We start from the raw sequence: 229970 nt of genomic DNA on the forward strand, positions 1-229970 counted from the left end.
TTATCAGGCTCTGGCCACCAAGAACGCCGAGAAGCTGACCGCTTCCATGCAGGCTTTGGCCAGCGTCAAGAACCCGGCTGAATTCATCGAATTGCAGCAGAAGCTGGTCAAGGAAGGCGTCGAAGCCGCCGTCGCCGACAGCCGCAACATCGCCGAGCTGACCCAGTCGGTGTTCACCCAGGCTTTCGAGCCGGTGAAGGTCCAGGTCGAAGCTCTGCAAAAGTCCGTGACCAAGTAATCCTACTTCTGGTCTCGACGACGAAAAGACCGCGCCTTGGGTTTCCAAGGCGCGGTTTTCGTTTGAAGACGACGGATATCGGCGATTTGCCTTATGCCCGGGCGAAGATGCCGTTGCGCGATTGATGGCTGATCGGTCCCATTTGGATCAGCTTCAGCCCGGCGCGGCCAAGGATCGCGACGATGGTGGCGTTGCGGGGGGTGTCCTCGGCATCCATCTCCACCAGCAAGGACTGGAAGGACGGAGCCGCCAGGGTGGCCAGCGCCCCTTCCAGGATATCGGGCTCGATGCCATCGACATCCAGCTTGATATGGGTGGGGGCGGGGGCGCCGGAACTGCGGATGAAATCATCGACGGTGACGCACAGCACCGATTGGCGGAACGGCGCTTCGGCCCCGACCGAATGCATCACGCTGCCGGGATTGGTCGAGGCCATGGCCAGATAGTCGATGCCGTTCTTGCCGGCCACTGCCAGCGGCAGCGCCGAAATGTGGTCATCAAGGCGGTTGATGCGGACATTCTCGGACAAGGCGGCAAAGGAAGCCGGCGCCGGTTCGAATGCCCAGACCGTGGCGCCGCGCCGCGCCGCGTAGAGCGCATAGGCGCCGACATTGGCGCCGATATCCCACAGGACCGAATCGGCTGAAAGCTGGTCCAGCCACGTGATGGTGTCGGGTTCGCGCGTCAGCAGGCTGGACGGATAGTCCAGCGCCTGCGGATGGGTGCTGAGAAAATGGACCGGCCCGGCATTGGTCTGAACGCTATGGCGGCGCTGTAACAGGTTGGAAACCCGCAGCAAAGTGTTGGCTTGGCGCATGGGACGCTGCCAGCACGTCAGGGCGCTCGCCAGTCCAGCGATAGCTTTGGCGAAAGTCTTGCTCATTGATCCCCTCGGGGCTTGGCGGAAAAACGCTCCCCGCATTACGCGCCGGGGATGTCTTTTGCTTTGATCGTGTCCGGAGCAGTTCATAGCGAATGGGCGGGGATGGCACAATCAGAACTTCGGCCTCGGCCGGTTCACGCTTCCCGTCCCTTGGTTTTAGCCCTTGGGCCGCTTCCTGGTTCTGCCGATCATTGTGGCCTCATGAGACGGGGGGCGGGCGAAGCAAGCTGTGCACGCAATTTGTGCAAAATATGACGGTTTCGGCCATGTTTAAACCGCTTGCATGGGCGTCATGCAGGCAGTACGGTCTTGGCTAACATTTGGTGGGGTAAAGGAAACCGTAAGGTGACCTTAATTAAGCAGGTGATCGCCAAGTTCTTGTCGGTGGTATTTACCGGCATGTCTTTGGTCGAGATCGTAGACATTCTAATTCCAACTCGGCAATCGGCTTTCGTGCAACGGCGACGTGCGCTGCTGATCTTGTCCCGCGTTCGTCTGGTGGCGTTTACCTTCGCCATTTTGACGCCGCTGTGGATTCCGGTCGATCTGTACATCTTCGACACGGCGCTGGGCATGTATCTGGCGGCGCTTCGGGTGCTGGCGTCCATTGCCTTTGTGCTGTTGGGCCTGTCCTATCGCGGCGCCGATTCCATCAGCGTTGCCCGCTGGGGCTTGGTCTGGCTGCTGTCGATTCCGACGGTGTTCTTCCTGATCAGCCATCCGCTGTTGGCGCAATTCGCCATCACCGATCCGGCCCAGCAGGTGATCGCCGCCGGCTATGCTTTCTTGCCTTTCGTCATGGTTGCCGGGTTGTCGGTGTTCCCCATTACCGCCCTGGAAGGGGCGTTATTGTCGGCGCCGTTGCTGCTGGCTTATCTGCTGACCGGCATTTTGGGGTATCAATTGCTGCCCTTCGCCTCGCATTTGGGGGCGCAATGGCTGCTGCTGCTGCTGGCGGTGGTTTCGACCTTGGCCGGCATGAGCCAATTGCATTTCATGAGCCAATTGGTCGATCAATCATCCCATGATGGCCTGACGCGGGCTTATAATCGTCGGGTGGGCGAGGAAATCGTCGCCCAGCAATTCCTGTCGGCATTGCGTTCGTCCGGGCCGCTGTCGCTGGCCTTTGTCGATCTGGATAATTTCAAATCCATCAACGACCGCTATGGCCACGAAGAAGGTGACAACACCCTGCGCAACGCATCGGCGGCCCTGCGCAAGGTGTTGCGGCGCGGTGACGTTTTGGTGCGCTGGGGCGGCGAGGAATTTTTGGCGCTGATGCCCAACACCGATGAAGAGGGGGCCGGCATCGCCTTGGCCCGCCTGCGCGAGGCCGGGTTGGGGCTGCGCCCCGACGGCAAGCCGGTGACCGCCTCCATTGGCGTTGCCGAACGTCTGGCCGATCAGGCCGTGCAATGGTCGGAACTGGTGGAAAAGGCCGATCAGCGCATGTACATGGCCAAGCAAAGCGGCAAGGACAAGGTTATCGGCATCGACAACAAAGTGTTGGCGGAAAGCCGTCTGAGCGCCTGAGATTCAAGCCGCCGCCTGATTGAGAGCGCCGACCACCTGGGCGATGTCGGCGGCCAGGGCGTGGCGGCTGGGGCTTCCCGGCCGGACCACCAGCGAAAACCAGACCGGCGACAACAGCGGCAGGCTCAAGGCCTTGGCGTCGAGCACGGCGAGGTCCGCCGTCAGGGCGGTTTGACCCAGCGGCGCCAGCGCCATGCCGCAGGCCACCGCCGCTTGAATGCTGGCGAGACTGGGGCTGACATAGGCGATGCGCCAATTGCGTTCCAGTCGGTCGAGCCGTTCGATAACCTGGCGACGGAACAGGCAGCCGTGGGGGAAAAGCGCCAAGGGCAGCGGTTCCAGTCGCGGCAAGGCTTCCGCGGCTGAACCGACCCAGGACACATTTTCCGGCCACACCCCATCCGCGCCGGCCATGGGGCGATCGCCCTTGAACAAGGCGACATCCAGTTCGCCCTGGTCGAAATCGTCGCGCAACTTGACCGACAAATCGGCGCGGATATCCAGCCGAACCTGCGGATTGGCCCGTGAAAAGGCGGCCAGCACCTTGGGCAGGTGACGGCCGGCAAAGTCTTCGGAGATTCCCAAGCGAATGATTTCACCGGTTTCGCGCCGCACCAACATGGCGCGGGCTTCATCATCCAACGCCAGCATGCGGCGGGCATAGCCCAGCAACACTTCTCCCGCCTCGGTCACCTGGATGCGGCGGCCCCGCCGGCAGAGGAGCGGCTGGCCGATCTGATCTTCCAGCCGCTTGATCTGTTGGCTGATGGTTGATTGGGTCCGGTGCAACCGTTCACCGGCGCGGGTGAAGCCACCGCTATCGACAATGCCGATGAAAGTGCGCAGTAATTCCAGGTCAAGGCTGTGAGTCTGCATGAAACTATCATTCACAAAACGGATTGATATCATTCTATCATCTAATTTCTAAATGTCATCGCCGGCGGTTAAGCTGCTTGTAAGCACATACCGAAAGGGGAACCGTCATGCTTGCCGCCCTGCGCCCGACCAATCCATTGCCCTGGCTGATCACGCTGTTTTGCCTGATCTGGTCGTCGGTGTTTGCTGTTGCCCGTTTGGGTTTGGCCCATTGTCCGCCGCTGACATTGTTGTCCATCCGCTTTGCCCTGGCGGCGGTGGTGACCTTGGGATTGGCTTTGGCCTTGGGCGAAAGATTGCCGCGGGGACGGGCGCTGCTGGCCTTGGCGCTGATCGGTATCGCCAATCACGCCATCTATCTGGGCCTGTCCTATCTGGGGATGCGCCATGTTCCGGCCGGGCTGACCGCCATCATCGTCAGCGCCAACCCGGTGCTGACGGCCTTTCTGGCGGCCATGGCGCTGAGCGAGCGATTGAACGGGCGCAAGCTGGCCGGGCTGGCCTTGGGGGTGGTCGGCGTTGTCTTCATCTTGCGCCACCGCATCGTTGCCGGCACTGATTCCGCCGTGGACATGCTGTGGCCGTTGGGGGCGCTGGTGGCGTTATCGGCTGGCGCCATCTTGTTCAAGCGCATTGGCCTGAACAGTGGCGGCGGCTTTGGCGGCCTGACCGTGCAACTGAGCGCCGCCGCCTTGTTCCTGGCCTTTCCCGCCTGGGCGCTGGAAGGCGGTCTGGGCGCGGTGCAGGCCGTGCCCGAATTTTGGTTCTCGCTGGCTTATCAGGTGATCTTGGCTTCGGTCATCGCCTATGCCATCTGGTTCCACCTGTTGCGGGTCAGCACCGCCACTGCCGCCAGCGCCTGGCATTTCCTGATCCCACCCTTGGGGGTGCTGTTCGGCTGGCTGATCATGGACGAGACGGTGATGTGGGCCGATTTCGCCGGCATCGTCCCGGTGGCGGCGGGAATTTGGCTGGTGACCCGCGCGCCGGAGCGGCGATAAGACGGGAAGGCGGTCATCGATATGGGTTTGTCAGGCGGGGGATTATGGGTGTATAGCTGACCTATATAACGGTGCTGTCCGGAGCGTTTTATCCGATGTTCACCCTGACGTCGCTTGAACAAGAAGCCCTGTATTTATCCCTGTTGGTCTCGGGCTGGGCGGTGGTTGGTTCGCTGCCGGTGGGCATCGCCTGTGCCTGGTTGCTGGCGCGGCGGGAATTTCCCGGCAAGGCGCTGGTTGATGGTCTTATCCACTTGCCGTTGGTGCTGCCGCCGGTGGTGGTCGGCTATTTCCTGCTGGTGTTGCTGGGCCGGCGCGGCGTGGTCGGTGGCGCTTTGTACGATTGGTTCGGCATCACCATCGCTTTTACCTGGAAGGGGGCGGCCATCGCTTCGGCGGTGATCGCCTTTCCGCTGATGGTCCGGGCCATCCGGCTGTCGCTGGAAGGGGTTGACCGTGGTCTGGAACAGGCGGCCCGCACTTTGGGGTGCGGTCCGGTGGCCACCTTCTTTTCGGTCACCCTGCCGCTGGTCATGCCTGGCATCCTGACCGGGGTAATCCTGGCCTTTGCCCGTTCGCTGTCGGAATTCGGCGCCACCATCACCTTCGTCTCCAACATTCCCGGCGAAACCCGCACCCTGCCCATCGCTCTTTACGCCCTGACCCAGGTTCCCGGTGGCGACGAGGCGGCGTTGCGGCTGTGCATCATTTCGGTGGTGGTGGCCTTTGCCGCCCTGCTGGCGGCGGAAATATTGTCGCGCCGGGTCCAGGCCCGGTTGAAGGGGTAGGGCCATGCTCGAGCTTGCCGTCACGCGTCGCCAGGGGACTTTTCAGGTTCAGGTGGAATTGAATACGGGGACCGGGGTAACCGCCCTGTTCGGACCATCGGGATCGGGCAAGACCTCGGTCATCAACATGGTTGCCGGGTTGTCGCGTCCCGATTGCGGCCGCATCGTCGTCGATGACAAGGTGTTGTTCGATTCGACCATCGGCATCGACGTCGCCCCAGAACATCGCCGGTTGGGCTATGTCTTCCAAGACGGCCGGCTGTTTCCGCATCTGTCGGTACGTTCGAACCTGAATTTCGGCCTGAACCGGCTGTCGGCAAGTGAACGGCGGGTGGATTTCGACGCCGTCATTGAGGTGTTGGGGATCGGCCATTTGCTTGACCGCCGTCCGGCCTTGCTGTCGGGGGGGGAAAAGCAACGGGTCGCCATCGGCCGCGCCTTGCTGGCCAGCCCGCGCATTTTGTTGATGGACGAGCCGTTGGCGGCGTTGGATTCCAATCGTAAGGCCGAGGTTCTGCCTTTTATCGGCGCCCTGTCCAAGCGCTTCGCCATTCCGATCTTGTACGTCAGTCATTCCATGGACGAGGTCCTGAGTCTGGCCGACACCCTGGTGCTGATGGATCAGGGGCGGGCGGCGGCGGCGGGGCCGACCGAAGAGGTGTTGTCGCGGCTTGAATTGCGGGCATTGACCGGACGCTGGGAGGCCGGCTCGGTTATCCGCGCCGTGGTCCAGGGCCACGACACGGAAACCGGGATGACCCGGCTCAGCTTTGCCGGCGGGACATTGGCCATGGCCCGCAACCATCTGCCGCCAGGGGCGTCGGTTCGCCTGCGCATTCATGCCAGCGACATCGCCATCGCCCTGGATCGTCCCGGCCGAGTGTCGGTGCGCAACATCTTGCCGGCTCGCGTGCGCTCGGTGTCGGCGGCCGAGGGACATATGGTCGACGTGGTTCTCGATTGCGGCGGCACCGACCTGTGGGCGCAGATTTCCGGCTGTGCCCAGGCCGACCTGGCCTTGCAGCCGGGGATGGAGGTGCACGCCATGATCAAGGCCCTGACCATCGCACGCGGCGATGTGGCGGAGAAAGGAGACGCTGCATGAAAGTTGCTGTCGCCACCCAGGATTTAACCCATGTGGATGCGCACCTGGGCTGGGCGCGGCATCTGCTTTTGTTCGATGTCTCGGCCGAGGGCTATCGCTATCTGGGAACCCGCGCGTTCCGCCATGGCTTAGCCGAGGATGGCGACCACGACAAACTGTCGGCGCGCCTGCGGGCCTTGCGGGGGTGTTCGTTGGTTTTCATCGCCGATGTCGGGCCGGAAGGCGAGGCCGGATTGGCCCGCGCCCGCGTCGTGCCCATGCGCGCCTATGCCGGCCAACCCATCGTCAACGCCTTGGATGCCTTGCGTGATGGCCTGCGCCGCAATCCGCGCGGCTGGCTGCGACGGGAACAGCAACGCGACCGTCGCGGCGCATGATGACGTTATCCGCCGACCGGGTTCAGTAAAGCCGGCGGCGGAAGGCCCAGGCCGAACCGGTCAGGGTAATGGCGGCGATCACCAGCATGGGCCAAATACTGTCCCAGGCCTGGGCCGGGCTGATGCCCTTAAGGAACAGGCCCCAGGCCAAATCAAGGAAATGGCGGACCGGATTGGCCAGGGTCAAGGTTTGCATCCAGTCGGGCATATTTTCCACCGGGGTGGCGAAGCCGGACAAAATGATGGTCGGCACCATGTAAAAGAACGCCCCCAAGATGGCCTGCTGCTGGGTTGACGACAGGGCCGAGATGAACAGGCCGACGCCGATCACCGACAGCAAGAAGGCCACCACCGCGGCATAGACCAGCAGGGCCGAGGCGGTCATCGGCACCTTAAACCACACTTGTGCGGCAACGATGATGATGGTGCTTTCGGCCACGCCGATCAAAAGCGCCGGAGTGGTCTTGCCGATCAGGATTTCCCACGGGCGCAGCGGCGTCACCAGCAATTGCTCGAAGGTGCCCAGCTCGCGCTCGCGCGCCACGGACAGCGCGGTGACCACCAGGGCGACCACCTGGGTCAGCACGCCGACCAATCCGGGCACCACCACCCACAGGCTTTCCAGATTGGGGTTGAACCACGACCGTTCCACCAGCACCGGCACCTGGGTTGTCGGGGCCAGATCATGATTATGGCTGGTGATGATGTTTTGCAGATAACCGGAAACGATTTGGGCGCTGTTCGAGCGGCGGCCGTCCAAAATGATCTGGATGCTGGCGCCGCCGCCGTTTTCCACCCGGCGGGAAAAATCCTGGGGGATGCGTAAGGCGACCATCACCCGGCGCGAATCGATGGCGGCGGCCATGTCGTTTTCGCTGTTCACCGCCACGATGTCGGAAAAGGCCGGCGCCCCGGCGATGGCCGCCACCAATTCGTGTGAGGCCAATCCGCCATCTTGGTTCAGCACCGCCAGCGAGGCGATTTTGACGTCATAAGTACACGCATAGGAAAAGATCGCCAATTGCAGCAATGGCGGCACGATCAGGACGAAGCGGCTTTTGCCGTCGCGCCACACCGCCAGCAATTCCTTGATGATCAAGGCCCGGATGCGTCCGAACATGAGGGTTACTCCAGGCTTTTGCGGGTGCGCTTCCAGGTCAGGGCCAGGAAGAAGGCGGCGATGGCCGTCAGGGCCAGACAATTGGGCCAGACGACGCTCCAGACATCGCCGGCCAGGAACAGGGTTTGCAAAATGGTGACGAAATAGCGTGCCGCCACCACCCGTGACAGCAGGTCCACCCATAGCGGCATGCTGGACGGCTCGAAGACGAACCCCGACAACATGAAAGCAGGCATGAAGGCGGCGACGATGGCCACTTGGCCGGCGACGAATTGATTGCGGGCGATGGTGGAGATCAGCAATCCCATGGACAGGGCGGCGACCATGTACAGGGACGAGCTCAGGGCCAGCACCCACACCGATCCCCGCAACGGCACATCATAGACGACCAGACCGACCAGCACCGACAAGGCCATGCCGCCCATGCCGAGAACGAAATAAGGGGCCAGCTTGCCGACCAGCAATTCAAGGCGGCCCACCGGGGTGGCGATCAGCGCCTCCATGGTGCCGCGTTCCCATTCACGCGCCACCACCAAGGCGGTCAGGATGGTGCCGGTCAGGGTCATGATGATGGCGATCAGGCCGGGGATGAGGAAATGTCGCGATTCCAGCGCCGGATTGAACCAGACGCGGGTTTCGGCACTGATCGGCAGGGTCAGGGATTGACCGGCGGCGCGGGCTTCGTGCCCCAGCCATTTCGTCCATACCCCTTCCACATAGCCCTTGGTCAGCCGTGCCGTATTGGCGTCGGTGCCGTCCAGCAGCACCTGGATGGCGGCCTGTTGGCCGCGTCCGACCAAGGCGTCGAAATCGTTGCCAAGCAGCACGACGCCGCGATAGCGCCCGGCGACCATGCCGGCCTCGGCCAGTTGGCGTTGGCGTAATTCGGTGACGGTGAAGAACGTCGAATTGCGAAAGGCCGCAACCAGCGAGGTCGCCTTGGGGGTGGGCTGTTCCAGCACCACCGCCAGCCGGATGTCCTTGGCGTCCAGCGATACGCCATAGCCGATCAGCAACAACAACACCAACGGCAAGACAAAGGCGATGTACAGGCTGGACAGATCGCGGCGGATTTGCAGCACTTCCTTGACCATCAAGGCGAGCAGGCGGCGCCGGTTCATGATGTTTGCGCCTTTTCGACCAGGGCGACAAAGGCGTCTTCCAGCGTCGGATCGGGGATGGCGTCGCTGCGGGCTTGGGCCTTGATTTCGTCAGGCGTGCCCAGCGCGATCAGCTTGCCGGCGAAGATGATGCCCAGGCGGTCGCAATATTCGGCTTCGTCAAGGAAATGGGTGGTGACCAAGACAGAGACGCCCTCGGCCGCCATGGCGTTGATGTGGGTCCAAAATTCGCGTCGCACCAACGGATCGACGCCCGAGGTCGGCTCGTCCAGGAACAAGGTGTCGGGGCCGTGCATGATGGCGCAGGCCAGGGCCAGACGTTGCTTGAAACCCAGCGGCAAGGCACCGGCATTGGTGCCGCCATACGGGTCGAGGGCGAAGACGTCGCGCATGGTGGCGATGGTCTGGCGCTGGGTCTTGCCGGCCAGCCCATAGATGCCGGAAAAGAAATTCAGGTTCTGCTGGACCGACAGATCGGGGTAAAGCGAGAATTTTTGCGACATATAGCCCAGATTCTGCCGGCCTTGGGCGGCGGCATGGGCAAGATCGCGACCGCCGACCTCGGCGATGCCGGAACTGACCGGCAGCAGGCCGCACAGCATGCGGAAGGTGGTGGATTTGCCGGCGCCGTTGGGCCCCAAAAGGCCGAAGATCTCACCGGCCTTGACGGCGAAGCTGACCTGATCGACGGCGACGAAATCGTCGAAGCGGCGCACCAGATCGGTGGCGCGCACGGCGATGCCGTCGGTGGGGACGGCGGGGCGATGGCGCGGCGGCAGGGTGGGGATGGCGGCCTTGCGTTCCAGCAAGGTGATGAAGGCATCCTCGAACCGGGGCGGGACGGCGGAAACCTCGTGCCCTTCGACCTTTGGCGGCGGCGCGCCTTCCTCCATCACCAGCCGGACGCTGGCGCCTTGGATCAGGCTGTCACGGACATCGGGGCGGGCGCTGGTTTCCAGTTGCACCTTGCGGCGGTCGGCGCCGCCCTTGATGACGAAGCAGCGTCCCTCGACCCGCTTGGTCAGCTCGGCCGGTGGGCCGACATGCAGCAGCCGGCCTTGATCCAGCAGCAAGACCTCGTGGCAGCGTTCGGCTTCGTCCAGATAGGCGGTGCTCCACACCACGCCGACGCCTTGCTCGGCCAGTTCATGCACCATGCGCCATAATTGCCGGCGCGACACCGGATCGACGCCGACGCTGGGTTCGTCCAGCAACAACAGGCTGGGGGTGGCGACCAAGGCGCAGGCCAGCCCCAATTTCTGTTTCATGCCGCCTGACAATTTGCCGGCCAGCCGAGTCTGAAAACCATCCAGGCCGGAAAAATCCAGCAAGCGGGCGAAGATGGCCGGCTGCTCCGCCGGCGCCAACGAGCGTAATTCGGCGTAAAGGCGCAGGTTCTCCGAAACCGTCAGGTCCTCGTACAGGCCAAAGCGTTGCGGCATATAGCCGATATCGCCATTGACGCTGATGCTGCCATCGTCGGGATTGAGCAATCCCGCCATCAACCGCATCAGCGTGGTCTTGCCCGCGCCGTCAGCCCCGACCAATCCGGTGACGCGGCCGGCCGATAGGGCGGCGCTGATATTGTCGACGGCAATGGTGGGGCCGAAGCGCTTGCCCACCCCGGACAGGGTGATGGCGGTCGTCATTATTTCGGCGCCGACGACAGCAATCGCACCGTCACCGGCATGCCTTGGCGCAGGCCGTCATCGGCGTCATCGACGACGATGCGCAGGCGATAGACCAGCGAGGTCCGCAATGCGCGGGTTTCCACCGCTTTCGGGGTGAATTCGGCTACCGGCGAGACAAAGCCGACCTGACCGTGATAGGTCTTGCCGCCGTCGGTGACGATCTCGGCGGCGGTGCCCGGCACGGCCCGGCCGAGATCGGGCTCAGCCACCCAACTGCGCACCTGCATGGGATTCATCAGGGCCAGGGTGGCGATGGTGGCGCCGGGCAGGGTCATGGCGCCGGGCTCACGCACGCGGGTCATGACGATGCCGTCGGCCGGGCTGGTCAGCACCGCGTCGGCCAGACGGCGGCGCATCAGGTCCATGGTGGCTTTTTCGCCATCCAACTGGGCGCGGCCGATGGTGATATCTTCTTCGCGGAAGCCTTGGCGTTGCAGATCCAGGGCTTGACGGGCGCGGGCCGCCTGGGCCTCGGCCTGGCGCAAGAGGTTGCGGGCGTCGTCGAGCGCCTGGCGCGAGACGGTGGCGCCCAGTTCCACCCCGGCCCGGCGATCATAGGTGACGCGGGCGTTGTTCAGCGCCGCTTCGGCTTTTTCCAGCTCGGCCTTGGCCTGGGCGATTTCCTGCGGCCGGTTGCCGGCTTCCAGCTTGGCCAATTGCGCTTCTTGCGCCGCCACGCGGGCTTCGGTCACCCGGACCGCGTCCTTCAGATAGCCGTCATCAAGTTCGGCCACCACTTGGCCGGCGGCGACCGTGTCGCCTTCTTCCACCAACAGCTTGGCCAATCGGCCTTCGACCCGAAACGACAGGTCCACCTGCCGCACATCGACGTTGCCGGACAAGATCAGCCCGGTATCGGCGGGGCCGGGGCGGGAGACGATCCACCCGCCAACGGCCGCCGCCGCCAATAGGGCGGCAATGGCCAGGGCGATCAAAGGCTTTCGAGACATGACGCGCTCCGTGATGGTCGAGTGACCAGTCGGGACAGTGTACGGCGAAAGCGAAAACACACACCGTCTATTTGCTCATGGGTTTGTTGCGGTAAATACGCGGGGCGGAGGTGGGCGGAAAATAGTCGGCTACAGCATGCTGGTGCACTGACTCACAAAGCCGCTGCTCGTGTGAGAAAGGGGCTTGCCTAACCCCGCAGAAATCCAGTATGTTCCGTCCTCCCGCGCTTCGCGGGCATACAGCCTGCACCCGTAGCTCAGCTGGATAGAGCGCTGCCCTCCGAAGGCAGAGGCCACAAGTTCGAATCTTGTCGGGTGCGCCAAATTTTTCCAAAGCAAATTCAATGTGTTAGCGGCTGTCCCGCTGTAGGCCATAAACTGACCTGATGATTTTGCGCGACAATTGCGCGACACTCAGGGCGAAAAAGTGTCGCGTGAGGCGCTCAATGGCTACGATCTCGGAACGGTATAATCGCGAAGGCCAGTTGATCGGTTGGCAGGTGAAAATTCGCAAGCGCGGATATCCTGCCATGGTCAAAACCTTCGAACGGAAGAACGACGCTCAGGCCTGGGCGACCATCAAGGAATCGGAGATGGTTCGGGCGGTCTTCGTTGATCGTTCCAAGGCTGAACGCACCACTTTTCGCGATGCTGTTGAGGCATACATCACCAACACCGCCCCCACTCACAAAGGGGGACGAGATGAAATCCTGCGACTTCAAAAATTCCTGCGGGACGAGGTCAGACTTGCAGCGCACGCACTTGCAACGCTGACAACCAGGTTGTTCGAGGAATATCGGGATCGGCGGTTAAACGAGGTCGCCGCCAGCACGGTTAAGCGCGAACTTGGTCTTTTGCATGCGGTCATTGAAACCGTCCGTAAAAGCCATGGGATGATTGAAAATCCCGTTTCCGACGTTCGCCGCCCCAGTGTCCGCGATGCACGAGATATGCCGTCAGCCTGCGCATCCGCAAGCGCATCGAAGAGGTCTTCGGCTGGGCCAAGACCACCGGCGGCCTGCGCAAGACGCGCCACAAAGGCACCGATCGTGTGGACTGGATATTCACCCTGACCGTCGCTGCATACAATCTCGTCAGGCTGCCAAAACTGATGACGGTGGCCTGATGACGCCCGGACTCCGCCTCGAACCGGCGGAACCCGCGAAAATCGGCCGCTCTCGCGGACCGTAACCCTCGCCGACGCCGCTGAAAGCTTCGGACCGACGGGGAAAGGGGGCGCGAACACGCCTTTTTCCGCACCCTGTTAAACCGGTTCCCAGGTGCTTAGTTCTCCAGCATTCACTTTTGACCGAAAGAGGTCGAACAGTCCGAGGCCGTCGAGTTTCGCGATTTCCTCGAAGCCGAGTAGGAAATCATATCCGTCGAAATTTATGCCCTGCATGACCTCGCCGTAGACCTCTGCGAAAGGCTCTTCGAAAGCCTTTCGCAGTTGGTTCGAAGTGTCCGTCCAGCCGTTGATGCCGTTGTGGTATCCCTGCTGCCGGTTCTGAACGCATCGGGTTAGGTCGGCGGAAAACCAAATCTTGCAGGCGACTGGCCGGAGCGCATAGATGCGGCATTCACCCCCCACGCCAAGGTGCGGGCATTGGACAAGATCCTTTGTCCGCCGAGCCTCTGAGGCGGCCCATCGTGCGCGGTCAGGGAGCCCTGCGTCCGCCCTCTTGATCTCTTCGTAATGCTCAATGATGGTGATGGCGTCGAGCATGCTCATCGAGAAGCTCCCCGAGGTGACGCCACGCGCTTCCGATGGGATCAGGCAGCAGGCGTGGCAGCCACGCACGCAGGCGATTTCGACCTTCTGGGAGACGGCCTCGTAGGCCAGGTCTGAGATGGCGTTGCCGATGTCCTGATGAATGCGGGCGACCTGGACCAAGGCGCGGTAAGAACCATCTGCCCGCGATATCCCAGCCAATCGGCGCCGGGCTTCCCCCATCAGTGACTGGACGGCGTCATTGGCCAGCAGGTCATAGGGCGCTTCCGTTCCCATGTCGTCCTTCTCATTTGAGCCATGGCCATTCTTCTGCTTGTCGACAGAGGGGAGATAGGCGGGCAAGGGCTCTCTTCAGGAATGGCACAAAATCTGGTTTCTTAAGCGGCTCAGCCCGCCGCACGGATAGGTGCGGCGGGCTGATGCTTCGTTTCAGGTCACGCTATGGCTCGTTTTGGCGGAACTATCCTGCCAGTCATACATAACAATTTGGTTCGGCGTCACGAGCAACCGGTGGTGCCGCCGCAGGTGTCGCACTTGAGGCAGGTGCCGTTGCGCACCAAGGTGAAATTGCCGCATTCGGGGCAGGCGTCGCCTTCATAGCCCTTCATGCGCGCCTTCTTGATTTCCTCGGCGCGGGCGTCGAATTGCTGGATGGCGGTTTCCGGGTCCACCGACAACGCCACCTGGGTGGTGGTCATGGTCGATCCGGCGATGTCCGCTGACAGCGAGGCGGCGTTGCCGCCGGCCACCACCAGGAATTTGGAACGGACATAGCCCTTGGAGGTGACGCGTTCCACCACTGCCGCGGCCTTTTCCAACTGACCTTCGATATTGCCGCGTCCCACCGTGTCGGGGGCCAGATCGGCCGGTTCCACATGGGCCAGATCGTTGCGCGACAGATAGGAAATGGCCAGTTCGCGGAAGATGTAATCCAGGATCGAGGTGGCCATCTTGATGGTGTCGTTGCCCTGCACCGGACCTTGCGGTTCAAAGCGGGTGAAGGTGAAGGCCTCGACGAATTCTTCCAGCGGCACGCCGTATTGCAGGCCGATGGAAATGGCGATGGCGAAGTTGTTCATCATGGCGCGGAAAGCGGCGCCTTCCTTATGCATGTCGATGAAGATCTCGCCGACCTTGCCGTCTTCGTATTCGCCGGTGCGCAGATAGACCTTGTGGCCGCCGACCATGGCCTTTTGCGTATAGCCCTTGCGACGGTCGGGCAGCTTGGCGCGGCGTGCGGCGACGATGCGTTCGACGATGCGTTCGGCGACGATTTCGGCTCGGGCCGCCATGGGGGCGGCGGCGATTTCTTCTTCCAAGGCGCCGGCATCGTCCAGCAATGCCGCCTGCAACGGCTGGCTTAGTTTCGAGCCATCGCGATACAGCGCATTGGCCTTCAGACCCAGGCGCCACGACAGCATATAGGCGTTCTTGCAATCATCAACGCTGGCCGAATTGGGCATGTTGATGGTCTTGGAAATCGCCCCCGAGATGAACGGCTGCGCCGCCGCCATCATATGGATGTGGCTTTCCGCCGACAGGAAACGCTTGCCGACCTTGCCGCACGGACTGGCGCAATCGAACACCGGCAGGTGCGCGTCCTTGAGGAAGGGCGCGCCTTCCAAGGTCATGGCGCCGGTGCAATAGGTGTTGGCGGCGTCGATTTCGGCCTTGGCGAAGCCCAGATGGGCCAGCAGGTCGAAGGACAGGTCATCCAGCTTGGAGCGGCTGATCTTCAGCACCTCGGTGCAGAATTCCTCGCCCAGGGTGTATTTGTTGAAGACGAACTTGATGTCGAAGGCGGCTTCCAGCGATTGCTCGATCTTTTCCAGCACCTCGTCGGTGAAGCCCTTGGCCCGCAGCTTGTCGTGATCAATGCCCGGCGCGTCGCGAAGGGTGGCGTGACCGACCGCATAGCGGATGATCTCGGCGACGTCGCTTTCCGAATAGCCCAGATTGCGCAGGGCTTCGGGAACCATGCGGTTGATGATCTTGAAATAACCGCCGCCGGCCAGCTTCTTGAACTTGACCAAGGCGAAATCGGGTTCGATGCCGGTGGTGTCGCAATCCATCACCAGACCGATGGTGCCGGTCGGCGCGATGACCGTGGATTGGGCGTTGCGATAGCCGTTCTTTTCCCCCAGGGTCAAGGCATTGTCCCAGGCCAGCCGGGCCGAGGCGACCAGGGCGGCGTCGGGGCAATTATCGGCATCCAGCGGCACCGGGCTGATGTCGAGGCCTTCATAGCCCGAGGTCAGGCCATAGGCGGCACGGCGATGGTTGCGCATGACCCGCAGCATGTGGGCGGAATTGGCGGCGTAACCGGGGAAGGCCCCCTGTTCACCGGCCATTTCGGCCGAGGTGACATAGGATTCGCCGGTCATCAACGCGGTGATGGCGCCGGTCAACGCCCGGCCCTGCTGGCTGTCATAAGGCAGGCCCGAGGCCATCAGCAAACCGCCGATATTGGCGAACCCCAGACCCAAGGTGCGGAATTCATAGGAGAGCTGGGCGATCTTTTCCGACGGGAACTGCGCCATCAGCACCGAGATTTCCAACACCATGGTCCACAGCCGGCAGGCGTGGCGGAAGCCGTCAACGTCAAAGGTGCCGTCCTGGCGGCGGAAACACAGCAGGTTCAAGGACGCCAGATTGCAGGCGGTATCGTCCAGGAACATGTATTCCGAACACGGATTGGAGGCGTTGATCCGGCCCGATTCCGGGCAGGTGTGCCAGTCGTTGATGGTGGTGTCGAATTGGATGCCCGGATCGGCGCAAGCCCAGGCGGCTTCACCGATGCGGTCCCACAAATCGCGGGCCTTGAGGTCTTTCTTCACCTTGTCGGAATTGCGATGCTTGAGCACCCATTCCCGGTCGTCGATGACGGCGTTGAGGAAGTCGTCGGTGACGCGCACGGTGTTGTTGGAATTCTGCCCCGACACGGTCAGATAGGCTTCGGAATCCCAGTCGGTGTTGAACACCGGGAACTCGATGTCGAAATAACCCTGGCGGGCGAACTGGATCATGCGCTGGACATAGTTTTCCGGGATCATCACGCCGCGGGCGCCGATGATCGCTTTTTTCAAGCGCTTGTTCAGCTTGGGATCGAAACGGGCTTGGGATTCGGCGTCGCCGTCCCATTCGCGCATGGAGGCCATGACTTCGCCCAGGTGCTTTTGCGCCAGCTTCGAACCGGCGACCAGGGCGGCGACCTTTTGCTCTTCGACCACTTTCCAGTTGATGAAGGCTTCGATATCGGGGTGATCGACATCGACCACCACCATCTTGGCGGCGCGCCGCGTGGTGCCGCCCGACTTGATGGCGCCGGCGGCGCGGTCACCGATCTTCAAGAAACTCATCAGCCCCGACGATTTGCCGCCGCCGGACAGGCGCTCGCCTTCGCCGCGCAGCTTGGAAAAATTGGTGCCGGTGCCCGAGCCATATTTGAACAAGCGGGCTTCGCGCACCCACAAATCCATGATCCCGCCTTCGTTGACCAGATCGTCTTCGATGGACTGGATGAAGCAGGCATGCGGCTGCGGATGCTCATAGGACGATTTGGACCGGGTCATCTTGCCGGTCTTGTAATCGACGTAATAGTGACCCTGGCTGGGGCCATCAATGCCATAAGCCCAATGCAGGCCGGTGTTGAACCATTGCGGCGAGTTGGGCGCGCCCATCTGGCTGGCCAACATGAAGGCCATTTCGTCGCGGAAGGTCAGCGCGTCGTCTTCGGACGAAAAATAGCCGCCCTTCCAGCCCCAATAGGTCCAGGTGCCGGCCAGGCGGTCAAAGACCTGGGCGGCGCTGGTTTCGCCGCTGACCCGCTGTTCGGCCGGCAGCGCCTTGAGCGCCTCGGCATCGGGTTCGTGACGTTGCAGCCACTCGGGCACGCCCTTTTCGGCGACACGCTTCAACCGGGCGGGGATACCAGCCTTGCGGAAATATTTCTGCGCCAGAACGTCGCAGGCGACCTGCGACCATTTGGTCGGCACGTCGATATCCTTGGCTTGGAACACCACCGAACCGTCGGGATTGCGAATCTCGCTGGTCGCCTTGCGGAAGTCGATGCCCGCGTAACGGGACGAGCCGGACTTGGTGAAGTGACGCTGAACGCGCATGGGTTCCCCTCTGTTTGTCTGTTTGGCTAAGGACCAACCGCCGGCGGCGACAGCGAAACAAAGGGATTCCTTAGGGAATCACCTCTCTTTGCGTAGCTCACAACATGTTGTGGCTCGCCCCGAACCGAGACGCAGATTATGCGCAGTGCGGTGTTGACGCAACCACATTTTGTCTGTCGGGCGTGATTTTCACACATCATATAGATACAATAATTCTCGCATTTTATCGGATTTGGATCCGTCCTTGCGAAGCGCTGGACGCAAGCCGCGCCATTTGCCATAGTCCGCCCCTGCAAGATCACTCCCATAAGAACAACGAGGGCGTCATGGCCGGTTTTGGAACTCTGCTGTTCACCTGGCTCAAAGGCAAACTGGTCGGCACCGATACGGCCGGCAACCGCTATTATATCGAGCGTGGTACCCCCAAGGGCCGCCGGGCCAAGCGCTGGGTCCTGTTTAATGGCGTTACCGAGGCTTCGGCGGTGCCGCCGGAATGGCATGCTTGGCTGCATCACACCGTTGATGCGCCGTTGACCGATTCGGTCCGCCGCGAATGGCAAAAGCCGCATCAGGCCAATGGCTCGGGCACGACCAATGCCTATCTGCCCCCTGGTCACGACCTGCGCGGCGGCCAGCGCGAGCGGGCCACCGGCGATTACGAGGCGTGGCAGCCCTAAGTCTGCCGCAAGAGGGAATGTGATGGTCACCAAGGGCGGTTCGCGCGACACCATAATCGGCGCCATCGTCATCGCCGTGGCGGCGGTTATGCTGGCGCTGATCTATGTCAAGGAAGACTTGGCCGGACAAGCCGCGGGCGGCTATGTGGTCAAGGCCCGCTTCAATCGGCTGGACGGCATCAGCATCGGCAGCCCGGTGCGGCTGTCCGGCGTCAAGATCGGCGCGGTGCAGGCGGAAACCCTGGACCCGGAATTCCGCGCCATCACCCATCTGCATATCAATGATCAGGTGCCGTTGCCCGCCGATTCCACCGCCGTGATCCGCACGGATGGGTTGCTGGGATCTAAATATATCGATTTGGGGCCGGGTGGTGACGATACGATGATGAAGGACGGCGACAGCATCCTTTACACTCAGGATTCCATGGTCATCGAGGATCTCTTGGAAATGATCATCGAACAGGGCAAAAGCAAGCGCGGCTATGGCAGCAAGGCGCTGCCCTCGGTCAGCAACAACTAGCCCGGCCAGGAGAGCATCATGGGACGCAATCTCATCGAAACGATCATGGGGGGAGTGGTTCTGGCGGTGGCCGGATTCTTCCTGGCTTTCGCTTGGCGTCACGCCGATCTTGGGCAAGTGAAGGGCTATGTGCTGAGCGCCCAGTTCGCCGGTATCGGTGGCCTGGACACCGGTGCCGACGTCCGCATCAACGGCATCAAGGTCGGCACGGTGGCCAGCCAGTCGCTGGACCCGATCAGCTATAATGCCGTGGTCAAGATGACCATCTCGCCAGAGATTCGCCTGCCCACCGACACGGTTGCCACCATCAGCGCCGATGGTCTGCTGGGCGGAAAATTCATCAAGTTGATGCCCGGCCGCGCCAATGAGCGGCTGGCCGAAGGCAGCGAGTTGGCCAAGACCAAGGATTACCGTTCGATCGAGGAAATGGTCGGCGAGTTGATCTTCCTGGCGACGACGCCCCCGGCTGCGCCGTCGGCTGCGCCCGTTGCCCCCGTTGCCCCCGTTGCCCCCGTGGATCATCCGGCGCAATGATCCGCCGACTGATCATGCTGGCCGGGACAGGATTGTTCCTGCTGGCCATGCCGGCCGGGGCGCAACAGCCGCCGATGCCGGAATTGTCGCTGGACATGGCGGTTCTGGGCGGTTTGGACAAGATCACCGCCCGGGTGGTGACCATCGAGGCCCCGGTGGGGGAGCCGGTGCGTTTCGGCACCTTGGAAGTGGTGGCGCGCGCCTGCAAAAAGCGGCGGCCCGAAGAAAGCCCGGAAAGCGCCGCCTTTCTTGATATCTGGGACATCAAGCAGGGCCAGCCGGCGCAAGGGGTGTTTCGCGGCTGGATGTTCGCTTCCAGTCCGGCGCTGTCGGCGATGGAGCATCCGGTCTACGACATCTGGGTGCTGGACTGCCGCAAGGGACGCTGATCCCAATCGATCCCGCCGTCATGCCCGCACGGGGCGGGCATGACCTAATCGCGAAAAAGGAACGAAGCCCCCTGGACTCCCGCTTGCGCCGGAGGGGGGGCTTTTCGCCGCCGATCAGAAAATCGGAATACCGCCGGCTTGCGCCAGGGCAGGAATAACCGGGCAGGAAATGCCGCGTCGGTCATTTTTGCCGGCCTGCGTGGTGGTTTGCTGGGCGACCGACTGACCGGGTGCGCCTTGCTGTTGTTGCTGCTGTTCCTCTTCCTTCAGCGCCTGCTGAAGCTGTTCTTCCACCGCTTCTTGGATTTTTTGTTCCAGAATCTGCTGCACCACCGGTTCCATCTTGGACAAGGCCTCGTCGTCCAGGCCCATTTGAGCCATGATCTTCTTGCGCAGTTCTTCCTTCAGTTTTTCAATGCGGGTGTCGCGCACCCAATTGGTAAAGCCCTTTTCCTTGATCGCATCCATTTCGCTTTCATGGGCCTTTTGCCGCGCATCGGCTTTTTGCGATGCTTTCAAGGCGGCATTGAAATCACCGCCTGCGGTCCCTTGCGTGCCCGCCATGGTCAAGCCGGCGCCTGCCGACAATGTGGTGTTGTCGTCGATACCCGAGATCATCATAGCCCCCAAAGCTGCTCAGATAAGCGGGGCGGTTGCAATCTCTGGGCCAACGCTTAGGGCATAGCTCCAATCAACCGGATTGGTCAGAAAGGTCGCTGGCTGTTGCAGTGCCGCCGCCAATAATTCCTTGTAGTGATAACGGGGGATTTCCACCACGCCGAAGCGGGACAGGTGGTCGGTGATGAATTGGGTGTCCAAAAGCACGGTGCCCCCCAGTTTCAGCCGCGCCACCAGATCGACCAACGCCACCTTTGACGCGTCGGTGCGGCGGCTGAACATGCTTTCGCCGAAAAAGGCCCCGCCCAGGGCCAAGCCATACAGGCCGCCGACCAGGGTGTCGCCATCCCAACTTTCCACCGAATGGGCCAAGCCCATGGCGTGCAGGTGGCAAAACAGGTCGGCGATCTGGTTGTTGATCCAGGTTTCCTCGCGCCCTTGCTTGGCTTCGGCGCAGCCTTCCAGCACCGTGCGAAAGGCGGTGTCCACCCGGATTTGATAGCGGCCTTGCTTTAGCGTTTTTTTCAGCGAGCGCGGAATGTGAAAGCGATCCAGGGGCAGGATTCCCCGCTCGTCCGGGTCGATCCAATAAAGCTTTGGATCGTCGCGGGTCTGGGCCATGGGAAACAGGCCCATGGCATAGGCACGCAGCAAGATATCGGGGGTCAGGGCGCGCATTGTCTTCCCATGTGGTTTTCCTTTGAAATGTATGGCGTCTGGTGAGATTTTCCAATGGAACTGCAACAAGCGGGAAAATGCGCATGGGCGATTTTGTCCGCACGGTCGATGCCAAGGGCGTGACCAGTCAATTCAATTTCATCGCCGGCTTCGAAGCGGCGTTTTGGGTGCGGGCCAGGCGCAACCATCTGCTGGCTGAATGGTTCAGCGATCTGACCGATGAAAGCCAGCAAACCTATGTGAAATTGCTGTTGGACGCCGATTTCGCCCGGATGGAAACGCGCGAGACGGAAAACTGGGTGTTGACCAAGATCCGCAACGATCTCATGGGCTATGGGATTTTCCTGTCGATGGATCAGATGCGGGATGTGGCGGAACGCTGCCGACTGCGGGCGTGGCAGGAACGACAAGGGAAGGGCTAGGAATGCGGATCGGAAGGCTGTTCGGCTTTTTGCTGCTGTTGCCGATTTCGGCTCAGGCGGACAATTGGGCCGATGAAAAAGATTATAGCGATCTGGCCGCATCCAAACGGATTTGCGCCCAGTTCCGTGCGGTCGCATTGCCTGATCCGCATCGACAGGACCAGCGCCCACAGGGCGGCATGTCCGGGTGCAGTTCCGAAGCCTTGTATTACATGGGCCGGCCCGGTGACGCCCCTGCGGCCTTTGCCTGCGCCCAACGTGAGGCGGCGGACGAAATGTTCGGTGGCGACATGATGCTGATGACCCTCTACGCCAATGGCAAGGGGACGCCGCGCGATCTGGACAAGGCCATCGCCTTGGCCTGCACCTTGGGCGGTGCCCCCATGGAAATTCATTCTCGGGTGCAAAATCTTTTTGCCCGGCGGGGGAACCCCTCGTCCGAGGCGGAATTTGAGTGGTGCGACGACATCACCAGTGGTTACGCCATGGGCGCTTGCGCCAGCCACGATCAGCGGATGGCCACGGCGAGGCGAGAGCTGAAATTCAAGGCTCTCAAAGCCCGCTGGCCGCAAGCCGAGGCTGCGAATAAGCTGGAGGCGCTGATCAAAAGCGCGGAAGCGTTCGCCGGTTCCCGCGCCGCTGAGGTCGATCAATCGGGAACCGCCAGGGCAGCCATGGTGGTCGCCGCCGAAGAAGAGGTGATGGAGCTTTTGCTCGAGGATTTGAACCATGTGGCGACGAATGCCCCGGCTTTGACCCAAGCCCTGAGCGACAGCGCCGCCGATAGCGACCTCAATCAGGTCTACAAAAAGGTGATGGCTGGCGATTTCGAAGAATTCGCCGGTACGCCCACTCGGGATGGCATCAAATCGGTTCAGCGCCAATGGCTGAAATACCGCGATGCCTGGATCGGCTTTTTCAAACTGGCGCGGCCCGAGGGCGCGCCTCAGGCCATGCTGAACCTGCAAACCCGTCACCGCGTTGCCCAATTACAGGAATTGCTGCCCTGATTCAGCCGTCGCGGAGATAGCGGCTGGGGGGGCGGCCCAATGCCCGTTTGAACATGGTGGTGAAGGCGGCGACGCTGTCATAGCCCAAATCCAGGGCGACGGTGGTTACCGCCTCGCCGGCGGCCAGCCGGGGCAGGGCGGCGAACAGGCAGGCTTGTTGGCGCCACGCCGCCAGCCCCAGCCCGGTTTCACGACGAAAGACGCGGGTGAAGGTGCGGCGGCTCATGGCCAGGCGTTCGGCCCAATGGTCGATGGTGGCGTGGGGGGATGGATTGCTCAGGAAGCTTTGGCACAATGCCGCCAGCCGGGGCTCGGCCGGCAACGGCAAACCTAACGGCCGTTCCGGCAAGAGCGGCAGTTCCTCGGCCACCAAGGCCATGATCAAGGCGGCACGGCTGCCGGGGGGGACGCGGCGGGGGAGCTTTACCGCCTCGACGATCAATCCGTGCATCAGTTCGGTGACCGCCACCACCCGGCAAATGGCGGGAAGAGTGACGGCGTCGGGACTGACATAAATCGAGCGCATGCTGACCCGGCCATGGGGGCGGACCGAATGTTCCATTCCCGCCGGCACCCACAGGGCATGGTCGGGCGGCACCATCCAGCGTCCGGTTTCAGTGATGACGGTGATGATCCCGGTCACGGCATAGAGCAATTGCGACCGGCTGTGCCGATGCGGCGGCACGACGATGGCGTCGGCGTAATCGCTGGCCAGCGGCACGATGGCCCCGTCCACCTGTTCGATCCAGGCGATGCGCCGCAAATGCTGTTCGCTTGAAGGCGGGCCGTCATAGCCCATCGGAACGGTCTGACCGCTTTCACACATGGTTTGGCCCAGTTGAAGAAGAAACAGGCCGGATCACGAAAGCAGGTCTAGCTGCAAATGGCTATCATAAAAATATCCAGGCCAATCCGGGTCGCAACGAGGAGCCCCCCGTGTCCGAATCATCCGCCGCCGCTGTTCCCTCCGCTGCCGGAGGCGCCACCAACACCGCCTTTATGGTGATCATGGCCATCAGCTTTTGTCATCTGCTCAACGACATGATGCAGTCGCTGCTGGCCGCGCTTTATCCGATGCTGAAAAGCAATTACGGTCTGGATTTCGGCCAGATCGGGCTGCTGACCTTCACCTTCCAGGTCACCGCTTCCTTGTTGCAGCCGCTGGTCGGCATCTATACCGACAAACGGCCGCAACCGTATTCGTTGGCGATAGCCATGGGGTTTACCTTGGTCGGCTTGCTGCTGTTGGCGGTGGCAGAGCAGTATTGGCTGCTGCTGCTGGCCGCCGGCTTGGTCGGCATCGGTTCGTCGGTGTTTCACCCCGAATCGTCGCGGGTGGCGCGCATGGCCTCGGGCGGGCGGCATGGATTGGCGCAATCGCTGTTCCAGGTCGGCGGTAATTTCGGTTCCGCCCTGGGGCCGCTCTTGGCCGCCTTTATCGTCCTGCCGCGGGGGCAGGGCAGCGTCGCTTGGTTTTCGCTGGCGGCGATGGTGGCGATGATCGTGCTGTGGCGGGTGGGCGGCTGGTATGCCCGCCATCGCGCCGCTTCGGTCAAACGGGCGACCATCCAAGTCCATCTTGAATTGCCGCGGTCGCGCGTGGCCTTGGCCTTGCTGGTGTTGGGCATCTTGGTGTTTTCCAAATATGTCTACATGGTCAGCCTGTCGAGCTATTACACCTTTTATCTGATGCACAAATTCGGCGTGTCGGTGCAGGATTCGCAATTGCTGCTGTTCGTGTTCCTGGGGGCGGTGGCGGTGGGCACCATCGCCGGCGGCCCCATTGGCGACCGTTTCGGCCGCAAGGGGGTGATCTGGGGGTCGATCCTGGGGGTTCTGCCCTTCACCTTGGCGTTGCCTTATGCCAATTTGTGGTGGACGGCGGCGTTGAGCGTGGTCATCGGGCTGGTGTTGGCCTCGGCCTTTTCCGCCATCATCGTCTTCGCCCAGGAACTGGTGCCCGGACGGGTGGGGATGATCGCCGGCCTGTTCTTCGGCTTTGCCTTTGGCATCGCCGGCATCGGCGCCGCCGTATTGGGACAGGTGGCCGACGTCAAGGGTATCGACTACGTCTATCAGCTTTGTTCGTTCTTGCCGATGTTCGGCCTGCTGGCGGTATTCCTGCCACGGATCGAAGGGGAGCGGGCCAAACGGGGCTAAGACCAAATCCTGGGGAGTGAAACTCATGGGGATTTGGTTAGGCCCAAGCCAAGCATCCCGGAAGGATGCACCCGGCACCTGAGGGCACCGATGATCGGTGCAGGATATGGTGCCAGGATCGCTTTCAGCGGAAACACCGTCCAGGGCAAGCCTTGGACGGTGTTTGTGCTTTAGAACCTTCAGGCGATTTATTTTAGAGGAAATACAAAATTTGGCGTTGAAGCGCTACGATCGGTTGTGACACCCTGGGGGCTGAAACAATCTATGGGGGCTAAAATGCCGTATAAACATTTTTTACGGGTTATTTGTGCCGCATCCCTGCTGAGTGGGGCTGCCCAGGCGGCGCAGGCTGAATCCTCGATTTGGGGTGCCGATTTGCCGGTGCCGGCCATCCCCGGATACGCTTTCCCCGAACCGGAAGCCACTTTGATGGGCTGGGTCAATGGTGGCAGCGCCGCCGACAACGCCAACATCTATCTGCATGGATGGGGGTTGTGGGACGCGCTGACCACCCCCAGCACCTTGACCGTTTACGGCATTCAAAACGCGCCGGTTTATCTGACGTGGGTGACCAAGCAGGAATTGGTGGCCATGTCCAAGACCAGCGGCAAGACGCTGTTCCAGGCCACCGCGCCCCAGCGCAAGCTGCGGCTGTCGGATGTGACGCAATTGTCGAAATTCGGCGTGCACAGCATGCAGCCGAAAGCCATGCCGGAATTGAAGGCGGCCAACGGCATCACCCCCGATACCAGCGTGCTGGAAACGGTGACCTATGACCCGGTCTCGGGCCAGACCATCAATGATCGCGGCTATTTCAAGCTGGCGACGATCCAGCAGGTCTATACCAGCAAGCAGCCGGAAATCGCCGCCTTCCCGGAGCCGTCGGTGGTGGTCAAGCCGGTCTACAAGGTGATCTCGGCCAAGACGCTTTATCAGAACCGCTATTACGTCATGCCGGCTTGGCCGGGCACGCCGGCGGTGACCCCGACGATTGAAAAGAACGGCTTTCCCGAATCGTCGTGGAATGGCGGCTGCGTTTACGTCGATACGCAAAACACCGGAACATCGACGGCCAACGCCGTCGATCCCAGTTGCTCGGGGCCCAGTGCCGCCACCACCTATGGCTTGGGCGACTTCGTCCATTATACGCTGACCGCCCAGAACGCCGCTTTCTTCGACGTGGCCAACACGCAAAAGGTTGTGGCCGGCGACACCTTGTTGCTGATGGCCATGCATGTCAGCACCCGTGAAATGACCGAATGGACGTGGCAGACCTTCTTCTGGACGCCCGATCCGGCCAATCCGCCGTTGCCCAGCTCGACCGCCATCGCCGCCGCCATTCCGGCGCAACTGACCGGAGCGCCGGCCCATTACGCCGGATCCTTCGCCTATGCCATGGTCAGCCCCAACCAGCCGATCAATGGCGGCAAAAGCGTCGGCCAGCCGGTGGTCGGCTATAATCCTTATCTGGAATCCGATTTCGGCGCCAATGTGTTCGGCCTGACCCGCCCCATCGTCGATGGCAGCCAGTCTTGGACCGGAACGGTGGGGGTGCAGACCAATTGCATGACCTGCCATGCCTTGGCGGCGGTGGCCTTCAGCAAGACGGCGCAGACCGCCTATGCCACCGATTTCTATATCGCCCGCGATGATCCGTTCTTCGCCGGCACGGTGCAGACCGAGTTCTTGTGGTCCATCGCCGACGTGGTCAGCAGCCAGCAGACCCAGGCGCTGCAAAAGACGTTCAAGCACAAGACCAGCAAGTAAAGCAAAGGGGGAGGTCGGCCATGGCCAACCTCCCCCCGATTGCTGCGTCGTCAGGCCTTACGAATGCCGGTCGACAAATTTTTCCAACCAGTGAATATCGTAATCGCCGTTGACGAAATCCTGATCCTGCACCAAGCGGTTATGCAGGGGCAGGGTGGTCTTGATGCCGTCGATGACGTATTCGCCCAAGGCCCGGCGCAGGCGCATCAGCGCCTCGTTGCGGGAATTTCCCGACACGATCAGCTTGGCGATCATGCTGTCGTAATGGGGCGGGATGCGGTAATTGGCGTAAAGGCCGGAATCGACCCGCACGCCCAAGCCGCCGGGGGCATGATAGCCGGTGATGCGGCCGGGCGAGGGGATGAAGGTCTGCGAATCCTCGGCATTGATGCGGCACTCGAAGGCATGACCTTGGAAGCGGATATCTTCCTGGGTATAGCCCAAGGGGGCGCCGGCAGCGATGCGTAATTGTTCGCGCACCAGATCGATGCCGGTAATGGCTTCGGTGATCGGATGCTCGACCTGCAAGCGGGTGTTCATTTCGATGAAATAGAATTCGCCGTTCTCGAACAGGAATTCCAAGGTGCCGGCGTTGCGATAGCCCAGCGTATGCACGGCCTTGCGGGCGATTTCGCCGATACGGGCGCGCTGTTCATCGTTCAGTGCCGGCGATGGCGCTTCTTCCAGCACCTTCTGGTGGCGGCGCTGCAAGCTGCAATCGCGTTCCCCCAAATGCACCACCGCGCCGTAATTGTCGGCCAGGATCTGCATTTCGATATGACGCGGCTTGGCCAGGTATTTTTCCATGTAGACGGCGGCATTGCCGAACGCGGCCTTGGCCTCGTTGCGGGCCATCTTATAGGCCTCGCTGAGTTCCTCGGCCGAGCGGGCGACCTTCATGCCCTTGCCGCCGCCGCCGGCGGTGGCCTTGATCAGCACCGGGTAACCGATCTGTTCGGCGCATGCCAGCGCGTCCTCGACCGTTTCCAAGGCGCCGGCCGAACCGGGGACGCAGGGAAGACCCGCCGCCGCCGCCGCCTGCTTGGCGGTGATCTTGTCGCCCATCATGCGGATGTGGTCGGCGGTCGGGCCGATGAAGACGAAGCCGTGTTCCTCGACCATCTGGGCGAAATCGGCGTTTTCCGACAAGAAGCCATAGCCGGGGTGAATGGCGTCGGCGCCGGTGATGGTCGCCGCCGACAGGATCGCCGCCTTGTTCAGGTACGAATCCTTGGCCGAGGGCGGACCGATGCAGACGGCTTCGTCGGCCAGGCGGACATGCATGGCGTCGTTGTCGGCGGTGGAATGGACCGCAACCGTGCGAATGCCCATTTCCCGGCAGGCGCGATGGATGCGGAGTGCGATTTCGCCGCGATTGGCGATCAGGACCTTTTCGAACATCAAGGCATTTACTCGACGATGACCAGGGGTTCGCCGAATTCCACCGGCTGGCCGTCGGTGACCAGAATACGGGTCACCTTGCCGCCGCGCGGAGCACGGATGGGATTAAAGGTCTTCATCGCCTCGATCAGCATCACCGTCTGCCCTTCGGCGACGGTCGAGCCGATTTCGATGAACTTGGCGGCGCCCGGTTCCGGCGACAGATAGGCGACGCCAACCATGGGCGAGGTCACCGCGCCGGGGTGGCCGGCGGCGTCATCGGGAATCGTTGCCGGCTGCGCCGTCGGGGCGGCGGTCATTGCCGGCACGGCGGGCAGCGCGTGGTGCATGGCCACGGGCATACCCTGGCGGGCAACGCGGATGCGGACTGAACCGGTATCGTATTCGATCTCGGTCAGATTGGTCTGGTCAAGCAGTTCGGCCAGCGAACGGACCAGTTCGGAATCGAAGGATTTGGTGGCCATTGGGCTGTTCAACTTCCCCTGATCAGGCGGGCGAGCGCGTCAAGCGCCAGAATGTATCCGTGGCTGCCAAAGCCGCAGATCATTCCCTTCGCCGCCTTGGAAACGAAGGAGTGGTGGCGGAATTCTTCCCGCTGGTGGATGTGCGACAAATGCACCTCGACCGCAGGGACCTGAACCGCCAAAAGCGCGTCCAAGATCGCCACCGAGGTGTGGGTATAAGCGCCGGCGTTGATGACAATGCCGGCGCAGCGCTGGCGGGCGCCTTGAATCCAATCCACAAGGTCGCCTTCGTGGTTGGATTGCTGAAACTCGATCTCCAGGCCCAAGGACGCGGCATGCGTCCGTGCCGACGCTTCCACGTCGGCCAGGGTTTCATGGCCGTACAGTTCCGGCTGGCGTGTTCCCAGCAGGTTCAAGTTCGGGCCGTTGACGATCAGGATAATCGGGTTCGCCATTCGGTCCTTATATCACGCGCAATCGGCGGCGCAACCCGAACCTGTCAGCCGCGAAATATTGTTAACGCAAGGCAGCTTTGCGTCCGGGCGGCGGTTGCGGTGGTTGTGACCTTTGTATGGTAAAGCTGACGATTGAAACGCACAGACGGTTGCTTCAATCGCGACAAACAGCGATTATCGAAATCTGGGGCACAGGGGGTCTACGGTCGGGAAGCCATAGTCCATGCGGAAGGTAATTGTCGTTTTTCTTTTGGTGGTCGGCTGGACTTGTCCGCTTGCCGCCCAGAATTTGCGGATTGGCGGGACCGGTGCCGGACTTGAGATCAGTCGGGTCCTGGCCGAGGAATTTGCACGTCTGCATGCCGGGACCACTTTGTGGGTTCCGGAAAGCCTGGGAACCACGGGGGGCATCAAGGCGCTGGCCGCCGGCCGTCTGGATGTGGCGGTGACCATGCGCAAGCTGAATCCGGGCGAAGTCGAGGATGGCGTGAGCATTGCATTTTGTCGGACGCCATGGACCTTTTTCGCCCATGGCAGTCGCCGTGATATCCGTTTGTCGCAGGCTGATTTGCCCGGATTGTTTCAAGCGACGTTGCCGCCCTTCGCCCAAGGCGAGGTTCGGCCGCTGTTGCGCCCCGCCAACGAAACCAGCGTTCTTTATTTGCAGGAGCGTTTCCCCGAATTGCCGCCGCTGATCGAGGCGGCGCGGCAGATGCGCGGCGCGGTGCTGGCCGCCACGGACCAAGACGCCATGGACGCGGTGGAAAACGGCGCCTCGTTAGTCGGATTCGGCCCTTTGGCGGCGATTGTCGCCGAGCGTCGCAAACTGCGAATCGTGCCGTTCGAGGGCCATGACGCCGGGCGGATGGCTGCCGATTATCCCTTTTGGACCACCCTTTATCTGGCGTTCGGCCCGAACAGCACTGCGCAGGGCCGGGCCTTCGTCGACTTCGTCCGCTCACCCGCGGCTGTGTCCCTTTTGCACGCCAATGGCTGCCGGGCGGCCGACGGTGCTCCGTCGTGATTCCTGATTCCAAAGACGAATTCCACCGCTCGGTTGCCAATGTCCGGCGTTTGTTTTCGCTGGTGCTGTGGTGCATTGCCCTGTTTTGGCTGTTGATCATTCCTGGGATGCAGATCGTGATGGGGTTCCGGTCATTAGAGGCTGAAACCTCGGTCCGAACCAGCATGGCCGCCGACCGGCTTTCGACCCATGTGGCCAGCCGGATCGGAACCTGGGAATTCGAAGGCGAGCGCATGCGCTCGTTGGCGCGCGAGGCGCTGCGCGGTGGCGCTCATCACCCGACCAGGGTGGTGCTGACCTCTTTGGGCGGCAACGAGATCATCAATGAGATCGAACCGGGGGAGCCGTTTCCCTGGCTGTCCATGGATGTTCACGACGACGTGACCGATGGCCGCCGCCGGGTCGGAGATTTGCGGGTGACCTATTCGCTTTATGGTCTGGTCCGCCCGGTCGAGGTGGCCTTCCTTGGCGGCGTGGTGTCCATGCTGCTGTTGCTGACCTTTGGCCGCAGGCTGGTGAGCCGGGGGCTTGATCGGGCCTTGGCCGAAGTGGATGCCCGGGGCGCTCAATTGGCCGCCCGCGTCCATGATCTGGAGGAAACCCGGCAAGAACTGGCGGTGCAGTTGAAGGCCCGCGATCTCGATCAACGGCAATTGGCCCGACATGCCGCCAGTCTGGAAATGGCTGGCAGCGATTTCGCCCATGTGGCGCAGGTGACCACCCATCATTTGCAAGAGCCGTTGCGGACCGTGCTTTCTTACGCTCAATTGCTGTTGCGCTGGCATACCGGGACCGGGGCCGAGGATGAAAAGGCGCAGGAATACGTGGATTTCATCCGTGGCGGGATCAACCGGATGAAAGAGCAATTGCGCGCCTTGTCGTCGTATGTGGCCCTGCGCGAAGCGGATTTTTCCACCACCATGTTGGATCTCGGCGTGTTGATGGAGGATTTGGCGGCGTCGGAGGCGCGGCTGCTGAACGAAGCCGGGGCGGTGCTGGAATGGAGCGACAACCTGCCCATGGTGGTCAGTAACCCAATTCGGCTGCGTTCGGTGTTGGCGACGCTGGTCGAAAGCTCGCTGCGCTGGCGTTTGCCGTCCACCTTGCACCGTATTGTCGTCACGGCCACCTGTACCGATTCCCATTGGGTGGTGCGGGTTTCCGACAATGGTTGGGCGTTGGAAAACCGTGATCCCAACCGCTTGTTTCATTTGCTGGTCCATGACGAACCGGGAACCATGGCCGTTGGTCTGGCTCCGGCGCGGCTGACCGTATTCTTGCTGGGGGGGACGTTGTGGGCCGAGGAAGCCCCCGGCGGTGGAGCCAGTTTCTGCTTTACCTTGCCCGAGCCTGAATAAAAAGGATGGGTTTACCCTTTCTTGCGGCTGCGCCACACTGTGGGTGTGGACCAATCGGGAAAGGGGATGTGCATATGCGCAAGATCATTCTGATCGCCGTGGCATTGGTGGTTGTCGCCATCGGCGCCGGCGTCGCGTTTCTGGCTTCCAACCTGGACAGCATCGTCAAGAAGGTCATCGAAACGGTGGGAACCGAGACCGCCGGCGTCAAGGTTTCGGTGGGCGATGTCAAAATCTCGCTATCCGAGGGCAAGGCGACCATCGCCGGCCTGACCGTCGCCAATCCGGCCGGGTTCGCGTCGGCCCACGCCTTCAAGCTGGGGGCGATTTCGGTGGCCTTGGATACCGGCTCGCTTACCGCCAATCCCATCGTCATCAAGGATATTTCTGTCGCCGCGCCGGAAGTGACCTATGAACTGGGCGCCAATGGGGGCAGCAACATCGACGCCATCCAGAAGAATGTCGCGGCCAAGACGGCGGGCGGGGGCGATAAGTCGGCCCCGGCGGCGAAGGGCGAGGAAAAGAAGCTGGTCATCGACCGTTTGGCCATCAGCAAGGGGAGCGTCACCCTGGCCACCGCCATTCCCGGCGTCAAGGGCAGCGCCACGCTTGCTGATATCGTGCTGACCGGAATTGGCCGTAAGTCTGGCGGCGCCAGCGCGTCCGAGGTGGCCAAGCAGGTTCTCGACGCCCTGACCAAGAGTGCCCTTAACGCCACCAAATCCATGGGCATCGGCAATGTCGGCGAAACCCTCAAGGGGGCGGTTCCCGGTGATGTCGGCGGGTCGGTCAAGGGGCTTTTCGGCAAATAACCCCGGTGGTTGGGCGGTTGCAACGCCGCCCAACCCCGCCCATACTGCGGCCCTCTTGTTTCCATGATGGGACTGGTCGCATGAAAGTCATGATCAACGGCGAAGAGCGCCCCCTGGCTGGGCCGCAAAGCGTCGAGGCGGTATTGGTGGGTCTGGGGATCGATCCGCGCAAGGTGGCGGTGGAACGCAATCTGGAGATCGTGCCCAAATCCACCTATGCCCAGATCATGGTCGGTGATGGCGACCGGCTGGAAATCGTACATTTCATCGGTGGAGGATCGGCGCAAGTGGTCGATAACGATACGTTCGAGGTGGCTGGGCGCACGTTCCGCTCGCGCCTGCTGGTGGGCACCGGCAAATACAAGGATTTCGAGGAAACCGCCGCCGCCATCGCCGAATCAGGGGCGGAAATCGTCACCGTCGCCGTGCGGCGCGTCAATCTGTCCGATCCCAGCCAGCCCATGCTGGTGGATTACGTCAGTCCGAAAACCTATACCTATCTGCCCAACACCGCCGGCTGTTTCACCGCCGATGATGCCGTTCGCACGCTGCGCCTGGCGCGGGAAGCCGGCGGCTGGGATCTGGTCAAGCTGGAAGTGCTGGGCGACCAGAAGACGCTGTATCCCAATATGCCGGAAACCCTGAAGGCGGCCGAGGCGCTGATCAAGGACGGCTTTAAGGTGATGGTCTATTGTTCCGACGATCCCATCCAGGCCAAGATGCTGGAAGACATGGGCTGCGTCGCCATCATGCCGCTGGGCTCGCTGATCGGTTCGGGCCTGGGCATCATCAATCCCATCAACATCCGCTTGATCAAGGAAAACGCCAGCGTCCCGGTGCTGGTCGATGCCGGCGTCGGCACCGCGTCCGATGCCGCTTTCGCCATGGAATTGGGCTGTGACGGTGTCTTGATGAATACCGCCATCGCCGCCGCCAAGAACCCCATCGGCATGGCGCGGGCCATGAAGCTGGCGGTCGAGGCTGGGCGTCTGGCTTATTTGTCCGGGCGCATGCCCAAGAAGATGTACGCCGACCCGTCTTCGCCCTTGGCCGGTTTGATCTGACATGGCGGCGGGGGCACTGCCAATAGTGTCCCCGCTGGATCCCAAACCACAATTTCCCTCTTGGTCCGTATGCGGCCAGTTTGCGTTAACGTATTGAAATTATTGGTGTTGATTTGAGATATTAAAAATAATTTCAACGTAGGGATATTTTTCACTTTTCGTGGCCGAAAAACGCTGTATATACCGGTTTCAGGTGAGACGTACAGCGCACGTGCCTCGGACCAATAACGGGTCGAAGCAACGACGTCCAAGGCGTCTTCTGGGTGCAAGCGGGTTAAAACCCCGGTGCTTGGAGGATCAAGCTATGAACGTGGTGGCTCGGCAAACGCTGTCGGTGTTCTCCTATTCCAACTTCGCTAACGGATTGCGGCCGTTGCAGGCGTTTGACCTGCTGTGGTGCGACGTTCGAAGTACTTCCCGGCGGAACTAACGGCTTCCCGAATAGCCGTTGATTTTGGCCTGACGCCCCTGCCTTGGCCGGTGGGGATGCCGGGGCCGCTTTTCTGACATTTGGGCTCAACGCCCCCATATCATCTGGGAGTACTCGCGATGACCGCGAAGATCGCTCGTTTTCTGGAGGAAGTCCGACCGGCCACCCCGTGTGTGGTGGTTGACCTGGACGTGGTCCGAGACAATTACCTGGGGCTGCGCCACTGGTTGCCCTTGGCTCAGGTGTATTACGCGGTGAAGGCCAACCCGGCGCCGGAAATCATCCGCATGCTGGTTGGCCTGGGCTCGTCTTTCGACGTCGCCTCGCGCGGTGAAATCGATCTGTGCCTGGAAAGCGGCGCCCGGGCCGACAACATTTCGTTCGGCAACACCATCAAGAAGCAGTCGGACATCGCCTATGCCTATGACAAGGGTGTGCGCCTGTACGCTTTCGATTCCGAAGCCGAGCTGGAAAAGCTGGCCGAATCGGCCCCTGGTTCGCGCGTGTTCTGCCGCATCCTGATGACCTGTGACGGGGCCGAATGGCCGCTGTCGCGCAAGTTCGGCTGCGAAGTCGAAATGGCCAAGGATCTGATGGTCAAGGCGCGCGAATTGGGCATGGACCCCTATGGCGTGTCCTTCCACGTCGGCAGCCAGCAGACCGACCTCAATCAGTGGGACATCGCGGTGGGCAAGGCCGCCATGCTGTTCACCGCGCTGAACGAAGCCGGCATCGAACTGAAGATGATGAATTTGGGCGGCGGTTTCCCGGCCAAGTACCGTTCGGATATCCCGGCGGTCGAGCGTTATGCCGATGCCGTCATGCATGCCATGACCAACCATTTCGGCAATGCCCTGCCGGCGATGATCATCGAGCCGGGCCGGTCGCTGGTCGGCGATGCCGGCATTTTGGAAGCCGAAGTGGTGCTGATCTCGAAGAAGTCCTATGACGAGGACGTTCGTTGGGTCTATCTGGATATCGGCAAGTTCGGCGGCCTGGCCGAGACCATGGACGAAGCCATCAAGTATCGCATCCAGACCCCGCGTGACGGCGAAGAAACCTCGCCCGTCGTGCTGGCCGGTCCGACCTGCGATTCGGCGGACATCTTGTACGAAAAGGCCGGTTATGAAATGCCGGTGACGCTGAAGGTGGGCGATAAGGTTCGCATCTTGTCGACCGGCGCCTATACCACCTCCTATTCGGCGGTGAACTTCAACGGCTTTGCGCCGCTGAAGGCTTACTTCATCTGATCTTTGTGATCAGTTAAAACAATCCGGGCGCGGCCGAAAGGCTGCGCCCTGTTTGTTTTCCGGTCTGGCCGTCTTTATTCGTGCGGGTGATCGTGGCGGAACTCGTCCAGGCCGTGTTCCCACGCCGGTTCGGTTTCCAGATGATGGTCGTGGGCCAGCTTTACTTCGGCTTCCAGCGCGGCTTCGACCGTGGTGCAGCCATCGGGCTGATCAAGAACGGTTTCCGCCCATTCGGCGGCGATGACGGGCGGCACATGCTTGAAGCAGGCGACGGCGTCCAATTGCTCGGGGGTTAGGCCGCTAAAGGCGACGCAATCAGTCAGGGACAACATGGCCGATCTCCGTATTAGTGGAATGGCATATCGTATCGTCCTATTCAACGGTAACGATCCTAACACGAAAATGTGCGGAATTTCGACATGTCCCTAAAGATTGTAATAAAATTCGCAGTGCATCATAAATGTTGCGTCGCAGTAAGTGGCGAGTGACCAAGGCCTCTTGCTTTGCCGCTTCGGCCGGGCCACACTTGCCCCATGTTCGCTAAATTCCTTTTGACCGTGGCGATGATCGCGCTGATTTGGTTCGGCTTTCGCTTCGCCCAACGGCTGACCCAGCAAAAGCAACGCCCGGTGACGCGGGAACGGGGCGATAAGCCGCGCTTTACCCCCGATGAGGACGGTGAGTCGGTGCGCGACCTGATCAAGTGCCCGCGCTGCGACACTTGGCGCGGCCAAAGCTTGGGCTCGTGCGGGCGGGGCGATTGCCCTTATTAGGGAGAGAGAACATGCGGATCATTGCCTCCCTGGCCTTGGTCGTCTTGGTCGCCGGTTGCGCCTTGCCGCCAGCGGATCAGCCGGCTCATCCCAGCCGCATGGGGCGGTTTTTGGGGCTGGTGTCGCGTTGCGGCTGTTCGGATATCGGCGGCGACCGCATGCTGGCCGAATACGGCAAGGTGACGGCGAGGCATTATTCCGAGGCCCAGACCAAATCCATGCGCGGTTACGTCGATTTGGCTTTGTCGGAAAACTTCGATAATCAGTTGGATATCTGCGCCGAAATCTGTTCCCAGGGCTGCATGGTCAATGCCGTGGCTATTCCCCTGGGCGGCCGCCCCGTTGCCGGGGCGGCGGCCTGTCTGGTGTCGGAACGCGATCTGCATTTGACCACTGGCCAGATGGGCGGCGACTGGGATTAACTATTTCCCCACCAGTAAACCCAGATGAACAAGAACAGCCAGACCACATCGACGAAGTGCCAATACCAGGCGGCGGCTTCGAAGCCGACATGTTGACCGGGGGGGAAGTGGCCCAGGCCGGCGCGCACGGCGCAAACCGCCAGGAAGCAGATGCCGACGAAGACGTGAACGCCGTGGAAGCCGGTGGCCATATAAAACACCGACGGATAGACGCCTTCGGTGAATTTAAAGGTGGCCTCGCCGTATTCGATCATTTGCAGGCTCAGGAAAATCGCCCCCAGTCCCACCGATGCCAGCAGGCCAAGAACGATCTGGCGGGTCTTGCCCGCGCGCACGCCGTGATGGGCCCAATTCACGGTGACGCCGGAACTGAGCAGGATCAGGGTGTTGATGAAGGGCAAGGACCAGGTATGCAAGGGCTCGATGCCGGCGGGGGGCCATTGCGTGATCGACGGATTGGTGCCTGACGCCCCATTGAAGAAGGCCCAGAAGAAAGCGGCGAAGAACATCACTTCCGAAGCGATGAACAGCACCATGCCCAGGCGCAGACCGTGGCGCACCGTCGGCGTGTGGGCGTGATCGCGCCGGGCTTCGCGCACCACGTCGCGCCACCACATGAAGGCGGTGGCGAAGACGATGGCGAAGCCAACCAGCATCAAGGTGTTCTGCGTCCGGTCGTGGAACCAGTGCACCGCCCCCAGCGCCAGAACGAAGGCGCCGAGAGAGGCGACCAGCGGCCACGGACTGGGATTAAGCAGGTGGAAGGGGTGATCCGCTTGGTGGTGGGCGTTGCTCATGACCGTCCCTGCCTTTGGCTGATGTCGAAGAAGGTATAGGACAAGGTGATAGTGGTGACTTCCGAGGTGGTGTCGTCGTCGGCCAGGGCCGGATCGACGAAAAAGCTGACCGGCATGTCGACGGTCTGTCCCGGTTCCAACCGCTGCTCGGTAAAGCAGAAGCATTGTATCTTGTTGAAATAAACCCCTGCCTTGGCCGGAGTAACATTGAAGGTGGCGGTGCCGACAACCGCCTTGTCCGACAGGTTGGTGGCGGAAAAGATCGCCAGCGTCGGCTCGCCCAGATGGGTGGTGATCTGGCGTTGTTCCGGCTGAAACCGCCACTTCATGTCCTTGGCCAGCGAGGCGTCAAAGCGCACGGTGATGGTGCGGCCGGTGGCCGTGCCGGCATGGTCGGCGATTTGGGTGGTGCCGCCATAACCGGTTGCCCGGCAAAACAGGTTGTAAAGCGGCACGCTGGCCGCCACCAGCCCGGCCATCAGCGCCACCGCCCCCAGCGAGGCGATCAGCGTGATGGTCTGGCCGCGGTTTTTCATGGTCTTACTCCGCCGCTTGGCCGATATGGGGGATCTTGTCGAAGGAATGCAGCGGCGGCGGCGAACTGACCGTCCATTCCAGCGTGGTGGCGCCGCTGCCCCAGGGATTGGCCTGGACCTTGGCGCCGGCGGCAAAAGTGCGCCAGACCACCACCACGAACAACAGCGCCGCGGCAAAGGCGATATAAGCGCCGATGGAGCTGACGAAATTCCAGCCGGCGAAGGCATCGGGGTAATCGGGAATGCGTCGCGGCATGCCGGCGAGGCCAAGGAAATGCTGGGGGAAGAAGGTCAGGTTGACGCCGACGAAGGTCAGCCAGAAATGCAATTTTCCCAAGCCTTCCGGGTATTGATGCCCGCTCATCTTGCCGATCCAATAGTAAAAACCGGCGAAGATGGCGAAGACGGCGCCCAAGGACAGCACATAGTGGAAATGGGCGACGACGTAATAGGTGTCGTGCAGGGCGATATCGACGCCGGAATTGGCCAGCACCACCCCGGTGACGCCGCCCATGGTGAACAAGAAGACGAAGCCGGTGGCCCACAGCATGGGGGTCTTGAACTCGATCGAGCCGCCCCACATGGTGGCGATCCAACTGAACACCTTGATGCCGGTGGGGACGGCGATAACCATGGTGGCGGCGGTGAAATAGGCCCGCGTGTTGACGTTCAATCCCACCGTGAACATGTGATGGGCCCAAACGACAAAGCCGACCGCACCGATGGCGACCATGGCATAGGCCATGCCCAGATAGCCGAAGACCGGCTTTTTCGAGAAGGTGGCGATGATGTGGCTGACGATGCCGAAGGCCGGCAGGATCATGATATAGACTTCGGGGTGGCCGAAAAACCAGAACAGATGCTGGTACAAGATCGGATCGCCGCCATTGGCCGGGTTGAAGAAACCGGTGCCGAAATTGCGGTCGGTCAGCACCATGGTCAGGGCGCCGGCCAGCACCGGCACCGCCAGCAGCAACAGCACCGCGGTGACCAGCATGGCCCAGACGAACAGCGGCATGCGGTGAAACGTCATTCCCGGCGCCCGCATGTTCAAGATGGTGGTGATGAAGTTGATGGCCCCCAGGATCGACGACACCCCCGCCAGATGCAGGGCGAGGATGGCGAAATCGACCGAAGCGTCGGGGTGGCCGGTGACCGACAACGGCGGATACAATGTCCAGCCGGTGCCGGCCCCAGCCCCCGATACCGCCGACAACAGCAACAAAGCGAATGCCGGCGGCAATAGCCAAAACGAGATGTTGTTCATGCGGGGGAAAGCCATGTCCGGCGCCCCGATCATCAAGGGGACGAACCAATTGCCGAAGCCGCCGATCAGTGCCGGCATGACGACGAAAAACACCATGATGACGCCATGGGCGGTGAGAATGGTGTTGTAGAGCTGGTAATCGCCGTCAAGAAACTGGATGCCGGGGCTTTGCAGCTCCATGCGGATAAAGATGCTCATGGCCCCGCCGATCAGGCCGGTGAGGATGGAAAAGCCCAGATACAGGGTGCCGATGTCTTTGTGGTTGGTGGAAAACAGCCATCGCTGTATGCCGCTGGGGGCGGCGAGGTGTTGGTCGCTCATGACTTGCCCCCCTTGGGCTTTTGCTGGGATTGGGCGAAACGGGCGCGGGTTTCGTCGGCCCAGGCATGGAATTGTTGTTTTTCCACCGCTCGGATCATGATCGGCATAAAGCCGTGATTGACCCCGCACAGTTCCGAGCACTGGCCGTAATAGGTGCCGGGGCGGTCGATGCGGATCCAGGTTTCGTTCAGCCGGCCGGGGACGGTGTCGGTTTTCACCCCCAGCGACGGCACCGCCCAGGAATGAATGACGTCGTCGGCGGTCAAAAGCACGCGGATGGGCACGCCGACCGGCAAGACCACTTCCCTGTCGGTGGTCAACAGGCGCAACTGGCCCGGCTGCAATTCGTCGTCGCTGACGATCATGGCGTCGAATTGCAGGTTCTGATCGGGGTAGTCATAGGACCAGTACCATTGATGGCCGGTGACTTTCAGCGTCATCTCGGCTTCTTGGGTGCGGTCCATGAAATAGAGCAGCCGGAACGAGGGCAGGGCGATGACCAGCAAGATCAGGGCCGGAATGGCGGTCCAGGCGATCTCGATAAAGGTGTTGTGCGACCATTGCGCCGGAACCGGGTTGCGCCGGGCATTGTAGCGCCACATGCACCACGCCAGCAGCGCGGTGACCAGCACCATGATGGCGATGATGACCACGTTCAAAATGGTGGATAATTCGCCGATGTGCTCCATCGTCGGCGAAGCGGCGGGCTGGAAATTGGTTGCCCACGGGATGGGCTGATCGGCGAGGGCAAGGGCTGGCAAGCCCATCCCGGCCGTGACTGCCACGGATGCCAAACGTCTCATGCGGGCGCCTCCCTGCGACTTCGCCTGAATACCGTTCGCGCTCTCTTTTTGCTGTTTGTGCGAATTAATATTAACAGTGGGGGTGCGGAGAGGCCGCACCAAGCCCTGCCGATGACTTTTTTTTCAAAATTAAAATGGTGCGCTGCGAAGTCGGGGGGCTTGCAAAGCCTTGCGGGGGTTATAATATGAGGGGTGACTAAAGAATGCCCCTATGGAAATTAGGAATAAAAGCATGATGAATCGTCTGTTCGGCTCCATGTTCGGCGGCGGTCAGGCCGGCAATGTCCACATGGTGTCGCCGGCCACGGTGCGGGAATGGCTTGATGCCGGGCAGGTTGTCCTTATTGATGTGCGCGAGACCAACGAACACGCGGCCGAACGCATCAAGGGCGCCATCAATCTGCCGCTCTCCACCTTCGAGGTGTCGCAATTGCCGGCCATTCCCGAAGGCGCCAAGCTGGTTTTCCATTGCCGCTCGGGCCAGCGTTGCGGCATGACCGCGGCCAAGGCGGTGGCGGCGGGCTATACCGGCGAGATCAATCGCATGGATGGCGGCATCATGGGCTGGCGGGCGATGGGCTTGCCCGTCGAATAAGGCCAGGCAACACCGACCGGAATAGTTTCCTTATCCCTGAATTTGCAAGGAATTCTGCCGCATTGCAGCAGGTTGACGCTATTGTCAACCCCGACGCGGACTGGTAGTTTTCCCTAATATAACCGTAAAAATGAAAATCAGGGAGGAGGTTACGTCATGAGGGGATTCCTCACTACGCCCGGACTATGTCTTGCGTTCGCTTTGGCGGCGGCGCCGATGGCCGCGTCGGCGGCGGATGCCGTCACGGTGATGGCCGATAGCTGCGCCGGTTGCCACGGTACCGATGGCCACAGTATCGGCGGCATGCCGGCGTTTTCCGGCAAGAAAGCGGACGAGCTGAAAAAAGTGCTGCACGACTTTAAGTCGGGCGCCCGCGAAGCGACGGTCATGGACCGTATCGCCAAGGCATATAGCGTCGAACAATTGGACGCCATCGCCGATTATTTCGCCAGCCGCAAGAAATAAGGGGAACCGCCATGACCAATATCTCTCGCAGGACCTTCAACGGTCTGCTGGGCGCGGCCGGTGCGTTGACCTTGGCCGGTGGCCTGTCGGCCTGTTCCAGCGGCCCCCGCGTCGTCGTCGTCGGCGGCGGCTTTGGCGGCGCCACTGCTGCCAAATACCTCAAGCGCTATGATCCCACCCTCGACGTCACTCTGATCGAAGCGGCGCCGACTCATTTCACCTGCCCGTTCTCGAACACTGTCGTCGTCGGGATGAACGACATGTCCTACATCGAGCGCAAGTTCGATAAATTGACCAGCATGTACGGGGTCAAGGTGTTCACCGATACGGTGATTGCCATCGATCCGGCCACCAAGGTGGTTAAGACCGCAGGTGGCAAGACCTTTGAATATGACCGGCTGATCGTGTCGCCGGGCATCGATTTCAAATGGAATGCCATCGAAGGTTACGACGCGGCGGCGGCCGAGATCATGCCGCATGCCTGGAAGGCCGGCCCGCAGACCATGCTGTTGAAAAAGCAGTTGGAAGCCATGCCCAATGGCGGTCTGGTGGTCATCGCCCCGCCGGGAAATCCGTTCCGTTGCCCGCCCGGCCCCTACGAGCGCGCCAGCCTGATCGCCAGCTATTTGAAGCGGAACAAGCCCAAATCAAAGCTGCTGATTCTCGACGCCAAGGATGCCTTCGCCAAGGACAAGTTGTTCAAGGAAGGCTGGGAAAAGATGTACGACGACATCATTGAATGGGTGCCGGCGGCCAAGAATGGCAAGGTCAGCAAGGTCAACGCCAAGGATGGCACGGTCGAAACCGATTTCGAGAAGTTCAAGCCGGCGGTGGCCAACATCATTCCGCCGCAAAGCGCCGGCCAGATCGCCATCAGCGCCGGCTTGGCCGATAAATCGGGCTTTTGCCCGGTCGATCCCAACACCTTCGAATCGACCTTGGCCAAGAATGTCCATGTCATCGGGGATGCCGCCATCGCCGGCGATATGCCGAAATCGGGGTATTCCGCCTCGTCCCAGGCCAAGGTCTGCGCCGCCGCCATCATCGCCTTGCTGAAGGGGGAAAAGCCGTTGCCGCTGTCGGCCATCAACACCTGCTATTCGCTGGTGGCGCCCGATTACGGTATCTCGGTGGCGGCCGTTTTCCAAGTCAAGGACGGCAAGATCGCTTCGGTTCCCGGTTCGGGCGGCGTCAGTCCGCTGGGGGCGAATTATCAGTTCCGCAAAAAGGAAGCGGATTTCGCCGCTGGATGGTACCAAAGCATCTGTCAGGATAGCTGGGCTTAATCGTCACAGTATTTCACCATGGTCACTCCGGCGAAAGTGGGGGTGACCATGGTTTGTTCAGAATTTACCCATGTTTTGTTGAAGTATCATGCACACCTCTCCTTTCATTTAGGATGATGGTGATTGGGGGTGCTTGGGCAAATTCATTATTTCTTGTGTATGCGATTGTTCTTATTTATCTGTTGCGACATATATTGTTATTTATCTATATTAGAGTTTGCACAAAAGCGAGGCGGGGATACCCGCCCGACAGGCTCGGCAACACGTCTAAGAGGGGGCTTCGTCCACATGCTCACGCGTCTTTATTCCCTGGCCGTTTTGGCCGTTGTCCTGCTGACCGGGCTGGCCGGTACCGCGGCGTCGGCGGCGGAAATCGAATCGACCCTGGCCCGTGGTGGCCGCTTGTACGACAATTGGTACAAGGAACTGAAATCCACCCGGCCGGAAGACACGCATCCCGCTTACACCGGTAAATCGGTGAAGAATTCCTGGCGGTGCACGGCTTGCCATGGCTGGGATTACACCGGCGACAAGGCGGTCGGCGTCAAGGGCGTCACCGGCGCCAAGGGCAAGGCGGAAGCGGCCATCGTCGCCATCTTGCGCGACAAGACCCACAATTACGGCCCGGACAAGCTGAACGACAAGGATGCCAACGATCTGGCCATGTTTGTGTCCAAGGGTCAGATCGACATGGCCAAATATGTGGATCTGACGGCCAATCAATCCAAGGGCAATCCGGCCAAGGGCGAGGTTTATTTCAATACCCTATGCGCGGTCTGTCATGGTCTTGACGGCAAAAAGGTCAGCACCGGCATGCCGCTGGGGCAGGCCTCGGATTATCCGGCGGCCATGCTGCACAAGGCGTTGAATGGCCAACCGGCCGAAGCCATGCCCATGCTGCGGTCGTTCGATCATGGTATTTCGGCCGACATCGTCGCCTATACCAAGACCTTGCCGAAGTAAGCGGTAATGAGCGGGCAAGACCCCAACGCCTCTGATGGCGCCGCGCACCCGCGGCGTCATAAGCGGCCCGCCGCCAAGGCCTTTTGGCGTAAGGCGGTGCTGGTGTGGATCGGTGTAGCGCTGGGCATCTTCGGCATGGCCGGATTCGTCACCGCCATTGAATGGACGAATCGCACCGAATTTTGCGTTTCGTGTCATTCGATGAAGCAGAATTACGCCGAGTACAAGGACAGCGTCCATTACATCAACCGCACGGGCGCCCATGCGCAATGCGCCGATTGCCATGTCCCCAAGACTTTGGGGCCAAAGCTGCTGCGCAAGGTGATGGCGGTCAATGACATCATCTCGGAGATCAAGGGCACCATCGATACCCCGGAAAAACTGGAAGCGAAACGGCCGGAGCTGGCCGAACGGGTGTGGAAATACATGGCCGACAGCAATTCGCGCGAATGCCGCAACTGTCATTCGTTCGATTCCATGAACTTGACCAAGCAAGGAACGGCCGGTCGTCTCAAGCACCCGGAAGCGGCGATGGAAGGCAAGACCTGCATCAATTGCCACAAGGGTGTGGCCCATAAGATACCGTCATCCAAGGATGATCTGTGACGCAAACGATGGGGGAGGGGTGGCGCCAAGGCCATCCCTCTTTGATTGTTAATATATGCATGTTCACTTTCAAAAAAGTGTTCTTTCCCCTATTGTGACCAAGGTAAAGGCATGGGGGCGGGCTATGCGGGTTATTCAAGGGAAATTCGCCAAGCCGCTTGGGGGCAGCCGAGAAATTTCTCTTGATCATACGCAATTGGTGCTTCCCAGCGGGGGTGGCCGCCCGCTTCCGGATGTGTTGCAACGGAAATTGTCGCAAGCCTTTGGCGCCGATCTATCCGACGTACGGATCCATGAAGGACGGCAAGCCTCGGCGCTGGGGGCGATCGCCTTCACTGCGGGGGCCGATATTTTCTTTGCTCCAGGTCACTATCAGCCGGATCGCCCGGTGGGGCAACGGTTGCTGGGCCATGAAATCGCCCATGTGTTGCAGCAGCGGGCGGGGCGGGTTCGAACATCGTTGCCGGGCCGGTTGACGGTTATTCAAGATGCGGCGCTCGAAGCCGAGGCCGAGCGCATGGGGATGCGCGCGGCAAGCGTTTCCGCCATTCCCTCTCCTCCTTCTGTTGGCGCGGTCCAGCGCAGCCAGGCTCCAGATTGCGCCGTTCCGCGCCCAGGGGCGCCAGCCCCGGCATATCCATCACCCGGGCATCCCGTGGGCAAGGCGGTGCAGCGTGTCGCCGCGCCGGCACGGCCAGGGCCACCCGCCGCCGCGTGGGCGTCGCCTGTTGGGGTGGCTGGAATCGTGCAGCGCATGAATACAGAAATCGTTAATGCGCACTATACTTCGCCTGTTGGATCGCAGGATTACAAAGATTCAAAATTATTTTTCAATACATTCAAGGCATCAACAGAATCTGCCTATAGTTTTGTTCTAAGTTCCCCGACCTTGAGCTCTTATAAGGATTTAGATGGTCACACCAAGCTTTGGAATAAAACGTGGAATGACTATATGAATGGCAAGAATACAAAGATGATGTCTGCCAATTTTGGCTATGCCGTTGAAAGTCTGGCCACCAATCCCTCGTCCCCATTTTATCCGACGGTACTGCCCCAGAACTCGCTGGTGTTCGAACAAATGGACCTGGGGTCGACCCGGCCGGATCTGGTTCTCACCGATAAAGGCGGCGGTTTCAAGGCGTTCGGCGACCTGACGGCGAAGAATAGCGCTGACCATATCTTCAAAAAGGATAATTGGAGCGCTAAGGTCCCCAACTTTGCCGAGATCACCTATAAGTCGCTTGATGCCCCCGATTACGTGACCATGCAGGGTAATCATGGCAATATGGTGGGCCTGACGCCTAAGCAATTGAAGGCCAGAACCAGCAAGGCCAGGAAACGTTATGTGAACGCGAAAAAGAAATGGACCCAATTGGGGCGTACTTTGGGGTTTCTCCATCATCGCAGGGACGTGAAGTTCGCGGGTATCGATCCGAGCCTTGATCCGGAAGGCGTGCGTGGGTACATCAAGACTTTGTTGGAAGAAAAACTGTCCATTGTCGCCAAACGGCAAGTCACCGTATCCGAGAAGATCGTCCCCAGTGTCCTGGTGGCCATGGGGGTATCGGCGACGTCGTGGCGTTATAACACCGGCTATTCCCAGAATTTGCGGGTGGGCGAAAAATTCCTGATGACGATTTTTTGATTTTTGTTGCAGCCTATCGGTATTCCATCGACCGACTGAACATGAAAAAGCCGCCCCCATTGACGAGGGCGGCTTTTATGGTCAGACGGATCGATCCGGCGATCAGACGGCGTCGGCGATCTCGGCTTCGGCCTTGCCCTTCATGGACTTGGCCTTGGCTTTGGCTTTCACCGCCAGTTCCTTGCCCTTTTCGAACTGTTCCTGATAGAACGCGCTCCAGGACTTGGCGCACAGGTCGGAGATGTCGCCGCCATTTTCATAATGCTTCATGAACACCTGACCGATGGCATAGGTCGAACCGCCGGCGATCACCGGCAACGACACCATGCCCATCATCCAGCCCACACCGGGGATCAGCTTGGTCAAGCTGACGGCAACGACCATGCCGGCGCCATATCCGACGACGCCACCGGCCAGCGACGCGATGATGCTGCGGCCCAGGCTTTCGGAAAACGGCTTGCCGTACAGTTCCGACAGCTTTTGGATCATGCGCAACTGAATGCCGACCACGGCGGCGATGTCGAACAGCGGCACCGGCACGATGGCGGCGGCAACCGAGCCGATGACGTAATTCTTGATCATGTTTTCGGCCACCAGACCACGTCCGACAGCCTCGGCATTGGCCACCGGGGCGCTCACGGCCAGGGTTTCGGGAGCGGGCACGGGGGCCTCGGGAGCAGCGGACTGAGCGGCCATGGGGTTTCTCCGGTTATGCCTTGCCGTCCTGTGACGTGCAGGGAACTGGGCAGGACATGGGAAATGGATTGCGACAGCAGGCAGAATACTTCCGTACGCCAGCTACCCTACCGTTTCAACCGACTAAAGAAAAGCCTGGAATGACACCACAAGGATATTTCCCTCCGCAGATGATCGCCTCGACATTGCCAAGCCGCGGCGACACAGGTAGCGTGCCTCGTCTCTTTCCGCCCCGATGCACGGGTTCGTTCAGAGGGCGCGCCGAGCATCTGAGCGCCCCCGTGTACAATTGATTTTGTGGGCCGATTCGCCGGGCAGACAGTTCATGCCAATGAACCTTCTGTCTGGATCGGACCACCAGGAATGTGTCCATGGCCCGCCTTACCACCGCGCTTCCCGTCATTTTCTGCTTTGCCGGCCAAGGGTCGCAATACTACCAGATGGCGGCTGAACTGATGCGCGACAACACGGTGTTTCGCCATTGGATGGGCGTCGGCGACGCCATCGTCGCCCGCCGCCATGGCTTTTCCGTCTTGGCCGAAATCTATGGCGACGACCGCCGGCCGGGGCAAGTGTTCGAACGGCTGCACGCAAGCCACCCGGCCATTTTCATGGTGCAATATGCCCTGGCCAAGGTGTTCCAGCACCAAAACGTGCGCCCCGACATGCTGCTGGGGGTCAGCCTGGGCGAATTCACCGCCCAGGCGGTGGCGGGAATGATGAGCTTTGAAACGGCGTTGACCGCCATCGCCGACCAGCCGGCCCTGTTCGCCCGCACCTGCCCGCCTGGAACAATGATCGCAGTGTTGGCGTCGCCGGAATTGCACGCCCGCTCGGCCGTGCTGACCGCCACCAGCGAGATTGCCGGGGTCAATTCCGCCGGCCATTTCATCCTTTCGGCCTTGGCCGATGATCTCCCCCGCATTGAAGCGGAACTGAAAGCGGCGGAGGTGGCCTTTCAGCGTCTGCCGGTGCCCTTCGCCTTTCATTCGCGCTTCATTGATGCCGCCGCGGCCCAATGCCGCGCCGCCGCGGCCGGTCAGCGCCGCGAAACGCCATTCTGGCCCTTGTGGTCATGCTGCGCCGGCGCCACCGTCGGCCCCGATACGGTTGATTTAAGTTGGCGCATTGTCCGCGACAGTATGAACGTGCGCCCGGTCATCGCCACCTTGGAAGCCCAAGGCGGCGCGGTTTACGTCGATCTCAGCCCATCGGGAACACTGGCGGCGCTGTTCCGCCAAAGCCTCGGCCCGAACTCGCCGTCGAAATTGCTGTCGGTGCTGTCGCCCTTTGGCGGCGACGGCAAGCGGCTGGCGGCGACGCTGGCGGCCCTGGCCGCATGAATGGCATCGCCGTTCTGATCGCGGTCTTCCTGGCCGGCCTCTTTTGCCTGCGCTGGGCCATCCATCGCGGCTTTCGCATTGTGGGCGAAATGCCGACCGCGACCCCCGCCGATTTCGCCTTGCCTTATCGTCAGCTCCAGGTGGTCACCGCCAACGGCAAGATACTGTTCGCCTGGATGATCGCGGCGGATTCAGCCGGGCCGGCGCCGGCCATCGTGCTGATGCATGGATGGGGGGCCAATGCCGCCACCTTGCTGCCGCTGGCGGCGCCCTTACACCGCGCCGGCCTGTCGGTGTTGCTGCTTGATGCGCGCAATCATGGTCAAAGCGACGCGGACAGCTTTTCCTCGATGCCACGCTTCGCCGAGGATATCGAGGCCGGTCTGGATTGGTTGAAACACCAGCCCGACATTGATGCCGGCCGCTTGGGTCTGATCGGGCATTCGGTTGGCGGCGCGGCGGCCTTGCTGGTGGGATCGCGTCGCAACGACGTGGCGGCCATCGTCAGCCTGTCGGCGTTCGATCACCCCGAGCGGGTCATGCGCCAAACCCTGGCGCGCGCCCACATCCCCTATCGTCCCTTCGGCTGGTTGATCTGCCGTTATGTGGAACGGGTGATCGGCCATCGCTTCGACCATATCGCCCCGGTCAACACCATCGGCAAAATCCACTGCCCGGTGCTGATCGGCCATGGCGCCGACGATACCCTGGTGCCGTGCGCGGCGGCACGGGCCATTCATGCCCGCGCCAATCCGCCCACCGAACTGCACATCCTGGCCGACAGCACCCATGAAGGGCCGGCAGATTTGCAAGGTTTGGGCGAGGAACTGGCTAGGTTCATCGCCCCTATCTTGCGCCGATGATCCGGCTTGGGATCAGGCTTGGCGGATACGGGCAACGAAGCCGTCGACCCGGGTCATCAGGATTTTTGATTGCTGACCCAAGTCCTCGGCCGCACTCAGCACGGCACCGGCAGCGGTGCCGGTCTGTGTTACCGCCGTGCTGACCCCGTCAATATTGACAGTGACCGCCCGCGTCCCTGTCGAGGCCTGTTCGACACTGCGGGCGATTTCCCCGGTGGCCGCGTCCTGCTGTCCAACCGACAGGGCAATGGTTGACGAAATCTCGTTGATCTGGCCGATGGTTCGGCCGATGGCGGCGATGGCATCAACCGATTCCCGCGTCGCTATCTGGATGGCCTGAATCTGGGCCGTGATTTCCTCGGTCGCCTTACCGGTCTGGTTGGCCAGATTCTTGACCTCGGCCGCGACCACGGCAAATCCTTTGCCCGCCTCGCCGGCCCGCGCCGCCTCGATGGTGGCGTTGAGCGCCAGCAAATTGGTCTGGCTGGCGATGGCGCTGATCAGCTTGACCACCTCACCGACTTTTTCCGCCGCATCCGACAACCGGGCGATCTTGTCGTTGGTGTGGCCGGCATCGGCCACCGCCTTGCCGGCGATGTCCGACGACTGACTGACTTGCCGGCTGATTTCGGCGATGGAGACGGTCAGTTGCTCGGCGGCGGCGGCAACGTTTTGCACGTTGTCGGCAGCGCCAATGGCGGCCTGACCGACAATTCCGGCCTGGGTCGAGGTCTGTACGGCGGTGTCGGCCATCCCCTTGGCCGTCACCTGCAAATCGGCGGAAGCCGATGATACCGCCTGGACGATGGCCTTGACGCTGGATTCAAATTCCTCGGCCAAGGTGTTCATCGCCGCCTTCTTGGCGATTTCAGCTTGATGTTCCGCCAGTTTTTGTTCTTGCCGCAACTGCTCGACCTCGACCATGCTGTCTTTGAACAGACGGACGGCGCCGATGATTTCGCCCACTTCGTCGCGACTGCTGAGCATCGGCACCTCGACGCTGAGATCGCCCTTGGCCAGCTTCAGCATATTTTGGGTCAAGGCCCGCAACGGCCGCACCGACCCCACGTTCCACCAGCCGATGACCGCGCCGATCAGCACGGCGACCACCGTCAAGGCGATCATGGTTTTCTGGAAGCCTGTGGCGACGGCGCGGGCACTGGCGGCAACCGCTTGGTTCTTGGTTTCCTGCAAGTCGATGAACTGATTGATGCGGGCCAGCCATTGGGTAAAGGCCGGGCGAGCATCACGCATCAGCACCACCACGGCCTGTTCGCGATCGCCAGCTTTGCGGCTGGCGATGACGCCGTCGATCAACGGCAGGGTTTTGGCCTCGATTTCCTTGATGGCGGCCAGAATGGCTCGTTCTTCGGCCGAAATATCGGCACCTTCGGCAAACATGCGGTCGAGGTCACGCGCCGATTGGGCATAAAAGCCGGCCAGACGGCCGATATCGGCGAGAACCGCCGCCAAATCCGCCTCGGTCTCAACCAGGGTGACATCGCGCAAGGAAATGGCGCGGTCATGGACGGAACCGCGGAAATTGATGGCATAGCGCTGCTTGACCGCATTGATGTCGTTGATCTGGCCGAGATCGCTTTCAATGCGGTTGACGCGATCAATGCCGATGACGGTCAGAACGATCATCAGCGACAGCACCAGACCGAAGCTGAAGAGGAAACGGCTTCCGATTTTCAAATTCTTCAGCATGTTCATGATCGATATTCCACCAACACATTGAATTGCGGTCAAAATCAAACGAACAGCGTAGGTCCCATTCGTCTGATTTCACCACATTGGAAATGTCGCTCCCGGCCACCGGCACCCTAGCGGAACGATCAGGCGGCGGCCTGATCGGCCACCGGCGTGCGGATCAGGTGGTCAAAGGCCGACAGCCCCGCCTTGGCCCCTTCGCCCATGGCGATGATGATCTGCTTATAGGGCACCGTGGTGACATCGCCGGCGGCGAACACGCCGGGCAGAGATGTTTGGCCGCGGGCATCCACTTCGATCTCGCCGCGCGGGCTGAGCGCAATGCTGCCCTTCAGCCATTCGGTATTCGGCACCAAGCCGATCTGGACAAAGATGCCTTCCAGGTCGATGCGGTGCATTTCCTCGCTATTGCGGTCCTTGTAGGACAGGCCCACCACCTTGACGCCGTCGCCATGCACCTCGGTGCTGAGTGCCGAGGTGATGACGGTGACGTTGGCCAGACTGCGCAGCTTGGCCTGCAACACCGCGTCGGCGCGTAATTGACTGTCGAATTCGATCAAGGTCACGCTGGCGACGATACCGGCCAGATCAATGGCCGCCTCGACACCGGAATTGCCGCCGCCGATCACCGCCACGCGCTTGCCCTTGAACAGCGGACCATCACAATGCGGGCAATAGGCGACGCCCTTGTTGCGATATTCGGACTCGCCCGGCACGTTCATGGAGCGCCAGCGGGCGCCCGTCGCCAGGATCACCGTGCGGGCCTTGACCGAGGCGCCGCTGGCCAGCCGCACTTCGATCAAGCCGCCGGGATTGGCGGCCGGGATCAGCTTGTCGGCCCGTTGCAGGTTCATGATGTCGACGTCGTATTCGCGGACATGATTTTCCAACGCCGCCCCCAGCTTGGGGCCTTCGGTGTGGTTGACCGAGATGAAATTCTCGATGGCCATGGTGTCGAGCACCTGACCGCCGAAGCGTTCGGCGATCACGCCGGTGCTGATTCCCTTGCGGGCGGCATAAATGGCCGCGGCGGCGCCGGCCGGACCACCGCCGACCACCAGAACCTCGAAGGCATCCTTGGCTTTGATCTTTTCGGCTTCGCGGGTCGCGGCGCCGGTGTCAAGCTTGGCCAAGATCTCTTCCAGGCCCATGCGGCCCTGACCAAAGACTTCACCGTTAAGATAGATCGCCGGAACCGCCATCACCTGACGGGTCTCGACCTCGGCCTGGAACAAAGCGCCGTCGATGGCCACGTGCTTGATGCGGGGATTGACGACGCTCATCAGGTTAAGCGCCTGGACCACGTCGGGGCAATTTTGGCACGACAGCGAGAAATAAGTCTCGAAGCTGTAATCGCCGTCCAGCGCCTTGATCTGTTCGATCACCTCGGCCTCGGCCTTGGGGGCGCGGCCGCTGACCTGAAGCAGCGCCAGCACCAGCGAGGTGAATTCATGGCCCAGGGGAATGCCGGCGAAACGCACGGACACGTCAGACCCGGGGCGGGTGATGGCGAAAGACGGCTTGCGGGCGTCGTCATCGGTGCGCACCACGGTGATCTTGGCGGAAAGCTGGGCGATTTCGGCCAGCAATTCCTGCATTTCCAGCGATTTGGCGCCATCATCGAGGGAAGCAACCAACTGGATCGGTTGCTCGACCATCTCGAGATAGGCCTTCAACTGCGTCTTCAAAGTCTCTTCTAACATGTCAAAGGCTTTCCTGATGGGGGGAGGGGGGCGCCGGCCCGTCCCATTCCGGCCCCGGAAAACCGGGGCCGGAACGGTCCGCGCTGGGAAGAATTCGCCGGAGGCTTAGATCTTGCCGACCAGATCCAGCGACGGAGCCAGGGTCTTCTCGCCTTCTTTCCACTTGGCCGGGCACACTTCACCCGGATGCGACGCGACGTACTGAGCCGCCTTGACCTTGCGCAGCAATTCCTTGGCATCGCGGCCAACGCCACCGGCGTTGATCTCGACGATCTGGATCTTGCCCTCGGGGTCGATGACGAAGGTGCCGCGATCGGCCAGGCCGACGTCTTCGATCATGACGCCGAAATTGCGGCTGATGGTGCCGGTCGGGTCGCCGACCATGGTGTACTGAATCTTCTTCACCGCGTCCGAGGTGTCGTGCCAAGCCTTGTGGGCGAAATGGGTGTCGGTGGACACCGAATAGATTTCGACGCCCAGGCCCTGGAATTCAGCGTAATTGTCGGCCAGATCCTCCAGCTCGGTCGGGCAGACGAAGGTGAAGTCGGCCGGATAGAAGAACACCACCGACCACTTGCCCTTGAGGTCGGCGTCGGTCACGTCGAAGAACTTGCCGTTCTTGAAGGCAGAGGCCTTGAAGGGCTTGATTTCGGTATTGATCAAAGACATCGCTATCTCCACAGCGTTGGGGTTCGGAACAGGGGGGATCCTAGGGATAAAACTCATATCGAGGAAACGAGTTTTATTTATGACAAAAATCGATTTTTCCGATTTATGTGCAGACACACCCTGACCCCGACAACATAGTCCCGCCTCCGCCATGATCGAAGTTGAATAATTCCAAACAACTTTAAATTATCCGCCGCTCCAGGCGGTTAAGCCTTTAAATGCGCCATCTCAATATCGCCATTGGCCGATTCCATTGCCCGCCTCTATAATTATAATCCGGCAGAGCGCCGCATAAGGAATGGAGAGACTTGATGTCGAAGGGAATTCTGGTTGGTGCGGCCGAGGACCAGCTGTGGCTGGACCTGTCCGTGGGCAATCGCCATGGATTGATCGCCGGCGCCACCGGGACCGGCAAGACCATGTCGCTTCGCCTGCTGGCCGAGGGTTTCGCCAATGCCGGCGTCCCGGTCTTCATGGCCGATGTGAAAGGCGATCTTGGCGGTTTGGCCAAGCCGGGGGAAGCCTCCGCCCGTCTTACCGAGCGCGCCGACAAGGTCAAGACCGAGTGGAAAGCCCAGGATGTCCCGGTGGTTTTCTGGGATGTCTTCGGCCGCCAAGGCCACCCGATTCGGGCGACCATTTCCGATATCGGCCCCATCTTGTTGGGGCGGATATTGGGATTGTCCGACGTCCAGGAAGCGGTCTTGCACGTGGTGTTCCGCTATGCCGATGACGAAGGGCTTTTGCTGCTTGACCTCAAGGACCTGCGGGCGCTGATCAATCATGTGGCGGAAAACGCCGCCGATTTGAATGCGCGCTATGGCGCCGTCGCCTCCTCTTCGGTCGGCGCGATCCAGCGTGCCTTGCTGGCCTTGGAAAACCAGGGAGCCGACAAATTCTTCGGCGAGCCCGCGCTCGACATCGCCGACCTGATGATGATCGCCCCCGATGGCCGGGGCGCGGTCAATGTCCTGGCCGCCAGCGAATTGATGAAAAGCCCGCAACTTTACGCCACCTTCTTGTTGTGGCTGCTGTCCGAGTTGTTCGAAAACCTGCCCGAGGTCGGCGACCTCGACAAGCCGAAGCTGGTGTTCTTTTTTGACGAAGCGCACCTTTTGTTCAATGACGCGCCCAAGGCATTGGTGACCCAGGTCGAGCAAGTGGTGCGCCTGATCCGCTCGAAGGGCGTCGGCATCTATTTCGTCACCCAATCGCCGCTGGATGTTCCGGAAACCGTCTTGGGCCAGTTGGGCCATCGCATCCAACACGCCTTGCGCGCCTTTACCCCCCGCGACCAGAAAGCGGTCCGGGCGGCGGCCGAGACATTTCGCCCCAATCCCCGCCTTGATACAGCCCAGGCCATTCAGGAACTGGGCAAAGGCGAGGCGCTGGTGTCGTTGCTGGATGGCGACGGCGTACCGTCCATTGTGCAGCGCGTCTTGATCGCGCCGCCGGCGACGTCGCTGGCGGTGCTGTCGGACGAAGACCGCGGCGAAATCATCGGCAACAGCCCGCTTAAGGGCGTCTATGACCAAGCCGTCGATCGCGAATCGGCTTATGAAAAGCTTAAGGCGCGGACTGACCCCGCGCCGAGCGCCGACACCGGCAAACAAAGCGCGGCGGGGGGCTGGACCCGCAACAGCGGCAAAAAAGCCGCCCCCCGGCAGCGGGAAACCACCACCGAAGCCGCGGTCAAATCGGTTGCCCGCAGTTTGGCCAGCAGCATCGGCTCGTCATTGGGCCGGCAAATCGTGCGCGGCGTATTGGGGGCAATTCTCAAGCGTTAAGGGGCGGTGACATTCAAACTCCTTTTGGCGCAGGAGATTTGGATGCGTGCTGTTTTAGCTCAGCAGGACTTCTAAAAACAATGCGCCATAGCGGTCGAGCTTGGCCTCGCCGATGCCGTGAATGCCGCGCATTTCCGCCAAGGATGCCGGCTGTTCGGCGGCCAGTTCGATCAAGGTGCGGTCGGGGAACACCGCATAGGCGGGGATGCCCTGGTCGGTGGCCAATTCGCGCCGTAATTTCTTCAAGGCCGCCAGCAAATCATGGTCGATATCGTTGCGCAGCACCGGCGGCAGCGCCTTTTCCCGCTTGGCGCTTTTGCCCTTGGCCTTCAGGGTTTCGGTGCGGACGTCGATGCGGGCGCGGCCGCGCAAGACTTCGCCGCCGGCTTCGGTCAGCCGCCAGCCGCCATGCTCGGACAGGTCTTGGGAAATCAGCCCGCCGGCATAGAATTGACGGAACAGCGCCCGCCACTGATCGCGGCTATGTTCCTTGCCGACGCCGAAAGTGGGTAATTGGTCGTGGCCGAAACGCAGGACCGCGTCGTTGTCTTGGCCGATCAGGACATTGACCAGATGCTCGGTGCCAAAGCGCTGGCCGGTGCGCCAGATCGCCGACAAGGCTTTTTGTGCATCGACGGTGCCGTCGCGTAACAGCACCCCGGTGATGCACAAATCGCAATGGCCGCAGGGCTGGGTGGTTTCGCCGAAATAAGACAGCAAGGTCTGGCGACGGCAGCGCGGCGCCTCGCACAGGGCCAGCAGCGCGTTCAGCTTTTGCCGCTCCACCCGCTTTTGCTCGTCGGATGCCTGGCTGTCCTCGATCTGCTGACGGCGCAAGCGGACATCGCCCAGGCCGTACAGGGTCAGCGTCTCCGCCGCCAATCCATCGCGGCCGGCGCGGCCGATTTCCTGGTAATAGGCCTCGATGGATTTGGGCAGGTCGGCGTGGGCGACGAAGCGGACATCGGGCTTGTCGATGCCCATGCCGAAGGCGACGGTGGCGACCATGATGATGCCATCCTCGCGCAGGAAGGTGTCTTGGTTGTTTTCCCGTACTTTCTTGTCCAGGCCGGCGTGATAGACCAAGGCCCGGTGGCCGGCATCGTTCAGTCCCTGGGCCAAATCCTCGCAGCCGGCGCGGGAACTGCAATAGATGATGCCGCTATCGCCCTTGCGGTCCTTCAAGAAGCCCAGCAATTGCCGGCGCGGGCTGTCCTTGGCCTGCATGGCCAGCATCAGGTTGGGGCGATCGAAGCCGCCGATGAAGATGCGCGGCGTCGTGTCGAACAGCCGTTCGGCAATGTCGGCACGGGTGGCGGCGTCGGCGGTGGCGGTAAAGGCGATGGTTTGGACTTGGCCAAGCCCGCGCCGGAATTCCCCCAGGGCCAGATATTCCGGGCGGAAATCGTGGCCCCATTGACTGACGCAATGGGCTTCGTCGATGGCCAGCCGGTTGGCGCCCGAACGGCGAAGGAAGTCAACGGTGTCCGGCCGCGCCAGCCGTTCGGGGGCCAGATACAGCAATTTCAGCTCGCGTCGACGGATCAGGTCGAACACCCGGCGGCTTTCGTCGGAATCGTTGGCGGAATTCATCGCCGCCGCCGCCACGCCGTAATTGGTCAATTGCGCCACCTGATCGCGCATCAACGCGATCAGCGGCGACACCACCACGGTCAGGCCGTCGCCGATGATCGCCGGCAATTGATAGCACAACGATTTGCCGGCGCCGGTGGGCATGATCGCCAGCACATCCTCGCCGGCCAGGATGGGGGCGATGATTTCTTCCTGGCCCGGACGAAACGAATCGAAGCCGAACACGGACGACAGACAGGCACGGGCAGAGGCGAGGGAAGGGGACATGACCTGAGGGGGCAACGGCACGGGCCGGCATTGTAGCCATAGCCTGCCGCCGACGCCACGAAATCCCCGCCGTGGCATTTTGTGGCGTCGCCCCAGCCGGATTGTCCGCATTGGGTGTGGGGGGGGATCGGCCCCTGGGCCTCTCAAGCCATTGCCGGGACGATTCCGCTCGGCGGTTCTTTTGACCCGGTCAAACCATGTCCGCCGGCTGGCGTAAATCCCGCTGTTGGGGAATTGTGACAATGGGCGCCGCGGGCTCGGTGCGGCTTTGCATCGCGGCGTGTCAATATAATAATTGTTTACTTTCAATGTGTTGGTGTGGCCTGGCGTAAATGTTTTGTGACAGCGTTTGTCATAAAACCTTCATCCGGCCATCGCGGTTCTGTAACACAGAATGGCTAAAGTGGCGTCCGACGAGATCAACCGATTTCGCGCCCTATTCGTTCGTACGATTTGGAGGACCCACCTATGAGGAAGACCCTGGCCGTTGCGGCCGTCGCCCTTGCGACCGTTTCCTTCGCTGGCGCTGCCCAGGCCCGCGACCAGATCCGCATTGTCGGTTCGTCGACTGTTTACCCGTTCACCACCGCGGTGGCTGAACAATTCGGCAAGGCCGGCAAGTTCAAGACCCCGGTCGTCGAATCCACCGGTACCGGTGGCGGCTTCAAGCTGTTCTGCGCCGGCGTCGGCCCGGACCATCCGGATCTGACCAACGCTTCGCGCGCCATCAAGAAGTCGGAGATGGAAGCTTGCGCCAAGAATGGCGTGGCTGATGTTGTCGAAATGAAGGTTGGCTATGACGGTATCGTGCTGGCTTCTTCGAAGAAGGCCAAGCATATCGACGTCACCCGCAAGCAGTTGTTCCTGGCCCTGGCCAAGGAAGTGCCGGTCAACGGCAAGCTGGTCGAAAATCCCTATACCACCTGGAATCAGATCGATCCCAGCCTGCCGGCCAGCAAGATCGAAGTGCTGGGCCCGCCGCCCACTTCCGGTACCCGCGACGCCTTCTTGGAACTGGTGATGGAACACGGCGCCGAATCGTTCCCGGAAATCAAGGAACTGAAGAAGAGCGACGAAAAGGCCTTCAAGAAGGTGTTCTCGTCCATCCGTGAAGACGGCGCCTATGTGGAAGCCGGCGAGAACGACAATCTGATCGTGCAGAAGCTGGACGCCAACGCCAACGCTTTCGGCATTTTCGGCTATTCCTTCCTCGACCAGAACGGCGACAAGCTGCAGGGTGCCATGGTCGACGGCGTTGCCCCGACCTTCGAAGCCATCGCTGCCAGCAAGTACCCGGTGTCGCGTCCGCTGTTCGTTTATGCCAAGAAGGCCCATGTGGGTCAGATCCCCGGCATCAAGGAATACCTGGCCGAATACACCTCGGAAAAGGCTTGGGGCAAGTCCGGCTATCTGGCCGACAAGGGCCTGATCCCGATGCCCGATACCGAGCGTAAGGAACAGGCCTCCAAGGTCAATGCCCTGGAAGCTCTGAAGATGTAATGTGTCTGGCGGCTGCCCGGTGACGGGTGGCCGCCATTTCCTTGGTTTGTTACTTTTCCCGCTTGCTCCCGCACCGCATTTTCGGTGCTGAACCGCCAACCCGACGGATCCCATGCAGCTTCTCACCTTGATGGTCGTCTTGCTGTTGCTGACGATGTTCGGCTATCGCCTTGGCCGCAGCCGCGCCTTGGCCTCGGCCAGTGGCAATCCGCGCCTGTTGCACTCGTTGCCCTCTTATCACGGCTATTACGTCGCCCTGTGGTGCGGTCTGCCGGCGGTGTTCATCCTCGCCGCCTGGCTGGCGCTGGAACCCAGCATCCTGCACGGCATGATCATGGCGTCGTTGCCGGCCGATTTGCAGGGCTTGTCGGAAGAACGCCTGGCGCTGGTCTATAACGAGGTTCGCAACGTCGCTCGTTACGGCCATGTGCCCAGCCTGCCGGCCGTGGGCGATGCCGCCCAGCATTACAACAACATCCGCACCACCATGTTCTTCTCGGTGGCGGCGGCGTCGCTGGCCTTGGCGGTGGCGGCCCTGGCTTACGCCCATCGCCGCATCCATGCCGATCTGCGCGCTCGCAACCGGGTCGAGGCGGCGGTCAAGGTGTTCTTGGTGGCGGCGTCCACCATGGCCATTTTCACCACCATCGGCATCGTCATGTCGTTGCTGTTCGAAAGCTTGCGCTTCTTCCAGTCGGTGTCGCTGTTCGACTTCCTGTTCGGCGTCCAGTGGAGCCCGCAGATGGCGATCCGCTCGGATCAGGTGGGCAGCTCGGGGGCGTTTGGCGCTGTACCGTTGTTTGCCGGCACCCTGCTGATTTCGGGTATCGCCATGCTGGTGGCGGTGCCGCTGGGATTGCTGTCGGCGATCTATATGTCGGAATACGCGGCGCCGAAGTTCCGGGCCGTGGTCAAGCCGTTGCTGGAAGTTCTGGCCGGTATCCCCACCGTGGTCTATGGCTTCTTCGCCGCGCTGACCGTGGCTCCGTTCATCCGCGATGTCGGTCATCAGGTCGGCCTGACGGTGGCGTCTGAAAGCGCCCTGGCCGCCGGTCTGGTCATGGGCATCATGATCATTCCGTTCGTGTCGTCCCTGTCCGACGACGTCATTAACGCGGTGCCGCAAAGCTTGCGTGAGGGGGCCTATGGCTTGGGCGCCACCAAGTCGGAAACCATCCGCCAAGTGGTCATTCCGGCGGCGCTGCCCGGTATCGTCGGCGGTGTGCTGCTGGCTGCCAGCCGGGCCATCGGTGAAACCATGATCGTGGTGATGGCCGCCGGTCTTGCCGCCAATCTGACGGCTAATCCACTGGAAGCGGTGACCACCGTCACCACCCAGATCGTCACCTTGCTGGTCGGCGATCAGGAATTCGACAGCCCCAAGACGCTTGCCGCCTTCGCCCTGGGTTTGGTGCTCTTTACCGTCACCTTGGCCCTGAATGTCGTCGCGCTGCACATCGTCAATAAATACCGTGAAAAATATGACTGAGGCCGTCCCCATGGTTGAAAGAACCGCTGTTATCAGTCCCACCCAGGCAGCTGCCGGCCGACTGAAGCAACGTTACGCCGCCGAACGCCGCTTCAAGGCCTTGGGCATCTCGGCCATCGCCTTGGCCCTGGGCTTCCTGGCCATGTTGCTGGTGACCATCTTGGGCAACGGCTTGACCGCCTTTGTGCAAACCAACGTTCGCCTTGATGTGACCTTGGATGCCGAGACGCTGGGGGTGGATGCCGTCAACCCCAGCGCTGACGCCCTGGGCGCGGCCAATTACGGCCAGGTCATCAAGAACGCCATGTACAAGGCGTTTCCCGCGGTGGAAGGCCGGGCCGAACGGCGTCAGCTGGCCGCCCTGGTGTCATCGGGGGCCGATGTGTCCTTGCGCAAGGTGCTGGTGGCCAATCCTGGCTTGCTGGGGACCACGCAAAGCATTTGGCTGACCGCCGATGACGATGTGGACATGGCCATGAAAGGGCATGTGTCGCGCCAGGCCGGGGCCGAAGGCAACCGTCTGACCGACAATCAGTTGGCCTGGCTGGACCAACTGGAACAACGCGGCGACGTCGCCAAGAAGTTCAATACCGCCTTGTTCACCACCGGTGATTCGCGTGAACCGGAACAGGCCGGTCTATGGGGCGCGGTGGTCGGTTCGTTCTTCTCGCTGTCGATCACGCTTTTGGTGTGCTTCCCGCTGGGGGTGGCGACCTCGGTCTATCTCGAGGAATTCGCCCCCAAGAACCGTTGGACCGATCTGATCGAAGTCAACATCAACAATCTGGCGGCGGTGCCGTCGGTGGTGTTCGGTCTGCTGGGACTGGCCATTTTCCTTAACTTCTTCGGCTTTCCGCGCTCGGCCCCGCTGGTTGGTGGTCTGGTGCTGGCGCTGATTTCGCTTCCCACCATCATCATCGCCGGCCGCGCCGCCATGAAGGCGGTGCCGCCGTCGATCCGCGAAGCGGCGTTGGGCCTGGGCGCTTCCAAGTTGCAGATGGTCACCGATCATGTGCTGCCCTTGTCCATGCCCGGCATCCTGACCGGCACCATCCTTGGCATGGCCCATGCGTTGGGCGAGACGGCGCCGTTGCTGATGATCGGCATGGTCGCTTTCATCGTCGATATTCCGGCCAGCCCGCTGGACCCGTCGGCGGTGCTGCCGGTGCAGGTCTATTTGTGGGCGGACAGCCCGGAACGCGCCTTCGTCGAGCGGACTTCGGCCGCCATCATGGTGCTGCTGTTCTTCCTGGCGATGATGAACGTCGCCGCCATCTTGCTTCGCAAGAAGTTCGAACGTCGCTGGTAGGATGTGATCCATGAATGCCAACACCGCTTCCCCTTCCCAGGCCGACCGTCGTCTGGCCAAGGTTTCCGCTCGCGACGTCAACGTCTTTTATGGTCAAAAGCACGCTTTGAAGCATGTGGATCTGGATATTCGCGCCAATGACGTCACCGCTTTGATCGGTCCGTCGGGGTGTGGCAAATCCACCTTTCTGCGCTGCATCAACCGCATGAACGATCTGATCGAGAACGCCCAGGTCACCGGGTCGCTGAATTTGGATGGCGACGACATCTATGACCGCAATATCGACGTGGTGCAGTTGCGCGCCCGCATCGGCATGGTGTTTCAAAAGCCCAATCCGTTCCCCAAGTCGATCTATGACAATGTCGCTTATGGCCCGCGTATCCATGGCATGGCCCGCGACCAGGCCGAGTTGGACGAGATCGTCATGGGCAGCCTGGAAAAGGCTGGTCTGCTGGCCGAGGTCAAGGACCGTCTGGAAGAGACCGGCACCGGCCTGTCGGGTGGTCAGCAGCAGCGCCTGTGCATCGCTCGGGCCATCGCCGTCGCCCCCGAGGTGATCTTGATGGACGAACCGTGTTCGGCCCTCGATCCCATCGCCACCGCCAAGGTCGAGGAACTGATCGACGAATTGCGTGAGAACTTCACCATCGTCATCGTCACCCATTCCATGCAGCAGGCGGCCCGCGTGTCGCAGCGCACGGCGTTCTTCCATCTGGGCGAGCTGGTGGAAGTGGGCGACACCGAGCAGATTTTCACCAATCCCCAGCACCCGCTGACCCAAGGCTACATCACAGGCCGCTTCGGCTGAGGACGATCCCATGAGCGACCATACCGTCAAGTCCTACGACGAAGAACTGGCCCATCTGACCAACATCATCGCCCGCATGGGCGGGATGGCCGAGGCCCAGTTCGCCGCCGCCCTGCAAGCGCTTTCCAAGCGTGACAGCGATCTTGCCGCCCGTGTGGTGGCCGGCGATACCCGCGTCGATGAGCTGGAGCACGAGGTGCAGCAATTCACCGTCCGCCTGTTGGCCCTGCGCCAGCCGGTGGCTTCGGACTTGCGCCATATCGTCGCCGCCCTCAAGATCAGTTCCGAGTTGGAACGGGTGGCCGATTATGCCGCCAATGTGGCCAAGCGCTCGCTGGTGCTCAACCAGTTGCCGCCGGTCAAGCCGGTGAGCGCCGTGCTGCACCTGGCCCATATCGTTCAGGAAATCCTCAAGGATATTCTGGACGCCTATATCGAGCGCGACGTGGAAAAGGCGGTGCGGGTGTGGAACCGGGACGAAGAGGTGGACGACATGTACACCGGCTTGTTCCGCGAGCTGATCACCTACATGATGGAAGACCCGCGCACCATCACCGCGTGCACCCATCTGATGTTCATGGCCAAGAATATCGAACGCATTGGCGATCATGCGACCAACATCGCCGAAACCCTGCATTTCCTGGTAGTCGGCACGCCCCTCAAAGGCGAACGGCCCAAGGGCAATACCATGGATACCGAGTGAGCCACCGACATGGATATGAAGCCGCTTATTCTGATCGTCGAGGACGAGGCCGCCCTGGCCACCATGCTGCGTTACAACCTGGAAAAAGAAGGCTTTCGCGTCTGCGAGGCCGGCGACGGCGAAGAGGCGTTGACCCTGGTGGCCGAACGCAAGCCCGATCTGGTGGTGCTGGATTGGATGTTGCCCAGCCTGTCGGGCATCGAGGTCTGCCGCCAGTTGCGTCGCAAGCCGACGACCCGCGAATTGCCGATCATCATGCTGACCGCGCGTGGCGAGGAGGGCGACAAGATTCGCGGCCTCAATACCGGCGCTGACGATTACATGACCAAGCCGTTCAGCCTGCCCGAACTGATGGCCCGCATCCGCGCCATGCTGCGCCGGGTACAGCCGGTGCCGCAAAAGGGCATGCTGCAATATGGCGATATCGCCATGGATCTGGCCGCCCATCGGGTCACCCGCGGCGACCGGCCGGTGCATCTGGGGCCGACCGAGTTCCGTCTGCTGCAATTCTTCATGCAGCATCCCGGCAACGTGTTCTCGCGCGAGGAATTGTTGAACGCGGTGTGGGGGCCGGACATCTATGTCGAGCCGCGCACCGTCGATGTCCATATCCGCCGCCTGCGCAAGGCGCTGAATGGCGACAACGAAAGCGACATCATCCGCACCGTGCGCGCCGCCGGCTATGCCCTGGATTCGGAACAGGCGGCCTGATTGATGACCGGAACCCTGGTCTGTGTCGTCGGCCCTTCGGGGGCGGGCAAGGACAGCGTCATGGCTGCCGCCCGCGCTCTGTTGGGCGATGATGACCGGGTGGTGTTTCCGCGCCGTATCCTCACCCGTCCGGCCGATGCCGGCGGCGAGGATCACGTGGCGGTCACCCCGGAAAAGTTCGTTTGCTTGCGCGATGGCGGCGCCCTGGCATTGCATTGGGAAGCCCACGGCATCGCCTATGGCATCGCGGCGACGATAGCCGACGACTTGGCCGCCGGCCGGGCCGTGGTCGCCAATATCTCGCGCACGGCCATCCCCGCCGCTCGTGCCGCCTATGACGCCATCGTGGTGGAAATCACCGCCGATGCGCAGGTGCTGGCCCGCCGCTTGGCTGGCCGTGGCCGCGAAACCGCCGCGGACATCGCCGGCCGTCTGGCCCGCGCCTCGGCCCTGGCCATCGAAGCCGACGAAACCATTATCAATGACGGCGCATTAGAGGAAGCGGCGCAAGCCTTCGCCGCGATTTTGAAACGCGCCTGCCGCTGAGACCGTGGTCGCTCTTCGCCGGTGATACCGCCGCGACATGGAAAAAGGCCGCCCGGTGCCGGGCGGCCTTGCAACGCTGTTTCCTGAAAGAATCAGGCGGCTTTGCTGGCGATCACCTTGGCGAAAACCGTCAGGGCGGCGTCGTAGACTTCGGTCAGGGCCGCGTTGCCGTCTTGGCTGGCGGCGGCGCGCAAGGTCTGGATTTCCGCCTCGGTTTCCTTGGCGGCGGCAAACACGTCCTCGCCTTTCAATTCCTTCCCGCCCAGATTGAAATAATCGTTGGTCTTGACCCGGGCTTCAGCCTGGCGCTCAGCGCTGCTGATCCCCTTGCCGGCGACGATAAGGCGTTCGAGAAAGGCTTGGGATTTGCTCATGTCATTCTCCATGGCGCGCCAAGCCGCTTAGTGCGACCGACGCGCACGTCCGGCACAACATCATTGTGTGTCGTCAATGACAGGCTACACGCTAAATACTGCCCGGACTATGCACATATAACGTGCCAAAAAATATATCCATGTGGATTTTTAATTACATGAATGTAATCAGTGGTTTGACTATATTTTTCGCTAAGTGGATTTATTTATTTATTCAATCAGGTTGTTTTTGCTGAAAATATCTTGCTGAACACCAGCGGCAGCAACAGCCGCGCCACCGCCACCCATTCGGGCGCTCAGGGCTCGCTGACCGCTCCGCCGTGCAGCGAAGGCGCAAATCGAAGCGTTGCACCAAGGCCTGGGAAACCGGGCCTTGGTTTCGACCACCTTTGGCAGGCTGCGCACTAACTCGGGGTGATCCCGTCTTCCTGCTGTCGCGTCTCAAGGCCGCGCAGATGTGTTAATGCCGGCGCATTACCGGACGGTCGTCAGAGGCCAGCAGCACGACCAAGCCGACCACCGGGCTGAACAGGAACGAAATCAGGAAATTACCGAAAAAGCCGAAACGCTTGTTGCGGCCCAACAGCGCGATCAGCCAGGAAAAGGCAATCCAGAAGAACATGAAGCCGGGGTGGAAGAAGAAGGTCATCTCACGGTTTCCTTTCACTGGCGGCGGGGCCGCTGGGCGTCTGGGCTGCGTCGTCTTGTTGTTGACGGTTCAGCGGCTTTTTGTAGGCGGCGACGGCTTTGAATTCGATGCCGTCATGGCGCAGAACATAGGCCACGGTATCGGTAATCAAGCCATTGGCGTCAAAGACCATCTTGCCGGTGGCGCCGATGAACGGCGCTTCATAGCGCAAGATGCGCAAGGTGTCGGCGATGGCGGCGGCATCGCGCTTGCCGGTTCGGTTGGTGGCGATGGCCAGGACCTTGACCGCATCAAAGCCAATGGCCGCCAACTGGCCGGGGGGGTGGTCGGCGATTCGGCTGAAATCGTCGCGCAGGCGCAGCCCCTCGGGCGTCAACTGGCCGTCATCGAACAACGACACCGTCACCACGTTGCGCATGGCGTCGGCGCCGGCCTGACCCTCGACTTCGTTGCTGTACAGGTATTCCGGCCCCAAGATCGGCATGGTGAGCCCCAACTGGCGGGCGCGAGCGATGAAATTGGCCGAATCGCTCATGGATGACGAGGTCAGGAAAAAGGCATCGATGTCGCTGGCCTTGAACAGGGTGTTGTCGAGGAGGAACAGCAACAGATCGTCAATGGATTTACTTCCGGCCAGCCGGTCGCGGTGCAAGATGGCGCCGCCTTGCTGGGCCAGGGCCGAACGAAACCGATCGGTGGTTTCCTGGCCATAGCTGGAATTGTCCGACAGCACCACCATGCGCTTCCAACCTTGCGAATGGGCGTATTCGGCCAGCACCGCCGCATTGTCGGCATTGCTGGGCTGCAAGGCGAATGTCAGGTCCAGGCGGTGGTTGCTGAGCGAGGTGGCGGTGGCATGGGTGGCCAGAAATAACTTGCCGTGACGATCATAGACGGCGCTGGCCGGCACCGCCGTCACCGACGAGCCATGACCGATGACCGCCAGAACCTCGGGCATTTCGCCGATCTTGGTGGCTTGGCGCAAGGTTTGGGCCACCAGCTTGTCCAGTTGCACCTGATCGGTATAGGCCGGTTCCATGAACAGACGTTCGCTCACCGGATATCCCAAGATGCCGCCATCGGCGTTGACCTGGGCGATGGCGATGCGAACGCCAGCCAGGAAATCCTCGGCATCCTGATCGGGGGAATAGACCACCGCCAGTTCGATGCTGTCATCCATCGGGGTATTTTGCCGCCAAGACAACGTCGCGGCGATGGCCGCGGCGGCCACGACCAGCACGGCCAGCGCCGCGATGATTCGCCACGGATAACGCGGCGCGGGCGGCGGCGTTTCGCGGGCGGGCGGCTTCGTGGCCGGCGGTGCCGGATCTGGGGGGGCGGCGATGGCCATGACGCTCAGCGATCGCCGCCCAAGATGATCGGCAGACCGTCCTTGCCGGCGCCGATGACCACGGTCTTGGCATTGGCCGAGGTGGCCAGATCACGGGTCGCCTGCACGCCCTGCCAGCGCAACAGGTCCGGGGTCAGGCTTTTGCCGATGATCTGCTGATAGGTCTGGATGCCTTGGGCCTCGATGCGCTTGCGGTCAGCCTCTTTTTGTTCGATGGACAGGCGGTACTGGAACGCTTTGTCTTCTTCGTGCAGGGCCAGCTTGCGTTCAATGGCGTCGCGCACGGTGGCCGGCAGATCGACGGATTTGACCAACACGTCATCAATCAAGATGTAACGGTTTTCCATCTTCGACAGGCTGCTGACCACCACCGATTCCAGAAAACCGCGATGGCTGGTATAGACCTCTTCCGGGCCGTATTGGCCAACGGCGCGGCGTAGCGCCGCCTCGGTCTCGGGGAAGACGACTTTTTCCACGTAATTGGGGCCGACGGCCACATGCAGCAACGGCAGCATGCGGATGTCGGGCTGATAGCGGATGGCCACCTTCAATTTGACCGGCAGGCCGCCATTGGTCAGCAACGAATATTCCTGTTCGCGCGTTTGCAGGCGAACGTCATAGACGTGCATGGTGTTCCACGGCCAGATCAGGTGGACGCCTTCGCTGTAGATGTTGCCCTGGTCGGTACCGGAAAAGAAGCTGTACAGCACGCCGGCTTCACCGGATTCGATGGAAATGACCATGCGTTTCCACAGCAGGATGCCGGCCATGGTCAGGGCCAGCGACAGCAAGACGGCCATGGTTCCGTGCAGCAGGCGCTGCTGGCGGGATTCCCGTTCCAGTTCCAGCTCTGCGTAGTCGTCGTCCAAATCAGCCATGAGGCTGTCTTACCCCCAAGTCGTTCCTGCGCGTATTATGCGTGAACGGCGCGCATCGCACCAGCCTCGTTCGCCGTTGTCGGTCAAACAAAATCCTTGCGTCACTGAGGCTTGCGGGCAGATGCCAGGGCCTCTTCCAGGACGGAAACACAAACGTCCAGGTTGGGGGGGCGCAGCAGCGAGACGTGATCGCCGGGCACGGGGCGCAGGGTCAGGCCGGCCGGGGCCAGTTCGGCCCAGCCGTCCTGGTCGTCCACCGCGCCGGCTTCGGCCCGCAGCAACAGCACCGGCACGTCGCAGGGGGCGGGCTGATAGGCCATCAGGGCGGCGTTGTTGGCCTGGAAGCGCTGGTACATCTGGCGCAAAGGGGCGGCGTCGCCCATGGGAAAATGTTCGGCCAAAAGCGTGGCGATATCGCTGTCGGGGCCTGCGCTGACGGTGATGCCGAAGACGTCGCGGGCGAACAGGGCTTGCGGTGAAAGCCCAGGACCGCTGAGGGCGTCCAGGCGGCGCAATTGCTTTGGGGTATAGCTGTCGATCAAGCACAGCAAAGCGATGTCTTCGCCGGCTTGGCGCAATTGCCGGGCCATCTCGAAGGCCAAAACCCCGCCCATGGACCAGCCGGCCAGATGATAAGGGCCGTGCGGCTGCGCCAGACGCAGGGAGTGGATATGGTGGCGGGCCAGTTGCACCAGTTCGGAACCGTCGGCGCCGGGATCGGCCAGGGCGACGACGTCGATGTCCGGGCGCAGGCGGCGGGCCAACGCGCCATAGCATTCGATGCCACCGGCCACCGGATGAATGAGAAACAGCCGCAGCGCCGCCGACAGCGCCGGGCGCAAGGCGACCGGCGGGGAATCGGTCTGTGCGGCGGGCAAGACGCCGCGCCGGCGTGCGCGCAGCACCGTGGCCTGTTCGGCAATGGTGCGGGTATGGATGAAATCGGCGGCGTCGGCCGGGCATTGGAAGGTGGCGGCGATTTCCGACAACAGCCGTAGCCACGACAAGGAATGGCCGCCGCAAGCGGCGAAATCGTCATGAACACCCAAGCTGGTGGTTTCGCGCCCCAACACCTTGGCCCAGAGCCGCAATAACCCGGCTTCGACACCATCGCGGGCGCTGTCGCTAATGTCGGTGCCGTTGGCGCCGCCGGGGCGCTGGCTGGCCGGATCGGGCAGGGCGGCGCGGTCCAGCTTGCCGCTGGTGGTCAGGGGCAGCGCCGCCAGGGTGACATAGGCGCTGGGGAGCATGTGCGGCGGCAATCGGGCGGCCATGTGGGCGCGCAAGGCGGCTTGGTCCAGGGTGTCGGCCGTCACCACATAGGCAACCAGCACTTGGCCGCCGATGGCGTCCTGGCGCGGCACCACCGCCGCTTCGCGCAGGCCAAAGGCGGTGAGCGCCGTTTCGATCTCGCCCAGTTCGATGCGGAAGCCGCGAATCTTGACCTGATGGTCAACCCGGCCGTGAAAGGCGACGATGCCGTCGCTGCCGGGGATGAAGGCGGCCAGATCGCCGGTCCGGTACAGTCGGACGCCATCCTCGGCCCGGATGAACTTTTCGCTGTTGAGTTCGGGGCGGTGATGATAGCCCAGGGCCAGACGGCTGCCGCCGACCAGCAATTCGCCGATCACCCCCTCGGGCAGTGGATTGCCGTTGCCATCGACGATCCGGATTTCGGTGCCGGGCAGGGGGCGGCCGATGGGGATGCTTGTCCCTGGCGGGGCGTCATCGACGTCGTGCAACAAGCAGGTGATGGTCGCCTCGGTCGGGCCATAAGCGTTCAACAATCGCGATGCTGCCAGCGGGCTGGCGTGCCACAGCCGGACGGTGTCGGGTGGCAGGGCTTCGCCGCCGACGATAACCAGGCGCAAATCCGGGACTAAAGGCAAATCCGGCGGCGCGGCGCCGTCGTGTTGCCAGGCCAACAGAACCTCGCGCAGGTAAGCCGGCGGCAGGTCGGCGACGGTGACCGCTTGCTCGACCAGGATGCGGCGGAATTTATCGGCGGTCCACACCGGGCCGTTGCGCAGCAATAGCCGCGCCCCCACCGCCAAGGCTGGTAAAATCTGTTCCAGCGCCGTGTCGACCACATGGGGGGCGAATTGCAAAACGACATCGGCGGCAGTGAGGCCATAGGCATCGATGACGGTGCGGCAATGATCGGCGATGGCCTGATGCGACACCACCACCCCCTTGGGCGTGCCCGTCGAACCCGAGGTATAGATCATATAGGCGGCATCGCCGCCGGCCGGCAGTTGCTTGGGCATGCCGGCCTTTTGCTTGCCGATGGCCTTGGCGTCGGCTTCAAGGTCGATCAGGGGCGGGGCATGGGGCGGCAGCCGTTGCGCCAGGGCGGCTTGGGTGATGATGATCCGGGCGCCGCAATCGTCCAGCATGGCGGCCAGCCGATGGGGGGGGGCGTCGGCGTCCAGCGGCACCCAGATGCCGCCGGCGACCAGCGTCGCCAGCACGGCGACGATACTGTCGGCGCCGCGCCCCAAAAGCACGGCGACGGCATCGCCGGGGCCGATGCCGCGCTTGCGCAGATAGCGGGCCAGCCGATGGGCGCGGCGGCTGAGCTGGCGATAGCTCAAGGCCTGACCATCGGCGGTGACGGCGATGGCGTCGGGGGTGGCCTTGGCTTGGGCGGCGATCCAATGCGGCAACAGGCCGTCCCTCGGCGGCAGGGCTTCGGGTTTTGCCCACCGTCCCAGCAGCCGCTTGCGTTCCGCCGCCGACAGCAGTTCAAGGGCGGCGACGGGGCTGTCGGGCTTGGCGCACACGGCCTTGCACAGGCGGGCAAAGCGTTCCAGCAGGCGTTCGATCGTGGCGGCGTCGAAGCGGGCGCCATCATAGCCGGCGACCAGCACCAGGCCATCGCCATCCTCATAGAGCTCCAGACCGAAGGGGCCATCCCCCGGTTGACGGATTTCAGCGATAAAGCCGGCCTGGCCGGCGCTCATGGGGAAATTCTGATAGGCATAGCTGACGTGATAGGGCGGCTCGCCGTGCAGACTGCCGCCGAGGTCGCGGGCGATGGCGCTAAAAGGATAATCGCCGTGGTCCAGCCCGTCCATCAACCGCCGATGGGCGTCGCGCAACACGTCGGCGGCGCTGGCTTGGCCGCTCACCCGGCAGCGCAGGGCCAGCATGTTGACGAAATAGCCGATGGACGTGGCGAAATGACGGGTCGGACGCCGCAAGACCGGCACCCCGATCACCATGTCCGATCCGCCGCCATGGCGGTACAGCAAGATGGTCAGGATGCCCAAGAACAGCGCCGCCGGGGTGATGCCCAGGCTGGTGGCCAGCCGCCGCGCCGCCTTGACGGTGGTGGCGGGCAGGCGGTGTTCCAGGCTTTGGCCATCAATGACGGCGCCCGCCGCCGCCGGACGGTCGGCGGGCAATTCGATCACCGGCAACGGAGCTTGCAGCGTCTGAAGCCAATAGGCCCGCTGTTCGTCGCCGCGAGCAGAGTTCATCAGCGCCCGTTCCCAGGCGGCGAAATCGGCGAAATCCCCCCCGTCGGCCACCGGCGCGGCGCGGCCGGCGGCCACGGCGTCATAGGCCGCCCACAGCGCCGTGGCCAAAACAGCGGCGGAAGCGCCGTCGAAAACCATGTGATGGATGGTCAGCAACAAGATTTCATGGCTGTCGGCCAAGGCGCCGCCATGCAGCACTTGGCACCGGCTGGGGGCGGTTTGGCTTAGGCTGAAGGGGTGGGTCGTCAGCCGGCGGGCAAAATCCAGCGGCTCCATGCCCTTGGGCAATTCGATGCGGTGCAACGGCGTCGGCTCGCCGGCATGCAGCCACAGATCGTCCTCGGTCTCGATGACCCGCGCGGTCAAGATCGGGTATTGGGCCTGAACATGCCGCCATGCCTGATCCAGGGCTTGGATGTCGATACGGTCGAGGCGGAAAGCCAGCGGCACGTTATAGGTTCCGGCCTGGGGGTAAAGCGATTGCAGGACCCACAGACCTTTTTGCCCTTCGGTCAGCGGCATGCGCCATGGCCCGGCGGCGGCGGCGGCGGCGGTCAGCGGCGGCGGCATCGCCGCCGCCCTGTCGCCCAGATGCGCGGCCAAGGCGGCGGGGGTGGGAAAGTCTTCAAGCATGCGGTTGCTGAGGGCGGTGCCGGTGGCTTCCTCGATGGCGAAGCCCAGACGCAAGGCGATCATGGAATCGACGCCAAGGGCGCGGAATGAAAGAGTGGTGTCGATCTTGTCCGCCGCGACCCCCAATTCCTGGGCCAGCACGGCGACGATGATATCCCGGCTGGGCGCGGGCGGCGGCGCTGGCGTTGGCGGCGGGGGGGCTGCGTCGTCGATCCAATGGCGGTCGCGGGCGAAGGGATAGCCGGGCAGGATCAGCGGCGGGCCGAACGGTCCCGGCTCGTCCGTGGCCAAATCCTCCCAGGTTTCGCCCAGTCGGATGCGGCCCAGCTTGTCGTGCAGCTCGGCGCGGCTGGCGGCGACGATTTGAACGGCGCATTCCAGCTTCTCGCGTCCCTGGCACAGGGTCTGGGACAGTCGGGCCAGGGACAGATCGGCGGTGCGATGGACGTAAGCGCTGAGGTCCGCCACGATTGCCGCCAGCTGTTCGGGCGTGCGGGCGGAAAGCGGAAAACGACGCGGCCGCGCCGTCTCGGCCGGTGCCGGGAGTGCCGGGCCTTCCTCAAGGATCAGATGGACGTTGGAGCCGCCGGCGCCGAAGGACGAGATGGCGGCGCGGCGCGGCATCTCGGCGCCATCGACCTGCCGACGCGGCCAGGCGACGTTGTTCCATTGCGGCACGAACGGGGTGGCGGTGAAATCCATGGCCGGATTGGCCTTGGCCGGCCGCAACGAGGCGACCAGCCGGCGATGCTGCATTTGCAGCAAGACCTTGGTCAGTTGGGCCAGACCCGAGGCGGCCTCGGCATGGCCCATATTGGTTTTGACCGACCCGATGGGGCAGGGCTCGGCCCCGCCGCCAAAGGCCCGGCTAAGGGCGCGCAGTTCCATGGCGTCGCCCAGGCCGGCGCCGCTGGCGGCGACCTCGATATAGCCGATCGAGCGGGGGTCAAGGCCCGAGCGGCGCAAGGTGTCGCTGATCAACTGGGTTTGAGCCTCGGCGCTGGGAACGCCGAAGCCAGCGGAATGGCCGCCGTGATTGGCGCCGCTGGCTTTGATCACCGCCAGCACCGCGTCACCGTCGCGCAAGGCATCGGCCAACGGCTTCAACAGCACCGCCCCCACCCCTTCGGCCGGCAAATAGCCATCGCCATCGGCGAAGGCGCGGCTGTCGGCGTGGCTGCCGATCAAGCCGGCGCGGCTAAGGCCCTGGTATTTGATTGCCCGTGGCGACAGGCTGACGCCGCCGGCGATGGCCAGCCGGCATTCGCCGGATTTCAGGCTTTGACAGGCCTGATGCACCGCCTGTAACCCGGACGAGCACATGCAGTCGATGGCAAGGCTGGGGCCTTGCAGGTCAAAGAAAAAGGATACCTTGTTGGCGATGACGCCATAGGAATTCAGCGCCAGCAATGCCTTGGCGTCGCCATCGCCGTCGATGGCGCCGTAATGCTGGAACATGGCGCCGACGAAGACGCCGACCTTGCGGTCGTAATCGCGCCGCAGCCGTTCCCGCGGCAGGCCGGCCCGTTCCAGCAAATGCCAGGTGTTTTGCAGGAACAACCGTTCTTGCGGATCGGCCAGCGCCGCCGCTCGGGGGGAATAGCCGAAGAATGCGGCGTCGAATTCGTCGATGCCGTCGATGAAGCCGCCCCATTTGCAATGACTGGCGCCGGGCTTGCCCTTTTGCGGCGCGTATAAAGCATCCATGTCCCAGCGGCCGGGCGGTGTCTCGGTGACGCAATCGCGGCCCTCGGCCAGGACCTGCCAGAATTCCTCGACCGTCCCGGCGCCGGGATAGCGGCCGGCGACGGCGATGATGGCGATATCGTCAGCGGTGGCGGCGCTGGTGGTGGCGGCGCTGGTCTGGGGTTGGGGGGGCGGGGGCGGCCGATGATCACGGTCCAGGGCCGCGCTCAGTTGGCCGATGGACGGATGTTCGAACAGCAGCGTTGCCGGCAAGGGGCCGAAATGGCGTTCCAAGACCGCCATGATTTCCAGGGCAGACACCGAATCGACGCCAAAGCGATCCAGCGGCGCCGCGGCGGTCAGCTTATCGGTGGGAACGCGCAGCACTTCGGCGAAACAGGCGGTGACTTTCTCGATTGTCCGTTCCGGCGCGGCGGCGGTGGAAAGTGTGGCCGGCGCGGGCATCAGCATGCGGCGCAGGCGGTCGTGGTCGCCGTCCAGCACCAGGATTTGTTGTTCCGCCGTCTGGGCCAAAGCGGCGTCAAGGGTTGCCATGGCGGCGGCTGTCGCCAGCGGTCGCGCACCGACCATGCGGTCCATGGCGGCGATGATTTCGGCCTCCAGACGCATGCCGCCGTCTTGCCAATAGGGCCAGTCGAGGGCGATGGTGCGGCCCTGCCGCTGCCCTTGCGCCACCAAGCGATTGCGGTGGGCGGCGAAGGCGTCGAGATAGGCGTTGGCGGCGGCATAATCGGCTTGGCCGGCATTGCCCAGCGCCCCGGAAACCGAGGCGAACAAGGCGAAGAAATCCAGCTGGATCTTGCCGCTGGCCTGATCCAGGGCAATGGTGCCGGCGACCTTGGGGGCCAATACGGCGGCCAGATCGTCGGTGGATTTGCGCACCAGCAGGCTGTCGCGGGTCAGTCCGGCGGCGTGGATGATCCCGTGCAGGTGGCCATGGCCATAGACGATGTCATCGACCAAGGCGGTGAGGGCGGCGGTGTCGGTGACGTCGGCTTGGCGGTAATGGATGTCGGCGTCCAGACCGTCAAGGCTGTGCCGCGCTTGCGCCGATAGCGGCGAACGGCCGATCAGCCACAGCACCGGCCGGCGGCAGGAGCGGGCGATCGTCGCGCACACATGCAGGCCGACACCGCCGGCGCCGCCGCTGATCATATAGACGCCGCCGTCGCGCCACGGCCCTGGCGCGGGCGCCACCGTCAGTTCCTGCCATTGACGCACCAGCCGGTGGCCGTGCTGGTGGCGGATATCGGCATCGGCGGTGGTCTGATCGGCGTTCAGTCGGGCGACGATGTCAGCGGCTTGATAATCCAGGCTGATTAATTGGCAGCGCAGGCCGGGGCGTTCCTGGACGGCGCTGCGCAGCATGCCGCCCAGCCCTTCCTGCAAAGTGCCGTGCGGCAGCACCACTTGGACCAGGGCGCTGTCGGGGCGCTGCTTGAACAGGCTTTGCAACATTTCCAGCAAATGCTTCGCCTGTTCGGCGTAATTGTCGCCCTTGAGCACCTGCACCTCGGCCGGAGCCAGGGCGGCGGTCAGGCTTGGCGGCAGATCGGCTGGCGGCTGGCACAGCACCACCAACCGGTGTCCGGTTTGGATACTGCCCTCGGCGGCGCGCTGGCGCCAGCGCGGCGCGAACAACAGCGGCAGGGACTGGGGGGGCGGCAGCGGCAAGGCTTGGCGGGGGGCGCTGCCCGGCAGCCAATAGCGTTCGCGAGCAAACGGATAGGGCGGCAGGGCTATGCGGCGGGCAGCAGGGGGGGATGGCCAGAGCACCCGCGCCCCGGCGATCCAGGCGGCGGCCAGGGTGTCGGCATCGGTGGCGGCCGGGGGCTCGGCCCGACCGGCGCGGCCCCGATAAAAACCGGTGGTGGCGCCGGCGAGGAAGCGGTCGAGTCCGGCGATCACGTCGTCGGGCGTGGTGGCGACAATGGCCAGCCGTTCCTCGAATGCCTCGCGGCCCTGTTGCAAGGTGAAGGCCAGGGCGGCCATGTCGACGGCGGTCAGGGGCAGCACGGCGGCGCGCAGGCGTTCGGCCATCTCTCGCAGCCGTTCCGGGTCGCGGGCCGACAGCGGATAGACGTCGCGGCACAGGGGCTGCGCCGCGACGGAGGGGATGGGATATTCCTCGATGATCAGATGGGCGTTGGCGCCGCCGGCGCCGAACGATGACAGCCCGGCCAGACGCGGCCGACCGCGCTGGGGCCAAGCGGCCCGCTGGCGTTGGACGACAAAGGGGGTGGCGGCGAAATCGATGCCGGGATTAAGGCTGTCGGCGTGCAGCGACGGCGCCAAGACGCCGTGGCGCATCTGCAACAGCACCTTGGCCAGCCCCGCCATGCCGGCCGCGCTTTCACAATGGCCGATATTGGATTTGACGCTGCCGATGGGGCAAAAGCCGCGCTCTGCGGTATGGCGGCCATAGGCCTTGGTCAGGGCGGCGATTTCGATGGGGTCGCCCAGTTTGGTGCCGGTGCCGTGCGCTTCCACATAGCCGATATCGCGGGCCGAGATGCCGGCCCGCTCCAGCGCCTTGCCGATCACCGCCGCCTGGGCGTCGGGATTGGGCACGGTATAGCCGTTGGTCTTGCCGCCATGGTTAACGGCCGAGGCGCGGACGATTCCCAACACGCGGTCGCCGTCGCGCCGGGCATCGGCCAGCGGCTTCAGCAACACGGCCCCCACCGCTTCGCCCGGCACATAGCCGTCGCCGCCTTGACCGAAGCTTTCGCAACGGCCATTGCTGGCTAAAAAGCGTCCCTGAGCCAAACCCAAATATTTGTTGGGGTGCAAGCTCAGATTGACGCCGCCGGCCAAGGCGACGCTGCAATCGCCCGAGCGCAGGGCCTCGCAGGCCAGATGGATGGCGGTCAGCGAGGACGAGCACATGGTGTCCAGCGCCATGGACGGGCCGGAAAAGCCGCAAAAATAAGATACCCGGTTGGCGATGGTGGCGGCGGAGCCATTCAGGGCTTGCGGGTGGCCGGCCGCGGTCGGCGCCGCGCCGTAAAGCTGGTATTCCTGGTACATGACGCCGACGAAGACGCCAACCTCGGCCGTGGCCAGGCTGTGGCGGGTGTGGCCGGCGTCTTCCAGCGTTTCCCAGGCGCATTGCAGGAACAGGCGTTCCTGCGGGTCCATGAATTCGGCTTCACGCGGGGCGATGTTGAAGAACATGGGGTCGAAACAGTCGAAATCATCGACAAAGCCGCCCCATTTGCTGTTGGTCTTGCCCTTGGTCCCCGGTTTGGCGTCGAAAAAGCGGTCATGATCCCAGCGCTCGGCCGGGATTTCGCCGATACAATCCTTGCCTTGTTCCAGATTGCGCCAAAATTCATCCAGAGTGCGGGCGCCGGGGAAACGGCCGGACATGCCGATGATGGCGATGGGAGCATGAGGGGCGGCCGGGGCGGCGGCCGGCTGTCTGTCCGGCAGAGGCTTTCCGCCACCGTGCGGCGGCGGCTCTGGCGGCTCTGGCGGCGGTGTGGCTCCCAGCAGGCGGGTAAGAGTGGGGCCGTGATGGGCGGTGAAATAGCCGGCCAACGCCGCCAGATCGCGGTATTCGAAGAACAAGGTCTTGGGCAATGGGCCGAAATCGGCTTCCAAGGCGTCGGTAAGGCGAACGATCATGATCGAATCGATGCCATAGACCTCGAACGGCGCTTCGGCCTCGATGTCGTCGATGGCGATCGCCGCTTCGCGCGCCACCAATTCGGCCAGATGACGCCGGGCCGCCGCCGTCAGATCAGGCTTGGCCGTGCCGGTGTTGATTTCGCGCCCGGTCTTGATTTCACGTAAGGTAAAGCCGCTCAGGCGCAGACGGATGACGCCGTCGTCATCGGCCAAGTCCAGATCCAGCTTGTGGATGCCGCCGGTGCTGATGCCGCGCCGCAGATGCACCCACATGGCGGCGGTGGTCGGGGCCAAGGCTTCCAGCCGATCCAGGCCGAAGGGCAGGGCGGTGACGGCGCCGCCCTGGTCCTGGAACAATCCCAACGCCGCCTGGAAGGCGCCATCGACCATGCTGGGGTTAAGGCCGAAATGTCCGGCCGCCGCCTCGGGCAGGACCAATCGGGCCAGGGCTTCGCCCTTGCCGATCAGCACGTGGTGCAGCGGGCGGAAGGCGGGGCCGTAATCCAATCCCAGCTTGGCATAGGTGGCATAAAGGCTTTCCGCCGCCAAGATCGCGGGGCAGCGGGCGCGGATGTCATCCACCGGCATGGTTTCAGCCCGCGCCGCCATGGGCGAGATCAGCCCAAGCATGTGCGGGGTGGAATCGGGGCCACCCGATAGCAGGCGGAAGGTTTGGCCGCCATCGTCGGTGGGGGCCAGCGGCACGGTGATGGTGACGGCGCCGCTATCGAGCCGCAGCGGGTGCTGCCAGACCACCCGGCTGAGCATGGTCGGAGCGAAGGGCTTGCCGGCGGCACCGGCGGCGCGGGCCAGTTCCAGCCCCATGGCGCCGGGCAGGATGCGGGTCCCCATGACCCGATGATCCCTGAGGACAAAGTCCTCGGCTTCCAGGCTTTGGCTGAACACCGAAGGCGCGGCGGCGACCCGCGCCGCCGCGCCGGCGAAAGTGCCGTTGATGTGGTGGACGTCGCGGGCGAAGGGATAGGTTGGCAGACGCAGGCGGCGGCGGGCCTTGGGGTAAAGCGCCGGCCAATCGACCGTGTCGCCTTGGACCCATTGTCTGGCCAGATGCTCGGCCGGGCTGTCCGGGGCCACCAGCGGACCGGTTTTGTGGCCGGCTTCCAGCTTGCCCACCGCCAGGCCGGTATGATCGTCGGCCAGGAAGCGGCTCAGGCCGTCACGGGCCTGATCCAGCGAGTTCACCACCAGCGCCAGCCGATGGCGCATGCCGTCACGGCCGATTTGCAAGGTATAGGCAAGATCGGGCAATTCAGCCTCGGCAACCCGGCCGGCGGCCAGGAAGGCCAGCAGATTGGCGGCTTGATCCCGCACGCGCTGGGGATCGTGCGCCGACAGGACCAGCACCAAGGACCCGGCATGCCGGGCCGGCGCGGTGGTGGCGGGGATGTATTCCTCAAGGATCACATGGCCGTTGACGCCGCCGAAGCCGAACGAGCTGACGCCGGCGCGGCGCGGCAACGGCCGGCCGGCGGCGTCAACGGCCGGCTGCCACGGCTGGGCCGTGCCGATAATGCGCAGCGGAGTGCCGGCAAGGTCGATATAGGGATTGATTTGCTGGCAATGCAGGCTGGGGGCCAAGGTGCGGTGGCGCATCTGCAACAGCACTTTGATGATGCCGGCCGCCCCGGCGGCCAGTTCCAGATGGCCGATATTGGTCTTGACCGAACCGATGCCGCAATCGCCGCCACAATCGCCAAAGGCGGCTTTCAACGCGTTGATTTCGACCGGATCGCCCAGCGGGGTGCCGGTGCCGTGGGCTTCGATATAGCCGATGGTGGCTGGGGCGAAACCGGCGCGGGCCAGGGCTTCACGGATCAACTGGCTTTGTGCGCTGGTGTTGGGGGCGGTCAACGAATTGGCCCGGCCGCCATGGTTGATGGCGCTGGCCTTGATCACGGCGATGATCGGATCGCCATCCCTTTGCGCCTCGGACAGCCGGCGCAGCACGATCATGCCGATGCCTTCGCCCCGCACATAGCCGTTGGCGTCGGCGGAAAAAGTCTTGCAGCGGCCATCGGGCGACAGCATGCCGGCCTTGGCGAAATTGATGTGGGCTTCGGGGGTGACGATGGTGTTGACGCCGCCGATCACCGCCATTTCGCAATCGCCGGCACGGATGGATTGCACCGCCCGGTGCAGCGCCACCAGCGAACTGGAACAGGCGGTTTCCACCGGTTCGGACGGGCCATGCCAATCAAGGAAATAACTGGTGCGGTTGGGGCCGACCGAGGGCACCGCCCCGGTGGCGACATACCCCTCGGCCCCGGTATCGTCGCCGATGATGTCGCGATAGCCGCTGGACGAGGTGCCGACGAACAGCCCGATTTTGCGTCCGGCCAACGAGCGTGGCGCGTGGCCGCAATCCTCGATCGCCTTCCACACATGCATCATCAGCAAGCGTTGCTGCGGGTCCATCAGCTTGGCTTCGCGCGGGGAAATGCCAAAGAACAACGGGTCGAATTCGAACACGCCGTCGATGAAGCCGCCCCAATGGATGTTGGTCTTGCCCGGATTTTCCTTGGGATCGCCGTCAAAGGCCCGCCAATCCCAGCGATCGGCGGGGATACGGGAAATGCAGTCGCGGCCGTGAACCAGATTGTCCCAAAAGGCGTCGCCGTCCAACGCCTGGGGAAAACGGCAGCTAAAGCCGACGATGGCGATGGAATCGTCGTCGGCGGCCGGAGGGGCGCTGATCCGTTCGGGCGTGGCGGCGGCGCGCAGGGGCGCCGCCGCTTTCGGCTTTGGCGGCGGTGCGAATTTTGCGGTGCCGGCGATGTGGCCGGCCAAGCGGTTCAAGGTGGCGAATTCGAAGAAATCGGCAGGGGTCAGCGTCAGCGTCAACGCGGCGTTCACCTTGCTGGCGAAGCCGGTCATGGTGATGGAATCAAAGCCGAATTCGCCCAATTCGCTGTCGGGGTCCAGCACAAGGGGATCGACTTCAAGGACGCCGGCGGCGATGGCGGTCAGCGCCGCCAGAGCGGCGCCGATGGGGGAGGTTTCTTCCGCCTGGATTTCCGGTTCGGGTTCGGGTTCGGGTTGCGGTTCCGGCATCGGGGCGCCGGCATGCGCAGCCGGCGGGGTGAGCGCAATTGCCGCAGCGCTGTGCGGCCAATGGCGGGTCCGGGCCAATGGATAGGGCGGCAACGCCACCCGGCGGCCGGTCGCGCTGTCGGCCCAATTGACAGTGAGGCCGCGGACCCACAATTCGGCCAGGCCGTCGGCGCGGCCACGGGTGGCCAGACCGGCGATGGCGCGACGCATTTCGTCATCGCTTTCCAGCACCGAGACGGCGGCGCGGTTGATCTTGACCCGGCCTTGGTGCAGGGTGGCGTCGGGTTCGCCGCTCAGGAAGGTCTCAAGCCGCTGCGCGGCCTGGGCGGCCGAGGTGGCGACGAAGGCCAGCCGGTGCTCCAGCCCCTCGCGTCCGGTTTGCAGGGTAAAGGCGATATCGGCCAAAGCCTCTGGGGTTTGGCGCAGGTGGTCGCGCAAGATCGCCGCCCATTGGGCCAAGGCGTCGGGAGTGTGGGCCGACAGCACCAGCAGCACCGGCCCGCTTGCCGGGGGGGGGATCATCGGCGCGGCCGGGTATTCTTCCACCACCACATGGGCATTGGCGCCGCCAAAACCGAACGACGAAACCCCGGCGCGGCGCGGCAGCGGATGGCCCTGGTTGTCTTGCGGCGGAAGCCAGGGCCGGGTATCGCGCACCACCGTGAACGGGCTGCCCTCTAATTTGAGATAGGGGTTCAGCTCGTGGCAATGCAGGGTCTTGACCAAGGTGGCATGGCGCAATTGCAGCAGCACCTTAAGCAACCCGGCGATGCCGGCGGCCAGTTCCAGATGGCCGATATTGGATTTGACGCTGCCGATACCGCATTGCATCGCCGGGGCGGGGCCGTATTCGGCGGCGGCGGTGGCGGTCAGATCGGCGAAGGCGGCGCGCAGGGCCTCGACCTCGATGGGATCGCCCAACGGGGTGCCGGTGCCGTGCGCCTCGATATAGCCGATGCTGCGCGGGTCGATGCCGGCGCGGCGGTGGACCGTGCGCAGCAGGTCGGCTTGGGCCTTGGGATTGGGGGCCGTCAGCGAACTGGCGCGGCCACCATGGTTTTCACCACTGGCGCGAATTACGCCCAAGATGGTGTCGCCATCGCGCTCGGCCGCGCTGAGGCGTTTAAGCAGCACCAGCCCGATTCCTTCGCCGCGGGCATAGCCGTCGGCGGCGGCCGAGAAGGGCTTGCAATGGCCATCGGCGGCCAACATGCCGGCCTTGGCGAAGCCGACATAGGCGTCAGGCAGCAACAAGGCATTGACGCCGCCGGCGATGGCCATCTGGCAATGACCGCCGGCAATGGCTTCCACCGCCCGGTGGACGGCGACCAGGGCGCTGGAACAGGCGGTTTCCACCGCGAGGCTGGGGCCGTGGAAATTGAAATGATAGCTGATCCGGTTTGGCCCCAATGACGGCGCCAGAGCGGTCATGGAATAGCCTTCGATACCGGTACCGGCCTGGGTCAACAGCCGGCCGTAGCCGGTGTCGGCGGTGCCGATGAAAACGCCGGTATCCGAACCTGACAGCGATTTGGGGGCGATGCCGGCATTTTCGAACAACCGCCACGCCTGGGTCAGCAGCAGCCGTTGTTGCGGGTCCATCATCCGCGCTTCGGGCGCCGACAGGCCAAAGAAACCGGCGTCGAATTCGGCCATCTCGTCGATGAAGCCGCCCCACCGAATGTTGCAGCGGCCCGGCTGGGTTGCGGGGTCGCCCCAGTAATCGCGCCAGTTCCAGCGCTCGGCCGGGATTTCGCCGATGCAATCTTGGCCCTGTTCCAGGTTACGCCAGAACGCTTCGAGATCGGGCGAGCGCGGGAACAGGCCGGTCATGCCGATGATGGCGACGGCATCGCGGCTGGGGGGGGCCATCGTGGCGGCGACATCGGCGACCGGGGCCGGTGGTGGTGGTGGTGGTGGTGGTGGTGGCGGCGTTGCGGCGGCAGGGGCGGAGAGGGGCGCCGTCACCCCCAAGCGGGGGGCCAGGTCGGCACCGTGGCGCTGGCAGAGATATCCGGCAAGACCGTCCAAGGTCGGATGTTCGAAAAACACCACCGGCGTCAGGTCAAGATCGAAGCTGGCGTTCAAGCTATTGGCGAATTGGGTAAAGCCGATGGAATCGAAACCGTATTCGGTCAGTTCCTGATCGGCATCCAAATCGGCCAGATCGACTTTCAATTGCTTGGCCGTGGCTTGCATCACGGCGGCAAGGATGGCGTCGCGCAGCGCCGGAGCGGCCATCGTCGCCGTCGCCGTGGGCGTGACGGAGGGCGGATCGGCGATGAAGCGGCGGCGTATTTTGTCGCCGTCGCCGATGGCCACCGCCACCCGCGCCGATTTGGCGGCGATGGCGGCGGCCAAAGCGCGCAAGCCGTCGCTGTTGGACAAGGCGACCAGGCCGGTGGTTCGGGTCATCAGCGCCTGGGTGTCGGCATCCATGCGCATGCCGCCCTCGGCCCAGAATGGCCAGGCGATGGAAATCATCGGCTGGCGGGACTTGGCGGCCCAGCCATCCAGGAAACCGTTGGCGGCGGCGTAATCGCTTTGACCGGGATTGCCGAAGATTGCCGATAGCGACGAAAATACGACGAAGAAATCCAGCGCGGCCATGCCCAGAGCATTTTCCAGGTTGACGGTGCCCTTGACCTTGGGGGCCAGCACGTGCGCCAAAACGTCTGAAGTCTTTTTGCTAATGGCTTGATCACACTGGAAACCAGCGGCATGCAAGATGCCATCCAGGCGGCCGTGAGCACGGCGGATAGCGTCAACCAGGGCGGTGGTGGCGACGGCATCGGCCAGATCGACGCGATGGTAATCGGCGCCGATTTTGTCAATCCAGCTTTGCGCCGCCGCATCGGCGGACGAACGGCCAGCCAGGGCGATGATCGCCTGCGGCGCATCGGCGCGGATGGCCTCGGCCAATAATCGGCCCAATCCGCCCAAGCCACCGGTAATCAGATAGACCTTGCCGTTTTTCCAAGGGGCGGGGCTGTCGGTCACCGTCATCGGTTGCCACGATTCCACCTGCAAATGCGTGCCGTTCAGGCGCAGCAAGGCACCGCTGGCGGCGGCATTATCCAGGTGATGGGCGAGGGTGGCGCCGTCCACCGTGGTTGACGCCAGCAAGGTTTGTCCATGCAGGCCGGGCATTTCCAGCCCGGCGCTGCGCAGCATGCCGGCCAGCCCGGCCAGTTCCGGCCGCTCTTGCGGAATGACCAAGCCAAGGCGGGTTGGTCCGCGCAGATTTTGCAAATGCCCCAGCAGGGTATCGGCCATGGCGGCGAAATCAGTCCCGATGTGGTGACAGGTCCAGCCGGGCAGGGCGGCGAAACCATCGGCCAGCAGGGCCAGCCGGGGGATCGTGTCGCCGTGGGCATGGCCGTCCGCGTCGTGCCAATGCGGGGTGAACAGCAGCAAATCCGGCCGACGTTCGGCGGCGGCGGGCAGCCGGGTGGCGAAACCACGCAAGCGGACACGCAATCCACCATCATGGTCGTATAGATCCATATCCAGACTGCGGACGCGCTGGGCCTGTTCCGCCCCCTTGGCCGGATAGACATGGACCCACATGCGGGCGGTGCACGGCCCCAAGATGTCAATGGCATTGACGGCGAAAGGCAAGGCGGCGCCTTCGGCGGCGGCGCCAGCATCATTCAGGGTGACGCCGATGGCGGCCTGAAAAGCGCCATCCAGCAGACTGGGATGCAAAGGATAGGCGGACAAAGTGGCGGCGATTGAGGGCGGCAGGTCCAGTCGGGCCAATACCGAATGGCCGTCAATGCTGGTTGACAATTGGCTGATGGCGCGATGACCAGGGCCATAACGCAGGTCCATGGCGTCGAAAGCGGCGTAAATCCGAGAGGCGGCAAAGACGCGGGGATGGTCGGCTTGCAGGCTGGCCAGATCAACCGTGGCGGCGCTTGCGGCATCGTCGCCCAGGCGGATCTGGGCGTGCAGGACACGGTCGCCATCGGCGGTCAGACTGGCGATTTCCACCAGGGATTGCGCTCGGTGCAGGGTGATTTCAGCATTCAGCCGGCCACTGACCGCCATCGGCTTGATCCACACCACATTGCGGAGCGCCGTTGCCGGCAGGCCGGCGCGGACGCAGGCGGCGCGGGTCAATTCCAGATAAGCGACACCGGGCAGGATGGCTTGGCTGCCCAGGCGGTGATCCGTCAGGAAAAACGACTCCTCGCGCAATTCCACGCGCCAGCGATCGGGGCCGTGATCGTGCAGCGCGAAGCCTTGCGGCGCGTGCGGCTGCGGCAGCCAGAAACGCTTGCCGACAAAGCGGGTGCCGGGCAGGGTCAGGCGGCGGCGTTTGGTCTGATCCAGCCGTGACCAATCCATGCTTTCGCCGGCCATCCAGCGGCGGGCGATTTCGGCCGGGGCGGCGTCGCCGATGGCGCCGCTGTGCCGTTGGGCATTGCTGCTGGCCATGGTCCCGGCCAAAAACGCGTCCATCTGCCGAAGCAGGTCGGCGGCATCGGCGACAACAAAGGCGATGCGGAACTTGCGCGAATCGCGACCGCTTTGCAGGGTATGGGCGAAAGCGTCGAGATCGCAGCCGGCGACCAGCGGCCGCAAGGCGGCGACCATGCGGCGCAGGCTGTCCTCGCCATGGGCGGAAACCGGGACCACCAAGGGCCGTGGGCCGGCGGCGATTGGCGCGGCCGCCAGACGATATTCCTCGATCACCACATGGACATTGGTGCCGCCAGCGCCGAACGAACTCAGGCCGGCGCGACGCGGCATTTCGGCGCCGTCGATGATCGGGCGCTGCCATGGGCGGGCGTGGTCGAGCAGGTAAAACGGGCTGCCGGCCAAGTCAATCAGCGGGTTGACGTTGTCGCAATGCAGGCTGCGATATTGGGTGGCGCTGTCCAGCGCCAGCAGCACCTTGATCAGTCCGGCGACGCCGGCGGCGGTTTCGGTGTGGCCGATATTGGATTTGACGCTCCCCAGACCGCAATGGGGGGTGGTCGGCGCCGGCAAGTCGTGATCGGCATATAATTGGGCAAAAGCGGTTTTCAGGCCGTCGATTTCCACCGGATCGCCCAAGGAGGTGCCGGTGCCGTGGCATTCGATCAAGGTGATGCTGCGCGGGTCGATGCCGGCGTCGCGATGGGCCTGGACGATCATGCGGGCCTGGGCCTGCGGATTGGGCGCGGTCAGCGAAGTGGTGATGCCGCCATGCTGTTCGACACAGGCGCGGATCACCCCCAAGATGGGGTCGCCATCAGCCTCGGCCAGATCCAAGCGCTTGAGCAGCACGGCGCCGACGCCGTCGGCGCGGGCATAGCCATCGGCCTGGGCGGAAAAGGTTTTGCAACGGCCGTCGGCGGCCAGCATGCCGACCTGGGAAAACATGATGTGCTGATCGGCCGACAGCATCAGATTCGAGCCGCCGGCGATGGCCATGGCGCAGCCTTCGTGCCGGATGCTCAGGATCGCGCGGTTCAGCGCCACCAGCGAACTGGAACAGGCGGTGTCGATGATCTCGCTGGGGCCGTGGATATCAAGCAGGAAGGACAGCCGGTTGGGGCAAAAGGCATGGCCCAGACCAGTCATTTGCTGGGCGTCCATCAACCCGGCCCGGTTGGCCATGTTGGTGTAATCCAACAGGTTGAGGCCGAGGAACAGCCCGATTTTCTGTCCGGCCAGCGATCCGGGGGCATAGCCGCCGCGTTCGATCAGCGACCAGACGCATTGCATGAACAGCCGGTGCTGCGGGTCGATCAGCTCGGCCTCTTTCGGGGCGATGCGGAAGAAGGCGGCGTCGAACAAATCGACATCGGCGATGAAGCCGCCGGTATTGACCGGGGTGAATGGCCCCTGACGCGGATCGCCATGCACGGCGCGCCAGTCCCAGCGTTGGGGCGGAACCTCGGCGATGCAATCGTCGCCGGCGCGCAGATGGGCGGCGAAGGCGTCCAGATCGGGGCTTTGCGGGAACATCCCCTCGGCGGCGATGATGGCGATGGGGATATCGGCCACAGCCGGCGCCGGCTTGGTTTCGGCGGCGGCTTGGGCGTGGCGGATTTTGCGATGGCGGGCCAGCCAGTCGGGCGGTGCTGACGACACCGGGGCCACGCTCACCGGGGCCACGCTCACCGGAGCTACGGTCATTGGGGCGGGTGCCGCCTTGGCGGCATAATGGCCGTCGATGGCCTTGCCGTAACGTTGGCGCAAGATGCGGGCCAGATCGTTCAGGTGGCGGGCTTCGAAAAAGGTGGTGGGGGCGACGGCGATGCTGTAATGGCGGGAAATCTGCGCCATGATTTCGGTAATGGCGATGGAATCAACGCCGAAATTAGCCAAATTCTCGTTTGGGTCCAACTGGTCGGCGGGCATGCGCAGGGCCTGGGCGGCCATGCGCAGCACGTCGTCTTCCAATCGCCGGTCTTCACCGGCCGGAACTGGCGGCGGCGGTGCCGCCGCCGCCAGGGTCGGGACCATGGCCGCCATCAATTCCTGCTCCAGCAGGTCGGCCATGGCTTGATCGAGATCTGATTTCGGCGTTTCGGTCATGATAGCGGCATTCCCAGGGTCGTTTCCTGCGCCAGCATGTCGCGGTAATGGCGCATGTGGCCCAGCAGCTTCCACAGATCGGCTTCCCACTGGTGGCGATAGGATTTGACGAAATATTCCTGCCCCAGATCGGGCTTGTCAGTCATCTTGGCGGCCAGGAAAGCGGCCAGACCGGGGCTGCGCGCGGCCAGGGCACGGGCGTAGTTCAGCACGAACAGGCCTTGGGTCTTCAAGCCGTCGCCCAGGCCGGCGGCGGAATTAATGAAGCCCATGAACAGCAAGTTGTCGTGGTTCCTGGGGGTTGAGTGCAAGAACAGATCGGGGATGTCGCCCTTCCATTGCAACTGGTCGCGATCCAGATAGGGGAAGTCGCGGCGAAAGCCGGTGGCATAGATGATCAGGTCGATTTCGGCGCTGCTGCCGTCTTGGAAGCTGACGGTCTTGCCGGCAAAGCCGGTGACGTCGCCCTTGGGCGTGATGTCGCCGTGACCGATGTGGTACAAAACCAGCGAGTTCATCACCGGATGCGCCCCATCCAGCGGATAATCCGGGCGCGGCAGGCCGTAATCGGTGCCGTCGCAGCCGGCCAGCTTGAACACCTGTTCGATGTAGGCCAGGGTTTCGGCCTTGGTCTTGAACTTCGATCCCAGTTCCATCATCCATTGCGGCGTCGGCTTGCCGGCGATGAATTTCGGCTGATAGTAATAGCCGCGCCGCGTGCTGTGGTGCACCGACACCGCGCCATGGACGGCGTCGGCGGCGATGTCGCAGCCGGAATTGCCGCCGCCGATGACCAGAACCCGCTTGCCGCGCAGTTGATCCAGGTTTTTGTAATCGCGGGTATGCAGCACTTCGCCGCTGAACTGACCGGGATAGGCGGGATCGGGGAAATTGGGTTCGCGATGCAGACCGGTGCACACCACCACCAGGGAATAAAGCTGGTCATGACCGGCGCGGCTGATCAGGCGCCACTGATCGCCCTGCTTGGTCAGGCTTTCGATGGCGGCGTTGAAGCGCGCATGGTCATAAAGGCCGAAATGGCGGGCATAATCGCGCACATAGGCCAGCATCAGCTTGTGGTTGGGATAGACCGGATAATCGTCCGGCATGGGGAAATCGGGCACCTGGGTGTTGAACTTGGGCGAGATCAGGTGCAGCGATTCATAGGTGCGGCCACAGGCGCCGTCGCTGTTCCAGACACCGCCGAAATCGGCCTCGGCTTCATAAAGGTCGAAATCAACCCCGCCTTCGATCAGTTCGCGCCCGACGCCGATGCCGGTAGGGCCGCCGCCGATGATGGCTACCTTGAAGCTCTTGCTCATGATTGGGTTTCCTCTGTCAGGCAAAGTTCACTCAGATGTTCGGCGGTGCTCATGTGCACGCCGGTCAAAAGGATGCAGACGGCGCCAGATCCATCAACAACGCTGATAGTGTCGGCATCGACGCGAACAAAGAAATCGGTCGGGACCGGCCGCTCCGCCCACAGGCTGTGCATCGCCGCGGGAAAGGCCAAGGCGCCGGTCTGGCGGCGCCAGCCATTGGCGCGGAAAGCGGCCAGCCGCCACAGCGGGTCCAGCACCAACGGGTCCAGCGGCAAGGCGGCGGCGTTGCCGACACGACGGCATTGCGCCACCAGAATTTCGCCCTGACACCATACGTGATGCACCTGGGCGGTCAGCGGCGCCGGCGGGCCGGAATGGGTGGCCAGTCCACTGGCGAAGGCGCGGAAATCGGCGCTGACATCGGCGCCGGACCGCAGCGTCGCCGGGGCCACCGCCGCCGGCAGGACCGGCGCGGCGGCCAGGATTTCCCCCACATGACAGGGAGCGTTGTCAGCGCCATCCACCGTCACATGGTACAAGACATCGCCGCCATCATTGCCCAGGACCACTTCCAGCGTGCGCGCATGACCATTGACGCGCACCGGTCGGCCCCACAGCAGATGGCGCAAGCCGCGTACCGGCCGGCCGCTTTCACGCTCGGCCGCCGCCCGCGCCAGTTCGGGCAGGAACAGGCCCAGCAGTAATTTCTCGGTGCCGTGCAAGGCGCAGGTCAGATGCTCTTCGTCGCCGCGCACGACGATGGGCAGGCGGGCGGGCGCCGCCAGGATATCAAGCAGGGGATGGGCGGTTGGCGCGGCCAATGGTTCGGGCGGCGGCGGTGGCGCGGCTTCGGCCCAATGGCGGTCACGGGCGAACGGATAGACCGGCACATGGCGGCGGCGGGCCTGGGGGGGCGTCGGCCATTGCACCGTCAAACCCTTGGCCCACAACGCGGCCACCTTGTCGAGCTTGGCCGCGTCCCGGCTGTTCAGCCATTTGTCGGCCAGGGTGCGGGCGTCGTCGTCACGTTCGAACAAGGCGATGGCGGCGGCGTCGCCGGTCGACAGGTGCAGTCCGGCCAGCGGCTGTCCGGCCACCACCGAGGCCAGCGCCCGCAACAAGAAATCGCGGTCGGTGAAAACAAAGGCCAGCCGGGCGTTCAGGGCCTTGCGTCCCACCTGCAAGGTGTGGGCGATGTCGCCTAAGGCGATATCGGCATGGCCGGCGACGAAGCGTTCCAACTGGCCGGCATAATCGCTCAGGCGTTCCAGCGTCCGGGCCGACAAGGTCAGGACCCATGGCCCCGACAGGGCGGCGGCGGCGGCGGGCGCATGTTCCTCAAGCACCAGATGGGCGTTGGTGCCGGAAAAACCAAAGGCGCTGACCGCTGCCCGTCTGGGGCCATTCGCCGGGCGTGGCCATGGCCTTAGCGCGGTGTTGACGGCAAAGGGGGTGCCGTTGAGGCGGATGTGTTCGTTCAGATGATTGAAATTGATGCTGGGCGGTATTTCGCCGTGTTCCACCGCCAGCATGGCCTTGATCGCCCCGGCGATTCCGGCTGCCGCCAGCAGATGGCCGACATTGCTTTTGACCGAGCCCAAGGCGCACGAGCCGGGGCGGTCCCCCAATCCGGCAAAGGCATCGGTCAGGCCTTCGATTTCGATGGGATCGCCCAAGGGGGTGCCGGTGCCGTGGCATTCGATCAGGCCGATACTGGCGGCATCAATGCCGAAGCGGTCCTGGACTTGACGGATCAACCGGGTCTGCGCCTGGGGGTTGGGGGCGGTGATGCCGTTGGTGCGGCCGTCCTGATTGATGCCCCAGCCGCGAATGACCGCATGGATGGGATCACCATCGCGTTCCGCGTCGTCCAGGCGTTTGAGCAACAGCACGCCGGCACCTTCGCCCGGCACGAAGCCGTTGGCGCGGCTGTCGAAGCTGAAGCAGCGGCCGTCGGCGGACAACATGCCGACCTTGGAGGTGTCGATGAACATTTCCGGCCCGATCATCACCGAGACGCCGCCGGCCAGGGCCAGATCTGAATCCCCCAGCAACAGCGAGTTGCAGGCCTCGGCGATGGCCACCAGCGAGCTTGAGCAAGCGGTGTCCAGCGACAGGCACGGGCCGCGCAGATCCAGCAGATGGGCGATGCGCGCCGCCAGGATCGAACCGGAACTGCCCAGCAGGCTATAGGCGTTGTGTTCGTCGATCAGATCGGCATAGCCCGACGGTCCGGCGCCGACGAAAATGCCGCAGGCGGTGCCGGCCAGGGCGGCGGGGTTAAGGCCGCCATCTTCGATCGCTTGCCAGGCATGTTGCAGGAACAGGCGTTGTTGCGGGTCCATCAACTGCGCTTCGCGCGGGGTGATGGTGAAGAAAGCGGCGTCAAAGCAATCGACATCGTCGATGGCCCCCATCCAGCGGCAGGACGAGGTGCCGGGATGGGCGGGGTCGGGATGGTAGAAACGGGAAATATCCCAGCGATCGGCCGGCACCTCGTCGATACAGTCGCGGCCGTGGCGGATATTGTCCCAAAAAGCGTCCAGATCGACAGCCTTGGGGAAGCGGCCCGAGGCGCCGATGATCGCCACCGCATCGGCGGCCGAACGCTCGGTGCGGTCGCGGCGCCGTGTCGCCACGGCGACGGGCGGAGGCGGGGGCGGTGCGGCAGGGGCGGAAGCCGGCGGCAAGGGGGCTTGCACCGGGGGCGCTTGGCCGGCCAGATGATCGATCAGCGCCGCCACGGTCGGATGGGCATAGATGATGGTCGCCGGCAAATCCAGGCCCAGCAAGCTTCCCAGCCTGCGCACCCAGGTTACCGCCAAGATGGAATCAAGGCCCAGTTCCAAGAAGCTGGCGCTGTCGCGGATATCGCCGGCGGCGATCATCAGATCCTCGGCCAGCGAGGCGACGACACGCTGGCGCAAATCGGCGTTTGCCGGGGGAGGGACGACGGCGGTGGCGGTGGCGATGGCAGGCGGCGCGGCGGGGATCGGCGCGGCGGGGCTGGTCAAGTGGGTGATCAAGGCCGCCACGGTCGGATGGGCATAGATGATGGTCGCCGGCAAATCTTGTTTCAGCAGCGTGCTCAGCTTGCGCACCCAGGTCACCGCCAGGATGGAATCAAGGCCCAGTTCCAAGAAGCCGGCGCTGTCGCGGATATCGCTGGCGGCGATCATCAGATCCTCGGCCAGACTGTCGATGACCAAGCGGCGCAGCTGATCGCCGCCGGACGGGGAAGGATTGGGGCCAGGATTGGGGCCAGTAACGGTTGGCGGCGCGCCGGGGAACATGCGCTCGATCCTTTCGCGGACACGGTCGTTGCCGATGAAGGTCTTTTCGTGCATGGCCAATTCCTGAGCGAAGATCGCCGGCAACCGCTCGGCGATGGCGGCGCGGGATTGGCTTTTCCAATCGGTCAGTGTCTTGCGCTCCAGTCTCGCCAGCCCGTGGGCCAAAGCCAGGGCGGCGGGCAGCACTTGGGCGGCGGGCAGCACCGGCAATGACGGGCTGCGCGTCGCCAGATCACGGCCACGGTATTCGTGCGCGGTGAACAGCACTTCGCGCCCCAGATCGTCGCCCAGGCGATGGGGGAAGATCAAGGTGGCGCCGGCGCCGGGGGTAAAGCCGTACCACAGGTAATTGCTGTGATAGACGGCCTCGGCGGCGAACAGGGTATGATCGCAGAACATGCCCAGCGACCAGCCGGCGCCGATGGCGTGGCCCTGCATGGCGGCGATCACCGGCAGCGGGCAATCTTGCGGCAGGGCGTAAATCTTGCGGTCGGTGAAGCGGGTGGCGCCTTGTTGCAGGGCGTTGAGACCTTCGCGGGTGCCGCCACAGGCGAAATAACCGTCGAAACCGGTCAGCACCACCACCTTGGCGTCATTCCGGTTGGCGATGACGCTGAAGGCTTCGGCGATGCCGTCCATGAACAACTCGGTGAAGCTGTTCTTTTGCCCGCGTTCGTTCAGGCGCAGCAGGGCGACGCCATCGGCGAACAGTTCCAATTCCATGCATGGGCTGGTCAGCGGCACGCGGACGCCGGGTGTCGGACCGGCGACGGAGGTCGGATCGGGGGCGGCCAGCCGGTCAAGCTTTGGCTGCATGACCGGCGGCAGACGACCGGGCTGGCGCATGGCCGCTTTCAATTCGACCAGGGCCAGACGCGGGGCGTTGGCGATGCGGCCAGCCAGCAGGGCGGCTTCGGCCGGGGCGCGGGCGGGGAAATCGGCGTCAGCGGCGCTAAAGGTGGTGACCACCGGCACGGCGCAGGACAGCGCCGCCGTGCCCTGCCAATCGGCGGCGGCTTCGATCAAGACTGCCCGCACCTCGGTGTCGGCACTGGCCTGGGCCAAGGCTTCGGCCACACCGGCGGCGCCGTTTAGCCGCAAGCGTCGCACGCCGTCGGCATCGCCCAGATGTTCAATAGCTCCGCTGGGGGCAGCGCTGGCAGGGACGCTGGCCGTCAGGGGGGACAGCTTGATCGGTCCGGTCCAGGCTTGCGGCGTGAAAGGACCGGACAGACGCGCCGGTTCATCCAGACGCAGGGGCAGGCTTAAGGGGTTTGGGGCCGAGGCGGCGACCAATGGCGCCGGCTTGACCCAATGACGCAGCCGGGCAAATGGATAGGTGGGTAACGGTACTCGCCGGCCGGTTTTTGGAGCCGGAACCGGGGCTTGGTGGTCGGCATCGCCGAGCTGGACATTGGCCGGCGCTTGGCCGTCCAGCCACTGGCGCAGGCTGGCGATCAATTCGGCGATGCCGACGGCCCGCACGCTGAGGCGGTGATGCAGCTGCCGGCGGCCGACGGCCAGGGTAAAGGCGACATCGGCGGCGGCCAGTTCGGGGTGTTGATCCAGATGCGCGGCCAAGGCGGTGGCGGATTGGCGCAATTGTTCCAAGGTGCGGGCGCTGAGCACGAACAGATGCGGGCCGTGATCCGTGGCGCTGAACGGTTGCGCCGGGGCCTGTTCCACCACCACATGGGCGTTGGTGCCGGAAAAGCCGAACGAAGAAATGCCGGCGCGGCGCGGCCGGCCATTGCTGGTCCAGGGCTGCGCCTTGTCGGTGACGAAGAACGGCCCGTCGGCGAAGCTGATCGCCGGATTGCCGCCGTTGAAATGCAAGGTGGCGGGGATGGTGGCGTGTTTGAGGCTTTGCACCACCTTGATCAGCCCGGCGATGCCGGCGGCGGTGGTGGCGTGGCCGATATTGGATTTGACGCTGCCCAGGGCGCAAGATCGCGCCGGCAATCCGGCGAAGGCGCGGGCCAGGGCGGCATGTTCGATGGGATCGCCCAGCGGCGTGCCGGTGCCGTGGGCCTCGATCAGGTCGATACTGGCCGGGTCGATGGCGAATTCGCTGTGTACCTGTCGCATCAGCCGTTCCTGCGACAGGGCGCTGGGGGCGGTGATGCCGTTGGTGGTGCCATCCTGATTAAGCCCGCAACCGATGATCAGGCCATGGATGGTGTCGCCATCGGCCAGCGCCGCCGATAGCGGCCGCAACAGCACCGCGCCCACCGCCTCGCCGGGGACAATGCCGTCGGCATTGGCGCCAAAGGCGGCGCAATTGCCGCTGGGCGACAGCATTTTCGCCTGATTGGCCGAGCGGAAGAAACGTGCCGTGCTTTGGATGAAGACGCCGCCGGCCAGCGCCATTTCGGATTCGCCGTCCCACAGGCTGCGACAGGCCATGTGCACGGCGACCAGCGAGCTGGAACAGGCGGTATCCACCGCTACCGCCGGGCCTTTGAGGTCAAGGAAATAGGCGATGCGCGCCGGAATAAGCGAACTGGTGTTGCCCCAAAACGCCTGTCCGGGCACATCGTCGTCAAACAATTCCTGATAATCGCCAGAGCTGCAACCGACGAACACGGCACATTTCGAACCTTGGATGGCCGGGCCGGCATGACCGGCATGTTCCAGCGTCTTCCACGCTTCTTCCAGGAACAGCCGCTGCTGCGGGTCCATATGGGTGGCTTCCACCCCGGAAATGCCAAAGAAGACCGGGTCGAAATCCTCGATGCCGTCGATAAAGCTGCCGTGGCGGCCATAATCGTCCATTCCCTTGGGCACCGGGACGGCAAAGCGGGTCACCGGGCCGACCAGATCGTCGCCGGCCAGCAAATGCGCCCACAGCGCATCGGCGTCGGCCGAGCCGGCGAAGCGGCCGGAAAAGCCGACGATGGCGATGGGCTCGCGCGGGTTTGGCCCCATGGCGGCGGCATCGGCATCGGCGGGGGCATCGGCGGGGGCGGCGGCTAAGGGGGCTGGGCTTTGCCGGGCCAAAAAGGCTTCCAATTGCGTCACATTGGTGAAGTCGAACAAATCGGTCTGGCTGATATGGACGCCGAGATCGCGGCGCAGGCGATGAATCAGATCGGCGCCAAGGATGGAATCCAGGCCATAATCGGCGAAAGACCTTTCCGCGACGATGGTTGCCGGAGCGACGTTCAAGGTTTCGCCCAGCACCGTCAGCAGGCGCTGACGCAGGCCGGCTGCCGGCGACGGCGTTGCGGCGATTGCTGTTTGCGGTTCGGCTGGCCGAACCGGCGGAACCCGTGCCGGCAGAGTGTCGGTGGCCGTGCCGGGGGCGCGGGCCGCCAGAATTTGCTGACCCAGGGCGCATTCCGCCCTGGATGATCCGGCCACCCAGGCCAAGCCATTCTTGGTCAGCAAGGTTTGCCACGTTTGCGGCGCCAGCGACGGCGTGCCGGGGATGCGCAGCTCGGGATCGGTGAAACGCCACCAGCCATCCAGCAGACCAAAGGTCACATGGGTGAACAGCGTCGCCATGCTGGTTTCGTTGATCAACACCATGCCGCCCGGCGCCAGCAAGGCGCGCACATGATCCATGGTGCGGGTCATGTCGGCGGTGGCGTGCAAGACATTGGCGGCGATGACCAGATCATAGCCGCCAAGGGCGATGTCCTGCCCGGCCAAGGGCTTTTCCACGTCCAAGAGGACGGTCCGCAATTGCGGCCATTGCGGCGCATAGCGGCGTTCGGCATGGATCAGGAAGGCGCGTGACAGGTCGGTATAGCAATATTCGGCGATGCGTTCGGCCTGGGGGGCCAGGGCGGCGAATACCGGCTCGCTGGTGCCGCCGGTTCCGGCGCCGATCTCGATGATGCGCAAGGCGCGGCCGGGATGGCTGTGGACGAACGCCGCCGCCGCCGCCGCCAGGGTTCGGCTGAAACGGGCGGCGACCGCGTTGGCCTTATAGACCGCTTCGACCAGGCCCATGGTCCCGTCGGGGAACATCACCGCGGTGGCGGCACGCCGGCCGGTCAGGATATCGGGCAGCGCCCGCAAGGTGGTTTCGGCCAGATCCATTTGCGGTGCCGGACCGCTGCGGCGCAAATGCGCCCATGCCGCCCACGGATCGGCGGTGCCGTCCTGGCCGGCCAACAGCTTTTGCCCGGCCTGATGCCAGCGGCGATAGGCGGGAATGATGGCGTCTTCGGGCAGGGCGGCCAGGGTTTGGCTTAGGATGGCGGCGATGGCCGCCTCCAATTGCGCCGCTTCGGCCTGCAAGGCGGCGTCGCCCTGGGCGGCGGTGATCACCCCGGTAACGTCGGATGTCGCCTGGGGCAGCCAGAACCGGCGGGTGTCGAACACCGTGCCCGGCAAAGGCGCCACCCGGACGCGACCCGGACGGGGCAGGGCGTGCCAGGGCACGTCGATGCCCTTGGTCCACAAATTGAGCACGCGGTCCAACCGGCCTTGTTCCCACCATGCGGCGATCATCGCTTGGGCTTCGGCGGCCCCGCCCAATGTGTCCAACAAGGCATGGCGTTCGTTGCTTTCACCGTGGTGCGGCCCGCTGCCATCGGCCAACCAGCGGCGCAGTTGATCGACCATGTCGGCAATGCTGGTCGCGGCAAACGCCAGCCGGCTTTCCAGGCCAGCGCGGCCGACCTGCAGGGTAAAGGCGATGTCGGCCAAGGCCGGCGCGGTGGCGGTGGCGGTGGCGTTCCGCCCGGCCAAAGCGATGGCGACCTGTTCCAAGCTGCGCAGATGGGCGAAAGATTCGGGCTCGATGGCGGTGGCGGAATGGCGTTCGATCCACCGGCGCAGGGCCAGATGCTGGCCGGCATCAAGACCAAGGACGGTGAAATCCTCGGTATCGTCGATTTGGTCGGGCGCGACCGCCAAGATGTCGGCCAGCGCCTGGCGCAGGCGCGGGCGGGGATCGTCGGTGACGGGGCGGTCAAGGGCGTCGATCAGCCGTTGCACCTGCCGCCGCAGCCGCTGCGGGTCGCGGGCGGAGACGATAATCGCCTGGGGGACGGGGGGGGTGGTTGCTGCTGTGGGGGCGGTGGTTTGGCCGTCCCAGGCCTCGACGATGACATGGGCGTTGGCGCCGCCGGCGCCGAAGGACGAGATGCCGGCGATGCGGCGGCCGTTCCATGGCGCCAGGGTGCGATGCAGAACGAACGGAGACTTGTCCAGATCCAGATTGGGATTGATCTCTTCGGCGTGCAGTGTCGGCGCCAATTGGCCGTGCTTCATCTGCAACAGCACTTTGGTCAATCCGGCGATACCGGCGGCGGCTTCCAGATGGCCCATGTTGGATTTGACGCTGCCCAGGGCGCAGAAATGGCGTTGTGTGGTCTGGGCGGCAAAGGCTTGGGTCAGGGCGGCGACTTCGATCGGGTCGCCCAATTCGGTGCCGGTGCCATGGGCCTCGACGCAGGTGATGTCGGCGGCGCTCAGACCGGCGGCGGCCAGGGCGTCTTGCACCAAATGTCGCTGCGCCACCGGGTTGGGCACGGTATAACCATTGGTGTGGCCGCCGTGATTGACGGCGCTGGCCCGGATCACCGCATGGATCTGGTCGCCATCGGCCAGGGCTCGCGATAATGGTTTCAGCACGACGCAACCGACGCCCTCGCCGGGGACGAAACCGTTGGCGCCGCGGCCAAAGCTGCGGCAGCGGCCATCGGGGCTGAGCATGCGCGCCGCCGACAATTCGATGAAATTGCTGGGATGCAGGTACAGATTGACGCCGCCGACCACGGCCATGCCGATGGCGCCGCCGCGTAAATGTTCGCACGCTTCATGCAAGGCGGTCAGCGACGACGAACACATGGTGTCAACCGGCAGGCTGGGGCCGGACAGGTTGAGGACATGGGATATCCGGTTGGCCATGTTGGCGAACGAGGTGGTGGGCCGCACCAATCCGCCGCCTTCGCCGGCGAACGGGCCATGCAGGGCATAGCCGGTCTTGGTCACGCCGACAAAAACGCCGACCTTGGCGCCGTATTCGCCCGGACAGGCGGCGGCGAGGCGTTGCGGCGAATAGCCGGCGTCTTCGCACGCTTCCCAAGCGGTCATCAGCAACAACCGTTCCTGCGGGTCCATGGCGGCGGCGTCGCGGGCGGCGATCTTGAAGAACAAAGGGTCGAAATCGGCGAATCCGTCGAGAAAGGCGCCCCATTTGGCGTAGCTCAGGCCGCGCTCGATCGCCTCGTCGCGGTCGGGGTGGAAAAAGCCGTCCAGCGACCAGCGTTCCGGCGGAATCTCGCCGATCAGATCGCGGCCCTCGGCCAGGGATCGCCACCAGCTTTCCAGATCGGCGCCGCCGGGATAATGCCCGGCCAAGCCGATGATGGCGATGGGATCGGCGACGTGGCTGGACGTCTTCGTCGGGTTGGGGCCAGGGCTGGTGCCCAAGCTGGGGGCGGGCGCTGCCGCCGCCATCGGCGAGGCATGGCGGCCGGTCCAGCGTCGGCAGCATTCGGCCTGGGTGCGCACCAGATGGGCGGCGACCTGGGCCAAGGTGCGGTATTCGAAGAACAAGGTCTTGGGCAGTGCCGCGAAAACATCGCCCAGCGCCGTATTCAGCCGGGTGATCATCAGCGAATCGATGCCGTATTCCTCGAGCGCGGTGTCGGCATGGATGGCGCCGGGGGCGAAACCGCCGATCGTGCTGAACAGCGCGGCCAGTTCGGTTGCCACCGCCTTGGCCAAACATTCGTCATCGTCGCCGCCCGAAACGGCGGCGGTGGCGATGGCGGCCGGTTGATGCAGATGGGCGAAAAAGGCGCGGATGCGGGTTTCATCGCCGGCCAGCACCGCCGCTTGCGGCACCGCCGCCGCCAAGATGCGATGCAGGGCGGCTAAACCCTGTTCGCTGGACAGCGGCCTTTGCCCCATGCGGGCATACAGGGCTTGCGCCGTCGCGGCGTCGATGCGCATGCCGCCCTCGGCCCAAAGCGGCCAGTCCACCGCCACCAGCGGCAGGCCATGCGCTTGGGCCAAGGCGTCGAGATAGCCATTGGCGGCGGCATAATCCACCTGCCCGTCATTGCCGGCGATACCGGCGATCGAGGCGAACATAACCAGCTTGTCCAACTTCAACCCGGCGCAGGCCTGAACCAGCGCCGCCGCGCCGCCGGCCTTGGGCGCCAGCACGGCGCTGAGGTCAGCACTGTCCTTGCGGGCGATATAACCGTCGCGCAGACGGCCGGCGCAGTGGATGACCGTGTCCAGGCGACCATGAACCTCGACGATGTTGCGCACCAGGGCGCAGACGGCGGCGGTATCGGCCATGTCGACGCGGCGATAGGCGACGATGGCGCCCAGGCTGCGCAAACGGGCGACGAAGCCGGCCCGCTCGGCGTCTTCGCCGCCGGAACCGGTCAACACCAATACCGAACCCGGTGCGGTGGCGGCAATATCAAGGGCCAATATGCGGCCCAGCGCCCCCAGGCCGCCGGTGATCAAGGTGACGGCGCCGGGTGTCCAGACATGGGGCGCGGCGGCGGGCGGCAATTGGCGCCAGGATTGGGTCAAGCGTTGCCCCCGGAGGTGGCGGAGACGGCCGGGACCGCCGGAATCGGCGGCCAGCAGGCGGGCCAAGTCATCGGCAGGGGCGGGCTCGGCGATTTCCACCACCTGCACGCTCAGATGTGACGATTCCAGCGCGGCGGTGTCAAGCATGGCGCCCAGGCCGGCGAAAACCCGGCATTCATCGTTCAGCGGCAGCACCAGTTGCACCAAGGTGTCTGGGCCGGCCATCAGCCGGCGCAGATTTTCCAGCACCTGGATTGCCGCCCGTTCATAGGAAAAGGTGTCCAAGGCGACGATGGCGGCGCCATAGCCGGCGGCAATATCCAGACCGGCGCTCAGCACCAGCCGGCGTTGATCGGTCGCCGCCATCGCCGCCGGGGCGGGGTGCCAATGCGGAACCATCACCATGGTCTTGTCGTCGGCCCGCTTCAGCCAGAAACGGGTGTCGGCGAAGACGCGCGCGGGCAATTGCCGGCGGCGCGGGGCGGTGGTCGGGCGGTAATCTTGCAGGACCACATGGGCGTTGGCGCCGCCAAAGCCGAACGATGACACCCCGGCGCGGCGTGGCGCATCGGCCGGCCAGGGGCGATTGGCGCGCAGCAGGTAAAACGGCGAATCGGTCAAGTCCAGATGCGGGTTGATCTCGGCGCAATGCAGGCTGGCCGGCAGCATTTCGCGGCGCATGGCCATCAGCACCTTGATCACGCCGGCCAGACCGGCGGCGGCTTCCAGGTGGCCGATATTGGATTTGAGCGAGCCCAGGCCGATGAACGGCTCGGGGCTCTGATCGCTGCCCAGCAGGGACGCATAGGCGCGGCGCAGGCCGTTGATTTCGACCGGGTCGCCCAAGGCGGTGCCGGTGCCGTGGGCTTCGATGTAAGACACGCTGCGGCCGTCGATGCCGGCCATGGCGGCCGTGATCAGATCGGCCTGGGCGTTGACGTTGGGCGCCGTCAACGAACCGGCGCGGCCACCGTGGTTTTCGGCCCCGCCGATCAGCAATCCGACGATAGGGTCGCCATCGCGTTCGGCGTCGTCGCGCCGTTTCAGCAGCAATGCCGCCACCCCTTCGCCGCGGCCATAGCCGTCGGCGGCGGCGCCAAAGCTTTTGCAGCGGCCATCGGCGGCCAGCATGCCGGCCTGATGCGGACCTTCGAAGCCCTCGGCCGTCAGGGCCAGGTTGACGCCGCCGACCAGGGCGGCGGAACAGGTGCCGTTGCGCAGGGCTTCGGCGGCGCGCAGCAAGGCGATCAGCGAACTGGAACAGGCGGTGTCCACCGTCTGGCTGGGGCCGTGCACATTCAGCACATGCGACACCCGGTTGGCGATCATCGCCAGGGAATTGCCGGTGGCGACATAGCCATCGCAGGGGATTGCGTGGTCATGCAGCAATTGGCCGTAATCCAGCGAACTGGCTCCGACCAGGACGGCGGTGTCGGCCGGCAGCTCGTCTGGGCCATACCCGGCTTGTTCCAGCACGCGCCAGATGACTTCCAGCAACAATCGCTGCTGCGGGTCCATGCGTTCGGCCTCAAGGGGCGAGACACGGAAAAAGGCGGCGTCGAAGCGGTCTATATCGCTTAGGAAGCCGCCGCGCTTGGGGAAATCGGCGGCGGCCATGCGGGCGGCATAGGCCGGGCCATAGCGTTCCAGCGGCAGATCATTGGTCAGATCGTCGCCGGCCAACAGATGATCGAACAAGGCATCGGTATCGACGGCACCGGGGAAACGCCCGGCCATGCTGATGATGGCGATGTCGCCGGGACGGCGCGGGGTGGTGTCGCCGGGACGGCGCGGGACTGGATTGGGGGAATTGATGGTTTCCACCGGGGGGCGGAACGCGGTTGTCGCTGCTGCCTTGGGTTTGGCGGCGGCGATGGCGTGGCGGGCGATCAGGTGGGCGCTCAGGGCTTCCAGATGCTCGCATTCGAAAAAGACCGCTGGCGACACGGTGACGCCATGGGCGGTGGAAATCGCTTCGGCCAGCCGGGTCAGCGAGATGGAATCAAAGCCAAGATCGTGAAAGGCATCGCGCAAACCGATCTGATCGGGCGGGAATTTCAGCAAGGCGGCGGCGAGGTCGCGCAATTCCAGCGCCAACCGGGTTTGCGAGGTCTGTTGCGGCGGGCTTTCCGGCGTGGTGACGGCGGCGGCTGTCGCTTGGGCGGTGCGCATGCCCCTGGCGCTGGCCAGCACCGCGCCGTCAGCGGCCAGAAAGAACAGGTCGAAGCCGTCAGCGCCCGGTTGCACCAGAACCTGGGCAATGGCGTCGGTGGCTTCCTCCCGCCGGAAGGCGGCAATGGTGGCGATCTGCTGTGTGGGGGCGGCCAGCAGCAGCGCCTGGAAGGCGGCGGCCCAGGCCGAGGCGGCGATTTGCACCCGTTGCTGATAATGATCCTGCCGTGGCGGATCGCGGCGCAAACGGCAGATGACGCCGCCATTGTCCAGCCCGTGGGCGTGGTCGATCACTTCCAGATAGGGGTGGAAATCCAGTCCCTGTTGTTTCCACTGGTCGTAAAGCGCGGCGCCGTCGTGACGGTGGCCCAAAATCGGCTGCATCGGTGACGGCGGCACGGCGGCGCCGGTGACCACGCGGGATTCGGCCCATGGCGCGCGGCGGGTGGCGGATTGAGTTTCCACACGGACGCATTCACCGTCAAACACGCTGTGCAGGGTATCGATCGCGGCCCAATTGTCTTGTGGATCGAGGCGGATATCGGTCAGCGACAGCGGCCCGCTCAGCCCGGCGATGCGAGTGATGGCGGCCATGGCTTCCACCGCGGCCAGCGGCAGCAAAATCGGCTGGCGCTGCGCCTTATAGACGTAATCTTGCACCTCAGACAGATGCAAGGCGGTGCGATAGCGCAGGCCGTCAAGGTCGGAATGGTTGGACCCGATCAGCGGGTGCAGTTTCAGCCCCGGCCCCATTGGCCGCACCACCGACGGCGCGTCGTCGAATTGCGGATACCAGCAGCGCACCTTGTCGAACGGATAAGCGGGCAGCGACAGGCGGCGGCGCTGGCGCCCCTGATGCAGACGCGGCCAATCAACGGCGGCGCCGCTGATCCAGGCGGCGGCGACGCGGCCGGGATCGCGCTCGGCCGGGTCCAGCGCCATGGGATCGGCCTCAAGGATCGAGCGGGTGTAAAGCAGCCCCGGCAGCGGCCCCGGCTGGGCGATGAAAGCGGCAAGCCGCTCGGTTGCCTGGCTCAGGCTGGCGGCGACCAGGGCCAGCCGGCACGGCAATTCGTTTTTGCCCACCTGCAAGGTAAAGGCAAGGTCGCCCAGGGACTGGCCGTCCAGATGATCGCAAAAACGGCGGATCACGGTGACCAGCGCCGCTTCGGTCATGGCCGAGAACACCAGCACCTGCGCCTCGTCGGGCTGTGGCGCTGGCGGCGGCGCGATGTATTCCTCGATAATGATGTGCGAGTTCATGCCGCCGGCCCCGATCGAGGTCACTCCGGCCCGGCGCGGGATTTCGACACCATCGGCGTCACGGCGGCGCGGCCATGGCTCAAGCGCGCGCTGGACATAGAACGGAGTGGAATCGAAGGCGATGTTGGGATTCAAGGTTTCGGCATGCAGGGACGGCGCCAATTGGCCGTGCTTCATCTGCATCAGCACCTTGGCGATGCCGGCCAGACCGGACGCCGCCAGCAGATGGGCGATATTGCTTTTGACCGTGCCGATGGGGCAGGTGGCGATGGTGTCGGTATGCTTGCGGAAGGCCTGGGTCAGGGCCTTGATTTCGATGGGATCCCCCAGCGCGGTCCCCGAACCGTGGCCTTCGACATAGGAAATGGTGGCGGCGTCGATACCGGCATCGTCCAGCGCCTGTTCGATGGCGACCGCCTGTTGGCGCGGATTGGGGACGGTAAAGCCGTTGCGGATGCCGGCATTGCTGATGGCGGTGCCGCGAATGACCCCATAGATGTGGTCGCCGTCACGTTCGGCGTCGACCAGGGTTTTCAGCACCACGGCGCCGACGCCTTCGCCCAAGATGGTGCCGTCGGCGCCCAGGCCATAGCCGCGAATGACCTCGGCGGTCTTGCTGGTGAAATGTTCCTGCGAGGTGGCGATCAGCTTTTGCGGATGCAGCAACAGGCTGACGCCACCGGCCAGGGCCATCTTGCAGCGTCCGGCGCGCAGCATGTGCACCGCTTCGTGCACGCAGGTCGACGCCGCCGAGCACATGGTGTCAAGGAAATAGGACGGCCCGGTGAAGCCATAGAAATAAGACACCATGTTGGGGATGGTGCCGGTATAGGAACCGCTGGCCAGCGCGCCGCGCATCAGCATGTTCTGAAAGCCGTACAGATCGTATTCGTTGGTCATCGAGCCCATGATGACGGCGACGTCGCCGCCCAACTGGCGCTGCAATGTCTCGCGCGAATAGCCGGCATCCTCGAAGGCTTCGACCGAATTTTGCAGGAACAGGCGGACCTCGGGCGACATCAGTTCCGCCTCGTATTGCGAGATGCGGAAATAGCGCGGATCAAAGGCGGCGATATCGTCGAGGAAGCAGCCGGTCTTGACCACGGTCTTGCCCAGCACGTCGCGTTCCGGGTGCAACAGGGCGGCATGATCCCAGCGGTCGACGGGATAGGGTTCAAAGCCGTGCAGGCCCTGGGCCAGCATGTCCCAAAAGCTCTGCTGGTCCTCGGCCTTGGCGACCTTCAAGGATAGGCCGACAATGGCGATATCGTGGGTGTCCGCCGCCGGCCGGGATTGCCGTTCGACCGGGGCGGCGACGCTAAGCGCCTGGGCCGGCACGGCGAGTGCCGCCGGGCTGTCGCCCAGGGCCTTGGCCAATGCGGGGGCGTATTCCTCGGCCAGATGGGCGGCGATGCCGGCCAGATCGACATATTCGAAGAACAAGGTCTTGGATAACGGTCCCAGCGCCTCTTCCAGCCGATTGGTGGCGTCGACGATGGCGATGGAATCCAGGCCGTATTCGTCCAATTTGCGGTTGGCGCGGATTTGCCCCGGCTCCAACTGCAATACGTCGGCCAAGATGTCGCGGACGAAATCCTGGGTTCGGCGCGGCAGATCGGACGTATCGGCGCTTACCGGCTCGGCGGCGTCATCGCCGTTGCTTGTGCCGGTTTCGGCGATGGCGTGTCGGGCCGTGGCGGTGTCGCCATGCAGCACGGCGATGCGTTCTGTTCCGGCGGCGAGGATGCGGTCCAGCGCGTCCAGGCCGGCGGCGGCGGGCATGGGGACGGTGCCGAACTGACGATGCAGCGCGGCCAGGGTGGCGGCATCGGCGCGCATGCCGCCCTCGGCCCATAAGGGCCAGGCGATGGCGTGGGTGCGGCCATGACGATCACCGGCGGCGGCCAGGCGGTTGCGGTGCTCGGCGAAGGCATCAAGAAAGGCGTTGGCGGCGCCATAGCCGGCCTGGCCGGCATTGCCGAAGACGGCGGCCACCGACGAACACAACACGAAGAAATCAAGGTCAAGATCAAGGGCGCGGCTGGCGGCATCAATGTTCAAGGTGCCGGCGACCTTGGCGGCGAAGACCGCCGATTCCGCCGGTCGGGTGATGATGAAGCCGTCGTCAAGAACGCCGGCGGCATGGATGATGCCCTTGACCGGTCCCAGGGCGGCAAGCGTCCGGTGCACCGCGGCGGCATCGGTAAGGTCGCAGCGGATATAGCGGATTCCATCGGGGGGCACGGCGTCGCTGCGGCCGCTGACGGCGATGTGCTGTGCGCCATGGGCGCGCAGCCAGTCGATGAACAAGCGGCCCAAACCGCCAAGACCGCCGGTGATCCAATAGACCCCATCGGCGTCGATGGCCGGGGCGGCGGCGGCAAGTGTGGTTTGCGTCAGCGTCCAGGCCTGACGGGCGTCGTCGGAAGCATAGTGGATTTCGCTCCAGCCATCGCGGCGGCGGCTTTCAGCCGCCGACAGGGCGGCGCGGCGCGCGGCGGTAAGCGGACCGGCCACGCGGATCAGCACGCCGTCAAGCTTGGGTTGCTCCAAGACGGCGACGCGCAGCAGCGCCGCCAATGGCGCGGTCAGGCAGGCGGGAACATCGTCGGCAACGATGACCTGCACCTGGGTGCGGTGGCGCGGCTTGGCCCGCAACAGGGTGGCAAGGCGGTCGTAAACGCTGGCATACCATGCCGGCACCGCGCTTGCCCAATCGTCAGCGGCAGGAAAATCGCTGACGATCAGCACATCCATGGGCTGGGAACGGGGCGGCCCCAGCGGCGCCGGCTGCCAGTTTCCCTGGGCCAGCACGGTGGGATGGTCATGGCTGGTTTTTTTGTCTTCGCCCGCCATCACCCGCAACGACAGATCTCGCCACGACAGCCGTAACTGGCCGTCCTTGCCGTAAAGATCAATGTCGAGCTTGCGCAGGGCGGTGTTGCCGGGAACCGAGGCGGCGCGCACATGCGCCCACATGCTGGCGTCGCACGGTCCATGCACGTCCAGCCGGCCGCAAGCAAAAGGCACGGCGGCGCCGGCCATGGCGCCATTATCCAGGCCGACCCAAGCCTGGATGGCGGCATCCAGCAAGACCGGATGCAGCTTCATGCTTTCCAGGCCGGGCAAGAGCCGACGGGGGAGTTTCAGCCGGGCGAGAACCTGATTTTGACCGGCATGGACCTGGGCCAGAGCCTGGAAACTGGGGCCGTGCTCAACCCCACTGGCGCGCAGCTTCGCGTAGCAATCGGCAACGTCGATGCTGGTCGGATGGGTGGCGCGCAAAGCCGCCAGATCGGTGGCGGCGGCTGGTTCCGGCGCTGTCGCGCGAACCACGCCCTGACAATTGGCGACGCTGCTATCGTTGCTGTCTTGGCGCAAGGTGAAGGCGATGGCGCCATCGTCTTGGCGAAGCAGATGCACATCCAGCACTGTCGGGCCGTCGCCGGCCAATACCGGTTTGGCCCAGACGACATTTTCAAAGCGTAACGCGCCGGTTGTCCCGCCTTGGGCACGCTCGATGGCGGCGCGGACCATTTCCAAGGCGGCGACGCCGGGCAGCACCTGGACGCCGCCGACGTGGTGCTCGGCCCAAAAGAATTCTGTTCCTTTCAGCCGGGTCTGAAAGTGGATGCCGGCGAAATCGGACAGGTTGTGATGCAGCAGGGGGTGGGGCAGGGCGCGGCCATCCTTGGCCCCGACGGATTCGTCAAACCAGTGACGCTGGCGGTCGAACGGATAAAGCGGCGCATGAATGCGGGCCGGCGGGCCGGCGGGCCACAAGGCGGCCCAATCGATGGTTTCGCCGTTCACCCAGCGGCCGGCAAGGCCCGATGCCGGATCATCCTGGCCCGCGGCGACGGCGCGCAAGGCGGCTTGCGCCGTTGTCGCATCGGTCACGGTCACCGCCCGGCGGATTTCCAGCGCTTCGCGGCCGCTTTGCAGGGTATGGGCCAATGCCGGCAAACGATCGGGGTGGCTGGCGATGAAATCGGCCAAGGCTGCGGCCAGCAGCCGCAACCGGGGTTCGTCCTTGGCCGACAGCGGCAGCAGGAAAGGACCGGCGAACGCGGCGGCGGCGGCAAGGGGGGCGTCTTCGATCACCACATGGGCATTGCTGCCGCCGAACCCAAAGGAACTGATCGCCGCCCGCCGGGGGGCGTGATCGGCGCGCGGCCATGGGCTGGCCTGGGCCTGAATGCGGAACGGGGTGTTGTCCAAGCTGATCAGACGGTTCAGCGTCTGGAAGCCGACATTGGCCGGCAAGGCGTCATGGCGCATGGCGGCCAGCACCTTGGCCAGACCGGCGATACCAGCCGCCCCCTCCAGATGGCCCATATTGGTTTTGACCGAGCCGATCCCGACCGTCTCCGGCGCCGGAATGCTGCCGGCATCGGCGTGCAGACGGACAAAGGCGTCTTTCAATCCGGCGATTTCGATGGGGTCGCCCAGCGGCGTGCCGGGGCCGTGGGCCTCGATGTAGGAAAGGGTGTCTGGGGCGATGCCGGCGCCCTGGTGGATTGCGACGATCAGATCGGCCTGGGCCTTGGGATTGGTCACCGTCAACGAATTGGTGCGGCCGCCGTGATTGATGCCGATGCCCCGGATCACCGCATGGATGGGGTCGCCATCAGCCAGCGCCCGCGCCAATGGTTTGAGCAGCACGACGGCGCCGCCTTCGCCTCGCACGTAACCGTCGGCGGCCTCGTCGAAAGCCTTGGCCCGGCCATCCTTGGACAGCATGCCGGCCTTGGCGAAGGAAACGAAATGGTTGGGCGACCAGATCAGATTGACGCCGCCGGCCAGGGCCTGGTCGCACGCGCCTGTCTGCACCGCCCGCACGGCGTCGTGCAGCGCGGTCAGCGAGGCGGCGCAGGCGGTGTCGTTGGTGACGCTGGGACCGTGCAAGTCAAAGAAATGCGAGATCCGGTTGGCGATGATGGAAAAGGCGATGCCGGTGGGGGCATAGGCATCCAATTGGGCGAGATGCTTTTCCAGTAATTCGGCGTAATCCCAGTGGCAGACGCCCATGAAGACGCCGGTCTTGCTGCCGGCCAGGGCGCTGGCGGCATAGCCGGCGTCTTCGATGGCGTGCCAGGCCATTTCCAAGGCGAAGCGTTGCTGCGGGTCCATCCACGCCGCTTCGCGCGGCGAGACATTGAAAAAGCCGGCGTCGAAGCTGTCGGCATCGGCCAGAAAGCCGCCCCAGATGCTGTTGGTCTTGTTGCCTTGGGCCGGATTGCCGCGCCACTGGGTCTTGTCCCAGCGCTGGCGCGGGACTTCCGAAATCAGCGACCGCGCCGCCGCCAGATGGCCCCACAAGCCATCCAGGGTGTCGGCGCCGGGCAGACGCAGACCGATGCCGATGATGGCGACGGGGGTGTCGGCGGTGGCGGTTTTCATGCGCTTCCCCCCGGCATCAGGGTGGAAAAGCGGTGGTTGAGCACTTGGGCGGTTTCATCGAGCAATTTAAGGGCGATTTCGTCCACATGGCGGGCTCGCCATGACGTCAGGGCCGAACCGGCGACCCATTGATTGAAAGCGCCCAAGGCCGGGCCGCAATGGATCTGGAAATCGACCTTGCGTTCCATCTCGCCGTTCAGCGCCCAGCGGCTGGCATCCTTGAAATAGCGCCGAAACACCATGGCCATGCGGTGCTTGGGCAGCCGCTCGGCCCGTTCGATCTCGGCCGCCGGGGCGCGGGCGCGAATGTCGTCCCAGATGCCGGCCAGCGATTGACGGAAGAACCGTTCCTCGATTTGCCGGCGCGAATCGGCGTCAATGGCCTCAAGGCTGTCGCATTGGCGGTACAAGCTGACCAGCTTGTCGGCGCGGGCAGGGAAGAACAGGCCCTTTTTCAGCACCTGGACTTTCGAGCCCAATTCGAACATCTCGCCCGACGGCGCATAGGCGGTGTCGTGCACCGCCATGCCTTCCAGCATGTCCTTGACGGCATCGCTGGTCCGCGCCTCGATCGTGCATTGATTGATCGAGCCGGTGACGATGAACTCGGCCCCCAGCACCAGCACGGCGGCGGCGGCTTCCGGCGTGCCGATGCCGCCGCCGGCGCCGACATGGACGCGGCCGAAGCGGGGAAAGGCGGCTTTGGCCGCGTCGCGCACCCGCAACACGGCGGGGATCAGGGTAAAGGGCATGCCCTGGTCGGTGTGGCCGCCCGAATCGGATTCGACGCAGATGGCGTCGGCCATGGGCACATGGCGCAGTAATTCGGCCTGATCGGCGGTGATGGCGCCGCTTTGCGTCAGCTTGGCGATGATGCGGTCGGGGGCGGCGGCCAGGAATTGGGCGGCGATGTCGGGGCGCGATACCTTGGCGATCACCCGGTTGATGGCGCTGATCGTGCCGCCATCGCTGCGCAGGCCATGGGCGCGATAGCGCACCAAAGCCGGCGTCACCTCCATGAAGGCCGAGGCTTCGACCACCCGCACGCCGTGGGTCAGCAGCAGGTCGGTCAACTCGTCTTCCAGGTGCGGGTGATTCATGTGGGCGATGAAATTGACGCCGAACGGCGCCCCTTCGGGCAGGCGGGCGCGAATGGCGGCGATGGCTTGGCCCACCTGGGGCATGCGGATGCCGCCGGCGCCGAAAAATCCCAGCATGCCGGCCTGGCCCAGGCGCACCACCATGTCCTCGGACGAGATGCCCTGGTACATGGCGCCGCCGACATAGGGGTAACGCAGACCGAAATCGTGGCAAAACCCGCGTGAGCCGATGGTTTCGGCGCACAGGCCAAAACGAGGCGGACGCGGGTCGGCGGGGGGAACGGGAGAGGGGGCGGATGAGGCGGCGGCGGCGGCTTCTTCCGCCGCCAAGGTCGCCGCGTCCAGCGGGCCGGCTTCCATTTCGGTGCGCTTGACCATGGGCTTGACCACCGGCGGGCCGTCGGGGCCGATTTCGCTGAAATCGGAAAAGCTTGCCCCCTTGGCCAACAACCAGCGGATGGAATCCGACCAACGAACCGGGGCGGTGATCTGTTCGATCATCCGCTCGCGGATGGTGTCGGGCTGGTGCGGTCGGGCGGTGACGTTGGAAATCACCGGAATTTGCGGTGCGGCAAAGCTGAAATCGGCGACGAAAGCGGCGAAATCGCGCCGGGCCTCGGCCATGAACGGGGTATGAAAGGCGCCGCCGACCTGAAGGACGACGTAATGACTGGCGCCGGCCGCCTTGAACAGGGCTTCGGCGGCGATGATCGCGTCGCGCTTGCCCGACAGCACGATCTGGCGCGGGGTATTGAAATTGGCCGGATAAATATCGGCTAAGTGGTTGTCGGCGATGATCTTTTCGATTTGCTCCGCGTCCAGCCCCAGCACGGCGGCCATGCCGCCGCCGGTGGCGCGGTCCATCAACTCGCCGCGCTTGGCCACCAGCCGCAAACCGCTGGCGAAATCGATTGCTCCGGCGGCGAACAGGGCGACGTATTCGCTGACGCTGTGGCCTAGCACCACATCGGGGCGGGGGCCGTCGGCAACCTGCTGCAGGTATTTCAGCGCACAGACGGTATAGATGGCCGGCTGGGTGAAATTGGTCCGGGTCAGCCGTTCGATGGGGCCGTTCTCGCACAACGCGGCGATGGAATAGCCCAAGATGGCGTCTGCCGTGGCGACCTGTTCGGGGAAGGCGGCGAACAGGCCGGCGCCCATGCCGATGCGCTGCGCCCCTTGGCCAGGGAACATGAAGGCTTTCATGGTGCGCTCCAATGCTCGCCCGGACGGTCCCAGACGATGCTGCCCAGATCAAGTTTGACGACGCGGTCGGCCAGATGCCAGTACCGTTCGTCGTGGGTCACCGCAATCACGAGTTTCCCTTTCTTCCGCAAACTTGGAAGAATGGTTTCATAGAAAGTCTTACGAAAGTGTATGTCTTGTTCGGCGGACCATTCGTCGAACAGATAAATGGGGCGGTCTTCCAGCAAGGCGGCGATCAATGCCAACCGTTTGCGCTGGCCGGTGGAAAGGTGCAGGCGGGTAAAACGGCCATTCTCGAAGCGGACCTTGCCAGCCAAGCCCATTTCGTCGATCAGCCGGTTGACGGTCAGCGGATCGGCATTTTCCAGGCCGTAAAGACGGTCGAACAGGTGGAAATCGACAAAGATGGCGGAAAACAATTCGCGCAAACCGGCGATGGCCCGTCCCGCCACCACGTCGCCATCGACGCGGATAACCCCCTGCTTGGCCGGATAAAGCCCGCACATCAGTTTCATCGCGGTGGATTTGCCGCTGCCATTGCCGCCGACGATGAAGATCAATTCGCCTCGGGTCAGGGTCAGGGTCAGCGGGCCGGCGGTGAAGCTGTCTTCGGGCGTTTCAGCCTGATGGGTAAAGGTGATGCCGTCATAGGCGATGGTGCGGAAATCGGTGTAGGCCTCGGCCAGGGCGCGGGCCTCGGCCGGGGCGATCGAGCCGGCGGCGGCCAATTGCCGCTGCACATGCAAAATCCCCTCAAGCCCGACATCGGCGCGCAGGAACATGGGCGATTGCGCAACGATCTTGGCCAGCGGGCCGATGCAGAACAGCAGCACCGGCACCAATTGGAAGACGATCAGCGATTGCCCGGTGATGAAATGGGGAAAGGCGAAGGCGACCACGCCCAGCATCAGATAGGTGACGAAGCTGGTCAGCAAGATCATCTCGGCCCAATGCTCGCCCGAGGCGACCAACAGGCTTTCGCAGGCCCGCGACAGCCGGCGATAGGCTTTTTCCACCGCTGCGCCACGGGCCGAATGCAGGCGCAATTCCTTGGCCCCCAAGATGACCGAATCGATGGCGTCGAGCATGCGGTTCTGGCGTTGGCCCAAGATGTTCAAGGTGACGCGGAAGCGACGGTTGATGGCCACATAGCCCATGATTCCCACGCCCACCGCCAGCAGAAAGACGGCGAAGGCGGCGGGCGACAGGTACAGCAGATAAATCAGCGAAAACACCAGCAGCACCGTCTGCTGGAAGCTGTCGACCAACAGCGGAAACGTCACCGACAGGTGATTGGTCTCGTGCGAGACCATGGAATACAGACTGCCGCGGCCAACGCGGTCGGCCACCAGCAATTCCGATTGGCGCAGCTTATCGACCACGTCCAGACGCAGACGGTTCAGCAAATGCTCGATCAGCGCATTGGAATGCAGCAGGCCGAAGGTGTTGCACTGGTAATAGATCAGGAAGGCGATGGCGAAGCCCACCCAGATCCACAAGCTGGGGCGGTCGCCCCCAGCCACCAAAGCGGTGACGTCGTTGATCATCACCACCAAGGCGGCATTGGCCATGCCGGCCAGGACGGTCAGGCTGCCCATGATCCATAATTGGCGACGGTCGGCGCCGCCGATGAAAGTGGCGATGGCCATGATCTAAGTCCTCGTTCCGGCGGTCAGAACCCCCAGATCCATGGTCAGGCGGCGGTCGCAATGGGACCAATAACGATCGTCATGGGTCACCGCCAGCACCGTCTTGCCCCGACTTTTCAGCTCGGGCAGCAATTGGGTGTAGAAGATGTCGCGGAAATGGGAATCCTGATCGGCGGCCCATTCGTCGAACATATAGACGTCGCGGTCTTCCAGCATGGCGACGATCAGGGCCAGCCGCTTGCGTTGGCCGGTGGACAAGCTGGTGGTGGAAAAGCGGCCGTCGGCGAAGCTGACCTTGCCGTTCAGCTCCATGCGCGTCAGCAGCCGCTCGACCTCGGCCTTGTCGCGATCGGCCAAGCCGTACAGGCCGTCGAACAGGTGGAAATCCGTGAAGATGGCGGCGAACAATTCGCGGTAATCCTGGCGGTTGTCCGCGTCGATGACGACGCCGTCAACGCTGATGGCGCCGGCATCGGCGGCATACAGGCCGCAAATCAGCTTCATGGCGGTGGATTTGCCGCTGCCATTGCCGCCGACCAGGAACACGGTCTCGCCGCGCTGCAAGGTCAGGTCAAAGGGGCCGGCGGTGAAGACCGCTTCGCCGGTTTCATCGCGATAGGCAAAGTGCAGGTCCTGACAGGCGATGGTGCTGAAACCGCTGAAGGCCGACCCGGTCAAGACCGGCGGCGTGGCCATGCGGCCTTGGCTCAGGCGTCGTTCCAGCCGGGCCACATGGCCCAGCCCCAGATCGGCCTTGGCGTAAAGCGGCGCGGCGGCGGTGATGGCGGTGACCGGGCCGACACAGAAAATGGCGGCGGCGGTAATTTTGTAGATGACGTCGGTATAGCCTTGGAAGAACAGCGGCAGGATGAAGATGACGACGCCGACCAGGGCATAGAGGAAGGCGTTGGAAAATTGCAGCAAGACCACCCATTTGCGGCCGATGCCGACCACTTGGGTTTGCAAGTCGTCGACCACCTGGGTAAAGCGGGTGAACAAGGCGTCGTTCTTATCGGCGTTCAGGCGGATTTCTTGAAAGCCCTTGGTGAAATGGGCCAGATTGTCCAGCATCTCGGCTTCCTGGCCGTGGATTTGGGCCAAGGCCTGATCCAGGCTTAAGCGCCGCCACCAAAACACCGCCAGCCCCAGGGCGATGAAGCCGCCGACCACCAAAAAGGCCCAAAACGATAAAAGGGCGATGTAAAGCAGGCAGAACACCAGCAAAAAGGCGCTTTGCGCCGCACTGACCAATAGCGGCAAGGTCTGCGACAGGTGGTTGATCTCTTGGGCGATGGTGGCGAAGATTTCGCCATGACCAAGGTTTTCCAAGGTGCGCAGATCGACGCTGCGGATTTTGCCGACAATCCGCAGGCGCAGGGATTCCAGCTTGTGCTGGACCAGCCGATTGGCCTCGCGCAGGGAGGCGCGGTCGGCCAGAAAAAAGAAAATCGCCAGACAAATGTACAGCAGCAAGACATCGGTGCCGATGGGCTGGTTCAGCGCGGTTTGTTCCGCCGCTTGGTTGATCATGCCCAACACGCCGGCATTGGCCAGCCCGGCCAGGCAGGTGACCACGAGGATACGCCGGAATCCCGTGGCTGTGCCGGTATTGAGTAAGCGTAGAATGTGCATACGATCTGCTGACCCCTGGCCGGCGAAAGTGTATTCCAGTCCAGCTGGAAAGCATTTCGGCACGAAAATTACCGCGCATGATACAGAAAGCTGTCGATTATCGCACGCGCAGAAAGCATGACCATGTTGAGCCCTAAGTTGGAATCTGTCGCTAAGTTGTCTTCCCCTTGTCGATACGCGTATTTTGTCGCCAGGCGCGGCACGGAAAAAGGAGCGGAAAGGTGAGCGCGGACCGAGTCGAAGTCTGGTGGCTGGACGTGGACGGCGTTGGCGCCGACCAGTGGGCTGAATTGACGGCGGTGCTTGATGCGTCCGAACAAGCCCGCGCCGCCCGTTTTCACTTTGATCGTGACCGCCAAACCTATATCGCCGCCCATGCCCTGGGCCGGCGGCTGCTGTCGGCCTGGGCCGGCGGCGATCCGGCGTCGTGGCGTTTCACCATCGGCGACCATGGCAAACCCGAAGTGATTTCGCCGGCCAATGGGCCGTGTTTGCGGCTGAATCTGTCGCATACCAGGGGATTGGCGGCGGCGGTGCTGACCGAGGAATGCGATGTCGGCGTCGATGTGGAATGGCTGGGGCGCGACCCTGATTGCCTGGGTCTGGGGCGCCGCTTTTTCGCCGCCGCCGAATGCGCCGTTTTGGAAGCGGCGCCGCCGCAACGACTGGCCCATACCTTCTTGTCGTTTTGGACGTTAAAGGAAGCTTATATCAAGGCAATCGGCAAGGGTTTGGCGCAGCCGTTGGATTCATTCGCCTTTACTCTTGAGCCGCTATCCATCGCCTTCACCGATACTTTGGCCGATGATCCGGCCCATTGGCGTTTCCACCAAGCGCAACCGAATGATCAACACCTGTTGGCCTTGGCGCTGCGCCATCCCCATCCCGACCGTGTTCAGGTCGAACTGCGGGCGATGGATTTTTAATCGCAAATCGGGCCGGGCAGGATTTCGCGCAGGTAATGGGCAAGACCCAAATCTTGATTCCATTGGCGGGGGTGGCCCAGCGACACTTCTTCAAAGCGGGTGCCGTCGCGCCAATCGGTGCGCCGCACATGCAGATGGCCGCTGACCACCACCTTGGCGTTGAAGCGCCGATGCCAGTCGGCGGTGATCTTGGTGCCGCACCACGGGGTAAAGCGCGGCGCGCGCGGGATGTGGATCAGATCGTCGCGCAAGGGGAAATGGTTGACCAGCACCGTCGGGATGGCCGGGTCCAGCGCCGCCAGCCGGTCATGGGTGTGGCGGCACCGTTGCTCGCACCATGCTTCGCGACTGCTGTAAGGCGCCGGGTCCAGCAGCATTTCGTCGGCGCAGACATTGCGGAGCTCGGCGGCCCACGCCACCACGCCGTCACGGCTGACCGCGTCGGGGCGGAAACTGTAATCGTAGAGCAGGAACAGCGGCGCGATCCGGCATGGCCCGCCGGGGCCGTCCCACAATGGATATTCGTCTTCCGGGGTCAGGACGCCGTATTGCCGGGCCAGTTCGATTTGGGCCAGATAACGGCTTTGGCCGCGACGGGCCTGGGATGTGGTCTCGTCTTCCGGCACGCTCCACAATTCGTGATTGCCGGGCACCCAAAGAACCCGGCCGAAGCGGGCGGCGGCGGTGGCGAAGGCCAGACGCAGATGGTCGAAACGCTCGGCGATGTCGCCGGCCAGGATCAGCCAATCCTGCGGACAAAAGGGCAGGGTGGCCAGGGCGTCGCGGTTGACGGCGCTGGCCAGATGCAGGTCGCTGATTGCCAAAAGCCTCATCCCTCATGCTTAACAGATGCGGGCCGATGCTGCCAAGGCTGGGGGCGGAAGTGTCCTTGACGGTGATGGGGGTTTGGGCGAAACTCTCGAGGCTTTCTCGACCGCAGATATCGTAACCGCAGATATCGTCCTGTTGAGCGGAATCGGCCGTCCAAATCCTCTGAGGAGCACTTCATGCAATCCGCGACTTTGCCCGACGGCCGGGTCATATTCTGCGTCAATGCTTACGAGGTGGACTTTTCCGTCCATGAGATCTTTTCCGAAGATTTGCTGGCGCATGGCCTAAGCTTGCCCGCCGATGGCGTCTATTTGGATGTCGGCGCCAATATCGGCTTGTTTTCGCTGTATCTGCGCGATCATTGTCCCACCGCCCGCCTGATCGGCTTCGAGCCGATGCCTGCCGCCTTTGCCGCCCTAAAGGCCAATATGGCGGCGATGTCGCCAGCGGGAACCGCCGTGCAGCTGGCTTTGGGCGATCATTCCGGCTGGGCTGAATTCGACTATTTCCCCGGCATCGCCGCGCTCTCGACACAAAACCGCGCGGTCGGTCAGAAGATGTCGGCCGGTCTGCGCGGTCTGCTGGGCGGCGGCGCGGCCCAAGATGGCGTGCAAGACGTGCTCGACAAGACCGGCGTCGCCGCCGTGGCCCACGACGCCGCCTTTCTCGATCAGTTGTTCCAGCCGGAAGTGGTGCGGGCGCAAGTGGAAACCTTGTCCGATCAGATGCGGGTGTTGGGGGTTGATACGGTCGATTTGCTGAAGATCGACACCGAGGGGGCCGAGCGCGAGGTGCTGGCCGGCTTGGCCGCCGAGGATTGGCCGAAAATCCGCCAGATGTTGATCGAAGTGCATCTGGGCGAACAGGTTCTGGCGGAAATGGCCGCCGATTTGCGCCGACGCGGCTTCACCACCTCGCTTGGCCGTCATCCGCTGTGCCGGGACGGAGCCGAGGTTTTTCATATTTACGCGGCCCGTTGACCACCAAAGGGGGAGGTTCGAGCATGTCTGACGCCAATGCCAAGGGGGCGGTAACCGGTCATGATTGGTGGGCCATGCTGCCCGATCCGGCGTTCTTGGAAAATCCCTATCCGCAATTGCAGGCCTTGCGGGAACAAGGGCCGATTCATCTGGATGAAAAATCGGGTATCTATTTCGTTCTTGGCCACGAGGCGTTCGCCCGTATCGTCAAGGCGCCGCAGATGGGCCGCGACACCCGCACCTGGAAGAACGGCTGGTACAACGACGATTTCAAGCATCGCGATCCGGTGGGCTATAGGCTGTTCGATCAGTTCCAGCACCAGATGATCAATCGCGACGGCGCCGACCATCAGCGCATGCGCGGCATGTGGGAAAGCTCGTTCAAGGCTCCGGCCATGAAGGATCTGGTGCCGATGATCGAGGCCGAAGCCGCCCGTTTGCTGGAATGTCTGCCCGATCAGGGGCCGGTTGATCTGATCAAGGCCTTTGCCGGCCCCATGCCGTTGCGGGTGCTGTGCAATCTGTTCGACCTGTCCGAAGCCAGCGATGACGACATTCATCGCTGGAGCGCGTCGCTGATCCGGGTCGGCGACATCATGATGACGGCCGAGCAAAAGCAAGAGGCGCTGGACGCGCTTGATTGCTTCAAGGGGTTCTTGCGCCAATTGCTGGCCGAGCGTCGCGCCCGCCACGACCCGTCGCTGCTGAGCGTGATTATCAAGGCCGAGGATGAAGGCCAGCTGACGGAAGAAGAAACCTTGGTCAACATGGTTTCCATGCTGATCGCCGGCCATGAAACCACGGTGACGCTGATCGGCAACGGCTTGCTGCTGCTCTTGAAAAATCCCGAACAGATGGAACGTCTGCGCGCCGATCCCACCTTGGTGCGGCCGGCGGTCGAGGAATTCCTGCGGGCTGAACCGGGCGGCAACATGATCTTGCGGGTGGCGCTTGAAGATTTCGCCGTTGCCGGCACCACCATTCCCGCCGGCGCGCCGGTCATCGGCATGATTGGCGCCATCAACCGCGATCCGGCCCGCTTTGACGATCCCGACAGCATCGATGTCGGCCGCGCCAGCAACGCCCATTTCACCTTTGGCGGTGGCCCGCACATTTGCCTGGGGGCGCCCCTGGCCCGTCTCGAAGGCCAGATCGCCTTTACCGCCTTGCTTAAGCGCTGGCCCAAAATCACCCTGGACGGGGTGCCGGAATGGCGGCTTGATCGCCTGAATGCCCGCGGTTTGGCAACCTTGCCGGTTCGCGTCGGATGAGCCGCGATGTCGGTATCGAGGCGCTGCATATCTATGGCGGCGCCGCCTGTCTGGATGTGCGCGAATTGTGCACCCATCGCGGCCTTGACATGCCCCGCTTCGAAAACCTGCTGATGCGGGAAAAGACGGTGGCGCTGCCCTATGAAGACCCGGTGACCTTCGCCGTCAACGCCGCCAAGCCCTTGGTCGACAGCATGACCCCGGCGGAGCGGGCACGCATCGAGATGGTGGTGACCTGCACCGAATCGGGGATCGATTTCGGCAAATCCTTGTCCACCTATGTGCACCATCACCTGGGGCTGGCCGGCAATTGTCGACTGTTCGAGATCAAGCAGGCCTGCTATTCCGGCACCGCCGGCTTGCAGATGGCGGTTAATTTCATCTTGTCGGGGACGTCGCCGGGGGCCAAGGCGCTGGTCATTACCACCGACATTTCCCGCTTTGCCTTGGCCGATGCCGCCGCCATTCAGGAATGGGCCTATTCCGAGCCCAGTTCCGGCGCCGGCGCGGTGGCCATGCTGATCAGCGATATCCCGCATATCTTGCGCATTGATCCAGGAGCCTATGGCAATCATGGGTTCGAGGTCATGGATACCTGCCGCCCCGGCCCCGATACCGAGGCCGGCGACGCCGATCTGTCGCTGATGGCCTATCTGGATTGCGCCGAACGCGCCTACAAGGATTACGCCCGTCGGGTCGATGGCGCCGATTTCCGTCAATCCTTCGCCTATCTGTGTTTTCACACCCCGTTCGGCGGCATGATCAAGGGGGCGCATCGTCATCTGATGCGCAAGCTTTACAAGGCGCCGGCGGCCGAGATCGACGCCGATTTCGCCCGCCGTTTGTCCCCCAGCCTGACCTTCGGCCAGCGCGTCGGCAATACTGCCGGCGGCTCGGTCTTTCTGGGGCTGGCGGGCATGCTGGAGGCGGCCGAGATCAGCCAGCCGTGCCGCATCGGGCTGTTTTCCTATGGCTCGGGCTGCTGTTCGGAATTCTTTTCCGGCACCGTCACCCCGGATTCGCAACATCGCTTGCGCGGCTTGGGGCTGGCCGCCAGTCTGGATCGCCGCTATCGTTTGTCCATGGACGAATACGAAGTGCTGTTGAAGGGCGAGCACGTGGTGCGCTTCGGCACCCGTGACACTCGCCTGGATCAACGGGTGATCCCCGCCGCCCGCGACAGCTTCAGCGGCGGCAACCGGCTGGTGCTGGATGAAGTGGCCGCTTATCACCGGGTCTATTCCTGGGCCTGAGACAAAGGAGAAACCGCTTGGACCGTGATGCCGTATTGGCTTTGTTGATCGCGCAATTGCGCGATGTCGTCCCCGATCTGGCGGAAAAGCCGATTATCGGCACCGATTCCATGGCCGAATTGGGCGTCGATTCCATCGAACGCAGCGAAATCTTGATGAATACCCTGGAAGCCTTGGCCTTGGACCTGCCCATGGTGCACTTGCACGGGCCGCGCAATCTGGGCGAATTGGCCGATTTGCTGCATGGCAAACTCTGAAGTCTTTGTTGCCGGCATCGGCGCCGCCTGCGGCCTGGGGTGGGGCAAGGCGGCGCTGATCGAGGGCTTGTTGGCCGGCCGGGATGTCTTTTCCGTCCTGGCCCGGCCGGGACGCCAGGCCCCTGACGGCTCGACGGCCTTTATCGGCGTGGAAATGCCCGAACCGCCGGATATTTTGCCGCCACGGGTGGCGCGCACCGCTGGCTTCGGCGCCCGCGCCGCCATCGCCGTACTGGATGAAGCCTGGCGAGAGGCCGGTCTGGACGATGTCGATCCCCAGCGTATCGGCCTGATCGTCGGCGGCGCCAATCTGTCGTCACGGGAACATCTGCTGGCGGTGGCCGAATATGCCGACCGGCTGAAATTCATTCCACCGCGCCATGGCCATGTGTTTTTCGATAGCGATATCGTCGGCCTGTGCGCCAGCACCTATGCCATTCGTGGTTTTGCTCACAGTCTGGGGGCCGCTTCGGCCAGCGGCGCGGTGGCGGTGCTGCATGCGGCCGAAGCCATTCGCGCCGGCCGCGTCGATGTCTGCATCGCCCTGGGCGCGGTGCAGGATGTGTCTTATCTTGATCTGCTCGGCCTGCGCGCGCTGGGGGCCATGGGCAGTTCCCGTTTCGCCGATCGGCCCGGTCTGGCCTGCCGGCCGTTTGATGTCGATCATGACGGTTTTTTGTATGGCGAGGCCTGCGCCGCCCTGGTGTTGCGGCGTGGCGCGGGCGGCTATGGCTCTATCCTTGGCGGCGCCCAGGTGGTCGATGGCCAGCGTGGGCCGGAACCGTGCGGCGAAGGTCAAAGCCGGGCCATCGCCGCCGCCTTGGCCCAAGCGGGGATGAGCGCGGCCGCCATCGATTACGTCAACGCCCACGGCACCGGCACCCCCAAGGGCGATGAAATCGAGGCCGCCACCTTGCGTTCCATGGGGCTGCAACAGGCTTGGATCAATGCCGGGAAATCCATTACCGGCCATGGCCTGGCCGCCGCCGGAGCCATCGAGGTGGCGGCGAGCTTTTTGCAAATGCACGCCGGCGCGCTGCATCCGACCCGCAATCTCGACACGCCGCTTGACCCGAATTTGCGCTGGGTCCGGGGCGGGGCGCAGAGCCATCGCATCCGGCACGCGTTGAAAGTGTCGTTTGGTTTCGCCGGCTGCGACACCGCCTTGGTGCTGGGGGCGCCGCCATGAGCTTTGAAACCCTGTCGATGGAAAACGCTGACGGTATCTGTACCGTGCGCTTTACCCGAGCACAGGCCGGCAATGCCATCAATGCCGCCTTCATCGCCGAATTGTCGGCGGTGGTGGACGCCTGCGCCGCGGCGGATGGGCCGTCGGTGCTGGTGCTGCATGGCTCGGCCGAAGTGTTTTGCGCGGGCGGCGATTTCCAGGCGACGGCGGCTTCGGACGTGGTCGAGGACCCGGCGCCGCTGTACGAATTATGGCAACGTCTGGCGACGGGGCCGTTCATCGCCATCGCCTGCGTACGCGGTCGGGTCAATGCCGGCGGTGTTGGGCTGGTTGCCGCTTGCGATATCGTCTTGGCTGAAAGCACGGCCAGTTTCGCCTTGTCGGAATTGCTGTTCGGTCTGTTTCCGGCCTGTGTTTTGCCGTTTCTGGTGCGCCGTGTCGGTGTGCAAAAAGCCCATTATCTGACGCTGTCGACCCAGGCGATCAGCGCCGCCCAAGCCCTGGAGTGGGGCTTGGCCGACGGTGTCGCCGACCCGGTGGAAGATGCCTTGCGCAAGCATCTGCTGCGGCTGCGCCGATTGAACAAAGCGGCTGTCGGCGGCTATAAGGCCCACATGGCCGGCTTGGCCGGTCTAGAGGCGGCCAAGCCGGCGGCGTTGGCCGCCAATCGAACCATGTTCAGCGATCCGGCCATCCGCGCCGGCATTCGCCGCTATGTGGCTGAACGGAAATTCCCCTGGGAAGATTAGAGAGCGTGTTCACACGCGACAAGCCCGAGCGGCGTTTGAGCCGCCCGGCACGGGCCAAAACGTGTTCACACGCGACAAGCCCGAGTGGCGTCTGAGCCACCCGGCACGGGCCAAAGCGTGTTCACACGCGACAAGCCCGAGCGGCGTCTGAGCCACCCGGCACGGGCCGGCGCCTTTTATCAGAATCCGGCAACGGCTCCGTCGCTGCGGGGGTCGGTGGCGCCTTCCAGCCAGCCATCGGCCTGGCGGACGATGGCGCCGGCATGCCCCATGGTGGAGGAGAACGCCGGATACAGTTCCACCGCATGGCCGGCGGCGCGCAAGGCGTCGACCAGTTCAGGGGCGAAGCGGTTTTCCAGCTTCAAGCTGACGCTGTTCTCGCCCCAGGTGCGGCCCAGCAGCCAGCGCGGCGCGCTGACCGCTTGTTGCAGCGGTTGGCCGAACAGAACATGGCGGCTGAACAGCGCCGATTGGGTTTGCGGCTGACCTTCGCCGCCCATGGTGCCGTAGACCATGGTACGGCCGTCATCCAAATGGGCCATGGCCGGATTGAGGGTATGGAACGGCTTGCGGCCGGGCTTGAGGGCGTTCCAGCCGTTCTCGGCCAGGCGGAAGCTGGCGCCGCGATTTTGCCAGATCAGGCCGGTGCGCGGCAGCACGACGCCGGAACCGAACTCGAAATAGATGCTTTGGATGAAGCTGACGGCGCGACCCTCGCCGTCGATCGCTCCCATCCAGGTGGTGTCGCCGCCGCTGGGCGGCGCCGGCCAAGGGGCGGCGACGGCGGGGTCGATGCGGGCGGCCAATTGGTCAAGCCGGACCGGATCAAGCCAGCTTTCCACCGGCTCGGGCATATAAGCGGGATCGCCGACCACCCGGTCGCGCACCAGGAAGGCTTGCTTGGTCGCTTCGACCAGACCGTGGATATGGGCGAAGCCTTCCGCTTCGCCGACGCCCAGGCGGTCGAACAAAGCCAAGATCATCAGCGAAGCCAAGCCTTGTGTCGGCGGCGGGAAATTATAAAGCTGGCCGCAGCTCAGCCGCACACTGAGCGCTTGGCGCCGCTGCGCCTGATGGGCGGCGAGATCGGCGGCGACCAGCGGCGAGCCGACCTCGGCCAGATCGGCGGCGATGTCGGCGGCCAGGGCGCCCCGGTAAAAACCGTCCAGGCCGTCGCCGACCAGACGACGCAAGGTGCGGGCCAGTTCCGGCAGGCGCAGCACCGCACCTTCGGCCGGAGCGGCGCCGTCGCGCAGGAAATGATCGGCGAAACCGGGGACGGTGGCCAGTTCGTCACGTTTCGCCATTGTCAGTTCATGCTGGGACTGGGTCACCGCCATGCCGGTCTCGGCGTGAAAAATCGCCTCTTCGAGCAAGCGGGCCAGGGGTAAGGGCTTGCCCCACGGACTCGCCTCGGCCAAGGCGGCCTGCCAACCCGAGACGGTGCCGGCCACGGTATTGGCGGCCAGGCCGCCACGCCACGGCACCGCGTCAAGCCCGGCCTTGTGATAAAGCGCCACATCGACATTGCGGCCGGCGGCGCCGCAAGCGTCGATGGCCACCGGGGCGCGGCCCGGTTCGGCGATCAGCCAAAAGCCATCGCCGCCCAGGCCGGTCATGTGCGGATAGACCACCGGCAAGGTGGCGGCCATGGCCACCACCGCCTCGACGGCGTTGCCGCCGTCGCGCAGGACCGACAGCCCGGCTTGCGAGGCGAGATGGTGGGGCGCGGTGACCATGCCGCGACGGCTGCGGGGGGTAAACAGCATGACGAAGCTCTTTCTAGGTGAGAATTGAATAGAACATGCGGGCCGCGGTCAGGGCCAAGAACACGGCAAAGGCCCGGCGCAAGGCCTGGGTGTTCAGCTTGTGGGCCAGTTTGGCGCCGATGGGGGCCAAGGTCATCGAGGTCGGCAAGATCAGCGCCACCCCCAGCAGGTTGATGTAGCCCAAGCTGAACGGCGGTCGGCCCTCGACGTTCCAGCCGGTCAGGATGAAGCCGATGGCGCCGGGGATGGCGATGATGAAGCCGATGGCGGCGGCGGTGCCCACCGCCCGGTGGATGGGAAAGCGGAACAGCGTCAGGGTTGGCACCGACAAGGTGCCGCCGCCGATGCCCATCATCGACGACAAACCGCCGATGACGATGCCGATGACGGCGCGCAATGGATTTTTGGGCAGATCCTCGGCGATATGCCAATCCTTGTTGCCGAACGCCATGTGCACGGCGACCAGCGAGGCGACCACGGCGAACACGCCGGTCAAGGCCGGGCCGCGCACATAGCCGGCCAGGGCGGTGCCGATGATCACGCCGATCAGGATGAACGGCCCCCATTGCTTCAACAAGGCGATATCCACCGCCCCCTTGCGCCAATGGCTGCGGGTCGAACTGACCGAGGTGGCGATGATGGTGGCCAGCGAGGTGCCCACCGCCACATGCATGCGGACATGTTCGTCCAGACCCATGGTGGTGAACAGGTGAAACAGCACCGGGACGATGACGATGCCGCCACCGACGCCGAGCAAACCGGCGGCGAGGCCGCCGGCGGCCCCGGCGGCCAGCAAGATGGCCGCCAGTACGGCCAGATTGGACAGATCAGTTTCCATGCGTCACCAACCGATGGCCTTGGGCAGCCACGTGGCCACCTTGGGATAGAAGAAAACCAGCATCAGGGATACGCCTTGCAAGAAGATGAAGGGGATGACGCCGCGATAGATGTCGGTGGTGGCCACCGATTTCGGCGCGACGCCGCGCAGGAAGAACAAGGACCAGCCAAACGGCGGGGTCAGGAAGCTGCTTTGCAGGTTCAGGGCGATCAGCACCGCCACCCACACCAGATCGACGCCGGCATTTTGCAAGATGGGCAGGAACAGGGGCACGGCGATGTAGCTGATCTCGATCCATTCGATGAAGAAGCCCAAGACGAAGATGATCAACATCATGAACCAGATGTCGGCGTTGATGCCGCCGGGGACCAACTCGAACAGGTCGTGCACCAATTGCTCGCCTTGCAGGCCGCGAAAGGCCAACGAGAACACCTGCGAGCAGATCAGGATGAAGAACATTCCCGCCGTGGTCTTGGCGGTGGCCAAGACGGTGTCGCGCAGAACCTTCAGGCTGAAGCGGCGGGAGATGGCGGCGACCAGGATCGAGCCCAAGGCCCCCATGGAGGCGGCTTCGGTGGGGGCGGCGATTCCGCCGATGATCGAGCCCAGCACGGCGACGATCAGGCCGATGGGCGGCAAACCGACCTTCAGCACCTTGATCCACAAATCCTTGCGGGCCAGCGCGTCGCGTTCCTCGAGCGGCACGGTGGGGGCGCGATGCGGCTGCAACCAGCCGATCATCAGGATATAAAGGATGTAGATGCCGGCCAACAGCAGGCCCGGCAGCATGGCGGCGGCGAACAAGGTGCCCACCGATTGACCCAGGATGTCGCCCAGCAGGATCAGCACCAGACTGGGCGGGATGATCTGCCCCAACGAGCCCGAGGCGCAGATGGCGCCGCAGGCCAGCTTGGGGTCATAGCCACGGCGCAGCAGCGCCGGCAGGGTCAGCAGGCCCAAGGTCACCACGGTGGCGCCGACGATGCCGGTGGTCGCCCCCATCAGCACGCCGACGACGATGATGCCGACGCCCATGCCGCCGCGCAGATTGCCCGACAGATGGCCGATGACGTCCATCAGTTCCTCGGCGACGCGGGATTTTTCCAGCATCATGCCCATGAACACGAAAAGCGGGATGGCGATCATGGTGTAATTGCCGGTGACGCCGAAGATACGCGCCGGCAGCAATTGAAACAAGGTATCGCCAAAACCAAGATAGCCGAAGAAAAACCCGGTTACCGCCAAGGTCAAGGCCACTGGAATGCCGGCGGTCAACAAGACGAAGAACGAGACCAGACAAAGGATGGCGAGAATTTCGTTACTCATATGGCTTCTTCCTGTCCATGCGGGGCGATCTCGGCCTGTAGCGGCGTGCCGGTGGCCAGGCTGACCATGGCGCGCAAGGCGGCGGCTGACGATTGGATCGCCAGCAGGGCGAAGCCCAGCGGAATGAACGCTTTCAGCACCCAGCGAAACGGCAGGCCGCCGGGATCGGGGGAGCCTTCACCGACGGCGAAGGACTGGCCGACATAGCCGATGGACAGCAAGACCAGAATCACCGCCATGGCCAGGACCAGAAGATGGGTGACGATCTCGATCGACGCCTTAACCCCATGGGGAAAGCGGGCGAAGATGAAATCGACCCGGACATGGCCTTCTTGCTGGATGGCGTAAGACATGCCGAGCAAGATGATCGGCGACATCAGATGCCATTCCAGTTCCTGCGCCCAGACCGCGCCGGTGTTGAAGGCGTAGCGCAACAAGACGTTGCTTGCCATCACCACCACCAGGACGAAATTCGTCCAGGCGGAGGCGCGGCCGACGCGCTCGACCACACGGTCGAGAACGCCGGCCAAAGTCAGAAGCGCCCCCATGGCGCTAGGTGAGCTTCAAGCGGTTGCGAAGCTGGTTTTGGTAAACCGCTTCGGAAATGCCCGACCACTTGTCGTGGGTGGCCTTGAAGTTGAAATAGGAGTCGTGGACCTTTTTCACCATCGGATCCTTGGCGACCGCGTCGGACAGCACTTGGCTGGTGGCCTCGGCCAGCTTGTCGACCAGGGCGTCGGGCAACGGTTGGGCGATGACCCCCTGATTGGTGACCAGATCGTTCAAGGCCTCGGCATTGGTCGCCTCGCACCAGGATTGGCTGATGATGGTGCAGGCCGAGGCGGCGGCGCGGACAATGGCCTGAAGGTCGGCCGGCAGGGATTCCCACGCCTTGCGGTTGACGATCAGCTCGGTGACGTTTTCGGGTTCGTGCCAGCCGGTGGTGTAATAGTACTTGGCGGCTTTTTGCAGGCCCAGGCGCCGGTCCTGATAGGGGCCGACGAATTCGGCGGCATCGATGACGCCGCGTTCCAGCGCCGGGAAGATCTCGCCGCCGGGCAGCAGCTTCACATCGACGCCCAAGGTGGCGTAGACCTTGCCGGCCAAGCCGGCGATACGCATCTTCAGACCCTTCAAATCATCGACGGTGTTGATCGGCTTGCGGAACCAGCCGGTCATCTGGATGCCGGTGTTGCCCACCGACATGGGGACCAGATCGAAGGGGGCGTACAATTCCTCCCACAATTTCTGTCCGCCGCCATGGTACAGCCACGACGTCATGCCCTGGAAATTCAGGCCGAAGGGAACGGTGGTGAAGTATTGGGCGGCGAAGGTCTTGCCGGCCCAGAAATAGGCGTTGCCGATATTCATCTCGACCGTGCCCTTGGACACGGCGTCAAAGCCTTCCAGGGCGGGGATCAGCTCGCCGGCGGCGAATTGCTGGATATTGAGGCGGCCACCCGACATCTCGCGGACCATGCGGGCGAAATCGGCCGGGCTGCCCGGACCGGTCACATAGAATGGTGAGCCGGGGCCATAGGCATTGGTCATCTTCCAATTATAGGTCTTCTCGGCTCTGGCGATGGCCGGAGCCGCCAAGGTGCCCGCCGCCCCCAGCATACCCGCCTTCAGTATCGACCGTCTGTTCATTGCCCGCTCCTTGTGGTGGTGCTGTGTATTTAGACAACCGAAAGGCTCTTCATGCTGTTTGAGCCCTCGGCTGCCTTGATCCAAAAGCAAGGGCCGTGCCACATTGTTAACCTGTTGATCAGGAAAGAAAAAATCATTTTCCCTTGGATCGTTGGGGCGGGGCGGTGATCAACAAAGGATCACAAGATTAAATTTGGTATACCATTTTAAATCGGTTATCTAGTTGAAAATAATGATTAAAATATGTTCGCAGCCGCACAACGCCTAAAAAATAGGCGTGCGTTCAAAAAAAGGGCGCTGGCCGAGTAAGGAGGGGATCAGGCGTCGGGATGGGCGGTGACGCGATAGCGTTCAGCCGCTTCATGCGAGGAATGGATATGCGCGCGCATGCAGGCGGCGGCGGCGTCGGCGTCGCCGCGCAAGATGGCCTCGACGATGGCTTGGTGCTCTTCGAACGAGGCGCTGATGCGGATGGGCAATTTGAACTGGGCGCGGCGGAACGGGGCGACGCGGCCGCGCATGGCCAAGGTGGTTTCGACCATCTGTTGATTGTGGCAGCCACGAAAGATGGCGGCATGGAATTCCAGGTTGAAGGCGTCGTAACGGTCGCTTTGGCCGCGACTGACCGCCTCCATGCTGGCCACATGCATGGCTTCCAATTGGCGGCGTTCCTCGGCGACCATGCGGAGGGCGGCCAAGCGGGCGCAGCTTGCCTCTAATTCACCGGCCAATTCGAACATTTCCCGCACCTGATCGGAATCGACACGGGCGACGAACACGCCGCGATGGGGGTGGCTTTCCACCAATCCGGTCACCGCCAATTGTTTCAGCGCTTCGCGCACCGGGGTGCGCGACATGCCCCATTGCGCCGCCAGCAGGCGTTCGTCCAGGCGGGTGCCGGGCAGCAGGCGGCCGGCCAGGATATCGTCGGCCAAGGATCGGCGCAGTTCTGGCGCCAAGGTTCGGCGCGGTTCCGGCGGGGCGGCAGGGGCGGGGGGCATGGGGTAAATGTCCTTAGTTTCAAGGAGTGACGCGGACGCGCGCTTTCCGGCTTAAGGTGCCGGTTCGCTTAAAACATCTTTCCGAACACCAGCGGCAACCACAGCAGCGCCGCCAGGGTGGATAGCGCCACCGCCACCGCCGCGCGGTCGGGGTGGATGTTGCGCAAGGTGGCGTGGACCACGGTGACGGCGGCCATGGGGGTCAGGCTTTCGATCAACAGAACCTGATGGCCGACATTGGAAAAGGCGTGCAGCCATGTCCGGTCAAAGACGATAAAGGCCGCCGCCAAAGCCGGCCACAGCAGAAATTTCCACGCGAAGGTGAAGCCGATGAAGCCGAAATCAAGGCGAAAGCGGCTTAGGCCGGCCAGACCCAGGCCAACGATCATCATGCCGACGGCGGAAAAACCGCCGGCCAGCAAATCCACCGTCTGCGGGACATAGCCGGGCAAGACGATCTGATTGGCGTTGAGGCTCAGTCCAATCCAACAGGCATGCAGTCCGGGATATTTCAGCACCCGGAGCAGCGCCCCTTTCCAGGTGGCGTCGCCACGGCTCATGATGAAAAAGCCGACCGAGTTTTCATAGGCGGTAAAGCCGAACGACACCAAAACCACATAGGGCAGGGATTCGGGACCGATCAGCGCCAGGCAGGCGGGAATGCCGAAAAAGCCGGTATTGCCGGTGGCCACGCTGAAGGCGCTCAACCGCTCGCGGCCGTCACGCCAAAACCGCGAGGCTATCGGCAAGGCGATCCAGGCGGCAAGGCAGGCGGCGGCCAGAATGGCGAAGGGCAGCACCAGCATGGCGCCTTCCAGCTTGGCCGCGTAAAAACCCTTGAACACCACCGCCGGGGACAGCACATAAAGCGACAATTTGCCGATATCTTGGCTTTTGACGCCCAAAAAGCGGCCCAAGGCAAAACCGATAGCCACAAGCAGATAAAGCGGGATCAGTTTCACCGCAAGCGAGGTGTCGGTCATGGAAGGGGGCTGTCCTCGGAAAAAAAAGCGGGTGTGGCGGGCCTGTGCACGGGCGCCCGGATGGGGTAAGCTTTCGGCCTTGTCGCAGATGGTGCCCTCAAACGGAGCGTCCTGGCAATGGCTGCCTTGATCCGTCAGAACCGTATCACCGGGGTGTTGGCCCCGGTTCTCACCCCGTTCGATCGTAAGTTGACGTCAGACCCCAAGCGTTTCGTCGCTTTCGCCCGCGTGCTGGCCAGCTTGGGCATCGGCTTGGCGCCGTTTGGCACCACCAGCGAAGGCAATTCGTTGTCGGTGGCGGAAAAGCTTGATCTGCTCGACGCGCTGGCGACGGCGGGGATCGACATGGGGCAGGTGATGCCGGGCACCGGAACCTGTGCGTTGCCCGATACGGTGGAACTCAGTCGCCGCGCCGTCAGGCTGGGCTGTGGCGGTGTGCTGATGTTGCCGCCGTTTTATTACAAGGGCATGGCCGATGACGGCCTGTTCCGGTCGTATTCCGAGGTGATCCAGCGGGTCGGCGACAAGAATATGCGCCTGTATCTCTATCACTTCCCTCGGCAAAGCGGCGTGCCGCTGTCGCTGCCCTTGATCGAGCGCTTGCTCAAGGCCTATCCCGGCGTGGTGGCGGGGATCAAGGATTCATCGGGCGAATTCAGCAATATGGAAGCGATGATCCGCGCCTTTCCCGGCTTTGACGTCTTTACCGGCACCGAGGCGCTGATGCTGAAGGTGCTGCGCATCGGCGGCGCCGGCTGTATTTCCGCCAATGCGAACGTCAATGGCGCCGCCATGGTTGAATTGTTCCGTAAATGGCGCGAACCCGAGGCCGAGGGCTTGCAAGAGGCGCTGACCGCCTTTCGCGTCGCCACCCAGGATTTTCCGCTGGTTCCGTTGCTTAAAACCCTGGTGGCGCGGGCCAGCGGCGATCAAAGCTGGCGCGTTACCCGACCGCCGTTACTGGATCTGTCCATCGACGCCGAGGATGAAGCGGCCAAGCGTCTGGGCAAGGCCGGCTTCCCGGTCTAAGGGGAACATTCCCGTTAAGCCGCGGGCTCCATCTCGTGGCCGGGTTTCTTACGGCCAAGAATGGTGATGGCCAGCGCCGCCGCCGCCACGCAAGCCGCGACCAGGAACGTTGTCCGCATGCCCGTGGCCACCGCTTGGGCCGTGGCCTGGGCGACGTCAGAGCCGCTCCAGGCCAGGGCGAAAACCGCTCCCATGGCTGACGCCCCGGTAATCAGCCCCAAATTGCGCGACAGGTTCAAAAGGGCGGAAACCAGTCCTCGGCCCTGGTCGGAGACGTGGGTCATGACAGCGGTGTTATTGGCGGTCTGAAACAAGGCATAGCCGGCGGTGAGCACGGCCAGGGGGACGATATAGCCGGCAAGGCCAACAGAGAGTGGCGTGACGGCAAGACCCAAGGCGCCAAGGACCATGGCGCCAAGCCCGCCAAGGGTCACCGGGTAGGTGCCGAAACAATCGACCATGCGTCCGGCCGGGATGCCGGTCAGCGCGGCGACCAGTGGACCGACGGACATGGTCAGACCGACAATAACCGCCCCCTGTCCCAGCGTCTTGGTCAGATAGAACGGCCCCACCACCAACGTGGCCATGACGATTGTCGCCACCAGCGCCGAGCTGAGCAACGAGCCGCGCAGGCCGCTTTGGCGGAACATGGCGACCCGGATCAGTGGAGATTGCGTCCGCGATTCGAGCCAAAAAAACAGCCCCAGGCCGATAGCGGTCATCGCCAGAAAAATCAGGTCAAGATCGCCGCCGACGGTCATGGCCAAGGCATAAGCGGCCAGGGTCAGGGACAGCAACACCATCCCCCAGATATCGAAACTGGGGTGATCGGCGTTTGACGGCCGCCGGTCGGCGGGCAGATAGCGATAGGCAAGGCCAAAGGCGATCATCCCCAAAGGCAGGTTGATGGAAAAGATCGCCTTCCACCCCCATGCCGCGATCAAGACGCCGCCCAAGGATGGCCCCAAAGCGGTGCCGCTGGCGGACATGGTCGCCAATAATCCCATGGTGCTGCCGGTTTTTTCCTTGGGGATGGCGTCGCCGACAATGGCCATGGTCAGGGCCATCATCACCGCCGCGCCCACCCCCTGGATGGCGCGGGCGGCGATCAGCAGCGCAAGAGTGGGGGCGATGGCGCATAGCCCCGAAGCCAGGGTGAATACGGCGATGCCAGCAAGCAACAAACGCCGGCGTCCGATCAGGTCGCCCAGGCGGCCAATGCCGACAATCAGGCTGGTGATGGCCAGAAGATAGGCCAGGATGACCCATTGAACCTGTTGGAACGATGCGCCAAACGCCTGGACCAGGGTGGGAAGGCCAACATTGGCGATACTGGTGCCCAGGGATGACAGCAGGACCGAAAGCGACAGGCCGGCCAAGATCCCACGGATGGAAGAGTGCGGGCTCATTTGGTCCAAGGCGGCGGCGGGGCGAGGGCTAAGGGGCGGTTTCATGGCGGCGGATTCCATCATCTGGCCGCTTCGGAAATGAAGCTTTCAGCAGCCTAAGCGGTGGTTATGAATGGCGATAGGCGCAGTATTTGCAGTATATAGATGCACCAGACGCTATAGTTTGATGGCGCATCGCAAGGGGACGGCCATGTCCAGACCTGATCTGAATTTGCTCTATACCCTTGACGTTTTGCTGGCCGAAGGCAGCGTGGTCGGGGCGGCGCGGCGATTGCGTCTCAGTCCATCGGCCATGAGTCGGGCCTTGGCGCGATTGCGTGAGACAACCGGCGATCCGTTGCTGGTTCGGGCCGGCCGGGGGCTGGTCGCGACCCCGCGGGCGTTGGAATTGCGCCAGCAGATCGCTCAATTGGTCCAAGACGCCACGGCGGTGTTGCAGCCGGCGAAAATGCTGGACCCGACGCGGCTGGAGCGCGCGTTTTTTGTGCGGAGCAGCGAAGGCTTCGTTGAAAATTTCGGTGCCGCGCTGATTGCCCGTGTGGCGACCCAGGCCCCTGGGGTGCGGCTGCGCTTTGTCGCCAAGCCGGATCGAGGCAGCGCGCCGTTGCGCGATGGCCGCGTCGATTTGGAAATTGGGGTGGTGAGGGCGGATGATGGGCCGGAGGTGCGGACACAAGGATTGTTCCGGGACCGCTTTGTCGGGGTGGTCGGTCAGGGGCATCCCTTGACCCAGGGGGAAATCACCGCCGCCCGCTATGCCGGCGGCAAGCATGTTTTGGTGTCGCGGCGGGGATTGGATCGGGGGCCGGTGGATGAAGCGTTGGCGTCCTTGGGCTTGACCCGTGACATCATCACCATCGTCGGCGGCTTTTCCGCCGCCCTGGCTCTGGTCCGGGCGGCAGAGCTGATTGTCGCCGTCCCCGAGCGTCACACCACGGCCTTGCGCGCCGGTCTGCATACTTTCCCGTTGCCGGTCGCGCTGTCGCCGGTGATGGTGCGCATGCTGTGGCACCCCCGGCTTGATGCCGATCCGGGGCATTGTTGGCTGCGCGAAAATGTACGCGCGGTTTGCGCTTTATCCTAAGAAAGCGCGATCACCCGAATGGGTCATCGCACTTGCTGCACATGGGAATGCCGGAAACGTCGCCACAGCGGAAGGCATCGACGATTTTGCGGAATTCCGGCCCCTGGCGAATTTCCGCCAGACTTTGTTCCATGATATTGCCGATTTTCAGTTCGGCATTGGAATCATAGCAGGCGCAGGCGGTCACCGTGCCGTCGCAGAACACGCCGACGGCGCGCAACAGCACCCGGCACGGCATCAGCCGCTGATGTCCGATGTTCTTGAGCGACCAGATGCCGTGATTTTCAAAGAATTTGCCGTGCACGACGTTGCCGCCAAAATTGTTGGCAATGACGGTGAAGACTTTTTCCACCCCGTGACCTTCCAGGAAGGCGCGGGTGCGGTCGCGAACTTCGGCCCAATTGTCGCCGGTGCACACCGCCTTGACCATGAAGTTGGTTTTGGTGCCTCGGGTGGTTTCGGCCATCTTGTGCAGGTTGGCGAGCGTGCGGTCGAACTTGGCGCCGACATAGGTGGCCTCGTAGCTGTCCTTGTCCCAGCCGGCGAAGGAAAACTGGATATAGGCCAGGCCCAGCTTGCCCAGTTTCTCGCAGCGCTCTGGCGTCAGGGGCGTGCCGTTGGTGACGATGCCGACGGAAAAGCCCATGCCCACCGCCTTTTCCAGCATCTCGAAGACGTGGGGGTGCAGCATGGGCTCGCCCTGGCCCGACAAGATGTGAAGCGTGGTGATGCCGTTGGCCTTGGATTGTTCGAGGATGCGGTCGAACACGTCCAATTCCATGAAACCGGAATTGGATTTCCACACCTCGTGGCCACACATGGCGCAGCGCAGGTTACAGCGCCGGGAAATCTGCATGTACAGTTCGGTGGGCAGCAAGTGGCGCGCTTCGGATTGGGCGATGACATGGGCGCGGGCTTCGGCCAGCAGCGTGGCGGCGCGTTCCTTTTGTCCGGCCTGATCCAGGCCGATGCCGAGGAAATAGCGGGTCCGGCCGTTGGGCTGGGCCTTATAGGCGGCTTCCAGCAGGGGAATGGCCTGTTGCGCGCGGCCTTGTTCGATCAAGGCGCCGGCCAGCCCCATGGCGCTGTCGAAATGGCTGGGAACCAGCTTAAGCAACGAGCGGAATCCGACCTCCGCCTCGGCCCAGCGCTCCAGCGTCATCAAGATGGCGGAGCGGCGGAAGACGCAATCGGGCACATGGGGATAGGCGGCCAACAGCTTTTCCGCTTCATCCAGTTTCTGATTGGCGGCCAAGGCTTGGGCGCGGACCAGCGCATCGGAAACATCGGCTGGAAAAGCAGGGGCAGGGGCGGACGAGGCCATCGGAACTCCGAAAACTATCACCAAAGGCCGGCATCTTATCAGCACTGCCGTGGATTTGGATATGTCATAAGGTTCGCGGGATTGTGGCCCAAGCGGGCATCGGGCATGATGGCGCGCTGGCGAAAAGGAGATGAATACGTGGATTTTCCGGCCGACCCAAAACCCGAGGTTGCGATTGCCGCGCCCGTGGATGGGGGCAAAGGCCGCTGCCGCTTTGGCATTCGCGCCAAATTGCTGGTGGCCGTGGGATTGTTGGCGGGGATGACGTTGTTGGCCGGTTGGCTGGCCTGGAACAGTTATTCCGAGGTCGGTCGCTTGTTGACCGCGGTGACCCGCGCCAATCTGCCCAGCGTCGCCGCCGCCTTGAAATTGTCGGAAGCCACCGCCCGTCTGGCCGCCGCCGCCCCGGCGCTTGATTCGTCGCAAAGCCAGTTTCAGCGGCAGAATAATTTCGTCGCCTTGCAACAGCAGGCGCAGCGTTTGCGCAATCTGATCGAGGACCTGGAAGGCACCAGCATCAACCTGCCGCAATTGCAGGAATTGCGGACGTTGATGGTCTCTATCGGCGATAACGTGGTCGGCCGCAATGCTTTGGTCGACCGCCGTCTGCAACAAAGCGAACGCAGCCGCCAGCAGGCACTGGGCCTTGCCACTCTGGATAACGGGGTGCGTACGTTGCTGGCCCGCAAGGGCACTGATTCCGATCTGGCGGTGGTGGCGGCGGCCTCTGATCTGCTGCGTCAGGCCCATGCCAGCCGCGACATGGATAATCTGGGCGATCTGCGGCGACGCTATGAAATGGTGTCGCGGCACTTGGCCGAGATGATCGACGATCCGCGCACCATCGATCTGCCCCTGCGGGAGGCTGCCCGCCAAGCCATCACCTTGGGCAATGGCCCGGAAAACGTGTTCGAATTGCGAACCCGTGGGCTGATGACCGATGTCCGCTTGCTTGCCGCCAACGAAGAAGGCCGCGATCTGGTGGCGCGGACTTCGTCGGTGGTCGGCCGCATCGTCTCGGAGACCGAGGCCGCGGCCATCGCCAACGAACGCCGGGCCGCCGCCGCCTTGGCCACCGGCCGTCAGGTGATGATGGGCATCGCCGTGGTTACCGTAATGGGGCCGCTGCTGTTTATCTGGATGTATTTGGGCCGCAATATCGTCAATCGTCTGGCGGGTCTGGCCTCGGCCATGCACCGCATCGTCGAGGGCGATTACCACACCAAGGTGGAAGCCTCGGGCAATGACGAGATTGCCGACATGGCCGGCGAATTGGTGGTGTTCCAGCGGGCCTTGGCACAATTGCAGGATTCCACCGACGCGCTCAAGGAAAGCGAAGGCCGTCTGCGCACCATCCTTGATACCTCGCCGCTGGCCTTGGCCATCAGTCGGGTGTCTGATAACGCCATTCTTTACGTCAATCCGCGGTGGTCGGAATTGTTTGACTCCAGCCTCGACACCAGCGACGGCAAAAGCGCGGCGTCGTTCTATGCCGATCCGCGCGACCGCGACCGCGTGGTTGAACTGGTGCGGAGCCAAGGCTATCTGGCCGATTACGAAAGCCGCATGCGCCGGGCCAACGGCCTTGAATTTTGGGCGATGATGTCGGCGGCGGCCATCGATATGGATGGCGAGCCGGCGATATGCGTGTCGACCACCGACATCACCAAACGCAAGGAACAAGAAGAAGCGCTGGCCGAAGCCAAGCGTACCGCCGAGGACGCCAGCCAAGCCAAATCGTTGTTTCTGGCCACCATGAGCCACGAAATCAGAACACCGATGAACGGCGTGCTGACCATGGCGCAATTGCTGGAAGACATGCCGCTGGCCCAAGAACAAAAGGAAATGGCCCGCGTCATCCGTGATTCGGCCACCGCGTTGCTGACCATTATTAATGATATTTTGGACTTCTCGAAGATCGAATCCGGCAAGTTGGAGCTTGAGATCATCGAGATGTCGCTTTCCGACGTCATCGAAAGCGTGGCTGAATTGCTGGCCCCCCGCGCGGCGGAAAAGGGCATCGGCCTGATGACCTATGTGGATCCGACGCTGTCCGATCTGTTCATGGGCGATGCGACGCGGCTACGCCAAATCGTCACCAATCTGGCCGGCAATGCGGTCAAATTCACCGACAAGGGCTATGTGCGCATCGCCGCCGAACCGGCCGAGGTCGGGCGTGTGCGCTTCACCATCACCGATACCGGCATCGGTCTTAACGGCGTGCAGCAAGCCAAGCTGTTCGAGCCGTTCAGTCAGGCCGACGCCTCGATTTCACGCCGCTATGGCGGCACCGGTTTGGGGCTGTCCATTTGTCGCCGGTTGGTGGCGATGATGGAAGGCGAGATCGGGGTGGAAAGTCTGGTGGGGTCGGGATCAAGCTTTTGGTTCACCTTGCCGTTGGAACAGGTGGGCGAAGATTCGGCCAATGGTCCGGATTTGGCCGGCATCGCCGTGCTGCTGCTGGCCGAGGGGCCGATGGCGGCGGAAATTTTGCGCAATTATCTGGGCCATCTGGGGGCGCAGGTGGCGGTGGTCGCCTCTACCGATGGGGCACTGGCCGCCGTGCGGGCCGCCGCTTTGGCCGGGTGGAATTACGATGTGGTGCTGATGGATGCCGGGGCCGAGCATCAGATACGGGTGCCGATGGCGGCGTCGTTGCGGCTTGCCGCGGGTGACCAGACCACCACCCAGGTGGTGCTGATGGCCGCCCATGCCACCTATCCCGCCGTCGCCGCCGCCGTGCGGGAGGCCGGGTTGTTCGCCACCTTGTCCAAGCCCATCCGGCGGAATTCCCTGTGGCGGGTGGTCGGCGCCGCCGCCAATCGCGCCTTCTTGGCCGACGAGACCGAGGAAACCACGGATCTGTCCGAATCCTTCACCCCGCCCACCCATGACGAGGCCGCCGCCGCCGGCTGCCTGATCCTGGTGGCCGAGGACAATCCGACCAATCAGGTGGTCATTCGCCGGCTGATGGAGCGCATGGGCTATGCCATCGAGATCGTCCGCAACGGTCTGGAAGCATGGGAACACATGCAAATCCGCGATTACGGGTTGCTGCTGACCGATTGCCACATGCCGGAAATGGACGGTTATGAATTGACCGCGCGGGTGCGCGAATGGGAACAGGAAAGCCTGACCCGCTTGCCCATCGTCGCCCTGACCGCCGACGCCTTGTCCGGGACCGCGACGAAATGTCTGGAATGCGGCATGGATGGCTTTTTGGCCAAGCCCATTGATCGGGCGCAGATGGATTCCACCATCCGCAAATTGCTGCCGGCGGCAGTCAGCTTGCGCCGCCGCCATGTCGCCGCCGTCGAGGGCATGGCCGCGGCGCCTTTGGCGGCCGCCAAGGCGGCGCACGCGCCGCCGCCGGTGCTTGACCTTACCCCCATGCGTGAAATTTTCGGGGCGATCACCGATGATGCGCGCGAATTGCTGACGCTGTTCGTCGACACCACCCAGCCGTTGGTGGAAGAGGCGGTGCGCCAGTTGGACGCGGGCGATAGCGAACTGGCGCGCGATGCCACCCATGCGGCCAAGGGGGCCGGAAATTCCGCCGGCTGCTACCGTTTCGCCGCCCTTTGCGCCGAAATCGAACATTTGTGCGCCGAAGGTTATCTGCTGCAAGCCCGCAGCTTGGCCGCGCCCATGGCCGCCGCTTTTACCGAAGCGGCAACGGAAATCGCGGCATTGTGACGTTTGAAATCACCGGGAAAACTTAACCGCCCAACACCTGGCTGATCTTTTCCTTGAGGGCCGGCGGCAGCACCGGCTTGGCCAGGAAGGCGCCGATATCCAATTCCTTGGCGCGGGCGATGGTGGCACTGTCCGTATGGGCGGTCAGCATGATCACCGGGGTGGCGGCCACATTCTCGGCGCCGCGCAATTGGCGGACAAAACCGAAGCCGTCCATGGGGCGCATCTGAATGTCGCAGATGACCAAATCGGGCTTTTCCCGGCTGACGATGTCCATGCCGGAATTGCCGTCCTGAGCTTCCAGAACGTTGCCGGTTCCCAATTGTTGCAGCATCTTTTTGACGATGGTGCGAACGAATTCCTGGTCGTCGATCACCAGAATCTTCAGCGATGCGAAATCCACGGCCTCAGCCATGCGCCCCTCTCTGTATTGGCAGCCTGCGCCACCAATACTAGCAGAAGCCGGACAGAGGCGATAGCCGCCTCTGTCCGCAATTTATCGCTAGACGGTGATGCCCTCAATGTGCGTCACGGCCTATCTAGCCTTCATCATTTTCCCTCGCCGGGCGCAGGCCTGCGCATGCTTGGCCGCGCCCGCAAGGGGCGCTGGAGCGTCGTGCCTCAGAGTAAAGGCGCGCCGCTTAGCCGTTGACGGCCAAGGCTTGCTGGCTTTGGCGGGCGGCGTCGCGGCCAAGGGCGAAGGCCTTTTGGTTGACCTCGACCATGGCCGGCTTTCTGGCGCGGAAGCGGCCGACGATCTGTTCTTCCAGATCGGCGGCGGGAAAGGGCAGGTAATCGGCGATGGCGCCCAGCATGATGGTGTTGATCAGGCGCAGATCGCCCAGATCGCGGGCGATGGCGCCGGCATCGAAATCATAAACGGTGACGCCGGCGGCGCGCATTTGCGCCACCGGATCATCGGGGTATTTGAACAAGCCGACAGACACCACCGGCGGGGTCAGGCGGATGGTGTTGACCATGGCGATGCCGCCGGGGCGCAGCATGTCGGCCCAGCGCGAGCCTTCCGCCACTTCAAAGCCGACCAAGATGTCGGCGGTGCCCGGAGTGATCACCGGCGACCACACCTTTTTGCCGAAGCGGACATGGCTGGTGACGACGCCGCCGCGTTGGGCCATGCCGGCCACTTCCGACTTTTTCACGTCGCAGCCCTTGGCGATGGCGGTTTGCGCCAGGATTTCAGCCGCCGTCATCACGCCCTGGCCGCCGATGCCGCAGACCAGGATGTTGGTGATGATGTTGTCGCTCATTGCGCCGCCTCCGTCAGGGCATGCAGGGGGACGATGGCCTTGGGGCCGCAGGAATCGACGCACATATGGCAACCGGTGCACATGGCGGTGTCGATGGTGGTGAATTTCAGTTCGACGTCGGGCATGCCGGGGCGCTGGCGTATTCCGGTGCGGCTGACGGTGATGGCGGGGCAGCCGACGTTCAGGCAATTGCTACAGCCGTTGCAATCCTTGTCGACCACCGCATAGGGCTTGAAGCCGTCATAGAATTCCGACAATACGCAGGGGCGGTCGGTGATGATCACCGACGGTTCCTTGACCTCGATCTCGTCCTTGATCGCCTTGAACAGGGTCGGCAGCTTATAGGGATCGACCTTCTTGATGCGCTCGGGCTTGACGCCCAAGGCCTCGCACAGCTTGGCGAAGTCGATGCGCGGCGCGTCCTCGCCGTGCAGGCCCTTGCCGGTGCCGGCGTGGTTCTGGCCGCCGGTCATGCCGGTGGAGCGGTTGTCCAGCAGCAAGGTGGTGACGTTGCCGCGATTATAGACGATGTTCAGCAGCCCCTGCATGCCCATGTGCAGGAAGGTGGAATCGCCGATGACCGAAACCACCGCCTTGTCCTTGGTGTCTTCCGAGCGGGCCTTGTCCATGCCCAAGGCGATGCCCATGGAGGCGCCCATGGAAATGGTGGTGTCGAGCGCATTCCACGGATGGCCGGCGCCCAGGGTATAGCAGCCGATATCGCCGGAAATCTGCACTCGCTTGCGCAAGCGCGAAAGCGTGTAATAGACCCCCATATGCGGGCATGCCGGGCACATGGTCGGCGGCCGCGGGAACGGGTCGATCTTGGCATAAGCCGCCGGCGGCGGCGGCGCCTCGCCCAGCAGCTTGGCGATTACCGGCAGCAGCACGTTGGGGGTCAGCTCGCCCAGGCGCGGCAGGATGTCCTTGCCGTGGATATCGGCCAGCCCGGCGGCTTTCAGTTCATTTTCCATCAGCGGTTCGGTTTCTTCCGCCACCACCAGCACATCGACCTGAGCGCGGAAGGCCTTGATGGTTTCCACCGGCAACGGATAGGTGAAGCCCAGCTTGAGCACCGGCGCGTCGGGGAAGCTGTCGCGCACATGCATGAAGGCGGGCCCCGAGGTGACAAAGCCGACGCGGCGGTCGGAACCGGGATCGATCAGGTTCAACGCCGACTTTTCCGCCGCTTGGCGCAAGGCATCCTCGCGGGCGATTTGGCGGGGCAGGGCGACTTTGGCATTGGCCGGGGTCAGGACCCAGCGCTTGGCGTCGATCTTGAAACCGGAAATGGCGCGGTCGTCACGTTCGCCCACGGTGACCAGGGCCTTGACGTGGCAGATGCGGGTGGTCAGGCGCAAGATGACCGGGGTATTGAATTCCTCGGACAGGTCAAAGGCCTGCTTGACCATCTCATAGGCTTCCTGGCTGTCCGCCGGCTCCAGCACCGGGACATGGGCGAAGCGGCCCCAAAAGCGCGAATCCTGTTCGTTTTGCGATGACGACAACCCGACATCGTCGGCCACCGCCACCACCAGACCACCGACGACACCGGCCAGGGTCAAGGTCATGAAGGCGTCGGAGGCCACGTTCATGCCCACATGCTTCATGGCGCAGAACGAGCGTGCGCCGGACATCGAGGCGCCGATGGCCACCTCCATCGACACTTTCTCGTTCACCGACCATTCGGCGTACAGATCCGGGTATTGGGCGATGTTTTCCAAGATTTCCGTCGACGGCGTACCCGGATAGGCGGCGGCGACCTTGCACCCGGCCTCCCACACACCGCGCGCGATGGCTTCGTTACCGGAAAGCAGCAAACGCGTGGCGGCCTGGGCCTGAACGGCAGCGGACATGGACACTCCTTACACCTTGATACCCGTGTGATCCTGGCGATTTTCCCCGTTTCGGGAAGGGCAAGACCCTAACATTATTCGGGGCAATTCTGAAATATCTTCAAGCGGTTTGTGTATCGCTTTCCTTGAGTTTGGTCACGTCACGGCACAGATAGGAATTGCCGCTGCCGTAACTGCCCAGCCGGGCCGTCAATTCGGCGGTCGGGGCGATGAATTCCTTGAATCCCAGGCCGCGCCAAAAGCCGTCCTGGCCCTTGATGGCGATCAGGGTCAGGGCGGGCAGGCCGCGCGCTTGGGCCAGCGCTTCCAGTTGGTTCAGATACAGCGTCGCGCCGCCGTGGCCGCGGATTTGCGGCATAAGGGCGATATCGTGCAGGTGCAGGCAATCGGCCGGACCGGGCAGGGGGCCCAACGGCTGATCCAGCAGCGGCGGCAAGCCTTGGCTCCAGACATGGGCGAAGGCATAGCCGCGTATGGCGCCGTCGGCGTCTTCCACCACCCGGCAGCCGGCCGGGAAGAACGCCAGCTTATCAGCGAAAACCTCGATCCGTTCGGGATAGTCCGGGTGCAGGGTCTCGGCGATCCGCAGCACAGCCGGAAGATCGTCTCCCCGCATGGGGCGCCACAGGATCATGCCTTGCGCATATCCCTGACCCGCACCGCCTTGCCCTGGCTGCGCGGCAATTCGCCCGGTGCGCGCACCAACACCTCGCAGGTGACGCCGACCATGGATTTCAGGTGGTGGCGGACCTGACGGGCCAGCAGCTTGCGGCCGTCCTCGTCGCGGTCACAATCGGATTCGGCCTCGACGGTCAGATGGTCCATCGACCCCTGGCGGGTGATCACCAATTGGTAATGGGGCGCAATGCCGGGGAAGCCGACCAGAACCGATTCGACCTGGCTGGGGTACAGGTTGACGCCACGGATGATCAGCATGTCGTCGTTGCGTCCGGTGACCCGCATGATACGGACATGGGTGCGGCCGCAGGCGCAGGGTTCGTCCACCAGGCGGGTGATGTCGCGGGTGCGATAGCGGATCATCGGCAGGGCTTGCTTGGTCAGGGTGGTGATGACCAATTCGCCCGGCTCGCCCATGGGCACCGGTTCCATGGTGTCGGGGTTGACCACTTCGAACAGGAACTGATCTTCCCAGCCGTGCAGGCCCAGGCGATAGGTGCATTCCATCGCCACTCCCGGCCCCATGATCTCGGACAGGCCATAGGTGTCGCAGGCGCGGATGCCGAGGCGGCGGTCCAGCTCGGCCCGCATGGTTTCCGACCACGGCTCGGCGCCAAAAGTGCCGACGCGCAAGGGGCCGTTGGCGAGATCGACGCCCATCTGTTCGGCGACTTCCACCAGATTAAGGGCATAAGACGGCGTCGCCGCCAGCACGGTGGCGCCGAAATCGCACATCAGCGCGATCTGGCGTTCGGTCTGCCCGCCCGAGACCGGAGTCACCGTGCATTTCAGCCGTTCAGCCCCGGCGTGAAAGCCCAGGCCGCCGGTGAACAGGCCGTAGCCATAGGCGTTGTGCATGCAATCGCCCGGCCGCACCCCGGCACAGGCGAGCGAGCGCGCCATCAGATCGGCCCACATGTTCAGATCGTCCTCGGTATAGCCGACGACGGTGGGCTTGCCGGTGGTCCCTGAACTGGCGTGCAGGCGGATCACCTGTTCGCGCGGCACGGCGAACAGGCCAAACGGGTAATTGTCGCGCAGATGGGTCTTGACCGTGAACGGGAAGCGCGCCAGATCCTCAAGCTGCTTCAGGTCGTCGGGATGAACGCCCTTGGCGTCAAAGGCCTTGCGGTAATGCGGCACATGGGCATAGGCGCGGTTGAGCGCGCCTTTCAGCCGCTCCAGTTGCAGCTTGGCCAGTGACGGGCGGTCCAGCCGCTCGATCTCGGGGGCAAACATGAAGCTGGGACCGGCCGGCACGGACATATTCGCATCCTCGCAAATTTCGTCCGGGCGGTTTAGCGGTTAAGCCCGCATAACGCAATAATCGCCTTGGCCGTGGCGAAAGATCGGAATTTTTATGATTTCAATAAGCAACGCCCTTACGGTCACGGCGCGATCAGCCCTTGGCTGATGGCCTTGTTGACGGCTTGGGCGGTGGTGGCGGCCCCCAATTTATCGCGGGCGCTGCGCAAGGACGAGGTGACGTCGCTTTCCGGCCGGTGCAGCAAACCGGAAATTTCCCACAAGGAACGGCCATCGGCCAAAAAGCTCAGGCATTGCCGTTCCATGGCCGACAACTCGCTTTCCGGCACCGCCACTTCCAGCAGCCGTTCGATGGCGGTGTGATAATACAGCGCCAACAATTTCAGGCGCGGCTGCATGCCGGCGAAATGCTCCATCTCGGCGCGCGAGCGAAAGGCGAAGGACATGGCGGCGATGCAGCCGCTTTCACTGTGAAACGGGATGGTGAAGCCATCGCGAATGCCGTATTCCGCCGCCTCGGCGAATAAAAGCTGTTGTTCCGGGGTCATGCCCTGGGGGCGGTTGAGCAAGAAGCGCCAGGCGAACGGCAGGTGGCTGCGTTGGGCTTCCAACACCACCGGGTCGATGAATTGATAGCGGTTGAGGAAGTAATGGTTCATCCATTGGGCCGGATAGGTGGAATCCCAATAGGGATCTTCCAGCCCCGGTCGGCTGTTGCCATAGGCGAAAAAGTCAACGTCGGCTTGCTTGGCAAGCTGACGCAACGATGCCTGGGCGGCGGGGATATCCTCGACCCACAGCAATTCCTCGGTCATTTCGGTGATCCAGGAATCCATCTTCACCTCCCACTGCCCGCCGGAAGTTTAGAGGGATTCCTAATGAATATCCAGCAATGGTTGCGTCGCCCGTTTAGGCCAATCCGCCCATGCACAAATATTTGATCTCGAGGAAATCATCCATGCCGTACTTGGAGCCCTCGCGGCCGATGCCCGATTCCTTGATGCCGCCGAAGGGGGCGACCTCGGTCGAGATGATGCCTTCGTTGATGCCGACGATGCCGTATTCCAGCGCCGCCGACACCCGCCAAACTCGGCCGATATCGCGGGAATAGAAATAGGCGGCAAGGCCGAATTCGGTGTCGTTGGCCATGCGCACCGCTTCTTCCTCGCTGTCGAAACGAAATAGCGGCGCCACTGGACCGAAGGTTTCTTCCCGCGCCACCAGCATGGCAGGGGTGATTCCGGTCAGGATGGTCGGTTCGAAGAAGGTGCCGCCCAGGGCGTGGCGCTTGCCGCCGCACAACACCTTGGCCCCCTTGGCCACCGCGTCGGCGATGTGGCGTTCGACCTTGTCGACCGCTTGTTCGTTGATCAGCGGGCCTTGATGGGTTTCGCCGGCCAGTCCGGGGCCGACCACCAGCTTGGCCACCGCCTCGGCCAGCTTGGCGGCAAAGGCGTCATAGACCGAGGATTGCACCAAGATGCGGTTGGCGCAGACGCAGGTCTGGCCGGTGTTACGGTATTTCGATGCCATGGCGCCGGTTACCGCCGCATCCAGATCGGCGTCGTCAAAGACGATGAAGGGGGCGTTGCCGCCTAATTCCAGACTGACCTTTTTCACCGTATCGGCGCAGTGTCGCATCAGGTGCTTGCCGATCTCGGTCGAACCGGTGAAGGAGAGCTTGCGAATGAGGGGATTGCTGGTCAGTTCGTTTCCCACCGGCACCGGATCGGCGCAGGGCAACACGTTGAAGACGCCCGCCGGAATGCCGGCACGCTTGGCCAGTTCGGCCAGGGCCAGGGCCGATAGCGGCGTGTCTTCCGCCGGCTTGACCACCACGGTGCAGCCAGCGGCCAGGGCCGGGGCGCATTTGCGGGTGATCATGGCGTTGGGAAAATTCCATGGCGTGATGGCGGCGACGACGCCGATAGGTTCTTTCACCACGACGATGCGCTTGTCGGCGCCATGGGCCGGAATGGTGTCGCCATAGACGCGCTTGGCTTCCTCGGCGAACCATTCGATGAAACTGGCGCCATAGGTCACCTCGCCCCGCGCTTCGGCCAGTGGCTTGCCCTGTTCGGCGGTCATCAGCTTGGCCAGATCGTCGGCATTGGCCAAGATCAGTTCGTACCATTTGCGCAACAGGTTGGCGCGGTCCTTGGCGGTCTTGGCCCGCCAGGCCGGCAGGGCGTTGGCGGCGGCGTCGATGGCGCGCCGGGTTTCGGCCTGGCCCATGGCGGCGACGTGGACGATGACCGAACCGTCGGCCGGGTTGGTGACCGCGAAGACCGCGCCCGAATCGGCGTGAATCCACTTTCCATCCACATGGCCGTGATTGCGCAGCAAGGTGAAATCAGCGAGTTCCAGCATGGTCGGCTTCCTGACGGCAGGGGACAAAGATCGGCAAACAGATATACTCGCCCGCAACCGCAACACCAAGGGGCCGCCCGATGAAAAACCGCCGCTCGTTTTATCTTGCCATCGCTGGTCATGAAATCCATGTCAGCGAGTGGGGCGATCCGGCCGCGCCAGCCTTGGTGATGTGGCACGGTTTGGCGCGAACCGGCCGTGATTTCGACACCGCAGCCGCCTTTTTCGCCGATCGGTACCGGGTGATCTGCCCCGACACCATCGGTCGTGGCCTGTCCAGCTGGTCCACCGCCCCCGATACCGATTACACCTTGCCGGTCTATTGCGGCATCGCCATCGGGCTGCTGGAAGCGCTGGGGATCACCTCTTGCCGCTGGGTCGGCACCTCCATGGGGGGGCTGATCGGCATGGCCTTGGCCGCCAGCGATTTGGGCCGCGGCCGCATCGACAAGCTGGTGGTCAACGATATCGGCCCGGCCCTTAACGCCGACGCCGTCAACCGCATCAAGGCCTATGTCAGCATGGTGCCGGAATTCGCCACCATGGATGAATTCGAACGGTTTTTACGCGTGGTTTACACCCCGTTCGGTCAGCTCAGCGATGCGGAATGGCGGTTGATGGCGGAAACCAGCGTGCGGCGGCGCGATAACGGCAAGTTGTCATCACATTTCGATCCGGCGGTGATGCGGGTGTTCTGCGAACAGTTCGACGGCTCCGAAGCGTGGGAGATGTGGGATGCCATCGCCTGCCCGACCTTGGCCCTGCGCGGCGCGGTTTCCGATCTTTTGTTGGCCGAGACCGCGACGGAAATGACCCGGCGCGGCCCCAAGCCGGCCCTGATCACCGTTCCCGGCTGCGGTCATGCGCCGATGTTGAACGTGCCGAGTCAGTTGCAGCCGGTGGCGGCGTTTCTGGCCTAAGGACGTCAGACCCCGACTATTTTGACGAACGGCCGCATGGGTTTTTGGTCGCTGTCGGTGATGGCCATATTCGCGCATGGCGGATGAGGCGTGTTCTGCCGCGTCCGCCATTCCGGCGCTTGGTCATGCGCGTCATCTATTTTTCTCCCAATCTTTGCAAGGCAGCCGAAGAGGGGGAGATTCGCATTGGCGTGCTGAATTACACTAAATGCGCGAATAGTTAGTGAATAGATATATACTTAGAATGGGTGTATCATGCGAGGATTGACTCGTTTTACGTGTGTACGATAGCCTTAGATACAGGCATAAGATGTCTTGCCTACTGAGCTGCTTTTAAGGCGGATCCAATACGCATAGGGAGACGAAGTCATGTCCGATGATAGCTTTGCTGACCTTCAGAAAGTTTTTTTTGCTGCCTTCATTCAAGGGGTTGGTTTCCACCTCAGCCAGCCAGCTCAGATGGTTCAGCCGGCGCCGCCGATCATCGGTGACGATGATGATGAGGCGGATACGCTTTTATGGAATTACCTCAATACCATTCCAGAGTATTCTTTGACTCGGAATACGACTTTGTCGTCGGGCGCACAGTTTCTTGCGAATTATTCCGCGGTGATGAGTTCCATGGTAAGCCCTCCCAATGACTTCAAGAAGGTCATTGGCGATTATTGCTTCGACGCCTATTCGTCTGCCGTGGAAAACGGCTATGCCGTGGCATCGCCAAAGGGGTATCGCGATTGGGCGTTTTTGGTCGGACCGTGTTCGGAAAACGCCGATGCCGGTGCCTCGGCTTATGCCCGCATGCTGCTCAATCCGATTTTTGCCGGCCAAAACAACGTTCTGGCTTATAAGCCGGTGGGGCGTAAGCCGGTTGATTTCGTCCCCGGCTATGCCACGATGATGAAGCAATTGAAGAAGGCGCCGGCCGTCACCTTCGCTGCCAATCTCAGCGTGTCGAGCCAAGATTACAAGAAGACCTGGACTGGCGGCAGCCAATCAGCGGTGTTCGGCTTGTGGTCCAATAGCAGCTCGGACACGGAAATCAGCAAGAAATTCTCGTCCAGTGAAGTGACGATGAACGCCAGTTTCAAGAACTTGCTTCCGTTCAAGGGGACTCCCGGCGATTGGTACACTTCGTCCGCGTTTGGTATCGCCTATCATGATCCCAGTTCCAAGGTCTGGGCCCCCGGCGGCCAAAAGACTTGGGACAACACGTTCTCGTCCAAGGGGGACATGCAGCGTTTCACCACGATTTTGCTGATCGCCAATCAGATGACGTTGAATTACAGCACCAAGGCGGTCTTCAGCAGCAGCGAGCAGCGCGAGATCAGCAACCACAAGGGCGGCGGTCTGTGGCCGTTCTACAACTCCTCCTCCGGCGGTTATTCGGACACCCAGGTGGATTTCAACACCGCCGGCAATCTGAATGTGACGGTTGTCACGGAAAAGAACGTGCCGACCATCGTTGGCGCCGTCGTCGAGCCCGTGGATCAATTCCTGGGATACGCGAAGGAAGCATCGAAGCTGCTTGTGGCGAACCTGTGAATTAAGCCGATATGGGACGCCTCGCCCAATGGTGGGGCGTCCTTATTCTGCCCTTAAGGGGGAGATGCTCTGATGCGTGGTTTCTATCAGCTCCAAACCTTGTTTGCCGCTCAACAGGCGACAGCCATCGGATTGACGCCGAGCAGCATGAATCTCTATCAAGCTGCCCAGCTGCCTCCCGCCGGTTCGGATGAGTTCCTCTGGGGGCTTCTTAATCAGCTTCCGGATGCGGGACCAATACAGTCCGGTTCTACCGCCGGCACATTCTTTGACGCCTATAGCACGGTGATCAATGCCCTGGTCGCCGGACACAATCCCTTGGATGCCGTCGCCGCAGCGAAACGCAATCTTGCCGAGTGGGGGCACCAGCCGCCGGCTTGGGTTCGCGGTTATAAGTCGATGGCCAAGCAGCTTGGCGCCGCGCCGCATCTGAGCTTTAGCTTCACCATTCCCTCGGACGAAGACCCTGCCGTTTGGGGATTATGGCGGCAGGCAGAGGTGGTGGGGGGGCCTTCCGCCCGCTTTGCCGAGGCACGGCTGAGCATGAAGACAGCTTTTGGCCGTCTGCTCAATTTCGCCCCGGAAGCGTCAGACTGGTATACGTCCTCGGCGATGTCCTTGGCTTATCATAACCCTGGCAAGGCCCCCTGGAATCCGAATTCGGCGGTGAATTGGGAATCCACTTTTGGCGACGGCGGCAGCCTGAACCGCGTGGTGATCGGGTTGCTCTGCGTTCGTGATATCGCCTTGTCTTATGAGTCCGAGGCTGAATACCCGGATGAAGAACAGACAGAAATCGAAGACGGCTCCGCGCTCGGGCTGTGGCCTTATTATCTGGACAACCGAGTATCGACGACACAAGCGACATTCAACGCCGATGGCAATCTGGATGTCTCTGTCGACAGTTCTTCTGGAACGCCTGTGATCGTCGGCATTGTTACCCAATCGGCGGCGCGGTTTTTCGGCGGACAATAGCGCGGATTGCGAGGCCGTGAAGCCTGCGCGGTAATTGAGCGGACCCGGCGCGGGCCGCCATGGCTAAGCTGGAGCCGATTTCGGTTGATCGGAAACGGCACTGGCGCATGGATCCATTCCGATGGTGCGCTGATTCTCCGAATGGATCCGTGCACAATTCGTTGATTTTGTGGTCCGGTCCAAACAGAGGGTTCATGTCAATGAACCTTCTGTTTTAGGTTCCCGGCCAGTGCAGGGCGCCGTCTTGAACCAGATCATCCATGTCGGTGGTGGTTGATTTCTTGGTTTTGCGGCCCTTGCGTTTGGGCTGTTCGGTTTCCGAGCGTTCCATCATCCGCGCCACCGTTTCCAGAACGGAACCGACCGATGTTGCCGGGGTTTCGGTGATGCCGCTGTTGTCGGCAGCCTCCAGCATGGCGTGCACCACCGTCTCCATGGCTGCCGGCATGGTGTTTTCCTCGCTGGTGCGGCGGCGCAGGTGATAGACGGTCTGCTTGCCGAAATCCTTGGCCAGCGACAGCACGCCGACATATTCGCTGATGTATTTGTCGGCGAATTCCTCGGCGTTATTGACGGCTTCGGTGCGCATGGCCGATTGCTCGGCGGTAAGCACGGCGACGAATTGCTGGGTGGCGTAGACGTGGCCGATCACCGTCACCGGCTCCAGACGGGCGGCGCGGTTGATGTGGCTGCCGTAGAAATTCTTGTTGTTGCGGATGGGGTCGATGGCTTCGAACACCGGGCCGGCATGCAAGCTGATGCGCAGGGTCAGCGGATTGGTCAGCCGGTCCTTCATCTCGACGCCCAGGCGGGCCACCACTTCTTGCATGGTCAGGGCGTATTCGGCCATGGGGGTGGCCTTGTCCATGACGACGAAGATGGCGTCGCCCCAGGTGTTGATGGATTTTGGTTCGATCCCGGACGCGGTCAGGCCGTCCTTCAGCCGTTGCAGGAATTCCAGGAAGTCAGGAATATGTTCTTCCTTGAGCTTGGAATAGCCGGCGATGTCGCAAAACAGCATCGAGCGGATGACCCGGCCCTGGCCTTCCTCGTCATTTTCCTCGCTGCCGCCGAAATCCAGGTTGGGCATGGCCGGGCCGTCGGGGCACAGTTCCGGATTTTGGGTCAGCAATCCGTCCAGATCGATGATGCGCAGGCGCGAGATATCTTCCCACTGGTCGATGAAATCGCCGGCGCCGCCAACCAGGGAGCCGGGCATCATGTCCCACACCGCCAGCAGATAGGGGCTGGTGCGCAAAAAGCCAGAACGCAGCGTCGCCAGACCGTGCAGGCACTGATTGGCGAAGCGGTACAGCATATCGTGGCCAAGGAAACGTTCTTCGGTGGCATAGGTGACCGAAGCGGCCAGCTTCAAGGCATTGCGGAACCGCATTTCCCAGCGCGGGCCGCCATAGCGAACATCGGCGGCGATGAAATCGTCGATGGCGAAGGGCATCACCACGTTGACTTCGGCGCCGCGTTCCAGCATGGCCTCGATGAACAGCAGATCCGAGCCGCAGGCGGCGGTGGAATAGCCGATCTGGGCGTCCAATTCGTCCAGTTGCGAGGCGATTTCCGCCCGGACCACCGCTTCCAGCGCCGGGGGGAAATGCGGGCCTTCGCCCGGACGGTCAAGCGCATGGCCGGTGAAAACCACCACCGTCGGCGGCTTGATGATGGTGGCCAGTTCGTCGGGAACGTCGATGCCGCCTTGTTTCAGCAACTCGATCTGTTTCAGCGCCGAGACCACGCGGCCGTAATGCACGCCTTCCAGCGCCCGCGCCCAGTGGAAGGTGTCCAGGGCGGCATCGCCGTCGCCCAGCAATAATTGCGCTTGGCCCAAGGTGGCCAACATGCGGTAACGCTCGTCGGCGGGCAGGGTGGGGTCGACTTCGTGGGCGGACAAGAAGTCGTTGACGCGTCCGGCCAGGGCCTTGGCCTGGGGCAGGTCACCCAGCATCACCGACATCACCGCCGCGTCGATCCCATCGCGCGGGTTGCCGCCGACGGCGAAGGCGCGCAGGAACAATTGCCGACAATGTTCCAAATCGTTCCGGGCGCCCGAGGCCAACCAGGCCTCGCGGAACACCCGGGCAAGGGCGTTATAGGTTTCGGCGTCGGCATCGGCTTCCAGCTTCTTGCCGCGGACCATCTCGATTGCCTCGGCCAGATCGGCCATGGCCGACAAAGCGTCTTCGGAATGGATTTCGTCCAAGGTGACGATGGCCGCTTTCAGGCTGGCTTGCAGGCGCCGGAACGGGCCTTCGTCGATCAAGATAACGTCAAGAACCGGGGCCAGCAGGCGCCGGGCTTCATCGACGGCGCCGGTCTGCGACAGGGCGATGGCGCCGAAGATGGCCAGTTTGAAACTGTTGGGGAAAAATCGCAGGCCATCACGGCAAACGTCATGAGCCAGGAAGTTCTGGCCGTCATCCAGCAGCGCCCGGGCCGAGCGTTCCCATTCATCTTGGTTTTTCGGCATCCCCGTCATCGCCGCCGACTCGCCCATGATCGCGCCCCATGCAGTCTATCCCCGATCATCAAGGTTTAACACGCAGCCCGGCGGGGGGCGAGCCTTTATGCCGCCGGCAGTGCCTGATCCAGCAAGTCGGGATTGCGCATCTGGCCGACGAAGCGATCGACCGCTTGTTGCAGACGGCTGGCGCCACCGGCCAGATCGGCGGCGGTGTTGAGCACCTGAACCGAGGAATCGCCGGTCTGATCGGCGGCCTGGGTCAGTTGACCGACGCCCTGCGACACGGCGACGGTGCCGCGCGCGGCTTGATCGACATTGCGGGCGATTTCGTCGGTGGCGGCCTCTTGTTGGCGCACGGCTTGGGCGACGGCCTCGGAAATCAGGCTAAGCCGGCCGACGATGTCGCCGACATGAGCGATGGAATGAACGGCGCGGGCGGTTTCGTCCTGTACGGCGGTAATGTGGCTGCTGATTTCCGCCGTGGCCTTGGCGGTCTGGTTGGCCAGGGTCTTGACCTCGTGCGCGACCACGGCAAAGCCTTTGCCGGCCTCGCCGGCCCTGGCCGCCTCGATGGTGGCGTTCAGCGCCAGCAGATTGGTCTGGCGGGCGATGGTGCCGATCAGGGTGATGATTTCACCGATGCGTTCGGTGGCGCCAGCCAGATCGGCGATGATGGCGTTGCTGCTGTTGGTTTCCGCCGCCGCTTCGGCGGCGATGCGGTTGCTTTCGGCCACTTGCGTGGCGATGGCGGCAATCGAGGCCGACAATTCCTCGGTGGCGGCGGCGACGCGGGCGGTATTGTCCGAGGCGTTGCGGGCGGCATTGTCCACTTCTTGCGCTTCGTGACGGGCGTCGGTGGAAACCTGGGATAACGAGCGGGCCGAGCCTTCCAGGCTGGCGGCGCCATGGGTCACCGAATCCAGCACTGCGCGCACGCCCGAATCGAATTCCTCGGCCATGCGGATGCGGGCTTGCCGGCGTTCCTCACTTGCCTGTCGGGCTTGTTCAACCTGTTGCCGGCGCAAATCTTCACGTTCGATGGCGTTGTCCTTGAAGGTGGCGACGGCGCGGGCGATGTCGCCGATTTCGTCGCGTCGCTCGGCCCCGCCGACCACGACCGAGGTATCGCCGGCGGCCAGACTGCGCATGGTGGCGATGGCGGCGGCGATGGGAAAGGTGATGGAACGGCCGATGCCGATGGTGACCACCGCCAGCAGGATCAGACCGCCGACGGTCACCGCGCCGGCGGTCAGGCTGGCCCGGTTCCACGCGGTCATGGCGCCATCGAATTGTTCCTGCGCCAACGTAATTTGCAGATCGGTCAGTTCGCGCAGGATTTGCGCTGTTGCGGCATAGGTCTGCGCATCGCTTTCCCCCACATTCTCACGGGCGCCAAAGGCATCGCCTTGGGCCAGCATGGCCAGGGTTTGGGCATAGGCTTGCCGCCATTGTCCCAAGGCCGCCTCGAAATCCTTGCCCAGCCGGGTTTCGTCGGCGTCATGGGGGAGACGGCGGTATTGTCCCCACAAATCGTCAATGGTCTTGGTGCTGGCGTCGATGTCGCCCGACAGCCGGTCAAGCGTCAGCCGGCTTTCGCTTTGGACAATCTGCACCACGTCGCCGCGCACATGATGAACATGGTCAAGGATGCGGGCCAACTGGCCCATGGCGGTAACGCGCTGGGCATTGACCGCCTCGGCGCCACGGGCCAGATCGCGCCCCCCCAACATGGCGGTGCCGCCGACAATCAGCAATAGAATTGCCGCGGCGGACAGAAGGATCAAAAGTCGTTGCCCGAATTTGACACGATGCAGCATGTCTCGCTCCCCATTCGCACTATATTTTCTGTGCGTAGGGGGGCGGTTTTACATTTCGATTAAGCTTTCCCGCAATTGGGGGAATCCACAGCGGCTTGTGGATACTGTCATAATCGAAAGTTTAATTCAGTTCTCGCTGTTGTGGGTTTTGCCCTTACGGTGACGATAGGTCACCAGTTCGTGGACGATGCCGTGCAGGGTCTGCACTTCCTGGCCCGTCAGGTGGGCGCGCTGGAACAGATTGCGGATATTGCGCACCATCACCGGCCGTTTGTCGGCAAGGCGCAGGAAGCCGCATTCGTCGAGTTCTCGTTCCAGATGGTCAAAGAAATGCTGTAATTTTTCTTTGGTGGCGGGTGGCTCGGCCCCCTTGGTCATATGCTGTTCCGGCAGCACCGGGTCATCGGTCTGGTACCATTCATAGGACACCAGCAGCACGCATTGCGCCAGATTGAGCGATGAATAATCCGGGTTCAGCGGCACGGTGATGACGGTGTCGGCCAATGACACGTCCTCATTCTCAAGGCCGGTGCGTTCGGGGCCGAACATCACCCCGAATTTCTGGCCGTCGGTGGCGATGGCGCGCATGGCGGCGGCGGCGGTCCTGGGGGTGTTCACCGGCTTGACCATGAAACGGTTCCGCGCCGTGGTCGCCCATACCCGGTTAAGGTCGGCGACGGCTTCGGCGGTGGTGTCGAATATCTTGGCCCCCAGCACCACCCGGTCGGCGCCCGAGGCGGCGGCGATGGCCCGGTCGGACAGCCAATCCGGCCTGGGGCCGACCAGACGCAGATCGGTCAGGCCGTTATTGAGCATGGCCCGCGCGGCGGTGCCGATGTTTTCGGATAATTGCGGCCGCACCAGGATGATGGCGGGGCCGGTCGCGGAATCAGTCAATGCAGAACACCCATGATATAGCCGATGAGAACGCCGACAACGGTCATGAAGGGCAGGCCGAAGCCGCCCAGCACCTTGCGGATCTTGGCGTCTTTTTTGGTGGTGAAGACGAAATGGCGTTGCATGGACCGCACCACCACTTCCACCGCCGCCGCACCGGCGAAATCGGTGAAGACACCGGATACCGCCCATGGTCCATAGGTGCCGTCGTCATAGCCGTTGAGCACGGCGCGGCTGGTCTTGTCGTTTCCTTCAAGAAAGGTTTCCCAGCAGGATTTGACCTTCTTGCCCTGTACCTTGTCCATCTGCGGTTCGATGCGCAGGAAGGTATAGGTGGTGTCGATGACCCGGACGATGCGGGAATTGGGTTCCGGCTTGGGCGGCGGTGGCGGCGCCACCACCGCCGGCTTGTCCTCGGGCGGCGGTCCGCCGCCCATCACCGCATGGATGGGATGATCGGCCGGCACCAGCATTTGCCAGCGCTTGATCGCTTCGCGCGCCACATCCAGATGCCCCTTGGCCACCAATAATTCGGCGACGGCTTGCCAGTAATCGGCCGGCCCAGGCTCGCCACCGTCTTCGGTGCGGGCATTGTTGAGGGCGGCCAGCAACTCGGTACGGAGCGGTGGGGGGCCGTAAATGGCCACCCAATCCTGCATTTGCGCCAGAATTTCCGAGGCCATGGATCAAATCCCGTCCGCGAAGCGGTACAGCATGTAAGCGATGGAATCCTGAAGCGCTTCCAGCGACGCCTCAAGGACGTTGGAATGGACCCCGACCGTATTCCAGCGATGACCGCGCCCATCGGTGCTTTCGATGGTGACGCGGGTGCGCGCCGAGGTGCCGGCGGTGCTTTCGACGATGCGGACGCGGTAATCGGCCAGTTCCAGCGCCTCTAATTGCGGATAGGGGCCGGTCAGCACCTGACGCAGGGCGGTGTCAAAGGCATGGACCGGGCCGTCGCCTTCGCCCACCTGGATGTATTCCTTGCCGGCGACCTCGACCTTGACGGTGGCTTCCGACAACGTCACCCAGTGACCGACGGCATTGCGGCGGCGTTCGTCGATGACGCGATAGCGTTCCAGCCGGAAGTAATCGGGCACTTGACCAAGGGCGCGGCGGACCAGCAATTCGAAGCTGGCGGCGGCGGTGTCATAGGCATAGCCCTCGTGCTCCAGCCGCTTGATCAGATCGACCAGATCGACGACGTCGCGCGGGTCGAAGGCGACCTGCATCTGCTCGACCACGGCGATCAGCGCGTCTTTCTTGACGCTGGCGATGTCGAGGCCCAGATCGGCCATGCGGGCGACGATGTTGGAACGTCCGGCCTGATCCGACACCACGATCTGCCGGGCATTGCCGACCATGGACGGATCAATGTGTTCATAGCAACTGGGATCCTTGGCCACGGCCGACACGTGCAGCCCGCCCTTATGGGCGAAAGCCGACGAGCCGACATAAGGCTGCGAGCGATTGGGCTTGCGGTCCAGTACTTCGTCCAGCGCCCGGCTGGCGCGGACCAGATTTTTCAGCGCTTCCAGGCTAATGCCGGTGTCAAAGCCCATCTTCAGCATCAGATTGGGAATGATCGAAACCAGATTGGCATTGCCGCAGCGTTCGCCCAGACCATTGATGGTGCCTTGGACCTGTCGCACCCCGGCCTTGACCGCAGCCAGGGAATTGGCCACCGCCGCATCGGTGTCGTTGTGGCAGTGAACGCCAAGATGCGAACCGGGGATGCCGGCGGCGATGACTTCGCCGACGATGCGTTCAATGTCGTGCGGCAGCGAGCCGCCATTGGTGTCGCACAGCACGATCCAGCGGGCGCCGTTGTCATAAGCGGCGCGCAGCGCCGCCAGGGCATAGGCCGGGTTGGCCTTGTAGCCATCGAAGAAATGTTCAGCGTCGTACAGAACCTCGGGCACCTTGGTGCCCAGATGGGCGATGGATTCGCCGATCATGCGCAGGTTCTCGTCCAGTTCGACCCCCAGCGCCACGGTGACCTGGAAATCCCACGACTTGCCGACCATGGTCACCGCGCCCACGGTTTCGTGCGCGACCAGGGCGTTCAAACCGGGATCGTTGTCGGCGGACCGGCCGGCGCGCCGGGTCATGCCGAAGGCGCACAGCTTGGACTGGGTGAAACCCGGCGGATTGGCGAAGAACGCATCATCGGTCGGGTTGGCGCCGGGCCAACCGCCCTCGATATAGTCAATACCCAGCGCATCCAGCTCCCGCGCAATCTTGGCCTTGTCGGCGGCCGAGAAATCGACGCCCTGAGTCTGGGCGCCATCACGCAAGGTGGTGTCATAGATATAAACGCGAGAGCTATTGGTCATTTTGCTTCAACTATGCTGACAGGGCGCGAGCTTTCGCCCACGGGGGACGGCAAGCATATAGAAGCCGCCGGCCGTCGCCAACCCAAACGGTTGGGCGTGACGGCATAACCCCCGTTAGACGAATTTTAACGGGGAAAACCATGGTGTCGGTGATTTGCAGCGGTACTGGCCGGGATATTCTAAGAATGTTGCTCCCGGTCCTCGACCGTCAGTCGAACCAAGGTCTTGAGCATCGCCGGGACTTCGCGGGCATGTGACAGCAGCCATTCGGCGCTGATCCGTTCGGGGCTGGCGCCCGATCCGGTCACGCTTAGGCCGTGATGACGAAAGATCAGGCGCGCCCGCGGCAGGTGGAAGCGGTCGGTGACCACCAGCAATCGTTGCCAGCCATGGGCGGCAATGATCGGGACGCAACAGCGGGCGTTGCCGATGGTATCGCGCGAACGGTCTTCCACAAGCACCCGTTCGGCGGCGATGCCGGCGGCAACGGCCAGGTCGCGCATGACATGGGCTTCGGGAGTGGGGTGGTTGACGGGGCCGCCGCTCATCAGCAGATGGCGCACCTGCCCCCGGCGCGCCAATTCCGTCGCATGGGCGACCCGACGGGCCAAGGCGGCCGAGGGGGTGCCATCCGTCAGCACCTTGGCGCCCAAGACGATGGCGCAATCGAACTCGACTTTCACCGGCATTTCCATATAAGCATCACATCATAAGCCACGAGGAGAGCAAAGCATGCAACGCCGCCGCAATGCCGATGTGATTGTCGAGACGCTGGACCTGGAAGGCAAGCACGTCGTCGATGTGGGATGCGGTGACGGCCATCTGGTGCGCCTGCTGACCCGGAACGGCGCCCAGGTGCTGGGGGTGGAATGCTCGCCCCGCCAATTGGCCAAGGCGTGGGCGGCGCAAAAGGTGGGCGACGAACGCATCGTCGAAGGCGTGGGCCAGGACCTGCCGGCCGAGACCGCCAGCGCCGATATCGTGGTGTTCTTCAACTCGTTGCATCATGTGCCCGGCGATTTCATGGCCGCCGCCCTGGCCGAAGCCGCCCGCGTGCTTAAGCCCGGCGGGCTGGTCTATGTGTCGGAACCGGTCGCCGAGGGATTGTTCTTCGAGACCTGCAAGCCCATCGACGACGAAACCCGTGTCCGCGCCCAGGCCTTGGCCGCTTTGCGCGCGGCGGCCGGTTTCGAGATGGCCGAGGAATTGACCTATCTGCACACCGTGTCGCTGAAATCGTACGAAGCGCTGCGCGAACGGATTATTTCGGCCAATTCCGAACGCGAAGCCAAATTCGCCGCCATGGATGGCGAAATGCGCGCCCTGTTCGCCGCCAACGGCCGCGCCAATGGCGATGGCGGCATGGATTTCGATCAACCCATGCGGGTCAATATCTTGCGCAAGCAGGGCGGCTGAACGGCGGCGGAAAATCCCCATGCGGCGGCTTTGGCGTCAAATCGTCAAATCGCCTTGATGCTGTCGAGGAAGGTTTCGGTTTCCCGGCTCATCGCCCCGGTTTCCACTTTCAGGTCGTCGGCGGCCTGATTGAGCTGGCAGGCCAACTGGCCGGTGGACCCGGCTTCGGCGCTGACTTCGCCGATGCTGCGGGTGACGATGGCGTTGGCGCCGGCGACTTCTTGGACGTTGCGGGCGATTTCCTGGGTCGCGGCGTTTTGTTCCTCGACCGCGGCGGCGATGGATGTCACCACCTGATCCACTTGGCGGATGGTGCTGGTGGTGCGGTCGATGACGGAGACCACCGAACGGGTGATGCCTTGGATATCGCCGATTTGGGCCTGGATTTCGCCGGTGGCTTTGGCGGTTTGATTGGCCAGGGATTTGACTTCGTTGGCGACGACGGCAAAGCCCTTGCCGGCCTCGCCGGCCCGCGCCGCCTCGATGGTGGCGTTGAGCGCCAGCAAATTGGTCTGGTTGGCGATGGCTTGGATCAAGCGCACCACTTCGCCGATGCGGATGGCCACTTGCTGCAATTCCTCCACCGTGCGGGTGGTTTCCTCGATATGTTCGACGGCGGTCTGGGAAATCAGCGATGTTTCTTGCACCCGGCGGCTGATTTCGCTGGTTGAAGCGGACAATTCGTCGGTGGCCGAGGCGACGGTTTGCACATTGGCCGAGGTTTCCTCGGCCGCCGAGGTCACGGTGATGCTGCGTTCCCCCGTCTGTTCGGCAGATTGGCGCAGATTGTTGGAGGCGCCATGGACCTGTTCGACGGTGGCGTTGACCCGCGCCAGCAATTGCCCGACCACGGCGTCATAGGCGGCGACCACTTCGTCGCGGCGCTGGGCGCGGACGATTTCCGCCTTGGATTTTTCCCGTGCCAGGGCTTCCAGGCGTTCGGCCTGGATCAAGCCTTGCTTGAAGGTTTCCACCGACCGGGCCATCTCGCCGATTTCATCGCTTTTGTCGATGAAGGGGACGGCGATATCGCGGCGGCCGCCACTGAGCGCGCTCATCACGCCGGTCATGCCGCGCACCGGAATGGTGATGGAGCGGGCGATGCGCCAGGCCACCAGCGCCGAAGTGGCGATGCCGGCCAGCGACGCCAAGCTGATCGTCCATTTGATGCGGCTATCAAGGGCGTTCATCTGCTCGTGCACGGCCTTGGTCTGGACGACGCCGAATTCGCCGATGCGGTCGATGGCCGGGGCAATGGCGGCATAGGCGGTGCTGAGGCTGGCGATGGCGGTGTTGGTGGCATCGGTTTGGCCGACCAGGCGACGCAAGGCGGAAACATAGTTGTCCAGCAGGGATTGAGCATCGCGCTGCTGTTCGCTGGTCAGCGCCGACCCGGCCAGGATTTGCTGAAAACGGGTCGCTTCTTGTTCCGCCTTGGTCAGATATTCGGGGTTGTCGCGCAACAGGAAATCTTTTTCATGCCGCCGCATCATCAGCATGACGTTGGCCAAGCGGACGTCGTTGACCGATTTCAGCATGGTCTCAAGCGTATGAACGGCTTTGCGCAAATCGCCTTGGGCGCCGGAATCCTGGTTCAAACCCTTGGCGACCATATTATCGGTCATGATCTGAAAAGCGGCGCCATAGGCTTTAAGGCCGGAGGTGACGGCGTCGATGTCTTGACCGATCGCTTGGGATGCGGCGTTGGCTTTGAGCGTATTGCTCAGGGAGGCGGCGTTTTGTTGGGCCGCGTGGCTTTTCTCCGCATAGCTTAGGTCACTGCGCAGCAAAAAATCCTTTTCCGTCCGACGGATTTCCAGGCCGGCGATGCGCAGATCCTTGGATAGGATTTCCAGATCGTTGAAAGCGGCGGCCTGCTGGTCAGCCTGGTCCATTTGCATCAAAGCCCAGGCGAACAGACCGCACAGAGCGATGGCCAAGGCGATACCCATGCCGGCCAAGGCCATGATTTTATCGCCGATTTGCAGGGAGCGCCGTTGTGCCATACCAATATCCAATTCGCTTAATAGGTCTTTTGCTATAGTTGGGGACAGTGTGAAATACGGCAATCGTGCTTAGGCATATCAGGTCTGAGCTTTTAGTCGGATATGACCCTTGCGCCCTGCGCGGTTTCGAGGGTACGAGAGGCGCGTCATCAACAAAGAGATGTCGCCGTCATGATGCTGACCCCCATCGACCATGGCACGTTGCTGCCGCTGCTGCCTGAATTCGCCCAGTCCCTGGGGGAAGACGATTTGGCGCGCAAGGTCTTCAAGCGCATCACCAGGTTGATTCCCGATGGCGATCTGATGAAGCTGTCCACCGATGTCGGTCATCACGGCCAAGGCGTTGCGCTGTGCCGGCAGTTCGGTTTCGGCATTTTGGATGTCGATCCCAAGACCCATTGGACCTGGGACGGCGTCAGTGTCGCCATCCGCATGGAACCCAGCGTGCTGATCCACGAGGTTGCCCATTATCAATGCGCCGCGCCTGAACGGCGGGCGGTGATCGATTTTGGCCTTGGCTGCGGCCCGGAAAGCGGGCGCCGCGCCGAAGCCGATGCGGTGCAGACCCTGTTCTGCCCCGAACGCGATGTCGAAGAAGCGTTGTGTTCGCTGCTCGGCATTTTGTGGGAAGCCGAATTGGAGCAGCCGGCGGTGCTGGCGTTTTTAGAGCAAAATTGGATGGAGGGCGGGGTATCCCTGCACAACATCGCCCATTTTCGCAAGATCGTGCGCTGGCTGCGCCAGATGGACTTGATTGATGATGACGGCCGGCCGACGCGTGGCTTGCGGCAGGAAGGCGACGATACTTTTTTCAGCCGTTGGTTCGCCGAGTAATGTCCGCCCTGGTCATCGGCATTGGTCACCCTTTTCGTCACGATGACGCCGTTGGTTGGTTGGTGGCCGAGCGGGTGGCGGCGTTGAAGCTGGCCAATGTCACCGTGCTGACCCATCACGGCGAAGGAACCGATCTGATGGCCCGTTGGCACGGCTTTGACCGCGTGGTGCTGGTTGACGCCACCGTTTCCGGGACCGAACCGGGGGTATTGCGGTGCTGGGACGGTGCCGAAGTGTTGCCGACGTCCTGTTTTCCCAAAAGCAGTCACGTTTTCGGTGTGGCTGAAGGCGTGGAAATGGCCCGTCTGTTGGGGCGTTTGCCCCCTTTTTTGCGTGTCATCGGCATTGAAGCGGCTGATTTTAGCGCCGGAGAGGGGATCGATCCCGCCCTGCATGAAGCGGTGGAGCGGGCGACCGCCATGGTTGTGGATTTTATCTAAGACAAAAGTTATATTACCTGAGGTAGTAAGTGCCGATCGGCGAGGAGGTGTTCATGTGTCGCTGCGTATTCTTGGTGCTGATGGCTTCGGCTGTGCTGACACAGACGGTGGTGGCGGCCGAGCCGGTGGGACAGGTGAAAACTCTTGACGGTTCGGCCCAGGTGCTGCGTGCGGGCGTGCCGGCGGCGTTGCAGGCCGGTTCGGACGTTTTTGCCGCCGATGAAATCCTTACGGCTGACAAGTCCCGTCTTGGCCTGATTTTGCGGGACGACACCACCTTATCCATGGGGCCGTCCAGCCGCTTGGTGGTGGAACGGCTGGAATTCGAACCCGCGGCCGACAAGCTGAGCCAGGGCTTGGCGCTGGGGGCGGGGACCTTTTCCATTCAAACCGGGCAGATCGCCAAATTGGCGCCGGCCCGTACCGATATCCGCACACCGCAGATGAGCATCGGCATTCGCGGCACTTCGTTCCTGGTTAAGGTGGATGGCGATGAATAAGGCGGTTTTGGCTTTGGCCGCGCTTTTGGCGCTGGCCGCCTGCGCTCCGCAAAGCGTGGTGGTGTTGGTTCCCGATGCCGATGGTCATGTCGGCCGCATCGAAGTGGCGGCGCAAGGGGGCGTTGTGGTGCTGGATCAGCCCAATAACGCCAGTTCCGCCACCGCCGGCAAACCGCCATCGCCAGCGAAAGCTCTGTCGGAACAGCAGATCAAGCAAGATTGGGGCGATGCCCTGGCCGCCATGCCGGCGCGGCCGGTCACGTTTCAGCTGTATTTCGACAGCGGCACCGCCGATCCGGTTCCGCAAGCCCGCGTGTTGATTGCCCAGGCGGTGGCCTTGGCGGCACAGCGCCCGCATGTGTTCGTGATGGTGGCCGGCCATGCCGATTCCGTGGGATCGGCCGAGGTCAATGACCGCATCTCCCGGCGCCGCGCCGATGCCGTGCTGAGCCTATTGCTTGAACAGGGGATGTCGGCCAAATCCATTCAGACGTCATCGCATGGAAAGCGCAACCCACTAGTTCCGACCGCCGATGGCGTGGCCGAGCCGCGCAATCGGCGGGTCACTCTGACGGTTCAATAGTTTGTGTGTCTTGTGGCGGTCGCCTCAATGGACTGTAGGGGGTGAACAAGCACCTTAAGACAAAAGTTTGTGGTATCGTGCAACAAGAGGTTGCCATTGATGCCAAAAGTAGTGACAATAAGCCCGTGGGGCATAGCCACAGGAATTTGAGAATTATGATTTCTACCGCCAATAACGAACTGAAGAGCAGCACTCGCCGGGTGTCCAGCCGTGGACGGACTCCGGGGGGCAAGCCTAATCCTATCGACGTTCATGTGGGCGCTCGCGTCCGCTTGCGGCGTACCTTGATGGGCATGAGCCAGGAAAAGCTGGGTGAAGCCCTGGGCTTGACCTTCCAGCAGGTGCAAAAATACGAACGCGGCGCCAATCGCGTCGGTGCTTCGCGCCTGTTCGATCTGTCTCGTGTTCTCGACGTTCCGGTCAGCTTCTTCTTTGACGACATGTCGGAAGCTGTCGAAGCGTTGTCGCCGCGACTGATCTCGGGCTTGGCCGAGGAACCGGCTTCTTTCGACGCCGATCCGATGACCAAGCGCGAAACCTTGGAACTGGTGCGGGCCTATTACCGCATCACTGATCCGCACGTGCGCAAGCGGGTGCTGGATCTGGCCAAGGCTTTGGGTGCGGTGACCGAAGTCTCTGAATAAAAGCATTAAAGCCCGGTGGCGGTGATGGTGAGCACCGTTGCCGGGCTTTAAACTTCAGTCTTTTCCGCCAAGGTTTGCGCCAGTTCGTGGACCCGCTGGCGGTCGCCACTGTCGACGATGGCCATATAGGCGCGCAGCAGATCCAGCGTTTCCCGCATGTCTTCGCCGGTACAGCCCAAGGCGCCAAGATCGGCGAAGGGAGTGCCGGGAAAGCCGCTTTGCAGCTCGCGCGGCATGCCGTCGAAAAAATAACTGACCGGAACCTCAAGAAAGCGGGACAGCGCATGCAGATGCACTGGCGTCACCCGTTCGCTGCCATTTTCCATTTTGTGCAGTTGCTCGGGGGGAATTGCCAGCGCTTTGGCCAGGTTTTCGCACGATAGCATCAAAACGGTACGACGGGCACGAATGCGCCGCCCTAAATTGGCGTCGATGGGGTCGATGGCGTTTTCTGCGGGAATGGCGTCAGTCATGGCACACGCAACATTGATTGGTGCATCGGGTCTGTATACCATACGCGTCGAAGGTGTAAAACCCATGGTCGGTGCGAGGTAACATGGTCGGCGACAATTTTCGCTTGGCGATTTCATCGAACGGACCCTGGCGGCTTCCTCTGCTCCGGCTTTGATGGCCGAGCTTAAGACGGCGCTGGTTCATTGGGGCTTTCCTCATATGGCGTGCGGCGCCTTCGGCGACCCTGACCGGCCTCTGGATGACGACACGGTTCCCGCCGTGGTCGTCGATTATCCGCAAGAGTGGCAAAAGCACTATTTCGAAAAGAACTACGTGACCATCGACCCGGTGGTGACGCGGGCTTTCCAAGCGCACATCCCCTATCGTTGGGATCAATTGCGCGATCTGACCACCCTGCAAAATCGCATGTTCAACGAAGCGCACGAAATCGGCTTGTTGCACGGTATCACCGTGCCCATTCACGGCCCCACCGGCGGGGTTTTCGTCGCCAGCATCGCCAGCCCGCACGACGACATCGACCACCTGCGGAGCTTGTCGGTGGCCAACATCTTGGTGACCCAGGCCTATTCCGTTCTGGTCGGCCTGAAACATCCCGGCGCTCCTGGCGCTCCGGTGGCGTTGACTGGCCGCGAGCGCGAATGCCTGATCTGGAGCGCACGTGGCAAATCGTCGTGGGACATTGGGGTGATCCTCAATATCTCGGATAATACGGTCAATTTTCATCTCAAGAATGCCATGAGCAAATTAAAGACCTCCACCCGCGTCCTCGCTATCGTCAAGGCTATTCGCATGGGACTGATCGTTCCGTAAACCCCTCAACCTTGGCAGGATGTAATAATACTCATTTCGTCTTCTTCTAGCGCTCAGAACGATATGCGCCAGGAGGGGTTGATGATTGAGGTTGTAAACTGGGCTAATTCACACGCATTTGGCGATTCTCTTGCTGCCCATCATCGGTTGCGCCATAAATGCTTCGTTGAGCGAAATGGTTGGACCGTTCCCAGTCATGACGGCATGGAATACGACCAATTCGATACTCCGGCCGCCACCTATCTGATCCACCGTGATGACCATGGCCCGGTGCAAGGGGTGGCGCGATTGATCCCCACCACGCGGCCTTACATGCTGAAGGAATTGTGGCCCGATCTGTTGGGTGGCGACGTGCCGGTCAGCACTCAGGTGTGGGAAGCCACACGCTTTGGCATTGATGATGATCTGGAGCCGGCGGTCAAGCGCCGGGTGGCGGCGGAAATCGTTCTGGGCTGTCTGGAATTCGCCATGTCCATGGGGATCGAGCGCTATCTGGTGCTGATGCCGCATCTGATCATTCGCCGGACCATCGGTGGGGCCGGGTGTAAGTTCCGCTTTCTGGGTGAGACACGGGCGCTGGCCGATTATCCGGTGGCGGCGGCCGAAATCGAAGTTAACGCCCAGGCTTTAGCCAGTGCGCGGGCCAAGGTCGGGGTGTATGGCTCGCTGCTGCGTCGGCATGATGTCGCGGCGGAGGCGGCGTGATGGGCAGGGGCGTGGCGCCGTACGGGCGATTGGAGCTGCCGCTGGCCGGTGACGCCGCCATCATCGGCCAGGCCTTGGAGGCCTTGGCGGGGCGGGCGCGCGATGTCGGCCTGGCCGCGTTGGCGGAATCAATCCTCGAACTGGGGCTGGAAGCGGCGGAAATCGCCCGCCATACCGGCAAGTTGACCCACTGAACGCAGCAAGGCCCGCTTCCCTGGGGGAAGCGGGCCTTGTTCGTCACGGACGGGATCAGTGGACGGTTTCGCTGGCATCCTCGGCGGCCAGGCCGGCCACTTCGATCAGTTCAGCCAGTTCGCGCAAATCTGATTGGCGCGCTTCTTTGGCCAAATAGTCCAGGCAATGCTTGATTGCCTTGGCATTTTCGGTGCGGCTCTTGGCTTCGTTCATCTCCAACCCTCCGTGGCATAGCTTTAGCTAAACCTATGCCTTCCACCGTTTTTCCGGTACCTACCAGACTTGGTGGGGTGGGGTTGACGTAAAGACCCTACAGGGCCAGTTGTTGAGATGGATTTCAGATACGGTTATCGTGCCGACAGTGAACGCAACGGCACCTTAAGCGGGGATTTCATGAACCGGCAGGCCAATATCGCCATCTGTCCGTTTTCCTTTCCGGCCAGCTTGCCGTTAGGTCCTTCGATCATCAAGGCTTTCGCCGAGGAACATTCGGACTTCAAGGTCAATTGCGTTGATCTGAATGCCGAATGGTACAACACCTTTGTCGATGCCGCCCTGGCCGGCAAGAGCTTTGTCCAGTTCACCCCCGAGGCCCGGACCGATTTCGCCAAGGCGGCGAAGATGTTCCGCGATGGCGGTGATGTCTTTTGGGACGAGGCCGAATACCAGCGGCTGTCGCGTTTTTTCGAATCGATCATCCGCAAGGTGGAAAACGTCTTTCTGGACGGTTTCGAACGCGCCTGCGCCAAGGGCGAATACGTGCCGCCAATCAAGGCCTATGCCGAGCATGCGGCGCGCAAGCTGCTGGCCAATGATCCGTCGGTGGTCGGTTTCTCGCTGATGTTTCGTGAACAATACATGCCATCGGTGCTGATTGCTTATTACGTCAAGGCGCTGCGTCCTGACGTTAAGATCGTCTTTGGCGGCGGCTATACCAGCGCCTGCCATCCGTCGATCCTGTTCGCCAATCCATTTATTGACTTCGTCGTTTTCAACGAAGGCGAGGGCGGCTTCCATGCTCTGCTGATGGCCTTGGACGAAGGGCGGACCCGCTTCGACGGCATCGCCAACCTGATCTGGCGCGACCCCACCGTCGAGGAGGGCTGGACCAAAAACCCGAAATCGCCGTCGGTGGACTTCAAGACTCAGCCTTACCCTGATTTTTCCGATTTCCAGCTCGATTCCTATTTCCAGCCCGAGCCGGTGTTCCCGATCATGAGCTCCAAGGGCTGTGCCTGGGACAAATGCACTTTTTGCACCCACCACCGCTCCTATTCCGGCGCGCATCGTGCCGCCCCCACCGACCGGGTGGTGGGCGAGATCGAGCACATGGTCAACACCTATGGCGTCAAGCGCTTCGCCTTTGTCGATGAAATGATCTCGCCCGGCCGTTTCCGCCGAATCTCGGAAGATCTGATCGAAAAGAAAATCGACATCACGTGGTACGCCCTGGCCAAGCCCGACCTGATCTATACCGAGGAAATCCTCAAGGTCATGCACGATGGCGGCTGCCGGTATATTCTGTGGGGGGTGGAATCGGCCAACCAGCGCATCATCGACCTGATGGACAAGGGTACCACCCCGGACGGCGTTTCCGAGGTTTTGGCCCGCTCGACCCGCGCCGGTATCCACAATCATCTGTTCATCATCGTCGGCTTTCCATCGGAAACCGAGGCGGAATTCCAAGAAACCATGGAATTCCTCTATGACAACCGCAACAACGTGCATCGCATCTTGGCCTGCGGCTTCTCTCTCGATAACGGTTCGGTTATCTTCAAGGAACCGGAACGCTTTGGTATTTCCCGCATTTGGGATGTGTCCAACATCGCCACCGTCAGCGTCAAATACGACGTCGAGCAAGGGGTGGGGTGTTTCGACACCGAAAAGCATGCCATGTTCTGGAAGACCAATTTCTTCGACCATTTCGAGGCATTCAAGGGCGATCTGGGGTTGTTCCGCAATCACGCCTTGCTGCACTATACCTATCCGGAACGGATCAAGCCGGTTGGCGGGCGGCGGGTTCCCAATCCGCGCAAGCTGAAGCCCCCGCCTTACCAGGCTGGGCGCACCGTTGCCTCCGACCGGAAGGTTCTGACGAAATAGGAAAGCATGATGACCGAGGCGCGAGCCTGGGTTCTGCTCAGGTCCAAGCGGCGCTTCGATCTGCTGAACCCCACTCCCTTTGATTGGGAACTGGCCGACCTTGCCGAGGGGGAGGCCCGAACCTTCCGCTGGGGCGGTTCGTCAGCCTGGGAATGGCCGCTTTCAGTGGCTCAGCACAGCTTGTTGACCCTGGAAATTCATCGCGCGGCGGCCCCCACCGGGCTGTCACCGGCGCTGGAACTGGCTAACCTGGTCCATGACGGGGCCGAGGCGCTGGGGGTGCGCTGGGATCCGATTACTCCGGTCAAGCCGTTCTTGGGCGATGGTTTCCACAAGATGGATCGTGCGATCCAGCGCGCCATCCATATTCGCCTAGGCTTGCCGGCCGATATTCCCGTCGATTGGAAAAAGGCGATCAAGCATGCCGACCGTCGGGCGGCAGCGGCGGAAGCCCTGCATATCGCCGGCTGGAGCCGCGAGGAAATCCGCTCGACCCTGAAAATCCGCTTGGCCCCCCTGGCCGAGGACCCACTGCAACGCCGCTATGGCGGGACTGCGTGGGAGCCTTGGCCCATGCGGGTGGCCGAGGAACGCTTCCTTGCCGAGTTGGAGCGGTTGTTGCACCGCCATTCACTGGGATGACCTGTTCACCCCCTGAGATCACGGAGCTTTTTTACCCGACGCATCCATCTTCTCAAGGGCTTGCCCCGGTGGCTGGCGGGCTGAGCCCGTATCGGGATTTTGTCCCTGGACTTGCCCGAAGACAAGTTTGACAAAGCCCTGTATGCTGCCCTGCACACCTACGGTTTAGCGGTGATCGACCCAAATGGATAAAATTCGCGCTTTCATCGAAGAACAATTCCTGATCGAATTCGACGATGACTTCCCCGAGGACAGTAATTTGTTCAAAGAGGGGGTGATGGATTCGTTTGGCTATGTTCAATTGATCCGTTTTCTCGAAAAGGAATTCACCATCACCTTTTCCGAAGCGGAAATGACCGGCAATGTTTTGGTCAGCCTGACCCGCATGCAAGAAGCGGTGGCCGCCAAGCTGGCCGCCCGCGACGGCGCGACGGCGTAATCTGGGATGTGCGGAATCGCCGGCCTGATCCACACGGCCCAGCCCGCCGCGGATCTGCCCGCCACCATCGCCGCCATGCTGGGGCGCATCGGTCATCGCGGCCCCGATGGGTTGGGCGGGGTGGTCGGCGACGATTGGGCCATGGGCACGGCGCGACTGGCTATCATCGACCCGAGCTCGGGGCACCAGCCCTTGGGCGATGCCAGTGGCCGCTTTTGGCTTTGCTACAACGGTGAAATCTATAATTACCGGGAATTGCGGGCCGAGCTGGAGGCTTTGGGGCACGCATTCCACACCCATTGCGACACCGAAGTCTTGCTGGCCGCCTGGCTGGCCTGGGGGCAACGTTGCCTAAAGCGGCTGAATGGCGGTTTTGCCTTTGCCCTTTATGACCGTCTTGAGCGGACATTAGTGCTGGCGCGTGACCGTTTCGGCAAACGGCCGCTGTTTTACGCCCGTTTCCAGGGCGGCTTGCTGTTCGCCTCGGAAATGAAGGCGTTCTTGGCCGTTCCCGGCTTTGACTTTACCCAGGATCCGGCGCAACTGGCCTCGATTTACGGGCAATGGACGCCCTTGCCGGATCAAAGCGGCTTTGTTGGCATCCATTCCCTGCCCATGGCCGAATACATGATTTTCGCCGATGGCGCCCTGCACCATCACGCTTATGCGCCGTTGGCGTTTGATCGCGGCGCCATGCCGACCAGCGAGGCCGAGGCCAAGGAACAGATCCGCCAGCACCTGACCGATAGCGTTGCCTTGCGCCTGCGCAGCGACGTCGAGGTCGGGGTTTATCTGAGCGGCGGCGTCGATTCGGCCATCGTCGCCCGCCTGACCCGTGATGTCAGCGGCCGACCACCGGCCACCTTTTCGGTGTCCTTTGATGATGCCAGTCTGGATGAATCGTCTGAGCAAAATCAGGTCGCCGCCGCCCTGGGCACCCGCCACCACACTTTGCGCATTGGCCACGCCGACATTGCCGCCGCGTGTCCACAGGCGGTCTATCACGGCGAAGTGCCGGCCTTTCGCAGTGCCTTTATCCCCATGTTCCTGCTGTCGGGGATGACGTTCGCGGCTGGCATCAAGGTGATCCTGAGCGGCGAGGGGGCCGACGAGGCTTTCCTGGGGTATGACCTGTTCAAGGAAACCCTGCTGCGCCGCGCCTGGGACACCATGGACGAAGACACCCGCCGTCAGCGTTTGGGCCGGCTGTACCCCCATCTTGACCATTATGGTCCGCAAGACATGGCGGCGCTGACCGGGCTTTATCAGCAATTTTCCACCGAGCATATGCCCGGCCTGTTCTCGCACGAACTGCGTTTGCAGAACGGCCGCTTTTCCGCCCGTCTGATCAAGGGGGCGAAAGACCCGTTCGGGCCGTTGTCCGCCCTGGTCGCCGATCACCCGGAAGTCGCCCGTCTCAGCCCGGTGCAACAGGCGCAATGGCTGGAATACAAGACCTTGCTGCCCGGTTATCTGCTCTCGACCCAAGGCGACCGCGCCGCCCTGGCTCATGGGGTGGAAAACCGTTGCCCGTTTCTGGACCCGGCGGTTTTGGATCTGGCCTCGCGGTTGAATTTGCGCTTTGACGACGGCTTTGATGAAAAGCGGCTGTTGCGTCAGGCATTTGCCGGAATGGTGCCCGATTCGGTCATCAACAAGCGCAAATTCCCCTATCGCGCCCCCGACGGTGCCGCCTTTGCCGAATCCCGTCCCGATTACCTGGAACTGGTGCGGTCGGAAACCGAATTGGCCAAGTTGGACTTTCTTGATGCCGGCTTCGCCCGCCGCCTCAGCGCCAAGGTCTTGACCCGCCCCGCGGCGGAAATCAGCACCAAGGAAAACCAGACCTTCTTGTTCTTGCTGTCCACCATGCTGCTGCGCCGCTTTTTCGTCGAGCGGCACATACCCAAGGCAATGGCGCCGCCGCCCTTGCTGCGGATGATTGATCTGCGAAGCGCCGCAATCGGTTAAACGTTTCCGGAGGCATATCACCGGAGATCAGAAGCCGCTTTCTTGCACGACGGCAGCGGCGGCTCGGCGTCAGCCGAAATCGCCGGGGGACACTTTGGGACGGCCATATTTTCTAAGGAAATCAAGGGAGAGATGGTGGGCGATGCAGGGATTGAACCTGCGACCCCACCCGTGTGAAGGGTGTGCTCTACCGCTGAGCTAATCGCCCATCTCTCGGCCGGCGCTGGGGGTGTTCCGTGCGTCGGGAGGCGGCTTTATAGAACCGGTGAGGCGGGCTGTCAAGCGGTCTCCTTCGCGATCACTTTAACCACCTGAGGTGGGGTGTAATCGGCGAATCCATCCAGCAGAACCATTGGGTCGGACGACAGCGTCACCATGTCGCGGTGACGCTGTTTCAAGAAGCCCTCGGCGGTCATGTGGTCGAGAAAAGCATGCAGGTGCCGGTAAAAGCCGCCAACGTCAAGAAAGCCCGCCGGTTTGGCGTGCAGGCCCAACTGACCCCAGGTCCACACCTCGAACACTTCTTCCAAGGTCCCGATACCGCCGGGCAGGGCGATGAAGGCGTCGGACATTTCGGCCATCATCGCCTTGCGTTCATGCATGGAGCCGACCACGTGCAATCGGCTGACGTCGCGATGGCCCGCTTCCATGCGCATCAGGGCTTCGGGGATGATGCCGGTGACGGTGCCGCCGGCGGTCATCACCGCATCGGCGACAATGCCCATCAGCCCGACATTGCCACCGCCATAGACCAGTTCCAGGCCGCGTGCGACCAATGCGGCGGCCAAGCCGCGGGCGGCATCGGCGTATTCGGGCCGGATGCCGGGGTTGGAGCCGCAAAAAACGCAGACGCGCCGCATGCTTATTTCTCCGTCAAGACCTTATTGAACGCCTTGATCGCGGCATCTGGCCCTTCGGCGTGGTTCCATACGCCGCCCGACACCGCCAGGAAATCGGCGCCGGCACGGATCAGCGGTCGGCAATTATCGACGGTGATGCCGCCGATGGCCACCGAGGGGACGGTGAACAGGGGGCTCCACCATTCCAGCAATTCCGCTTCGGCGTGGAATTTGGCTTCCTTGGTGTCGGTGGGGAAGAAGGCGCCAAAGGCGACGTAATCGGCGCCCTTTTCCCCGGCTTCCATGGCCAAGTGGCGGGAATCGTGGCAGGTGACGCCGACGATACCGTCGCCGATCATCTTGCGCGCCGCTTCGAACGTGCCGTCTTCCTGGCCGATATGGACGCCGTCGCAGCCGGTTTCAAAAGCCAGGTCGGCGCGATCATTGAGCAGCACGGCGATGCCGCGCTTTTGAGCCGGCGGTCGCAACACGTCGATGGCCCGGCACAAGGCATCGTCGTCCAATCCCTTCAGACGAATTTGGGCACAGGCGATATCGCCGGCATCCAGGGTCTGTTCCCATACCGGCAACCACTGGTACGGGTTCTCGATCACCGGCGGGGTGATCAGATAAAGGCGGCAAGGCTCTTTGGAAATGGTCGTTACTCCTGGCGGATTGGCTGGAACGGATGAAGCATGAAGGGGCGGAGAAAAGCAACCATGCCCACAAAAGGCCACAATTCGTCCTTAATGCCGCCACGAGCGGCGGGCATGGTTTCTTATCTTCAGCGGTTTGCTCCCATCACCGCTGAAGGAACTCCTGGCAGGTTTTGCCGGGGTCTCGAGCGCCGAGCAGATCGAGGGTGTCGCATCCCCACCGACCCTCCCCCCAAGCCCCTTTCTGCTCGGCCGCTTGACGAACAGCCCAGTGCGCTGGTCCATCCCCCGACAAGACGATCCGTTCGACGCCCGAGCGCAAGGCGGCCAAGGCCCAGCCGGGGCAATCGGCGCAATCCAGCGCGCCGACGATGTCGGCATGGGGAAATTCGTCGCGCAGCCGCGCCAGCAGGCGCAGCCACCAATGCGGCCCCTGTAATCCGGCGGCGCCGGGGGGGCTAAGCAGGATCAACCGCTTTGATCCTGCGGCGGCGACGGCGGCGCGGGCGTGTTCCAGGTCATGAACGAGGATGACCGGGGCGGTGCCGCCGGCCATGATTACTTGGTTCCCGTGGTGATGGCGCGGCCGGGGCTGGTGAAGGCCAGCGAATGGGGGCCGAAGAAATAGGCGTTGACGGTTTCGATGATCGGCTCGCTGATCGGCCGCTCCGCACTCCATTCCACCAGGAAATTCGCGCCGGTTCCGCCGGCGTCGTCCTTGTGTTCGACAAAGACGTCGGTGGAGGCCATCGGGCCCAGGCTGGAGGGATCGGGCATGAATTCCCGCACCATCTTGCCGCTGGTGTCGTAATAGCGCACCGAGCGCACGGTCAGGCCGGCCTGGGGGTCGGTGTTGCGGATGGACAACATGGATGACAGCAGCAAGGTCTGCGGTTTTTGCTTGGAATCCAGATTGCCGTGCCAGATATGCGAATAGACCGGCACATAGACAAGCTGGCCCTTGGATTGTCGCAATTCCTCGGCCCCAGCCATTTCGGCGCAGGCCAGGGACAGGACAAGGGCAACGACAACCGCAAGGGGGGCGGCGAGGGGGGCGGCCAAGCGCATGGATCGTCTCCGGCTGATGATCGGGCTAAGGCTAGTCCCCTGACGGCGGCTGTCAAGACGGCGGCAACGTTGACACTGCTCTGTATCGGCCCTAACCTCGGGCTTTGATGCCTTAATCCCCTGGGGGAATTTGTTTTGTCTGGAGCCTTGAGCCGTACCGAAGCGGCCATTGATCGGCTGGGCGCCGCCATCGACCGTCTGGAAGCCGCCGCCGCCCGCGTCGGCGCCGGCGATCTGTTGCTGGCTGGCGAATTGCGCGACGCCCGCGACCAGCATGCGGTGCTGGAAGATACGACGCGGGTGGTGGCCCAGCGGTTGGATGGGGCCATCGGCCGCCTTCGCACCCTGTTGGAGGCTTGAGCCTTGGCCTATGTCAATTTATCCATCAACGGCCGCATTCATGAAATCGCCTGTGACGATTCCCAGGTTGCCCGCATCCATGTCCTGGGCCAGATGATCGACGGCATTGCCCAAGATCTGCTGGGGCAGTTGGGAAATGTTCCCGATACCCGGCTGATGGTGATGGTGGCTTTGTCGCTGGCCGACGAATTGGCCGAAACGCGTGAGAACCTGAATGCCGCCAATAATGACCTGACCAGCCTGGCCGATGGCGACCAGGATCTGGCCGAAGGCATCGAATCGTTGGCGGCGCGCATCGAAGCCATTGCAGAACGCCTGGAAAGGCCCTAGGTTCATCCCCAGGAGCGGTCTGCTGCACGGTGCGTCAGGCAGCTAATGTCCCTGGGGCGATATTTCTCCTATTGGGAGCTGTCTCTGGTGGGGCTCTGGCCCCATTACATGGCGCCCACCTGACAAGTCAGGCCACGGAGGACTTACAACGCCAACGGCCGAGGCGGCGCCGCTCCGCATTTTCATGATCCATCCAAACCACCCCGATCCCGACTTGACCACCGCTAAGGCGCAGGCCCGCGCCCACGCGGTGGCCGTGCGCCGTCAGGCCCACAGCGATTACGGCCGGCTGGCGGCGGAAAAGCTGGCCATCTATGGCAATGCCCTGACCTTTGACATCGGGACGGTGGTGGCCGGTTACTGGCCGATGGGCGATGAACTTGATCCCCGCCCCCTGCTTGAGCTTTTGGGCGGGCGGGGCTGTACATTGGCCTTGCCGGTGGTGACGGCGCGGGGGCAGGCATTGACCTTTCGCCGCTGGGACAGCGGCGACCCGCTGGAAGCCGGTTTCCATGGCACCCTTCACCCCATCGCCGCATCCGCCGTCCTTGTGCCAAAGGTCTTGCTGGTGCCGTTGCTGGCCTTTGATGCCCACGGCTATCGGTTGGGGTATGGTGGCGGTTATTATGATCGCACCCTGGCCGATTTGCGACTTCATGCCCATGTAACCGCCATCGGCATCGCCTTTGCCGCCCAGCAGGTGCAGGCGGTGCCGCGTGACCGCCACGATCAGCCCTTGGACCTGATGTTGACCGAACACGGTCCGATGAAGCCGGAGATTTCATGAGACTTTTGTATTTGGGCGATATCGTTGGCCGCGCCGGCCGTGACGCGGTGGTGGGCGCTTTGGGGCAAGCGCGGGAGCGGCTGCGGTTGGATTTCGTCGTTGCCAACGGCGAGAACGCCGCCCATGGCTTTGGCATTACGCCCAAACTGTGCGACGAGTTGTTCCAAGCCGGTGTCGATGTCATCACCCTGGGCAATCACACTTGGGACCAACGCGAGATCATCCCCCATCTGGACGCCGAGCCGCGGTTGTTGCGCCCGGCCAATTACCCGGCCGGCACGCCGGGCAAGGGCGTCGGCATCTTCGAGGCGCCGCGCGGCAAGAAGGTGATGGTGGTCCAGGTGATGGGACGCTTGTTCATGGACCCGCTGGATTGTCCGTTCGCGGCGGTGGAAAAAGAATTGCGCAAGGTCCGGCTTGGGCCGGGCGGCGCCGATGCCATCATCATCGACATTCATGCCGAGGCGACCAGCGAAAAGATGGCGCTGGGCCATGTGTGCGACGGCGGCGCCTCGCTGGTGGTCGGCGGGCATTCCCATATTCCCACCGCCGATGCCCAGATTTTCCCCGGCGGGACCGCCTATCAGACCGATGCCGGCATGTGCGGCGATTACAATTCGGTCATCGGCATGAAAAAAGATGCCGCCATCCACAAATTCGTCCGCAAGATTCCGGGTGAACGGCTGTCGCCAGCCGATGGCGACGGCACCTTATGCGCGGTTTTCGTCGAAACCGATGATCGCACCGGCCTGGCGGTGCGGGTGGCGCCATTGCGCATCGGTCCGCGGTTGGCGGAAAGCTGGCCGGATTGCTGATCGGCTTCATCTGTACGAAAAAAGCGGCGGTGGCGTAACTTTCGTCGCGGCGCCGGCGAAATCCCCTTTATCGACATCATCGAGGGGATTTCGCCATGAACCGAATCTTGCTTTCCGCCACCCTATGCGCCGGCCTGTTGTTCAGCTTGCCGGCCTTGGCCGCCGAAGCCTTCACCAAAGCCGCCTTTACCCAAGCGCAAGAGGCGGGGGCGGACATCTTGCTGCATGTGCATGCCCCGTGGTGTCCGACCTGCAAGGCACAAGAGCCCAGTGTCGCGATGCTTGAGCACGACATCCCCGCGCTCAAGGTTTTCCGGATCGACTTCGATAGCCAAAAAGACATCTTGAACGAACTCAAGGTGCGTTCGCAAAGCACGTTGATCGCCTTCAAGGGCAAGACCGAGACGTCGCGCATGACCGGGGTGACCGATCCCAAGGCGATCACCGCCATGGTTGCCCCATCCGCCATGATGAAATAGGCGCGGCCATGGCTGCCTTGATCGCCGCCTATCTGGCCGGCATTTTGTCCACCTTGTCGCCGTGCGTGTTGCCGCTGATCCCGGTGTTGCTGGGCAGCGCCCTGCAAAGCCATCGCTTGGGGCCGGTGGCTTTGGCCGCCGGTCTGGCGGTGTCTTTCGCCGGTTTGGGCATTGCCTTGGCGACGTTCGGCTTCGCCGTCGGTTTGGATGGTCAGGCGATCCGCATGGCCGCGGCGCTGGCCATGGGCATCTTTGGTCTGGTCTTGCTGGTGCCCGCTTTCGGTCGCGGCTTTGCCGTCATCGCCGCGCCGCTGGCCGGTCACGGCAATGCGGTGCTGGGCCGTATCTCGGGCGATGGTCTGGGGGGGCAATTCGCCCTGGGGCTGTTGCTGGGGGCGGTGTGGTCGCCGTGCACCGGCCCGACCTTGGGGGCGGCGGTGGGGTTGGCCGGGGCCAGCGACACGGCCGCACAAGCCGCGGCGGTGATGGTCGTCTTCGCTTTGGGGGCGGCGAGTCCGCTGTTGATGCTGGCTTATGGTCTGGCGTCGTGGCGGCGGCATTTGGCCGGTTTTGCCGCCAGAGCCAAGCCCGTGATGGGCGGATTGCTGCTGCTGGTGGCGGTTCTGGCGCTCAGCGGCGGCGACAAGGCGCTGGAGACTTGGCTGGTATCGGTGATGCCGCCGTGGCTGGTGGCGTTGACGGTCATGCTGTGAGGGAGGGGACGGTCAGGCCAGAGAGAAAAGCGACTTCGTATTCGCCCAATCCTTTAAGGGGAAGCCGGCGGATTTCCGCCGAACCGAAACGATCCCCCAGATGGGCAAGGGCCTTTGCCGGCAGGCACAGGCCGGACGGTTGGGCGCTGGAACATAATCTGGCGGCGGTGTTGACGGTGTCGCCCCAAACGTCGAATTGCATACGCTTGCCGCCGATGATGCCGGCGACGGTGGGGCCGAAGGCCACGCCGATCCGCACTTCCCAGCCGATCTCCAACTCGCGGGTCTGGCGGATCATTTCCAGGGCGGCGGCAATCAGTCGATCCTCGACATTCGGCACTTTTTCCAGAACTCCACAGGCGGCCATATAGGCGTCGCCGATGGTCTTGATCTTTTCCAGGCCAAACGTTTCTGAAATGGCTTCGAACCGTCGGATCAGGCGGTTCAGGTTGACCACCACCTTGGTCGGGGTGTTGTTGCGGGTGAAATTGGTGAAACCGCAGACATCCGCGAACAAGACGCCGGCATGGTCAATGACCGATGGCCGGAATGTGCCGTTGGCCATGAATTCGTCCACCACCTTTTCCGGCAAGGTGTTGCGCAGCAAGGTGCGTTGTTTTTCGTGTTCCGCGCACAATGTTTCCTCGACCGCGCGGCGTTGCCGCATATTGGCGTTTTGGGCCAGCAGGCCGGTGATGCGGGCGCGAAAAATCGGGGGGCGATACCGTTTCGGCATGAAATCCGCCGCCCCGGCATTGAGATAGGCGCTGACCAGGCTGTCGTCGTGTTCCTGGGCGGTGACCACCAACACCGGAATATCGCGGTAATCGGGCACGCGGATGAAGCTGGCCATGAAGTCCAGCCCGGTCATGTCGGGCAAATGGTGGTCGAGCAGAATAAGACTGATGGATTTGTCGGCCAACATCTCCAGACCGGCGGTCCCGGTGTCGGCGGTAATCACTTCGATGGTGGAAAACAGGCGGATGGCCTTTTCCATCACCGCCTGAGCGGTACGGCTGTCATCGACGATGAGAATGGCACCGGAAGGCAAGGCGGCGGTGGTGTCAGTCGTCAAGCCTGTCGCTCCCGTTCTGTCTCGTGACGGTACAATAGACCGATCAACGGTTGCGCGAAAGAGGCGTCTCGTCGACGGCTGTCGCTGCTGCTGGATGGGCCGACCACCGGCTTTGCCCGCCGGCTGTCTGCCCCATGGCCTTTCTCCCACAAGATATGGTATAGGCAAGGTTTGTTCGTTTGCCCAAACTAAGGTTGTCGACAGTCATGGCTGGTCATTCCCAATTCAAGAACATCATGCACCGCAAGGGCGCACAAGACGCCAAGCGCGCCAAGGTCTTCACCAAGCTGATCCGTGAATTGACGGTTTCGGCCAAATCCGGCCAGCCCGACCCGGCGATGAATCCGCGTTTGCGTGCCGCCATTCAGGCCGCGCGTGCCGCCAACATGCCGAAAGACACCATGGACCGCGCCATCAAGCGTGGCGCCGGCGGTGAAGACGGGGCCAATTACGAAGAAGTGCGCTATGAAGGCTATGGCCCTGGTTCGGTGGCCGTCATCGTCGAGGGGCTGACCGACAACCGCAATCGCACCGCCTCGGAAGTGCGTTCGGCCTTTTCCAAGAATGGCGGCGCCCTGGGCGAATCCAATTCGGTGTCGTTCATGTTCGACCGCATCGGCGCCATTCGCTATGCCGCTGAAATCGCCGAAGCCGACGCCATGTTCGAGGCGGCGCTGGAAGCTGGCGCCGACAATGTCGAATCGTCGGAAGACGGTCACGAAATCACCTGCACTCCCGATGATCTGGCCACCGTCCGCGATGCGCTGGAAGCCACCTTCGGCACGCCGGAATACGCCCGCCTGGATTGGAAGCCGCAGACCAGCGTGCCGGTGGCCGATGAAAACGCCGCCAAGACGCTGATGAAGCTGCTGGACGCGTTGGAAGACAATGATGACGTCCAGCGGGTTTCGGCCAATTTCGAAATCCCCGACGACATCATGGAAAAGTTGGGTTGATAAATGCGCGTGCTGGGGCTGGATCCGGGGTTGCGGGTGACGGGTTGGGGGATGATCGAAATGATCGACAACCGGTTGCGTTATCTTGGCGACGGCACCATCCGCTCTGATGCGACCTTGTCCCTGGCCGAACGGCTGGGGCAATTGCATCGCGGGGTTATCGAGGTCATCGCCGCCTGGTCGCCCGATGGGGCGGCGGTGGAACAGACCTTCGTTAACAAGAACCCGGAAAGCACGTTGAAGCTGGGGCAGGCGCGCGGCGTGGTGATGCTGGCGCCGGCTTTGGCCGGTCTTGCGGTGGGCGAATACGCGCCGACCCAGATCAAGCAGGCGGTGGTCGGAAGCGGGCGGGCCGCCAAGGAACAGGTGGGAATGATGGTGCGTACCTTGCTGCCCGGCTGTCTGGTGACCAGTCCCGATGCCGCCGACGCCCTGGCGGTGGCCATCTGTCACGCCCATCATGCCGCCACGGCGCGACGGATACAGGCGGCCAGCCGATGATCGCCAAGCTCAAGGGCCTGATTGATAGCCTGGGGGATGATTTCGCCATCGTTGATGTCGGTGGCGTCGGGTATCTGGTGTTTTGTTCGGGCCGCACGCTGGGGCGGCTGCAAACCGGTGCCGCCGCGGCCTTGCATGTGGAAACCCATGTGCGCGAGGATCATATCCATCTCTATGGCTTCATCGAGCCGGGCGAGCGCGATTGGTTCAATCTGCTGACCACGGTTCAAGGGGTGGGGGCCAAGGTGGCCCTGGCCATCTTGTCGGTGGCCGGACCGGAACAATTGCTGCAAACCATCGCCGCCCAGGACAAGGTGTTGTTGACGCGGGCCAGCGGCGTCGGTCCCAAGCTGGCGGTCCGTATCCTCACCGAGCTCAAGGACAAGGCCGGCAAGATGAGCCTGGGCGCTTTCGCCCCCAGTGCGGCGGCGGCGATTTCCACCCCGGTTGGCGGCGGGGTGATGGAAGACGCCATCTCGGCCTTGGTCAATTTGGGCTATAAGCGGCTGGAAGCCTTTGAAGCGGTCGGAGTGACCGCGCAGGAACTGGGCGAGGGGGCTGATTCCTCCAGCCTGATCCGCCATGCGCTCAAGCGCCTGGGCAAGGATCTGATGCGATGAGCGACCGCGCCGGCGACGCGACCACGGACCGCATGGTGGCGCCACAGCTGAATCCCGCCGATGTGGAAACCCATTTGCGGCCGCAGGTGCTGGACGATTTCATCGGCCAGCAGGCGGTGCGCGAGAATTTGAAGGTGTTCATCACCGCCGCCAGCGCGCGGGGCGAGGCGCTGGACCATACCTTGTTCTTCGGCCCGCCCGGTCTGGGCAAGACCACCTTGGCGCAGATCGTCGCCCGTGAATTGGGGGTGGGCTTTCGCGCCACCTCGGGGCCGGTGATCGCCAAGGCCGGCGATTTGGCGGCGTTGCTGACCAATCTCGAACCGCGCGACGTCTTGTTCATCGACGAAATCCACCGCCTTAATCCTGCCATAGAGGAAGTGCTCTATCCTGCCATGGAGGACTTTCAACTCGACCTGATCATCGGCGAGGGACCGGCGGCGCGGTCCGTGCGCATCGATCTGCCGCCCTTCACCCTGGTGGGGGCGACCACTCGCTCGGGCTTGCTGACGACGCCGTTGCGCGAACGCTTCGGCATTCCCATGCGGATGAATTACTACACCCCGGACGAGTTGGAATTGATCGTCACCCGTGGCGCCCGCGTGCTGGGGTTCGCCGTTACCGCCGAAGGCGCGCGCGAAGTGGCGCGGCGGTCGCGCGGGACGCCGCGCGTCGCCGGCCGGTTGTTGCGCCGGGTGCGCGATTTCGCCGCCGTCGCCGGTCAAAGCCCGGTCGACGCCAAGATCGCCGATGCGGCGCTGACCCGGCTTGAGGTCGATCATATTGGCCTGGACGCCATGGATCGGCGCTATCTGAAATGTATCGCCGACAATTACGGCGGCGGCCCGGTGGGCGTCGATACCTTGGCCGCGGCGCTGTCGGAAAGCCGCGACACCTTGGAAGAAGTGGTCGAGCCTTATTTGTTGCAGCAAGGACTGATCCAGCGCACGCCGCGCGGCCGCATGCTGTCGGCTGCCGGCTTCAAGCATATCGGCCTTAATCCGCCGCGCGAGGTTCTGGTGCAGTTGGATTTGCTGGCGCAAAACGAGGGGGATGAATGACCCCCCATCTCCACTCGATTCGTGTTTACTGGGAAGACACCGATGCCGGCGGCATCGTCTATCATTCCAATTACCTGAATTTCGCCGAGCGCGCCCGCACCGAGATGGTGCGTGCCCTTGGCCTGTCGCAAGCGGAACTGGCCGATGGCGGCAAGGGGCATGCCTTTGCCGTGCGCCGCGCCGAAATTGATTTCATCAAATCGGCGCGTCTGGACGATCTGTTGCAGGTGGAAACCGTGGTCAGTGCTTTGGGCGGGGCGTCCATGCAATTGACCCAGACCATCAGGCGGCTTGACGACGGCGCCGATTTGGCGTGTCTGCACATCAAACTTGCCTTCATCTGCCTGGACGGTGGCCGTCCGGCCCGAATTCCGGAATGGATGAAGAAAACTTTGCGCGATTTGGAAAGCGAGAGGCGATAGTCATGGATCCTGTTCAAACGGCCGAGTTGGCCGGCTCGGTGGCCGCGCACAACATGTCCATGTGGGGCTTGTTCATGCAGGCGGACATCATCGTCAAGGTGGTGATGATCGCTTTGCTGGGGGCTTCGTTCTGGTGCTGGGCCATCATTTTCGACAAGCTGCTGCGTCTGCGTTCGTTGTGGCAAAAGGCCGAGCATTTCGAGGAATCGTTCTGGTCCGGCGGCTCGCTGGAAGATCTTTATGACCGCATCGGCTCGCGCCCCATCGATCCGATGAGCGCCATTTTCGTCGCCGCGATGCGCGAATGGCGCCGCTCCGCCGCCAAGGGCCTGACCGAAAAGGAAAATGCCCGCGTCAGCCTGCCGCAGCGCATCGACCGCGTCATGCACGTCACCTTGGGCCGCGAGATGGACACGCTGGAACGCAATTTGGGCGTGCTTGCCTCGGTTGGCTCGACCGCGCCGTTCATCGGTCTGTTCGGCACCGTCTGGGGCATCATGAATTCGTTCCAATCCATTGCCGCGACCAAGAACACCAGCCTTGCCGTGGTGGCGCCGGGGATCGCCGAGGCGCTGTTCGCCACCGCCCTGGGTCTGGTCGCCGCCATTCCGGCGGTGATCGCCTATAACAAGATTTCCAGCGACATGGACCGTTACGCCAAGCGGCTTGAGAATTTCTCCGGCGAATTCGGCGCCATCTTGTCGCGGCAATTGGAAGAGAAGATCTGATGGGCGCCGCCATCGGTCCCAGAAAGGGGGGGCGGCAGCGGCATCGGCCGGTGTCGGACATCAATGTCACCCCCATGGTCGACGTCATGCTGGTGCTGTTGATCATCTTCATGGTCACCGCGCCCTTGCTGACCGCCGGCGTTCAGGTCGATCTGCCCAAGACCGATTCGGCTCCGATCAAGGGCGACGATCAGCCGTTATCGGTCAGCATCGACGCCCATGGCGACATCTGGATTCAGGAAACCAAGGTGACGCTGGAAGAACTGGCGCCCAAGCTGCACGCCATTACCGCGCAAAAGCCAGAGACCCGCATCTTTATCCGTGGCGACAAGGGTATCGATTACGGCCGGGTCATGCAGGTGATGGGCAATTTGGGGGCGGCGGGCTTCACCAAGGTGGCCTTGGTCACCGAGATGCAGCAGGGCGAGCCGGCGCAGCCGGCCAAGAAGGGAGGCCGTTGACGGCCCGAGCATGAGCATGCGGCGCGAAAGCTATATTTTTTCTGGTGTGTTGCACGTGGTCATCGCGTTGATCGCGGTGTTTGGCCTGCCGCAATTCTTCCGTGATCCGCCACAGGTGGAAACGCCGCTGGTCGTCGATCTGGTTCCCATCGGGGCGAAAAGCAACCCGCCGCCCAAACAAAACCAGGCCGACCCGCAGCCGGAACCGCCCAAGCCGGAAGAGGTCAAGGCCGAACAGCCCAAGCCCGAACCGCCCAAGCCGGAACCCAAGCCGACGCCGCCACCGCCACCACCACCGCCGCCGCCGCCCAAGCCGCCGGAACCGGAACCGGCGCCGATTCCCAAGCCCGAGCCGAAACCGGAGCCCAAGCCGGAACCCAAGCCCGAGCCGAAGCCGGAACCGCCCAAGGTGCCGGAACAGAAATTGTCCGACATCAAGCCGCAGCCGCGTCCCAAGCCGCAGGAAAACGACCTGGATTCGTTGCTGAAATCAGTGGACAAGAAAAAGCCGACGCCTTCCAATCCGCTGGATGATCTGCTTAAGGCCACCGATAAGGCCAAGCCCAACACGCCGTCGGCGGAAAAGGGCACGCAGCCCAAGCAGCAGAACGTCAAGGGCTCGGATCAGCATAATCCGAACGAACCGATCTCGATGACCGAGATGGACCGCATCCGCAAGCATGTCTCTGATCGCTGGAGCATTCCGGCCGGGGCCAAGGATGCCGCCAATTTGATCATCGAAATCCGCGTCTCGGTGCAACCCGACGGCACGGTCACCGATGCCAGGGTGGTCAATGCGCCGTTGATGGCCGATTCGTATTGGCAGGCTGCCGCCGACAGCGCCCGGCGCGCCGTGCGTCTGGCCAGTCCGTTGCCCATTCCGCGCGACAAATATGATCAGTTCCGCGATTTTGTATTGTCGTTCAACCCGAAACAGATGGTCATGGGAAGGTAAATACCATGGTGACCCGCATTCGCATTGCCCTTGTGGGCCTTTTGGCCGTCTTCGGCCTGTTCGTCGCCTCGGCGGCACAGGCCGAGGTGCGGATCGACATCACCCGTGGCAACATGAAGCCGTTGCCCATCGCCATCCCCGATTTGTTCGGGACGCAGCCGGCGGAACTGCAAACGGGCAAGGATATTGCCCGTGTGGTCGCCGCCGATCTGGAACGATCGGGCCTGTTCAAGCCCATCGACCAGCGCGCTTTCATCCAGAACGCGGCGGCGTTGCAGGCTGGTCCGCGTTTTGCCGACTGGCGTCAGATCAACGCCGAGGCGCTGGTGTCGGGCAAGCTCGAGATTTCCGGCGACGGCGATCTGATGATCGAGTTCCGTCTGTGGGACGTGTTCTCGGAAACCCAGATGATCGGCACCCGCTACAACATTGCCGGCAAGGATATCCGCCGCAATCCGAATTTGTGGCGCCGCGCCGCCCACCAGATCGCCGACGCCATCTATAAGCGCGTCACCGGCGAGGATGGCTATTTCGACACCCAGCTCATCTATATTTCGGAAAGCGGTCCCAAGAACGACCGTAAGAAGCGGCTGGCGATCATGGATCAGGATGGTGAAAACCATCGTTTCCTGACCTCGGGCGAGGATCTGGTGCTGACGCCGCGTTTTTCGCCCACCGCCCGCGAAATCACCTATATGTCCTATTTCCGTGGCTCGCCCCGCGTCTACATCTTGCAGATCGACACGGCGCGGCGCGAATTGTTGGGCGATTTCCCCGGCATGACCTTTGCCCCCCGGTTCTCGCCCGATGGCAACAAGGTGATCATGAGCCTGTCTCAGGACGGCAACGCCGAAATCTATGAAATGAATCTGCTGACCCGGCAAAAGGTTCGTCTGACCAATCATCCGGCCATTGACACCTCGCCCAGCTATGCGCCCGATTCGGCGCGGGTGGTGTTCAATTCCGATCGTGGCGGCAGCCCGCAGCTGTACACCATGGGCTCCGATGGCGGCAGCGTCGCCCGCATCAGCTTTGGCGATGGCCGCTACACCACGCCGGTGTGGTCGCCGCGCGGCGACCTCATCGCCTTCACCAAGCAAAAAGGCAGCGAATTCTTCATAGGTGTCATGCGTCCCGATGGGTCGGACGAGCGTTTGCTGGCCCAGGGCTATCTGGTCGAGGGTCCGACCTGGGCGCCGAACGGTCGTGTTTTGGCCTTTTGGAAGGAAACAGCCTCGGATTCCCGCGGTCATGGCGGCACGGCCAAGCTTTATACCATTGACTTGACCGGCTTTAATGAAAGGCAAGTCATCACACCTTTGGACGGGTCCGATCCTGCGTGGTCCCCCTTGATTCCCTAGTTGGTAACTATTATAGTCCGCCGCGATTAGGATTTTTACGGTCGCGGCGGACATAAACCCCTGACGTGGCCGGTTGTTTGCGTCGATTTTCAGAGTTCGCCGCACGGCAACATAAAGTCCACCCGGCATTTTCCTGAACCCGTAATCCTCTGAGGGGGAGTCCTCACTAATGAAACTGCGTTTCCTGAGCATCTTCGCCGCCGCCGCTCTGCTGGCCGCTTGTGAATCCGCCCCCGAGAGCACTGGCGCCAAGGCCGGCGCTGGTACTGCCGCTCCGCCGGTTGTTACCAAGCCGAGCATCGTTCCGGGCTCCGAGCAGGACTTCATCGCCAATGTCGGCGACCGCGTGTTCTTCGACCTGGACAAGTACGCCCTGCGTGCCGATGCCAAGGCGACCCTGGACAAGCAGGCCGCTTGGTTGAAGAAGTACCCCGCTTACTCGCTGACCATCGAAGGCCATGCCGACGAGCGCGGCACCCGCGAGTACAACTTGGCTCTGGGCGAGCGTCGTGCCAATTCCGTCAAGGAATACCTGGCCGGCGCCGGCATTCCGGCCGCTCGCGTCAAGACCATCTCCTACGGCAAGGAGCGCCCGGTCGCTCTGGGTTCGAACGAGGCCGCCTGGTCTCAGAACCGTCGTGGCGTGACCGTTCTCAGCAAGTAATTTCTGAGACGTCCGAGACGTAAATAGGGCGCCCGCTTTTCCGTGATGGGGAAAGCGGGCGTCTTATTTTTTGCCCCAACTTTGCCTTGAACCCGCTTTATGCTATGAACGCCCGATAATGACCGAGATGGAGTGAGCGCGAAACGCGAGCAACCATCCCCGTTGATCCCGTCCCGACTGATCGAGGTTCGCCCGTGCGCCGTCTTCTTCTTTCCGTAGCCCTGGCAAGCATGACCGTGTTGGCCCAGCCGGCCTTCGCCCAATACGAAAACCGCGCCATGGCCGATCGTTTGGACCGGCTGGAACGCGATCTGCAAATGATGCAGGCGCAGGCAGCCCGCAGCGGGAGCGGTGGTTCGACGGTGATCACGTCCCCGGCTTTAGGCGGTGGCGCCATCAACCGGCCCTCGGGGGTGACCAGCCCCAATCCGTTGCCTGCCGGCATGGCGGTGCGTCTGGATGAACGGGTCGACCAGTTGGAAGAATTGGTCCGCCAATTGACCGGTCGAGTGGAAGAAGCCAATTTCAAGGCCAATCAGGTGGCCAAGCAGATGGAACGGCTGCAAGCCGATCTGGAGCTGCGCTTCAAGGAATTGCAGGCTCCGCAGCCTCAGGCAAGCGGCGCCGCGCCGGCGCAATTGTCCATGCCGGCGACTGCGGCCAAGGGCGCCGATACGCCCATTCCGGCGGGGACGCAGAGCCTGGGCACGCTGTCGGACAAGGATTTGAAGAAGCCGGGCAATGCCCCGGTCGCCCCGCCCAAGGATGCCCAGGGGCAATACGACATGGCCTATGACGCGCTTCAGTCGGGCGATTACGCCACCGCCGAAAAGGGCTTCCAGGATTTTCTCAGCCAGTACGGCAATCACCAACTGGCCGGCAATGCCCAATATTGGCTGGGCGACATCGCCTATGTGCGTAAGGATTTCAACACCTCGGCGGTGACCTTCCTTGAGGGCTACAAAAAATTCCCCAAGCATTCCAAGGCCGCCGACATGATCTATAAGGCCGGCTCGGCCTTTGGCCAGATGGGCAAGAAAAAAGAGGCCTGCACCGCCTTTGGCATCTTGTTCAGCGAACAGCCGAAAATGCCCGACCGGGTGAAGCGGGCGGCCACCGCCGAAAAGCAGAAATACGATTGCAAATAGGAAAAGGCCCCTTCCGCGGAAGGGGCCTTATTTTTGTCGGCTTCCCCATACCGCGAAAATCGCATCCGAATTTCGGAATAAATGCATGAGAGGCTTTTGTTCGGGATGAAAGCGTTGTCGCCGCCTGAATTTTCCGCCCTGATGGAGCGATTGGGGCCATTCGAACCGGCGCCACGCTTGGCCGTGGCGGTGTCGGGGGGGGCTGATTCCTTGGCGGCGACCTTGCTGGCCGCCCATTGGGCCCATGAGCGCGGGGGCCAGGTTGTGGCGTTGACCGTCGATCATCGGTTGCGGCCCAATTCCACCGCCGAGGCGGTTCTGGTCGGGCGGTGGCTTGCCAATCACGGCATCGAGCATCACATTTTACCCTGGCTGGGCGACAAACCCGCCGCCGATCTTCAGGCCCAGGCCCGCGCCGCCCGCTATGCCTTGCTGGAGCAATGGTGCCGCGCCACCGGCATCGTCCATGTGGTGCTGGCGCACCATCAAGACGATCAGGCGGAAACCTTTTTATTGCGGCTGGCCCGTGGTTCGGGCCTGGAAGGCTTGTCGGCCATGGCCGATATCCGCCACGGCCCGCATTTGCGCTGGTTGCGGCCACTTTTAGGCATCGCCAAGGGGCGTTTGCTGGTAACGCTGCGCGACTGGGATCAGGATTGGGTTGATGACCCGTCCAACAGCGATCCCCGTCATGCTCGGGTGCGGTTGCGGCTGTTGGCCGGAACCTTGGCGGCAGAGGGGCTGGAATCGGCACGTCTGGCCGAAACAGCGGCCCGGCTGGGATTGTCCCGCGATGCCTTGGAACGGGATCTGGCCGATGCCCTGGTGCGCTGGGGCCGCATTCATCCCGCTGGCTTTGCCTGGGTTGACGATCAGGCTTGGCGGATCTTGCCCGAGGATTTGGCGTTGCGGCTGCTGACCCGGCTGCTGCGCAGCTTTGGCGGCGAGGCCATGTCTCCGCGTTTGGAACGCAGCCAGGGTCTGTTGCAGCGCCTGCGGCGGGGGCAGGGCGGGACCTTGGCCGGTTGCCGGGTGGTGCCCCAGGGCGACGGCCAGATTTTATTTTGCCGCGAAGCCGGACGGATGGCGCCGCCGATGGCAGCGCCGCCGGGGGCGGCGATCCATTGGGATGGACGCTTCCGCGCCGTCCTGCCCGCCGATTTGCCCGCCGGTCTGGAATTGGGCGGATTGGGGCCGCAGGGCTGGGGACAGGTGGCCAAATCCCTTGGCCGCCGAGCCTTGCCCGCGGTTCCAGCGGTGGTGCGCCCGACGATCCCGGCCTTATTTGATCAGGATGGTGTTTTCGCCGCGCCTTACCTCGGCTATAACCGTGGAACTGAATCGTTGTTGTCGGCGCCCTGGATATGGGCGGCTCCGCGCCGTCCGCTGACTGAGATTGCTCATTGCCTTGTCTAAACGCCGACGGGCACTATCTGTAGGGAACGCTGTTATCATCCGGCGCGATTCATGCGCTGGCGAACCGGGAAGGGCTTGACCTTGAATTTCAGCAAGAACCTGGCGCTGTGGATCGTCATCGCCGTGCTTCTGGTGGTGCTTTTCAACCTGTTTCAGACCTCGACGCCGCAGCGCGGCATGGGGCAGGTGGCGTTCTCGGATTTCATGGCCGAAGTGGATGGCGGTCGCGTCGCCGACGTGACCATCCAGGGCTATACCGTGTCGGGTCATTATTCCGACAATCGTCCATTCTCGACCTATATGCCGCCCGAAGCCAATATCGTGCCCAAGCTGCGCGAATCCGGCGTGCGCATTTCGGCGCTGCCGCCGGCTGACGATCAGCCGACGCTGTGGGGGATCTTGGTGTCGTGGTTCCCCATGCTGCTGTTGATCGGCGTGTGGATTTTCTTCATGCGCCAGATGCAATCGGGTGGCGGCAAAGCCATGGGCTTTGGCAAGTCCAAGGCCCGGCTGCTGACGGAAAAGCAAGGCCGCATCACCTTCGAAGACGTGGCCGGCATCGACGAAGCCAAGCAAGAGCTTGAGGAAATCGTCGAATTCCTCAAGGACCCGCAGAAATTCCAGCGTCTGGGCGGTAAAATTCCCAAGGGCTGTCTGCTGGTCGGCCCGCCCGGTACCGGCAAGACCCTGCTGGCCCGCGCCATCGCCGGCGAAGCCAACGTGCCGTTCTTCACCATCTCGGGTTCTGATTTCGTCGAAATGTTCGTCGGTGTCGGTGCGTCGCGTGTCCGCGATATGTTCGAGCAAGGCAAGAAGAACGCGCCGTGCATCATCTTCATCGACGAAATCGACGCCGTTGGCCGTCATCGTGGCGCCGGCCTGGGCGGTGGCAATGATGAACGCGAACAGACTCTCAACCAATTGCTGGTCGAGATGGATGGTTTCGAATCGAACGAAGGCGTCATCCTGATCGCCGCCACCAACCGTCCCGACGTGCTGGACCCGGCCTTGCTGCGTCCCGGCCGTTTCGACCGTCAGGTGGTGGTGCCCAACCCCGATATTTTAGGGCGCGAAAAGATCTTGAAGGTGCACATGCGCAAGGTGCCGTTGGCCCCCGACGTGGAACCGCGCATCATCGCCCGTGGCACCCCCGGTTTTTCCGGCGCCGATCTGGCCAATCTGGTCAACGAAGCCGCCTTGTTGGCTGCCCGCGCCGGCAAGCGCGTGGTGACCATGGGGGAATTCGAATCGGCCAAGGACAAGGTGATGATGGGGGCGGAACGCCGCTCCATGGTGATGAGCGACGATGAAAAGCGCCTGACCGCTTATCACGAAGCAGGGCACGCCGTGGTCATGCTGCATGTCCCCGGTCATGATCCGCTGCACAAGGTCACCATCATTCCCCGTGGCCGTGCCCTGGGGGTGACCATGGCCCTGCCCGAGCGGGATCGTCTGTCCATGTCGCAACGTCAGCTCAAGGCCTCGATTGCCAGCCTGTTCGGTGGCCGCGTGGCGGAAGAGATGATCTTCGGCGCCGATTCCGTCACCACCGGCGCGTCCAGCGACATCCAGCGTGCGACCGAATTGTCGCGCAAGATGGTCACTGAATTCGGCTTTTCGTCGAAGCTGGGGCCGTTGCGCTATAGCGACAATCAGGAAGAGGTGTTCCTGGGCCATTCGGTGACCCAGCACAAGAATGTCTCGGAGGCGACGGCTGCCACCATCGACGGCGAAGTGCGCCGCTTCGTCGAGGAAGGTCAAACCACCGCCAAGAATATCCTGACCGAGTTCAAGGACGAGCTTGAGGCCATCGCCAAGGGCTTGTTGGAATACGAAACCCTGTCGCGGGACGAGATTGATTCCCTGATCCGGGGCGAACCGGTGATCCGGGACGGCGGTTACGTCCGCCCCAAGGATGCGCCGCGTCGGTCCTCGGTGCCCAGTTCCGGCATTCCCACCGCCGGCGGGCTTGATCCCGAACCCCAGCCGGGGCCGTGAGCGCGACTGTAACCTCTGCCTTTCGCCGAAGCCCCGCCTTGCCGCGGGGTTTCGTGCGAGAGGATGATGTTTACCTGCTGCCCGCTGGTTTGGTGGCGGGTGAGCAAGCGGCGGCGGCGGTGATTGGCGGCCATGGCTGGCCCATCGCCGATGGCGCCCTGGCCTTTACCAGCGCCGGCTTGATCTGGCGCGAGGGAGGCGAGGCGTGGATTGCCCTGGCCCCTTATGCCGAATTGGTCAATTGGGCCGAGGCCGAGGGGGAGGAGATGGCCCGCCATGTGGGGCGAACGGTGCGGCGCATCGGGGGCAAGCGGCGGCCATGGGCCGGTCTGAGCCTGGAACGGCCCCGTATCATGGGCGTGGTTAACGCCACCCCCGACAGCTTTTCCGATGGCGGCCGCAATCTGGTGGCGCAAACCGCCATCGCCAATGCCCTGGCCATGGTCGAATCCGGGGCGGATATCATTGATGTCGGCGGCGAATCCACCCGTCCAGGGGCGCAGCCGGTGCCGGTGGACGAGGAAATCAATCGCGTCTTGCCAATCATCACCGCGCTGGCGGAATGGAACGTCACCGTTTCCATCGATACCCGCCATGCCCCGGTGATGGAAGCGGCCATGGCGGCCGGCGCCAAGATCATCAATGACGTCACCGCCTTGGAAGGGGCGGGGGCGGTGCAGGTGGCGGCCAAGACCGGGGCAGCGGTGATCGTCATGCATATGCAAGGCCAGCCGCAGACCATGCAGGCCGACCCGCGCTATGCTTGCGCCCCCCTCGAGGTTTACGATTACCTTGCCGCCCGCGTCGCCGCCTGCGAAGCCGGGGGCATCAGCCGAGAGCGCATCATGGTTGATCCCGGGATCGGTTTCGGCAAGAATCTTAGCCATAACGCCCAAATTCTGGCGACTTTACCGCTGTTGCACGGTCTGGGCTGCCCGGTCTTGCTGGCGGCCAGCCGCAAGACCTTTGTCTCGCAGCTCAGCCAGGGCGAGCCACCGACCCAGCGCCTGCCCGGCACCTTGGCCGCCCATCTGGCCGGTCTCAACGCCGGGGTACAGGCCTTGCGCGTGCATGACGTGGCCGAGACGGTGCAAGCGCTCAAGGTGTGGCGGGCACTGTCGGCTGCCGGTTAGTGGTCCGCTCCAGACAGAAGGTTCATTCGTATCAGCTTGGAAGCGGCGCGGGGGGATTTTACTACTGGTACAAGGCTTTGAGCGGCGCCGCCGACATGGCGCTGGGCGGTTGGAACGGATTCCCTTGTATCAGGACGATGGCCGCCGTCGGCGCCGCTGCAGCGGCAAACAGGGCGATGGCCAGGATTTCCGCCTTGGGCTGATCCACATAGACCATGGCGATGGAAATCATCGTCAACAGCCCAAGAAAGGCCATGCCCAGCCATTTCAATGGATTGACGTGGGTTTGCGACAACGAGATCCGCTGTTCGCGGGCATCGCGCACGGCAATGGCTTGTTGCAGCATTTCGCTGTGGGTGGCCTGGGCCAGGGACAGAGCCATTTCCGGCCGCGACAGCACTTCCAACAACGAGGCCATGGCCAAGGTGGTGGTTTCCGAGGATTGGCGATGGGCCAGCATCGGCCATTCGGTTTCAGCGGCGCTGCTGGCATAAGCTTTGACCGTGTCATCAACCAGATGCCGTTGCGCCACCGGCAAGGCAGTGGCCAAGGCCAGGATCGAGCGTAACCCCCCCGCTTCGTGATAGACCGCACTGACCGCCCGATCATGGGCGTTCCAGGTGTCGTTGGCGAGAAAGGCCAAGGTCAGGGCGAACAGCACGCCGATAACATTGACGAAGGGCGGCGACAGGCCGCGATAACCGCGGATCAGCGAGGCGAAGCGCGAATAATGGGCCAGCCACAACAACAAAGCGGCGGCCCCCAGGGTGCCGAATAAGGCGATAGCGGCCAAGAGGTAATGGTCATAGGTTATTAAAAAGGCAGGCATGCTTTGGTCCGATACGATGCATGCCTTAGTCTTCATGAAATGTTGGATTTCGTCGACCGCAATTTTATTGCAGTCGACGAGGGGGATGAGGCGCGGGACTTGTGGGCCGACTCACCAAACAGAAGGTTCATGTCAATGAACCTTCTGTTTGTATCGGTCCACTAATTAGAATAGGTCTCGCATTGGTTGATATCGTCTTGCATCGCCGCTTTGGGCCACAGGTTCCCCAGCAACCCGCGCAAGGCATAGACGGTGATCAGCGATGTGTCCATACTTTGCGGATTGGGCGTGGTTTCTATGATATAAGCCAGCTGGCTACCAAGCGAAATTCTTTGGACATAGGAAATGCGGAATGTCTTCGTTTTTGAATTATTGAAGCGATGGAGTACACCAGGTCCATATGTCCGTTTCGTCCTAATTTGCCAAATACACTCGCCAATATTCTCGTAATTCATTTTCGATGTAAGGTAATATTCTGGGCCCCTATTTTTAAATTCTTCAACGTTGCTTGTGCCGCACGCGCCAAGAATTAACGTTAGTATAATTGCGGATGGTCTTAGTAATTTGTTTAAAATCATTGGTTTCCTCTTGTCATGCATAATATTGCCTCAGGGCTGTTTTTTTGAAAAATCCCGTAACTTGTGTAGGTTCCGTTGTGGTTTAGCGCGATTAAGACCGTATTTTTTTCAGTGTCCTGAGCGCAGGCAACTGTGAATCCTTTAAATATCGCATTTAGTCTGAATACTTTGTCGAGCTGATCCTGAGCTGATCCGGCAACAAGTCTGGTTGATATGAATGGTCTGTTTTTTGGATGTTCTATGTAAACAATATTATTTGGTCTGTAATTGTCGTCTTTTCCGCCTAGTATTGATATTATTGCATCTGCATCATGCTTTTTTTGTTCATCATCTTTGTAGGATGAGCAGGCAGATGAAGAAAGTAATACGGAGAGCAATATGATGATGGTTGTGGCCTTCGGCATTGATATATCTCTTTAGATTTATCTTTTCAGGGTATAGGGTTCACTTCCAATAGGTGTATATCTTTTTGATGTAAACTCCTATTAGTCCGAGTAAACCTTAGCCGATGCCGATGTGTGTGGCAACTGATAGGGGAAAATGACGGTCGCTGCGCTAAGCGAAGGCGGCCGGTCTTAGCCGAGGCTGAAGCCGGTCCGCACCAGTAATCCGGCGCCGACGGCGGCCATGACCAACGCGCACAACCGTCGCAGCGGCCGAGGATGCCGCAAAAATCCCATGGCGCCATGGACCAGGGCGGCATAGCCCAGCATCACCAAGCAAAGGGTGACGGCAACGATGAGCGCCGCCAGCATGGCATCGGCCAATCGCAAGCCTTGGGGGCCGATGATGATGGGCAACAGGGCCATGTAGAAGATGATGGTTTTGGGATTGCCCAGGGTCAGCAGCCATGCCGCCATGAACGAGGCCGATGCGGTGGCGGCGCTTAAGGGGTGATCGGCTGTCAGCCATTGTTTCCAGCCCAGCCACAACAGCCACAATCCGGCCAAGCCCGACAGCAAGGGCAGCCACGGAGCAAGCGCGGCGCCGAGTGTCGCCATCCCGGCCATGGCCACTGTGAAAAGCACAAGATCGCCGGCGACCATGCCGGCAATGAAGGGCAGCGAACCGACAATTCCCGCATTGGCGGCCCGCGTCACCAGGGCGGCGACACCGGGGCCGGGGCTGGCCATGGCGGCCAGACAGGCGGTAAACAGCACCAAGATATGGCTAAGGCTCATGTTCATCAGTGTAAACACGGTGAAAAGCCTTTCAAAAGCCATTCTTTGGCGCTATCCAATCTGCTTCTCGTGACACAGGGGTTAATCTGGGAATGACGCGCAAGCTGTTCGGCACCGACGGTATCCGGGGCACCGCCAATTTGGACCCCATGACCGCCGAGACGGCGCTGAAGCTGGGCATGGCCGCAGGCCGCCATTTCACCCGTGGCGATCACCGCCACATGGTGGTGATCGGCAAGGACACCCGTTTGTCCGGCTATCTGCTGGAGCCGGCGCTGACCGCTGGTTTCATCGCCGTGGGCATGGACGTGGTGTTGTTGGGGCCGCTGCCGACGCCGGCCGTGGCCATGCTGACCCGGTCGTTGCGCGCCGATTTGGGCGTGATGATTTCGGCGTCGCACAACGCCTATCAGGATAACGGCATCAAGCTGTTCGGTCCCGACGGCTTCAAGCTGTCGGATGAGGACGAGATCGCGATCGAACACAAGATGTTCAATGGCCTTGAAGCATATCGCGTCGGTTCCGACCATCTGGGCAAGGCCAAGCGCCTGGATGACGCCGCCGGCCGCTATATCGAATATGCCAAGGGCAGCTTTCCCCGTGGCCTGCGTCTGGACGGTCTCAAGATTGTCGTCGATTGCGCCAACGGCGCCGCTTACAAGGTTGCTCCCACCGTGTTGTGGGAATTGGGGGCCGAGGTGATTCCGGTGGCGGTCACCCCTGACGGCTTCAATATCAACAAGGATTGCGGCTCGCTGCATACCCAGACCTTGCAGACGCAAGTGGTTGCTCATGGCGCCCATTTGGGCATCGCGCTTGATGGCGACGCCGACCGTCTGGTGTTGTGCGACGAGAAGGGGAAGGTTATCGACGGCGATCAGGTCATGGGCCTGATTGGTCTGACGCTGGCCAAGGCCGGCCTGTTAAAGGGCGGCGGCATCGTCGCCACCGTCATGTCCAACATGGGGTTGGAAAAGCATCTTGCCGGCCAGGGGCTTGAACTGCATCGCACCAGCGTCGGTGATCGCTATGTGCTGGAACGCATGCGCCGCGATGGATTCAATGTCGGTGGCGAGCAATCGGGCCACATCATCTTGTCCGACCATTCCACCACCGGTGATGGTCTGGTGGCTGCATTGCAGGTGCTGGCGGCTTTGGTTGAATCGGGCAAGCCGGCCAGCCAGATGCTGCATCTGTTCGATCCGTTCCCCCAGGTGCTGAAAAATGTGCGGGTCACCGGCCAGCCCGAGGCGGTGCTGGAACTGGACATGGTCAAGGCGGCCATCGCCGCAGGCGAACAACGCCTGAATGGCAGCGGTCGGGTGCTGATCCGCAAATCCGGCACCGAACCGCTGATCCGGGTGATGGCCGAGGGCGAGGACACGGAACAGGTCAACAATGTGGTGGATGATATCGTCGCCACCATTACCCAGGCGGCCGGCTGAGCGTTTGCGTGTCGGATTTATCCAAGACCGAGAGGCGAGGCCTGGCCTAGGCTGGGCGTCGCCATTCGGCCAAGGAGAACGAGCATGCGTCTTGGATACACTATTTTATATGTGGAGAACGTGGCCCTGAGCGTGGGGTTTTACGAACAGGCTTTCGCCCTTGAGCGGAAGTTCGTGCATGAAAGCGGTGATTTCGCCGAGATGAATACCGGCCAGACCGCCTTGGCGTTTTCCTCGCGCCGATTGATGGTGGAACTGGGCAAGAACCCCCAAAAGGCTGATGCCGCCGCGCCTTGTTTCGAGATTGCCCTGGTCACGGATGACGTGCCCACCGCCCTAAAGCGGGCCATTGCCGCCGGGGCGCGTCTGGTGCAGTCACCCCAAGACATGCCGTGGGGGCAAACCGTCGCCTATGTTGCCGATCCCGATGGTTTTTTGGTGGAATTGTGCACGCCGGTGGGCGCTCAGCCATAACCGGATTGGGTGATGGTGGCCCGTAATGCCGTGTTTATGCGCAAGGCGGCGGGGGTGGTGGCGAACCAGCGGCGGAACGCGCGGTTCATATGGGCCTGATCGTAATATCCGTGCAGGAGCGCCAGCGCCGCCAAATCGTCGCCGCCGTCCAGGGCGGCGGCGGCCCGGCGGGCGCGGGACAAGCCCCGCCAGAACATCGGCGGCCGCCCGGTATGGTGCTTGAGCAATCGCTCGAGGCTGCGCTCGGATAAGCTGTTCGGGGCGGCCTTGCCGTCGGCCAGACAGGCCAAGGCTTCGGTGACCCGTGGGTCCATATGGGTGAAATCGTCGATCAACGAGAGAATGGCTGTCGCGTCGGCGTCGCAAGCATGGGCGACAATTCCCAGCAACCCCGCTTCGTTCAAACTGACGCCAGGGCGCAGACGATAGCCGTCGAAACGGGTGCCGGCTTGGCACTCGCTGTAATAGCAGCTATCGGCCAGGGGAGAGACGATGAAAAACGGCTTTTGGCCGGGCGCGGCGATCCGAATAAGATCGCGGCATCCGTCGGGAACAATGACGATCGGGGCCGTTTGCGTCGCCTGATGGCTCCAGGCTTCCAGCAGCGCCGCCGGCATGATGGTCAGAACGCCCGTTGGCGTTCATGCAGCACCATGTTCATGTCCAATTCCTTGATGACCTGTTCCAAGGTGGTGATGCCTCGGCTTTCCAGGGCGTCGATCTGGTTCATCAACACGGCGGCGGTGACGATGGCGTCGCCCAGCGCGGTGTGACGATCGGTGATCGAAATGCCCAGGCGGTCACAGATGGCGTCAAGGGAATGCCCGGTTTCCGGGCCATCCAGATAATTGGACAACATCATGGTGTCGAGCACCGGATTATCGAAGGTAACGCCGAATTCCCGTTCGTGCATGCGCAGGAATTTCAGGTCAAAGGCCGCGTTATGGGCGACCAGGACGGCATCGGCGGCAAAGGCCTTGAATTGCGGCAGCACGACGCCCAGCGGCGGCTTATCCTTGACCATGTCGTCGGTGATGCCGTGGAACTTGATGCTTTCCACCGGAATCTGCCGACCGGGATTGATGATGCGATTGAAGCTTTCACCCGACAGAATGCGGCCGTTGACGATGCGCACGGCGCCGATCTGCACCATGCGGTCGCCCTGGCTGGGCTGTAAGCCGGTGGTTTCGGTGTCGAAGACGATAAAGGTCAGGCTGCGCAGGGGTTGGCGGCCTTTTTCGCCGATGTCGCGGGCGGCATCCAACAAGGCCATGTCATAAAATTCCGGCCGGGTCGGCAAAATCACCTTGGCTTGATAATGTTGTTCGATGCCCTTGCGCATGGGCAGACGCAGCCACGAATGGCCCGAGCGGTGTTCCTGGCCGATGTCAGAGCCGGCATGGTGGTCGAGCACGTCGCGCACCCGCATGCCGCCCAGGCTGGGCAAGGGCTGGGTCAACCAGCGTTCCAGCGCCGGCTTGGCGGCGGTGGAGCCGGCCCAGCCGATTTCGACCCAACAGCCTTGCTCGTCCTCGGTGGCGGCCAGATCGACCTCGGCCAGATTGAAGCGCTCGGAAATCTGGCGGATCAGGGTTTCCATGGCCAGGGACAACGAATGCGAATCGCCATGCAGCCACACCGGCAGGCCGGTGACGGTGACCTTGACCGTCTGTTCATCGAAGCGGTGGGCGACAAAGGCGAACAGGTCGGCGGAATTCAGGTCGGCCATGGGCCACCAGCCCGACAGCGCCCGCTGATAGCCGTCGGTGACCCGCTTGATCGCCGCTTCGATATTGGCGGATTCGCGTTCGACGATGGTCGGATTGCCGGCGGCGACGCGCAGGCGGATCAAGGGCGATTGCAGGCCTTCGGCGACTTCGCGCAACAAGGCGTCACGCCGCGACAGCGCCGCCACCTGCGGGCTGGCATCGACTAGGGTGATGACATAGCCCGAGGCTTCGCCGTCGCTGTCACGGATCAGCGACATTCGGGCTTGCAACAAGGTGGCGCCGTCGGTGGCGCTGGCCAGGAAGGGGGTGCCGCGGCTGCCCATTTCCGGCCGGTGGGTCAGCACCTCCAGCATGTGCGCCACGGCTTCGCGCGTCACGGTCTCGAACAGGGAACGGCCCAACCCCACCGGGCCGATGCCGGCCAGCATGTCCATGGCGACCGAATTGTACAAGACGATCTGATGGCGCAGATTGCAAACCACCACGCCTTCATGCAGATCGTTAAGGATGGCGGCCAGGCGGTTGGCGTTCTCTTCGGCCTTGCCGGTGGCGCTTTTCAGTCCCTCGGCCAGTTCCTGGCGGGCTTGCAGCATCTTGGCGATGATCTGGTTGACCGATTCCGGCAATGGCGCCAACAGCGGATAGCGCTCGATTTCGATGTCGGTGCGGTTGCCGCCATGGGCGATGGCGCGGATTTCCGCGGCCATGCGCTTTATTCCGCGCATAACGGCGAAATCGACGATCTTCCAGGCCAGAACGAACATCAGCGCCGCACCGGCCACGGCAATCATGGCCAGAGCGTTCAGTTCTTCGCGATCGACGACGCCTTGGCTCAACATGTAAGCCGTGGCGACGATGGCGGCGACATTGGCGACAAAGGCCAGCGCCAGCCAGGGAAGGTGACCCCGCCATTTTTGCGGCACCCGACGTGCTCCTTGGACGATTTCTTTTCGTTACCACAAGTTTTATCACGACCGGGCGCGGGGGCAATGGCCCTAATTGTCGCGGAGCATAAAGAGCTGATGGAATTATGCCGCCTTATGGCCCTGTTCCAGCGAAGCGCGGACCTGATCGTAAAGCGAGGCGGCGGAAACACCGCGATAATAGCCGTCCCGCAACAGGCTGTGATCGACACCCAGGGTTTTCGCCGACAGGCCGAAGCGATCCATCAGGCGGGTATCGACGTCGGAAATCCATAAGGTGAAACCGCAATCGAACAAGGGGTAGGTCATGGCACGCTCCGCCGCTGGGAATTATCGATGAAGATAAGACTACGCCCCGGGTGCGGCGGCTCTTTGCCCAAATGACGGCAAGATTGGGGCAAGATGATTCCAATTGCCTGAGCGAATGCTTTGGTGTGTCCTGATGCGCAGGAAAAATAAGGAGATGGCCATGAGGGCGATCGCATTTGGAATGCTGGCGCTGCTGTTCTTGCTGGTCGGCGGCGATGCGCGGGCGGCGCAAGTGGTGCGCGTCGGCGGTTATGACTTCCCGCCATTCGTCGAAAGCGGCAAGGATTTTCCCGCCAGCCTGACCCTGCGACTGATCGAGTCCTTGAACCAGATGCAGGGGGATTATCGCTTCGAGTTCGTCCCGATCGCCGCCCGCCGACGCTATGGCGATCTGACCGAGGGACGTTTCGACGTCATCTTCTTCGAAAGTCCGCAATGGGAATGGCAGGCCCAAGGCTACGCGGTCGATTTCACCAAGGTGTTCCTGCGCGGCGGCGAGGTGTTCATCGCCCAAGCCGAGCCGGGGCGGGATGAAAGCTTTTTTCAGGATCTGTCCGGCAAGAAGCTGGTGGGGATTTTGGGCTATCATTACGGCTTCGCCGGTTATGACGCCGACCCCGAGCATCTGAGCAAGAGCTTTGACATCAAGCTGGTCAGTTCCCATCGTTCCAGTATCGATTTGGTGTTGACCGGGCGTCGCGATATCGCCGTCGTCACCGATGCCTATCTCAACGCCTATCTGCACGACACCCCGCAGGCGCAGGGGCGGCTGCTGGTGTCACGGCATCTGGACCAAGTGTATGAACATCGGGTTCTGGTTCGCCGCGCCGGACCGATCAATGTCGCCACCATGGACGCCCTGATGGATGAATTGGCGGCCAGCGGCCGGCTGCGGGATATTTTCCGGGCTGCCCGTATCGGCAAATGATGTGGAATTTCAAGAATTTGCAACTGGAAGTTTGGCGTATGGCCTGATAGGTGGAAGGCTCCTTTCCTGCCAGCGGTGTGGGGCCACATGGACTTCCAGATCAATCAAGAGGGTGGTGGCGTCGTCGCCGTGTTGTCCGGGCGGCTGACGTTTAAGGAAAATACCGCGTTCCGCACCTTGCTGGGCCGGCTGGGCCAAGCCAAGGGGGGGCTTGTGCTCGATCTTCGTCAATTGGAATTCATTGATTCGGCTGGCCTCGGCATGTTGCTGGTCATGCGCGATGGGCATGACGGGGCGATTGGCCTGCGCACGGGGGACGGCTTGGTGGCGCGGTTGTTGGATCTGGCCCGCTTTTCCGATTTTTTTCGGATGGAGTGAGCCCGGACGTCGTTGTTCCGGCAAAGGCCCCGTAACGCACAAGTTTAACCGAAGCTTCAGACCTTGGTCACGGCGCTGTCACACCCCGCCCTTATAGTCGGTGTTCTCGAATCGACGATATGGAACAGGTCGTGAAAAAAGCAGTATCAGCCCTTGCCCTCGCTTTTCCCACTGGCTTTCCCGACCTGCGCCTTGCCGGTTTCGGCCAATCCATAGCCGGGGCTTGGCATAGCGGCGACCTTCCGATTCTCAGCAATCTGTCCATCCGTGTGCGCTTTGCCCTGTTGGTCGGCATGGCCTTGATCGGGGCGGCGGCGTTTGCCGGGGTGTTCCATGTGGTCGAAGGCCGCATCGATTCGCTGTTGGTGGCCCAGGACGGTTTTCGCCGCTTGAACGATCTGGCCGGCGACGTCCGGGCCAAGGCGGCGGCGCTGCAAAATCACGAAGAACACTTCTTGCGCGAACGCGACAAGGATTCGGCCCAGGGCTTCCGCGCCGATGTCGCCTTTATCGCCAGCAGCCTGGAAACCATGGAAAAGCTGCCCAGCGCCGCCCCTCTCAGCCAACAAGTGGCGACCTTGCGGCAGGGTTTCGCCCAGGTGGGGCAACGTTTCGACGCGGTCGAGCGTCGCGCCGGCGTGCTGGGGCTGACCGCGTCCGCGGGGTTGCGCGGGCAATTGGCCGGTTCGGTCAAGGCGGTCGAGGACGAATTGAAAATGTGGCCCAATGCCGGGCCTTTATTGCCGACCATGTTGCAGATGCGTCAGGCTGAAAAGAATTTCATGCTGTACGAAAAAGACAGCTATATCGGCATGCACCGAAAATATTCGAATCAGTTTGATTTTGAACTTGATGCTTCGGCATTGCCGAATTCCACCCGTGAGGATTTGCGCAAGCTGTTGGTCGCTTATGCCGAGGACATGAAGTCATTCGCCGGGGAAACCATGGCGTTGAACGCCGAAGTGGTCGCCTTGCGTCAGGACTTCCAGGCGTTGCGGCCGGTGCTGACCCAGGTTTTCGGTCATGCCCGCGACGGCATGAATCAGGCCATCGGCCAGCAGGAAGCGGCGCGCCGGCAGATGTCCAACCTGATGGCGGTGTTCAATCTTGCCGCCTTGGCGGCCTTTTGTCTGGTGGCGCTGGTGCTGGCGCGTTCCATCACCCAACCGGTGCGGCTGATTGAAGATGCCATGGAACGTCTGGCCGGCGGCGACCACACGGTGCTGGTTCCCGGCATCGCCCGCCGTGACGAGATTGGCGACATGGCCAAGGCGGTGGCGGTGTTCAAGGACAATGCCATCGCCATGGTGCGCATGCAGCAAGAACAAGAAGCCATCCGTGCCGAGGCCGAGGCGGTCAATCATGCCCGCATGCTGGCCTTGGCCGATCATTTCGAACAAGCGGTCGGCTCGGTGGCCGAGGCCGTCAACACCAACGCCCAGGCGATCAAGGAAACCGCGGCCCGCATGGTGCGGCGCGACCGAGCCGGCGACAGCCGCTCGCTCAGCGTCGCCGAGGCGGCGGAACGCTCGCGCAATACCGTCGCTGCCGTGGCCGAGGCCGCCGCCGAGCTGACCTCAAGCGTCGAGGAAATCGCCCATCATGTCACCGCCACCTCGGAAGTGGTGCGCTTGGCCGTCAATGAATTGGAACGGACCAATGCCCAGGTCACCGGTCTGTCGCAGGTCGCCAGCAATATCGACCGGGTGGTTAATTTGATCAGCGATATCGCCGGGCGCACCAACATGCTGGCGCTGAACGCCACCATCGAGGCGCAGCGGGCCGGCGAAGCCGGCAAGGGCTTTGCCGTGGTCGCCGACGAGGTTAAGCACCTGGCGCAAAAAACCGCTGATTCAACCCGCGAGATCGCCGAGCAAATCAGCGCCATCCAGAACGCCACCGCCGATACCGCCGCCGCCATTGGCGATGTCGGCGACGCCATTCGCCGCATGGACGATATCGCCGCCAAGGTGGCCCAGGCGGTGGTGCGGCAATCCGAGGTGACCGACAAGATCAGCCGCTGCGTCGAGGAAGTCACCGCCGGAACCCAAGACGTCACCGGCGGCGTTGTCGGCGTCACCCAATCGGCGGCGCGCTATTGCGGCGGCGCCGTGCGGGTGATGTGGGCGGCTGACGATTTGGCCGGCCCCGCCGCCAATCTAAAACACGAGGTCGATGGCTTCTTGCGCACCATCCGGGCCTGATCAGCTCAGCGCCACCAGGGCCAGCAACAGGGCGATGGTCAGAAATTGCAGGCCGACCCGCATTTTCATCAGCGTGTGGGCGTGACGCTGGTACCACGGGCCGTTGCGGACGAAGCCCAGCAACCCGACCAGCAGAACCGTCGCCACCAGCACCGGCAGCAGCAGCATGACCCAAGATGACAGCGTGCTCATGGTGTTGACATGGGAAGTGGTGGCGGCTTTGCCCAGGGGGGGGGCGTGTCGGGGGATCAGACGCGCTTGCGGGCAAAAATCAGGATGGCAGCGCCGGTCAAGGCGGGCAGGGCCGACAAGGCATAGGTGCCGGTATAACTGCCGATCACGTCATGCAGGGCGGCAAAAGCCGGCGGCCCGACCAGAACGCCGCCATAGGTGAAGAACAATGACGCGCCGGTGACCCGGGGAATTTGCGCCGGTTCGCTGGAATGGGCCAGTTCGGCCAGATAAACGCCATTCCAACCCAAGGCGGCGGCGCCGAACGGAATCAGGATGGCGAACACCAGGGGCGATGGCCAGGTCGGGCTCAGCAGACCGGTCAGCACGGCCAGCAGACAGGTAATCACGCCCAAGGCGATCAGGGTCGCGGTGCCGCCGAAAAAGCGGTCGGCCAAGGAACCGATGCCGATGCGGCCGATGACCCCGGCCACTTGCAGGGCGGACAGCAATAACCCGGCATCGACCAACGACCAGGACAGATCGCTGACCAGCATGGTGACGGCAAAGGCGGAAACCGACAATTGCACCGCCGCATAGGCGAATCCGGCCAGGGATAAGGCTCGCAATCGGGGCATGCGCCAGATGGCCGCCAATCCGGCAAAGGGATTGCCGGTCATCCGCGCCTTGGGGTCGCGGTCGCAATCCCAGCGGCGGCGAACCGCGATCAGCACCAGAGCCAGCACCAAGCAGGTCAGGGCCACCGCCATTATGGCCGCTGGCCAGCCCCAGGCCTGGGTCAGGCGTGGGGTGATCAGTCCAGCCAGGGTGCCACCCAATGGGACGCCGGTTTGTTTGATGGAAAAAACCAGGTTGCGGCGTTCGGGGCTGGTGGTCTTGGCCAACAGGTGCGACGCCGCCGGATTGGTCATGCCATAGCCCAGGCCGGTGATCAGCGCCGCCAGCAAGGCCAGGGGCAGGGTGCCGATCATCATGGCCATTCCGCCGACAAACGCCAGCAGCAGCCCGATCTGGGTCGAACGGGTGGCGCCCAGACGTCTGACCGCGTTGCCCCCCAATAACGAGGTCACCATGGCGCCGCCATAGGCCATGCTGATCCACCAGCCGATCATCGAGCCGGAAATCTGAAGGTCCTGAGCGATGGCCGGGGCGATGGCCGCCGGTGACAGCACAGCCAGCGACACCAGCGATTGAGCGGCGGTGGTGGCGACGAGAACAGGGATATAAGCGGGGATCGACATTCCTCTGTCATGCCGCTTTTTTCCGTCCACGGTCAATACTGCTGATGCGGGGCTGGCTTGTCCCCTGCCGCAGGCATTACAACGGGGGTATGAAGGTCTTTGGCATCGCCGGCTGGAGCGGCAGCGGCAAGACAACGTTGATCAAGGCTTTGCTGCCCGTACTCTCGGCCCGTGGGTTGAGGGTGGGGACGGTCAAGCATACCCATCACGATCCCGTTTTCGGCACACAATCCGACGCATTGCTGGCCACGGCCGGCTTGGTCGAGACCATGATGGTCTCAACCGATCGCTTCACCTTGGTCCATGAGCATCAGGGACAATCCGAACCACCCTTGCCATCCTTGCTTTCGGCCCTGGCCGGGATTGATCTGGTCTTGGTCGAAGGGTTCAAATTTTCCCGTCATCCCCGGCTGGAAATCTGGGATTCTGCTTTGCAGCATCCGTTGATGGCGGTCAGTGATCGTTCTGTTCGCGCCGTCGTCAGCGATGATTCGGGGGACGGATTGAGCGGGCTTGTAATTCCGCGCTTTCATCGCCATGAGATCATGCCAATCGCTGAATTCATTGTCAGCAATTGCATACCTCTAAGCGAATTAGAGTGATGATTTTATATAAAATGTGTTGGAGTAAAACTCGCAAGCTTCGGTTTTTTCATTGACGAAGATCTTGTGACGTATACTTTTGTCTGGGGTCTGATAAATCTACGGTCCATCCTTTTTTGTCGTTCCCGCAGTTTTCTTGCAAGATATGGGAAAGGTGTCTTGCCGGTTGTAGTGGCGATTGGCTAAGATGACACTTCAAGTCAGACCAACAACAAGGTAGACCTGGGATGAGAGTACTTCTTGCCGATGATCACGCACTTTTTCGTGAGGGGGTCAGGCTGGTACTGGAAAATCTGGTTGATGGACCTCTGGAGGTAATCGAGGCCGGCGATTTCGTGCAGGCTGTGTCGGCGTTGCGCGCCGGCAGTGATTTCGATGTTGGTTTGATTGATCTGAATATGCCGGGCATGGATGGCTTCGATGGTATCGAGGCGGTGTGTCGGGCTGCTCCCAATATGCATCTGGTGGTGATCTCGGCGTCGGAATCGCCCACCGATGTGCGCCGCGCCCTGGATGCCGGGGCGCAAGGCTATATCGCCAAGACTTCGTCCAGTTCATCCATGCTCGAAGCCATCCGTCAGGTTTTGTCGGGCGACACCTATCTCAGCCCCCGGCTTGAGGTGGCGACCGCCAGCGACGATGGCGGCAGCCGTGATCAGGCCCGCAATGTGCTGACGCCGCGTCAGCGCGACGTGCTGGCCATGCTGCGCCAAGGCAAAAGCAACAAGGAAATCGCCCGCGATCTGAATTTGGCGGAAATCACCGTCAAGTTGCATGTCACCGCCATTTTGCGGGCTCTGGGGGTGGAAAACCGGACCCAGGCGGCGATTTTAGCGGCCAAGATCGGCTATTGAACCCGATCTGACTTGCCAAGCGCCCGCGCTGGCGTTAGGCAAAGGTGGGTGCTGTTATCAAAAGGGGATTTCCATGAGGCACGTCGTCTTTGCCGCCGCCGCCGCGCTTGCGCTCGCCGGGTGCTCTACGTCTCCGCGTCCTCTGGCTCCTGGGACCGCCGAAGGGCCGACCAGCTATGTCTGCTATTCCAGCATGACCTCGTCGCCGGAAGAAGTGCGCAGCATCGCCGAAAACCAATGCCGCCGTTCCGGCTTTGGCGTTTCCGGTCTGTTGGGGCAAAGCTGGACGCCGCTGCGCTGCGGTTTCCTTACCCCCAGCGTTGCCGCTTTCCAATGCGGATCATCGTACTGGTCCGGCTATTAAGCCGTTTTCGCCGTCAAACACGGCTGTTAAAAGTTCAAGGGCCGGGGAAATCCCGGCCCTTGTCGTTTTGATCAGGGCTTGCGCAGGTCCGGGTGCAGGGACGTGCCCAAGATGTGTTCGCTTTTTTGCACCACATGCGACCCCTTGCCGACGATCAGCGGATCGGGCTGATGGACCACCGAGTGGTCCTTGCCGGGATAATCCAGCAAATTCAGGAAGTGCAGCATGCAATTCAGCCGCGCCCGCTTCTTGTCGTTGGACTTGATGATGGTCCACGGCGCATCGGCGGTGTCGGTGTAAAAGAACATGGCCTCTTTGGCTTCGGTGTAGTCGCCCCACTTATCCAGCGACGCCACGTCGATGGGTGACAGCTTCCATTGCTTCAGCGGATCGTTGCCACGGGATTCGAAGCGGTTGCGCTGTTCTTCCTGGGTCACCGAGAACCAGTATTTGTAAAGTTGGATGCCGGAACGGACCAGCATGCGTTCCAGTTCCGGGGTTTGGCGCATGAATTCCAGATATTCGGATGGATTGCAAAAGCCCATCACCCGCTCGACGCCGGCGCGGTTGTACCAGGAGCGGTCAAAGAAGACCATTTCCCCGGCGGTGGGCAGGTGCTGGATATAACGCTGGAAGAACCATTGGCCCCGTTCCAGTTCGCTGGGCTTTTCCAGGGCGACGATGCGGGCACCGCGCGGGTTCAAGTGCTCCATGAAGCGCTTGATGGTGCCGCCCTTGCCGGCGGCGTCGCGGCCTTCGAACAGCAAGACGAATTTCTGTCCGGTGTTGCGGCCCCACAATTGGACTTTCAGCAATTCGGCCTGCAACTGGGCTTTTTTCTTTTCGTATTCGTCCCGCCGCATTTTGGTCTTATAGGGATATTCGCCGGTCTCAAAGGCATGGCGAACCGCGTCCGGGTCGTGACGCATGGCGGCGAGCCGTTGGCGGGTGGCGGCGCCTTTCATGGCCGGAGAGGGCGCGGCGGTGATTTCATCATCCGCGCCCTTCGGCGCTTCGCTGGTCGCCGGTTTTGCATCGTCGCTGGAAGGCGATCCCGGATCGGCGGATGTGACGGGTTTCGCATCATCAGGCATGAACAACTCCCCCTTTGCTTCTTGGTCTGTCAACCAACAAGCGTATGCTTTATGCACACGGCGGACAATTGCTTTATCGGACACTGCCGGCCAGCAGATGAATGAGGATTGAAGCGGTCGCCGAGACGTTCAAAGACTGCACCCGACCCGAGCCGGGGATGGTGACGATGTCGTCGCAAGCGGCCAGGGTCGGGGCCGGAAGCCCGTCTTCTTCGTTGCCCAGAACAAGGGCCAAGGGCTTGTCGTGCGATGCGAAAATTTCCTGCATCGGCCGATGGGCGCCAAGCGCGGTGCCGACAACGTGATAATGCGGCTTCAGCCGGGGCAAGACTTTGGCCAAGGCTGGCGCTTGGTAGACGTCGATCCATTCCAGCCCGCCCTCGGCGACACGATAGGCGGCATCCGATGGCAGGGCCTGCTCGGGATGGTCGGAAAGGATAAGCTTGGTCAGGCCGAAAAAGGCCATGGTCCGGGCGATGGCGCCGAGGTTATGCGGGTTGCCGATACCGTCCAAGATCACCAGCGGTTCCCGCGCCTTGGCCCAGTTGAAGCTTTTCACCGCTTCAAGCGGAGCCAAGGGTTGCGGCTGGCAGACGACGACGATACCGCCATTGAGGGGAGTGCCGGCGACTTTGGCCAATTCCTCGGTCGATACGTGCCGGAATGGCTTGCGCGCCGCCGCCATCTGCTTGCACAGGGGTTGCGCTTCGGCTTTCATGCGGTCGTCGAAGAACAGCCGCTCGGCCCGCTGCGGATTCCGCTCGAACAGGGCGGAGACGGCGGGCAGGCCGCCAATGCGGGAAAGTTTCGGCTGAGACATGGGGGCGGGATTTCCGTCAGAGTGAGTTTGGCAGCATGAATTTGGAGAGTGTTGTGCCTCGGTTGATCTTGTTCAACAAGCCTTATGACGTGCTGACGCAATTTACCGATCGCGAAGCCGGCCGCGCCACCTTGGCCGATTACGTGCCGGTGCCGGGGGTTTATCCGGCCGGCCGGCTGGATCGCGATTCCGAAGGTTTGCTGGTGTTGACCGACGATGGCCCGCTGATCGCCCGCATCGCCCAACCACGCCATAAGCTGGCCAAGGTTTATTGGGCGCAGGTCGAGGGCATTCCCACTGACCAAGCCTTAGGCAATTTACGTCGTGGGGTGATTTTGAAGGATGGCCCAACCTTGCCGGCCGGGGCGGAGCAGATGGCCGAGCCCGATTGGCTGTGGCCGCGCGATCCGCCGATCCGCTGGCGCGCCGCCATTCCCACCGCGTGGCTGAAATTGACCCTGCAGGAGGGACGCAATCGCCAAGTGCGGCGGATGACCGCGGCGGTGGGCCTTCCCACTTTGCGGCTGATCCGCTGGGCGGTGGGCGATTGGAGCTTGGAGGGTTTGGCGCCGGGCCAATGGCGCGAAGCGGCGCCCGTTCTTGGGCGCCGCCGCTGAAAAAGCTGAAATATTGGCTCAGACCGCCAGTTTGACGATCTCGGCCTGGGCCAGGCTCAGGGCCTTGTCGCGGGCATCCGCCCCCATGGCCACGCCTTCGGCGCGGATCACCTGAACCTCGGTGATGCCGATGAAGCCAAGGAAGGCGCGCAAGAAAGCTTCTTGGTGATCCATCGCCGCTTCGTACGGGGTGCCGGCATACAGGCCGCCGCGGCTGGAGACGATGATCACCTTGCGGCCGCCGGCCAAGCCCTGCGGGCCGGTTTCGGTATAGCGGAAGGTGCGGCCCGGCTGGGCGATGCGGTCGATCCATGCCTTGAGTTGGGTGGGAACGCTGAAATTGTACATGGGGGCGCCGATGACGATGATGTCGGCGGCCAGCACTTCTTCCACCAATTGGTTGGTTAAGGCCAGCTCGGCCTGTTGGCGCGGGCTGAGGTCGTCGACATTTTGAAATTTCACCACCTGCATCAGTTCGCCGCTCAGATGGTCGGGCGGCGACGCTGCCACGTCGCGATAGGTGACTTCGGCGCCGGGATGCGCGACGCGCAGCTGGGCGACGACATCGGCGGTCAATTGACGCGACACCGAAGCGGTGCCAAGAGCGCTGGAATCCACATGCAACAATTTCATTTTGGGCCTCGTCAGCAGAGATGATTGTCTGAGGAAAGCCTATCTCCGCGACGACATTGCCAATAGAGGCCAATTCCGGCACGCTGTGTCCCATGAATGGAACGATGGTACCGCGATGCGTGATCTGAACGATCTTTATTTCTTCACCCAGGTGGTTGAACACGGCGGCTTTTCCGCCGCCGGCCGGGTGTTGGGCGTGCCCAAATCCAAGCTCAGCCGGCGGGTGGCGCAATTGGAAGACGGTTTGGGGGTGCGGCTGTTACAGCGTTCCAGCCGCCGTTTCGCCCTGACCGAGATGGGCCAAGCCTATTACCGCCATTGCCGCGCCATGGTCATCGAAGCGGAAGCGGCGGAAGAGGTGATCGAGCATTCGCAGGCGGAAGCCCAAGGAACCATTCGCATGTCCTGTCCGGTGTCGTTGGCCCAGGCCCGCATGGGGGCGATCATCGCCGAATTCCTGGTTGCCCATCCCAAGGTGCGGATTCATCTGGAAGCCACCAACCGACGTGTCGATGTCATCGAGGAGGGCTTCGATGTGGCGCTCAGGGTGCGCCAGCCGCCGTTGGAAGACAGTGACCTGATCGTCAAGGTGTTGGAACAGCATCAAAGCTATCTGGTGGCGTCGCCGGCTTTTCTCGACCGTCACGGTCGACCGCACTCACCCGCCGATCTGGCCGGCCTGCAATCCCTGGCCATGACGCGGGCCGGTGACCGTCATTCGTGGTTACTGACCGATGTCGATGGCGGCGAAATCGAGGTGCCGCACCAGCCGCGTCTGGTCACCGACGACATGGTCACCTTGCGGCACGGCGCCCGTGCCGGCTTGGGCATCGTGCAGCTTCCCAGCCTGATGGTGGAAGAAGATCTGTATCATGGGCGGCTGGAAAAAACATTGACGGCATGGACGCCGCCGCGAGGCCTTGTCCATGCCGTCTTTCCGTCGCGGCGGGGACTGGTTCCCGCCATTCGTCTGTTTTTGGATGCCCTGGCGGCGGCTTGGGTCAGCGTTTGAAGCCAAAGGGGGAAAAACGCACTTTGCCGGCCGAAGCGGCGGCGACGCGGGTCACCGCCATGCCCATGGCGAAATGGGGCGTCAGGTAGGGATAGGTTTTTTCGGCGCGCACACCCTCGGTCCGTTCTTCGGCCAAGGCTTCGTCCAACTCGCGCAGTTCCGCCGGTCCCAACATATCGGTGTCCCTTCGTCCCCAGAATGGCGCCTGTCGGTAAGGGGTATTTGAAAGTTTCGTTCGCCCCGAACCAATTTGTCGGACACTTTATTACCCGACAGGCAATTGCACTGCAACAAAAAATACTCAAATCAGCAACGAAATTTAAGCGATCACGCCATCTTTCGTGTGGTCTTTCCAAGATAAGGCGCAAGGTATTGACCCGTATGGCTGCTTTTGCAGGCGGCAACATCCTCGGGGGTGCCGGCGACCACCACCTTGCCGCCGCCATCGCCGCCTTCGGGTCCCATGTCGATGATCCAATCGGCGGTTTTGATGACTTCCAGATTGTGTTCGATGACCAGCACGGAATTGCCGCCTTCGACCAGGGTGTGCAGCACCTCCAGAAGTTTGCGCACGTCTTCGAAATGCAAGCCGGTGGTTGGTTCGTCAAGGATGTACAGGGTGCGGCCGGTGGCCCGGCGCGATAATTCCTTGGCCAGTTTCACCCGTTGGGCCTCGCCGCCGGACAGGGTTGTCGCCTGCTGGCCCAGATGGATGTAATCCAGCCCGACCCGTTGCAGGGTGATCATCTTGTCGCGGATGCTGGGCACCGCCTTGAAGAAATCGGCGGCTTCCTCGATGGTCATGTCCAGCACGTCGGCGATGCTTTTGCCCTTGAAGGTGATTTCCAAGGTCTCGCGGTTATAGCGCTTGCCCTTGCAGACGTCGCATTGGACATAGACGTCGGGGAGGAAATGCATCTCGATCTTGATGACGCCGTCGCCCTGGCAGGCTTCGCAGCGGCCGCCCTTGACGTTGAAGCTGAAACGGCCGGGTTTGTACCCACGGGCCTTGGCTTCCGGCAATTCACAAAACCAGTCGCGAATCGGGGTAAAGGCGCCGGTATAGGTGGCCGGGTTCGACCGAGGGGTTCGACCGATGGGTGATTGGTCGATATCGATGATCTTGTCCAAAAACTCGATGCCGTCGATACGGTCAAAGGCGGTGGGGTGTTCCTTGGCGTTCATCAGCCGCCGGGCCAAGGCCTTGTACAAGGTCTCGATCACCAGGGTCGATTTGCCGCCGCCGGAAACGCCGGTCACGCAGGTAAAGGTTCCCAGCGGAATTGCCACGTCCACGTTTTGCAGATTGTTGCCGGTGGCGCCGACCACGCGCAGCTTGTTGCCATTGCCGGACCGGCGCTCGGACGGGATGGGGATGGTTCTTTGCCCGGTCAGATACAGGCCGGTTTGGCTGTTGGGGTCGGCCATCACCTCGGCCGGACTGCCTTGCGCCACGATTTCGCCGCCGTGGATGCCGGCGCCGGGTCCCATGTCGATCAGGTAATCGGCGGTGCGGATGGCGTCTTCGTCGTGTTCGACGACGATGACCGTGTTGCCGATGTCACGCAGGCGTTTGAGCGTGCCGAGCAAACGGTCGTTGTCGCGTTGGTGCAGGCCGATGCTGGGTTCGTCCAGCACGTACAAGACCCCGGTCAGGCCTGATCCGATCTGGCTGGCCAGACGGATCCGCTGCGATTCGCCCCCCGACAGACTGCCCGAGCCACGGGCCAGCGTCAGGTAATCCAGCCCGACATCCATCAAAAAGCCCAGGCGGTCGTTGATTTCGCGCAGGATGCGGCGGGCAATCTCGCGGTCCTTGGGCTTGAGATGCTGTTCCAGATCGCCGTACCAGGCATGGGCCTTGGCGATGGATAATTCGGTCACCTGGGAAATGTGCTGGCCGTGGATCTTCACCGCCAGCGCTTCCGGCTTCAACCGCGCCCCTTGGCAGGTTTCGCAGCACGAGGTGGCCTGAAAGCGCGACAATTCCTCGCGCACCCATGACGAATCGGTTTCCCGATAACGCCGGGCCATGTTGCTGATGACGCCTTCGAACGGCTTGTTGGTGGTATAGGAGCGGAAGCCGTCCTCGAAATGCAGCGGCACGTCCTCCTTGCCGGAACCGTACAAAATCACTTCGCGGGCGCTCAGGGGCAGGCGGCGCCAAGGGGTGTGCTGATCAAAGCCGTAATGCTTGGCCAAGCCTTCCAGGGCTTGCTGGTAATATTGCGAGGTGGAATTGGCCCATGGCGCGATGGCGCCTTCGCGCAGGGTCAAATCCTCGTCGGGGATCACCAGGGCCGGGTCAAAAAACAGCTTGACCCCCAAGCCGTCGCAATCGGGGCAGGCGCCGAAAGGATTGTTGAAGGAAAACAGCCGCGGCTCGATTTCCTCGATGGTGAAGCCCGATACCGGGCAGGCGAATTTGGCGGAAAAGGTGGTGCGTTCGCCGCTATCGGCGTTTTCGACGATGCACAGGCCATCGGCCATGGACAAGGCGGTTTCCACCGAATCGGCCAGCCGGTTGCCCAGGCCGGGTTTGATCACCAGGCGATCAACCACCACCTCGATATCGTGCTTCTTCTTTTTGTCCAAGGCGGGGACGGCGTCGATTTCATGGATGGCGCCGTCGACCTTGACGCGCTGGAAGCCCTTCTTTTGCAGGTCCAGTATTTCCTTTTTGTATTCGCCCTTGCGGCCGCGCACAAAGGGGGCCAGCAGGTATAGGCGGGTGCCCTCGGCCATTTCCATCATGCGATCGACCATCTGGCTGACCGTCTGGCTTTCGATCGGCAGGCCGGTGGCGGGCGAATGGGGCACGCCGACGCGGGCCCACAGCAAGCGCATATAGTCGTAAATCTCGGTTACCGTGCCGACGGTGGAGCGCGGGTTCTTCGATGTGGTTTTTTGCTCGATGGAGATGGCCGGCGACAGCCCTTCGATACTGTCGATATCGGGCTTTTGCATCAGCTCAAGGAATTGGCGGGCATAAGCCGACAGCGATTCCACGTAGCGGCGCTGCCCCTCGGCATAGATGGTGTCGAAAGCGAGAGAGGACTTTCCCGAGCCGGACAGCCCGGTGATCACCACTAATTGGTCGCGGGGAATGTCCACGTCCACATTTTTCAAATTGTGTTCGCGCGCGCCCCGGACGCGGATGAAGCTGTTCATCGACCTTTGTTCCTCTTTCATTCCGGCTGGCGGAGTGTAGAGAGATTCCATAGCCGGGTAAAGACCGCCTTCATTCATGCCCCCAATGCAGCACGATTAAGGGCTAGGCAGGGGCGGGGGGCAGCGGCTACCTTGCAGCCGCTTTTTCGTGGAATGGATGCCATGCTGGATTTGTTGCAAAGCGCTGCCGCTGGAATTTCCGTGCTGTCGATCGTGGGGGCCTTGCTGGCCATCATCTCGGTATGGCTGGTCGGTCGTTTGCTGGTCGGCCGCGATTTGCCCGATTTGGTCACTTTCGGCGCCGGTTGGGGGCTGGCGGTGTTGGCGATGACCGTGCTGGGGACCATGGGCGATGGTTCACTGGCTTTGTTGTTGCCGCTGATTTGGGGGGGGGCGGCCGTCTCTTTGGTGCGAGAAATCCACGGCAGACGGATTCCCTCTGGCGTGATGGCGCTGGTCCTGGTCCTGCCTTTGGCGGTGCTGGTTTCCGGCCGCATCGCCTCGGAATGGGACGAGTTTTCCCATTGGTTGCATGCTTTCCGCTATCTCGATTCCTTTGCCACCTTGCCAGGCAAGGGCCGTCCGCCCATTGAATCGTGCTGCGCCGCCTATCCGTATGGCTGGCCATTGCTGGGCTGGCTGTCGTCGCGACTGTTCGGCTTTTCCGAGGCGGTGCCCGGACTGCTTAATCTGTTTCAATTGGCTTTGTGCGGCGATTTGTTGGCCCGCATCATGGCGCAAGGGGAAAAGCCGGGTTGGGGGCATCAGGCCTGGGGGGTGTTGCTGGTGACCGTCTTGGGAACCACCTTCGTGCCCAAGCTGGTGTTCACCGCCTATGCCGACGTTGCCACCTCGGCCATGGTGCTGGCGGGAATTTGGCTGGTCTGGCGGTTGACCGAAACGCCGTCATGGCGGCTGTCCTTGGCCTTGGGGCTGTGCTGCGCGGCGTTGGTGGCGCAAAAGCCCGCCAATCTGGTGCTGGTTGTCCTGGTTTTGGGATGTGGTTGCGCATTGTTGCTGCGCGGCTGGGCCCTGCCTCGGCGCGGCGCCGTGCTCGGGGTGTTTTTTGCCGCCATTCCGGTGCTGATGGTCTGGTCTTTGTGGCGGCATTTCGTTGCGGGCAATTTGGCCGGCGAGGAATTGCTGATCCAGCCATTCGCGCGGTGGAACCTGCAATCCCTGGGGCCTATCCTGGCCGGGATGGCCGAGGTCGCCGGCAATAAGGGCGGATATTTCGGCATGATGGCGGTGACGGTGGTGTGGGCTGTTATCGGCGTGTTTCGGCCAATGGGGGATAATGGCCGCCTGGTTCGCGCCGTCGCTCTAATCTTTTGCGGCTATAACGGCTTTTTATATTTTACCTATGTGGCGGTCTTCCTGCGCGAGGATGGCGAACGGGTGGCCAGTTTCTGGCGCTATAACACCCATCTCGGATTGTTGACGGCACTGATGGTCGCCGTCGTATTGGTCAGTCTGCGGTGTCGGTTTGCCGTCATTGCCCGTGCCGCCGCATGGTCGGCCTTGCCGGTGATACTGGTCGTCGTCGCTCCGGTTGTCGGTGTGCGTTATATTCGCTTCGATCTGGAACCGGCAAAAGTGTTCCTGCGCCAGACATTGCAGCAGGTTCGATCCCTGGGGGTGCGGGATGTGGCGCTGATCGATCCTCGTGGCAGCGGCCTCAGCCATGTCATGGCCAGCTATGAATGGAACGGTACGCCGAAACTGGCCGTCTATACCACCGGGTTCGACGCCTTTACGGCGGGGCAGTACAAAGGCGTCGCGGATAAGGCCAGCCATGTGCTGGTGGTGTCGTGGAATGACCCCGTGGCGGCCGCTTTTCCCGAGTTGACGCCGGGGCCGCATGCGGTTTTGTCCACTCGGGACGGCCAAGTGTTGGCGCGTTTTCCCTATCCCGGTAACCGGGAACCGAAAGTATATCCATGATCGATATCGCTCTGATTCGCCATCGGCGTAAGGTTTTGCGTCAGCATTTCGACGTCGTTCGTCAATTCGAGGAATTAGAGGAAAGTTGCGTCCCCTCCTATGTTCACGGCAACGGCGCGGCGGCGGCGATCAGTTGGTGGCGCCTGGCGGCGGCGGCACGGCTTTATCAGAAACATGCCCCCGGTTGCGCCATGCTGGATTTCGGCGCGGGCACCGGCGAAATCCATCACCTCATGCATCCCAAGCCGGTTGTTTATGATTTCATCGAGGGCAACGCCATTCTGGCCGGCGCCTTGACCGCGTTCATCCCCGCGGCCAAGATTAAAATTCTGGAGGAGATGGAGGCGGGAAGCTATGACGCGATCCTCGCCCTGGATTCGTTGGAGCACAATAACGATGTGGCGGGACTGACCGCCTCGTTGTTCGCGGCGTTGAAGCCGGGGGGGCTGTTCATCTTGTCGGGACCGACGGAAAACTGGCTCTATCGCCTTGGCCGCCGGCTGGCCGGTTTTTCCGGCCATTACCACACCACCACCATCGCTGATATCGAAGGGCATTTTCGGCGACATGCCCGCTTAGTCGATCTGGCAAGCGTCCCCATGCCCGGGCTGACCCTGTTCCGGGTCAGCGCGTGGCGTAAAATATAAGGACGGAAGCTTTCGCTACCGCCCTTAAAGCTGTTTTAGAACGGAATGTCGTCGTCGAGATCCGGCGGCGGTTCCCAGCCCGATCCGCCACCTTGACCGCCACCGCCGCCCGAGCGCGGCGCGGCGCCGCCCGAACGTTGGCCGCCGCCATAGCCGCCGCCACCGCCGCCTTGGCCGCCGCCGCCATAGCCGCCCTCATCATAGCCGCCACCGCCACCGCCGCCCTGGCCGCCGCCGCCTTCGCCACGGCCACCCAGCAGCGTCAGCTCGCCCTTGAATCGGCCGATGACCACTTCGGTGGAGTACTTTTCCACGCCCTGCTGGTCAGTCCACTTGCGGGTCTGCAAGGCACCCTCGATATAGACGGACGATCCTTTCTTCAAGAAGCGCTCGGCGACGTCGGCGAGGTTGGGATTGAAGATGACGACGCGGTGCCACTCGGTCTTTTCCCGGCGTTCGCCGCTGGAGCGATCCTTCCAGGATTCCGAGGTGGCGATGTTGAGGTTAACGATTTTCGAGCCGTCCTGGGCGGTGCGGACCTCGGGGTCGCGTCCCAGATTGCCGACCAGAATGACCTTATTGACTGATCCAGCCATGTCCCCGACTCTCCTGTTCAAACTTGGGGCTGGACAATAGTCGCTTGCGGCGTGCCGATCAACCCCGGGGCAGGGGCGGGCGTTGGTCCCGCTGCTGTTGTCGCAATGCACGATATCTGGTAGCGTGCGCCTCCGCGGCTTTCGGGCCAACCGCAAGTTCTGGTTTTTTCGGGGATATCTCCTTTGACCGCCATTTCGCCTCCGCCCCAATTCGACGTCGCTCCGGTTACCATCGAAGAAGAGATGCGCCGCTCGTATCTCGATTACGCCATGAGCGTGATCGTGTCGCGCGCCCTTCCCGATGTCCGCGATGGCTTGAAGCCCGTGCACCGGCGCATTTTGTTCGCCATGAAGGAAGGCGGCTACGATTATAATAAGCCGTTCCGCAAATCGGCGCGCATCGTCGGTGACGTCATGGGTAAATATCACCCCCATGGCGATTCGGCCATTTACGACGCCATGGTCCGCATGGCCCAAAGTTTTTCCATGCGTCTGCCGCTGATCGACGGTCAGGGCAATTTCGGCTCCATGGACGGCGACAAGGCCGCGGCCATGCGTTACACCGAAGCGCGCATGGCCCGCTCGGCCCATTTCCTGATCGAGGATATCGACAAGGACACCGTCGATTTCGGTCCCAATTACGACGATTCGTCGGTCGAGCCGCTGGTGCTGCCGGCGCGTTATCCCAATTTGCTGGTCAATGGCGCCGGCGGCATCGCCGTCGGCATGGCCACCAACATTCCGCCGCATAATCTGGGCGAGGTCATCGACGCCTGTTGCGCCATGATCGACAATCCCGAGATCACGCCGGAAGAGATCATGGAATTGGTGCCTGGCCCCGATTTCCCCACCGGCGGCACCATTTTGGGCCGTTCCGGCATTCGTGCCGCGCAGCTGACCGGTCGCGGTTCGGTGATCATGCGCGGCCGTTGCCATATCGAAGATGTGCGCAAGGACCGCGAGGCGATCATCGTCACCGAGGTGCCCTATCAGGTCAACAAGGCGCGCATGATCGAGCAGATCGCCGAGTTGGTGCGCGATAAGAAGATCGAGGGCGTTTCCGACCTGCGCGACGAATCCGATCGCGACGGTGTGCGCGTGGTCATCGAAATCAAGCGCGACGCCATCGCCGACGTGGTGCTGGCCCAGCTGTACAAGTTCACGCCGCTGCAAACCTCGTTTGGCGTCAATTCGCTGGCGCTCAATGGCGGTCGGCCGCAGATGATGACGTTGCGCGACGTCATCGCCGCCTTCATCGTCTTCCGCGAAGAGGTCATCACCCGCCGGACTATTTTCGAACTGGGCAAGGCCCGTGACCGCGCCCATGTGTTGGTGGGCCTGTCCATCGCCGTCGCCAATATCGACGAAATGATCCGGCTGATCCGCGAAGCCTCGGACCCGGCGGTCGCGCGCGAGCAGTTGATGGCGCGCAAATGGCCGGCGCTGGACGTCGAATCGCTGATCCGTCTGATTGACGAACCGGGCCGCGGCATCGTCGACGGCGCCTATCAGCTGTCAGAAGTTCAAGCCAAGGCCATCTTGGATCTGCGCCTGCATCGCCTGACCGGGTTGGAACGCGACAAGATCGGCGACGAGCTGCGCGAAATCGGCGATCAGATCATCGAGTTCCTGGAAATTCTGTCATCGCGGCCCAAGCTGCTGGAAATCATGCGGGCGGAATTGCTGGAGATGCGCACCCAGTTCGCCACGCCGCGCCGCACCACCATCGAGGATTCCGAATTCGAATCCGATATCGAGGATCTGATCGCCCGCGAGGACATGGTGGTGACGGTGACCAACACCGGCTACATCAAGCGAGTGCCGCTATCGACCTATCGGGCGCAAAAGCGCGGCGGCAAGGGCCGCTCGGGCATGAGCATGAAGGACGAGGATTTCCTCAACCAGATCTTCGTCACCAGCACCCACACCCCGGTGCTGTTCTTCTCCACCACCGGCATCGCCTATAAGCTCAAGGTCTATCGTCTGCCGCTGGGCACCCCCCAGGCGCGGGGCAAGGCCATGGTCAACATCTTGCCCTTGGGCGAGGGGGAGGCCATCTCCACCGTCATGCCGATGCCGGAAGATGAAAGCACCTGGGGCGATCTGCACGTGGCCTTCGCCACGTCCAAGGGCGATGTCCGCCGCAATCTGCTGTCTGATTTCGTCGAGGTCCGGGCCAACGGCAAGATCGCCATGAAGCTGGCCGACGACGAGAAATTGATCGCCGTCCAGCCGTGCTCGGAAACCGACGATGTGTTGCTGGCCACCCGCAAGGGCAAGGCCATTCGCTTCCAGGTCACCGACGTGCGCGTGTTCAAGGGCCGCGATTCCACCGGCGTGCGCGGCATTCGTCTGGATGGTGACGATCAAGTGATTTCCATGTCGGTGCTGCGTCACGTCGATTTCGACATGGAAACCCGCGACGCCCATTTGCGCGGCGATCTTTCCGGCCCCGAGGCCGAACGCATGGCCGCCGAGGAACAGATGATCCTGACGGTGACCGAGAAGGGTTACGGCAAGCGCACATCGGCTTACGAATACCGCATTACCGGCCGTGGCGGCCAAGGCATCGCCAATATCGACCTGACCGAAAAGAACGGTCCGGTGGTTGCCTCGTTCCCGGTTGGGCATGATGACGAGATCATGCTGGTTTCCGATGGCGGCACCTTGATCCGCATGCCGGTGGACGATATCCGCATCGCCGGTCGCAAGACGCAGGGCGTTATCGTCTTGCGCACGGCCGAGGACGAGCGGGTGGTGTCGGCGGCGCGGCTGTGCGACATCAACGGCTCCAGCGACGAGATCGACGAAGACGTTGGCGCAGAAGACGAGACCGAAACAATCCTGTCCGGAGGGGACAATGAGTGAGCGGATCGGCCTTTACCCGGGAACTTTCGATCCCATAACCAACGGTCATCTGGACATCGTGACCCGAGCGGCCAAGGTGGTCGATAAGCTGATCGTGGCCGTGGCCATCAATGCCGGCAAGGGGCCGCTATACTCGCTCGACGAACGCGTCGCCCTGGTCAAGGCCGAAGTGGCCGAAGTCGGCCGCCAGCATAAGGTCATCATCGAGGTGCGGGCTTTCGACAATCTGCTGGTGGATTTCGCCCGCGATTGTGGGGCACAGATCATCATTCGCGGCTTGCGCGCTGTTTCGGATTTCGAATACGAATTCCAGATGGCCGGCATGAATGCCCGATTGTCGCCGCAGATCGAAACCTTGTTCTTGATGGCGTCGGAACGCTGTCAGTTCATTTCGTCGCGTTTCGTCAAGGAAATCGGCCGCTTGGGCGGCGATATCTCGTCCTTTGTCAGTCCGCGCGTGCGGGCGAGCCTGGATGAGAAGTTTTTGAGTGAAAACAACTAGTCACCCGCCTGTTGGAGGATCGATTTGGACCGCGAAAATACCCTGTTTCTCGACCTCAAAGACGGCCGCGTGGTGATCGAACTGCGTCCCGATCTTGCCCCCAATCATGTCGCTCGCATCAAGGAATTGGTGCGGGAAGGCTATTACGACGGCTTGAAGTTTCACCGGGTGATTCCGGGCTTCATGGCGCAGACCGGCTGCCCGCAAGGCACCGGCATGGGCGGGTCCGGGCAAAAGCTCGACGCCGAATTCTCCAAGGAAAAGCATGTGCGCGGCACCTGTTCCATGGCCCGTGCCGCCAATCCCAATTCCGCCGATTCGCAGTTCTTCATCATGTTCGATAAGGCGCCGCACCTGGATAACCAATATTCCATCTGGGGGCAGGTGACCGACGGCATGGACTTGGTCGATGGTATCAAGAAGGGGGCTGCGTCCCGCAACGGTTCGGTCGAAGACCCCGATTGCATCGTCACCCTGCGTGTCGCCGCCGACGTCGAGGAATAAGTTCATGCTCAAAAAGATCGTTCTGGCTGTTGCCGTGCTGTTGGTGGCGACCTTGCGTCCGGCCCTGGCCGCCGACCCGGAAAACACCTTGATTCTGGATCTGCCCTGGGGCCAGGTGGTGATCGAGATGCGGCCCGATCTGGCGCCCAAGCATGTCGAGCGGATCAAGGAATTGACCCGCAAGGGCTTTTACAACGGCACGGTGTTCCATCGGGTCATCGACGGCTTCATGGCCCAGGGCGGCGATCCGACGGGCACGGGCACCGGTGGTTCCGGCGTGAAGCTGCCGGCGGAATTCTCGGGTGAGCATTTCGTCCGTGGCGTCGTCGGCATGGCGCGGGCTTCCAGCCCCAATTCGGCCGATTCGCAGTTCTTCATCATGCTGGCCAGTGCGCCGTCGCTGGATGGCAAGTACACCATCTGGGGCAATGTCATTCAGGGCATGGAAAGCGTCGACAAGATCACCAAGGGCACCGATAGCAGTGGCGCCGTCGCCAATCCCGACAAGCTGGTGCGTCTGCGTGTTGCCGCCGATGTGAAATGATGTGGAAAACGGTGTTTTCCACGGTTGACCGGCGCGCCTCATATCCCTATGGTGTGCCCCCGTTTTGAAGGTGAGAGCCCGTAGCTCAGTTGGTAGAGCACGTGACTTTTAATCATGGGGCCATGGGTTCGAGTCCCATCGGGCTCACCAAGAAAAACCCTTCCAGGTCAATGACTTGGAAGGGTTTTTCTTTGGAAATGCGGACAAATAGTCTGGCAGGAAGTCCGAGTGTCAGACTCATCGGCGGCAAATCGTCTTCCAGGTTCAATTCTGTTCCAGGATCGGCTTGGCCCGCAGGCATTCCGCCTCATACCAAATCCCCGCGAGTGAACCGCATGGGGATTTGGTGAGGTCCAAGGGACCTCGCCCGGCTCCTGGCTTTGTCTTGTGTCTGGACGGCGATGGGCGGTGGCGAACGGCAAAGGCCGGGTCTTGCGCAATTTCTCCTGAGATCATGGCTTTGTGGCAAACGAGGCATGCGCCGACGTCGCTTGATTAATAAGGTGGCGCGTTTGATAGTGGCGCCGTCTCCCCGGTCGTGATGTCTTTAGACCATGCGCGCGAGGATCTCCCCGCCAGGTTGCATCCTGGGCGGGGTTTTTTTCTTTTGTTTCCATGGAGGCCAGCATGGGCCGTAATGCCCAAGAAGATAAAATCCGCCTGTTGCGCTCGCTGGCGTTCAAGATTCACCGTAAGGAACCGGCGGCGGAAGCCTTGAACGATTGCTTCGAAGCCGAAGGCAAGGGCGGCAAGCATCGCCAATGGCGCCAAGCCGGGGCGGTGCTGGCGGAAGACGGTTTCGTGCCCGCTTTGCTGGCCGGCGAGCTGATCGGGGCCGAAGCGGCGGTGGTGATGACCGTGCTGGAAATGGCCAAGGACCATCGCCTGCTGTCCGACGCCATCAGCGGCCTAGCCGATTACCTCGAAGCCCTTTAGCCGCCCCAGCTTTCGCAGATTGTGTTCTGATGGGGCGTCGTCGCCCTTGGCCGCATTGCAGGCGCGGCAGGCCGCGACTTCGTTCGGCCACTCCGCTGCGCCGCCATGGGCGCGGGGCACCACATGCTCGATGGTGGCGGCGTCCAACCGCTTGCGGTGACGGAGCCGTTGCGTCAGTGGCGCCGCCATGGCGATTCCGCAATAAAAACACAGCCCCTGCTGTTCTTCCCATAACCGATGGCAGCGGGCTCTGGGCCAATCTTCACGCATTGGTTTGTTATCCGCCTTTCAAGAAAAGGTGGACAAGGTTAGCACGATTTGGCCATCCTTGAACCCCTGGTCGGGGTGAATAAAGGGGGCGACAACAGCCCCCAGCACGGCCAGGACATGGGAAGGGAACAGGTGATGACGGCAGGACCCGAAGAGTCCACCGCGGCGGCGTTTGGCTTTGGCTTGCCCCCAGATATGCTGGCGGTCATTCTTGATCGCCTGCCCGATACCATGATCAGTGTCGGCGCGAACGGCCAAATCGAATGGGTCAGCCCCAATGTCGGCCGTCTGTTGGGCTATCGGGCCGATGAACTGGTCGGGCAGGATGCGGGAATAATCTATGCCCAGCCGTCTGATCGTCGGACGGTGCTGGAGCTGGTTTCGTCCGGCAAGGGGGACGCGGTCCGCCTGGAATTCGAGGCCAAGCGCAAGGACGGCCAGGGGGCCTGGGTGGTGGCCTATGGCTGTGCCGTCTTCGACGCCAAGGGGGCGTTCGCCGGCGTGCGCGGCGTCTTGCGCGACATCAGCGAAAACCGTCGTATGCGCAAGACCCTGGAGGACAGCGAAGACCGCTTCCGTCGGTTGTCGGATGTGACCTCGGAAGGAATCTGCATTCATTTTCAGGGCAAGATACTGGATTGCAACCGCGCGTTCGAAAGTCTGTTCGGGTATAGCCGGGTCGAGTTCGAGTCCATGTTGGCCTGGAACGTCATTCATACCGACGATGTGCCCTTGGCCAAGGAGATGGTTCGCCAGCAGCACCAAAAGCCCTATGAGGTGCGCGGTGTCCGTAAGGACGGCTCGGTTTTCCCCATGGAAATCCATTCCAAGGAAAGCTGGATGGGGGGATTGGCCGTCCGGGTCACCTGTCTTCGCGACATGACCGAGCAGAAGAAAGCCGAAGCAAGCTTGCGGTTGCTGTCGCAGGCGGTGGAGCAAAGCCCGGTGGCGGTGGCGGTGGTGACCGCCGATGGGACCATCGAATATGTCAATCCAGCCCATCACCAGATGACCGGGCAGGTGGCGGACCAGATCATCGGTCGCCCCTTCGCCGAAATGTATCCGGGCCAAGCCAAGTCGTGGTTTGGCGACATGTGGCAATCCTTGCGCCGAGGCGGCGATTGGGAAGGGGAAATCCCGGTGACGCAAGGCGATGGCCGTTTGCATTGGCAGCGGATTTTCGCCTCGCCGGTGGCGACCCAAAGTGATGACATCACGCACCATTTGGTGGTGATCGAGGACGTTACCCTGCGCAAGGAACAAGAACGCAAGATTTTGCATCAGGCCATGTATGACGGCCTGACCGATCTGCCCAACCGTAGTTTGGCGTTGGATCGTTTGACCGTGGTGATCGAGGATGCGCGCGATAATGGCTGTTGCATCGCTTTGCTGTTTGTCGATCTGGACGATTTCAAGGGGATCAATGATTCCTTGGGCCACGAATATGGCGATGAATTACTGATTTTGGCATCCGAGCGTTTGCGTGATTCCGTCGGCGAGGGGGGAATGGTCGCGCGTTTCGGTGGCGACGAGTTCCTGGTGATCTTGTCCGATTGCTCGCCCGGACAAGCCGAGAATGCGGCTCAGGCCATCGTTGCCGCTTTTTCCCAGCCTTTCACCATCAGCCGGCGCGATCTGATCACCACCGCCAGCATCGGCGTCGCGCTGTATCCCGAGGATGGACGGACGCCGCAAACCTTGCTGCGCAATGCCGATATCGCCATGTATCAGGCCAAGTTGGCCGGACGAAATCGCTTTTGTTTTTTCACGGCCCGCATGAACGAGGAAGCCGAGGCCCGTCTGCGTCTGGAAAGCGAATTGCGCCGGGCGGTGGGAACCGAGCAACTATTCCTGCACTTTCAGCCGCTGGTCCATGTGGATAGCGGTCATGTCGCCGGCGTCGAGGCATTGTTGCGCTGGAACAATCCCGAACTGGGCAGCGTCCCCCCCGACCGCTTTATCCCCCAGGCGGAAACCTGCGGATTGATCGTTCCCATCGGTCGCGATGTGTTATGGCAAGCCTGCCAAACCGCCAAACCGTGGCTGGAATGCGGACATCCTGAATTGCTGCTTTGCGTCAACGTCTCGCCGCGCCAGTTCCAAGATGGGGGCTTTCTTGATGACGTGGCCCAGATTCTGCGCGAAACCGGTTTTCCCGCCGCCAATCTGGAATTGGAAATCACCGAGGGTCTGTTGCTGCGGGAACGCGGCGATATCGACGGCCTGTTGCATGGATTGCATGCCATGGGGGTCAAGCTGGCTATCGACGATTTCGGCACCGGATATTCATCGCTGAGTTACCTGGAACGTTATCCCTTCCATACTCTCAAGATCGACCGTTCGTTCATGGTCGGCATGCTTGAGCGGCACGAGCGCAAGGTTCTGGTCGATACCATCGTCGCCATGGCCACCGGTCTGGGGCTGAAAGTCATCGCCGAAGGGGTGGAAACCGTCGAGCAATTGGCCCGACTGAAAGCCATCGGCTGCGATATCGCCCAAGGGTATTTGTTCAGCCGGCCGGTCCCCGCCGAACAGGTGTTGGCCTTGTTGGAAACACCTTTCGGCACCGAGCCGGCGATAACAAAGCCGCCGGCCGTGTTGCATTGATGCGGCCGGTCTGTCTGTTTAGCGATTTCGGCGTCACCGGTCCTTATGTCGGCCAGATGAAGGCGGCGCTTTTTCGCCAGCAGCCGGCCCTGCCGGTGCTGGATCTGATGGCCGACGCCCCCAATTTCGACGCCAAGGCATCGGCGTATTTGTTGGCGGCATTGCTGCCCCACACACCACCCAACGCGGTGGTGTTGGCTGTGGTTGATCCCGGCGTGGGCAGCGCCCGGTTGCCGGTGGTGGTTGAAATCGATGGGCGGATCCTGGTCGGCCCGGATAACGGCCTGTTCGCCATCGCATGTCGGCGGGCGGGCCATAGCCGCTGTCGGTCGATCGCTTGGCGGCCCCCACACTTGAGCGCCAGTTTCCATGGTCGCGACCTGTTCGCGCCGGTGGCCGCCATCTTGGCGGCGGAAATGCCAAGTCCGCCCCTGTTCGGTGACGATCTGGATTTGATGCAGGGGCACGAATGGCCCGACGACTTGCCCCGGATCATTTATGTGGATCATTACGGCAACGCCATCACCGGGTTGCGCGGCCATATGATTGATCCGGCGCGGAAGCTGCGGGTGGGGGAGGCGGTTTTGTCATCGGCCCGCACCTTTGCCGACGTGCCGGTCGGCACGGCGTTCTGGTATGTAAATTCAATCGGATTAGTAGAATTTTCCGTGAATCAGGGGAACGCTAGTAGGCAATTATCCATCGAACTGGCGGATTGTGTTTTTTGATCAACAAAATTTGTAGCGGGATGCGTGAAAATACCGATGCCAACCCATATTGAACACTATAGTCTTTTACGTGAATAGTTCGGGGGTTGTGTGAAATGGGATATGTGGTGAAGTTCTGGGGCGTGCGCGGAAGCATTGCCTGTCCTTCGCCCGACCATGTGGTTTATGGCGGCAACACCTCGTGCCTTGAATTCTCTGTCGGTGACAATACCCTTATCTTTGATGCGGGAACCGGCATTCGTTTGCTGGGACAAAGTCTGCTCCGCCGTGGTGTTTCATCGGCAACCTTGCTGTTGACCCATACCCATTGGGATCACATCAATGGTTTTCCCTTCTTCGCCCCGGCCTTCAATCCGGCATTTTCCTTGGCGGTGATGGCTGGACATCTGGGCGGGCAAGAAGGCGGGATCGAGGCGGTGCTGGCCAAGCAGATGGAAAACCCAACCTTCCCGGTGCCATTGGCAACCATGCGGAGCCAGATATCTTTCCGCGATTTCAAGGCGGGCGAAGATTTGCATCCTTTCCCCGATGTACTGGTCAAATCAACGCCGCTCAATCACCCCAACGGCGCCACCGGCTATCGGGTTGAATATGGCGGCAAGGCGGTGTGCTATGTCACCGATACCGAACACGTTCCCGGCCAGCCCGACCGCAACGTCTTGGATTTGATCCAAGGCGCCGATCTGGTCATCTATGACAGCACCTATACCGACGATGAATTCCCCGCCAAGGTCCATTGGGGGCATTCCACCTGGCAGGAAGGCGTTCGCCTGTGCCGGGCCGCCGGGGTTCAGAAACTGGCCATCTTTCACCATGATCCCGACCATGACGATCAGTTCATGGCGCGCTTGGAAGACGAGGCCAAGCAAAGCTGGGCGGGGGCGACGGTGGCTCGTGACGGTATGGATATCGTGGTGATCTGACCCCCCCACGGGCGGCCTGAAACTTCAGCCCGAAACATCAGCGTGGGTAGACGTGAATGGCGACGCGGCGGTTCAGCGCTTGGTTGGCGGGCAGTGGGGTGCCGTCTTCCAAGGTGTTGGGAACCCGTGGCGAGAACTGGCCATAGGCGGCGACGATCATCTTGCTTTCCGACAATCCCAAGCTGACCAAGGCCCGCATGGTGGCCAGCGCTCGGGCGGAAGACAGGTCGAAATTCGAGGCAAAGGTCGCGGTCTTGACCGGAACGTTATCGGTGTGGCCTTGAATTTCCAGGCGGTAATTCTCGAACCGCGGCTGTGCCAAGGTGCCGACCAATTCCTTCATCAACGGCACCATGCCGGGCTTGATGTCGGCGGAACCGGGGGCGAACATGGCGCCGCTATCCAGGTTAAGGACAACACCACGCTCGTCTGTGCCGACATCGGCCGCTTCGTCACCGCCCTGAAAGGCGGTGACCACATCGGCCAGTTCTTTGCGCATGGATTCGATCGGCCGCTGCGGCGGTTGCTTGCCGATTTCCTTGGTCATGCCCGACTGAACTTTTTCAAACAAAACGGTGTCGATCTTGGAAATAGAGGCCAGCATGATGAAAAAACACAGTAACAGCGTCACCATGTCGCCATAGGTTTCCATCCATGACGCATCAACCTCGTTTGAGCGTTTGTTCTGAAATAGGCTCATCGGTTCTTCAGCTGTTTGTCGATGTCGAAGTGAATGCTGGGGTCAAGGAAGCTGTTCATGGCGTCTTGGATAAAACGGGGATTGCGCCGCTCGGCCAGCAGGCACAGGCCCTCGGCCACCAGATAATTGCGGAAGCGGACAATTTCCTCGCGCTGCTGGATTTTGCTGGAAGCCGGCAACAGCACCAGACGCGGCAGCAACACGCCATAAAGCGTGGTGATCAGCGCCACCGCCATGCCGGGGCCCAGGGCCGACGGGTCGGCGCCCATCTTGCCCAACATGATGATCAGGCCGACCAGGGTGCCAATCATGCCATAGGCTGGGGCGGTTCCGGCCATGTTGCGCAAGATGTCGGCGGGGACGCAGTTCCGCTGGAACGTGGTTTCGATGGAATTGGTCAGGATCTGACGGACTTCGGCGCCGGTATAGCCGGCAACCACCAAATCGACGCCGAAACCGAGAAAGCGGTCCTGTTTCTTCAGCTTGGTGGTGTCGGCCTCAAGGGCGTTGAGTCCGGTCTTTTGGATCAAATAGCCCCAGCGAATGCAGCGTCCGACTTCGCCTTGCAACACGCCGCGCTGAATTTTCGGCGCGAAAAAAATCGACGTCATCAGGCGTATGGCCTGCATGACATAGCGGGGTTCGTACGAGATAAAAGTAGAGGCGAAGGTTCCGCCAACAACCATTAGAAACGATGCGAAATCGAGAAAGACAAAATAATTGTCAGTCGAGAGGAAAATAGAGCCAAGGAACAGTGCAATACCGGCAATGAAGCCGATCAAGGTTGCCAGCGACATTCCCAGACCTTTCCCCAATCGATCCCCCGGCGCGTCCAACGCCTGTCCGCATCTTGGGCTAAATGCTGCCAGAGGGCAATAGTCAGCGGGTGCTTGCATCAAATGCTTAAATCGTTAGAGTTCCGCACATGGTAGGGGATCCGGCTGAGAAAGGATCAGAATGGACGTTGCCGCGCCCACGGTGATATTTGGCGCGTTTCTGAGCAATCTGGTTTTGGCGGTGGCTTTGGCCTTCGTCGGCCGTGGTCCGGCGTTGTCGCGATCCTTTCCGATCTTCGCCACCGCATTCGCCTTTTTTGCTCTGCGCTTTTTGTTCATGGCTTTGGCTTGGAACACCAAGACGGCTCAAGGTTTCCTTTGGGCCGAACTCATGCATGTGGGCGCCGCCACTGTCCTGATCGCCGGGGTGGGGCCGTTGACGCGGCAAAAGCGCGGATTGTGGATGGCTGTCGCCCTGGGGACGGTGATGACGGCCTGGACCGTGTGGGCCGCCTTTGTCCTAAGTCCATGGACAGCCATCGTTCCGGCGTCGGCCTATATCTGCTTGGCAATGATGCTGGCGGCCTGGGAATTCCAGAGCCGGGCGCGGCGAAGCACGGATAGCGGCAACTGGCTGGTGGCGTTACTGTTTGTTTTGTGGGGGCTGCACAAGTTTTTTTATCTGTGGCTGATCGTTTCCGAGGATCTGCTTGGATATAGTTTTGCCCTTAATCAAGTCTTGTCCATCTCGTTGGGGGTGGTTCTGCTGCTGGTCGCCGACCGTCAGGTTCGGGCCAACGAGGGGGAAAGCCGGCGGCGTTCGCAAGCGTTGTTGCGCTTGCAGGCCGAGGCCATGGCGGTTACCGCCAACGCCATTTTCATCACCGATCAACTGGGGCGCATCGAATGGTGCAATCAAGCCTTTAGCCAATTGACCGGCTGGAGTGAAGCCGAGGCCATGGGCCGGGGCGCGCGTCGGCTGTTGCTGGGGGTGGACCGCGACGCGCGGATGGATGAGGCCTTGATCAACGGCGAAACCTGGCGGGGCGAGCTTAACCTGCGGCGTCGTGACGGAACCTTGTACGTGGTCGATCAGACCATCACCCCCATCCGCGATGATCGGGGCGTGGTCTCGCATTATGTGGTGGTGCAAGAAGACGTCACCGAACGGCGCCGGGCCGAGGAACGCATCCGCTTTTTATCCAGCAACGATTCCCTGACCGCGCTGCCCAACCGCCTGCTGTTCCGCGAACAAATTCAGCGCGCCATCGTCCGCGCCAAGGCCGAACGTCACGGCTTGGCGGTTTTGATCCTCGATCTCGATGATTTCAGCCATTACAACGATGTGCTGGGCCATGATGGCGGCGATCATCTGCTGTTGGCCATTGTCGAACGGCTGATGACCAAAGCCCGCGGGGTCGAAAGCACGGCCAGGGTCGGCGGTGACGAATTCGGATTTTTGCTGCAAACCGTCGATGGCGGCGAGACGGCGGCGGAATTGGCGCAGACCTTGGTGGATGCCATGCGGCGACCGTTTGATATTGGCGGTCACGAAGTTCAAGTCGGCGCGGTGGTCGGCGTGACCTTGTTCCCCAATGACGGGGATGATGCCGATACGTTGTTGAAGAATGCCAACATGGCCATGTATCGGGCCATTCAGGATAATCCCAACGGCTATCGTTTCTTCGCCCCGACCATGGATGCGGAGCTGGCTTTGCGCCGTCGCCTTGAAAACGATTTGCGGCGGGCGATCCAGCGGGAAGAATTGGAGCTGCATTACCAGCCCATCGTCAACACCATCGACCATCGGATTATCGCTTTCGAGGCTTTGCTGCGGTGGCGTCATGCCAGTGATGGCTGGATTTCGCCGGTCGAATTCATCCCCATGGCCGAAGGCAACGGTATGATCGGCCCCATCGGCGAATGGGTGCTGCGTCGGGCTTGCCAACAGATGCGGGACTGGGATCGTCAGGGCATTCCGCCGGTTCCGGTGGCGGTCAACATGTCGGCATTGCAGCTGAAGCGCCATGACGTGCCCCTGCTGGTGCGCAAAATGCTGACCGAAGCGGGTATTCCGTCACATCGGCTGGAACTGGAATTGACCGAAACCACGGTGATGGAAGATGCCGACGCGGCCCAGCGTATCTTCTCTGATATCGCCGGGTTGGGGGTGAAGCTGGCGGTGGACGATTTCGGCACCGGCTATTCGTCGCTGGCGCGGCTGAAACGCTTCCCGGTTGGCAAGCTGAAGATTGATCGGTCCTTTGTTGGCGATCTGGCCGAAGACGAAGGCGACGCGGCCATCGCCAGGGCGATCATCTCCATGGGGCATGCCATGGGATTGAAGGTGGTGGCCGAAGGGGTCGAGACGGCTGAACAACTGGCCATCCTGGCCGATGCCGGGTGCGACGCCATCCAGGGATTCTTCTTCAGCCGGCCGGTTCCCGCCGACCAGGCAGCGGAATTGTTGCGCCGCGGTTTTTGTTGACAGCGTGCCATGGAGACCCGGCGCCATGAAATTTCTGCGTGAAAGGGTGATTGGATGCGTCCTGACTTTTGCTCTGACCGTGTCGTTGTCACCGGCCTTTGCCGTGGTTATTCAAGATAGCTTATGGCGCCGCGAAGGCGGCGGCCGGGGCAAGGAATGGGCTGGCTTTGGCGCCAATCTGCGTCTGGCGGCGGAACCGCAGTTCCGCGCGGTTCTGGCCCTGGCCAGTGACGGCGAGACCTGGGGGGAAGCCTCGGGGACCTGGATCGGCAATGATGGCGGTCACGGCTATATCCTGACCTCGGCCCATATCTTCGAATTGCCGGCTTCCGCCGACAGTTACGTGGTGCGCGCCCCCAATGGCGACATCTTGACGGCCGATAAGGTGTGGCTGCACCCAAGCTGGAACGGCAGTACCGATGAACGCACCGGCTATGATCTGGCCATTTTACGGCTTACCCGTCCGGTGAGCGATGCCGGTCCGCCGCCGGTGCTGCACACCAAGGGCGGCGAGGCGGGCAAGCTGATCACCTTTATCGGTTTCGGCAGTCGCGGCATCGGTTCGGTCGGGGAAAAGGACCGTTATTATCATGGCTCGGACAAGGCCGCCGCTCAGGGAATCGTCGATCAACTGGTCGAACCGATCCTGCCGATGCCGAAAAAAGACGATGGCGGCAATTATCTGGGGGTGTGGATGGGCCGGGAAGATGGCAGCCTGTCCAATCCCTATGGCGGCTCGGACAATCCGGCCAATGCCCTGATCGGCCTGTTGGGGTCGGGGGATAGCGGCGGTTCCGCCTGGATGATGTCAGCCGGACAATGGGTGGTGGTGGCGGTCAATTCCAACGGGTCGGGCACCGCCAGTTATGGCGATTCGTCCTGGTTCACCCGCCTTGCCCCCCATCGGGATTGGATCGCCAAGATTTTCCCCGGCGCCCGCTTCACGCCCTGACGCCGGGGAGGGAAATCACGCATTTTCCGGTGGTTCCGGGGTGGTGACCGCCGGCTTTTTCAGATCGTATTCCACTTCGACGATGTCGCCGTCGATGGTCTTGGTCTGAACAAAGCCCAGATGCTCGACGAATTTGAGCATGCGGCGATTGTCCTTAAGCACCTGACCGACGATGGCATGGGTGCCGCGGGACCGACAATATTCGATCATCTTGACCAGCAGGCGCTTGCCCAGGCCCGAGCCCTTGAGATCCGAGCGCACGACCACGGCGAATTCAGCCGATTCGTTATCAGGATCGGTGACGGTGCGGACCACGCCCAGGGTTTCCTTGCCGCCATCGGGCAGCGTCAATTCGCCGATGAAGGCCATTTCGCGGTCATAATCGATCTGGGTCAGCCGGGCCATTTCGCTGTGCGGCAACTCATGCACCAGACCGAAGAAGCGGAAACGGATGTCCTCGGGCGTCAGTTTCGACACCAGCACATGGTGATTGGGTTCGTCCTCGGGGCGCAGCGGCCGCAGCAGAACCTGACGGCCGTCGGTCATGGTGAACCATTCTTCCTGCTCGGCCGGATAGGGGCGGATGGCCAAGCGGTCGGAACCGTTGCGGGTTGGCACCGCCACCTTGATGGCGGCGTCGAGCGCCAGCACGCCATCGGCGTCACAGCGCAACGGGTTGATGTCCAGCTCGACGATTTCCGGCAGATCGATGATCATCTGCGACACCTGGATCAGGGTCATGTGCAGGGCGTCAAGGTTGGCCGGCGGCCGACCACGATACCCCTTCAGCAGGCGTGACACCCGGGTCCGTTGCACCAGTTCGGCGGCAAGGTTGAGGTTCAGCGGCGGCAGGGCGACGGCGCGGTCGCCGATGACTTCCACCGCCACGCCACCTTGGCCGAACAAGATCACCGGGCCGAAAATCGGATCGGTGGCGATGCCGACGATCAGTTCCTGGGTGCCGGGTTTGCGCACCGCCATGGGCTGCACGGTGAAGCCCTCGATGCGGGCGTCGGGATAGGTTGCCTTGACCCGCTCCAGCATGGCATGAGCGGCCTTTTCCACCTCGAACGGACCATCCAGGTTCAGCACCACGCCGCCGACATCGGATTTGTGGACGATGTCGGTGGACAGGATTTTCAGGGCGATCGGACCTTCGATGGTCTTGGCGATGCGGCTGGCCTCGGCCGGATTGTGGGCGGTGTGGGTGGCGACGGTGGGAATGCCGTATGCCGACAGCACCGTCTTCGCCTCGGCCTCGGTCAGGATATTGTCGCCGCGTTCCATCACCTCGGCGATGACGCCTTGGGCCAGGGCGATATCGGGGACGAAATCGGTGGCGGCCGAGGCCGGCACTTCCATCAGCATTTCCTGGTTCTTGCGGTATTCCAGCAAGTGCAGATAACCCTGGACGGCGGCACGCGGGGTTTCAAAGGTGGGAACCCCGGCATCGGCGAATTTTTTGCGGGCGCTGACCACCTTTTGGTGACCGACCCAACAGGTCATGATATTGGCGCGCGGCTTGTCCTTGAACACCTTGACCACCGCCTCGGCCACTTCGTCGGCGTTGGAAATCGCGGTCGGCGCGTACATGACCAGCACGGCGTCAATGCACTTGCAATCAAGCAAGATGTTCAGCGTCTTGGCATAGCGTTCGCCGCCGGCATCGCCGACCACGTCGATGGGATTGCCGCTCGACCAATTGGGCGGCAACAGGGCATTGAGCTTATCGACCACATCCAACGGCAGATCGGCCAATTCGCCGCCGCCATCGGCCAGATCGTCGGCGGCGATAACGCCCAGACCGCCGCCATTGGTGACGATGGCCAGCCGCTTGCCCTTCATTGGCCGCGACCGCGCCAGGGTTTCGACCGCGCCGAAGATTTCCTCGATGTCTTGCACCCGCAGCATGCCGGAACGACGGATGGCGGCATCGAACACCAGATCGGAACCGGCCAGCGCCCCGGTATGGGAGGTCGCGGCCAGGGCGCCTTCGGTCGAACGACCGGCCTTGATCGCCAAGATGGGCTTGTTGCGGGCGGCGGCACGGGCGGCGGACATGAAGTTACGGCGCTGATCCACGGTCTGCACGTACAGCAAGATCGCGCGGGTATGCGGGTCGCTGCCCAGGTAATCCAAGATATCGCCGAAATCCACATCCATGCTTTCGCCGGTATGGATGAAATGCGAGAAACCGATCCCCTTGGCGCAGGCCCAATCAAGCACGGCGGTGCACAAGGCGCCCGATTGCGAGACAAAGGCGATCTTGCCGGGGGGGGCGTCCTCGGGGGCGAAGCTGGCGTTCAAGCCGATGCCGGGCACCAGCATTCCCATGGAATTGGGGCCAAGAACGCGGATGCCGTGGGCTTTGGCTTCGGCGCGGACGCCTTCAAGGATGGTGCGGCCGTTGGCGTCGTTGGCATATTGCAGGCCGGCGGTCATGATACAGGCGGCCTTGGCGCCCTTTTCCCCCAGGGCGCGCATGGCGTCGACCAGTTCACCCACCGGCGAGCACA

At 62.4% G+C, this 229970-nt stretch carries 188 protein-coding genes, 3 tRNA genes, 1 other RNA gene and 1 pseudogene (2 of these 193 only partly in view); 109 read left to right on the plus strand and 84 right to left on the minus strand.

What is annotated here, in order from left to right; all coding sequences use genetic code 11:
* On the plus strand, positions 1-238 hold the 3' portion of the coding sequence (locus KEC16_RS00840) for a phasin family protein (protein ID WP_211545767.1). 110 nt of this gene lie to the left of the window's left edge; 238 of the gene's 348 nt are visible here — the last part of the coding sequence; its start codon lies off the left edge, out of view; it ends in the stop codon at positions 236-238.
* A gap of 91 nt (positions 239-329) precedes the next feature.
* Here KEC16_RS00840 and KEC16_RS00845 read toward each other — a convergent pair whose 3' ends face one another.
* On the minus strand, positions 330-1121 hold the full coding sequence (locus tag KEC16_RS00845) for an FkbM family methyltransferase (protein ID WP_211545768.1): 792 nt from the start codon (positions 1119-1121) through the stop codon (positions 330-332).
* 399 nt (positions 1122-1520) lie between these two features.
* On the opposite strand from KEC16_RS00845, the gene KEC16_RS00850 reads away from it, so the two are divergent.
* Positions 1521-2654, plus strand: coding sequence for a GGDEF domain-containing protein (locus tag KEC16_RS00850; protein WP_211546314.1), 1134 nt, complete (start codon positions 1521-1523; stop codon positions 2652-2654).
* Positions 2655-2657: 3 nt separating this feature from the next.
* Here the strand turns inward: KEC16_RS00850 and KEC16_RS00855 are convergent, their stop codons facing one another.
* On the minus strand, positions 2658-3530 hold the full coding sequence (locus KEC16_RS00855; protein WP_211545769.1) for a LysR substrate-binding domain-containing protein: 873 nt from the start codon (positions 3528-3530) through the stop codon (positions 2658-2660).
* 107 nt (positions 3531-3637) lie between these two features.
* Between KEC16_RS00855 and KEC16_RS00860 the strand changes: the two genes are divergently transcribed.
* The 4 genes from KEC16_RS00860 (at position 3638) to KEC16_RS00875 (ending at position 6801) form a co-directional block, all read left to right on the plus strand.
* Entirely contained in the window at positions 3638-4531 is an 894-nt protein-coding gene (locus tag KEC16_RS00860) for a DMT family transporter (protein WP_211545770.1), read from the plus strand.
* Positions 4532-4626: 95 nt separating this feature from the next.
* Positions 4627-5319 (plus strand): molybdate ABC transporter permease subunit, encoded by a 693-nt coding sequence (gene modB / locus KEC16_RS00865; protein WP_211545771.1) that lies wholly within the window; start codon positions 4627-4629, stop codon positions 5317-5319.
* Between the two features lie 4 nt (positions 5320-5323).
* On the plus strand, positions 5324-6424 hold the full coding sequence (gene modC, locus KEC16_RS00870; protein ID WP_211545772.1) for a molybdenum ABC transporter ATP-binding protein: 1101 nt from the start codon (positions 5324-5326) through the stop codon (positions 6422-6424).
* Positions 6421-6801 carry a NifB/NifX family molybdenum-iron cluster-binding protein gene (locus KEC16_RS00875; RefSeq protein WP_211545773.1) on the plus strand — a complete coding sequence of 127 codons (381 nt, stop codon included), beginning with the start codon at positions 6421-6423 and terminating at the stop codon, positions 6799-6801. The genes modC and KEC16_RS00875 overlap by 4 nt, the downstream gene beginning before the upstream one ends.
* Before the next feature lie 22 nt (positions 6802-6823).
* Here the strand turns inward: KEC16_RS00875 and KEC16_RS00880 are convergent, their stop codons facing one another.
* From KEC16_RS00880 to KEC16_RS00895, 4 genes are read right to left on the minus strand one after another with little or no spacing between them, the layout of a single operon-like run.
* The gene (locus tag KEC16_RS00880; protein ID WP_211545774.1) at positions 6824-7921 is read right to left on the minus strand and encodes an ABC transporter permease; all 1098 of its coding nucleotides are present in this window, start codon (positions 7919-7921) and stop codon (positions 6824-6826) included.
* 5 nt (positions 7922-7926) lie between these two features.
* Positions 7927-9042, minus strand: coding sequence for an ABC transporter permease (locus tag KEC16_RS00885; RefSeq protein ID WP_211545775.1), 1116 nt, complete (start codon positions 9040-9042; stop codon positions 7927-7929).
* Positions 9039-10691: an ATP-binding cassette domain-containing protein gene (locus tag KEC16_RS00890; protein ID WP_211545776.1), complete on the minus strand. Its 1653-nt coding sequence runs from the start codon at positions 10689-10691 to the stop codon at positions 9039-9041. Before KEC16_RS00890 ends, KEC16_RS00885 begins: the two co-directional genes overlap by 4 nt.
* A complete protein-coding gene (locus tag KEC16_RS00895) occupies positions 10691-11683 on the minus strand; it encodes an HlyD family secretion protein (protein ID WP_211545777.1) in 993 nt (330 codons plus the stop codon). The genes KEC16_RS00890 and KEC16_RS00895 overlap by 1 nt, the downstream gene beginning before the upstream one ends.
* Positions 11684-11929: 246 nt before the next feature.
* Between KEC16_RS00895 and KEC16_RS00900 the strand changes: the two genes are divergently transcribed.
* Both KEC16_RS00900 and KEC16_RS00905 read left to right on the plus strand, forming a co-directional pair.
* Positions 11930-12006: transfer RNA gene (locus KEC16_RS00900), tRNA-Arg, on the plus strand.
* 626 nt (positions 12007-12632) lie between these two features.
* Positions 12633-12809: pseudogene (locus KEC16_RS00905) on the plus strand (transposase); the annotation flags it as partial.
* 138 nt (positions 12810-12947) lie between these two features.
* Here KEC16_RS00905 and KEC16_RS00910 read toward each other — a convergent pair.
* Both KEC16_RS00910 and KEC16_RS00915 read right to left on the minus strand, forming a co-directional pair.
* Positions 12948-13757, minus strand: coding sequence for a YkgJ family cysteine cluster protein (locus KEC16_RS00910; protein ID WP_211545778.1), 810 nt, complete (start codon positions 13755-13757; stop codon positions 12948-12950).
* 155 nt (positions 13758-13912) lie between these two features.
* Positions 13913-17536 (minus strand): vitamin B12-dependent ribonucleotide reductase, encoded by a 3624-nt coding sequence (locus tag KEC16_RS00915; RefSeq protein WP_211545779.1) that lies wholly within the window; start codon positions 17534-17536, stop codon positions 13913-13915.
* 326 nt (positions 17537-17862) lie between these two features.
* Here KEC16_RS00915 and KEC16_RS00920 point away from each other — a divergent pair, with 326 nt between their 5' ends.
* The 4 genes from KEC16_RS00920 to KEC16_RS00935 are packed head-to-tail and all read left to right on the plus strand — an operon-like array spanning position 17863 to position 19656.
* The gene (locus tag KEC16_RS00920; RefSeq protein ID WP_211545780.1) at positions 17863-18213 is read left to right on the plus strand and encodes an NADH:ubiquinone oxidoreductase subunit NDUFA12; all 351 of its coding nucleotides are present in this window, start codon (positions 17863-17865) and stop codon (positions 18211-18213) included.
* A 22-nt stretch (positions 18214-18235) separates the two neighbouring features.
* Positions 18236-18733 (plus strand): outer membrane lipid asymmetry maintenance protein MlaD, encoded by a 498-nt coding sequence (mlaD, locus tag KEC16_RS00925; protein WP_211546315.1) that lies wholly within the window; start codon positions 18236-18238, stop codon positions 18731-18733.
* 18 nt (positions 18734-18751) lie between these two features.
* Positions 18752-19267 carry an outer membrane lipid asymmetry maintenance protein MlaD gene (gene mlaD, locus KEC16_RS00930; RefSeq protein ID WP_211545781.1) on the plus strand — a complete coding sequence of 172 codons (516 nt, stop codon included), beginning with the start codon at positions 18752-18754 and terminating at the stop codon, positions 19265-19267.
* Entirely contained in the window at positions 19264-19656 is a 393-nt protein-coding gene (locus tag KEC16_RS00935; RefSeq protein WP_249208613.1) for a DUF2155 domain-containing protein, read from the plus strand. Before mlaD (KEC16_RS00930) ends, KEC16_RS00935 begins: the two co-directional genes overlap by 4 nt.
* Before the next feature lie 114 nt (positions 19657-19770).
* On the opposite strand, the gene KEC16_RS00940 is transcribed toward KEC16_RS00935, so the two are convergent.
* Entirely contained in the window at positions 19771-20277 is a 507-nt protein-coding gene (locus KEC16_RS00940; RefSeq protein ID WP_211545782.1) for a hypothetical protein, read from the minus strand.
* Positions 20278-20292: 15 nt separating this feature from the next.
* Positions 20293-20952: a leucyl/phenylalanyl-tRNA--protein transferase gene (aat, locus tag KEC16_RS00945; RefSeq protein WP_211545783.1), complete on the minus strand. Its 660-nt coding sequence runs from the start codon at positions 20950-20952 to the stop codon at positions 20293-20295.
* Positions 20953-21035: 83 nt separating this feature from the next.
* On the opposite strand from aat, the gene KEC16_RS00950 reads away from it, so the two are divergent.
* On the plus strand, positions 21036-21374 hold the full coding sequence (locus KEC16_RS00950) for an ATPase inhibitor subunit zeta (RefSeq protein WP_211545784.1): 339 nt from the start codon (positions 21036-21038) through the stop codon (positions 21372-21374).
* Positions 21375-21376: 2 nt separating this feature from the next.
* Complete coding sequence (locus KEC16_RS00955; protein WP_211545785.1) at positions 21377-22384, plus strand: lysozyme inhibitor LprI family protein; 1008 nt, start codon at positions 21377-21379, stop codon at positions 22382-22384.
* 1 nt (position 22385) lies between these two features.
* On the opposite strand, the gene KEC16_RS00960 is transcribed toward KEC16_RS00955, so the two are convergent.
* On the minus strand, positions 22386-23210 hold the full coding sequence (locus KEC16_RS00960) for an AraC family transcriptional regulator (protein WP_249208616.1): 825 nt from the start codon (positions 23208-23210) through the stop codon (positions 22386-22388).
* Between the two features lie 110 nt (positions 23211-23320).
* Between KEC16_RS00960 and KEC16_RS00965 the strand changes: the two genes are divergently transcribed.
* Positions 23321-24544: an MFS transporter gene (locus tag KEC16_RS00965; protein ID WP_346343990.1), complete on the plus strand. Its 1224-nt coding sequence runs from the start codon at positions 23321-23323 to the stop codon at positions 24542-24544.
* 276 nt (positions 24545-24820) lie between these two features.
* Positions 24821-26311 carry a hypothetical protein gene (locus tag KEC16_RS00970; protein WP_211545786.1) on the plus strand — a complete coding sequence of 497 codons (1491 nt, stop codon included), beginning with the start codon at positions 24821-24823 and terminating at the stop codon, positions 26309-26311.
* 57 nt (positions 26312-26368) lie between these two features.
* On the opposite strand, the gene accC is transcribed toward KEC16_RS00970, so the two are convergent.
* Genes accC through aroQ form a run of 3 tightly spaced genes read right to left on the minus strand, consistent with a single transcriptional unit; the run spans position 26369 to position 28631 of the window.
* The gene (accC, locus tag KEC16_RS00975; protein WP_211545787.1) at positions 26369-27712 is read right to left on the minus strand and encodes an acetyl-CoA carboxylase biotin carboxylase subunit; all 1344 of its coding nucleotides are present in this window, start codon (positions 27710-27712) and stop codon (positions 26369-26371) included.
* Positions 27713-27720: 8 nt separating this feature from the next.
* Positions 27721-28176, minus strand: a complete 456-nt coding sequence (locus tag KEC16_RS00980) for an acetyl-CoA carboxylase biotin carboxyl carrier protein (protein ID WP_211545788.1) — start codon at positions 28174-28176, stop codon at positions 27721-27723.
* Positions 28177-28184: 8 nt separating this feature from the next.
* Positions 28185-28631 (minus strand): type II 3-dehydroquinate dehydratase, encoded by a 447-nt coding sequence (gene aroQ, locus KEC16_RS00985; RefSeq protein WP_211545789.1) that lies wholly within the window; start codon positions 28629-28631, stop codon positions 28185-28187.
* A 223-nt stretch (positions 28632-28854) separates the two neighbouring features.
* Here aroQ and KEC16_RS00990 point away from each other — a divergent pair, with 223 nt between their 5' ends.
* The 5 genes from KEC16_RS00990 (at position 28855) to KEC16_RS01010 (ending at position 34569) form a co-directional block, all read left to right on the plus strand.
* The gene (locus KEC16_RS00990; protein WP_211545790.1) at positions 28855-29655 is read left to right on the plus strand and encodes a substrate-binding domain-containing protein; all 801 of its coding nucleotides are present in this window, start codon (positions 28855-28857) and stop codon (positions 29653-29655) included.
* Positions 29652-31013: a sensor histidine kinase gene (locus KEC16_RS20045; RefSeq protein ID WP_211545791.1), complete on the plus strand. Its 1362-nt coding sequence runs from the start codon at positions 29652-29654 to the stop codon at positions 31011-31013. Before KEC16_RS00990 ends, KEC16_RS20045 begins: the two co-directional genes overlap by 4 nt.
* A 74-nt stretch (positions 31014-31087) precedes the next feature.
* Positions 31088-31825, plus strand: a complete 738-nt coding sequence (locus KEC16_RS01000; RefSeq protein WP_211545792.1) for a DUF748 domain-containing protein — start codon at positions 31088-31090, stop codon at positions 31823-31825.
* Positions 31826-31905: 80 nt separating this feature from the next.
* On the plus strand, positions 31906-32889 hold the full coding sequence (gene thiS, locus KEC16_RS01005; protein ID WP_211545793.1) for a sulfur carrier protein ThiS: 984 nt from the start codon (positions 31906-31908) through the stop codon (positions 32887-32889).
* 549 nt (positions 32890-33438) lie between these two features.
* Entirely contained in the window at positions 33439-34569 is a 1131-nt protein-coding gene (locus KEC16_RS01010; RefSeq protein WP_211545794.1) for a type III PLP-dependent enzyme, read from the plus strand.
* Between the two features lie 74 nt (positions 34570-34643).
* Here the strand turns inward: KEC16_RS01010 and KEC16_RS01015 are convergent, their stop codons facing one another.
* Entirely contained in the window at positions 34644-34901 is a 258-nt protein-coding gene (locus KEC16_RS01015; protein ID WP_211545795.1) for a hypothetical protein, read from the minus strand.
* A 201-nt stretch (positions 34902-35102) separates the two neighbouring features.
* Between KEC16_RS01015 and KEC16_RS01020 the strand changes: the two genes are divergently transcribed.
* Positions 35103-35342, plus strand: a complete 240-nt coding sequence (locus KEC16_RS01020) for a hypothetical protein (protein WP_211545796.1) — start codon at positions 35103-35105, stop codon at positions 35340-35342.
* A gap of 11 nt (positions 35343-35353) precedes the next feature.
* Positions 35354-35764 (plus strand): hypothetical protein, encoded by a 411-nt coding sequence (locus tag KEC16_RS01025; RefSeq protein ID WP_211545797.1) that lies wholly within the window; start codon positions 35354-35356, stop codon positions 35762-35764.
* Here the strand turns inward: KEC16_RS01025 and KEC16_RS01030 are convergent.
* From KEC16_RS01030 to coxB, 4 genes are read right to left on the minus strand one after another with little or no spacing between them, the layout of a single operon-like run.
* On the minus strand, positions 35761-36561 hold the full coding sequence (locus KEC16_RS01030; protein WP_211545798.1) for a cytochrome c oxidase subunit 3: 801 nt from the start codon (positions 36559-36561) through the stop codon (positions 35761-35763). The genes KEC16_RS01025 and KEC16_RS01030 overlap by 4 nt on opposite strands.
* Positions 36558-37097 (minus strand): cytochrome c oxidase assembly protein, encoded by a 540-nt coding sequence (locus KEC16_RS01035; protein ID WP_211545799.1) that lies wholly within the window; start codon positions 37095-37097, stop codon positions 36558-36560. The genes KEC16_RS01030 and KEC16_RS01035 overlap by 4 nt, the downstream gene beginning before the upstream one ends.
* Before the next feature lie 4 nt (positions 37098-37101).
* The gene (gene ctaD, locus KEC16_RS01040) at positions 37102-38685 is read right to left on the minus strand and encodes a cytochrome c oxidase subunit I (RefSeq protein ID WP_211545800.1); all 1584 of its coding nucleotides are present in this window, start codon (positions 38683-38685) and stop codon (positions 37102-37104) included.
* Positions 38682-39488, minus strand: a complete 807-nt coding sequence (coxB, locus tag KEC16_RS01045) for a cytochrome c oxidase subunit II (protein ID WP_211545801.1) — start codon at positions 39486-39488, stop codon at positions 38682-38684. Before coxB ends, ctaD begins: the two co-directional genes overlap by 4 nt.
* 232 nt (positions 39489-39720) lie before the next feature.
* Here coxB and KEC16_RS01050 point away from each other — a divergent pair, with 232 nt between their 5' ends.
* From KEC16_RS01050 to KEC16_RS01075, 6 genes are all read left to right on the plus strand, one after another.
* Complete coding sequence (locus KEC16_RS01050; RefSeq protein ID WP_211545802.1) at positions 39721-40083, plus strand: rhodanese-like domain-containing protein; 363 nt, start codon at positions 39721-39723, stop codon at positions 40081-40083.
* Positions 40084-40239: 156 nt separating this feature from the next.
* The gene (locus tag KEC16_RS01055; protein ID WP_211545803.1) at positions 40240-40548 is read left to right on the plus strand and encodes a c-type cytochrome; all 309 of its coding nucleotides are present in this window, start codon (positions 40240-40242) and stop codon (positions 40546-40548) included.
* 11 nt (positions 40549-40559) lie between these two features.
* Complete coding sequence (locus KEC16_RS01060) at positions 40560-41834, plus strand: NAD(P)/FAD-dependent oxidoreductase (protein ID WP_211545804.1); 1275 nt, start codon at positions 40560-40562, stop codon at positions 41832-41834.
* 288 nt (positions 41835-42122) lie between these two features.
* Complete coding sequence (locus tag KEC16_RS01065; RefSeq protein WP_211545805.1) at positions 42123-42797, plus strand: c-type cytochrome; 675 nt, start codon at positions 42123-42125, stop codon at positions 42795-42797.
* Between the two features lie 6 nt (positions 42798-42803).
* A complete protein-coding gene (locus KEC16_RS01070) occupies positions 42804-43403 on the plus strand; it encodes a NapC/NirT family cytochrome c (protein WP_249208618.1) in 600 nt (199 codons plus the stop codon).
* Between the two features lie 124 nt (positions 43404-43527).
* A complete protein-coding gene (locus KEC16_RS01075; protein WP_211545806.1) occupies positions 43528-45048 on the plus strand; it encodes an eCIS core domain-containing protein in 1521 nt (506 codons plus the stop codon).
* A gap of 102 nt (positions 45049-45150) precedes the next feature.
* Here the strand turns inward: KEC16_RS01075 and KEC16_RS01080 are convergent, their stop codons facing one another.
* Positions 45151-45744: a YcjF family protein gene (locus tag KEC16_RS01080; RefSeq protein WP_211545807.1), complete on the minus strand. Its 594-nt coding sequence runs from the start codon at positions 45742-45744 to the stop codon at positions 45151-45153.
* 371 nt (positions 45745-46115) lie between these two features.
* Between KEC16_RS01080 and KEC16_RS01085 the strand changes: the two genes are divergently transcribed.
* Positions 46116-47087, plus strand: coding sequence for an acyltransferase domain-containing protein (locus KEC16_RS01085; protein ID WP_211545808.1), 972 nt, complete (start codon positions 46116-46118; stop codon positions 47085-47087).
* Complete coding sequence (locus KEC16_RS01090; protein ID WP_211545809.1) at positions 47084-47950, plus strand: alpha/beta hydrolase; 867 nt, start codon at positions 47084-47086, stop codon at positions 47948-47950. The genes KEC16_RS01085 and KEC16_RS01090 overlap by 4 nt, the downstream gene beginning before the upstream one ends.
* 12 nt (positions 47951-47962) lie before the next feature.
* Here the strand turns inward: KEC16_RS01090 and KEC16_RS01095 are convergent, their stop codons facing one another.
* The 3 genes from KEC16_RS01095 to ahpC form a co-directional block, all read right to left on the minus strand.
* Positions 47963-49666, minus strand: coding sequence for a methyl-accepting chemotaxis protein (locus KEC16_RS01095; protein ID WP_211545810.1), 1704 nt, complete (start codon positions 49664-49666; stop codon positions 47963-47965).
* A 122-nt stretch (positions 49667-49788) separates the two neighbouring features.
* Positions 49789-51366, minus strand: coding sequence for an alkyl hydroperoxide reductase subunit F (gene ahpF / locus KEC16_RS01100; RefSeq protein ID WP_211545811.1), 1578 nt, complete (start codon positions 51364-51366; stop codon positions 49789-49791).
* Positions 51367-51471: 105 nt separating this feature from the next.
* Positions 51472-52035, minus strand: a complete 564-nt coding sequence (ahpC, locus tag KEC16_RS01105; RefSeq protein ID WP_211545812.1) for an alkyl hydroperoxide reductase subunit C — start codon at positions 52033-52035, stop codon at positions 51472-51474.
* A 311-nt stretch (positions 52036-52346) separates the two neighbouring features.
* On the opposite strand from ahpC, the gene KEC16_RS01110 reads away from it, so the two are divergent.
* A complete protein-coding gene (locus tag KEC16_RS01110) occupies positions 52347-53822 on the plus strand; it encodes a helicase HerA-like domain-containing protein (RefSeq protein ID WP_211545813.1) in 1476 nt (491 codons plus the stop codon).
* 54 nt (positions 53823-53876) lie between these two features.
* Here the strand turns inward: KEC16_RS01110 and recQ are convergent, their stop codons facing one another.
* Positions 53877-55682, minus strand: coding sequence for a DNA helicase RecQ (gene recQ, locus KEC16_RS01115; protein WP_211545814.1), 1806 nt, complete (start codon positions 55680-55682; stop codon positions 53877-53879).
* A gap of 468 nt (positions 55683-56150) precedes the next feature.
* Between recQ and KEC16_RS01120 the strand changes: the two genes are divergently transcribed.
* The 7 genes from KEC16_RS01120 to phnN all read left to right on the plus strand — a co-directional run bounded on the left by KEC16_RS01120 (position 56151) and on the right by phnN (position 62748).
* Positions 56151-57182 carry a PstS family phosphate ABC transporter substrate-binding protein gene (locus tag KEC16_RS01120; RefSeq protein ID WP_211545815.1) on the plus strand — a complete coding sequence of 344 codons (1032 nt, stop codon included), beginning with the start codon at positions 56151-56153 and terminating at the stop codon, positions 57180-57182.
* A 112-nt stretch (positions 57183-57294) separates the two neighbouring features.
* The gene (pstC, locus tag KEC16_RS01125) at positions 57295-58671 is read left to right on the plus strand and encodes a phosphate ABC transporter permease subunit PstC (RefSeq protein WP_211545816.1); all 1377 of its coding nucleotides are present in this window, start codon (positions 57295-57297) and stop codon (positions 58669-58671) included.
* Between the two features lie 10 nt (positions 58672-58681).
* Entirely contained in the window at positions 58682-59980 is a 1299-nt protein-coding gene (pstA, locus tag KEC16_RS01130; protein ID WP_211545817.1) for a phosphate ABC transporter permease PstA, read from the plus strand.
* 10 nt (positions 59981-59990) lie between these two features.
* Positions 59991-60788 (plus strand): phosphate ABC transporter ATP-binding protein PstB, encoded by a 798-nt coding sequence (gene pstB / locus KEC16_RS01135; RefSeq protein WP_211545818.1) that lies wholly within the window; start codon positions 59991-59993, stop codon positions 60786-60788.
* A gap of 10 nt (positions 60789-60798) precedes the next feature.
* Positions 60799-61491, plus strand: coding sequence for a phosphate signaling complex protein PhoU (gene phoU, locus KEC16_RS01140; RefSeq protein ID WP_211545819.1), 693 nt, complete (start codon positions 60799-60801; stop codon positions 61489-61491).
* 15 nt (positions 61492-61506) lie between these two features.
* The gene (gene phoB, locus KEC16_RS01145; RefSeq protein WP_211545820.1) at positions 61507-62202 is read left to right on the plus strand and encodes a phosphate regulon transcriptional regulator PhoB; all 696 of its coding nucleotides are present in this window, start codon (positions 61507-61509) and stop codon (positions 62200-62202) included.
* A gap of 3 nt (positions 62203-62205) precedes the next feature.
* Positions 62206-62748: a phosphonate metabolism protein/1,5-bisphosphokinase (PRPP-forming) PhnN gene (gene phnN / locus KEC16_RS01150; protein ID WP_211545821.1), complete on the plus strand. Its 543-nt coding sequence runs from the start codon at positions 62206-62208 to the stop codon at positions 62746-62748.
* Between the two features lie 92 nt (positions 62749-62840).
* Here phnN and KEC16_RS01155 read toward each other — a convergent pair whose 3' ends face one another.
* From KEC16_RS01155 to KEC16_RS01200, 10 genes are all read right to left on the minus strand, one after another.
* The gene (locus KEC16_RS01155; protein WP_211545822.1) at positions 62841-63122 is read right to left on the minus strand and encodes a hypothetical protein; all 282 of its coding nucleotides are present in this window, start codon (positions 63120-63122) and stop codon (positions 62841-62843) included.
* Between the two features lie 460 nt (positions 63123-63582).
* Complete coding sequence (locus KEC16_RS01160; RefSeq protein ID WP_211546366.1) at positions 63583-63771, minus strand: hypothetical protein; 189 nt, start codon at positions 63769-63771, stop codon at positions 63583-63585.
* Position 63772: 1 nt separating this feature from the next.
* Positions 63773-65122 carry an ABC transporter substrate-binding protein gene (locus tag KEC16_RS01165; protein WP_211545823.1) on the minus strand — a complete coding sequence of 450 codons (1350 nt, stop codon included), beginning with the start codon at positions 65120-65122 and terminating at the stop codon, positions 63773-63775.
* A gap of 5 nt (positions 65123-65127) precedes the next feature.
* Positions 65128-66000: a prohibitin family protein gene (locus tag KEC16_RS01170; protein ID WP_211545824.1), complete on the minus strand. Its 873-nt coding sequence runs from the start codon at positions 65998-66000 to the stop codon at positions 65128-65130.
* Between the two features lie 101 nt (positions 66001-66101).
* Positions 66102-85061 carry a non-ribosomal peptide synthetase gene (locus KEC16_RS01175; RefSeq protein WP_211545825.1) on the minus strand — a complete coding sequence of 6320 codons (18960 nt, stop codon included), beginning with the start codon at positions 85059-85061 and terminating at the stop codon, positions 66102-66104.
* Entirely contained in the window at positions 85058-86383 is a 1326-nt protein-coding gene (locus KEC16_RS01180) for a flavin-containing monooxygenase (protein WP_211545826.1), read from the minus strand. Before KEC16_RS01180 ends, KEC16_RS01175 begins: the two co-directional genes overlap by 4 nt.
* Entirely contained in the window at positions 86380-106026 is a 19647-nt protein-coding gene (locus KEC16_RS01185; protein ID WP_211545827.1) for an SDR family NAD(P)-dependent oxidoreductase, read from the minus strand. The genes KEC16_RS01180 and KEC16_RS01185 overlap by 4 nt, the downstream gene beginning before the upstream one ends.
* Positions 106023-108332 carry an ACP S-malonyltransferase gene (gene fabD / locus KEC16_RS01190; protein WP_211545828.1) on the minus strand — a complete coding sequence of 770 codons (2310 nt, stop codon included), beginning with the start codon at positions 108330-108332 and terminating at the stop codon, positions 106023-106025. Before fabD ends, KEC16_RS01185 begins: the two co-directional genes overlap by 4 nt.
* Positions 108329-109981: a cyclic peptide export ABC transporter gene (locus KEC16_RS01195; protein ID WP_211545829.1), complete on the minus strand. Its 1653-nt coding sequence runs from the start codon at positions 109979-109981 to the stop codon at positions 108329-108331. Before KEC16_RS01195 ends, fabD begins: the two co-directional genes overlap by 4 nt.
* Before the next feature lie 3 nt (positions 109982-109984).
* On the minus strand, positions 109985-111613 hold the full coding sequence (locus KEC16_RS01200) for a cyclic peptide export ABC transporter (protein ID WP_211545830.1): 1629 nt from the start codon (positions 111611-111613) through the stop codon (positions 109985-109987).
* Positions 111614-111834: 221 nt separating this feature from the next.
* Between KEC16_RS01200 and KEC16_RS20050 the strand changes: the two genes are divergently transcribed.
* Positions 111835-112539: a 4'-phosphopantetheinyl transferase family protein gene (locus tag KEC16_RS20050; protein ID WP_211545831.1), complete on the plus strand. Its 705-nt coding sequence runs from the start codon at positions 111835-111837 to the stop codon at positions 112537-112539.
* Here KEC16_RS20050 and KEC16_RS01210 read toward each other — a convergent pair.
* On the minus strand, positions 112536-113372 hold the full coding sequence (locus KEC16_RS01210) for a metallophosphoesterase family protein (protein ID WP_211545832.1): 837 nt from the start codon (positions 113370-113372) through the stop codon (positions 112536-112538). The two genes, KEC16_RS20050 and KEC16_RS01210, sit on opposite strands and share 4 nt — an antisense overlap.
* 174 nt (positions 113373-113546) lie before the next feature.
* Here KEC16_RS01210 and KEC16_RS01215 point away from each other — a divergent pair, with 174 nt between their 5' ends.
* The 6 genes from KEC16_RS01215 to KEC16_RS01240 are packed head-to-tail and all read left to right on the plus strand — an operon-like array spanning position 113547 to position 119069.
* Positions 113547-114350, plus strand: a complete 804-nt coding sequence (locus tag KEC16_RS01215) for an FkbM family methyltransferase (protein ID WP_211545833.1) — start codon at positions 113547-113549, stop codon at positions 114348-114350.
* Between the two features lie 23 nt (positions 114351-114373).
* Positions 114374-115621 (plus strand): cytochrome P450, encoded by a 1248-nt coding sequence (locus tag KEC16_RS01220; protein WP_211545834.1) that lies wholly within the window; start codon positions 114374-114376, stop codon positions 115619-115621.
* Positions 115618-116874, plus strand: a complete 1257-nt coding sequence (locus tag KEC16_RS01225; RefSeq protein ID WP_211545835.1) for a hydroxymethylglutaryl-CoA synthase family protein — start codon at positions 115618-115620, stop codon at positions 116872-116874. The genes KEC16_RS01220 and KEC16_RS01225 overlap by 4 nt, the downstream gene beginning before the upstream one ends.
* Before the next feature lie 17 nt (positions 116875-116891).
* Positions 116892-117131, plus strand: a complete 240-nt coding sequence (locus KEC16_RS01230; protein WP_211545836.1) for an acyl carrier protein — start codon at positions 116892-116894, stop codon at positions 117129-117131.
* A complete protein-coding gene (locus tag KEC16_RS01235; protein ID WP_211545837.1) occupies positions 117118-118320 on the plus strand; it encodes a beta-ketoacyl synthase N-terminal-like domain-containing protein in 1203 nt (400 codons plus the stop codon). The genes KEC16_RS01230 and KEC16_RS01235 overlap by 14 nt, the downstream gene beginning before the upstream one ends.
* A complete protein-coding gene (locus KEC16_RS01240; protein WP_211545838.1) occupies positions 118317-119069 on the plus strand; it encodes an enoyl-CoA hydratase/isomerase in 753 nt (250 codons plus the stop codon). Before KEC16_RS01235 ends, KEC16_RS01240 begins: the two co-directional genes overlap by 4 nt.
* A 179-nt stretch (positions 119070-119248) precedes the next feature.
* Here KEC16_RS01240 and KEC16_RS01245 read toward each other — a convergent pair whose 3' ends face one another.
* The 7 genes from KEC16_RS01245 to KEC16_RS01275 all read right to left on the minus strand — a co-directional run bounded on the left by KEC16_RS01245 (position 119249) and on the right by KEC16_RS01275 (position 126636).
* Positions 119249-120838, minus strand: coding sequence for a gamma-glutamyltransferase family protein (locus KEC16_RS01245; protein ID WP_211545839.1), 1590 nt, complete (start codon positions 120836-120838; stop codon positions 119249-119251).
* 13 nt (positions 120839-120851) lie between these two features.
* Positions 120852-121676, minus strand: coding sequence for a sulfite exporter TauE/SafE family protein (locus tag KEC16_RS01250; RefSeq protein WP_211545840.1), 825 nt, complete (start codon positions 121674-121676; stop codon positions 120852-120854).
* 3 nt (positions 121677-121679) lie between these two features.
* A complete protein-coding gene (locus KEC16_RS01255) occupies positions 121680-123002 on the minus strand; it encodes a TRAP transporter large permease (protein WP_211545841.1) in 1323 nt (440 codons plus the stop codon).
* On the minus strand, positions 122999-123550 hold the full coding sequence (locus KEC16_RS01260) for a TRAP transporter small permease subunit (protein ID WP_211545842.1): 552 nt from the start codon (positions 123548-123550) through the stop codon (positions 122999-123001). Before KEC16_RS01260 ends, KEC16_RS01255 begins: the two co-directional genes overlap by 4 nt.
* A 4-nt stretch (positions 123551-123554) precedes the next feature.
* A complete protein-coding gene (locus KEC16_RS01265) occupies positions 123555-124652 on the minus strand; it encodes a TRAP transporter substrate-binding protein (protein WP_211545843.1) in 1098 nt (365 codons plus the stop codon).
* 317 nt (positions 124653-124969) lie between these two features.
* On the minus strand, positions 124970-125653 hold the full coding sequence (locus KEC16_RS01270; RefSeq protein ID WP_211545844.1) for a GntR family transcriptional regulator: 684 nt from the start codon (positions 125651-125653) through the stop codon (positions 124970-124972).
* Between the two features lie 68 nt (positions 125654-125721).
* On the minus strand, positions 125722-126636 hold the full coding sequence (locus KEC16_RS01275; RefSeq protein WP_211545845.1) for an AEC family transporter: 915 nt from the start codon (positions 126634-126636) through the stop codon (positions 125722-125724).
* A 117-nt stretch (positions 126637-126753) separates the two neighbouring features.
* Between KEC16_RS01275 and KEC16_RS01280 the strand changes: the two genes are divergently transcribed.
* Positions 126754-127665: a dihydrodipicolinate synthase family protein gene (locus KEC16_RS01280; protein WP_211545846.1), complete on the plus strand. Its 912-nt coding sequence runs from the start codon at positions 126754-126756 to the stop codon at positions 127663-127665.
* A gap of 14 nt (positions 127666-127679) precedes the next feature.
* Here the strand turns inward: KEC16_RS01280 and KEC16_RS01285 are convergent, their stop codons facing one another.
* Positions 127680-129119, minus strand: coding sequence for an MFS transporter (locus tag KEC16_RS01285; protein WP_249208621.1), 1440 nt, complete (start codon positions 129117-129119; stop codon positions 127680-127682).
* A 145-nt stretch (positions 129120-129264) separates the two neighbouring features.
* Between KEC16_RS01285 and KEC16_RS01290 the strand changes: the two genes are divergently transcribed.
* Positions 129265-130158 (plus strand): LysR family transcriptional regulator, encoded by an 894-nt coding sequence (locus KEC16_RS01290; protein ID WP_211545847.1) that lies wholly within the window; start codon positions 129265-129267, stop codon positions 130156-130158.
* Between the two features lie 10 nt (positions 130159-130168).
* Here KEC16_RS01290 and KEC16_RS01295 read toward each other — a convergent pair whose 3' ends face one another.
* Positions 130169-131482: a radical SAM protein gene (locus KEC16_RS01295; RefSeq protein WP_211545848.1), complete on the minus strand. Its 1314-nt coding sequence runs from the start codon at positions 131480-131482 to the stop codon at positions 130169-130171.
* 138 nt (positions 131483-131620) lie between these two features.
* On the opposite strand from KEC16_RS01295, the gene KEC16_RS01300 reads away from it, so the two are divergent.
* On the plus strand, positions 131621-135178 hold the full coding sequence (locus KEC16_RS01300) for a response regulator (RefSeq protein WP_346343992.1): 3558 nt from the start codon (positions 131621-131623) through the stop codon (positions 135176-135178).
* A 22-nt stretch (positions 135179-135200) separates the two neighbouring features.
* Here the strand turns inward: KEC16_RS01300 and KEC16_RS01305 are convergent, their stop codons facing one another.
* The 7 genes from KEC16_RS01305 to KEC16_RS01335 form a co-directional block, all read right to left on the minus strand.
* Complete coding sequence (locus tag KEC16_RS01305) at positions 135201-135593, minus strand: response regulator (protein WP_211545849.1); 393 nt, start codon at positions 135591-135593, stop codon at positions 135201-135203.
* Between the two features lie 226 nt (positions 135594-135819).
* Entirely contained in the window at positions 135820-136446 is a 627-nt protein-coding gene (locus tag KEC16_RS01310; protein ID WP_211545850.1) for an indolepyruvate oxidoreductase subunit beta, read from the minus strand.
* Positions 136443-138302 carry a thiamine pyrophosphate-dependent enzyme gene (locus tag KEC16_RS01315; protein WP_211545851.1) on the minus strand — a complete coding sequence of 620 codons (1860 nt, stop codon included), beginning with the start codon at positions 138300-138302 and terminating at the stop codon, positions 136443-136445. The genes KEC16_RS01310 and KEC16_RS01315 overlap by 4 nt, the downstream gene beginning before the upstream one ends.
* 100 nt (positions 138303-138402) lie before the next feature.
* Positions 138403-138936 carry a GNAT family N-acetyltransferase gene (locus KEC16_RS01320; protein WP_211545852.1) on the minus strand — a complete coding sequence of 178 codons (534 nt, stop codon included), beginning with the start codon at positions 138934-138936 and terminating at the stop codon, positions 138403-138405.
* Positions 138933-140246: a phenylacetate--CoA ligase gene (locus tag KEC16_RS01325; protein WP_211545853.1), complete on the minus strand. Its 1314-nt coding sequence runs from the start codon at positions 140244-140246 to the stop codon at positions 138933-138935. The genes KEC16_RS01320 and KEC16_RS01325 overlap by 4 nt, the downstream gene beginning before the upstream one ends.
* A gap of 122 nt (positions 140247-140368) precedes the next feature.
* Positions 140369-141082, minus strand: coding sequence for a helix-turn-helix transcriptional regulator (locus tag KEC16_RS01330; protein WP_211545854.1), 714 nt, complete (start codon positions 141080-141082; stop codon positions 140369-140371).
* 73 nt (positions 141083-141155) lie between these two features.
* Entirely contained in the window at positions 141156-142616 is a 1461-nt protein-coding gene (locus KEC16_RS01335; RefSeq protein ID WP_211545855.1) for an NAD-dependent succinate-semialdehyde dehydrogenase, read from the minus strand.
* An 80-nt stretch (positions 142617-142696) separates the two neighbouring features.
* Here KEC16_RS01335 and KEC16_RS01340 point away from each other — a divergent pair, with 80 nt between their 5' ends.
* The 3 genes from KEC16_RS01340 to KEC16_RS01350 all read left to right on the plus strand — a co-directional run bounded on the left by KEC16_RS01340 (position 142697) and on the right by KEC16_RS01350 (position 146053).
* On the plus strand, positions 142697-143536 hold the full coding sequence (locus KEC16_RS01340) for an alpha/beta fold hydrolase (protein ID WP_211545856.1): 840 nt from the start codon (positions 142697-142699) through the stop codon (positions 143534-143536).
* A gap of 369 nt (positions 143537-143905) precedes the next feature.
* The gene (locus KEC16_RS01345; RefSeq protein ID WP_211545857.1) at positions 143906-145078 is read left to right on the plus strand and encodes a hypothetical protein; all 1173 of its coding nucleotides are present in this window, start codon (positions 143906-143908) and stop codon (positions 145076-145078) included.
* Between the two features lie 72 nt (positions 145079-145150).
* On the plus strand, positions 145151-146053 hold the full coding sequence (locus tag KEC16_RS01350; protein WP_211545858.1) for a hypothetical protein: 903 nt from the start codon (positions 145151-145153) through the stop codon (positions 146051-146053).
* Positions 146054-146267: 214 nt separating this feature from the next.
* Here KEC16_RS01350 and KEC16_RS01355 read toward each other — a convergent pair whose 3' ends face one another.
* The 6 genes from KEC16_RS01355 to KEC16_RS01375 all read right to left on the minus strand — a co-directional run bounded on the left by KEC16_RS01355 (position 146268) and on the right by KEC16_RS01375 (position 154265).
* Positions 146268-148562, minus strand: a complete 2295-nt coding sequence (locus KEC16_RS01355; RefSeq protein WP_249208624.1) for an adenylate/guanylate cyclase domain-containing protein — start codon at positions 148560-148562, stop codon at positions 146268-146270.
* 68 nt (positions 148563-148630) lie between these two features.
* Positions 148631-150346 (minus strand): methyl-accepting chemotaxis protein, encoded by a 1716-nt coding sequence (locus KEC16_RS01360; protein ID WP_211545859.1) that lies wholly within the window; start codon positions 150344-150346, stop codon positions 148631-148633.
* A 126-nt stretch (positions 150347-150472) separates the two neighbouring features.
* On the minus strand, positions 150473-151243 hold the full coding sequence (locus KEC16_RS01365; RefSeq protein ID WP_249208625.1) for an RNA methyltransferase: 771 nt from the start codon (positions 151241-151243) through the stop codon (positions 150473-150475).
* A complete protein-coding gene (locus tag KEC16_RS19685) occupies positions 151240-151926 on the minus strand; it encodes a hypothetical protein (protein ID WP_249208627.1) in 687 nt (228 codons plus the stop codon). Before KEC16_RS19685 ends, KEC16_RS01365 begins: the two co-directional genes overlap by 4 nt.
* Positions 151927-151929: 3 nt before the next feature.
* Positions 151930-153582, minus strand: a complete 1653-nt coding sequence (gene cimA / locus KEC16_RS01370) for a citramalate synthase (protein WP_211545861.1) — start codon at positions 153580-153582, stop codon at positions 151930-151932.
* 179 nt (positions 153583-153761) lie between these two features.
* A complete protein-coding gene (locus KEC16_RS01375; RefSeq protein WP_346343994.1) occupies positions 153762-154265 on the minus strand; it encodes a YdcF family protein in 504 nt (167 codons plus the stop codon).
* A 49-nt stretch (positions 154266-154314) separates the two neighbouring features.
* Here KEC16_RS01375 and KEC16_RS01380 point away from each other — a divergent pair, with 49 nt between their 5' ends.
* Positions 154315-154998 (plus strand): class I SAM-dependent methyltransferase, encoded by a 684-nt coding sequence (locus KEC16_RS01380; RefSeq protein ID WP_211545862.1) that lies wholly within the window; start codon positions 154315-154317, stop codon positions 154996-154998.
* Between the two features lie 44 nt (positions 154999-155042).
* Here KEC16_RS01380 and KEC16_RS01385 read toward each other — a convergent pair whose 3' ends face one another.
* A complete protein-coding gene (locus KEC16_RS01385) occupies positions 155043-157004 on the minus strand; it encodes a methyl-accepting chemotaxis protein (RefSeq protein WP_211545863.1) in 1962 nt (653 codons plus the stop codon).
* Positions 157005-157175: 171 nt separating this feature from the next.
* On the opposite strand from KEC16_RS01385, the gene KEC16_RS01390 reads away from it, so the two are divergent.
* The 5 genes from KEC16_RS01390 to KEC16_RS01410 all read left to right on the plus strand — a co-directional run bounded on the left by KEC16_RS01390 (position 157176) and on the right by KEC16_RS01410 (position 160005).
* Positions 157176-157838 (plus strand): hypothetical protein, encoded by a 663-nt coding sequence (locus tag KEC16_RS01390; protein ID WP_211545864.1) that lies wholly within the window; start codon positions 157176-157178, stop codon positions 157836-157838.
* The gene (locus tag KEC16_RS01395; protein WP_211545865.1) at positions 157838-158278 is read left to right on the plus strand and encodes a hydrogenase maturation protease; all 441 of its coding nucleotides are present in this window, start codon (positions 157838-157840) and stop codon (positions 158276-158278) included. Before KEC16_RS01390 ends, KEC16_RS01395 begins: the two co-directional genes overlap by 1 nt.
* Before the next feature lie 53 nt (positions 158279-158331).
* Entirely contained in the window at positions 158332-158778 is a 447-nt protein-coding gene (locus KEC16_RS01400; RefSeq protein WP_211545866.1) for a FecR family protein, read from the plus strand.
* The gene (locus KEC16_RS01405) at positions 158771-159361 is read left to right on the plus strand and encodes an OmpA family protein (RefSeq protein ID WP_211545867.1); all 591 of its coding nucleotides are present in this window, start codon (positions 158771-158773) and stop codon (positions 159359-159361) included. Before KEC16_RS01400 ends, KEC16_RS01405 begins: the two co-directional genes overlap by 8 nt.
* A 155-nt stretch (positions 159362-159516) precedes the next feature.
* Positions 159517-160005, plus strand: a complete 489-nt coding sequence (locus tag KEC16_RS01410; protein WP_211545868.1) for a helix-turn-helix domain-containing protein — start codon at positions 159517-159519, stop codon at positions 160003-160005.
* 47 nt (positions 160006-160052) lie between these two features.
* Here the strand turns inward: KEC16_RS01410 and KEC16_RS01415 are convergent, their stop codons facing one another.
* Entirely contained in the window at positions 160053-160478 is a 426-nt protein-coding gene (locus KEC16_RS01415) for a helix-turn-helix domain-containing protein (RefSeq protein WP_211545869.1), read from the minus strand.
* Between the two features lie 154 nt (positions 160479-160632).
* On the opposite strand from KEC16_RS01415, the gene KEC16_RS01420 reads away from it, so the two are divergent.
* From KEC16_RS01420 to KEC16_RS01430, 3 genes are all read left to right on the plus strand, one after another.
* On the plus strand, positions 160633-161289 hold the full coding sequence (locus KEC16_RS01420) for a helix-turn-helix transcriptional regulator (RefSeq protein WP_211545870.1): 657 nt from the start codon (positions 160633-160635) through the stop codon (positions 161287-161289).
* 81 nt (positions 161290-161370) lie between these two features.
* Positions 161371-161994: an acyl-homoserine-lactone synthase gene (locus KEC16_RS01425; protein ID WP_211545871.1), complete on the plus strand. Its 624-nt coding sequence runs from the start codon at positions 161371-161373 to the stop codon at positions 161992-161994.
* Positions 161994-162188: a hypothetical protein gene (locus tag KEC16_RS01430; protein WP_211545872.1), complete on the plus strand. Its 195-nt coding sequence runs from the start codon at positions 161994-161996 to the stop codon at positions 162186-162188. Before KEC16_RS01425 ends, KEC16_RS01430 begins: the two co-directional genes overlap by 1 nt.
* A 55-nt stretch (positions 162189-162243) precedes the next feature.
* On the opposite strand, the gene KEC16_RS01435 is transcribed toward KEC16_RS01430, so the two are convergent.
* Positions 162244-162402 (minus strand): hypothetical protein, encoded by a 159-nt coding sequence (locus tag KEC16_RS01435; RefSeq protein ID WP_211545873.1) that lies wholly within the window; start codon positions 162400-162402, stop codon positions 162244-162246.
* A gap of 117 nt (positions 162403-162519) precedes the next feature.
* Between KEC16_RS01435 and KEC16_RS01440 the strand changes: the two genes are divergently transcribed.
* From KEC16_RS01440 to asnB, 4 genes are all read left to right on the plus strand, one after another.
* Positions 162520-164292, plus strand: coding sequence for a B12-binding domain-containing radical SAM protein (locus KEC16_RS01440; protein ID WP_211545874.1), 1773 nt, complete (start codon positions 162520-162522; stop codon positions 164290-164292).
* Between the two features lie 9 nt (positions 164293-164301).
* The gene (locus KEC16_RS01445) at positions 164302-164934 is read left to right on the plus strand and encodes a phosphohydrolase (protein ID WP_211545875.1); all 633 of its coding nucleotides are present in this window, start codon (positions 164302-164304) and stop codon (positions 164932-164934) included.
* A gap of 184 nt (positions 164935-165118) precedes the next feature.
* On the plus strand, positions 165119-165373 hold the full coding sequence (locus KEC16_RS01450) for a phosphopantetheine-binding protein (RefSeq protein ID WP_211545876.1): 255 nt from the start codon (positions 165119-165121) through the stop codon (positions 165371-165373).
* A gap of 6 nt (positions 165374-165379) precedes the next feature.
* Entirely contained in the window at positions 165380-167344 is a 1965-nt protein-coding gene (gene asnB / locus KEC16_RS01455) for an asparagine synthase (glutamine-hydrolyzing) (RefSeq protein WP_211545877.1), read from the plus strand.
* A gap of 133 nt (positions 167345-167477) precedes the next feature.
* Here the strand turns inward: asnB and KEC16_RS01460 are convergent.
* The 5 genes from KEC16_RS01460 to KEC16_RS01480 all read right to left on the minus strand — a co-directional run bounded on the left by KEC16_RS01460 (position 167478) and on the right by KEC16_RS01480 (position 169907).
* A tRNA-Val gene (locus KEC16_RS01460) sits at positions 167478-167552 on the minus strand.
* Between the two features lie 70 nt (positions 167553-167622).
* Positions 167623-168204: an LOG family protein gene (locus tag KEC16_RS01465; RefSeq protein ID WP_211545878.1), complete on the minus strand. Its 582-nt coding sequence runs from the start codon at positions 168202-168204 to the stop codon at positions 167623-167625.
* A gap of 2 nt (positions 168205-168206) precedes the next feature.
* Positions 168207-168839, minus strand: coding sequence for a thiamine phosphate synthase (gene thiE / locus KEC16_RS01470; protein ID WP_211546324.1), 633 nt, complete (start codon positions 168837-168839; stop codon positions 168207-168209).
* 145 nt (positions 168840-168984) lie between these two features.
* Positions 168985-169395: a hypothetical protein gene (locus tag KEC16_RS01475; RefSeq protein ID WP_211545879.1), complete on the minus strand. Its 411-nt coding sequence runs from the start codon at positions 169393-169395 to the stop codon at positions 168985-168987.
* Between the two features lie 2 nt (positions 169396-169397).
* Positions 169398-169907, minus strand: coding sequence for a DUF3124 domain-containing protein (locus KEC16_RS01480; protein WP_249208629.1), 510 nt, complete (start codon positions 169905-169907; stop codon positions 169398-169400).
* A 147-nt stretch (positions 169908-170054) separates the two neighbouring features.
* Here KEC16_RS01480 and KEC16_RS01485 point away from each other — a divergent pair, with 147 nt between their 5' ends.
* From KEC16_RS01485 to KEC16_RS01515, 7 genes are all read left to right on the plus strand, one after another.
* The gene (locus KEC16_RS01485; RefSeq protein WP_211545880.1) at positions 170055-170267 is read left to right on the plus strand and encodes a hypothetical protein; all 213 of its coding nucleotides are present in this window, start codon (positions 170055-170057) and stop codon (positions 170265-170267) included.
* Positions 170268-170270: 3 nt separating this feature from the next.
* Complete coding sequence (locus KEC16_RS01490; RefSeq protein ID WP_211545881.1) at positions 170271-170597, plus strand: cell division protein ZapA; 327 nt, start codon at positions 170271-170273, stop codon at positions 170595-170597.
* Between the two features lie 16 nt (positions 170598-170613).
* Positions 170614-170771, plus strand: a non-coding RNA gene (gene ssrS / locus KEC16_RS01495) — 6S RNA.
* 10 nt (positions 170772-170781) lie between these two features.
* The gene (locus tag KEC16_RS01500; RefSeq protein WP_211545882.1) at positions 170782-171384 is read left to right on the plus strand and encodes a 5-formyltetrahydrofolate cyclo-ligase; all 603 of its coding nucleotides are present in this window, start codon (positions 170782-170784) and stop codon (positions 171382-171384) included.
* Positions 171381-172199 (plus strand): TIGR00282 family metallophosphoesterase, encoded by an 819-nt coding sequence (locus tag KEC16_RS01505; RefSeq protein ID WP_211545883.1) that lies wholly within the window; start codon positions 171381-171383, stop codon positions 172197-172199. Before KEC16_RS01500 ends, KEC16_RS01505 begins: the two co-directional genes overlap by 4 nt.
* A gap of 95 nt (positions 172200-172294) precedes the next feature.
* Positions 172295-172678: a thioredoxin family protein gene (locus KEC16_RS01510; protein WP_211545884.1), complete on the plus strand. Its 384-nt coding sequence runs from the start codon at positions 172295-172297 to the stop codon at positions 172676-172678.
* A gap of 8 nt (positions 172679-172686) precedes the next feature.
* Positions 172687-173391 (plus strand): cytochrome c biogenesis CcdA family protein, encoded by a 705-nt coding sequence (locus KEC16_RS01515; RefSeq protein WP_211545885.1) that lies wholly within the window; start codon positions 172687-172689, stop codon positions 173389-173391.
* On the opposite strand, the gene KEC16_RS01520 is transcribed toward KEC16_RS01515, so the two are convergent.
* Complete coding sequence (locus KEC16_RS01520) at positions 173381-174466, minus strand: adenylate/guanylate cyclase domain-containing protein (RefSeq protein WP_211545886.1); 1086 nt, start codon at positions 174464-174466, stop codon at positions 173381-173383. The two genes, KEC16_RS01515 and KEC16_RS01520, sit on opposite strands and share 11 nt — an antisense overlap.
* Positions 174467-174672: 206 nt before the next feature.
* On the opposite strand from KEC16_RS01520, the gene KEC16_RS01525 reads away from it, so the two are divergent.
* The 14 genes from KEC16_RS01525 to folP all read left to right on the plus strand — a co-directional run bounded on the left by KEC16_RS01525 (position 174673) and on the right by folP (position 187890).
* On the plus strand, positions 174673-175422 hold the full coding sequence (locus tag KEC16_RS01525; RefSeq protein WP_211545887.1) for a YebC/PmpR family DNA-binding transcriptional regulator: 750 nt from the start codon (positions 174673-174675) through the stop codon (positions 175420-175422).
* A 3-nt stretch (positions 175423-175425) separates the two neighbouring features.
* Entirely contained in the window at positions 175426-175923 is a 498-nt protein-coding gene (gene ruvC / locus KEC16_RS01530; protein WP_211545888.1) for a crossover junction endodeoxyribonuclease RuvC, read from the plus strand.
* A complete protein-coding gene (gene ruvA / locus KEC16_RS01535; protein ID WP_211545889.1) occupies positions 175920-176543 on the plus strand; it encodes a Holliday junction branch migration protein RuvA in 624 nt (207 codons plus the stop codon). The genes ruvC and ruvA overlap by 4 nt, the downstream gene beginning before the upstream one ends.
* A gap of 32 nt (positions 176544-176575) precedes the next feature.
* Positions 176576-177604 carry a Holliday junction branch migration DNA helicase RuvB gene (ruvB, locus tag KEC16_RS01540; protein ID WP_428846046.1) on the plus strand — a complete coding sequence of 343 codons (1029 nt, stop codon included), beginning with the start codon at positions 176576-176578 and terminating at the stop codon, positions 177602-177604.
* Positions 177601-178026: a YbgC/FadM family acyl-CoA thioesterase gene (locus KEC16_RS01545; RefSeq protein WP_211545891.1), complete on the plus strand. Its 426-nt coding sequence runs from the start codon at positions 177601-177603 to the stop codon at positions 178024-178026. The genes ruvB and KEC16_RS01545 overlap by 4 nt, the downstream gene beginning before the upstream one ends.
* Positions 178027-178028: 2 nt before the next feature.
* Positions 178029-178754, plus strand: a complete 726-nt coding sequence (gene tolQ, locus KEC16_RS01550; RefSeq protein WP_211545892.1) for a protein TolQ — start codon at positions 178029-178031, stop codon at positions 178752-178754.
* Positions 178754-179215, plus strand: coding sequence for a protein TolR (gene tolR / locus KEC16_RS01555; protein ID WP_211545893.1), 462 nt, complete (start codon positions 178754-178756; stop codon positions 179213-179215). The genes tolQ and tolR overlap by 1 nt, the downstream gene beginning before the upstream one ends.
* 10 nt (positions 179216-179225) lie before the next feature.
* Complete coding sequence (locus KEC16_RS01560; protein WP_211545894.1) at positions 179226-180170, plus strand: TonB C-terminal domain-containing protein; 945 nt, start codon at positions 179226-179228, stop codon at positions 180168-180170.
* A gap of 5 nt (positions 180171-180175) precedes the next feature.
* Positions 180176-181531 (plus strand): Tol-Pal system beta propeller repeat protein TolB, encoded by a 1356-nt coding sequence (gene tolB / locus KEC16_RS01565; protein ID WP_211545895.1) that lies wholly within the window; start codon positions 180176-180178, stop codon positions 181529-181531.
* 169 nt (positions 181532-181700) lie between these two features.
* Positions 181701-182195: a peptidoglycan-associated lipoprotein Pal gene (gene pal / locus KEC16_RS01570; RefSeq protein ID WP_211545896.1), complete on the plus strand. Its 495-nt coding sequence runs from the start codon at positions 181701-181703 to the stop codon at positions 182193-182195.
* 194 nt (positions 182196-182389) lie between these two features.
* Entirely contained in the window at positions 182390-183343 is a 954-nt protein-coding gene (ybgF, locus tag KEC16_RS01575; RefSeq protein WP_346343995.1) for a tol-pal system protein YbgF, read from the plus strand.
* A gap of 81 nt (positions 183344-183424) precedes the next feature.
* Entirely contained in the window at positions 183425-184759 is a 1335-nt protein-coding gene (gene tilS, locus KEC16_RS01580; protein WP_211545897.1) for a tRNA lysidine(34) synthetase TilS, read from the plus strand.
* Between the two features lie 51 nt (positions 184760-184810).
* Positions 184811-186757, plus strand: a complete 1947-nt coding sequence (ftsH, locus tag KEC16_RS01585; protein WP_283091859.1) for an ATP-dependent zinc metalloprotease FtsH — start codon at positions 184811-184813, stop codon at positions 186755-186757.
* Between the two features lie 53 nt (positions 186758-186810).
* Positions 186811-187890 carry a dihydropteroate synthase gene (gene folP, locus KEC16_RS01590; protein WP_346343996.1) on the plus strand — a complete coding sequence of 360 codons (1080 nt, stop codon included), beginning with the start codon at positions 186811-186813 and terminating at the stop codon, positions 187888-187890.
* 61 nt (positions 187891-187951) lie between these two features.
* Here folP and KEC16_RS01595 read toward each other — a convergent pair whose 3' ends face one another.
* From KEC16_RS01595 to KEC16_RS01605, 3 genes are all read right to left on the minus strand, one after another.
* Complete coding sequence (locus KEC16_RS01595) at positions 187952-188719, minus strand: bestrophin-like domain (protein ID WP_211545899.1); 768 nt, start codon at positions 188717-188719, stop codon at positions 187952-187954.
* 574 nt (positions 188720-189293) lie between these two features.
* A complete protein-coding gene (locus tag KEC16_RS01600) occupies positions 189294-189701 on the minus strand; it encodes a hypothetical protein (protein WP_211545900.1) in 408 nt (135 codons plus the stop codon).
* Positions 189702-189872: 171 nt separating this feature from the next.
* A complete protein-coding gene (locus tag KEC16_RS01605) occupies positions 189873-190484 on the minus strand; it encodes a LysE family translocator (RefSeq protein ID WP_211545901.1) in 612 nt (203 codons plus the stop codon).
* 86 nt (positions 190485-190570) lie between these two features.
* Here KEC16_RS01605 and glmM point away from each other — a divergent pair, with 86 nt between their 5' ends.
* Both glmM and KEC16_RS01615 read left to right on the plus strand, forming a co-directional pair.
* The gene (gene glmM / locus KEC16_RS01610) at positions 190571-191923 is read left to right on the plus strand and encodes a phosphoglucosamine mutase (protein ID WP_211545902.1); all 1353 of its coding nucleotides are present in this window, start codon (positions 190571-190573) and stop codon (positions 191921-191923) included.
* Between the two features lie 84 nt (positions 191924-192007).
* A complete protein-coding gene (locus KEC16_RS01615) occupies positions 192008-192397 on the plus strand; it encodes a VOC family protein (protein WP_211545903.1) in 390 nt (129 codons plus the stop codon).
* Here KEC16_RS01615 and KEC16_RS01620 read toward each other — a convergent pair.
* From KEC16_RS01620 to KEC16_RS01630, 3 genes are all read right to left on the minus strand, one after another.
* On the minus strand, positions 192388-193014 hold the full coding sequence (locus tag KEC16_RS01620; RefSeq protein WP_211545904.1) for a helix-turn-helix domain-containing protein: 627 nt from the start codon (positions 193012-193014) through the stop codon (positions 192388-192390). The two genes, KEC16_RS01615 and KEC16_RS01620, sit on opposite strands and share 10 nt — an antisense overlap.
* A 5-nt stretch (positions 193015-193019) precedes the next feature.
* Entirely contained in the window at positions 193020-195050 is a 2031-nt protein-coding gene (locus KEC16_RS20055; protein ID WP_346343997.1) for a 3'-5' exonuclease, read from the minus strand.
* Positions 195051-195155: 105 nt separating this feature from the next.
* Positions 195156-195359, minus strand: coding sequence for a hypothetical protein (locus KEC16_RS01630; RefSeq protein WP_211545905.1), 204 nt, complete (start codon positions 195357-195359; stop codon positions 195156-195158).
* Positions 195360-195519: 160 nt separating this feature from the next.
* On the opposite strand from KEC16_RS01630, the gene KEC16_RS01635 reads away from it, so the two are divergent.
* The 3 genes from KEC16_RS01635 (at position 195520) to KEC16_RS20060 (ending at position 198869) form a co-directional block, all read left to right on the plus strand.
* The gene (locus tag KEC16_RS01635; protein ID WP_211545906.1) at positions 195520-196287 is read left to right on the plus strand and encodes a substrate-binding periplasmic protein; all 768 of its coding nucleotides are present in this window, start codon (positions 195520-195522) and stop codon (positions 196285-196287) included.
* An 87-nt stretch (positions 196288-196374) separates the two neighbouring features.
* Complete coding sequence (locus KEC16_RS01640; RefSeq protein WP_211545907.1) at positions 196375-196665, plus strand: STAS domain-containing protein; 291 nt, start codon at positions 196375-196377, stop codon at positions 196663-196665.
* Between the two features lie 131 nt (positions 196666-196796).
* A complete protein-coding gene (locus KEC16_RS20060) occupies positions 196797-198869 on the plus strand; it encodes a methyl-accepting chemotaxis protein (RefSeq protein ID WP_211545908.1) in 2073 nt (690 codons plus the stop codon).
* Here the strand turns inward: KEC16_RS20060 and KEC16_RS01650 are convergent, their stop codons facing one another.
* Both KEC16_RS01650 and KEC16_RS01655 read right to left on the minus strand, forming a co-directional pair.
* Positions 198870-199061: an HIG1 domain-containing protein gene (locus tag KEC16_RS01650; protein ID WP_211545909.1), complete on the minus strand. Its 192-nt coding sequence runs from the start codon at positions 199059-199061 to the stop codon at positions 198870-198872.
* Between the two features lie 56 nt (positions 199062-199117).
* Entirely contained in the window at positions 199118-200302 is a 1185-nt protein-coding gene (locus KEC16_RS01655) for an MFS transporter (RefSeq protein WP_211545910.1), read from the minus strand.
* Between the two features lie 89 nt (positions 200303-200391).
* Here KEC16_RS01655 and mobB point away from each other — a divergent pair, with 89 nt between their 5' ends.
* The 3 genes from mobB (at position 200392) to KEC16_RS01670 (ending at position 202122) form a co-directional block, all read left to right on the plus strand.
* Complete coding sequence (gene mobB / locus KEC16_RS01660) at positions 200392-200904, plus strand: molybdopterin-guanine dinucleotide biosynthesis protein B (protein WP_211545911.1); 513 nt, start codon at positions 200392-200394, stop codon at positions 200902-200904.
* Between the two features lie 227 nt (positions 200905-201131).
* Positions 201132-201758 (plus strand): response regulator, encoded by a 627-nt coding sequence (locus KEC16_RS01665; RefSeq protein ID WP_211545912.1) that lies wholly within the window; start codon positions 201132-201134, stop codon positions 201756-201758.
* A gap of 73 nt (positions 201759-201831) precedes the next feature.
* Entirely contained in the window at positions 201832-202122 is a 291-nt protein-coding gene (locus KEC16_RS01670; protein WP_211545913.1) for a hypothetical protein, read from the plus strand.
* Positions 202123-202193: 71 nt separating this feature from the next.
* On the opposite strand, the gene ppk2 is transcribed toward KEC16_RS01670, so the two are convergent.
* Positions 202194-203216, minus strand: coding sequence for a polyphosphate kinase 2 (ppk2, locus tag KEC16_RS01675; RefSeq protein ID WP_211545914.1), 1023 nt, complete (start codon positions 203214-203216; stop codon positions 202194-202196).
* Positions 203217-203289: 73 nt separating this feature from the next.
* On the minus strand, positions 203290-204036 hold the full coding sequence (locus KEC16_RS01680) for a TrmH family RNA methyltransferase (RefSeq protein ID WP_211545915.1): 747 nt from the start codon (positions 204034-204036) through the stop codon (positions 203290-203292).
* Between the two features lie 53 nt (positions 204037-204089).
* Here KEC16_RS01680 and KEC16_RS01685 point away from each other — a divergent pair, with 53 nt between their 5' ends.
* Complete coding sequence (locus tag KEC16_RS01685; protein WP_211545916.1) at positions 204090-204653, plus strand: pseudouridine synthase; 564 nt, start codon at positions 204090-204092, stop codon at positions 204651-204653.
* A gap of 18 nt (positions 204654-204671) precedes the next feature.
* Here the strand turns inward: KEC16_RS01685 and KEC16_RS01690 are convergent, their stop codons facing one another.
* Positions 204672-205286 (minus strand): FMN-dependent NADH-azoreductase, encoded by a 615-nt coding sequence (locus KEC16_RS01690; protein WP_211545917.1) that lies wholly within the window; start codon positions 205284-205286, stop codon positions 204672-204674.
* Positions 205287-205401: 115 nt separating this feature from the next.
* Here KEC16_RS01690 and KEC16_RS01695 point away from each other — a divergent pair, with 115 nt between their 5' ends.
* Positions 205402-206298 (plus strand): LysR substrate-binding domain-containing protein, encoded by an 897-nt coding sequence (locus tag KEC16_RS01695; protein WP_211545918.1) that lies wholly within the window; start codon positions 205402-205404, stop codon positions 206296-206298.
* Here KEC16_RS01695 and KEC16_RS01700 read toward each other — a convergent pair.
* Together KEC16_RS01700 and uvrA are read right to left on the minus strand one after the other, a co-directional pair.
* Positions 206288-206473, minus strand: coding sequence for a hypothetical protein (locus tag KEC16_RS01700; RefSeq protein WP_211545919.1), 186 nt, complete (start codon positions 206471-206473; stop codon positions 206288-206290). The genes KEC16_RS01695 and KEC16_RS01700 overlap by 11 nt on opposite strands.
* A 152-nt stretch (positions 206474-206625) precedes the next feature.
* Positions 206626-209469: an excinuclease ABC subunit UvrA gene (gene uvrA / locus KEC16_RS01705; RefSeq protein WP_211545920.1), complete on the minus strand. Its 2844-nt coding sequence runs from the start codon at positions 209467-209469 to the stop codon at positions 206626-206628.
* Between the two features lie 162 nt (positions 209470-209631).
* On the opposite strand from uvrA, the gene KEC16_RS01710 reads away from it, so the two are divergent.
* A complete protein-coding gene (locus KEC16_RS01710; RefSeq protein ID WP_211545921.1) occupies positions 209632-211413 on the plus strand; it encodes a hypothetical protein in 1782 nt (593 codons plus the stop codon).
* The gene (locus tag KEC16_RS01715) at positions 211410-212060 is read left to right on the plus strand and encodes a class I SAM-dependent methyltransferase (RefSeq protein ID WP_211545922.1); all 651 of its coding nucleotides are present in this window, start codon (positions 211410-211412) and stop codon (positions 212058-212060) included. Before KEC16_RS01710 ends, KEC16_RS01715 begins: the two co-directional genes overlap by 4 nt.
* A 35-nt stretch (positions 212061-212095) precedes the next feature.
* Here KEC16_RS01715 and ssb read toward each other — a convergent pair whose 3' ends face one another.
* Positions 212096-212656: a single-stranded DNA-binding protein gene (gene ssb / locus KEC16_RS01720; protein WP_211545923.1), complete on the minus strand. Its 561-nt coding sequence runs from the start codon at positions 212654-212656 to the stop codon at positions 212096-212098.
* A gap of 183 nt (positions 212657-212839) precedes the next feature.
* Here ssb and gyrA point away from each other — a divergent pair, with 183 nt between their 5' ends.
* The 6 genes from gyrA to KEC16_RS01750 all read left to right on the plus strand — a co-directional run bounded on the left by gyrA (position 212840) and on the right by KEC16_RS01750 (position 218010).
* Entirely contained in the window at positions 212840-215524 is a 2685-nt protein-coding gene (gene gyrA, locus KEC16_RS01725; RefSeq protein ID WP_211545924.1) for a DNA gyrase subunit A, read from the plus strand.
* The gene (gene coaD, locus KEC16_RS01730; protein WP_211545925.1) at positions 215517-216026 is read left to right on the plus strand and encodes a pantetheine-phosphate adenylyltransferase; all 510 of its coding nucleotides are present in this window, start codon (positions 215517-215519) and stop codon (positions 216024-216026) included. The genes gyrA and coaD overlap by 8 nt, the downstream gene beginning before the upstream one ends.
* A 24-nt stretch (positions 216027-216050) precedes the next feature.
* Entirely contained in the window at positions 216051-216530 is a 480-nt protein-coding gene (locus KEC16_RS01735) for a peptidylprolyl isomerase (protein WP_211545926.1), read from the plus strand.
* Between the two features lie 4 nt (positions 216531-216534).
* On the plus strand, positions 216535-217074 hold the full coding sequence (locus KEC16_RS01740) for a peptidylprolyl isomerase (RefSeq protein ID WP_211545927.1): 540 nt from the start codon (positions 216535-216537) through the stop codon (positions 217072-217074).
* A 74-nt stretch (positions 217075-217148) separates the two neighbouring features.
* Positions 217149-217224 (plus strand) — tRNA-Lys (locus KEC16_RS01745).
* 477 nt (positions 217225-217701) lie between these two features.
* Positions 217702-218010 carry a hypothetical protein gene (locus KEC16_RS01750; protein WP_211545928.1) on the plus strand — a complete coding sequence of 103 codons (309 nt, stop codon included), beginning with the start codon at positions 217702-217704 and terminating at the stop codon, positions 218008-218010.
* On the opposite strand, the gene KEC16_RS01755 is transcribed toward KEC16_RS01750, so the two are convergent.
* Positions 217984-218280, minus strand: coding sequence for an HNH endonuclease (locus KEC16_RS01755; protein WP_211545929.1), 297 nt, complete (start codon positions 218278-218280; stop codon positions 217984-217986). The two genes, KEC16_RS01750 and KEC16_RS01755, sit on opposite strands and share 27 nt — an antisense overlap.
* A gap of 135 nt (positions 218281-218415) precedes the next feature.
* Here KEC16_RS01755 and KEC16_RS01760 point away from each other — a divergent pair, with 135 nt between their 5' ends.
* The 3 genes from KEC16_RS01760 to KEC16_RS01770 all read left to right on the plus strand — a co-directional run bounded on the left by KEC16_RS01760 (position 218416) and on the right by KEC16_RS01770 (position 222538).
* Positions 218416-220887 carry a sensor domain-containing protein gene (locus KEC16_RS01760; RefSeq protein ID WP_249208633.1) on the plus strand — a complete coding sequence of 824 codons (2472 nt, stop codon included), beginning with the start codon at positions 218416-218418 and terminating at the stop codon, positions 220885-220887.
* Entirely contained in the window at positions 220887-221615 is a 729-nt protein-coding gene (locus tag KEC16_RS01765; RefSeq protein ID WP_211545930.1) for an SAM hydrolase/SAM-dependent halogenase family protein, read from the plus strand. The genes KEC16_RS01760 and KEC16_RS01765 overlap by 1 nt, the downstream gene beginning before the upstream one ends.
* Before the next feature lie 95 nt (positions 221616-221710).
* Positions 221711-222538: an MBL fold metallo-hydrolase gene (locus tag KEC16_RS01770; RefSeq protein WP_211545931.1), complete on the plus strand. Its 828-nt coding sequence runs from the start codon at positions 221711-221713 to the stop codon at positions 222536-222538.
* Between the two features lie 37 nt (positions 222539-222575).
* Here KEC16_RS01770 and KEC16_RS01775 read toward each other — a convergent pair whose 3' ends face one another.
* Positions 222576-223238: an OmpA/MotB family protein gene (locus KEC16_RS01775; RefSeq protein ID WP_211545932.1), complete on the minus strand. Its 663-nt coding sequence runs from the start codon at positions 223236-223238 to the stop codon at positions 222576-222578.
* Complete coding sequence (locus tag KEC16_RS01780; protein WP_211545933.1) at positions 223235-224035, minus strand: motility protein A; 801 nt, start codon at positions 224033-224035, stop codon at positions 223235-223237. Before KEC16_RS01780 ends, KEC16_RS01775 begins: the two co-directional genes overlap by 4 nt.
* 160 nt (positions 224036-224195) lie before the next feature.
* Between KEC16_RS01780 and KEC16_RS01785 the strand changes: the two genes are divergently transcribed.
* Both KEC16_RS01785 and KEC16_RS01790 read left to right on the plus strand, forming a co-directional pair.
* Positions 224196-226502: a putative bifunctional diguanylate cyclase/phosphodiesterase gene (locus KEC16_RS01785; protein ID WP_211545934.1), complete on the plus strand. Its 2307-nt coding sequence runs from the start codon at positions 224196-224198 to the stop codon at positions 226500-226502.
* 25 nt (positions 226503-226527) lie between these two features.
* Positions 226528-227454, plus strand: coding sequence for a trypsin-like serine protease (locus tag KEC16_RS01790; protein WP_211545935.1), 927 nt, complete (start codon positions 226528-226530; stop codon positions 227452-227454).
* Positions 227455-227469: 15 nt separating this feature from the next.
* Here the strand turns inward: KEC16_RS01790 and KEC16_RS01795 are convergent, their stop codons facing one another.
* On the minus strand, positions 227470-229970 hold the 3' portion of the coding sequence (locus tag KEC16_RS01795; RefSeq protein WP_211545936.1) for a bifunctional acetate--CoA ligase family protein/GNAT family N-acetyltransferase. Its footprint extends 220 nt past the window's final position; 2501 of the gene's 2721 nt are visible here — the last part of the coding sequence; the start codon falls outside the window, past its right edge; its stop codon occupies positions 227470-227472.

The sequence above is a fragment of the Magnetospirillum sulfuroxidans genome (assembly GCF_018224925.1).
Lineage (GTDB): Bacteria > Pseudomonadota > Alphaproteobacteria > Rhodospirillales > Magnetospirillaceae > Magnetospirillum > Magnetospirillum sulfuroxidans.

What these genes read in the sequence shown, in the direction of transcription:
- KEC16_RS00845 (WP_211545768.1), bottom strand. Translation starts at nt 1,121, where the DNA reads ATGAGCAAGACTTTCGCCAAAGCTATCGCTGGACTGGCGAGCGCCCTG.
- KEC16_RS00850 (WP_211546314.1), top strand. Translation starts at nt 1,521, where the DNA reads ATGTCTTTGGTCGAGATCGTAGACATTCTAATTCCAACTCGGCAATCG.
- KEC16_RS00855 (WP_211545769.1), bottom strand. Translation starts at nt 3,530, where the DNA reads ATGCAGACTCACAGCCTTGACCTGGAATTACTGCGCACTTTCATCGGC.
- KEC16_RS00860 (WP_211545770.1), top strand. Translation starts at nt 3,638, where the DNA reads ATGCTTGCCGCCCTGCGCCCGACCAATCCATTGCCCTGGCTGATCACG.
- modB (WP_211545771.1), top strand. Translation starts at nt 4,627, where the DNA reads ATGTTCACCCTGACGTCGCTTGAACAAGAAGCCCTGTATTTATCCCTG.
- modC (WP_211545772.1), top strand. Translation starts at nt 5,324, where the DNA reads ATGCTCGAGCTTGCCGTCACGCGTCGCCAGGGGACTTTTCAGGTTCAG.
- KEC16_RS00875 (WP_211545773.1), top strand. Translation starts at nt 6,421, where the DNA reads ATGAAAGTTGCTGTCGCCACCCAGGATTTAACCCATGTGGATGCGCAC.
- KEC16_RS00880 (WP_211545774.1), bottom strand. Translation starts at nt 7,921, where the DNA reads ATGTTCGGACGCATCCGGGCCTTGATCATCAAGGAATTGCTGGCGGTG.
- KEC16_RS00885 (WP_211545775.1), bottom strand. Translation starts at nt 9,042, where the DNA reads ATGAACCGGCGCCGCCTGCTCGCCTTGATGGTCAAGGAAGTGCTGCAA.
- KEC16_RS00890 (WP_211545776.1), bottom strand. Translation starts at nt 10,691, where the DNA reads ATGACGACCGCCATCACCCTGTCCGGGGTGGGCAAGCGCTTCGGCCCC.
- KEC16_RS00895 (WP_211545777.1), bottom strand. Translation starts at nt 11,683, where the DNA reads ATGTCTCGAAAGCCTTTGATCGCCCTGGCCATTGCCGCCCTATTGGCG.
- KEC16_RS00915 (WP_211545779.1), bottom strand. Translation starts at nt 17,536, where the DNA reads ATGCGCGTTCAGCGTCACTTCACCAAGTCCGGCTCGTCCCGTTACGCG.
- KEC16_RS00920 (WP_211545780.1), top strand. Translation starts at nt 17,863, where the DNA reads ATGGCCGGTTTTGGAACTCTGCTGTTCACCTGGCTCAAAGGCAAACTG.
- mlaD (WP_211546315.1), top strand. Translation starts at nt 18,236, where the DNA reads ATGGTCACCAAGGGCGGTTCGCGCGACACCATAATCGGCGCCATCGTC.
- mlaD (WP_211545781.1), top strand. Translation starts at nt 18,752, where the DNA reads ATGGGACGCAATCTCATCGAAACGATCATGGGGGGAGTGGTTCTGGCG.
- KEC16_RS00935 (WP_249208613.1), top strand. Translation starts at nt 19,264, where the DNA reads ATGATCCGCCGACTGATCATGCTGGCCGGGACAGGATTGTTCCTGCTG.
- KEC16_RS00940 (WP_211545782.1), bottom strand. Translation starts at nt 20,277, where the DNA reads ATGATGATCTCGGGTATCGACGACAACACCACATTGTCGGCAGGCGCC.
- aat (WP_211545783.1), bottom strand. Translation starts at nt 20,952, where the DNA reads ATGCGCGCCCTGACCCCCGATATCTTGCTGCGTGCCTATGCCATGGGC.
- KEC16_RS00950 (WP_211545784.1), top strand. Translation starts at nt 21,036, where the DNA reads ATGGGCGATTTTGTCCGCACGGTCGATGCCAAGGGCGTGACCAGTCAA.
- KEC16_RS00955 (WP_211545785.1), top strand. Translation starts at nt 21,377, where the DNA reads ATGCGGATCGGAAGGCTGTTCGGCTTTTTGCTGCTGTTGCCGATTTCG.
- KEC16_RS00960 (WP_249208616.1), bottom strand. Translation starts at nt 23,210, where the DNA reads ATGTGTGAAAGCGGTCAGACCGTTCCGATGGGCTATGACGGCCCGCCT.
- KEC16_RS00970 (WP_211545786.1), top strand. Translation starts at nt 24,821, where the DNA reads ATGCCGTATAAACATTTTTTACGGGTTATTTGTGCCGCATCCCTGCTG.
- accC (WP_211545787.1), bottom strand. Translation starts at nt 27,712, where the DNA reads ATGTTCGAAAAGGTCCTGATCGCCAATCGCGGCGAAATCGCACTCCGC.
- KEC16_RS00980 (WP_211545788.1), bottom strand. Translation starts at nt 28,176, where the DNA reads ATGGCCACCAAATCCTTCGATTCCGAACTGGTCCGTTCGCTGGCCGAA.
- aroQ (WP_211545789.1), bottom strand. Translation starts at nt 28,631, where the DNA reads ATGGCGAACCCGATTATCCTGATCGTCAACGGCCCGAACTTGAACCTG.
- KEC16_RS00990 (WP_211545790.1), top strand. Translation starts at nt 28,855, where the DNA reads ATGCGGAAGGTAATTGTCGTTTTTCTTTTGGTGGTCGGCTGGACTTGT.
- KEC16_RS01000 (WP_211545792.1), top strand. Translation starts at nt 31,088, where the DNA reads ATGCGCAAGATCATTCTGATCGCCGTGGCATTGGTGGTTGTCGCCATC.
- thiS (WP_211545793.1), top strand. Translation starts at nt 31,906, where the DNA reads ATGAAAGTCATGATCAACGGCGAAGAGCGCCCCCTGGCTGGGCCGCAA.
- KEC16_RS01010 (WP_211545794.1), top strand. Translation starts at nt 33,439, where the DNA reads ATGACCGCGAAGATCGCTCGTTTTCTGGAGGAAGTCCGACCGGCCACC.
- KEC16_RS01015 (WP_211545795.1), bottom strand. Translation starts at nt 34,901, where the DNA reads ATGTTGTCCCTGACTGATTGCGTCGCCTTTAGCGGCCTAACCCCCGAG.
- KEC16_RS01020 (WP_211545796.1), top strand. Translation starts at nt 35,103, where the DNA reads ATGTTCGCTAAATTCCTTTTGACCGTGGCGATGATCGCGCTGATTTGG.
- KEC16_RS01025 (WP_211545797.1), top strand. Translation starts at nt 35,354, where the DNA reads ATGCGGATCATTGCCTCCCTGGCCTTGGTCGTCTTGGTCGCCGGTTGC.
- KEC16_RS01030 (WP_211545798.1), bottom strand. Translation starts at nt 36,561, where the DNA reads ATGAGCAACGCCCACCACCAAGCGGATCACCCCTTCCACCTGCTTAAT.
- KEC16_RS01035 (WP_211545799.1), bottom strand. Translation starts at nt 37,097, where the DNA reads ATGAAAAACCGCGGCCAGACCATCACGCTGATCGCCTCGCTGGGGGCG.
- ctaD (WP_211545800.1), bottom strand. Translation starts at nt 38,685, where the DNA reads ATGAGCGACCAACACCTCGCCGCCCCCAGCGGCATACAGCGATGGCTG.
- coxB (WP_211545801.1), bottom strand. Translation starts at nt 39,488, where the DNA reads ATGAGACGTTTGGCATCCGTGGCAGTCACGGCCGGGATGGGCTTGCCA.
- KEC16_RS01050 (WP_211545802.1), top strand. Translation starts at nt 39,721, where the DNA reads ATGATGAATCGTCTGTTCGGCTCCATGTTCGGCGGCGGTCAGGCCGGC.
- KEC16_RS01055 (WP_211545803.1), top strand. Translation starts at nt 40,240, where the DNA reads ATGAGGGGATTCCTCACTACGCCCGGACTATGTCTTGCGTTCGCTTTG.
- KEC16_RS01060 (WP_211545804.1), top strand. Translation starts at nt 40,560, where the DNA reads ATGACCAATATCTCTCGCAGGACCTTCAACGGTCTGCTGGGCGCGGCC.
- KEC16_RS01065 (WP_211545805.1), top strand. Translation starts at nt 42,123, where the DNA reads ATGCTCACGCGTCTTTATTCCCTGGCCGTTTTGGCCGTTGTCCTGCTG.
- KEC16_RS01070 (WP_249208618.1), top strand. Translation starts at nt 42,804, where the DNA reads ATGAGCGGGCAAGACCCCAACGCCTCTGATGGCGCCGCGCACCCGCGG.
- KEC16_RS01075 (WP_211545806.1), top strand. Translation starts at nt 43,528, where the DNA reads ATGCGGGTTATTCAAGGGAAATTCGCCAAGCCGCTTGGGGGCAGCCGA.
- KEC16_RS01080 (WP_211545807.1), bottom strand. Translation starts at nt 45,744, where the DNA reads ATGGCCGCTCAGTCCGCTGCTCCCGAGGCCCCCGTGCCCGCTCCCGAA.
- KEC16_RS01085 (WP_211545808.1), top strand. Translation starts at nt 46,116, where the DNA reads ATGGCCCGCCTTACCACCGCGCTTCCCGTCATTTTCTGCTTTGCCGGC.
- KEC16_RS01090 (WP_211545809.1), top strand. Translation starts at nt 47,084, where the DNA reads ATGAATGGCATCGCCGTTCTGATCGCGGTCTTCCTGGCCGGCCTCTTT.
- KEC16_RS01095 (WP_211545810.1), bottom strand. Translation starts at nt 49,666, where the DNA reads ATGAACATGCTGAAGAATTTGAAAATCGGAAGCCGTTTCCTCTTCAGC.
- ahpF (WP_211545811.1), bottom strand. Translation starts at nt 51,366, where the DNA reads ATGTTAGAAGAGACTTTGAAGACGCAGTTGAAGGCCTATCTCGAGATG.
- ahpC (WP_211545812.1), bottom strand. Translation starts at nt 52,035, where the DNA reads ATGTCTTTGATCAATACCGAAATCAAGCCCTTCAAGGCCTCTGCCTTC.
- KEC16_RS01110 (WP_211545813.1), top strand. Translation starts at nt 52,347, where the DNA reads ATGTCGAAGGGAATTCTGGTTGGTGCGGCCGAGGACCAGCTGTGGCTG.
- recQ (WP_211545814.1), bottom strand. Translation starts at nt 55,682, where the DNA reads ATGTCCCCTTCCCTCGCCTCTGCCCGTGCCTGTCTGTCGTCCGTGTTC.
- KEC16_RS01120 (WP_211545815.1), top strand. Translation starts at nt 56,151, where the DNA reads ATGAGGAAGACCCTGGCCGTTGCGGCCGTCGCCCTTGCGACCGTTTCC.
- pstC (WP_211545816.1), top strand. Translation starts at nt 57,295, where the DNA reads ATGCAGCTTCTCACCTTGATGGTCGTCTTGCTGTTGCTGACGATGTTC.
- pstA (WP_211545817.1), top strand. Translation starts at nt 58,682, where the DNA reads ATGGTTGAAAGAACCGCTGTTATCAGTCCCACCCAGGCAGCTGCCGGC.
- pstB (WP_211545818.1), top strand. Translation starts at nt 59,991, where the DNA reads ATGAATGCCAACACCGCTTCCCCTTCCCAGGCCGACCGTCGTCTGGCC.
- phoU (WP_211545819.1), top strand. Translation starts at nt 60,799, where the DNA reads ATGAGCGACCATACCGTCAAGTCCTACGACGAAGAACTGGCCCATCTG.
- phoB (WP_211545820.1), top strand. Translation starts at nt 61,507, where the DNA reads ATGAAGCCGCTTATTCTGATCGTCGAGGACGAGGCCGCCCTGGCCACC.
- phnN (WP_211545821.1), top strand. Translation starts at nt 62,206, where the DNA reads ATGACCGGAACCCTGGTCTGTGTCGTCGGCCCTTCGGGGGCGGGCAAG.
- KEC16_RS01155 (WP_211545822.1), bottom strand. Translation starts at nt 63,122, where the DNA reads ATGAGCAAATCCCAAGCCTTTCTCGAACGCCTTATCGTCGCCGGCAAG.
- KEC16_RS01160 (WP_211546366.1), bottom strand. Translation starts at nt 63,771, where the DNA reads ATGACCTTCTTCTTCCACCCCGGCTTCATGTTCTTCTGGATTGCCTTT.
- KEC16_RS01165 (WP_211545823.1), bottom strand. Translation starts at nt 65,122, where the DNA reads ATGGCCATCGCCGCCCCCCCAGATCCGGCACCGCCGGCCACGAAGCCG.
- KEC16_RS01170 (WP_211545824.1), bottom strand. Translation starts at nt 66,000, where the DNA reads ATGGCTGATTTGGACGACGACTACGCAGAGCTGGAACTGGAACGGGAA.
- KEC16_RS01175 (WP_211545825.1), bottom strand. Translation starts at nt 85,061, where the DNA reads ATGACCGAAACGCCGAAATCAGATCTCGATCAAGCCATGGCCGACCTG.
- KEC16_RS01180 (WP_211545826.1), bottom strand. Translation starts at nt 86,383, where the DNA reads ATGAGCAAGAGCTTCAAGGTAGCCATCATCGGCGGCGGCCCTACCGGC.
- KEC16_RS01185 (WP_211545827.1), bottom strand. Translation starts at nt 106,026, where the DNA reads ATGAAAACCGCCACCGCCGACACCCCCGTCGCCATCATCGGCATCGGT.
- fabD (WP_211545828.1), bottom strand. Translation starts at nt 108,332, where the DNA reads ATGAAAGCCTTCATGTTCCCTGGCCAAGGGGCGCAGCGCATCGGCATG.
- KEC16_RS01195 (WP_211545829.1), bottom strand. Translation starts at nt 109,981, where the DNA reads ATGGCCATCGCCACTTTCATCGGCGGCGCCGACCGTCGCCAATTATGG.
- KEC16_RS01200 (WP_211545830.1), bottom strand. Translation starts at nt 111,613, where the DNA reads ATGCACATTCTACGCTTACTCAATACCGGCACAGCCACGGGATTCCGG.
- KEC16_RS01210 (WP_211545832.1), bottom strand. Translation starts at nt 113,372, where the DNA reads ATGAGGCTTTTGGCAATCAGCGACCTGCATCTGGCCAGCGCCGTCAAC.
- KEC16_RS01215 (WP_211545833.1), top strand. Translation starts at nt 113,547, where the DNA reads ATGCAATCCGCGACTTTGCCCGACGGCCGGGTCATATTCTGCGTCAAT.
- KEC16_RS01220 (WP_211545834.1), top strand. Translation starts at nt 114,374, where the DNA reads ATGTCTGACGCCAATGCCAAGGGGGCGGTAACCGGTCATGATTGGTGG.
- KEC16_RS01225 (WP_211545835.1), top strand. Translation starts at nt 115,618, where the DNA reads ATGAGCCGCGATGTCGGTATCGAGGCGCTGCATATCTATGGCGGCGCC.
- KEC16_RS01235 (WP_211545837.1), top strand. Translation starts at nt 117,118, where the DNA reads ATGGCAAACTCTGAAGTCTTTGTTGCCGGCATCGGCGCCGCCTGCGGC.
- KEC16_RS01240 (WP_211545838.1), top strand. Translation starts at nt 118,317, where the DNA reads ATGAGCTTTGAAACCCTGTCGATGGAAAACGCTGACGGTATCTGTACC.
- KEC16_RS01245 (WP_211545839.1), bottom strand. Translation starts at nt 120,838, where the DNA reads ATGCTGTTTACCCCCCGCAGCCGTCGCGGCATGGTCACCGCGCCCCAC.
- KEC16_RS01250 (WP_211545840.1), bottom strand. Translation starts at nt 121,676, where the DNA reads ATGGAAACTGATCTGTCCAATCTGGCCGTACTGGCGGCCATCTTGCTG.
- KEC16_RS01255 (WP_211545841.1), bottom strand. Translation starts at nt 123,002, where the DNA reads ATGAGTAACGAAATTCTCGCCATCCTTTGTCTGGTCTCGTTCTTCGTC.
- KEC16_RS01260 (WP_211545842.1), bottom strand. Translation starts at nt 123,550, where the DNA reads ATGGGGGCGCTTCTGACTTTGGCCGGCGTTCTCGACCGTGTGGTCGAG.
- KEC16_RS01265 (WP_211545843.1), bottom strand. Translation starts at nt 124,652, where the DNA reads ATGAACAGACGGTCGATACTGAAGGCGGGTATGCTGGGGGCGGCGGGC.
- KEC16_RS01270 (WP_211545844.1), bottom strand. Translation starts at nt 125,653, where the DNA reads ATGCCCCCCGCCCCTGCCGCCCCGCCGGAACCGCGCCGAACCTTGGCG.
- KEC16_RS01275 (WP_211545845.1), bottom strand. Translation starts at nt 126,636, where the DNA reads ATGACCGACACCTCGCTTGCGGTGAAACTGATCCCGCTTTATCTGCTT.
- KEC16_RS01280 (WP_211545846.1), top strand. Translation starts at nt 126,754, where the DNA reads ATGGCTGCCTTGATCCGTCAGAACCGTATCACCGGGGTGTTGGCCCCG.
- KEC16_RS01285 (WP_249208621.1), bottom strand. Translation starts at nt 129,119, where the DNA reads ATGAAACCGCCCCTTAGCCCTCGCCCCGCCGCCGCCTTGGACCAAATG.
- KEC16_RS01290 (WP_211545847.1), top strand. Translation starts at nt 129,265, where the DNA reads ATGTCCAGACCTGATCTGAATTTGCTCTATACCCTTGACGTTTTGCTG.
- KEC16_RS01295 (WP_211545848.1), bottom strand. Translation starts at nt 131,482, where the DNA reads ATGGCCTCGTCCGCCCCTGCCCCTGCTTTTCCAGCCGATGTTTCCGAT.
- KEC16_RS01305 (WP_211545849.1), bottom strand. Translation starts at nt 135,593, where the DNA reads ATGGCTGAGGCCGTGGATTTCGCATCGCTGAAGATTCTGGTGATCGAC.
- KEC16_RS01310 (WP_211545850.1), bottom strand. Translation starts at nt 136,446, where the DNA reads ATGAGCGACAACATCATCACCAACATCCTGGTCTGCGGCATCGGCGGC.
- KEC16_RS01315 (WP_211545851.1), bottom strand. Translation starts at nt 138,302, where the DNA reads ATGTCCGCTGCCGTTCAGGCCCAGGCCGCCACGCGTTTGCTGCTTTCC.
- KEC16_RS01320 (WP_211545852.1), bottom strand. Translation starts at nt 138,936, where the DNA reads ATGATCCTGTGGCGCCCCATGCGGGGAGACGATCTTCCGGCTGTGCTG.
- KEC16_RS01325 (WP_211545853.1), bottom strand. Translation starts at nt 140,246, where the DNA reads ATGTCCGTGCCGGCCGGTCCCAGCTTCATGTTTGCCCCCGAGATCGAG.
- KEC16_RS01330 (WP_211545854.1), bottom strand. Translation starts at nt 141,082, where the DNA reads ATGGATTCCTGGATCACCGAAATGACCGAGGAATTGCTGTGGGTCGAG.
- KEC16_RS01335 (WP_211545855.1), bottom strand. Translation starts at nt 142,616, where the DNA reads ATGCTGGAACTCGCTGATTTCACCTTGCTGCGCAATCACGGCCATGTG.
- KEC16_RS01340 (WP_211545856.1), top strand. Translation starts at nt 142,697, where the DNA reads ATGAAAAACCGCCGCTCGTTTTATCTTGCCATCGCTGGTCATGAAATC.
- KEC16_RS01345 (WP_211545857.1), top strand. Translation starts at nt 143,906, where the DNA reads ATGTCCGATGATAGCTTTGCTGACCTTCAGAAAGTTTTTTTTGCTGCC.
- KEC16_RS01350 (WP_211545858.1), top strand. Translation starts at nt 145,151, where the DNA reads ATGCGTGGTTTCTATCAGCTCCAAACCTTGTTTGCCGCTCAACAGGCG.
- KEC16_RS01355 (WP_249208624.1), bottom strand. Translation starts at nt 148,562, where the DNA reads ATGGGCGAGTCGGCGGCGATGACGGGGATGCCGAAAAACCAAGATGAA.
- KEC16_RS01360 (WP_211545859.1), bottom strand. Translation starts at nt 150,346, where the DNA reads ATGCTGCATCGTGTCAAATTCGGGCAACGACTTTTGATCCTTCTGTCC.
- KEC16_RS19685 (WP_249208627.1), bottom strand. Translation starts at nt 151,926, where the DNA reads ATGGCCTCGGAAATTCTGGCGCAAATGCAGGATTGGGTGGCCATTTAC.
- cimA (WP_211545861.1), bottom strand. Translation starts at nt 153,582, where the DNA reads ATGACCAATAGCTCTCGCGTTTATATCTATGACACCACCTTGCGTGAT.
- KEC16_RS01380 (WP_211545862.1), top strand. Translation starts at nt 154,315, where the DNA reads ATGCAACGCCGCCGCAATGCCGATGTGATTGTCGAGACGCTGGACCTG.
- KEC16_RS01385 (WP_211545863.1), bottom strand. Translation starts at nt 157,004, where the DNA reads ATGGCACAACGGCGCTCCCTGCAAATCGGCGATAAAATCATGGCCTTG.
- KEC16_RS01390 (WP_211545864.1), top strand. Translation starts at nt 157,176, where the DNA reads ATGATGCTGACCCCCATCGACCATGGCACGTTGCTGCCGCTGCTGCCT.
- KEC16_RS01395 (WP_211545865.1), top strand. Translation starts at nt 157,838, where the DNA reads ATGTCCGCCCTGGTCATCGGCATTGGTCACCCTTTTCGTCACGATGAC.
- KEC16_RS01400 (WP_211545866.1), top strand. Translation starts at nt 158,332, where the DNA reads ATGTGTCGCTGCGTATTCTTGGTGCTGATGGCTTCGGCTGTGCTGACA.
- KEC16_RS01405 (WP_211545867.1), top strand. Translation starts at nt 158,771, where the DNA reads ATGAATAAGGCGGTTTTGGCTTTGGCCGCGCTTTTGGCGCTGGCCGCC.
- KEC16_RS01410 (WP_211545868.1), top strand. Translation starts at nt 159,517, where the DNA reads ATGATTTCTACCGCCAATAACGAACTGAAGAGCAGCACTCGCCGGGTG.
- KEC16_RS01415 (WP_211545869.1), bottom strand. Translation starts at nt 160,478, where the DNA reads ATGACTGACGCCATTCCCGCAGAAAACGCCATCGACCCCATCGACGCC.
- KEC16_RS01420 (WP_211545870.1), top strand. Translation starts at nt 160,633, where the DNA reads ATGGCCGAGCTTAAGACGGCGCTGGTTCATTGGGGCTTTCCTCATATG.
- KEC16_RS01425 (WP_211545871.1), top strand. Translation starts at nt 161,371, where the DNA reads ATGATTGAGGTTGTAAACTGGGCTAATTCACACGCATTTGGCGATTCT.
- KEC16_RS01430 (WP_211545872.1), top strand. Translation starts at nt 161,994, where the DNA reads ATGGGCAGGGGCGTGGCGCCGTACGGGCGATTGGAGCTGCCGCTGGCC.
- KEC16_RS01435 (WP_211545873.1), bottom strand. Translation starts at nt 162,402, where the DNA reads ATGAACGAAGCCAAGAGCCGCACCGAAAATGCCAAGGCAATCAAGCAT.
- KEC16_RS01440 (WP_211545874.1), top strand. Translation starts at nt 162,520, where the DNA reads ATGGATTTCAGATACGGTTATCGTGCCGACAGTGAACGCAACGGCACC.
- KEC16_RS01445 (WP_211545875.1), top strand. Translation starts at nt 164,302, where the DNA reads ATGACCGAGGCGCGAGCCTGGGTTCTGCTCAGGTCCAAGCGGCGCTTC.
- KEC16_RS01450 (WP_211545876.1), top strand. Translation starts at nt 165,119, where the DNA reads ATGGATAAAATTCGCGCTTTCATCGAAGAACAATTCCTGATCGAATTC.
- asnB (WP_211545877.1), top strand. Translation starts at nt 165,380, where the DNA reads ATGTGCGGAATCGCCGGCCTGATCCACACGGCCCAGCCCGCCGCGGAT.
- KEC16_RS01465 (WP_211545878.1), bottom strand. Translation starts at nt 168,204, where the DNA reads ATGCGGCGCGTCTGCGTTTTTTGCGGCTCCAACCCCGGCATCCGGCCC.
- KEC16_RS01475 (WP_211545879.1), bottom strand. Translation starts at nt 169,395, where the DNA reads ATGGCCGGCGGCACCGCCCCGGTCATCCTCGTTCATGACCTGGAACAC.
- KEC16_RS01480 (WP_249208629.1), bottom strand. Translation starts at nt 169,907, where the DNA reads ATGCGCTTGGCCGCCCCCCTCGCCGCCCCCCTTGCGGTTGTCGTTGCC.
- KEC16_RS01500 (WP_211545882.1), top strand. Translation starts at nt 170,782, where the DNA reads ATGATCCATCCAAACCACCCCGATCCCGACTTGACCACCGCTAAGGCG.
- KEC16_RS01505 (WP_211545883.1), top strand. Translation starts at nt 171,381, where the DNA reads ATGAGACTTTTGTATTTGGGCGATATCGTTGGCCGCGCCGGCCGTGAC.
- KEC16_RS01510 (WP_211545884.1), top strand. Translation starts at nt 172,295, where the DNA reads ATGAACCGAATCTTGCTTTCCGCCACCCTATGCGCCGGCCTGTTGTTC.
- KEC16_RS01515 (WP_211545885.1), top strand. Translation starts at nt 172,687, where the DNA reads ATGGCTGCCTTGATCGCCGCCTATCTGGCCGGCATTTTGTCCACCTTG.
- KEC16_RS01525 (WP_211545887.1), top strand. Translation starts at nt 174,673, where the DNA reads ATGGCTGGTCATTCCCAATTCAAGAACATCATGCACCGCAAGGGCGCA.
- ruvC (WP_211545888.1), top strand. Translation starts at nt 175,426, where the DNA reads ATGCGCGTGCTGGGGCTGGATCCGGGGTTGCGGGTGACGGGTTGGGGG.
- ruvA (WP_211545889.1), top strand. Translation starts at nt 175,920, where the DNA reads ATGATCGCCAAGCTCAAGGGCCTGATTGATAGCCTGGGGGATGATTTC.
- ruvB (WP_428846046.1), top strand. Translation starts at nt 176,576, where the DNA reads ATGGTGGCGCCACAGCTGAATCCCGCCGATGTGGAAACCCATTTGCGG.
- KEC16_RS01545 (WP_211545891.1), top strand. Translation starts at nt 177,601, where the DNA reads ATGACCCCCCATCTCCACTCGATTCGTGTTTACTGGGAAGACACCGAT.
- tolQ (WP_211545892.1), top strand. Translation starts at nt 178,029, where the DNA reads ATGGATCCTGTTCAAACGGCCGAGTTGGCCGGCTCGGTGGCCGCGCAC.
- tolR (WP_211545893.1), top strand. Translation starts at nt 178,754, where the DNA reads ATGGGCGCCGCCATCGGTCCCAGAAAGGGGGGGCGGCAGCGGCATCGG.
- KEC16_RS01560 (WP_211545894.1), top strand. Translation starts at nt 179,226, where the DNA reads ATGAGCATGCGGCGCGAAAGCTATATTTTTTCTGGTGTGTTGCACGTG.
- tolB (WP_211545895.1), top strand. Translation starts at nt 180,176, where the DNA reads ATGGTGACCCGCATTCGCATTGCCCTTGTGGGCCTTTTGGCCGTCTTC.
- pal (WP_211545896.1), top strand. Translation starts at nt 181,701, where the DNA reads ATGAAACTGCGTTTCCTGAGCATCTTCGCCGCCGCCGCTCTGCTGGCC.
- tilS (WP_211545897.1), top strand. Translation starts at nt 183,425, where the DNA reads ATGCATGAGAGGCTTTTGTTCGGGATGAAAGCGTTGTCGCCGCCTGAA.
- ftsH (WP_283091859.1), top strand. Translation starts at nt 184,811, where the DNA reads ATGCGCTGGCGAACCGGGAAGGGCTTGACCTTGAATTTCAGCAAGAAC.
- KEC16_RS01595 (WP_211545899.1), bottom strand. Translation starts at nt 188,719, where the DNA reads ATGCCTGCCTTTTTAATAACCTATGACCATTACCTCTTGGCCGCTATC.
- KEC16_RS01600 (WP_211545900.1), bottom strand. Translation starts at nt 189,701, where the DNA reads ATGCCGAAGGCCACAACCATCATCATATTGCTCTCCGTATTACTTTCT.
- KEC16_RS01605 (WP_211545901.1), bottom strand. Translation starts at nt 190,484, where the DNA reads ATGAACATGAGCCTTAGCCATATCTTGGTGCTGTTTACCGCCTGTCTG.
- glmM (WP_211545902.1), top strand. Translation starts at nt 190,571, where the DNA reads ATGACGCGCAAGCTGTTCGGCACCGACGGTATCCGGGGCACCGCCAAT.
- KEC16_RS01615 (WP_211545903.1), top strand. Translation starts at nt 192,008, where the DNA reads ATGCGTCTTGGATACACTATTTTATATGTGGAGAACGTGGCCCTGAGC.
- KEC16_RS01620 (WP_211545904.1), bottom strand. Translation starts at nt 193,014, where the DNA reads ATGCCGGCGGCGCTGCTGGAAGCCTGGAGCCATCAGGCGACGCAAACG.
- KEC16_RS01630 (WP_211545905.1), bottom strand. Translation starts at nt 195,359, where the DNA reads ATGACCTACCCCTTGTTCGATTGCGGTTTCACCTTATGGATTTCCGAC.
- KEC16_RS01635 (WP_211545906.1), top strand. Translation starts at nt 195,520, where the DNA reads ATGAGGGCGATCGCATTTGGAATGCTGGCGCTGCTGTTCTTGCTGGTC.
- KEC16_RS01640 (WP_211545907.1), top strand. Translation starts at nt 196,375, where the DNA reads ATGGACTTCCAGATCAATCAAGAGGGTGGTGGCGTCGTCGCCGTGTTG.
- KEC16_RS01650 (WP_211545909.1), bottom strand. Translation starts at nt 199,061, where the DNA reads ATGAGCACGCTGTCATCTTGGGTCATGCTGCTGCTGCCGGTGCTGGTG.
- KEC16_RS01655 (WP_211545910.1), bottom strand. Translation starts at nt 200,302, where the DNA reads ATGTCGATCCCCGCTTATATCCCTGTTCTCGTCGCCACCACCGCCGCT.
- mobB (WP_211545911.1), top strand. Translation starts at nt 200,392, where the DNA reads ATGAAGGTCTTTGGCATCGCCGGCTGGAGCGGCAGCGGCAAGACAACG.
- KEC16_RS01665 (WP_211545912.1), top strand. Translation starts at nt 201,132, where the DNA reads ATGAGAGTACTTCTTGCCGATGATCACGCACTTTTTCGTGAGGGGGTC.
- KEC16_RS01670 (WP_211545913.1), top strand. Translation starts at nt 201,832, where the DNA reads ATGAGGCACGTCGTCTTTGCCGCCGCCGCCGCGCTTGCGCTCGCCGGG.
- ppk2 (WP_211545914.1), bottom strand. Translation starts at nt 203,216, where the DNA reads ATGCCTGATGATGCGAAACCCGTCACATCCGCCGATCCGGGATCGCCT.
- KEC16_RS01680 (WP_211545915.1), bottom strand. Translation starts at nt 204,036, where the DNA reads ATGTCTCAGCCGAAACTTTCCCGCATTGGCGGCCTGCCCGCCGTCTCC.
- KEC16_RS01690 (WP_211545917.1), bottom strand. Translation starts at nt 205,286, where the DNA reads ATGAAATTGTTGCATGTGGATTCCAGCGCTCTTGGCACCGCTTCGGTG.
- KEC16_RS01695 (WP_211545918.1), top strand. Translation starts at nt 205,402, where the DNA reads ATGCGTGATCTGAACGATCTTTATTTCTTCACCCAGGTGGTTGAACAC.
- KEC16_RS01700 (WP_211545919.1), bottom strand. Translation starts at nt 206,473, where the DNA reads ATGTTGGGACCGGCGGAACTGCGCGAGTTGGACGAAGCCTTGGCCGAA.
- uvrA (WP_211545920.1), bottom strand. Translation starts at nt 209,469, where the DNA reads ATGAACAGCTTCATCCGCGTCCGGGGCGCGCGCGAACACAATTTGAAA.
- KEC16_RS01710 (WP_211545921.1), top strand. Translation starts at nt 209,632, where the DNA reads ATGCTGGATTTGTTGCAAAGCGCTGCCGCTGGAATTTCCGTGCTGTCG.
- KEC16_RS01715 (WP_211545922.1), top strand. Translation starts at nt 211,410, where the DNA reads ATGATCGATATCGCTCTGATTCGCCATCGGCGTAAGGTTTTGCGTCAG.
- ssb (WP_211545923.1), bottom strand. Translation starts at nt 212,656, where the DNA reads ATGGCTGGATCAGTCAATAAGGTCATTCTGGTCGGCAATCTGGGACGC.
- coaD (WP_211545925.1), top strand. Translation starts at nt 215,517, where the DNA reads ATGAGTGAGCGGATCGGCCTTTACCCGGGAACTTTCGATCCCATAACC.
- KEC16_RS01740 (WP_211545927.1), top strand. Translation starts at nt 216,535, where the DNA reads ATGCTCAAAAAGATCGTTCTGGCTGTTGCCGTGCTGTTGGTGGCGACC.
- KEC16_RS01750 (WP_211545928.1), top strand. Translation starts at nt 217,702, where the DNA reads ATGGGCCGTAATGCCCAAGAAGATAAAATCCGCCTGTTGCGCTCGCTG.
- KEC16_RS01755 (WP_211545929.1), bottom strand. Translation starts at nt 218,280, where the DNA reads ATGCGTGAAGATTGGCCCAGAGCCCGCTGCCATCGGTTATGGGAAGAA.
- KEC16_RS01760 (WP_249208633.1), top strand. Translation starts at nt 218,416, where the DNA reads ATGACGGCAGGACCCGAAGAGTCCACCGCGGCGGCGTTTGGCTTTGGC.
- KEC16_RS01765 (WP_211545930.1), top strand. Translation starts at nt 220,887, where the DNA reads ATGCGGCCGGTCTGTCTGTTTAGCGATTTCGGCGTCACCGGTCCTTAT.
- KEC16_RS01770 (WP_211545931.1), top strand. Translation starts at nt 221,711, where the DNA reads ATGGGATATGTGGTGAAGTTCTGGGGCGTGCGCGGAAGCATTGCCTGT.
- KEC16_RS01775 (WP_211545932.1), bottom strand. Translation starts at nt 223,238, where the DNA reads ATGAGCCTATTTCAGAACAAACGCTCAAACGAGGTTGATGCGTCATGG.
- KEC16_RS01780 (WP_211545933.1), bottom strand. Translation starts at nt 224,035, where the DNA reads ATGTCGCTGGCAACCTTGATCGGCTTCATTGCCGGTATTGCACTGTTC.
- KEC16_RS01785 (WP_211545934.1), top strand. Translation starts at nt 224,196, where the DNA reads ATGGACGTTGCCGCGCCCACGGTGATATTTGGCGCGTTTCTGAGCAAT.
- KEC16_RS01790 (WP_211545935.1), top strand. Translation starts at nt 226,528, where the DNA reads ATGAAATTTCTGCGTGAAAGGGTGATTGGATGCGTCCTGACTTTTGCT.